General features: G+C 36.0%; 202 protein-coding genes, 2 tRNA genes and 3 rRNA genes (2 of these 207 only partly in view). 105 read left to right on the top strand and 102 right to left on the bottom strand.

The window, feature by feature from the left end; all coding sequences use genetic code 11:
- Positions 1–584, bottom strand: partial view of a LytR/AlgR family response regulator transcription factor gene (locus tag ACZZZI_RS01340; RefSeq protein ID WP_316761421.1) — the 5' portion only. Its footprint begins 202 nt before the window's first position; the window shows 584 of its 786 coding nt (coding positions 1–584); its start codon is at positions 582–584; the stop codon falls past the left edge of the window.
- Positions 585–711: 127 nt separating this feature from the next.
- On the opposite strand from ACZZZI_RS01340, the gene ACZZZI_RS01335 reads away from it, so the two are divergent.
- Both ACZZZI_RS01335 and ACZZZI_RS01330 read left to right on the top strand, forming a co-directional pair.
- Positions 712–1,434 carry a ferritin-like domain-containing protein gene (locus ACZZZI_RS01335; RefSeq protein ID WP_344769181.1) on the top strand — a complete coding sequence of 241 codons (723 nt, stop codon included), beginning with the start codon at positions 712–714 and terminating at the stop codon, positions 1,432–1,434.
- A gap of 18 nt (positions 1,435–1,452) precedes the next feature.
- Positions 1,453–2,310: a ferritin-like domain-containing protein gene (locus tag ACZZZI_RS01330; protein ID WP_463488399.1), complete on the top strand. Its 858-nt coding sequence runs from the start codon at positions 1,453–1,455 to the stop codon at positions 2,308–2,310.
- A 401-nt stretch (positions 2,311–2,711) separates the two neighbouring features.
- Here ACZZZI_RS01330 and ACZZZI_RS01325 read toward each other — a convergent pair whose 3' ends face one another.
- The gene (locus ACZZZI_RS01325) at positions 2,712–3,824 is read right to left on the bottom strand and encodes a hypothetical protein (RefSeq protein WP_463488398.1); all 1,113 of its coding nucleotides are present in this window, start codon (positions 3,822–3,824) and stop codon (positions 2,712–2,714) included.
- Between the two features lie 173 nt (positions 3,825–3,997).
- Complete coding sequence (locus ACZZZI_RS01320; RefSeq protein WP_316761430.1) at positions 3,998–5,122, bottom strand: CofH family radical SAM protein; 1,125 nt, start codon at positions 5,120–5,122, stop codon at positions 3,998–4,000.
- A gap of 175 nt (positions 5,123–5,297) precedes the next feature.
- Between ACZZZI_RS01320 and ACZZZI_RS01315 the strand changes: the two genes are divergently transcribed.
- Positions 5,298–6,542: a M16 family metallopeptidase gene (locus ACZZZI_RS01315; RefSeq protein ID WP_463491752.1), complete on the top strand. Its 1,245-nt coding sequence runs from the start codon at positions 5,298–5,300 to the stop codon at positions 6,540–6,542.
- Positions 6,535–7,806, top strand: coding sequence for a M16 family metallopeptidase (locus ACZZZI_RS01310; protein ID WP_463488397.1), 1,272 nt, complete (start codon positions 6,535–6,537; stop codon positions 7,804–7,806). The genes ACZZZI_RS01315 and ACZZZI_RS01310 overlap by 8 nt, the downstream gene beginning before the upstream one ends.
- Positions 7,807–7,867: 61 nt before the next feature.
- Here the strand turns inward: ACZZZI_RS01310 and ppnP are convergent, their stop codons facing one another.
- From ppnP to ACZZZI_RS01295, 3 genes are read right to left on the bottom strand one after another with little or no spacing between them, the layout of a single operon-like run.
- Complete coding sequence (ppnP, locus tag ACZZZI_RS01305; protein ID WP_463488396.1) at positions 7,868–8,149, bottom strand: pyrimidine/purine nucleoside phosphorylase; 282 nt, start codon at positions 8,147–8,149, stop codon at positions 7,868–7,870.
- Between the two features lie 15 nt (positions 8,150–8,164).
- A complete protein-coding gene (locus tag ACZZZI_RS01300; protein WP_463488395.1) occupies positions 8,165–10,060 on the bottom strand; it encodes a DUF3857 domain-containing protein in 1,896 nt (631 codons plus the stop codon).
- The gene (locus ACZZZI_RS01295; protein ID WP_463488394.1) at positions 10,060–12,033 is read right to left on the bottom strand and encodes a DUF3857 domain-containing protein; all 1,974 of its coding nucleotides are present in this window, start codon (positions 12,031–12,033) and stop codon (positions 10,060–10,062) included. The genes ACZZZI_RS01300 and ACZZZI_RS01295 overlap by 1 nt, the downstream gene beginning before the upstream one ends.
- 245 nt (positions 12,034–12,278) lie before the next feature.
- Here ACZZZI_RS01295 and guaB point away from each other — a divergent pair, with 245 nt between their 5' ends.
- From guaB to ACZZZI_RS01275, 4 genes are all read left to right on the top strand, one after another.
- Positions 12,279–13,748 carry an IMP dehydrogenase gene (gene guaB / locus ACZZZI_RS01290; RefSeq protein WP_316761441.1) on the top strand — a complete coding sequence of 490 codons (1,470 nt, stop codon included), beginning with the start codon at positions 12,279–12,281 and terminating at the stop codon, positions 13,746–13,748.
- Between the two features lie 745 nt (positions 13,749–14,493).
- Entirely contained in the window at positions 14,494–17,073 is a 2,580-nt protein-coding gene (locus ACZZZI_RS01285) for a TonB-dependent receptor (protein ID WP_463488393.1), read from the top strand.
- 292 nt (positions 17,074–17,365) lie between these two features.
- Positions 17,366–17,959, top strand: a complete 594-nt coding sequence (locus ACZZZI_RS01280; protein WP_424060172.1) for an LOG family protein — start codon at positions 17,366–17,368, stop codon at positions 17,957–17,959.
- 67 nt (positions 17,960–18,026) lie between these two features.
- Positions 18,027–18,491, top strand: a complete 465-nt coding sequence (locus ACZZZI_RS01275; RefSeq protein ID WP_316761448.1) for a MaoC family dehydratase — start codon at positions 18,027–18,029, stop codon at positions 18,489–18,491.
- 59 nt (positions 18,492–18,550) lie between these two features.
- Here the strand turns inward: ACZZZI_RS01275 and ACZZZI_RS01270 are convergent, their stop codons facing one another.
- Positions 18,551–18,994: a DUF2721 domain-containing protein gene (locus ACZZZI_RS01270; protein ID WP_463488392.1), complete on the bottom strand. Its 444-nt coding sequence runs from the start codon at positions 18,992–18,994 to the stop codon at positions 18,551–18,553.
- A 186-nt stretch (positions 18,995–19,180) separates the two neighbouring features.
- On the opposite strand from ACZZZI_RS01270, the gene ACZZZI_RS01265 reads away from it, so the two are divergent.
- The 6 genes from ACZZZI_RS01265 (at position 19,181) to ACZZZI_RS01240 (ending at position 26,520) form a co-directional block, all read left to right on the top strand.
- Positions 19,181–20,809 carry an acyl-CoA carboxylase subunit beta gene (locus tag ACZZZI_RS01265; RefSeq protein ID WP_463488391.1) on the top strand — a complete coding sequence of 543 codons (1,629 nt, stop codon included), beginning with the start codon at positions 19,181–19,183 and terminating at the stop codon, positions 20,807–20,809.
- A gap of 101 nt (positions 20,810–20,910) precedes the next feature.
- Complete coding sequence (locus tag ACZZZI_RS01260) at positions 20,911–22,074, top strand: dipeptidase (RefSeq protein ID WP_463488390.1); 1,164 nt, start codon at positions 20,911–20,913, stop codon at positions 22,072–22,074.
- Between the two features lie 138 nt (positions 22,075–22,212).
- Entirely contained in the window at positions 22,213–23,169 is a 957-nt protein-coding gene (trxB, locus tag ACZZZI_RS01255; RefSeq protein WP_344769201.1) for a thioredoxin-disulfide reductase, read from the top strand.
- A gap of 382 nt (positions 23,170–23,551) precedes the next feature.
- Positions 23,552–25,462 (top strand): beta-N-acetylhexosaminidase, encoded by a 1,911-nt coding sequence (locus ACZZZI_RS01250; RefSeq protein ID WP_463488389.1) that lies wholly within the window; start codon positions 23,552–23,554, stop codon positions 25,460–25,462.
- A 62-nt stretch (positions 25,463–25,524) separates the two neighbouring features.
- Positions 25,525–26,127, top strand: a complete 603-nt coding sequence (locus ACZZZI_RS01245) for a hypothetical protein (protein ID WP_344769205.1) — start codon at positions 25,525–25,527, stop codon at positions 26,125–26,127.
- Between the two features lie 24 nt (positions 26,128–26,151).
- A complete protein-coding gene (locus ACZZZI_RS01240; protein ID WP_463488388.1) occupies positions 26,152–26,520 on the top strand; it encodes a diacylglycerol kinase family protein in 369 nt (122 codons plus the stop codon).
- Here the strand turns inward: ACZZZI_RS01240 and ACZZZI_RS01235 are convergent.
- From ACZZZI_RS01235 to ACZZZI_RS01225, 3 genes are read right to left on the bottom strand one after another with little or no spacing between them, the layout of a single operon-like run.
- On the bottom strand, positions 26,512–27,069 hold the full coding sequence (locus ACZZZI_RS01235) for a DUF922 domain-containing protein (protein WP_463488387.1): 558 nt from the start codon (positions 27,067–27,069) through the stop codon (positions 26,512–26,514). The genes ACZZZI_RS01240 and ACZZZI_RS01235 overlap by 9 nt on opposite strands.
- A gap of 37 nt (positions 27,070–27,106) precedes the next feature.
- On the bottom strand, positions 27,107–27,700 hold the full coding sequence (locus ACZZZI_RS01230; RefSeq protein ID WP_316761478.1) for a hypothetical protein: 594 nt from the start codon (positions 27,698–27,700) through the stop codon (positions 27,107–27,109).
- A complete protein-coding gene (locus ACZZZI_RS01225) occupies positions 27,687–28,184 on the bottom strand; it encodes an RNA polymerase sigma factor (protein WP_316761481.1) in 498 nt (165 codons plus the stop codon). Before ACZZZI_RS01225 ends, ACZZZI_RS01230 begins: the two co-directional genes overlap by 14 nt.
- Before the next feature lie 160 nt (positions 28,185–28,344).
- On the opposite strand from ACZZZI_RS01225, the gene ACZZZI_RS01220 reads away from it, so the two are divergent.
- The 4 genes from ACZZZI_RS01220 (at position 28,345) to ACZZZI_RS01205 (ending at position 32,217) form a co-directional block, all read left to right on the top strand.
- On the top strand, positions 28,345–29,721 hold the full coding sequence (locus ACZZZI_RS01220) for a dicarboxylate/amino acid:cation symporter (RefSeq protein WP_463488386.1): 1,377 nt from the start codon (positions 28,345–28,347) through the stop codon (positions 29,719–29,721).
- A 41-nt stretch (positions 29,722–29,762) separates the two neighbouring features.
- A complete protein-coding gene (locus ACZZZI_RS01215) occupies positions 29,763–30,263 on the top strand; it encodes a hypothetical protein (RefSeq protein ID WP_424060153.1) in 501 nt (166 codons plus the stop codon).
- A 111-nt stretch (positions 30,264–30,374) separates the two neighbouring features.
- Complete coding sequence (locus ACZZZI_RS01210) at positions 30,375–30,737, top strand: BlaI/MecI/CopY family transcriptional regulator (protein ID WP_316761488.1); 363 nt, start codon at positions 30,375–30,377, stop codon at positions 30,735–30,737.
- A gap of 4 nt (positions 30,738–30,741) precedes the next feature.
- Positions 30,742–32,217: a M56 family metallopeptidase gene (locus ACZZZI_RS01205; protein WP_463488385.1), complete on the top strand. Its 1,476-nt coding sequence runs from the start codon at positions 30,742–30,744 to the stop codon at positions 32,215–32,217.
- 37 nt (positions 32,218–32,254) lie between these two features.
- Here the strand turns inward: ACZZZI_RS01205 and ACZZZI_RS01200 are convergent, their stop codons facing one another.
- Complete coding sequence (locus ACZZZI_RS01200) at positions 32,255–34,918, bottom strand: TonB-dependent receptor (RefSeq protein WP_463488384.1); 2,664 nt, start codon at positions 34,916–34,918, stop codon at positions 32,255–32,257.
- A complete protein-coding gene (locus ACZZZI_RS01195; protein WP_344769217.1) occupies positions 34,915–35,874 on the bottom strand; it encodes a GLPGLI family protein in 960 nt (319 codons plus the stop codon). Before ACZZZI_RS01195 ends, ACZZZI_RS01200 begins: the two co-directional genes overlap by 4 nt.
- 715 nt (positions 35,875–36,589) lie before the next feature.
- Here ACZZZI_RS01195 and rplU point away from each other — a divergent pair.
- On the top strand, positions 36,590–36,901 hold the full coding sequence (gene rplU, locus ACZZZI_RS01190) for a 50S ribosomal protein L21 (protein WP_010601215.1): 312 nt from the start codon (positions 36,590–36,592) through the stop codon (positions 36,899–36,901).
- 52 nt (positions 36,902–36,953) lie between these two features.
- Complete coding sequence (gene rpmA / locus ACZZZI_RS01185) at positions 36,954–37,364, top strand: 50S ribosomal protein L27 (RefSeq protein WP_316761500.1); 411 nt, start codon at positions 36,954–36,956, stop codon at positions 37,362–37,364.
- A gap of 126 nt (positions 37,365–37,490) precedes the next feature.
- Here rpmA and ACZZZI_RS01180 read toward each other — a convergent pair whose 3' ends face one another.
- The 5 genes from ACZZZI_RS01180 to ACZZZI_RS01160 all read right to left on the bottom strand — a co-directional run bounded on the left by ACZZZI_RS01180 (position 37,491) and on the right by ACZZZI_RS01160 (position 44,335).
- Positions 37,491–38,465 carry a polyprenyl synthetase family protein gene (locus ACZZZI_RS01180; protein WP_463488383.1) on the bottom strand — a complete coding sequence of 325 codons (975 nt, stop codon included), beginning with the start codon at positions 38,463–38,465 and terminating at the stop codon, positions 37,491–37,493.
- A 192-nt stretch (positions 38,466–38,657) separates the two neighbouring features.
- Positions 38,658–40,790 (bottom strand): ribonuclease R, encoded by a 2,133-nt coding sequence (rnr, locus tag ACZZZI_RS01175; protein ID WP_344769224.1) that lies wholly within the window; start codon positions 40,788–40,790, stop codon positions 38,658–38,660.
- Between the two features lie 92 nt (positions 40,791–40,882).
- On the bottom strand, positions 40,883–41,938 hold the full coding sequence (locus ACZZZI_RS01170; RefSeq protein ID WP_463488382.1) for a sialidase family protein: 1,056 nt from the start codon (positions 41,936–41,938) through the stop codon (positions 40,883–40,885).
- Entirely contained in the window at positions 41,919–43,622 is a 1,704-nt protein-coding gene (locus ACZZZI_RS01165; protein WP_463488381.1) for an ABC transporter ATP-binding protein, read from the bottom strand. Before ACZZZI_RS01165 ends, ACZZZI_RS01170 begins: the two co-directional genes overlap by 20 nt.
- Positions 43,622–44,335 carry a 3'-5' exonuclease gene (locus ACZZZI_RS01160; RefSeq protein ID WP_463488380.1) on the bottom strand — a complete coding sequence of 238 codons (714 nt, stop codon included), beginning with the start codon at positions 44,333–44,335 and terminating at the stop codon, positions 43,622–43,624. Before ACZZZI_RS01160 ends, ACZZZI_RS01165 begins: the two co-directional genes overlap by 1 nt.
- Positions 44,336–44,414: 79 nt before the next feature.
- Between ACZZZI_RS01160 and ACZZZI_RS01155 the strand changes: the two genes are divergently transcribed.
- Both ACZZZI_RS01155 and ACZZZI_RS01150 read left to right on the top strand, forming a co-directional pair.
- Positions 44,415–44,912, top strand: coding sequence for a DUF1579 domain-containing protein (locus ACZZZI_RS01155; protein WP_463488379.1), 498 nt, complete (start codon positions 44,415–44,417; stop codon positions 44,910–44,912).
- A 126-nt stretch (positions 44,913–45,038) separates the two neighbouring features.
- Positions 45,039–46,247: an MFS transporter gene (locus ACZZZI_RS01150; RefSeq protein WP_463488378.1), complete on the top strand. Its 1,209-nt coding sequence runs from the start codon at positions 45,039–45,041 to the stop codon at positions 46,245–46,247.
- Between the two features lie 41 nt (positions 46,248–46,288).
- On the opposite strand, the gene ACZZZI_RS01145 is transcribed toward ACZZZI_RS01150, so the two are convergent.
- Both ACZZZI_RS01145 and ACZZZI_RS01140 read right to left on the bottom strand, forming a co-directional pair.
- Positions 46,289–47,188 (bottom strand): DUF72 domain-containing protein, encoded by a 900-nt coding sequence (locus ACZZZI_RS01145; RefSeq protein ID WP_463488377.1) that lies wholly within the window; start codon positions 47,186–47,188, stop codon positions 46,289–46,291.
- A 156-nt stretch (positions 47,189–47,344) separates the two neighbouring features.
- Positions 47,345–48,733, bottom strand: a complete 1,389-nt coding sequence (locus ACZZZI_RS01140; protein ID WP_316761524.1) for an arginine decarboxylase — start codon at positions 48,731–48,733, stop codon at positions 47,345–47,347.
- Between the two features lie 628 nt (positions 48,734–49,361).
- Between ACZZZI_RS01140 and ACZZZI_RS01135 the strand changes: the two genes are divergently transcribed.
- Positions 49,362–49,595, top strand: a complete 234-nt coding sequence (locus ACZZZI_RS01135; protein WP_316761526.1) for a hypothetical protein — start codon at positions 49,362–49,364, stop codon at positions 49,593–49,595.
- Positions 49,596–49,695: 100 nt separating this feature from the next.
- Here ACZZZI_RS01135 and ACZZZI_RS01130 read toward each other — a convergent pair whose 3' ends face one another.
- The 6 genes from ACZZZI_RS01130 to ACZZZI_RS01105 form a co-directional block, all read right to left on the bottom strand.
- Positions 49,696–50,274 carry a PhnA domain-containing protein gene (locus ACZZZI_RS01130; RefSeq protein ID WP_463488376.1) on the bottom strand — a complete coding sequence of 193 codons (579 nt, stop codon included), beginning with the start codon at positions 50,272–50,274 and terminating at the stop codon, positions 49,696–49,698.
- Positions 50,275–50,333: 59 nt separating this feature from the next.
- Positions 50,334–51,245 (bottom strand): citrulline utilization hydrolase CtlX, encoded by a 912-nt coding sequence (ctlX, locus tag ACZZZI_RS01125; RefSeq protein ID WP_463488375.1) that lies wholly within the window; start codon positions 51,243–51,245, stop codon positions 50,334–50,336.
- A 72-nt stretch (positions 51,246–51,317) separates the two neighbouring features.
- Entirely contained in the window at positions 51,318–52,766 is a 1,449-nt protein-coding gene (locus ACZZZI_RS01120; protein ID WP_463488374.1) for an arginine deiminase family protein, read from the bottom strand.
- Positions 52,767–52,973: 207 nt separating this feature from the next.
- Positions 52,974–53,696, bottom strand: a complete 723-nt coding sequence (locus ACZZZI_RS01115; protein ID WP_463488373.1) for a 3-keto-disaccharide hydrolase — start codon at positions 53,694–53,696, stop codon at positions 52,974–52,976.
- 191 nt (positions 53,697–53,887) lie between these two features.
- Positions 53,888–54,190: a hypothetical protein gene (locus ACZZZI_RS01110; RefSeq protein WP_463488372.1), complete on the bottom strand. Its 303-nt coding sequence runs from the start codon at positions 54,188–54,190 to the stop codon at positions 53,888–53,890.
- Between the two features lie 456 nt (positions 54,191–54,646).
- On the bottom strand, positions 54,647–56,230 hold the full coding sequence (locus tag ACZZZI_RS01105; protein WP_463488371.1) for a 7TM diverse intracellular signaling domain-containing protein: 1,584 nt from the start codon (positions 56,228–56,230) through the stop codon (positions 54,647–54,649).
- 617 nt (positions 56,231–56,847) lie between these two features.
- On the opposite strand from ACZZZI_RS01105, the gene ACZZZI_RS01100 reads away from it, so the two are divergent.
- The 19 genes from ACZZZI_RS01100 (at position 56,848) to ACZZZI_RS01010 (ending at position 77,138) form a co-directional block, all read left to right on the top strand.
- A complete protein-coding gene (locus ACZZZI_RS01100; protein WP_316761545.1) occupies positions 56,848–57,243 on the top strand; it encodes a response regulator in 396 nt (131 codons plus the stop codon).
- 47 nt (positions 57,244–57,290) lie between these two features.
- Complete coding sequence (locus ACZZZI_RS01095; RefSeq protein WP_463488370.1) at positions 57,291–58,367, top strand: sugar transferase; 1,077 nt, start codon at positions 57,291–57,293, stop codon at positions 58,365–58,367.
- Between the two features lie 75 nt (positions 58,368–58,442).
- Positions 58,443–59,123 (top strand): TolC family protein, encoded by a 681-nt coding sequence (locus ACZZZI_RS01090; protein WP_316761549.1) that lies wholly within the window; start codon positions 58,443–58,445, stop codon positions 59,121–59,123.
- 23 nt (positions 59,124–59,146) lie between these two features.
- A complete protein-coding gene (locus ACZZZI_RS01085) occupies positions 59,147–61,285 on the top strand; it encodes an exopolysaccharide transport family protein (protein WP_463488369.1) in 2,139 nt (712 codons plus the stop codon).
- Positions 61,286–61,340: 55 nt separating this feature from the next.
- Positions 61,341–62,606, top strand: coding sequence for an O-antigen ligase family protein (locus tag ACZZZI_RS01080; RefSeq protein WP_316761552.1), 1,266 nt, complete (start codon positions 61,341–61,343; stop codon positions 62,604–62,606).
- Between the two features lie 114 nt (positions 62,607–62,720).
- Complete coding sequence (locus ACZZZI_RS01075; protein WP_463488368.1) at positions 62,721–63,338, top strand: acyltransferase; 618 nt, start codon at positions 62,721–62,723, stop codon at positions 63,336–63,338.
- A gap of 11 nt (positions 63,339–63,349) precedes the next feature.
- Positions 63,350–64,129: a glycosyltransferase family 2 protein gene (locus ACZZZI_RS01070; protein ID WP_463488367.1), complete on the top strand. Its 780-nt coding sequence runs from the start codon at positions 63,350–63,352 to the stop codon at positions 64,127–64,129.
- A gap of 2 nt (positions 64,130–64,131) precedes the next feature.
- The gene (locus tag ACZZZI_RS01065; protein ID WP_463488366.1) at positions 64,132–65,322 is read left to right on the top strand and encodes a glycosyltransferase; all 1,191 of its coding nucleotides are present in this window, start codon (positions 64,132–64,134) and stop codon (positions 65,320–65,322) included.
- Positions 65,323–65,334: 12 nt separating this feature from the next.
- Entirely contained in the window at positions 65,335–66,516 is a 1,182-nt protein-coding gene (locus tag ACZZZI_RS01060; protein ID WP_463488365.1) for a glycosyltransferase, read from the top strand.
- Between the two features lie 55 nt (positions 66,517–66,571).
- On the top strand, positions 66,572–67,381 hold the full coding sequence (locus ACZZZI_RS01055; protein ID WP_424059653.1) for a glycosyltransferase family 2 protein: 810 nt from the start codon (positions 66,572–66,574) through the stop codon (positions 67,379–67,381).
- A 37-nt stretch (positions 67,382–67,418) separates the two neighbouring features.
- Positions 67,419–67,994 (top strand): gluconate 2-dehydrogenase subunit 3 family protein, encoded by a 576-nt coding sequence (locus tag ACZZZI_RS01050; RefSeq protein WP_316761564.1) that lies wholly within the window; start codon positions 67,419–67,421, stop codon positions 67,992–67,994.
- 3 nt (positions 67,995–67,997) lie between these two features.
- Positions 67,998–69,686 carry a GMC oxidoreductase gene (locus tag ACZZZI_RS01045; RefSeq protein WP_463488364.1) on the top strand — a complete coding sequence of 563 codons (1,689 nt, stop codon included), beginning with the start codon at positions 67,998–68,000 and terminating at the stop codon, positions 69,684–69,686.
- A gap of 47 nt (positions 69,687–69,733) precedes the next feature.
- Complete coding sequence (locus ACZZZI_RS01040) at positions 69,734–71,086, top strand: lipopolysaccharide biosynthesis protein (RefSeq protein WP_463488363.1); 1,353 nt, start codon at positions 69,734–69,736, stop codon at positions 71,084–71,086.
- A 26-nt stretch (positions 71,087–71,112) separates the two neighbouring features.
- On the top strand, positions 71,113–71,955 hold the full coding sequence (locus tag ACZZZI_RS01035) for a sialate O-acetylesterase (protein WP_463488362.1): 843 nt from the start codon (positions 71,113–71,115) through the stop codon (positions 71,953–71,955).
- Between the two features lie 146 nt (positions 71,956–72,101).
- Complete coding sequence (locus ACZZZI_RS01030) at positions 72,102–72,995, top strand: glycosyltransferase family 8 protein (RefSeq protein WP_424059646.1); 894 nt, start codon at positions 72,102–72,104, stop codon at positions 72,993–72,995.
- A gap of 129 nt (positions 72,996–73,124) precedes the next feature.
- Positions 73,125–74,897 carry an arginine--tRNA ligase gene (gene argS, locus ACZZZI_RS01025; RefSeq protein ID WP_463488361.1) on the top strand — a complete coding sequence of 591 codons (1,773 nt, stop codon included), beginning with the start codon at positions 73,125–73,127 and terminating at the stop codon, positions 74,895–74,897.
- 73 nt (positions 74,898–74,970) lie between these two features.
- On the top strand, positions 74,971–75,735 hold the full coding sequence (locus ACZZZI_RS01020) for a sulfite exporter TauE/SafE family protein (RefSeq protein WP_463488360.1): 765 nt from the start codon (positions 74,971–74,973) through the stop codon (positions 75,733–75,735).
- Positions 75,736–76,226: 491 nt separating this feature from the next.
- Positions 76,227–76,613: a GreA/GreB family elongation factor gene (locus tag ACZZZI_RS01015; RefSeq protein WP_316761581.1), complete on the top strand. Its 387-nt coding sequence runs from the start codon at positions 76,227–76,229 to the stop codon at positions 76,611–76,613.
- A gap of 132 nt (positions 76,614–76,745) precedes the next feature.
- Positions 76,746–77,138, top strand: coding sequence for a GreA/GreB family elongation factor (locus ACZZZI_RS01010; protein WP_463488359.1), 393 nt, complete (start codon positions 76,746–76,748; stop codon positions 77,136–77,138).
- A 78-nt stretch (positions 77,139–77,216) separates the two neighbouring features.
- Here the strand turns inward: ACZZZI_RS01010 and ACZZZI_RS01005 are convergent, their stop codons facing one another.
- A complete protein-coding gene (locus tag ACZZZI_RS01005; RefSeq protein ID WP_463488358.1) occupies positions 77,217–78,344 on the bottom strand; it encodes an AI-2E family transporter in 1,128 nt (375 codons plus the stop codon).
- Positions 78,345–78,596: 252 nt separating this feature from the next.
- On the opposite strand from ACZZZI_RS01005, the gene mnmE reads away from it, so the two are divergent.
- Together mnmE and ACZZZI_RS00995 are read left to right on the top strand one after the other, a co-directional pair.
- Entirely contained in the window at positions 78,597–79,955 is a 1,359-nt protein-coding gene (mnmE, locus tag ACZZZI_RS01000; RefSeq protein WP_316761589.1) for a tRNA uridine-5-carboxymethylaminomethyl(34) synthesis GTPase MnmE, read from the top strand.
- A 255-nt stretch (positions 79,956–80,210) separates the two neighbouring features.
- Positions 80,211–81,002: a hypothetical protein gene (locus ACZZZI_RS00995; protein ID WP_344769285.1), complete on the top strand. Its 792-nt coding sequence runs from the start codon at positions 80,211–80,213 to the stop codon at positions 81,000–81,002.
- Positions 81,003–81,282: 280 nt separating this feature from the next.
- Here ACZZZI_RS00995 and ACZZZI_RS00990 read toward each other — a convergent pair whose 3' ends face one another.
- From ACZZZI_RS00990 to ACZZZI_RS00975, 4 genes are all read right to left on the bottom strand, one after another.
- Complete coding sequence (locus tag ACZZZI_RS00990; RefSeq protein WP_463488357.1) at positions 81,283–81,699, bottom strand: endonuclease/exonuclease/phosphatase family protein; 417 nt, start codon at positions 81,697–81,699, stop codon at positions 81,283–81,285.
- The gene (locus ACZZZI_RS00985) at positions 81,623–82,042 is read right to left on the bottom strand and encodes an endonuclease/exonuclease/phosphatase family protein (protein WP_463488356.1); all 420 of its coding nucleotides are present in this window, start codon (positions 82,040–82,042) and stop codon (positions 81,623–81,625) included. The genes ACZZZI_RS00990 and ACZZZI_RS00985 overlap by 77 nt, the downstream gene beginning before the upstream one ends.
- 367 nt (positions 82,043–82,409) lie before the next feature.
- On the bottom strand, positions 82,410–82,808 hold the full coding sequence (locus ACZZZI_RS00980; protein WP_463488355.1) for a response regulator: 399 nt from the start codon (positions 82,806–82,808) through the stop codon (positions 82,410–82,412).
- 34 nt (positions 82,809–82,842) lie between these two features.
- Positions 82,843–83,466, bottom strand: a complete 624-nt coding sequence (locus ACZZZI_RS00975) for a PAS domain-containing protein (protein ID WP_424059632.1) — start codon at positions 83,464–83,466, stop codon at positions 82,843–82,845.
- Positions 83,467–84,877: 1,411 nt separating this feature from the next.
- On the opposite strand from ACZZZI_RS00975, the gene ACZZZI_RS00970 reads away from it, so the two are divergent.
- Together ACZZZI_RS00970 and ACZZZI_RS00965 are read left to right on the top strand one after the other, a co-directional pair.
- Entirely contained in the window at positions 84,878–85,333 is a 456-nt protein-coding gene (locus tag ACZZZI_RS00970; protein WP_344769313.1) for a GNAT family N-acetyltransferase, read from the top strand.
- Between the two features lie 170 nt (positions 85,334–85,503).
- Positions 85,504–85,806, top strand: a complete 303-nt coding sequence (locus ACZZZI_RS00965; protein WP_463488354.1) for a hypothetical protein — start codon at positions 85,504–85,506, stop codon at positions 85,804–85,806.
- Between the two features lie 304 nt (positions 85,807–86,110).
- Here the strand turns inward: ACZZZI_RS00965 and ACZZZI_RS00960 are convergent, their stop codons facing one another.
- Positions 86,111–86,557, bottom strand: a complete 447-nt coding sequence (locus tag ACZZZI_RS00960; protein WP_463488353.1) for a DUF421 domain-containing protein — start codon at positions 86,555–86,557, stop codon at positions 86,111–86,113.
- A 406-nt stretch (positions 86,558–86,963) separates the two neighbouring features.
- Between ACZZZI_RS00960 and ACZZZI_RS00955 the strand changes: the two genes are divergently transcribed.
- Positions 86,964–87,680, top strand: coding sequence for a DUF3891 family protein (locus ACZZZI_RS00955; protein ID WP_463488352.1), 717 nt, complete (start codon positions 86,964–86,966; stop codon positions 87,678–87,680).
- Positions 87,681–87,698: 18 nt separating this feature from the next.
- Here the strand turns inward: ACZZZI_RS00955 and ACZZZI_RS00950 are convergent, their stop codons facing one another.
- Both ACZZZI_RS00950 and ACZZZI_RS00945 read right to left on the bottom strand, forming a co-directional pair.
- Complete coding sequence (locus ACZZZI_RS00950; RefSeq protein ID WP_463488351.1) at positions 87,699–88,133, bottom strand: hypothetical protein; 435 nt, start codon at positions 88,131–88,133, stop codon at positions 87,699–87,701.
- An 18-nt stretch (positions 88,134–88,151) separates the two neighbouring features.
- A complete protein-coding gene (locus ACZZZI_RS00945; RefSeq protein ID WP_316761616.1) occupies positions 88,152–88,391 on the bottom strand; it encodes a hypothetical protein in 240 nt (79 codons plus the stop codon).
- 169 nt (positions 88,392–88,560) lie between these two features.
- Between ACZZZI_RS00945 and ACZZZI_RS00940 the strand changes: the two genes are divergently transcribed.
- Genes ACZZZI_RS00940 through ACZZZI_RS00930 form a run of 3 tightly spaced genes read left to right on the top strand, consistent with a single transcriptional unit; the run spans position 88,561 to position 90,917 of the window.
- Positions 88,561–88,989, top strand: a complete 429-nt coding sequence (locus ACZZZI_RS00940) for a LexA family protein (protein WP_463488350.1) — start codon at positions 88,561–88,563, stop codon at positions 88,987–88,989.
- The gene (locus tag ACZZZI_RS00935; protein WP_463488349.1) at positions 88,973–90,217 is read left to right on the top strand and encodes a Y-family DNA polymerase; all 1,245 of its coding nucleotides are present in this window, start codon (positions 88,973–88,975) and stop codon (positions 90,215–90,217) included. Before ACZZZI_RS00940 ends, ACZZZI_RS00935 begins: the two co-directional genes overlap by 17 nt.
- Before the next feature lie 19 nt (positions 90,218–90,236).
- On the top strand, positions 90,237–90,917 hold the full coding sequence (locus ACZZZI_RS00930) for an SOS response-associated peptidase (RefSeq protein ID WP_463488348.1): 681 nt from the start codon (positions 90,237–90,239) through the stop codon (positions 90,915–90,917).
- Between the two features lie 13 nt (positions 90,918–90,930).
- Here ACZZZI_RS00930 and ACZZZI_RS00925 read toward each other — a convergent pair whose 3' ends face one another.
- Both ACZZZI_RS00925 and ACZZZI_RS00920 read right to left on the bottom strand, forming a co-directional pair.
- Complete coding sequence (locus ACZZZI_RS00925) at positions 90,931–91,413, bottom strand: hypothetical protein (RefSeq protein WP_463488347.1); 483 nt, start codon at positions 91,411–91,413, stop codon at positions 90,931–90,933.
- Between the two features lie 12 nt (positions 91,414–91,425).
- Positions 91,426–92,001, bottom strand: a complete 576-nt coding sequence (locus tag ACZZZI_RS00920; protein WP_463488346.1) for an arylesterase — start codon at positions 91,999–92,001, stop codon at positions 91,426–91,428.
- Between the two features lie 448 nt (positions 92,002–92,449).
- On the opposite strand from ACZZZI_RS00920, the gene ACZZZI_RS00915 reads away from it, so the two are divergent.
- Entirely contained in the window at positions 92,450–92,842 is a 393-nt protein-coding gene (locus ACZZZI_RS00915) for a hypothetical protein (RefSeq protein ID WP_463488345.1), read from the top strand.
- Positions 92,843–93,121: 279 nt separating this feature from the next.
- On the opposite strand, the gene ACZZZI_RS00910 is transcribed toward ACZZZI_RS00915, so the two are convergent.
- The 4 genes from ACZZZI_RS00910 to ACZZZI_RS00895 are packed head-to-tail and all read right to left on the bottom strand — an operon-like array spanning position 93,122 to position 96,035.
- The gene (locus tag ACZZZI_RS00910) at positions 93,122–94,099 is read right to left on the bottom strand and encodes an MlaD family protein (RefSeq protein WP_316761635.1); all 978 of its coding nucleotides are present in this window, start codon (positions 94,097–94,099) and stop codon (positions 93,122–93,124) included.
- A gap of 2 nt (positions 94,100–94,101) precedes the next feature.
- Positions 94,102–94,875: an ABC transporter ATP-binding protein gene (locus ACZZZI_RS00905; protein ID WP_424058117.1), complete on the bottom strand. Its 774-nt coding sequence runs from the start codon at positions 94,873–94,875 to the stop codon at positions 94,102–94,104.
- 7 nt (positions 94,876–94,882) lie between these two features.
- Entirely contained in the window at positions 94,883–95,683 is an 801-nt protein-coding gene (locus ACZZZI_RS00900; RefSeq protein ID WP_316761640.1) for an MlaE family ABC transporter permease, read from the bottom strand.
- Positions 95,670–96,035 (bottom strand): hypothetical protein, encoded by a 366-nt coding sequence (locus ACZZZI_RS00895; protein WP_463488344.1) that lies wholly within the window; start codon positions 96,033–96,035, stop codon positions 95,670–95,672. The genes ACZZZI_RS00900 and ACZZZI_RS00895 overlap by 14 nt, the downstream gene beginning before the upstream one ends.
- 251 nt (positions 96,036–96,286) lie before the next feature.
- Between ACZZZI_RS00895 and ACZZZI_RS00890 the strand changes: the two genes are divergently transcribed.
- The 5 genes from ACZZZI_RS00890 to ACZZZI_RS00870 all read left to right on the top strand — a co-directional run bounded on the left by ACZZZI_RS00890 (position 96,287) and on the right by ACZZZI_RS00870 (position 106,096).
- On the top strand, positions 96,287–98,011 hold the full coding sequence (locus ACZZZI_RS00890; RefSeq protein ID WP_463488343.1) for a DUF6377 domain-containing protein: 1,725 nt from the start codon (positions 96,287–96,289) through the stop codon (positions 98,009–98,011).
- A 362-nt stretch (positions 98,012–98,373) separates the two neighbouring features.
- Entirely contained in the window at positions 98,374–101,319 is a 2,946-nt protein-coding gene (locus tag ACZZZI_RS00885) for a SusC/RagA family TonB-linked outer membrane protein (protein WP_463488342.1), read from the top strand.
- Positions 101,320–101,325: 6 nt separating this feature from the next.
- On the top strand, positions 101,326–102,798 hold the full coding sequence (locus ACZZZI_RS00880) for a RagB/SusD family nutrient uptake outer membrane protein (RefSeq protein ID WP_463488341.1): 1,473 nt from the start codon (positions 101,326–101,328) through the stop codon (positions 102,796–102,798).
- Between the two features lie 72 nt (positions 102,799–102,870).
- Positions 102,871–104,226: an alpha-amylase family glycosyl hydrolase gene (locus tag ACZZZI_RS00875; protein WP_463488340.1), complete on the top strand. Its 1,356-nt coding sequence runs from the start codon at positions 102,871–102,873 to the stop codon at positions 104,224–104,226.
- Positions 104,227–104,257: 31 nt separating this feature from the next.
- Positions 104,258–106,096, top strand: coding sequence for a glycoside hydrolase family 13 protein (locus tag ACZZZI_RS00870; protein WP_463488339.1), 1,839 nt, complete (start codon positions 104,258–104,260; stop codon positions 106,094–106,096).
- Between the two features lie 1,836 nt (positions 106,097–107,932).
- Here the strand turns inward: ACZZZI_RS00870 and ACZZZI_RS00865 are convergent.
- From ACZZZI_RS00865 to ACZZZI_RS00845, 5 genes are all read right to left on the bottom strand, one after another.
- The gene (locus tag ACZZZI_RS00865; RefSeq protein ID WP_463488338.1) at positions 107,933–108,484 is read right to left on the bottom strand and encodes a hypothetical protein; all 552 of its coding nucleotides are present in this window, start codon (positions 108,482–108,484) and stop codon (positions 107,933–107,935) included.
- A 293-nt stretch (positions 108,485–108,777) separates the two neighbouring features.
- On the bottom strand, positions 108,778–109,086 hold the full coding sequence (locus tag ACZZZI_RS00860) for a hypothetical protein (RefSeq protein ID WP_463488337.1): 309 nt from the start codon (positions 109,084–109,086) through the stop codon (positions 108,778–108,780).
- Between the two features lie 174 nt (positions 109,087–109,260).
- Positions 109,261–111,393 (bottom strand): xanthine dehydrogenase family protein molybdopterin-binding subunit, encoded by a 2,133-nt coding sequence (locus tag ACZZZI_RS00855; RefSeq protein WP_463488336.1) that lies wholly within the window; start codon positions 111,391–111,393, stop codon positions 109,261–109,263.
- A 10-nt stretch (positions 111,394–111,403) separates the two neighbouring features.
- A complete protein-coding gene (locus ACZZZI_RS00850; RefSeq protein WP_463488335.1) occupies positions 111,404–112,387 on the bottom strand; it encodes an FAD binding domain-containing protein in 984 nt (327 codons plus the stop codon).
- Positions 112,388–112,401: 14 nt separating this feature from the next.
- Positions 112,402–113,184, bottom strand: coding sequence for a (2Fe-2S)-binding protein (locus ACZZZI_RS00845; RefSeq protein ID WP_316761669.1), 783 nt, complete (start codon positions 113,182–113,184; stop codon positions 112,402–112,404).
- Between the two features lie 461 nt (positions 113,185–113,645).
- On the opposite strand from ACZZZI_RS00845, the gene ACZZZI_RS00840 reads away from it, so the two are divergent.
- Both ACZZZI_RS00840 and ACZZZI_RS00835 read left to right on the top strand, forming a co-directional pair.
- Positions 113,646–114,977 (top strand): putative sensor domain DACNV-containing protein, encoded by a 1,332-nt coding sequence (locus ACZZZI_RS00840; RefSeq protein WP_463488334.1) that lies wholly within the window; start codon positions 113,646–113,648, stop codon positions 114,975–114,977.
- A gap of 1,514 nt (positions 114,978–116,491) precedes the next feature.
- Positions 116,492–116,965: a DinB family protein gene (locus ACZZZI_RS00835; RefSeq protein ID WP_463488333.1), complete on the top strand. Its 474-nt coding sequence runs from the start codon at positions 116,492–116,494 to the stop codon at positions 116,963–116,965.
- Positions 116,966–116,971: 6 nt separating this feature from the next.
- Here ACZZZI_RS00835 and ACZZZI_RS00830 read toward each other — a convergent pair whose 3' ends face one another.
- Positions 116,972–117,361 carry a winged helix-turn-helix transcriptional regulator gene (locus ACZZZI_RS00830; protein ID WP_463488332.1) on the bottom strand — a complete coding sequence of 130 codons (390 nt, stop codon included), beginning with the start codon at positions 117,359–117,361 and terminating at the stop codon, positions 116,972–116,974.
- A 95-nt stretch (positions 117,362–117,456) separates the two neighbouring features.
- Here ACZZZI_RS00830 and ACZZZI_RS00825 point away from each other — a divergent pair, with 95 nt between their 5' ends.
- Positions 117,457–117,987, top strand: coding sequence for an NAD(P)H-dependent oxidoreductase (locus ACZZZI_RS00825; RefSeq protein WP_463488331.1), 531 nt, complete (start codon positions 117,457–117,459; stop codon positions 117,985–117,987).
- 83 nt (positions 117,988–118,070) lie between these two features.
- Here the strand turns inward: ACZZZI_RS00825 and ACZZZI_RS00820 are convergent, their stop codons facing one another.
- A complete protein-coding gene (locus ACZZZI_RS00820; RefSeq protein ID WP_463488330.1) occupies positions 118,071–118,649 on the bottom strand; it encodes a Crp/Fnr family transcriptional regulator in 579 nt (192 codons plus the stop codon).
- Positions 118,650–118,784: 135 nt separating this feature from the next.
- Here ACZZZI_RS00820 and ACZZZI_RS00815 point away from each other — a divergent pair, with 135 nt between their 5' ends.
- Positions 118,785–119,855 carry an SDR family oxidoreductase gene (locus tag ACZZZI_RS00815; protein WP_463488329.1) on the top strand — a complete coding sequence of 357 codons (1,071 nt, stop codon included), beginning with the start codon at positions 118,785–118,787 and terminating at the stop codon, positions 119,853–119,855.
- Positions 119,856–120,101: 246 nt separating this feature from the next.
- Here ACZZZI_RS00815 and ACZZZI_RS00810 read toward each other — a convergent pair whose 3' ends face one another.
- From ACZZZI_RS00810 to ACZZZI_RS00800, 3 genes are all read right to left on the bottom strand, one after another.
- Positions 120,102–120,596 (bottom strand): hypothetical protein, encoded by a 495-nt coding sequence (locus ACZZZI_RS00810; protein ID WP_316761688.1) that lies wholly within the window; start codon positions 120,594–120,596, stop codon positions 120,102–120,104.
- A gap of 14 nt (positions 120,597–120,610) precedes the next feature.
- The gene (locus ACZZZI_RS00805; protein WP_316761691.1) at positions 120,611–121,027 is read right to left on the bottom strand and encodes an OsmC family peroxiredoxin; all 417 of its coding nucleotides are present in this window, start codon (positions 121,025–121,027) and stop codon (positions 120,611–120,613) included.
- A gap of 82 nt (positions 121,028–121,109) precedes the next feature.
- Positions 121,110–121,964: a helix-turn-helix transcriptional regulator gene (locus ACZZZI_RS00800; protein ID WP_424058578.1), complete on the bottom strand. Its 855-nt coding sequence runs from the start codon at positions 121,962–121,964 to the stop codon at positions 121,110–121,112.
- A gap of 178 nt (positions 121,965–122,142) precedes the next feature.
- On the opposite strand from ACZZZI_RS00800, the gene ACZZZI_RS00795 reads away from it, so the two are divergent.
- The 10 genes from ACZZZI_RS00795 (at position 122,143) to ACZZZI_RS00750 (ending at position 137,507) form a co-directional block, all read left to right on the top strand.
- Complete coding sequence (locus tag ACZZZI_RS00795) at positions 122,143–122,841, top strand: DUF1826 domain-containing protein (protein ID WP_463488328.1); 699 nt, start codon at positions 122,143–122,145, stop codon at positions 122,839–122,841.
- A 715-nt stretch (positions 122,842–123,556) separates the two neighbouring features.
- Positions 123,557–126,628 carry a SusC/RagA family TonB-linked outer membrane protein gene (locus tag ACZZZI_RS00790; protein WP_463488327.1) on the top strand — a complete coding sequence of 1,024 codons (3,072 nt, stop codon included), beginning with the start codon at positions 123,557–123,559 and terminating at the stop codon, positions 126,626–126,628.
- Positions 126,629–126,645: 17 nt separating this feature from the next.
- Positions 126,646–127,983, top strand: a complete 1,338-nt coding sequence (locus ACZZZI_RS00785) for a RagB/SusD family nutrient uptake outer membrane protein (protein WP_463488326.1) — start codon at positions 126,646–126,648, stop codon at positions 127,981–127,983.
- A gap of 16 nt (positions 127,984–127,999) precedes the next feature.
- On the top strand, positions 128,000–130,669 hold the full coding sequence (locus tag ACZZZI_RS00780) for a M14 family zinc carboxypeptidase (RefSeq protein ID WP_316761698.1): 2,670 nt from the start codon (positions 128,000–128,002) through the stop codon (positions 130,667–130,669).
- Positions 130,670–130,786: 117 nt separating this feature from the next.
- Entirely contained in the window at positions 130,787–131,770 is a 984-nt protein-coding gene (locus ACZZZI_RS00775; RefSeq protein ID WP_316761702.1) for an ATP-grasp domain-containing protein, read from the top strand.
- Positions 131,767–132,804 (top strand): LLM class flavin-dependent oxidoreductase, encoded by a 1,038-nt coding sequence (locus ACZZZI_RS00770; protein WP_424058566.1) that lies wholly within the window; start codon positions 131,767–131,769, stop codon positions 132,802–132,804. Before ACZZZI_RS00775 ends, ACZZZI_RS00770 begins: the two co-directional genes overlap by 4 nt.
- Before the next feature lie 341 nt (positions 132,805–133,145).
- Positions 133,146–134,762 carry a glycoside hydrolase family 43 protein gene (locus ACZZZI_RS00765; RefSeq protein WP_463488325.1) on the top strand — a complete coding sequence of 539 codons (1,617 nt, stop codon included), beginning with the start codon at positions 133,146–133,148 and terminating at the stop codon, positions 134,760–134,762.
- A gap of 28 nt (positions 134,763–134,790) precedes the next feature.
- Entirely contained in the window at positions 134,791–135,765 is a 975-nt protein-coding gene (locus ACZZZI_RS00760) for a pectinesterase family protein (protein WP_463488324.1), read from the top strand.
- 448 nt (positions 135,766–136,213) lie between these two features.
- Complete coding sequence (locus ACZZZI_RS00755; RefSeq protein WP_316761713.1) at positions 136,214–136,510, top strand: hypothetical protein; 297 nt, start codon at positions 136,214–136,216, stop codon at positions 136,508–136,510.
- 10 nt (positions 136,511–136,520) lie between these two features.
- On the top strand, positions 136,521–137,507 hold the full coding sequence (locus tag ACZZZI_RS00750; RefSeq protein WP_463488323.1) for a hypothetical protein: 987 nt from the start codon (positions 136,521–136,523) through the stop codon (positions 137,505–137,507).
- 25 nt (positions 137,508–137,532) lie between these two features.
- Here ACZZZI_RS00750 and ACZZZI_RS00745 read toward each other — a convergent pair whose 3' ends face one another.
- Positions 137,533–137,742, bottom strand: coding sequence for a DUF6965 family protein (locus ACZZZI_RS00745; RefSeq protein ID WP_316761721.1), 210 nt, complete (start codon positions 137,740–137,742; stop codon positions 137,533–137,535).
- 1,768 nt (positions 137,743–139,510) lie between these two features.
- Here ACZZZI_RS00745 and ACZZZI_RS00740 point away from each other — a divergent pair.
- The 6 genes from ACZZZI_RS00740 (at position 139,511) to ACZZZI_RS00715 (ending at position 146,937) form a co-directional block, all read left to right on the top strand.
- Positions 139,511–141,032 (top strand): 16S ribosomal RNA (locus tag ACZZZI_RS00740).
- Between the two features lie 303 nt (positions 141,033–141,335).
- Positions 141,336–141,410, top strand: a tRNA-Ile gene (locus ACZZZI_RS00735).
- Positions 141,411–141,426: 16 nt separating this feature from the next.
- A tRNA-Ala gene (locus ACZZZI_RS00730) sits at positions 141,427–141,500 on the top strand.
- 399 nt (positions 141,501–141,899) lie between these two features.
- A 23S ribosomal RNA gene (locus ACZZZI_RS00725) occupies positions 141,900–144,776 on the top strand.
- Positions 144,777–144,912: 136 nt separating this feature from the next.
- Positions 144,913–145,024 (top strand): 5S ribosomal RNA (gene rrf / locus ACZZZI_RS00720).
- Together the 16S, 23S and 5S rRNA genes with 2 tRNA genes alongside form the textbook arrangement of a ribosomal RNA operon.
- Positions 145,025–145,956: 932 nt before the next feature.
- Positions 145,957–146,937 (top strand): acyl-ACP desaturase, encoded by a 981-nt coding sequence (locus ACZZZI_RS00715; protein WP_316764036.1) that lies wholly within the window; start codon positions 145,957–145,959, stop codon positions 146,935–146,937.
- A gap of 51 nt (positions 146,938–146,988) precedes the next feature.
- Here ACZZZI_RS00715 and ACZZZI_RS00710 read toward each other — a convergent pair whose 3' ends face one another.
- The 11 genes from ACZZZI_RS00710 to pyrR form a co-directional block, all read right to left on the bottom strand.
- A complete protein-coding gene (locus ACZZZI_RS00710; protein WP_463488322.1) occupies positions 146,989–150,360 on the bottom strand; it encodes a methylmalonyl-CoA mutase family protein in 3,372 nt (1,123 codons plus the stop codon).
- A gap of 148 nt (positions 150,361–150,508) precedes the next feature.
- Positions 150,509–152,164 carry an alkaline phosphatase PafA gene (gene pafA, locus ACZZZI_RS00705; RefSeq protein WP_463488321.1) on the bottom strand — a complete coding sequence of 552 codons (1,656 nt, stop codon included), beginning with the start codon at positions 152,162–152,164 and terminating at the stop codon, positions 150,509–150,511.
- A gap of 68 nt (positions 152,165–152,232) precedes the next feature.
- Entirely contained in the window at positions 152,233–153,522 is a 1,290-nt protein-coding gene (locus ACZZZI_RS00700; protein WP_463488320.1) for a bifunctional folylpolyglutamate synthase/dihydrofolate synthase, read from the bottom strand.
- 109 nt (positions 153,523–153,631) lie between these two features.
- Positions 153,632–154,447, bottom strand: coding sequence for an energy transducer TonB (locus ACZZZI_RS00695; protein ID WP_463488319.1), 816 nt, complete (start codon positions 154,445–154,447; stop codon positions 153,632–153,634).
- The gene (locus tag ACZZZI_RS00690) at positions 154,447–154,848 is read right to left on the bottom strand and encodes an ExbD/TolR family protein (protein ID WP_316764022.1); all 402 of its coding nucleotides are present in this window, start codon (positions 154,846–154,848) and stop codon (positions 154,447–154,449) included. Before ACZZZI_RS00690 ends, ACZZZI_RS00695 begins: the two co-directional genes overlap by 1 nt.
- Positions 154,848–155,552 carry a MotA/TolQ/ExbB proton channel family protein gene (locus ACZZZI_RS00685; protein ID WP_316764018.1) on the bottom strand — a complete coding sequence of 235 codons (705 nt, stop codon included), beginning with the start codon at positions 155,550–155,552 and terminating at the stop codon, positions 154,848–154,850. Before ACZZZI_RS00685 ends, ACZZZI_RS00690 begins: the two co-directional genes overlap by 1 nt.
- Positions 155,552–156,922 (bottom strand): HU domain-containing protein, encoded by a 1,371-nt coding sequence (locus tag ACZZZI_RS00680; RefSeq protein ID WP_463488318.1) that lies wholly within the window; start codon positions 156,920–156,922, stop codon positions 155,552–155,554. Before ACZZZI_RS00680 ends, ACZZZI_RS00685 begins: the two co-directional genes overlap by 1 nt.
- Before the next feature lie 53 nt (positions 156,923–156,975).
- On the bottom strand, positions 156,976–158,673 hold the full coding sequence (locus ACZZZI_RS00675) for a porin family protein (protein WP_344766103.1): 1,698 nt from the start codon (positions 158,671–158,673) through the stop codon (positions 156,976–156,978).
- A 4-nt stretch (positions 158,674–158,677) separates the two neighbouring features.
- Complete coding sequence (locus tag ACZZZI_RS00670; protein WP_424056419.1) at positions 158,678–161,704, bottom strand: tetratricopeptide repeat protein; 3,027 nt, start codon at positions 161,702–161,704, stop codon at positions 158,678–158,680.
- Between the two features lie 279 nt (positions 161,705–161,983).
- Positions 161,984–162,913 carry an aspartate carbamoyltransferase catalytic subunit gene (locus tag ACZZZI_RS00665; protein ID WP_424056418.1) on the bottom strand — a complete coding sequence of 310 codons (930 nt, stop codon included), beginning with the start codon at positions 162,911–162,913 and terminating at the stop codon, positions 161,984–161,986.
- A gap of 7 nt (positions 162,914–162,920) precedes the next feature.
- The gene (gene pyrR, locus ACZZZI_RS00660; RefSeq protein WP_316764003.1) at positions 162,921–163,466 is read right to left on the bottom strand and encodes a bifunctional pyr operon transcriptional regulator/uracil phosphoribosyltransferase PyrR; all 546 of its coding nucleotides are present in this window, start codon (positions 163,464–163,466) and stop codon (positions 162,921–162,923) included.
- Between the two features lie 357 nt (positions 163,467–163,823).
- On the opposite strand from pyrR, the gene ACZZZI_RS00655 reads away from it, so the two are divergent.
- Positions 163,824–164,225: a thiol-disulfide oxidoreductase DCC family protein gene (locus ACZZZI_RS00655; protein ID WP_463488317.1), complete on the top strand. Its 402-nt coding sequence runs from the start codon at positions 163,824–163,826 to the stop codon at positions 164,223–164,225.
- Positions 164,226–164,236: 11 nt separating this feature from the next.
- On the opposite strand, the gene ACZZZI_RS00650 is transcribed toward ACZZZI_RS00655, so the two are convergent.
- The 14 genes from ACZZZI_RS00650 to ACZZZI_RS00585 form a co-directional block, all read right to left on the bottom strand.
- Positions 164,237–164,476: a hypothetical protein gene (locus ACZZZI_RS00650; protein ID WP_463488316.1), complete on the bottom strand. Its 240-nt coding sequence runs from the start codon at positions 164,474–164,476 to the stop codon at positions 164,237–164,239.
- 80 nt (positions 164,477–164,556) lie between these two features.
- Complete coding sequence (locus tag ACZZZI_RS00645; RefSeq protein WP_316764038.1) at positions 164,557–164,646, bottom strand: SHOCT domain-containing protein; 90 nt, start codon at positions 164,644–164,646, stop codon at positions 164,557–164,559.
- A gap of 95 nt (positions 164,647–164,741) precedes the next feature.
- Complete coding sequence (locus ACZZZI_RS00640; protein ID WP_463488315.1) at positions 164,742–165,338, bottom strand: hypothetical protein; 597 nt, start codon at positions 165,336–165,338, stop codon at positions 164,742–164,744.
- A 1-nt stretch (position 165,339) separates the two neighbouring features.
- Positions 165,340–165,816 (bottom strand): RNA polymerase sigma factor, encoded by a 477-nt coding sequence (locus ACZZZI_RS00635; protein WP_463488314.1) that lies wholly within the window; start codon positions 165,814–165,816, stop codon positions 165,340–165,342.
- Positions 165,817–165,821: 5 nt separating this feature from the next.
- On the bottom strand, positions 165,822–166,001 hold the full coding sequence (locus ACZZZI_RS00630) for a hypothetical protein (protein ID WP_463488313.1): 180 nt from the start codon (positions 165,999–166,001) through the stop codon (positions 165,822–165,824).
- 65 nt (positions 166,002–166,066) lie between these two features.
- A complete protein-coding gene (locus ACZZZI_RS00625) occupies positions 166,067–167,734 on the bottom strand; it encodes a beta-N-acetylhexosaminidase (protein ID WP_463488312.1) in 1,668 nt (555 codons plus the stop codon).
- A gap of 417 nt (positions 167,735–168,151) precedes the next feature.
- Entirely contained in the window at positions 168,152–170,086 is a 1,935-nt protein-coding gene (gene rpsA, locus ACZZZI_RS00620) for a 30S ribosomal protein S1 (protein WP_316763983.1), read from the bottom strand.
- A gap of 399 nt (positions 170,087–170,485) precedes the next feature.
- A complete protein-coding gene (locus ACZZZI_RS00615; RefSeq protein WP_463488311.1) occupies positions 170,486–170,815 on the bottom strand; it encodes a type II toxin-antitoxin system RelE/ParE family toxin in 330 nt (109 codons plus the stop codon).
- Complete coding sequence (locus tag ACZZZI_RS00610; protein ID WP_316763977.1) at positions 170,805–171,011, bottom strand: hypothetical protein; 207 nt, start codon at positions 171,009–171,011, stop codon at positions 170,805–170,807. The genes ACZZZI_RS00615 and ACZZZI_RS00610 overlap by 11 nt, the downstream gene beginning before the upstream one ends.
- A gap of 24 nt (positions 171,012–171,035) precedes the next feature.
- Positions 171,036–172,022, bottom strand: coding sequence for an SH3 domain-containing protein (locus ACZZZI_RS00605; protein ID WP_463488310.1), 987 nt, complete (start codon positions 172,020–172,022; stop codon positions 171,036–171,038).
- 141 nt (positions 172,023–172,163) lie between these two features.
- Entirely contained in the window at positions 172,164–173,645 is a 1,482-nt protein-coding gene (locus ACZZZI_RS00600; RefSeq protein WP_463488309.1) for a TPM domain-containing protein, read from the bottom strand.
- A gap of 62 nt (positions 173,646–173,707) precedes the next feature.
- Positions 173,708–174,538 carry a 3-keto-disaccharide hydrolase gene (locus ACZZZI_RS00595; protein ID WP_463488308.1) on the bottom strand — a complete coding sequence of 277 codons (831 nt, stop codon included), beginning with the start codon at positions 174,536–174,538 and terminating at the stop codon, positions 173,708–173,710.
- A gap of 54 nt (positions 174,539–174,592) precedes the next feature.
- Positions 174,593–175,273 carry a (d)CMP kinase gene (cmk, locus tag ACZZZI_RS00590; RefSeq protein WP_316763966.1) on the bottom strand — a complete coding sequence of 227 codons (681 nt, stop codon included), beginning with the start codon at positions 175,271–175,273 and terminating at the stop codon, positions 174,593–174,595.
- A 61-nt stretch (positions 175,274–175,334) separates the two neighbouring features.
- Positions 175,335–176,120 (bottom strand): hypothetical protein, encoded by a 786-nt coding sequence (locus ACZZZI_RS00585; protein WP_316763963.1) that lies wholly within the window; start codon positions 176,118–176,120, stop codon positions 175,335–175,337.
- A gap of 162 nt (positions 176,121–176,282) precedes the next feature.
- On the opposite strand from ACZZZI_RS00585, the gene arfB reads away from it, so the two are divergent.
- On the top strand, positions 176,283–176,693 hold the full coding sequence (gene arfB / locus ACZZZI_RS00580; RefSeq protein WP_344766112.1) for an alternative ribosome rescue aminoacyl-tRNA hydrolase ArfB: 411 nt from the start codon (positions 176,283–176,285) through the stop codon (positions 176,691–176,693).
- Positions 176,694–176,695: 2 nt separating this feature from the next.
- Here arfB and ACZZZI_RS00575 read toward each other — a convergent pair whose 3' ends face one another.
- Positions 176,696–177,643, bottom strand: a complete 948-nt coding sequence (locus tag ACZZZI_RS00575; RefSeq protein WP_463488307.1) for a lipid A deacylase LpxR family protein — start codon at positions 177,641–177,643, stop codon at positions 176,696–176,698.
- A 93-nt stretch (positions 177,644–177,736) separates the two neighbouring features.
- Positions 177,737–180,208: an endopeptidase La gene (lon, locus tag ACZZZI_RS00570; protein ID WP_316763954.1), complete on the bottom strand. Its 2,472-nt coding sequence runs from the start codon at positions 180,206–180,208 to the stop codon at positions 177,737–177,739.
- A 332-nt stretch (positions 180,209–180,540) separates the two neighbouring features.
- Between lon and ACZZZI_RS00565 the strand changes: the two genes are divergently transcribed.
- Entirely contained in the window at positions 180,541–181,161 is a 621-nt protein-coding gene (locus ACZZZI_RS00565; protein ID WP_316763951.1) for a tetratricopeptide repeat protein, read from the top strand.
- A 54-nt stretch (positions 181,162–181,215) separates the two neighbouring features.
- On the opposite strand, the gene ACZZZI_RS00560 is transcribed toward ACZZZI_RS00565, so the two are convergent.
- Positions 181,216–181,743, bottom strand: coding sequence for a hypothetical protein (locus ACZZZI_RS00560; RefSeq protein ID WP_463488306.1), 528 nt, complete (start codon positions 181,741–181,743; stop codon positions 181,216–181,218).
- On the bottom strand, positions 181,743–183,263 hold the full coding sequence (gpmI, locus tag ACZZZI_RS00555; RefSeq protein WP_424058098.1) for a 2,3-bisphosphoglycerate-independent phosphoglycerate mutase: 1,521 nt from the start codon (positions 183,261–183,263) through the stop codon (positions 181,743–181,745). The genes ACZZZI_RS00560 and gpmI overlap by 1 nt, the downstream gene beginning before the upstream one ends.
- Positions 183,264–183,551: 288 nt before the next feature.
- Here gpmI and ACZZZI_RS00550 point away from each other — a divergent pair, with 288 nt between their 5' ends.
- The 4 genes from ACZZZI_RS00550 (at position 183,552) to ACZZZI_RS00535 (ending at position 186,425) form a co-directional block, all read left to right on the top strand.
- Positions 183,552–183,896, top strand: a complete 345-nt coding sequence (locus ACZZZI_RS00550; protein WP_344766116.1) for a DUF4783 domain-containing protein — start codon at positions 183,552–183,554, stop codon at positions 183,894–183,896.
- Between the two features lie 89 nt (positions 183,897–183,985).
- A complete protein-coding gene (gene nadC, locus ACZZZI_RS00545) occupies positions 183,986–184,828 on the top strand; it encodes a carboxylating nicotinate-nucleotide diphosphorylase (protein ID WP_316763940.1) in 843 nt (280 codons plus the stop codon).
- 51 nt (positions 184,829–184,879) lie between these two features.
- Entirely contained in the window at positions 184,880–185,527 is a 648-nt protein-coding gene (gene plsY / locus ACZZZI_RS00540) for a glycerol-3-phosphate 1-O-acyltransferase PlsY (RefSeq protein WP_344766117.1), read from the top strand.
- A 91-nt stretch (positions 185,528–185,618) separates the two neighbouring features.
- Positions 185,619–186,425 (top strand): M48 family metallopeptidase, encoded by an 807-nt coding sequence (locus ACZZZI_RS00535; protein WP_316763935.1) that lies wholly within the window; start codon positions 185,619–185,621, stop codon positions 186,423–186,425.
- 160 nt (positions 186,426–186,585) lie between these two features.
- On the opposite strand, the gene ACZZZI_RS00530 is transcribed toward ACZZZI_RS00535, so the two are convergent.
- From ACZZZI_RS00530 to ACZZZI_RS00515, 4 genes are all read right to left on the bottom strand, one after another.
- Entirely contained in the window at positions 186,586–187,842 is a 1,257-nt protein-coding gene (locus tag ACZZZI_RS00530) for an anthranilate synthase component I family protein (protein ID WP_463488305.1), read from the bottom strand.
- 243 nt (positions 187,843–188,085) lie between these two features.
- Positions 188,086–189,366: an adenylosuccinate synthase gene (locus ACZZZI_RS00525; protein WP_463488304.1), complete on the bottom strand. Its 1,281-nt coding sequence runs from the start codon at positions 189,364–189,366 to the stop codon at positions 188,086–188,088.
- Positions 189,367–189,404: 38 nt separating this feature from the next.
- A complete protein-coding gene (locus ACZZZI_RS00520) occupies positions 189,405–189,902 on the bottom strand; it encodes a Fur family transcriptional regulator (protein WP_316763928.1) in 498 nt (165 codons plus the stop codon).
- 186 nt (positions 189,903–190,088) lie between these two features.
- Entirely contained in the window at positions 190,089–192,296 is a 2,208-nt protein-coding gene (locus ACZZZI_RS00515) for a RelA/SpoT family protein (protein ID WP_316763926.1), read from the bottom strand.
- 110 nt (positions 192,297–192,406) lie between these two features.
- On the opposite strand from ACZZZI_RS00515, the gene ACZZZI_RS00510 reads away from it, so the two are divergent.
- The 4 genes from ACZZZI_RS00510 to ACZZZI_RS00495 all read left to right on the top strand — a co-directional run bounded on the left by ACZZZI_RS00510 (position 192,407) and on the right by ACZZZI_RS00495 (position 195,818).
- Positions 192,407–193,021 (top strand): DUF4294 domain-containing protein, encoded by a 615-nt coding sequence (locus tag ACZZZI_RS00510; protein ID WP_316763925.1) that lies wholly within the window; start codon positions 192,407–192,409, stop codon positions 193,019–193,021.
- A gap of 9 nt (positions 193,022–193,030) precedes the next feature.
- The gene (locus ACZZZI_RS00505; protein ID WP_463488303.1) at positions 193,031–193,543 is read left to right on the top strand and encodes a glutathione peroxidase; all 513 of its coding nucleotides are present in this window, start codon (positions 193,031–193,033) and stop codon (positions 193,541–193,543) included.
- Positions 193,544–193,548: 5 nt separating this feature from the next.
- A complete protein-coding gene (gene bshB1 / locus ACZZZI_RS00500) occupies positions 193,549–194,265 on the top strand; it encodes a bacillithiol biosynthesis deacetylase BshB1 (RefSeq protein WP_463488302.1) in 717 nt (238 codons plus the stop codon).
- A gap of 191 nt (positions 194,266–194,456) precedes the next feature.
- Entirely contained in the window at positions 194,457–195,818 is a 1,362-nt protein-coding gene (locus tag ACZZZI_RS00495; RefSeq protein WP_463488301.1) for an acyl-CoA dehydrogenase family protein, read from the top strand.
- A 244-nt stretch (positions 195,819–196,062) separates the two neighbouring features.
- Here the strand turns inward: ACZZZI_RS00495 and ACZZZI_RS00490 are convergent, their stop codons facing one another.
- Positions 196,063–197,292: a glycosyltransferase gene (locus tag ACZZZI_RS00490; RefSeq protein ID WP_463488300.1), complete on the bottom strand. Its 1,230-nt coding sequence runs from the start codon at positions 197,290–197,292 to the stop codon at positions 196,063–196,065.
- A gap of 152 nt (positions 197,293–197,444) precedes the next feature.
- Here ACZZZI_RS00490 and ACZZZI_RS00485 point away from each other — a divergent pair, with 152 nt between their 5' ends.
- Positions 197,445–198,026: a MiaE family protein gene (locus ACZZZI_RS00485; protein ID WP_463488299.1), complete on the top strand. Its 582-nt coding sequence runs from the start codon at positions 197,445–197,447 to the stop codon at positions 198,024–198,026.
- A gap of 56 nt (positions 198,027–198,082) precedes the next feature.
- Here the strand turns inward: ACZZZI_RS00485 and ACZZZI_RS00480 are convergent, their stop codons facing one another.
- Together ACZZZI_RS00480 and ACZZZI_RS00475 are read right to left on the bottom strand one after the other, a co-directional pair.
- Positions 198,083–199,159 carry a DUF3810 domain-containing protein gene (locus ACZZZI_RS00480; protein ID WP_463488298.1) on the bottom strand — a complete coding sequence of 359 codons (1,077 nt, stop codon included), beginning with the start codon at positions 199,157–199,159 and terminating at the stop codon, positions 198,083–198,085.
- The gene (locus tag ACZZZI_RS00475) at positions 199,159–200,493 is read right to left on the bottom strand and encodes a dihydroorotase (protein ID WP_463488297.1); all 1,335 of its coding nucleotides are present in this window, start codon (positions 200,491–200,493) and stop codon (positions 199,159–199,161) included. The genes ACZZZI_RS00480 and ACZZZI_RS00475 overlap by 1 nt, the downstream gene beginning before the upstream one ends.
- 332 nt (positions 200,494–200,825) lie before the next feature.
- Here ACZZZI_RS00475 and ACZZZI_RS00470 point away from each other — a divergent pair, with 332 nt between their 5' ends.
- The 4 genes from ACZZZI_RS00470 to ACZZZI_RS00455 all read left to right on the top strand — a co-directional run bounded on the left by ACZZZI_RS00470 (position 200,826) and on the right by ACZZZI_RS00455 (position 203,408).
- The gene (locus tag ACZZZI_RS00470) at positions 200,826–202,172 is read left to right on the top strand and encodes a DEAD/DEAH box helicase (RefSeq protein WP_316763902.1); all 1,347 of its coding nucleotides are present in this window, start codon (positions 200,826–200,828) and stop codon (positions 202,170–202,172) included.
- Positions 202,172–202,444, top strand: a complete 273-nt coding sequence (locus ACZZZI_RS00465; protein ID WP_424057006.1) for a hypothetical protein — start codon at positions 202,172–202,174, stop codon at positions 202,442–202,444. The genes ACZZZI_RS00470 and ACZZZI_RS00465 overlap by 1 nt, the downstream gene beginning before the upstream one ends.
- A 131-nt stretch (positions 202,445–202,575) precedes the next feature.
- Positions 202,576–202,911: a gliding motility protein GldC gene (gene gldC / locus ACZZZI_RS00460; protein ID WP_316763897.1), complete on the top strand. Its 336-nt coding sequence runs from the start codon at positions 202,576–202,578 to the stop codon at positions 202,909–202,911.
- An 86-nt stretch (positions 202,912–202,997) separates the two neighbouring features.
- Positions 202,998–203,408, top strand: a complete 411-nt coding sequence (locus ACZZZI_RS00455; protein WP_316763893.1) for a hypothetical protein — start codon at positions 202,998–203,000, stop codon at positions 203,406–203,408.
- Here ACZZZI_RS00455 and ACZZZI_RS00450 read toward each other — a convergent pair.
- From ACZZZI_RS00450 to ACZZZI_RS00410, 9 genes are all read right to left on the bottom strand, one after another.
- A complete protein-coding gene (locus ACZZZI_RS00450; RefSeq protein ID WP_344766127.1) occupies positions 203,398–203,901 on the bottom strand; it encodes a lipocalin family protein in 504 nt (167 codons plus the stop codon). The two genes, ACZZZI_RS00455 and ACZZZI_RS00450, sit on opposite strands and share 11 nt — an antisense overlap.
- A gap of 50 nt (positions 203,902–203,951) precedes the next feature.
- Complete coding sequence (locus ACZZZI_RS00445) at positions 203,952–205,010, bottom strand: hypothetical protein (protein ID WP_463488296.1); 1,059 nt, start codon at positions 205,008–205,010, stop codon at positions 203,952–203,954.
- On the bottom strand, positions 205,003–206,658 hold the full coding sequence (locus ACZZZI_RS00440) for an NAD(P)-binding protein (protein WP_463488295.1): 1,656 nt from the start codon (positions 206,656–206,658) through the stop codon (positions 205,003–205,005). The genes ACZZZI_RS00445 and ACZZZI_RS00440 overlap by 8 nt, the downstream gene beginning before the upstream one ends.
- Positions 206,636–208,147 (bottom strand): polyamine aminopropyltransferase, encoded by a 1,512-nt coding sequence (locus ACZZZI_RS00435; RefSeq protein ID WP_344766130.1) that lies wholly within the window; start codon positions 208,145–208,147, stop codon positions 206,636–206,638. The genes ACZZZI_RS00440 and ACZZZI_RS00435 overlap by 23 nt, the downstream gene beginning before the upstream one ends.
- 1 nt (position 208,148) lies before the next feature.
- Positions 208,149–208,430 carry a DUF350 domain-containing protein gene (locus tag ACZZZI_RS00430; protein ID WP_424057010.1) on the bottom strand — a complete coding sequence of 94 codons (282 nt, stop codon included), beginning with the start codon at positions 208,428–208,430 and terminating at the stop codon, positions 208,149–208,151.
- A 123-nt stretch (positions 208,431–208,553) separates the two neighbouring features.
- Complete coding sequence (locus ACZZZI_RS00425; RefSeq protein WP_463488294.1) at positions 208,554–209,870, bottom strand: hypothetical protein; 1,317 nt, start codon at positions 209,868–209,870, stop codon at positions 208,554–208,556.
- A complete protein-coding gene (locus ACZZZI_RS00420) occupies positions 209,870–210,223 on the bottom strand; it encodes an S-adenosylmethionine decarboxylase family protein (protein ID WP_344766132.1) in 354 nt (117 codons plus the stop codon). The genes ACZZZI_RS00425 and ACZZZI_RS00420 overlap by 1 nt, the downstream gene beginning before the upstream one ends.
- Before the next feature lie 69 nt (positions 210,224–210,292).
- Positions 210,293–210,685: a cupin domain-containing protein gene (locus ACZZZI_RS00415; protein ID WP_463488293.1), complete on the bottom strand. Its 393-nt coding sequence runs from the start codon at positions 210,683–210,685 to the stop codon at positions 210,293–210,295.
- Between the two features lie 18 nt (positions 210,686–210,703).
- A complete protein-coding gene (locus ACZZZI_RS00410; RefSeq protein WP_424057012.1) occupies positions 210,704–211,183 on the bottom strand; it encodes a methylated-DNA--[protein]-cysteine S-methyltransferase in 480 nt (159 codons plus the stop codon).
- Between the two features lie 251 nt (positions 211,184–211,434).
- Here ACZZZI_RS00410 and ACZZZI_RS00405 point away from each other — a divergent pair, with 251 nt between their 5' ends.
- The 4 genes from ACZZZI_RS00405 (at position 211,435) to ACZZZI_RS00390 (ending at position 214,668) form a co-directional block, all read left to right on the top strand.
- The gene (locus tag ACZZZI_RS00405; protein ID WP_316763864.1) at positions 211,435–212,100 is read left to right on the top strand and encodes a heme exporter protein CcmB; all 666 of its coding nucleotides are present in this window, start codon (positions 211,435–211,437) and stop codon (positions 212,098–212,100) included.
- A gap of 70 nt (positions 212,101–212,170) precedes the next feature.
- Entirely contained in the window at positions 212,171–212,833 is a 663-nt protein-coding gene (ccsA, locus tag ACZZZI_RS00400; protein ID WP_316763860.1) for a cytochrome c biogenesis protein CcsA, read from the top strand.
- 61 nt (positions 212,834–212,894) lie between these two features.
- Positions 212,895–213,113, top strand: a complete 219-nt coding sequence (locus ACZZZI_RS00395; protein WP_344766135.1) for a CcmD family protein — start codon at positions 212,895–212,897, stop codon at positions 213,111–213,113.
- Positions 213,114–213,246: 133 nt separating this feature from the next.
- Positions 213,247–214,668 (top strand): Glu/Leu/Phe/Val family dehydrogenase, encoded by a 1,422-nt coding sequence (locus ACZZZI_RS00390; RefSeq protein WP_316763855.1) that lies wholly within the window; start codon positions 213,247–213,249, stop codon positions 214,666–214,668.
- Positions 214,669–214,948: 280 nt separating this feature from the next.
- Here the strand turns inward: ACZZZI_RS00390 and ACZZZI_RS00385 are convergent, their stop codons facing one another.
- The 4 genes from ACZZZI_RS00385 to ACZZZI_RS00370 all read right to left on the bottom strand — a co-directional run bounded on the left by ACZZZI_RS00385 (position 214,949) and on the right by ACZZZI_RS00370 (position 220,856).
- A complete protein-coding gene (locus tag ACZZZI_RS00385; protein ID WP_316763852.1) occupies positions 214,949–216,559 on the bottom strand; it encodes a Na+/H+ antiporter in 1,611 nt (536 codons plus the stop codon).
- A gap of 74 nt (positions 216,560–216,633) precedes the next feature.
- Positions 216,634–217,974: a hypothetical protein gene (locus ACZZZI_RS00380; protein ID WP_463488292.1), complete on the bottom strand. Its 1,341-nt coding sequence runs from the start codon at positions 217,972–217,974 to the stop codon at positions 216,634–216,636.
- A gap of 75 nt (positions 217,975–218,049) precedes the next feature.
- Positions 218,050–220,113: a hypothetical protein gene (locus ACZZZI_RS00375; protein WP_463488291.1), complete on the bottom strand. Its 2,064-nt coding sequence runs from the start codon at positions 220,111–220,113 to the stop codon at positions 218,050–218,052.
- A gap of 62 nt (positions 220,114–220,175) precedes the next feature.
- On the bottom strand, positions 220,176–220,856 hold the full coding sequence (locus ACZZZI_RS00370; protein ID WP_344766138.1) for a hypothetical protein: 681 nt from the start codon (positions 220,854–220,856) through the stop codon (positions 220,176–220,178).
- 266 nt (positions 220,857–221,122) lie between these two features.
- On the opposite strand from ACZZZI_RS00370, the gene ACZZZI_RS00365 reads away from it, so the two are divergent.
- The 9 genes from ACZZZI_RS00365 (at position 221,123) to ACZZZI_RS00325 (ending at position 228,217) form a co-directional block, all read left to right on the top strand.
- Complete coding sequence (locus ACZZZI_RS00365; protein ID WP_316763842.1) at positions 221,123–221,557, top strand: cytochrome c maturation protein CcmE domain-containing protein; 435 nt, start codon at positions 221,123–221,125, stop codon at positions 221,555–221,557.
- Positions 221,558–221,562: 5 nt separating this feature from the next.
- Positions 221,563–224,028, top strand: a complete 2,466-nt coding sequence (locus ACZZZI_RS00360) for a heme lyase CcmF/NrfE family subunit (RefSeq protein WP_316763837.1) — start codon at positions 221,563–221,565, stop codon at positions 224,026–224,028.
- A gap of 1 nt (position 224,029) precedes the next feature.
- Complete coding sequence (locus ACZZZI_RS00355) at positions 224,030–224,794, top strand: Rossmann-like and DUF2520 domain-containing protein (RefSeq protein WP_463488290.1); 765 nt, start codon at positions 224,030–224,032, stop codon at positions 224,792–224,794.
- A gap of 40 nt (positions 224,795–224,834) precedes the next feature.
- The gene (locus ACZZZI_RS00350) at positions 224,835–225,167 is read left to right on the top strand and encodes a 2Fe-2S iron-sulfur cluster-binding protein (protein WP_424057017.1); all 333 of its coding nucleotides are present in this window, start codon (positions 224,835–224,837) and stop codon (positions 225,165–225,167) included.
- A gap of 58 nt (positions 225,168–225,225) precedes the next feature.
- Positions 225,226–225,471: a Fe-S cluster assembly protein IscX gene (iscX, locus tag ACZZZI_RS00345; protein ID WP_316763830.1), complete on the top strand. Its 246-nt coding sequence runs from the start codon at positions 225,226–225,228 to the stop codon at positions 225,469–225,471.
- 77 nt (positions 225,472–225,548) lie between these two features.
- The gene (locus ACZZZI_RS00340) at positions 225,549–226,076 is read left to right on the top strand and encodes a KdsC family phosphatase (protein WP_316763828.1); all 528 of its coding nucleotides are present in this window, start codon (positions 225,549–225,551) and stop codon (positions 226,074–226,076) included.
- Positions 226,077–226,247: 171 nt separating this feature from the next.
- The gene (locus tag ACZZZI_RS00335; RefSeq protein ID WP_424057018.1) at positions 226,248–227,078 is read left to right on the top strand and encodes a universal stress protein; all 831 of its coding nucleotides are present in this window, start codon (positions 226,248–226,250) and stop codon (positions 227,076–227,078) included.
- 108 nt (positions 227,079–227,186) lie between these two features.
- Positions 227,187–227,576 (top strand): hypothetical protein, encoded by a 390-nt coding sequence (locus ACZZZI_RS00330; RefSeq protein WP_316763823.1) that lies wholly within the window; start codon positions 227,187–227,189, stop codon positions 227,574–227,576.
- 77 nt (positions 227,577–227,653) lie between these two features.
- Positions 227,654–228,217, top strand: coding sequence for a Maf family protein (locus ACZZZI_RS00325; protein ID WP_463488289.1), 564 nt, complete (start codon positions 227,654–227,656; stop codon positions 228,215–228,217).
- Between the two features lie 15 nt (positions 228,218–228,232).
- On the opposite strand, the gene ACZZZI_RS00320 is transcribed toward ACZZZI_RS00325, so the two are convergent.
- The 3 genes from ACZZZI_RS00320 to ACZZZI_RS00310 form a co-directional block, all read right to left on the bottom strand.
- Positions 228,233–229,147: a Ppx/GppA phosphatase family protein gene (locus ACZZZI_RS00320; RefSeq protein ID WP_463488288.1), complete on the bottom strand. Its 915-nt coding sequence runs from the start codon at positions 229,145–229,147 to the stop codon at positions 228,233–228,235.
- Between the two features lie 2 nt (positions 229,148–229,149).
- The gene (locus ACZZZI_RS00315; RefSeq protein WP_316763815.1) at positions 229,150–229,866 is read right to left on the bottom strand and encodes an SDR family NAD(P)-dependent oxidoreductase; all 717 of its coding nucleotides are present in this window, start codon (positions 229,864–229,866) and stop codon (positions 229,150–229,152) included.
- 116 nt (positions 229,867–229,982) lie between these two features.
- A protein-coding gene (locus ACZZZI_RS00310; RefSeq protein ID WP_316763812.1) for an ABC transporter permease crosses the window boundary here: on the bottom strand, positions 229,983–230,686 show its 3' portion. 637 nt of this gene lie beyond the right edge of the window; the window shows 704 of its 1,341 coding nt (coding positions 638–1,341); its start codon lies beyond the right edge, outside the window; the stop codon is at positions 229,983–229,985.

Raw genomic sequence — 230,686 nt, 5'->3', positions numbered from 1 at the left:
AATTCTCTTAACACCTTCGAAACGGTTATTTTATCGTGATTACTTAAATGAAAAACAGAATAATTGCTATCGGCCTCAATGTAAATTATATCATCAACATCAATCATTTTAAATCCTTGGCCGTAAGGCAAGGTTAGCTTTCTTATTTCCGATCGATTTCCTAAGCTTGAAGCAAGATTTGTAATGCGCTCATCTGTTTTATCAAGTGTTTGATGTAGCCGGGTATATTCTAAAACCTTATTAACGGCAATTTTCAATTCATCAATATCTATTGGTTTTAAAAGATAATCTAAAGCATTTGCCTTTATTGCTTTTAATGCATACTGATCGTAAGCTGTTGTAAAAATAACGGCTGCATTGTGTTGTTGCGCATCGGCAATCAACTCGAAACCATTTCCACCAGGCATGGCAATATCAAGGAAGATTAAATTGATGGGGTGGTTGGCCAAAATATCCTTTGCCTCGGCCACAGAGCGGGCAATCCCTGTGATTTCTACTTCCGGACAGTTTTGCTGTAGTAGAAAAAAAAGAGATGATCGGGCAAACTCCTCATCATCAACAATAATAGCTTTTAGTATAGTCATAGCAATAGGTTTGTGAATGTATTAAAAACAGGTTGTAAAAAAAAATCAAAAACCAAAAAACCGAGCAGAGAATTGTCACGTATATATCAGCAAAACCCAGTAAAAAAAACTTAAACGTAAAGAAAATATGAAAAACAATGAACTAAAAATCAAAGATGAACTTCAGGAAGAAAGTTTATTCAATGGTAGTTTAGGCCGCAGGTCTTTTCTACAGTATGCTGGTGTAAGCGCAGCGGGTATGGCATTAGTTGCGGCTGGTTGTAAAAAAGATCGTGGTTATCCTGATATGAACGCAGGAGCTACTTTAGATTTTAAAGACGATTTTGGAGTATTAAATTACGCTTACGCTTTAGAACAATTAGAAGCAGCATTTTATGTAAAAGTTGCAGCGGCTCCGCCAGCAGCATTTACAACAGCTCAAAAAGCTTATTTTCAAGATATTCAGTTTCATGAGGTTGCACACAGAGAGTTTTTCAAAAACGCTTTAAGTACTGCAGCAATTGGAAGTTTAGAGGTAGATTTTTCTTCAATAGATTTTACAAGTGCAACTAGTGTTTTAGGCGCTGCAATGGCTTTCGAAGATTTAGGTGTTGCTGCTTATAACGGTGCTGGTGTTCGTATTAAAACTGATGCTTATTTAGTTTTAGCAGGTAAAATTGTTTCTGTAGAGGCTCGTCACGCAGCATATATCAGAGATATTATCTCTAACGGAACATTTGCAGATTTAAATAGCTTAACTGCTTTAGGTGCAAGTAATGCGAATGGTTTAGATGGTGCATTAACACCAGATAAAGTTTTGGCTATTGCAGGTAAATACATCAAAACAAAAATTAACGTAATTAATCTTTAATCTTAATCTCCTGAAATCATGAATATCGTAAATATATTAGAAGAAATTGAAAAAGTTGATGGCGAAATCTATGAAAGATTAAGTCCGAGAAGATCAGCTATGAAAGATTTTTACTCAATGGGTAAAAAAATCGCTTTAGCTGCAGCTCCATTAGCATTAGGTTCTATGTTTAACAAAGCTTATGGTCAAACATTGCCAACAGCCGTAGTTGCAACATTAAACTTTGCCTTATCGTTAGAATATTTAGAATACCATTATTATAACCATGCATTAATAGCTGCACCAACCTTGACCATTCCAACAGGTGCGCCATTAGCAGCAATTACTACCATTCGCGATCACGAATTGGCACACGTTAACTTGTTAAAAGGTGCTTTAGGTACTTCTGCAAGATCGGAGATTACTTATGCAATGACAGATTTTACTGCAGGTGGAACTTTCGGTGATGTTTATTCGAACTATTTAACTTTCTTAAAAGTTGCATTAGGTTTTGAAGATACAGGCGTAAGAGCTTACAAAGGACAAGCAACTGTTTTAAAGGGTAATGCCGTATTAACTACAGCTTTACAAATTCACTCGGTAGAAGCTCGTCATGCTTCCCACATCCGTCAAATGTTGGCTGCAAATGGTGCTTCAATTAAACCATGGGTTAGTCTTGGTGCAGGTGGTATTTCAAACGATACAGGTGTGCCACAAGTTGATGCAGTTTATGCAGGTGAGAACTTAGATGTACAGGCAGGCGTTACCATTACAGGTATTAATGGAAACACGGGAGTTACCAAAGCAGCTGCTGTAGAATGTTTCGATGAACCATTAGATACTGCGAGCGTAGTAACTATTGCAAACTTATTCTTAAGAACAGGTTTTAAATTATAATCTAGTAAAGGATTAACATTATTTTTAGGTAATGTTTAGTTTAAGGTAGGGAGGCAGAACTGGGTTCTGTTTCCCTTTATTTTTGACCAAGATTTTTTAGGATTGAAGGATTTTAAGATCAGGATTTTTTGGGATTGAAGAATTTTAAGATCAGGTTTCCTTTATTTTTGAATTGGATTTTTTAGGATGGGATGATTTTAAGATGAGGGTTCCTTTGATTTTTGAATTGGAAAATCAGGGTTCTGTTTTTCAATCAATGTTAGTCCTGCTTTGCATTACAATCTTTTTGGCTGTCCTTCGCTGCGCTCAGAATACAGCAAAAAGGATTTTCATTTCAATCAGGTTTAATCGGCAAAACAAATGAAGATATATTAGGTTGCAAGGCGAGCATTAATATTTTGTTAATTTCCTTTTTGAATTCGATACAAATAATAAAGACGGCTTTCCGTTAAGAAAACTAAAGTATCGTTATCACTTTTAGGTTCGTTTAGTTCGATGCCGTATACGGATACACTACTTTTTCTTCCATCTTGTTTAAAAAATGTAGTTAAGTTATGCAATCTTAGTTGGTAGTAATCAAGGTAAATCTGCTCAAACTTTGGATCCCATAGCGGACCACTGCCACCACCACTTCCAGCCGTTCCCCGATTGTAGAGCCCAAAACCAGAATCAAAATTATTGGCCACGACAATGCTACTATCGGGAGTCGAGATATGATTGGCTAAACTTGGCTTACTTTTTTCATCCCTAAATACATCATCGAAAAAGTTTTTGCATAATATTTCTATACTTTCTTTTTCCTTATCGAAATAGTCGAATTTATAAATTACTCCGTTTCGATCTATTTTTACGTAACCTGCATTTCTGAAGCCATCTTGCTGATCATCATCAAAAGGGTAAAGCTCTTTCAAACCCTTTAATAAAGAAGCCAGATTTGCGTTCTTTTTAATATACTTTTCTTTAAAAAGTACCTCGGTTTCTCCAGGTTTTAATGCAATTACGGTTTGCTTGTAACCATCGCTATCAACTTTTTTAATGCCACGCTCTATCTTTAAATAAGCATCAAAACTTTGCTCTATATTTACATTCTTGTAATGAGCTGTAAGAGGTTTAAATGTTCTGGCATCATAAACTGTAAATTTAGACGAATCATTGCTGCCAAAACTTTGTGCAATTAAACGGTTGTGGATTTCATCAATGTAAACCGTTGTATAATAGCCAAGATCAATAATTAGCTTACCATTTCTACTCATTACGCCGTAAGTGTTATTTGTAGAATCAGGATTCTTGTAGTAAATCAACAGTAAATCACTTTTCGGAATGGTGGTGAAGTTTATGATTTCTTTTTTATCCTCAATAATAACCAAGTTTCTATTTGAATGATTTGGATATTCCGGCCAGTCTGCATGTTTATCTTTTTGGGGTATTACATATCCAATATGGAATGAATAGGCTACGATTGTCGTCATAGCTAATAGAAGAAATAAAACCCAGTAGATGTATTTTTTCGCCATATCTGTAAATATACTTTATGCAGCGAAACTTCATGCCGAAAAAAAAGTATGCATCATTAAGCAATTACCTTGATTGCAAAATAATTTGAGGATTAATTTTCTGCATTTGGGGAAATTGCAAAAAAAAGCTTTCGCTAGGAGCGAAAGCTAAATGTTTTAATCAATTAATATGATTAGTAAGTGATTACCTGTTCTTCCAAATGTTCTGGTAAATCGCGGTAGTTATATTTTTGCCCACGAAGTTGTGGCTCAAAACCTGCGGCTTTAATCGATTGCTGAATACCATTTGCCGTAAAACGGTGTGGCGCACCAGCAGCAGAAACTACATTCTCTTCGATCATAATCGAACCAAAGTCGTTTGCGCCAGCATGTAAACAAAGTTGGGCAGTTGCTTTACCCACTGTTAGCCAACTTGCCTGAATGTTTTTAATGTTTGGCAACATAATTCTACTCAAAGCAATCATGCGGATATATTCATCAGCAGTTACATTGTTGCTAATGCCACGTAAACGTTTAAGTAAAGTACCGTCATCCTGAAAAGGCCATGGAATAAAAGCTAAGAATCCGTTCGCATCGGCAGGTTTTTCACTTTGTACCTGTCTAATCCAAACCAAATGCTCAAAACGTTCTTCTATCGTTTCCACATGCCCGAACATCATCGTTGCAGAAGTTGTAATATCCAATTGGTGGCAAGCTCTCATTACATCAAGCCATTCTTGTCCGCCACATTTACCTTTTGAAATTAAGCGACGAACACGGTCGTTTAATATTTCTGCACCAGCACCAGGTAAAGAATCCATTCCAGCCTCTTTTAAAGTTTTTAAAACTTCGGTATGGCTAATTCCCTCGATTTTTGCAACGTGTGCAATTTCTGGCGGACCTAATGCATGGAGTTTTAAATCAGGATATAATTCCTTTAATTTTTTGAATAAATCAGCATAAAAACTTAAGCCCAAATCAGGATGATGACCACCTTGTAATAACAGCTGGTCGCCGCCCAAACGAAAGGTTTCTTCAATTTTAACCTTATAAGTTTCAATATCAGTTATATAGCTTTCATCATGGCCTGGTCTACGGAAGAAATTACAGAATTTACAGTTTGCAATACAAACATTTGTGGTGTTAACATTCCGATCAATTTGCCAGGTAACTTTACCACTCGGAACCTGAATTTTACGAAGTTCGTTGGCTACAAACATTAAAGATGCTGTATCCGCGTGGTGATATAAATGTACACCTTCTTCAAGGCTTAGAAAATCAAAATGTAATGCCCGTTGTAGTAAATCGGCTGTATCCATAGTACAAAGATAAGAAATGGTTTGTTGGTTTGTTCGTTGTTTGGTTTTTTGGATGTCAAATATAGATTTTTAGGTGTCGGTTTGTTAGATGTTTTCGATGACTTTACAACTAAAAAACAAACCAACTAAAAAACAAACCAACCAAAATAATATCTTTACGGTTCTAAAAAATTATATGGTAGATTTTAAACGCTTTACACTGAGCAATGGTTTAAAAGTTTTGGTACATGAAGATGCTACAACTCCAATGGCAGTTTTAAATATTTTATATGATGTGGGTGCTCGTGATGAGAACCCAGAACAAACAGGTTTTGCGCATTTATTTGAACATTTAATGTTTGGTGGCTCAGTTAATATACCAAATTACGATGAGCCTTTACAACGTGTTGGAGGAGAAAATAATGCCTTTACCAGTAACGATATTACTAACTATTACATCACTTTGCCTGCAGAAAATATAGAAACTGCATTTTGGTTAGAAAGCGATCGAATGTTAAGTCTTGCTTTTTCAGAAAAAAGCCTTGAAACTCAAATTAATGTTGTTTCGGAGGAGTTTAAACAACGTTATTTAAATCAGCCTTATGGCGATGTTTGGTTAAAATTACGTCCTCTGGCTTATAAAAAACACGCTTATCGCTGGGCAACAATCGGAAAAGAGCTTTCGCACATTGAAGATGCTAAAATGGCCGATGTAAAAGCATTTTTTAACAAACATTACAATCCACAGAACGCAATTTTAGTAGTTGGTGGTAATGTGAAAACAGAAGATGTAAAAAAACTTGCCGAAAAATGGTTTGAACCAATTCCATCAGGAGATAAATATGAGAGAAATTTACCTCAGGAGGATAAGCAAAATGAAGCAAGAACTGAAACTGTTAAAGCTAATGTACCGTTAAATGCTATTTATGTTGCTTTTAAAATGCCTGGCCGATTAAGCAATGATTATTACGCTTTCGATTTACTTTCTGATATTCTCTCAGGCGGAAAATCATCTCGTCTGCATAATAGTTTGTTAAAGGAACAACAGCTTTTTAGCGATATTAATGCTTATATATCTAGCAGTTTAGATCCAGGATTGTTTATAGTTGAAGGTAAATTAGTAGAAGGTGTTTCTATTGAGAAAGCTGAAGCTGCAATTTGGGAAGAGCTGGAGAAAATTAAATCGGAACTGGTTGGCGCAAACGAACTAATCAAGGTAAAAAATAAGGTAGAATCCGTTTTGGTGTTTTCTGAAATGAGTTTATTAGATAAAGCAATGAATCTTGCTTATTACGAACTGCTTGGCGATGCAGATATTTTAAACCAGGAGGCTGCTAAATATTTAGAAGTTGAAGCGGAAGATATAAAAAGAATATCATCTGAAACTTTTGATAAAAATTCATCATCAACTTTGTATTACTTAACTGAAGAAAATGCTTAATCGTACGCTCGCACCTGATTTTAAACAGGTTTCCATCATAAATTTTATTCAACCAGAAAAAAGCACTTTAGATAATGGAGTTCCTGTTTTTACCATTTATTCTGGTGAGCAGGATTTGGTACGCATCGAATTTATTTTCGAAAATGTAAACTGGAACCCCGACAAACCGTTGCAAGCAATAGCTGTTAGCGCAATGCTTAATAACGGAACTGCTAAACTTTCTTCAAAAGAAATTGCCGAACAAATCGATTTTTATGGCGCATTCTTTCAAACAGAATATGGTCAGGATCAATCGACTGTAACGCTTTACACACTGAACAAACACTTAGCATCTGTTTTACCGATTGTAAAAGATGTACTTTCAAATAGCGAATTTCCTCAAAAGGAACTTGATATTTATATCCAAAACCAAAAACAGAAATTACAGGTTAACTTACAGAAAAACGATATTCTCTCGAGAAAGGAATTTTCGAATGCTTTGTTTGGAGATACAGCTTATGGTGTAGATATTCAACTTAAACACTACGATGAAGTAAAAAGAAATGATTTAGTTGATTATTTCAAAGCTGCTTACACGCCAAATAATTGTACGGTTATTGTGTCTGGCAAATTTAGTGAGCAGAGTTTTGGTCTTTTAAACGAACAATTTGGCAAAGATTGGGCAGAAAGTAATGCTTTAAAAAATACTTTTAGTTTTCCTGCATCAATTCAAAAAGAAGTTTATAAAGAGAAAACAGAATCTTTACAATCTGCAATTAGAATAGGGCAGTTGGCGATTAACCGTAAGCACGAAGATTTTGCTGGTTTACAGATTTTAAATACTGTTTTAGGTGGATATTTTGGTTCACGCTTGATGAATAACATTCGCGAGGACAAAGGTTATACTTATGGAATTGGTTCGGGAATAGTTTCTTTGCAAAATGCAGGTTATTTCTTTATTGCAACAGAAGTTGGTACTGATGTTTGTGCCGATGCATTGAAGGAAATATATAAAGAAGTTAATCTTTTAAAAACTGAATTAGTAGAGGAAGAGGAACTGAATTTAGTGCGAAACTATATGTTAGGCTCTATGCTGGGCAGTTTAGAGAATGTTTTCTCGCATGCAGATAAATTCAAAAACATCTACTTCTCGGGATTGGATTACACTTATTATGAAAACTATATTAACAAGGTAAAAACAATAACCGCAGATGAAATTCTTGCGCTTGCGAATAAATATTTAACTACTGACACATTTATTGAAGTTGTAGTAGGGAAGAAGTAAGTCGATTTATAAATTTAATTGATTTTAAAAGGAGCAGATTTAATTTCTGCTCCTTTTTTATTTATCTATATTGACATAAATAAGCAGTTTGAGATGTAGCCTTAACTTTAAAAGAAGAATTTGCAGGGACTTCAAAATAACTTCCAGCCCTAAAGGTTTCCCATTCTTCGCTTTCAGGAAGTAAAGCCAATAACTCACCTTCAACTACGGTCATAATTTCTTTTTGGGCCGTACCAAATTTATATTCTCCAGGATTAATTATTCCAATGGTCGATTTGCCATAGATAGTTTCGTAACCTAAAGATTTAACATTGCCATCAAAATATTGGTTTTCGCTTATCATAATTCTAATTGATTTTTATAACGCTTTAGTTAAAACTGCTTTTTGCTTATCTGCCTGAAAAATTTTCTTGTAGAAATCTACATAATCATTATATTTTTCAGGAGGATATTTTTTATCAGTCATTGTCTGATTTCTAGTGTAGGTGATGACATTATCTTTCATAGCAAATTTTGCAGAATAAGACCCGAACTCTGAATTTAGAGAGATATCCTTCGGAAGAAACTCTACGGTGTAATTTTTAGGGAGTGTGTAAATAATTTCATCCTCGTCATTGTAACTTAATGAAACTGCGAAAAAGGTTTTTCGATTTTCCACTTTAATTGGAACACTTTCTTTTCTGTTTACTTGATTTAGCATTAAGAAAATTTTATCTCCTCCTTTAGTAAATAGCTGGTTACTTCTTAAGCTAATATCTTCAGCCATTATTGGTACATTTTTATCTGCTTGCTCAAATTTAAACGTAAGTATTTCAGCTCCTGGAATAATGTTAGATTCGATTAATGCTTTACGCTGTTCTGTGGGCTCTTTGAGCAACACATTAAAATTATCTTCGAATTGTGCGTTTGCGTACAAAGATTTTATATTGATGTTTGCAATACCTTCATTTGTAAAATCTATTTTAGTTTTTCTAATTTGGTAATTGTCTTTTGAACTGTAAGTTGGCGTTTTTATAATTTTTCCGCCTAAGTCGGTAATCATTAAAACATTTCTATTGGCATTATCATAACCGATAAATCCCATTGGTTTATACTGACTAGTGCATTCTAGAAACGTTGTATCTTTTGCTAAAGGCACACACAAAATCATATGATTAGCCTGACCAATACTCGAATAATTTGTATTTAAACTTGGCATACCATTTCCAATAACGATCAGGTTAGAAGGAATGCCTGCTTCATTTAGTAATGCTTTCATATAATTTGATAAAGCCTTACAATCTCCGTAGTTTACTTGCGCCACTTTTTCCGCCAAAATAGGTCTAAAGCCACCAACCCCTAATTGCACACTAACATAACGGGTATTTTGCTGCAGATAATTATACAATATTTTGATTTTTTCCTTTGGAGTTTTTGCATCTTTAATCAAGTTTTGAACCATCAATCTGGTAGCTTCGGGAAGCTTATTTCCTCCTTCATTTAATTTATATATCCAAGAACCAAAATTTTTCCAAGTATCAAAATTTCCAGTGGTGTTGTCGTACTCAAATTCGTTTGGTGAAGCCTTTACCCAAGAAGAGACATTATCAATCCCAATAGACATGGGTTCTCTACTAATTGCAGGAATGTTTACACTTTCCCACTTATATCGTACTTTATCGCCAATAATGGTTGAATCCGTTTTAAGGCCTTTGCTTATTAAATACCGAAGTTGGTAATTTTTGTTTTTTTGGATGATGTTAACTGACTTTTCAACAGATACTCCAAAACCCTTAATATCTCTCCAGGTTGGAAAATATAATAAACCGTTAAAATCTTGCGTAAAGCTATATTCGATTGTAAAAGGGTAACTATTGTTTACAAATTTTAAGAGTTTTACCCGATTATCCTGAAATAAGGAAAAACCATCAGATGATAACTGGTCCTTTATTTCTGAAGACTTGTAATCTTTGATTTTTTTTCCTGAGGCATCATATAATGAGGCTTTTATATTAGATATTGAGGAAAATTTGTCATAAAATTCTTGCATTTCAGCATATTCGTCGCCAGCCTTATTTAAAATAGTAATAGCAACTTTATAATTGTTTTGAGCACTTCCTACACTTTTTACTTCGAACAATTGTTCTTCATTTCTGATTACAACGGCAGCTTCTCGCTTTAAATCTTCAGGGATTTTTGCAACATCATACAAACCTTGCCCTTTAGCAGAATTTAAAATGAAAACCGTTAAAAATAAATAGAATAAATATTTCATTAACTTTTCTTTTTAAATACAATTTGTTCTGCTTGTTTATCTACAACTGCTTTAAATAATTCCTTTAAGTCAAAATATTCTTCGGGAGCATATAAAGTTTTATTAATAGCGATTGTACTTTTTACCATAAGTACCTTTCCTTCGCTAACATAACTTATGGTAAATGTTCCGTTTCCATCAGGCAATTTATAAGCAGCGCTCTTTGGCAATTTTTCAACCTCATAATCTTCAGGGAAATTTAAAACTATTCGATAAGTTTCTTTAATAGGATGCGCGAAATCAACAGGGAATTTTCTCTCTTCATGTTTGAAAATATTTTCCTTTGTTTTTTCATATAATAATGGATTAAAATAAACCAAATTCCCAGCTTCTTCTACATTATCCTCAATAACAACATTCATCGATTCCGTTAAAATTTCATCTAAAAGATCTAAGTTTTCAATTTTATAGTTTGAAAGTTCTAAACCAACTTTGTCTTTTTTATAGTTTTTTAAAAATTCGACTTCATTATTTGTTTTCCTATATCTGTTTCTTCGTTCGAAAGCAGCATAGCCCTTAGAATATTCATTTATTTGACCTCTAAGTTTATTCTCCTTATCCAACACAAGATTATATGAAAATATCCTTTCTTGAGCAAATTCAGGCTCCATATCGATCCACTGGCCTGCAGAATTTTTCAAATCCATATAAAAAACCTGATGGCTTAGGTTTTCATAATCTACCATGCCAAATTGTAAATCATTATTTGTAGCATCAATAAAATAAGTTTTTCCAGCGATTGACGTTACAGCAATAACATTATCAAATTTCGAAATAATTGGGTATCCAGGATGAGTTCCGTTACTTCTGGTACTTACCAATGCTGGATAGGCCATTATTTTTGCTTCTTTAAGCAAGCTGATTAATGACAGATTTATATCTGCTGATGAACCCGTCTTTTTTTCAAAAATGGTTTTTGGATTTACAGCTGTTGTGTATTTTGAATATTCTTTATCCCATTTCAAATTACTTTTCACATAACCATAAATTAATTTTATAACCTTAAGTGTATCTTTTTCACCTTTTAATATTCCTGGTAAAACCGACTTTGCATAAGAATTTTTATTTATGAACAAGCCGAAGTTTTCATCAGAAGCAAGGCTGCTAATAATTTTCGGCCATGTTCCTGTATAATCTTGATGCAATTGATTAGGGAAACTAGTAGATTGAAGCTCAAAACTGATCTTTGGAATGTAATCGTCGATTGTTGTAATAAATGCTTCATCTTTTAGTGCTGGTACATTCTCTGCTGTATATTGATCATGCATTGCATTTGATGAAATTCCTGGAACATAACTTGCGCCCTCACTTCTATGAATTGTGTGGTTTACAGCAAAATAACCAGCAACATCCATTTTGTAATTTAAGTATTCGGGTATATTTACATTATATTCAGAATATAGTGTTGGAATGTCTGTTTGGAATCGCCATCCACGAAGAGTAAAAATGAAATCAGATTTGATCTTGTATTTAAATTCGATAATTGAGCCCTCCTTTACATTTGGAAGCGCAAATTTTTTAAATATGTAATTTTTATTAAACTCCTCACTAAATTTAGCATCCTTGTTCAGTTTGCTGATTGCTACTTTGCCATCTATAAAATTGTAAGTCGCAGCATCCATAAAGTTCAAATCTTCTTTCGAGGAATTACTGTTTTTATACAACTCAATTTTAAAATTAGCTAAATCGTAGCCATTCTTATTTAAGATTTTGTAACGTACATGTCTTTCATATACATATACAAAACTACCTGATGTATTACTTATTTCGAAATAGCAGTTTCCAATATCAAATAACTTAATTGCCGAGGCAGACGAGTCTTGGCTATTTGGCTTGATTTCAAATTCGGAGGGAAGAACCTTGCCAAATTTATAGTCTTTTTTAATTGTTGGTTTAGTTTGGGCATAAAGATTCGTAATCCAAATGCATAGCATAAGGAATAGGAGAGTGAGAGCGGTTTTTCGCATGTATTAATTATAGTTTGGTTACTACAATAATAAAAAACTATTTAATAGAATTAAGTATGTCGATTATAAATTTTTAGATTCAGTGCGCAAAAATCTTAAATTCTTAATTTGTCAGCAAAGGCTAATATTTATCAATTTTAAAGTTTATACTTTTATTTTCGCCTATTTTCCATATCTTTGCCCCGCATATAATAAATCCTAATTTATTTTCTATGCAACTCGATTCCACAAAATTTATTGCTACAGGTTTAACTTATGACGACGTACTTTTAGTGCCCGCATATTCTGAAATTCTGCCTCGCGATGTAAATACAGCCACTTTCTTAACAAAAAAAATTAAGCTTAATGTTCCATTGATTTCTGCCGCTATGGATACCGTAACAGAAGCTGAACTTGCTATTGCAATTGCGCAAAATGGCGGTATTGGTATGTTGCACAAAAACATGACTATTGAAAGACAGGCTGACGAGGTTCGTAAGGTAAAACGTTCGGAAAGCGGAATGATTCAAGATCCTGTTACTTTATTAGAAACTTCTGTTGTTGCTGATGCTTTCAAAATTATGAAAGAACACAAAATCGGTGGTATTCCTGTGGTTAGTATCGATAATAAATTAGTAGGCATTATAACTAATCGCGATTTACGTTTCCAAAAGGATATGACAAGACCGATTGCGGAAGTAATGACTAAAGAGAATTTAATTACTGCACCAGAAGGAACAAACCTTGTGCAAGCAGAAGAAATTCTTCAAAACCATAAAATCGAGAAACTCCCAGTAGTTAGTAAAGATGGATATTTAAGTGGCTTAATTACTTTCAAAGATATTTCTAAAGTTAAAAATTACCCAGCTGCCTGTAAAGATGAGCGTGGCCGATTACGCGTTGGTGCTGCGGTTGGTGTAACTGCCGATACTTTGCAACGTGTTGATGCATTGGTTCATGCTGGAGTTGATGTAATTACAATCGATACTGCTCACGGTCACTCAAAAGGTGTTGTTGATAAATTAAAAGAAGTAAAAGCAAAATATCCTGAATTACAGGTGATTGTAGGTAATATAGCAACAGGTGCAGCAGCTAAATTTTTAGCCGATGCTGGCGCTGATGCAGTAAAAGTTGGTATTGGTCCTGGTTCGATTTGTACAACAAGAATTATTGCTGGTGTTGGTGTTCCTCAATTATATGCCGTTTACGAATGCGCTAAAGCATTAAAAGGTACTGGAGTTCCTGTTATCGCCGACGGTGGTATTAAGCACACGGGCGACATTGCTAAAGCAATTGCATCTGGCGCAAGTACAGTAATGGCAGGTTCTTTATTTGCAGGTGTTGAAGAATCGCCAGGTGAAACCATCATCTACGAAGGACGTAAATTCAAATCTTACCGCGGAATGGGTTCTATCGAAGCGATGGAACAAGGATCTAAAGATCGTTATTTCCAGGATGTAGAAGATGATATTAAGAAATTAGTTCCCGAAGGAATTGTTGGTCGTGTGCCATTTAAAGGCACTTTAGCTGAGGTTATGTACCAGTACATTGGTGGTTTACGTGCAAGTATGGGTTATTGTGGAGCAGCAAATATCGAAGCTTTACAAGAAGCACAATTTGTTCAAATTACTGCAGCTGGTATGCGTGAAAGTCATCCACATGATATTACAATTACTAAAGAAGCACCAAACTACACAAGATAAACCTAAGTTTAAAGGCTCAATGCGGAAAGCTTTTCGCTAAGCCTTGATTCGAAAGCAGGGAGAAATTCTTACAATTATGTAGTTTGTAATGAGAAACGAGGCGTCGGTAACGATAGCCTCGTTTTTATTTTATAGCTAAACTTTAATTTTCGTAAATGAAAGTTCAATGCTGATCGGTTAGTACAGTCCTGCCATTCGCTGTAGCCCTCATAAAAAATTCGGGGCTGCCGCTATTGTCAGGTTTAATAACAAAAAATTGTGCCGTGGAACCTAAAATAATTGCAATTGCCTGGCCAAATAAACGGGATTGAAACGATATCCTTTTTAGCCTGTCATTCTGAGCGGAGTCGAAGAATAAGGGTAAAAAGATTTAGTGTAAAGCCAGACTACTGTAAAATATTAGCAGAAATACTGCTTTCAAAATCCTTATTTATCGTTTTCGAATAAGGGTTTTCTATTTATCAGAAGCTTTTAACAATACGATTTAAATGGCGTTAAATCCATTTGATTGAGCAAATATTCTAAATGAGCAGCAATTAAATTTTTACATTATGCAAAATAAAATTTGGTAGTTGTGTTTTTTTAATATATTTGCCTACTAAATCTATAGATTTAATGTAAATTAAAATGAAACATACTATTTTCCCCTCCCAACACTGTTGTTGCTGTCGTCTATTCGCTCAAACAAAACAAATTCGAAAGCAGCATTAATCCACTAAAATCTAACCCAATACCTAAATTCATCATGAAACAAAGTTTACTCATTCTATTTTCAATCATAATTTCTTCAAGTTTTGCCATTGCTCAAAATCCTGTAAAAGGAGTAGTAAAAGGTAGCAATGGCATCTCAATTCCAAATGCAACTATAAAAGTAAGGGGAACAAATATTTCGGTAAGTGCAGATACTGCTGGAGTATTTAGTATTAATCCCAAACAACAGCCTCCGTTTTACATTCAGGTAAGTTCGGTGGGGTATAAACCTCAGGATTTTCAAATATTAAATATTCAAGATACGCCCATCGAATTAGTATTGGTAGAAAATGCGCTATTAGACGAAATCGTTGTAACCTCAAGAAGACGGTCGGAAGTTTTACAAGATGTGCCTATTCCCATTACCGTAATTGGTGGGCAAGCAGCTGAAAATGCTGGTGCTTTTAATGTTAATCGTTTAAAAGAACTGGTTCCATCTGTACAGTTGTATGCATCGAACGCCAGAAATACTACTTTAAACATTAGAGGTTTAGGTTCTACCTTTGGGTTAACTAATGATGGTATTGATCCAGGTGTTGGTTTTTATGTAGATGGCGTTTATCAGGCTCGGCCAGCAGCAACATCGACAGATTTTATTGATATAGACCAGATTGAGGTAATTCGTGGCCCTCAGGGAACACTTTTTGGAAAAAATACAACTGCTGGTGCATTTAACATTACTACTAAAAAACCGAGTCAAATTCCAGGAGGAAAAGTGGAATTAAGTTTTGGTAATTATAATTTTATTCAGGCAAAAACCTCAATTACAGGTCCTGTGGCTAAAAATCTGGCGGCAAGATTGTCTATTTCAGGAACACAACGCGATGGTACGATTTACAATACAAGAGAACAACGTAGTTATAGCGGTCAAAATAATTTAGGTTTTAAAGGGCAGTTATATTACACACCATCAGATCGATTATCTGTATTATTAAGTGGTGATGCAAGCATTCAGCATCCAGCAGGTTATCCGTTAGTGATAGCAGGAGTTACAGCAACAGAAAGAAGCGCTTTCCGTCAATACGCCAGAATTGTTTCAGATTTAGGTTACAGCCAGCAGAAAGTAGATCCTTTTTCTAGAGAAATTAATACCAACACGCCTTGGAAACACAATCAATCTATTGGTGGTTTATCCGTAAATGTTGATTACAAAATAGGCGGAGGAACTTTAACTTCTACAACAGCATGGAGATTCTGGAATTGGGATCCAACTAACGATAGGGATTTTTCTGAGCTTGCTGCTCTTACCAAATCGCAAGGTAATTCTCGTCACGATCAATATTCACAAGAAATTAGATATGCTGGTAATTTAAGCGAAAAGCTAAGTGGTGTAATCGGTGTGTTTGCCCTTGCACAAAATTTAAAAGGTTTGGATCAAACAGAAGAAGTTGGTAAAGATCAATGGCGATTTGTACAAACAGCTAACACAGGAAGTCAGGCTTTATATTCGACCCCAGGGTTATTAGATGGTTTCGGAATTAAGACAAATTCTACAATTAAATCTTTAAGTGCTGCGGTTTTTGCACAGGTAGATTATGAAATTGTAAAGCATCTACACGTTTTACCAGGTATTCGTTTTACTTACGACAAAAAAGATGTTGATTACAGCAGAACAACTTATGGAGGTTTACAAACAACGGATGCTGCTTTGCTAGCACTTAAAGCAGCTGTTTATAGTAATCAACTATTTAATATCAATACGAATAATAATAATTTATCAGGGAACCTTACGGTTTCTTATCGCCCTACAGATAAAATTAATGCATACGGAACTTTTTCAACGGCTTATAAACCAGTTGGAGTTAATGTAGGTGGTTTGCCAACAACTTCTACAGGTGAGGCCGACTTAACTTTAGCGGTTGTAAAACCAGAATATGTTCAACATTATGAATTAGGAATTAAAACTAAACCAACTAAAGGTGCAATTTTAAATGTAACTGCATTTAATACAGATATTAAAGATTATCAAACTAATGTGCAATCGCCACAACTTGGTGTAAATAGAGGTTACTTAGCTAATGCAGAAAAAGTTAAGGTACGCGGTTTAGAAATAGATGGAACCTATCAATTAGAAAGATTTTTGACTCTAAATGCAGCTGTGGCTTACCTTGATGGCAAGTATGTTAAATTTACAAATGCACCATTGCCTTTAGAAGAAACGGGACATACAGAAATTATTAACGGAGTATCTACTCAGGTTGCTTTTAAAGATGCATCGGGAGGCAGACTGCCAGGTATTTCGAAATGGAATACTTCTGGTGGTGCGGAGTTTAGTATAAAAGGAAATTTAGCGACAAAAGAAGGCAGGTATTTTATTGCTGGCGATATCAGCTATCGTTCAGATTATTCTTCCAACCCAACGCCGTCAAGAGTTTTAAATGTTAGTGGTTATTCGTTAATTAATGCTCGATTAGGTTTTAAATCGGATAAATTCTCGCTGTTCGCGTGGAGCAGAAACATTGGTAATAAAAACTACTTCGAACAATTGCAAGCTGCTGCAGGCAACTCAGGTTTATACGCTGGGGTACTCGGCGATCCAAGATCATACGGTTTAACTTTGCGTTATGCTTTTTAGTATTTTACGTGTAGGTATATTTACCCATTAGAATAAAAATCTTTTTTCTCTCTTATATTTGGTTAAAAGGCGTCGATTTATTCGGCGCTTTTTTGTTAAAAGGATTATTTATTATTTTACGTTTATAGGCTTCTTTGCAATGAGAACTTGCAATGATAGAAGGTTAGAAATTAAAATTAACTATTGAAATTACTTTCGAAAAAGCTGAAAAAAGGTTAATTAACAGCTATGTGCAGAATTAAAATTTACAGAGCGACGATAAAATCTTAACTTCGGTAAATTTTAAATTTAAATGAATAAGCTTAGAGCAGTTTGTGTATACTGTGGTTCTAATTTTAATGGTGACGTAACCCTACGTAAAGCCATTAAACAATTAGCAGAAACACTTGTAAAACAAGAAATAAGATTGGTTTATGGTGGTGGAAGTGTAGGAGTTATGGGTGTTCTAGCCAATGATATTTTAGAGTTGGGTGGTTTGGTAACTGGCGTTATTCCGCAGTTTTTGATGGATAAAGAAGTCGGTCATAAGGGCGTTACAGAAATGATTGTAACAGAAAATATGCATCAACGGAAACAAAAAATGGCCGATTTAAGCGATGGATTTGTAATTTTGCCTGGCGGTTTTGGTACCCTTGAAGAGTTTTTTGAAGTACTTACCTGGCTGCAGTTAGGTTTACATAACAAACCAATAGGTGTTTTAAACGTAAATGGTTTTTACGATCCGTTATTTGCGCAAATGGAAATGATGGTGCAAAGCAAATTTCTTAAACCAGCCAATCGCGATTTGGTGTTCAACGAATCGGATGCTGAAACCTTGATCGATAAAATGGATAATTTTTCTGCCGTTCCAGACGAAGTTTGGTTTAGAGATAGAAACTTAACATAAGAAATTATCAGTATAACAATAAACAATTTTAAAACCGCTAAATACAGGGCGACAAAAATATATTACAATGCAAATTATTACTTCTCATGCCGAGTTTGAACAATTTCTTGGTAAAGAATTAGGTGTTTCTTCTTGGCACACTATTAATCAAGAACAAATTAACAAGTTTGCTGATGCAACTTTAGATCATCAATGGATTCACGTTGATGAAGAAAGAGCGCAAAACGAAGGTCCGTTTAAAGCTACTATTGCTCACGGTTATTTAACGCTTTCGCTAATTCCATATTTATGGAAAGAGATTGTTGATATTCAGAATTTAAAAATGGAAATTAACTATGGCATCGAAAGTTTGAGATTTGCGCAACCTGTAATTGTTAATAGCAAAATTAGATTAAAAGCAAAACTCTCATCAATTGTAAATTTACGCGGTGTAACTAAAGTACACATGGGTATTGAAATGGAAATTGAAGACCAAAAGAAACCTGCGTTCACAGCAGAGGTAGTGTTCTTATATCACTTTATCACAGCTTAATAGCTTGCATTTTTTTGCCATCTAAGGAGCATTATTAGTAATAGTTCCTCAGGTGGTATTTATTCTTTCTTGAATTTCTTTTTAATAAAACCACTGATAGATTCTTCTTCTAAATCTTCGAGTGTGCTTAATTCTAGTTCTAAAGCTTTGGTGCTAATTTGAATTTCGATTAGTGAAATAATTAAAGATACCATGAAAAATACTAAGCTCAGGGCAAAAAGTATTTCTGCAACAATATTCCATTCCAGATAAATAAAGAACATACAAAAAAGGCAGCTTGCAAAACTCAAAACGCCAAAAGCCTGCATATTTTTTATAAGTCTTAATCGGTATCTAAGATTTTTTATTTGATTTTGAAGGCCAATATTTTTTTCTCCCTCTTCATATTTAACTTTTAAACTTCTTACCAAAGCCGCTAACGCCAAAAATCGATTAGTATAAGCTAACATAATTAAACTAATAGCAGGAAATAATAATGCTGGGATATTTACGGTGAGTTCCATGGTTAGCGTTTGCATCAAAAATATTATTTTAAATGATATTTAACCTTAAGGATGCAAAGTTTTTTAGTCATAATTCCTTGAGCACTTCGCATTACCACTTAGCAAAGTTTGTGATTAAAAACGAAGTTAGACCAGAAACCGTTTTGGTCGCCACGCTTTTTATAAAAATAAATTTAAATTGCCTGCATGAATATCGAATTCAATAAAAACGAGGATGTGAACAAGCAGCTGGTTTATGAGCTGAAAACCAAACTCAAAAAAATATATCAAGGTGGCGGAGAAAAAAATGCTGCCAAGCAAAAAGAAAAAGGAAAATTATTAGCTCGTGAGCGAATTAATTATCTCATTGATAAAGATTCTAACTTTTTAGAAATTGGGGCTTTTACTGCCGACGGAATGTATGCAGAGCAAGGTGGTTGTCCATCTGCAGGCGTAGTTTGTGGTATCGGTTATGTAAGCGGCAGGCAATGTATGATTGTAGCTAACGACGCAACAGTTAAAGCTGGTGCTTGGTTCCCTATGACTGCCAAGAAAAATCTTCGTGTGCAGGAAATTGCAATGGAAAACCGTTTACCAGTAATTTATCTGGTGGATAGTGCAGGGGTTTATTTGCCAATGCAAGATGAAATTTTTCCCGATAAGGAACATTTCGGTAGGATGTTTCGGAATAATGCGATTATGTCTTCAGAAGGAATTGTTCAGATTTCGGCAATTATGGGGGCTTGTGTAGCTGGCGGTGCATATTTGCCAATTATGAGCGATGAAGCCATGATTGTTGATAAAACTGGTTCGGTGTTTTTGGCTGGTTCGTACTTGGTAAAATCGGCTATTGGCGAGGAGGTAGATAACGAAACTTTAGGCGGCGCAACAACGCATTGCGAAATTTCTGGAGTAACTGATTATAAGCACCCAAATGATGAGGCTTGTCTGGATAGCATCCGCAACATTATGAATATGTTAGGTTCGCCACAGAATGCAGGTTTTGATAGAATAAAGGCTGCTAAACCCAAAGAAAAAGAGGAAGAATTGTATGGAATTATTCCAGAAAACCGCGACAAGCAATATGAGATAATGGATGTTATTAACCGCTTGGTTGATCATTCTGAATTTGAAGAATATAAACAAGGTTACGGGCAAAGTATTGTTTGTGGCTTAGGTCGTATTGATGGTTGGGCGGTTGGAATTGTAGCTAACCAGCGAAAGGTTGTAAAATCGAAAAAAGGAGAGATGCAGTTTGGCGGCGTGATATACTCTGATAGTGCCGACAAAGCGGCTCGTTTCATCATGAACTGTAACCAGAAAAAAATTCCTTTAGTATTTTTGCAGGATGTTACAGGTTTCATGGTTGGAAGTCGTTCGGAGCATGGTGGTATTATTAAAGATGGTGCCAAAATGGTTAATGCAGTAGCTAACTCAGTTGTTCCAAAATTTACTATTGTAATGGGCAACTCTTATGGTGCAGGTAATTACGCTATGTGTGGTAAAGCCTACGATCCTCGGTTAATTTACGCCTGGCCAACAGCAAAAATTGCAGTTATGGGCGGTGCTCAGGCAGCAAAAACATTGTTACAAATTCAAGAGGCATCTTTAAAAGCAAAAGGCGAAGTCATCACACCCGAAAAAGAAGCAGAATTGCTAAAAGAAATTACCGATAAATACGATAGTCAAACTACTCCATACTATGCTGCATCACGACTTTGGGTTGATGGAATTATAGATCCTTTAGAAACCAGAAAAGTGATTTCGATGGGCATTGAAGCTGCGAATCAATCGCCAATTACCAAAAAATTTAATGTCGGAATTTTTCAAACATAAATTCATAAAACTGTAAGGAATTTAAATTTGCTTAGGCGTTTTTTTATTTCTACATAGTAGATGTTTTGTTAACTGGATACTAAAAGCTTTATATTTAAAATATGAAAATCTCCCTGCTGTTTATTGTATTCGCTTTATTGCAAACTAATCTTTATGCTCAAAACTCTCATAAAATTCATCAAGATGCTATAATTATAGATACGCATGGCGATATTCTGTTTAATCAGATAAAGTCTGGAATTGATATAGGAAAACTTCAGCCTAAAGGAAATTTCGATTTAGTTAGGGCAAAAAAGGGCGGTTTAGATGTACAGTTTTTTTCAATCTGGTGCGATGAAACTGGTGGTTATGCTGTTGCTAATCAAGAAATTGATTCCTTGTATAGTTTAATTAAAAGATATCCTGATAAAATACAACTCGTAACTACAGCCGCTGATTTAGAAAAGGCAGTTAAGCAAAATAAACTGGCGGCTATGATTGGCGTAGAAGGCGGACACATGATTGAAAACCGATTAGATTATATTGACAGTTTAGCTAAACGCGGTATGGCTTATCTTACTTTAACCTGGAATAATAGCACATCCTGGTCAAGCTCGGCAGCCGAAGAAACCACAGGTAAAGTAAAAGCTCAAAATGCAGGTTTAAATGATTTTGGGAGGCAGGTTGTACTACGATTAAATAAACTTGGCGTAATGGTCGATTTATCTCATGTAGGTGAAAAAACCTTTTATGATGCTATTTCTGCAAGTTCGAAGCCTGTAATTGTTTCTCATAGTTGTGCTTATGCATTAAATCCTGTTCCTCGTAATTTAAAAGATGAACAAATAAAAGCAGTTGGTAAAAATGGGGGAGTTATTAGTATAAATTTTTATAGTGGATTTTTAGATTCTACATTCAATAATAAACAGAAAGCTTTCCTGGCCAAATATGATAACGAACTTAAAATTTTGAGCGCTAAATATGGTAGGAGCAATGGTATAGATAGTTTGATTTTTAATCATCCAAAAGAAGCCGAAGCAATTCGACCACCAATATCGTTGTTGGTAAAACACATAAATCACATTGTAAAATTAATCGGAATAGATTATGTAAGTTTAGGAGCAGATTTTGATGGTGCAGAATCTTTTCCGATAGGTATAAATAGCGTAGCTGATTATCCGAAAATAACAGCAGAATTAGTTAAAAGTGGTTATTCTGACAGTGATATCAAGAAAATTCTTGGCGGAAATGTAATTCGGGTTTTAAAGGCCAATAAAGGAAAATAACAACCTTACTAGTCAAGAATAAAGATAATTTTCTAGGTTACTGTTAATAAGTAAACTATGTTGACAATGCGCACTTGCCAACAATTGTTTAAAGAGTTAAATTTGTAATCAATATTCGAATTTCAAACACACAATATAATGTCACAAGAAAACGAACACGTTCAGTGTTTAATTATAGGTTCAGGTCCTGCTGGTTACACGGCAGCAATTTATGCAGCAAGAGCCGATTTAAAGCCCATTATGTACACTGGTATGCAAGCTGGCGGCCAGTTAACACAAACAACTGATGTAGAAAATTTCCCTGGTTATCCACAAGGAATTATGGGCCCAGAAATGATGGAAGACTTCCGTAAACAAGCAGAACGTTTCGGTACAGATATCCGCTTTGGTTATGTAAGTTCAGTAGATTTTTCTTCAACACCACACAAAGTTGTGGTCGATGAAATTAAAACAATTACTGCTGATACCGTAATTATTGCCACAGGTGCAACAGCAAAATGGTTGGGCTTACCAAGTGAGCAACAATATAATGGTTTTGGGGTTTCCGCTTGTGCCGTGTGCGATGGTTTCTTCTTTAAAGGACAAGATGTCGCAATCGTTGGTGCGGGCGATACCGCTGCAGAAGAAGCAACTTATCTAGCTAAACTTTGTAAAACAGTTCATTTATTGGTTCGTAGAGATGAGTTTAGAGCATCGAAAACAATGGTTGCCCGTGTTTTAGCAACACCAAATATTGTTGTTCATTACAATACCGAAACTGAAGAAATTTTGGGTAATGGTAAAAATGTAACTGCAGTTAAAGTTATCGATAACAAAACAAATATTACATCAGAAATTCCTGTTGAGGGTTTCTTCGTGGCTATTGGTCACAAACCAAATACCGACATTTTCAAAGGCCAGTTGGATATGGATGAAACAGGTTATTTAGCCACCAAACCAGGATCTACCTTAACCAACATTGAAGGTGTTTTCGCTTGTGGCGATGTACAGGATATGTATTACAGACAAGCAGTTACAGCTGCGGGTTCTGGTTGTATGGCTGCTCTCGATGCAGAGAGGTATCTAGCTGCTAAAGAACATCCAATCGAAGCATAAAATCATTTAAAATATTTAATAAAGAGAAATCTGAATAAGGTTTCTCTTTTTTTGTAAAGCAAGATTTAGGCAATTTTTAAAGCTGCTTCAGGCTTTACGCTATATCTTTTAGCTGCACGCAAACCTGTCCTCAAGCCGCTAAAAGTATGTCGCTGCAATCCTGTTTATTGCAGTTAATACAGTAATTCTTGGGTTAGTTTTTCCCACCAGGTTGTTTCAAAAAGCAATTCACTTACAGGTAATTTTGAGCAGGCAAAACCTTTGTTAATAACTGCAAACAAACGTTTGACTGGGTTTGTAACGAAAAAGTGAGGTTCAGTTTCTTTTTGTAATCTCTATCTTAGTTTGAAATAAATTAAATTATCTTAACCTAAATCAAACCATGAACAAAGCATTCTCGATTTTTATTGGCGTATTAATCAGCACTAGTGCATTTGCGCAGCTTGATCCCAACCTCGGGATTATCCCTGCTCCAGTTTCCGTTACCAGAGCAAACGGCAATTTTATTTTAGATAAAACAACTGTTTTAATTAATCAAAGCATCGACGGCGCAAAGATGGCTGATTTATTAAACGCATTCGTAGTTACAAAAGCAGGTTTTGCATTACGCGAAACTAAAATCGCACAGCCAAATCAAAAAAGCATTGTTTTAACTTCAGCAGGAGCAGATAAATTACCTGCAGAAGGTTACACAATCAAAGTTACACCAACACAAATCGTACTTACAGGTAAAGGCGCAGGTTTATTTTATGCCGTTCAATCGGTTATGCAAATGTTACCAAGCAAAACTGGCGATAAAATTATAGTTCCAGCGGTTGACATTAATGATTATCCTCGTTTTGGTTACAGAGGAACAATGCTCGATGTAAGTCGTCATTTTTTTCCAATTTCATTTATTAAAAAATATTTGGATCAATTGGCTTACTATAAAATTAACACCTTCCACTGGCATTTAACTGATGACCAAGGTTGGAGATTAGAAATAAAAAAATATCCAAAATTAACTACAGTAGGTTCGTCTAGAAATGGTTCCATTATTGGTAATTACCCTGGAAATGGTAATTATTTAACCGAAGTAAAAGGATTTTACACGCAGGATGAAGCCAAAGAAATTGTAAGATATGCGGCCGAAAGATATATAACGGTTATTCCAGAAATTGAATTACCTGGTCATGCATCGGCGGCAATTGCTGCTTATCCAGAATTAAGTTGTTTTCCAGATAGAGATACATTCGTAAGTGATAAAACACCGTGGTCGGGTAGTAGAAAAGGAAAACAAGTACAGCAAACATGGGGTGTTTTTGATGATATTTTCGTTCCATCAGAAAATACATTTACGATGTTAAATAATATCCTTGATGAAGTAATTGCGATTTTTCCATCAAAATATATTCACATCGGTGGTGATGAAGCTCCGAAAACTTACTGGAAAGAATCGCCATTTTGCCAAGCTTTAATGAAAGAAAAAGGCTTAAAAGATGAGCATGAATTACAAAGCTATTTTATTCAAACTATAGAGAAACACGTTAACGGAAAAGGTCGTTCGATTATTGGTTGGGACGAAATTTTAGAAGGTGGTTTGGCCCCAAATGCAACTGTAATGAGTTGGAGAGGTGAAGATGGTGGAATTGCTGCAGCCCAACAAAATCACGATGTAATTATGACACCAGGTTCAATGGGTTTATACATCGATCATAAACAGTCTAACTCACCAGATGAGCCTGTAACAATTGGAGGATTTGCACCTTACCAAAAGATTTATGGCTACGATCCAGTTCCGAAAGTTTTAACAGCAGATCAAAGAAAATATATAAAAGGCGTTCAGGCTAATATGTGGACAGAATATATCAAAACGCCAGAAAAAGCAGAAAATCATGCTTTTCCGCGTATAATGGCATTATCTGAAATTGCCTGGAGTCCTGTAGAGCGTAAAGATTTAAAGAATTTTGCTGAAGAACGTTTACCTGCTCACTTAGCCCGTTTAGATAAGATGAATATTAATTTTTGGATTCCTACACCAATCGGACAGAGTGATAAACCATTAACTGGTGGCGATTTTACCATCGATTTAAAAGTCCCAGTTGTTGGCGGAAAAATCTATTATTCTTTAGATGGTTCTCGACCTTCTGAAAATGCATTTTTATATACTGCACCTGTAAAAGTAACTGTTCCGCAAGGCGAAAAAAGAACTTTAAGAACAATAGTTATTGCACCAAGTGGCAGAAGAAGTGTTACAAGCGAAACCATTTTAAATAATGGTGCTCCAGAGGTTAAGGCAGAAGCGAAGAAATAAAATCTTTTGTTTTAAAAAGCTATTTTCTTAATTTGGTACAACATAAAATTGTCCCCAATAAAATGAAAATAAAAAATTATACATTACAGCATCTTTTGCTTTTGGCAGGGATGCTGTTTTGTTTTGCATGCTCCGAAGCCGAACCTGTAAAAGAAGTTAGAATTGATAATCCAAAAACGGAGAAAAACCCTTTTAAATTTTATAAAGATATTGAAGTAAAACCTGGGCTCAATTTCGAAATTGTAAGTTGGGGAAAAGGCGTAGACTCTATAGGTGGTTATCAAATTTTGATGTCTGATTCGGTTAAAAGTGTTTATAAGTCAGAAGCTGCTGAAAGGAAAGGAGTAATGACTGATGCCTGGAATATGGATTTGGATAATGATGGAGCTCCTGAAATTTATATCCAGCTTTTAAGTAAAAAAAATGTACTCGATTTAAATGTTTTCGAATATTCTGGTGGTAATTTTAATAAAATAAGTTTTCCTTCATTAAGTTCAAATCAAAAGAAAGGTTATATTGGTGATGATAAATTTTTTATAAAAAATGGTGATTTATTTCGCTCTTTTCCTGTTAAGGATGAAGCTGATTCTACTAAAAAAATAATTAAAACATATCAATATAAATTAAGCGGAAACAGTTTTTCAACCAGCGAAGTTAAACCTTAAATTACATCCTTTGTAGGTTATAAAATGAAAGATAAAGAGTTTTCAATCATTGCGAGAGTCAAGAGCTTTAAACATGCTTTTAATGGTTTAAAATTATTTTTTACAAATGAGCATAATGGATGGGTTCATCTTTTAGCGGCAGTTTTAGCAATAGCACTATCTTTATATTTAAACTTATCGGCTTTAGAATGGATTGCAATTATCTCGGCGATAGCAATCGTTTTCGCAGCAGAAATATTCAATTCTGCAATAGAAAAATTGGCTGATGTTGTTACTTCTGAAATCAATCCCCAAATAAAAATTGTTAAAGATTTAGCAGCGGCTGGAGTATTAGTTACTGCAATTTTAGCGGTTTTGATTGGCGCTATAATTTTTTTACCAAAATTATTTTAGCTCAGAAGCTGCTTTAGATTCTTCCATTTTATCGCTGATTATTTTATCCCATCGGTCCTGCATTTTATGATTGCTGCCATGTTCAGTTTCTTCATCATAGTTTTTCTGCATGGTGTCGAAGTAGTTACTAATTTCGTTGGCTAATTGTGAGATTTGAGCCTTGTAGTTTTTAACGGAATAGTTGCGATTCTTTAAAACCCGATCGGCTTCCATTAATAAAACATATTGAATATTTACATGGCCTTGTTCATGATGCAAAAGGTTTTGTCTCGATTCTTCAGTTTTAACTTTATCGAGCTTAACCCACGAACGGCTTTTATCAATGCTTATTTCATTTTGCAGCTTTATTTCAACGCGGTTACGATAAACAGTAGAACCGTAACTATACTTCCAGGTCATCGCGGTAAGCGCATAAAAAGGAGAATTGTTATCAGGCTTACCTTTAAAATGTATATTCCAATCTAGCTGAACGGGTTCTGTAAAATCCTGTTTAAAAGAAACTAGTGGTATAATTAGTAGAGATAAAAATGCAATAAGCAGGTTTTTCATAGAATTAATCTATTGAAAAAACCGTGCCTAAATTATCTTATTCCGAAATTTGTCCGCTTATGCGCTCAAATTTTTCGATCAATAATGAGATTCTTTCTTTTTCACGTTTGATTACTGCTTTCCTTAAAATTGTAGAACAGAAAAGCATCCATAAAAAAGTTAAACCAACTGCGATAACCTTTTGAGCCATATTAAAATAAGCCAAAATTTCTACAAAATAGAATATAATGCCTAATGATAAAGCGATAACATAAAACCAATATAGCGAGTTGTAAAGCTTGTAACGGTTTAATTGATAGGTTTTTAAGTTGTTAAGATATTCATTAGGGTGAACCGTGAAATCAGTTTTTGAGATTAACCTGTAATCACGATAAAGAATTAAGGTATAAACACCAATTGCTATAATAGTTATGCTAATGCCCACGTGTGTAGTCCACGATTCGAAATGGTAAAATATCCACAAAGCAGCAATGGCTATAAACGAAGCAAGCATGCCCAGGATATTTAAAGCCGATTTTAGCTTTAATCCATTTACTTCTTTTTTAGCTTGTTGTAACATTTCATCAGCAGAAACCTTAACTTCTACCTCGTGCTTTTGCCACAACTCCTGTATTTGATCAAACGCTTGCATACTGGTTATATAGTTCTGTTAATTTTTGTTTAATACGGTGGATTTTCACTCTTAAATTGCCTTCGCTAATACCTGAAATATCTGCAATTTCGTGATATGGTAACTCATCCAAAACCATGGTGATAATTAAACGATCATTTTCTTCGAGTTTGGAAATGCAGGTATAGAGAAGCGCAACCTGCTCATTCTTTTCAGAAAATTCTTCGATTTTACTTTCGATTATATTATCAGTTAACTCGTCTTTTGCCTGTCTTTTTTCTGAACGCAAATAGGTTAAACAAGTGTTAACGGCAATTCTATATATCCAGGTAGAGATAAGAGATTTGTTTCTGAATTTATCGAGGTTTTGCCAAACTTTTAAAAATGTTTCCTGTAAAAGATCATTTGCTGAATCAGTATCGCCAGTATAACCGTAACATAAATGGAATATTTTTTTGGAATTCGAATCGAAAATCTCTTTAAATAGCTTATCTTTTTGTTCCATTTACTAGGTTATAATTGCGTTTTAGATGTTTGATTGCGTTTTTTGTTACAGGATAGCCAAAATTATATTAATTTTTTGTTATCGCAGAAATCAAAATTTGTTACAAGCGGTAAATATCGTAGTTTTACCGAATTAACAGGGCCACAAACTTATATCATTCATGAAGAAAAACAAACTCACGCTTTTTATTTTTATTGCGCTGATTGCAGGAATTGCTTTAGGCTACATTCTAAATGTTAATTCTATTAATGTTTATAATCAAAATATACTTAACGCTGATGCAAAAGTTAAAAACATAGAAGTTAGCATTGCAAAATCTACCGATACCACAACTGCTCAGTTTACTCAACTCAAAGTTGATAAAAAGTTAAATGCTAAAATCAAAAAAGAGAACGAAGAAATTCGCGAAAAAAAACTGGAGTATTTTACTCTGTTAAGCGATATTTTCCTTCGACTAATAAAAATGATTGTTGCTCCATTAGTATTTACAACTTTAGTAGTTGGAGTTGCAAAGGTTGGCGATGTTAAAGCTGTAGGAAGAATTGGCGGTAAAACGCTTGGCTGGTTTATGGCAATGTCGTTAATGTCGCTGGTTTTGGGGATGATATTGGTTAATCTGTTCGAACCAGGAAGACACATGAAGTTATCGCTTCCAGATCATTTGGTTAATACAGGAATTCAAAAAGCATCAATGAGTGTTAAAGACTTTATTGCCCACGTTTTTCCTAAGAGTATTGCCGAATCTATGGCAACTAACGAAATCTTGCAGATTGTTGTTTTCTCGTTATTCTTTGGTGTGGCAACAGCTGCAATTGGCGATTTGGGTCAGGTTGTAATTAAAGCTTTTGATGCCATTGCTCATGTTATTTTAAAAATGACTGGTTATGTAATGAACTTTGCACCATTGGCCGTTTTTGGCGCAATGACTGCAATTATTGCTAAACAAGGCCTATCTGTATTAAATACATATGCAATTTTTATTGGCGAGTTTTATCTCGGTTTAGGTATTCTGTGGGCCGTATTAATTTTCTTAGGATTTTTAGTTCTCAAAAAACGTATTTTCCGATTAGTCAACGATATGAAAGAGCCTGCTTTACTTGCTTTTAGTACAGCAAGTAGTGAAGCGGCTTACCCTAAAACGATGATGCTTTTAGAGCGTTTTGGATGTAAAGATAAAATTGTAAGTTTTGTTTTGCCGCTTGGTTATTCTTTTAATTTAGATGGCTCGATGATGTACATGACGTTTGCTTCGCTGTTTATAGCGCAAGCCTATGGGATTCATTTAAGTTTTGAACAACAAATATCAATGCTTTTAATTTTAATGCTTACCAGTAAAGGTATTGCAGGCGTGCCCAGAGCATCTCTTGTAGTAATTGCGGGTACAATTGCAAGTTTTAATATTCCAGAAGCTGGTTTGGCTTTGCTTATCGGTATAGATCCACTATTAGATATGGGCCGATCGGCAACAAATGTTGTGGGTAACAGTATCGCAACAGCGGTAGTTAGTAAGTGGGAAGGCGAATTAAAAGACGCATAAACCTAAAAGTTTAATCATTCAAATAATCAAAAATAAATAAAGTGTCAAGTAGAGGAAAAAAGATATTTTTAGCGCTCACCATCATCGTTCCGATGATTATTTATTGTTACATATATTATAAGCCAATTATCCAAAATGCTCCATTTCGTAAAAAGGATTTTGTTTCAATGGATTATAAATGGGGAGTTAAAGATCCTTTAGAAAATCAATATAATTCTGCAGATAGTTCTTATCAATATGTAAACAGTCGCGATTCAATCATTCGAAAAAAAGTGCCTTTAAATAGCGATGACATTTTATATATCCATAGTAAGGCAAATGAATTAGGTCTTTGGAATTTTCCAGATACGATTGGAACAAAGAGTTCAAAATCAATGAGCATTCCTCGTTACGATATGTTTTTTAAGTACAAAGAAAAATCCAAGCATGTTGTGGTTTATGGCGATTTTGATGGCAATCCAAAACTTTTAGATGCCGCCATGCAAATGAGGAAAATAATTGAAGAAACTTTAAACCAGGCAGAGAAGAGAAGCGGTAAATAAAAACTGTTCTACAATCTTTAAAAGCATTAATAAAATACCAAACATCAGTATTTTATTAATGCTTTTTTGTTTTAAGATGATTTCGTATATTTACGATATATTCGTAATTAAATGGAGAAGTTAACTTTACAGGAAGAAGAAGCAATGCTGGCCGTTTGGCAGGTTGGAAAAGGCTTTATTAAAGATTTTATGGATGTTTTGCCAGAGCCCAAACCACCATATACAACTTTAGCATCAACGGTGAAAAACCTCGAACGCAAAGGTTTTTTAGTTAGCGAACGCTTTGCAAATGCAAACCGATACAGCGCAAAAGTTAAGGAAACAGAATACAAAAAGCGTTTTATGAATGGCTTCGTAAATAATTATTTTCAAAGCTCGTATAAAGAGTTGGTTGCTTTTTTTGCCAAGGATAAAAAGATAAGTGCGGAAGAACTAAAAGAGATAATTAACCTCATCGAAAATCCTGAAAAGTAATGTTATGCCACATTTCTTTCTAATCTTATTTAAAATTAATTTGGTTCTCTTGCTTTTCGCAGCAGCTTACCACCTGGTTTTACGCAAACTTACTTTCTATACTATTAATAGAATTTTTTTGCTTTTTGGAATACTTTTCTCAACCGCGTATCCATTTATCAACTTAACAGAGTTTTTTGGAAATAATGAGGTATTGCCTGCTTTTGTTCCAGGATTAAATCAAAACGTTGAAGCTTTGGCTAAAATCGATTTTTTTGACCTAATGTGGCATAGCTTAACGTTTGTATTTTATGTGGGTATGCTTTTTATGGCTTTCAGATTATTGATTCAGTTTATATCGCTAAGCCGAGTGCACAAGAATTCAAAGCCAGGGTTAATTGAGAGCCAAAAAGTTAGAATTTTAAGTGATGAAGTGAGCCCTTTTTCATTTTGGCAAACCATTTATGTTAATCCGATTTTACATAAAAAAGAAGATTTAAATAACATTATTGAGCATGAAAAAGTACATGTCGAAGAACTACATACCATCGATATTATTCTAACCGAGATAAGTTTGGTTTTTTATTGGTTCAATCCTGGTATTTGGTTGATGAAAAAGGCAGTTCGCGAAAATATAGAGTTTATTACCGATGCTAAAATTTTAAATAAAGGAATAGATAAAAAAGCATATCAATATAGGTTGTTAGATGTTGGAACATTAAGACCATCAGTTGCAATTGTTAATAATTTTAATCTTTCTGATTTAAAAAAGAGAATAAAAATGATGAACGCTAAACGCTCATCAAAAGTTAACTTAACAAGGTATATGTTTGTTTTGCCTGTTCTACTGTGCATTACGCTTGCTTTTACAATTGATAAGAAAGCTGTTCAAACTAAAATATTGCCCATAGAAAAGATTTTTATCGAGATTTTACCAAAAATCGATGTTAAAGAAAAACGTAACCGCAAAGTTTTAAATAAGCGAAAAAGTGCAGGTCAACCAAAAATTGAAACAAAGCAACAAGAATTGAATATTAATAAAGATACCATAGCATTAGATGTTGTGTTTAAAAGCATGGAAGATTTAGCTTTAGTAAAGGATAAAGAAGGATCTAAAAAAAGTTTTATTACGAAGTTCTTTTTTAATACTGGTGATACAATCCATACCGAAAATAAACCCGATGTAAAAAATATAATCATCAGAATTAAAAAATCGGAAGATGAAAATAGAGCTGCCGAGCCATTAAAGGCAGTTAATTTTATTCATCTAACAAGCATGGCAAATGTATCGAAAGATAGTTTGGGGGCACTTAAAAAAGTTTACACCTATACAAATACTATTACGATGGATGTGGGTGCAAAGCGTGCTAAAACTTTTACTTATATTTTAAATGGAAATGAGATTTCGCAGAAAGAAATTTCGAAAATAATGCCCGATGAAATTTTAAGCATAACCTTGAATAAAGAAGGGATTATGAATCTTAAAACAAAAAATAAATAAAATAACAAAGCCTCTGTTACCCAGAGGCTTTGTTATTTTAAAAATTAAACCTGGCTTTTAGCATTGCAACTCTTCCAGGAATTAGATAGGTTCCTGTTGTTAGCGAGTTTGCCGAAATGTAAATGGCATCAAATTGTTTAATGTTGGCTAAGTTGGTTATCCCAAATTCAATATCTGTTTTAAGCTTCACCATTTTATATTTTACATTTGCATCAGCAAACAAGTATTTCAAATTTGGCTGACTGGACTGATGTGTAAATAGGTGTTCAGCTGATAAATTTAGATACACATTTTCGAATGTGGTAATCGCCAATGAAGATTGCTGCCTCAATTGCTGAAAGTTAGTATTAATTGCATTTGCAATATCAGCTTTGTTATCGGTAATAGAATAAGTTGCATTGTACGACCAATTTATAAAACTTGCTAGTTTAGCTTCGATTCCTGCTTTATATGATAGTGTTTTCGAATTAAACGGCAAAAGTTCTCCGTTTTGAAGTTGATCATATTTGCTTTGCGAAAAATTAGCACCCAAGTTTACCGTACTCTTTAATTCGAAAAGATATTTGCTCGCATTTGCACTTAATGATAAGTTTTTAATATGATTTGCTAAAGGCAAAACAACTCGCTGTTGGATATTATTACTCAGATTATAAGACGATATGGTGTTAAGTTCTGTAGTACTGTAATTGGCCGATGCATTGAAGAAGAACATCTGCATTGCTTTCCTAAAATTAAATGCACCACCAAAACCATGTATTTTTGATTCGGAAATAGGGGCATTGTTTGCAAATAGTGATCGGTAGTTTTTTAGTATAGTTCCGCGAAAAACATCATCTATTCCACCCAAATCATTTTTATAAAAGTAATTGGCCGTTACATAATTTTCAATGCCTGTTTGGTATTTAATATTAAACGATGGATTTAAAAACAATTTATTTAAGTGGTTCTCTAAAGCATTTTTAGGATCGCTGTAATTAATTCGATTATAGCTTAACGGTAAACTCAAACCAGCTTTAAATTTATCACTTGTAAAATCATAATTGGCTTCCGCATAAACTCTGCTTTTAAACCAATTTAAATCATTAACAGTACTTTGCGAAACCAATTCTGAGGTCTGATTATTTTGAATACGATAAAGTTCAGAATTTAAATTTTGCTGTTGAAAATTAAGCCCCGTTTTATAAGTCTGAACGAAACCTCCATTTACAAAAGCAAATGATACATAATTGTTCATGTACCATGTTGGTAATTTGATGTATTGATTTAAGCCCAAATAGCTATCGCCATTATTCAGTATATCTGCATTTAAACCCGGAGAAATGTTCAAAGTTTCTGGCTGGGCAGTTCGATTTAAATACGAATAAAAATTGATTACATTTTCTGATTTTAGCTTCTTGCGATAATTGAACTCATTTGAAAGATCAAAGGTTTCCTGTCTTAAAATTTGATTTGCGGCAACATTATTAATAGAAAAGGCCGATGTAGTTTTAAAAGGTGAATAATCTAAAACGAAATTATTGTTGAGATAATCACCTTCAGCATTTTTGTTTAAATTGAATTGAGCCCTTAGCTTTTGTGGATTAATCTCATTGTTCTGAAATTCTGAATAACTAATTGTTTGGTCTGCTAAATAGGTTTGCGAAAATTTATTATACTGCTGTTTTCGTTCATCATATAAGTAAGAAATGTTTGCCCTTAACTGCAAATCCTGATTAAACTTATACAAGTTATTGAAATTTAATACTGCCGCTTTGTTGAATAGATACCTGCTTTGTGGTAACGAAGGCACGCCAGCAGCTCCTGTAGATAATAATCCGCTTGGTTTACTGTTGTCTACACGATTCAAGTAATCAGATAAGTTATGCGAGATTAAATCAATACCAGGATCAATGCCAATATTGTTTCCTTTTATATTATTAATGAATTTTAGTTTTTTGTTAAACAACATGGCTGTCAGGTTTTCATCAAAGCGATTTGGCGTTCCAGCTCCAACAGTTGCATCGCCCATAACTTTGAGTTTGGCATCATCTTTAATAACCAGGTTTAAGGCTACATCATCGCTGGTGTTGTTTTTGCGCATCATTTTAACTGGCTGGTCGTTTTGAATGACTTGCACCTTATCGACCGCACCTTGAGGAATGCTTTTTGTGCCAATATTGTATTTGTCATCCAGCAAATTGTCGCCATCTACATATAAATTAGAAATTGATTTCCCATTATAGCTAATCTTCCCGTTTTCAGCAACCTCAATTCCTGGCATTTTTTTAAGCACATCGCCAATACTTCGGTCTTGCTTATCTGCAAAATCGGCTGTTTTGTAATTTAATGTATCTCCATTCGATGTTAAAGAAGGCCTATTTTTAACGGTGACGGTTTCCAGGTTGGTCTCACTTGCTTGTAAAATTAAATCCTGACTTTGGTTAACATCTGCAATTGAAATTGATTGTTTTTTATAGCCAATACTCGAAGCCTCAATTTTATATCCAATAACCTGATCATTTTTAATCTGAAGATTAAACGCTCCATTTTTATTCGTTCTGGTAAAACTGATGATATTTCCTTCAATATCCTTCAAATTAACATTTACAGACTCTACGCCCATACCTTTAGCATCTTTAACAATGCCTTTAATAGGTTTTTGTGCAAAAACACAAAAAGAACCTATTAAAAACAGGACTAAAATTAATGTAGCCTTTCTCATTTTTTATCAGAAATTTCGATAGGATTGTTTATTTCTGGTTTATTAATAGTTGATGATCCACTTGGACGAGGGGCGGTATTCATTTTGAATGTTCCTTGCATGCCGTTAGCCGCCATTTGCGCTTGCATAAATCCCTGCGGATCTTTATCACGGGCTTCTCTTAGCTTATCAAGTTCTTTTCTGGTTGTTTTTATGGCGTCAGAAGGGAGTTTAATTTCTGTACCCAGATAAGCTGTACTGGTTTCAATCCCTGCAATTCTAATCGATCCGAAAGAACCGTTTGGCATTGTGATTTTCTGTTCATCGCCCGAAGAATTATTTTCTTCTCCTTCGGTAACATTTTCTAAACCTGCAAATTCAAATTTTACTTCTTTTTTTTCATCATAAGCTTCCACAATTAGTCCAGGCAAGCCATTTAACTTCCAGGGACCACTTTGAAAAGGAATTTCATTAGCAAACCAGGCAATCCAGTTTCTTCCTTTAAAATTCGTGGTAGCCTTTTGGCACGCAATACCCGAGAAACTCATGGTATCTTTTGCTATTTTCCAATCAATTTGGGCGGCAGGTTCTTCGATAATGTAATTGTTAAACAATTTTTCTTTACTAAACATTTTATGCTCGTTAGCAAAAAAGAAATAATCTATTTGTGTAACTGGCGACTTCATTTCGCTCTTAATTTCAATTTTCATGTTCGCACTTCCCGATTGATTTTTTAATTGCTCTAAAATTTGTTTTTTGCCATTAATTGCCTGATTTAGCTTGTCGTAACTTGTATAAACAGAAGCGTTATTTCCAGTTACAAGCAACATGTTTTCTTTATGAGGCTTGTCTTTTGCAGTTGTGTCGTTAATATGTGTAAAGGTGTATCTTACTCTGGCTAATGCTTTATCTGGTTTTTGAGCAAAGCATGTTAAGGATAGGGCGGTTGCGCAGCAAACAATTAATGTATTTTTCATAGTTTCTATTATTTAGTTTTCGTAAAACTACGAAATATTCGTAATAAGATAGAGCAGATTTAACATTTTTTAACTAAACATTTTAAGCATTTCTTTTTTGAAAATTAATGTACTGTAGGTCTTAGGAAATAACAGTCCCGCTTTCTCTGCAATCTTTTTAAAACAACCTCTGTCATTCGCGGGCAAAAAGATATTTTTCATCGGTAGCCGATGCTTCGTGCCTCAGCATACGCAATAATATTTGCGTCAATACAATTTAAAAAGTATTTTCGTTCAATCGGGTTTATTAACATAGGCAGCACAAACCAATTGCAATTTGCTTGGTGATAACAATAATAGAAATACTTACTGCGTAAATTAAACCTGATAGGAGCGAACACGCAGCCGAATTTTTATGAGGCAAGTAAAGTGAATAGCAGGGCAGGAGGAACGGGATTATTAGCATGCTGTGCTTTACAAATAGTTAATTTATTTTTAAAATTTAGCCTCCAATTTATTAAGCACTCATTCAGAAAAAGCCTAAATATTGACCGCTTGTGCTTTTTTAAAAAGCTTTTTATAGTATTTACAAATGGATTTTAAATCCCTAAATTCTCTAAATTCTGGGGCCTTAAGATTAATTGAAATTTATTTTTAATATCTGTTTGTGTGTTAATTGAATTTGTTCTATATTTGCACCTCGTTAAATAAAAATTATAAAACTAATATTTAAACAATGTACGCAATAGTAAATATAGCAGGACAGCAATTTAAGGTTGCTAAAGACCAGCACCTTTTTGTACACAGATTGCAAGGAGATGAAGGCGCTAGTATTGAATTTGATAATGTATTGTTGGTTGATAATGGTGGTGCAATCACTGTAGGGGCTCCTGCAGTTAAAGGTGCTAAAGTTTCAGCAACTATCGTATCTCATTTAAAAGGTGATAAAGTAATCGTTTTCCACAAAAAACGTAGAAAAGGTTACAAAAAGAAAAACGGTCACCGCCAGTTTTTCACAAAGATTCAGATTTCTGACATCACTCTATAATTAATTGTTAACCCAATAACTCATTATTTAATGAGTTACAAAATATAAAATCATGGCACACAAAAAAGGAGCCGGTAGTTCGAAAAACGGACGTGAATCGCATAGTAAGCGTTTAGGTATTAAAGTTTTCGGTGGTCAGTTAGCTATCGCAGGAAACATTTTAGTACGTCAACGTGGTACAAAACACCACCCTGATAAAGGTGTTGGTATTGGTAGAGACCATACTTTATTTGCTTTGGTTGATGGAACTGTAGTTTTCAGAAAGAAAGCTGATAACAAATCTTACGTTTCTATTCTTCCTATCACAGAAGCAGAAATTGAAGCAGCAGTTGCTAAAGCTCCAAAAGCGAAAAAAGAAGCTGTAGCTGTTGAAGCTGTTGCAGAAGCTCCAGCTAAAAAAGCACCTGCTAAAAAAGCAGCTAAAAAAGACGAAGCTACTGAAGAAGCTGCATCTGCAGAATAATTAGTATTCAACTTATAAAAAATGCCTCATTGATGTTAAATCGATGAGGCATTTTTGTTTGCAAAAATATTTGTGCAAAAAAAAACGCTGTTTTTCAGCGTTTCATTAATTAAGATTAAAACGAATTTAATATTGCCTGTTCATTAATTGATTAGTTAAGGTCAGTAAATCTTTTTTGGCTTCATCGTTAACATTTACCTGGTTTAGTAAATTTAAAGCTTTACTCAGATAAGCATCCATTGTTTCTTTTGCAATGTTTCTAATGTTAAGATTATTGTAAATCTGCGTAATCGCTTCAACCTTCTCATTAATAGAAAAATCGGTAAGTTTAGTCCATACCTCTAGCTGCTCAAGATTTTGACCTTCTGCAAGTTCGAATGCTTTTAACAATAGAAAAGTTTTTTTGTTGGCAATAATATCGCCTCCAACTTGTTTCCCAAATTTTTCAGGATCAGCATAAACGTCCAAAATATCATCTTGTAATTGAAATGCAATACCAATATTTTCTCCGAACTGGTATATTAAATCTGCATCTTTTTCGGATGCATTACCTATAATTGCGCCTAATTTTAAAGCACCACCAAGTAATACAGCAGTTTTTAACCTAATCATGTTGATGTACTCTTCAATGCTTACATCATTACGCTCTTCAAACTCCATATCGAGCTGTTGACCTTCGCAAACGCCTTGAGCTGTAGCATTAAAGGTATCAAGCACATCTTTAAGGAAAATAGAATTTACCTTTGCCAAATTTTTATTGGCTTCAACCATCATTACATCACCGCTTAAAATTGCTATGTTGGTACTCCATTTTTCATGAACGGTTGCTTTTCCTCTACGTAAAGGCGCATTATCCATTATGTCATCGTGTATCAGGGTGAAATTGTGAAATACTTCTACTGCCATGGCGGCATTAATAGATTTGTTAGCATCTTCGCCAAATAATTCGGTAGCCATTAATACAAGTAACGGGCGAATTCTTTTACCTCCAAGGTTAATAATGTAAGTTATTGGGTCGTAAAGTTGCTGAGGGCTAGCGGGAAATTTAAGGTTTTTTATTGCCGTTTCTAAAATTTGCTGTAATTGTACTGTTGTATGCATTTTATTTTTTTACTTGCGGAAATTCTAAGGTTTATGTAGATTCTTCTTATATGGAAGTGCGTTTACTTGTTTGATCATCTTTCCAAAATTGCCAATTACGAGGCATATTATTTTTGATTTTCATATCTTCCGTTTACCTGATTGTATCTTAAATTTTTGCTAGAATTGAGTGCTAATTTTTTTTATCAGTTTTTAATCCTGCATTAATGAAAAATCGATCTGCCGTTTAGCTAAATCTACTTTTTTAACTCTAATCATTACTTCATCACCCAATTGATATTTTTTCTTTTTACGTTGACCAACTATACAATAGTTTTTCTCATCAAGAACATAAAAATCATCAGAAATATCGCGTAAACGAATCATACCTTCGCATTTATTTTCTTCAATTTCGACGTACATTCCCCATTCGGTAACCCCTGAAATAATTCCTTTATATACCTCGCCTATATTGTTTTCAAGGTATTCGGCCTGTTTATATTTTATCGACGCACGCTCGGCTTCGGCTGCTCGTTTTTCCATAGCAGAGGAGTGAGCACTTGCAACTTCATAAAATTCTGCATCGGCAGATTTTCCCCCGTCTAGATAGGTTTGCAGTAAACGATGCGCCATTACATCAGGGTAACGACGAATTGGAGAAGTAAAGTGTGTATAATATTCGAAAGCTAAGCCATAATGGCTAGTTTTTTTTGTTGTGTAAATAGCTTTTGCCATTGAGCGTATAGCCAGAGAAGTTAAAATATTTTGTTCCTTTTTACCTTCAACGTCAGCCATCAAACTGTTTAAAGATTTGGCTATTTCTTTATCCGACTTAGTGTTTACTTTATAACCAAACCTCGATGCAAAATTGGCAAAAGTGTTTAAGGTTTCCATGTTTGGTGAGTCGTGTACCCGATAAACGAAGGTTAATTTCTTTTCTCCCTTTTGCTTTTTGGCAATAAATTCGGCTACCTTTCGATTTGCCAAAAGCATGTAATCTTCGATAAGTTTGTGGGCATCTTTACGTTCTTTTACATAAACGCCAATAGGCTTACCACTTTCATCGAGTTTAAATTTAACTTCGGTGCTTTCGAAACTAATTGCACCGTTTTTAAATTTCCGATCTCTAAGAATATAAGCTAACTCATTAAGTTTTAATATTTCGGTAGCATAATCGCCAGCTTTATTTTCTATAACTTCCTGTGCTTCTTCATAACTGAATCTTCTGTCAGAATGAATGGCCGTTCTGCCAAACCATTCACTTACAATATTTGCCTGCTCGTCTAACTCGAAAACAGCGGCAAAACAAAGTTTATCTTCATGCGGTCGTAGAGAGCAAACGCCGTTACTTAATCGTTCTGGTAACATCGGAATAACCCGATCAACCAGATAAACTGAAGTTGCACGACTATAAGCCTCTTTATCTAAGTCAGTTCCCTGAAGTACATAATGTGAAACATCAGCTATGTGTACACCAATTTCGTGGTTTCCGTTTGGTAATTTTTGGTAAGATATAGCATCATCAAAATCCTTTGCGTCGGCTGGATCAATAGTAAATGTTAATACACTTCTAAAATCTCTGCGCTTCGAAATTTCTTCTGCAGGAATTTCTTCAGGAATTGCATTTGCTTCTTTTTCTACTTGTGGGGGAAAAGATAAAGGAAAACCATATTGTGCTAAAATGGCATTCATTTCTGTGTTATTTTCACCCTGATCGCCTAGAACATGTTTAACCGTACCAATCGGGTTTTTAGCACCTTCGGGCCAATCGGTTAAGCTTACTAAAACTCTTTGCCCATTTTTTGCACCTAAAATATCACCTAACGGAACGAAAATATCATGAAGCATTTTCTTATCATCGGCAATAACAAAGGCAAAGCGATCGGAGATTTTAATTACACCTGTAAAATCAGATTTTGCTCTTTTAATGATTTCAACAATTTCTCCATCATTTTTTCTTCCATCCTTTTTCGCAAAAACATAAGCTTTAACTGTATCACCATGTAAGGCATTTCTTAACTTTCTTGGTGCAACAAATACGTCTTTCTCAAACTCGTCTTCTGGTATAATGTATGCAGAACCATCAGCAGTCATATCTACACGGCCAATAATGAAGTTTTGAAGTTCTTTAAGCTTGAATTTTCCTTTTTCAGGTTCAAGATAAATGCCCGCACCTTTGCCTTCTTTTAAAATCTCGAGAATGGTTTCTCTTGATTCCTGATCGGTGAGGTTTAACTTGGCTGAAACCTGCTTATAGTTAAGTGGCTGATTGCTGTTTTTTTCGAAGATATCACTAACCAGTTGATTCAGAACTAATTTTATGTTTGCAGATTTTTTCTTTGCCATATGCTAAAGTGTATTTACCGAAGATACAGAAAAGATGCAAAATAGGCGGTTTTTAGATGTAAAATGTCAGATTGATGATGCTAAGAAACAATTTATTTAAGTTGTAAACTTACATATTTAATCTTTTTTCTTAGCGAAGTATAACTCAAATGAATTACACCATCTTTACTTTCGATAATTGCAGGATAACTGTATTCGCCTTTTGGATGTTCTTCGAGCGTATAAATATTCGCCCAGTTTTCTCCATCTTTTGAAATGGCCAATTTTAAAACAGAACGACCTTCCCACCAATTTTTGCCAGATTCTAACGGGTTATAAATTAAGATTTGACGACCATCTTTTAAGGTAACGGCATCACTTCCCGAATTTGGATTAGGTAGTTTTGTTGGCTTAAGCTTTGACCAGCTTTCTCCGTTATCTACAGACCAGCTTTCTATAATTACATTTTGTCGGCTTCGGCATAGTAACTGAAGTTTACCATTCGGATAAGTTAGGATAGAAGGTTGAATAACGCCAAAAGTATCACAATCGATATTTATTTTTTTCCAGTTTTTGGCAAATTCATCTGTTTTTTCGATGTGGATGCTCCACGTTTTTTCATCTAAACTTTCGGTACTCGATGGATAAAGTATACTTCCATTAAGGATTTGAACAGGTTTATTTTTTATAGGTCCTAAAAATCCATCGGGAAGTTTTTGTGCTAAAGACCAGGTTTTGCCATTATTATTCGATGTTTTATACTCGGCCCACCAGGTTCTAGGGTTGGGCCCAACTTTATAATGTAAGTAAAGCGTACCGTTTTTAGCTTTAAATAAAACTGGATTCCAGCAAGGATAGCGTAAAGTATCGTTCTGAATACCAGTTGCAATTTCTAGCGGTGCACTCCACTTACCATTTTTTTTTGTTGATGACCAGATCGAAACATCCTTACTGCCTTCGTGTTTACCACCAAACCAAGCGCTCATAATAGATTTATGGTCTATTTCGACCAATGTAGAAGCGTGGCAAGCTTCAAACGGTGCATTTTCGAAAGTATACTCAGAAGAAATAATTTTTACGAAATTTTCCTGAGCGTTGGACTTAAAATGAATTGCAAAAAGTAGCGCGAAAAGCAATAGTTTGAAATTCTTAATTACCAGGAATTGCATCAATTAGTTTTTTGGTGTAAGCAGCTTTTGGTGCATAAAATATATCTTCTGGAAAGCCTTCTTCTTCAATCTTTCCTTTATTCATAACCATAATACGATCTGAAATGTGTTTCACAACCGCTAAATCATGCGAGATAAAGATGTAAGTTAACCCGAATTCTCGCTGTAAATCTTTAATTAAATTTAAAACCTGCGCTTGCACAGAAACATCTAAAGCTGAAACTGATTCATCACAAATGATAAATTTAGGTTCTAATGCTAAAGCACGGGCAATTACAACACGTTGTCGCTGACCGCCACTGAATTCGTGTGGGTAACGATTGTAATGTTCTTCTTTTAAACCAACTTTATTAAGTAGTTCTAAAACTCTTACTTTTCGTTCTCCATCACTTTTAAATAATTTATGAACTTGTAAAGGCTCTAAAATAGATTGGCCAATAGTTAACTTTGGGTTTAAAGAAGCATAAGGGTCTTGAAAAATAATCTGAATATCTTTTCTAAGTTTTCGCATTTCAGCTTTGCTGATATGGGTAATGTCTTTACCTTCAAAAATTATACTACCTGATGTTGGTTGTATTAACCTTAATATACTTCTACCCAATGTGCTTTTACCGCAACCAGATTCTCCAACAAGACCTAAAGTTTCACCGGGGAAAACCTCGAAATTGATCTGATCTACTGCTTTAACATATTCTTTGTTTTTGGAAAGAAAACCACTATTTACAGGATACCAAGTTGATAAATTTTCAATTTTTAATAAGGGATTTTGCTCGTAAAGCGTCGTTCTTCTCGATTGTATTTCTTCGCTTGTTAACTGGTTAGATGCATTTAAATGTGCTGTGGCATCAGCTATTACACCCGTTAAAAAATCGGCTACCACTGGTAATTTTTTAAGTTGCAAAGCAGGCGAGGGGCGACAAGCTAATAAACCTTTCGTATACGGATGTTGTGGATTATTGAAAATTGATTTTGCAGGACCTTGTTCCACAATTTCACCTTTGTACATTACCGCAACTTCATCTGCTATTTCATTTACAACGCCTAAATCATGCGAAATAAAAATCATTGCCATGTCTCGTTCTTCTTTAAGTTTTAAAAGAAGTTGTAAAATTGTTTTTTGAACGGTAACATCTAATGCTGTAGTCGGTTCATCGGCGATTAAAAGTTTAGGATTACAGCTTAAAGCCATAGCAATCATAACTCTTTGCTTTTGTCCACCAGAAATTTGATGAGGATAACTGTCGAAGATATTTTCTGGTCTTGGTAATTGAACTTCGTTAAAAAGTTCGATGGTATGTTTTTTTGCTTCTGCTTTATTTACATTTTGGTGGAGCATAATGGCTTCTGCAACTTGTTCTCCGCAAGTAAAAACAGGGTTTAACGAAGTCATAGGTTCCTGAAAAATCATCGAAATCTGATTACCTCTGATTTGACGGATTTCATTTGAACTTAAATTAAGTAAGCTAACAGATTCAAAATCAATAGTCCCAGTTATTTTTGCCGAGCGCTCATCATGCAGACGCATTATCGAAAAGGAAGTAACCGACTTACCAGAACCAGATTCGCCCACAATTCCTAAAACTGTTCCTTTCTTTACATTAAAACTAATAGTTTTAACCGCTTTGAACCAGGTTTTCTCGTCTTGATTGTAGAAATCGATATTTAAGTTTTCAACGTTTAGCATCAGGTTACAATTGTAATGTTTTCTGATGAAATTATATCCATTCCCTTAAACTTTAATAAAACCTGAGCGGTAGTAATTACATCTTTCTGGCAATAAGTTACAATTCTAGGTAAATTCTTTTCTTCGTAATAAACCTGTCGAACCATGCTTCCGTCAATATCATCCTTTGGTGTAGGAACATTTAAAATAGCTGCCAATAAATTTAAAGATGTGTAATTTTTATAATCGCCAAATTTCCAAAGTTCCATAGTGTCGATGTGGTTTACCTCCCATGGTTTTTTACCCGAAATTTGTAACTGTATGGGGATTTCAATTCTGTTAACTATTATCCTGCGGCATAAGTAAGGATAATCAAATTCTTTACCATTGTGTGCGCAAAACATTAATGTAGGTACTTGCTTGCTTAATAAATCCGAAAAATCTGTTAGTATTTTATTTTCATCCTCACCATAAATAGATTTAATGCGCAAAAATTGGGTATTGTTTTGCTGATAAAAAATACCCAAGCTAATGCATATAATCTTACCAAATTCGGCCATGATGCCTGCATTTTCATAGAAATCATCAGCGCTCTGTTCAGGTTTTCTTTGATGTTGCGTTTTTTGTGCCCACAAATCTTGTAAATGTTGAGGTACATCATCGTAAGAAGCATATTGAGGAACAGTTTCTATATCGATAACCATTACCTGATTGAGATCTACCGTTTTTAGCATAAAACAAGATAATAATTTATTAACTATCAAAAAATAATAATCAGTTTTCAACTCATATAATATTTCTTTAAGTTTGAATATGGCTAAAAGCAAATTTGAATTATCGCTGGAGAAAGGACCTCATAAATTATTGCAAAGTTTGGTAGGAGAGTGGCACGGAAAAACCAAAACTTGGTTTGAAAAAGATTTACTTGCTGATGAATCTCCAATGAACGGAAAAATTACTACAATACTGGGTAGTCGTTTTATATCTTATGATTACCAAGGGAGTTTAGATGGAAATCCTTTTGAAGGAAAAATGATTATCGGATTTGATATTCCTTACCAAAGATTTACGGCAACTTGGGTTGATAGTTTTCATATGGGGACGCAAATTATGCTTTCCTCTGGCGAATTTACCGATAATGGTTTTGCTATTTTAGGTACTTATGGAAGCCCTGAGTATGGCGATCAGCCTTGGGGCTGGAGAACGGAACTAGAGGCTTTAAATGATGACGAAATTATTTTTTCTGCCTATAACATTTCACCCGAAGGGGAAGAGGCTAAGGCAACAGAAACGATTTACAAAAGAATTTAATTAGTAATTGATATCTTTCTTAGTGTTTTTATTACACTAAGTGTTTCTTTAAAGTCAAAGTGCACTTTTTAAAGCATTATGCTGCTTAATTTTTAAGAGATTTGTAGCATAGCAAGTCTTTGTTTTATGCAGTTCGAAACACAAAATATTTCCATCTCCAAACTAAATTTAACCATTGTTGGTTATGTAGCTTTTACTTTTTTAGGCTATTTTACAATTGGTTTAACTTTAGCCGTTTTGCCAGAATATCTTCATGGAAGCTTAGCATTTAGTACAATGATTGCTGGTATTGTAATTAGTTTACAATACGCTGCAACTTTTTTATTTCGTGGGTTTGGTGGCAAAATTGTAGATAAGAAAGGCCCAAAACCTGCGGTAATGATGAGTATGGTAGGTTTTGTTTTAAGTGGCATGTTATTACTTGTAGTCGCATTTTTAAAAGATTATCGAATGTTGAGTTTAGCATTGCTTGTGGTAATGCGTTTGGTAACAGGGTTCTCTGAAGGATTAGTGGGTGCAAGTCCTATTAATTGGGCAATTTTTAAAGTAGGGAATCAACATACAGCAAAAGCAATAAGTTATAATGGGATTGGAAATTACGGTGCATTAGCTGCTGGAGCCCCATTAGGTGTTATAATCAGCAATACTTTTGGTATTCAATATATAGCAATATTTATTATTTTAATTGGTATCGGTGGATTTTTCTATGCCAAAAGCAAAATAAACATCATCGGAAAGAGCAAGGAAGCACCACAGTCATTCTTACGCGTGCTTAAAAAGGTTACGCCATACGGTTTATGTCTTGCTGCTGGAGGTATAGGTTTTGGTGCGATCTCTACATTCATCACCATTTATTACATAAACCAACATTGGACGGGTGCTGTTCTATGCCTATCACTTTTTAGTATAATGTTCGTTTTAGGTAGGTTGGTGTTTTCGAATGCTATTAATCAATATGGCGGAATGAAAACTGCGATTGCTTGCCTGGCTTTGGAAGTTGTTGGTTTAAGCATTATTGCAATGGCTATCAATCCAACTTTTACACTGGTAGGTGCGGGCATAGCAGGATTAGGTTTTTCTTTAGTTTTTCCAGCACTTGGCGTAGAAGCCGTACGTTTAATTCCTGCTTCAAGTCAAGGCGCAGCCTTAGGGAATTATGGCTTATTTATTGATCTTTCTTTAGGTATTACCGGACCATTACTTGGAGCTGTTTCAACTGGCCTGGGTATGGAATATCTATTTCCAGTCAGTTTAAGTATTGTGGCAATGGGCTTGTTATTAGCTTTCGCAATTCAGTATAAAAGGCAAAAGCAAGAGATACAAGCTTTGAGTTAGAATGAAAAATCTTACGGTTTATAAACTGCAAGATTTCCATTCTAAAATAAAGAAGGCGCTGGGATAGTTCCATTTCCCATAACTGGGATTTTTAAATCCGTTCCGATCGCTTTGTTTAAATTCTCAATAAAATATGCAGAAAGGAGCGGTGAGGCCAGTTCTACGTTTTGGTGAACGAAGAAATACAAATTTTCTAAGCCCTGTTCTTTCCATTCAGCAATTCTTTCCACCCATTCATCTAAGCGAGCATAATCGCTTTCGTGATTTGCGCCAACATATCGAATAAAAGCCGTAGGAGAGGTTAAACGCATATGTAACATATCTCTTCTTCCAGCTGTATCAACAATAATGTTTGCAATGCCGTTCTTCTCAAATAACTCAGCAAATTCTTTCGCAATGGCTGGGTTAGAAAACCACTCTTCGTTTCTAACTTCAACACCTAATGGAATAACTTTAGGGAATTCTTTAACAACGGTTTTTAAGCGATCAAAATCTTTAGGCTTAAAGTTATCATGTAATTGAAGAAAAGCCATTCCTAGCTTATCTTCGAAGTTACTAATCGCATCGCAGAATTGCTCAACAGGCTCTTTCACATTAATCAATCTTTTAAAGTGACTAACTGTATTGGTTAATTTTGGGAAAAACTTAAAATCAGCTGGTGTTTTTTGCGTCCATGTAATAACCTGTTCGCTACTTGGCATTCCGTAGAATGTTGCATTAAGTTCAATCGAATTAAATTGAGTTGAATAATACGTTAATTCATCTTTTGTCCCCTTTGGATAAAAGCCTTTGAGGTCTGCTTTGTTCCATTTAGCACAGCCAACGGATGCATGAAAGTTTTGTTTAGCTTTATTCGCTGCTAATATTCCTTTCGTTTCTGGAGCATCTGCAGGAAGTGTGAAATCTATAATCGATGGGTCTTCTACTTTACCGAATTGCATATGGAGTGGTTTAAATAACCGCTAAGTTAGCAAAGAAAATTTCGCAAAGAAACACAAAGAAAATAATTACAAAAAAAGCGCCAAGTAAATACTCAGCGCTCAAAGATTTTTATAGATTTAGAACCTGTAACAGACAACTCGTAACAGGAAACTCAATTAATAACCCAGAATTTTCAAAACTTGCTTACTATTTTGTTCTTCTCCAAAAACCTCAAAATTAAAGCTTTCATCGCGATTTCTGCGGATCAACACATGTTTCGGACTAGGCAACAAACAATGGTGAATACCACCGTAACCGCTCAATACTTCCTGGTAAGCACCAGTGTGGAAGAAACCTAAATACTGAACTTTACGTGTTTTTGGCATAAATACACTGTTCATATGCGCTTCCTGGTTGTAATAATCCTGACCATCGCAAGTTATTCCACCTAAGTTTACACGTTCATATTCAGCGTCCCAATTGTTAATTGGTAATAATATATATTTTTGGTTCAACGCCCAAACATCTGGTAAATTGGTAATAAAAGAACCATCGAGCATTAACCAACGCTCGCGATCATTTTGTTGCTTTCTACCCAGTACTTTGTATAAAATACCCGATGCTTCAGCAACCGTATATTTACCAAATTCGGTAATAATATCTGGTTCCATTACATCATGAATAGCACAAATTTCTTTAATCCTTTTTACAATCTCGTTAACCATGTATTCGTAATCGAAATCGAAAACCAATGAATCTTTAAATGGCATTCCGCCACCGATATCCAAAGTATCTAAATCAGGGTTAATTTTTTTGAATTTGCAATAAAGCGTTACATATTTCTCTAATTCGTTCCAGTAATATGGCGAATCGGTAATACCAGAATTGATAAAGAAGTGCAATAATTTTACTCTGAAATTCGGGTTATGAACGATTTTATTATTGTAAAAATCAATAATATCTTCCATACGAACACCCAAACGCGAAGTATAGAATTGCGAATCTGGCTGCTCTTCAGCCGCAATACGAATACCTAAATTACAAGGAGTATCAATATCAACCTCATCATCAAAAAGGTTAAATTCCTCCTTGTTATCCAATACAGGGATAATATTTGTATAACCATCGTGCAACATATCAATAATATATTGCTTGTATTGGTATGTTTTAAAACCGTTGCAAATAATGGTTGTATCTTTCGTTAAAACACCTTTTTTCTCCAAAGCATCAACCATTGGCATATCAAAAGCCGAAGAAGTTTCCAAGTGGATGTTATTCTTCAAAGCCTCCTCAACAATATGGCGGAAGTGCGAACTTTTTGTACAATAGCAATATTTATAATCGCCACGGTAATTGTTCTTTAAAATGGCAGTTTGAAAAAGAATCTTCGCTTGCTGAATCTTCTTACTCACCATCGGTAAATACGTGAAACGTAGCGGCGTACCGTAAGTTTCAATCATTTCCATCAGGTTTAAATCCTGAAAATATAATTCATCATCTATAACATCAAAGCCATCCTGTGGAAAGCCAACACTTAGATCAAGAAATTCTGAGTAACTCTGCATTTACTTTTAAATAATTTTTGCAAAAATGTAATTTTAAATCGAGAATTAATCGGTATTGAAAATATTTTTACTGTAGAGAAACGCAATATTTTTCTGGCAACAACCTCATCGCCTCATTTGTAAACAACTAATGTTAAAATGTGTTTAACCTATCTTTAAATAGATGCTGTTTTGTTCGGTAATTTCCAGCAGATTATGCGGCTTTCTCAGAAATATTTTTCTCGGATTTAATTGAATTGTTTTCTCCAGATTTGAGAAGATTTCGCAGAATAAATTTTTAAAAATCTGAGTTTATCATTCTAAAATCTGCGGAGTATATTTTTTCGAAAAGCAATTGCAGTGCTAATCGTTTCCAAAGTCCTGCCATTCGCTGTAGCCCTCGTAGAAAAACTCGGGGCTGCCGCTTCTGTCAGGTTTAAATTACTTATACAATTACTACTATTCAAGGATTGTTAAACGCCCAAATTCCCTCTTTTACAAGGGTGCTGGCAAGTGGGCTTTGGTTGATTCAGATTTTATTTAACTTAAAATCAAGTTGTTAAATAAAATTTAAATTTTTTTAAAGTAATTCTAAAGTTCAATCGTCTACAACATCAAAACTTAACAAAATCATTAAATAACCCCGATTATGATTTCGATTTTTAGAACTAATATTCAATCAGGAGTTGAATTAAGCAAAATAGCCCAACATTTAAATAATCTGCTTTCTGGTGCCACCTGGAGTGTAGATTTAGGAGATTCAGATAAAATTCTCAGAATAGATTCTAGCATCGATAAAATTGGCGATGCGGTTTCATTATTAACCAAATTTGGTTACGATTGCGAGAATTTACAGAATTTTTATGCGCCACCAGTTTGGTGATAAATCGATCGTTATTGCGAGGTATGAAGCAATTTTAATGCTTGTTTGAAAAGCTTACGTTGTAAGATTGCTTCGTTACTCGCAATAACGGAAAAAAAGATTATCCCTTTCTAAGAAATTTAGTAAGTATCACAATAGTTTGTCCCTCAACTTTACCTTCAATTTGTTCTGTATTATCATGAACGAGGCGAATGTTTTTTACAACTGTGCCCAATTTTGCGCTTAAGGTAGAACCCTTAACATCTAAAGTTTTTACTAAAACCACTGTATCGCCTTCGTATAAGCGTGTGCCGTTGCTATCTTGATGAAACTCTACAGTTCCATCTAATTCATGATCCCCAGTTTTTTTAGCCCATTCTAAGGTATCTTCTTCCAGATATAAAATGTCTAAACTATCTGCAGCCCAACCTTCATTTCTTAATCTGCTTAACATCCTCCAGGCCACAACTTGTACAGGTGCAAATTCAGACCACATGGTTTCGGTTAATATTTTCCAATGACCAGTATCTAATTGTTCCGTTTTCTCAATCTGATCTAAGCAAATTTTACAAACTAAAATACTATTATCAGTATTGGCATTGCTCGTTGGCGGAACTTCATATACAGCTAAATTTGTTTCCGCTGTACATAACTCGCATTTATTTCCTGAACGTATTTGTAACTCTTGTACTAATGACATGGTATTTGATTTTTCGGCGAAAGTACAAAACTAATTGGAATAAGCCCACGTGATATTCATCACTTTTCTGGTAAATGAATTTCTGCAAGCATACATCTTGCACTACCACCACCATTTTTCTCGATGGTGTAAATTGGTGCGTAAATAATTCTGTTATATTTTTCGAGCTTTGCTATTTGAGTGGTATTTAACGATAAAAATGCCTGTTCAGACATTACGAGTAAACTTTCGCCTTTAGCATTTGAAACCTGCAGCATATTTCCTGCAAATCGATTCATTTGGTCTAAACTGATTTCGATGATTTCCTTACCACTATCAATTAAAGATATTGTAACTTTTTCTCGCTCTTCTGCGTTTGGAATAGAATCCATACAAATGACTGCGAATTTATCGCCAATACACATCATCACATTGGTATGGTAAATTGGAAATTTTGAGCCATCAACTGCTTGGAAAGAAACAGCGCTATACCCACTTAACATGCAAAAGTTATTCAGTACTTCTTCATCTGTACGAACACTTAAGCAAGCATAGGCAACTTTATTAATTCTATCTAAAACCATACTACCAGTGCCCTCTAAAAAAGCAAACTGTTGCTCATAAAAGCTAATGTCAGTAATGTGGTTAACCTCAAATTTTTCTTTTAAGCCTTCCAAAATCTCGCTTCTACGTTCTTGTCTGCGGTTTTCAGAAAACATTGGATACAAATAAACAGAACCATCATCATGAAAGGAAACCCAATTATTCGGGAAAATGGAATCAGGAGTTTCAGGTTGTAAGGTATCATCTATAACGGTTACATCAACTTCATTTTTTCTGAGTAAGCCTACAAAGCCATCAAATTCTTCGAGCGCCAGCTTTTGAATATTACTTTCTGTAGAAGCAACCTGAAATTTATTATTGCCTGCTGTTTGTACGTTGAATTTAAAATCAACTGGGCGAATCATTAAAAGGTGGTTGGTTGTTTGCATAGGAGTTAAAAGTGTAAAGTTAAAAGTTTAAAGATTCTTGAGGGAGTGTTTTTTACTTTGAACTTTTTACTTTCAACTTAAGCTGTCTCTCAAAATTGGTAAGCTCATACAGTGGAAACCTCCTCGTGCACGAGATAATTCTGCTGAAGGCATTAAAATTAAAGTATCTGTCAATGTTTCTGCATCAACTTTTCCACTTTCTAAATCTTGAATTAAATCTTTAACATCTACAACATTAAAACCAGCAGCTTTAAAGGCCTCAACTGTTTTATCGTTCCTATCGTAACCTAAAACAACTCCTTCTTTAATAGCTAAAAGATTACATGAATCTGTCCACTGTTCTCTAGAATCATAAGGAAACTGGTTATTTCCACTGTAAATAATTTTAGTTGGCTCGTTGCTTTTCAAATCATTCTGACTAATGTCATTTAATAAAGCTTCAACATGTTCAAAATGTTTCGGTGCCTGCGGATTTGCTTTTGTAAACTGAATAGCTGTTGTAGCCTCCAGCTTTTCAGGTTCCTTTAAAAAGTTAATCGGCTCGTAAGGATTGAATTTTGGAGAATGTGCAATCGAATTTAAAATTACCCAGGTATTGCGTTTCACCTGTGTAAATACAGTGTCTAGGTGCATATAGTCGCGCTTGCTTGGTATTTTTACAACCGTAACTTTCTCTACCACATCGTTATCAAATAATAATTTAATGGCTTCATTTGCACCATGTTCTGAAGTTCGCTCGCTACAACCAATTAGTACGTGATTTTGACTAACCATCATCACGTCGCCACCTTCCAAAGTTGTACTGAAAGTGGGTTCATCTCCTGGCCGTAGAAAGTGCATCGTTACATCTGGAATTTCGAGAATGTTATTGCGATAACTTTCAAAAAGAGGATGGTTAAAGAAAATATAACGCATTAAAAGCGTTTCGCGAACACGAGCTTTTTTTGCAGGTTTATTTAATAAAATATGATTATTAATTGTTGTACCCACATCACGTGTGAAAATTAAATTCGGAATAGGGGCGAAAATCATGATATCGTTAGCTAGCGTACCAGAGATAAAAATTTCTGCAAGTTCCTTAGGATCAGTATTTGTTAATTCCATTTGCACTTTGTAAGTACAGCCCTCAATTGCACATACAGCAGCCACTAATTTTTTACGGATAGATTCATTTTCGAGCATTTCGCTCAGCAAATTCTGAATCTCGATTACTGATGTAGAATTATGAAAATCTGGGTGATTAGGCTTGTAAAAATTACGATTTCCTTCTTCTGAATCTATTTGTGCAAGCTTTCCTTTAATCTTTTCTGGATCGAGAAAATACATCAAAAGTTTAATGTAGTAATCATATTCGCCCTTGCGAATGGTATCTAAGTGTACTATATCTTCGAAAAGCCAATCTTGTGCTTTGGAAGGAACAACCTTGCCTAAACCACTATCTGGACTATGGATTAACAATTTTCGCAATCTACCGATCTCGGTGTTTACGCTCACTTTGAAATTTGGATTCTGCTCGCTCATAAATAAGTTAGTTATTGCAAATCTATCAGAATTTTTGGAAAACGTAAGGCAGAACAGCTATGATTTGGCTTTATTGCAAAGGCTTGATTGTTTTTACTTCTTTATCGTTTTCAGATAAAAATAACCAACTGTTGAATGCTGTGGCATTTCCCATATGCAAAATCAAAACAATCAAGAAGCCTAAAATTATAGGCTTCTTGATTATTGTTATAGGTTTTTTATTTTGATATTTTTAAAGGAAACTCCTTTGTTCCAGTCTTGAAGAGCAATTTGGCCTGACACAAATTTACCAAACTCAGGAAAATTACTGAAGCTAGTCGCAGCAATAGCTTCTCTCCATTCTTTTGTTTTAAAATCTTGTTTAGCAGTAAGAATGCCATTCAAATAAAATTCGATTACACCATTTTGTTGCTTTATAACCGATTGATTCCAGCTACCCAAAGGTTTTAGCTCCGCATTGTTCAATTGTTTAGAGAAATTATAAAGACAACCAGAACGTTTCATTTCCTTTTCGTAATCGTAGTGAGATTTCTCCAAAAGTTGATATTCTGGTCCTGAAGCCCATGCAGTTGGTATATCTTTACGTTCTAGTACGTTAATAAAAACACCACTATTACCTTCCTTGCTAATTTTCCAATCGAATTTTAACTCGTAGTTCTCAAATTTTTCATCCGTTACTAAATCACCGTGAGCGGCTTCTAAGCCAGGTGTACATTTTAATTCTCCATTTTTTGCAACCCAAACCGATGCTATTTTCCCTTGATTATAAAGATGCCAGCCTTTAGTACTTTTTCCATCAAACAAAAGTTTATAGCCTTCTTTTTGCTCTTGAGAAGATAACTGATTGTCTTTAACTTGGGCTATGCTACTTGAAATTAATGGAGTTAGTAAACAAAATGCCGCTAGCAATGAATAGAATTTTAGTTTCATGATTTATACCTGGGTTTAATTATTTTACAATTCTGGTTATTAATAAATTGTGAAACTAAAATACAGCAAAATTTTGCGATTTTGAAAGATAAAGCCTTTTCAAGAGGCTTTATCTTATAATAAGGAATTTTCGATGGGTTACTATGTGTTGTTACCAATTAGTTAGTAGATAATTACGATTCAAATAATAATTATAAATGCTTTTTTTTATTCAATAGATTGAAAAGTGCTGGATTATTTTTTGTTAAAAGATCTAACGAATTACGAAGGCTTTGATTTACTAAACTAATGTTGATAAACATGTGTCGGAGTTTTTCATTTTCATCTTTGATCTCCAATAATTCGTTTGCAATTTGTCCGTACAAAAGTATGTAATGGTTAAATTCATCCATATCTATTTTCAGTTCTGAACAAACCTCTTCGGGTTCCCTTCCAGTATAATATTCTTGTATTTTACTAATCAGCAATTCTGGTGCAAATTTCGATATCGTCATAACGTTCTATAATGTTTGTAGTTTTTTTGTTTTAAATAAATTTTTATTCTATTGCTATCCCAAAAAATACCACAACTCGTTAATGCGTAATTCTATTAGATGTTTGGTTTCAAGGAAAAAAAACGATTGATGTAATTTATATACTTTACTAATAACTAAACGTTAATTAATAAGCCATGTCGACAGCGGTAATTAAATCATCCCCATTTAAACCGTAATCTGTGACATGGCTATATAAAAGCAAACCAATTAATTTGAAGAATTTGTTTGGTTTTGGCAGCTGAGAGGCTGCCTGCTTCTATTTATATATTGACAAAGACGGTGCAGTTGATGATTTTCTGTGCTACTCGCATCTACTCACTTTCTGTAAGTAATTGTTAGTTAGTTTTTTATGGTGACTATGCTTTGTTTTATTAGAAATAACTTTCAATATTAAAATTTAACAACTGTCTATATTTAAGGACAACTAGGAAGTCCTAGTAGCCACAATTGAAGATTTACGCTACTTTTTAGTAATAATTTTTTCCTTAAACGGTACTTTCTACTTTCCACAGCGCGAACACTTATTTTACAAACTCTGGCAATTTCTTTGGTTTCGAAATTTAAACGCATATAAGCAGCAAGTTCTATTTCCACATTTGAAAGTTTAGGTTGAATATTTAAAAGTTCATTTACAAATGCTTCTTCTGTATTTATAAAAGATGTGAGAAAAGCAGGATCGTTGCTGTAAGCTAGTTTCTTTAGTTCTTGATGGTTAACTGGTGACGTTTCGTTTTTCTTATCACTTAGCTGGTTTTTATATTCTTCAAGCTGTTGCTGTAACACGATTCTCTGCTTTCTAGAGTGAGCGTTATATCTATTTAAAAGCCTGATACGTTGGCCAAAAAGGCCTGAACTAATTAATATGGCCTCGATTATACAAGCCAGATTTAGTAAATTAAATGAATAGTCTTCGAATGGAATGATATTTTGAAGGCAAAGAATTAAATAAACTGATACCAGCGCTACAGGAATCCATCCAATTACGAATAATTTAATCATTGGAAAACTTTTTCCATAACCTTTATAAACAATAACCTGTACACTGTGAAATAGAATAAGGAATGAGGTGAGAAAAGTAAGTGCATGAGTGGCTTTATTACTAATAGAAAGATCGCTGGGAATAGAAATAATTATTATTCCAATCCAAAGTGCAATAAGTAAATTGGAAATTAGGTAGGCATTTGGGAGCCTGTTTTTGAGTTTTAGAAAGTGGTTATTGAATAAAATAGTGCAGATATATCCAATCGCTACAAAAAGATGCGCATAGCGTAAAATTAACCGACCAATTTCTGGCCCTAATAATACACCATAACCTTGAAGATAGAGCACTGAGCCCAAAAAGTATAAGAAAAAAATTCTACCAATGTATAAAGCAAATAATCTACTTCGAGTAGCAGAATAAATAAACACATGCAGAATTAACATCATAAAGGCTAATCCAGTATAGATAATTTGAATGCTATATTTTTTCAGGATTGCATTGTTAAATGTATTCTCTGATAAAAGCTTTAAGGGAACAAGCAAGGTGTTTTTAGTTTGCATGCGAACATATAAAATTTTAGCTCTACTAGAAACGTCCTGTAAATCGAAAAGAAAACCTGTGCCGAATTTTTTGACATTATATTTTGAACCAAATATGCCAGATTTTACATGCTTTATTTTCGAGAACTTATCTAAATAATATAAATCGATAGAATCGATATTGGAATAATCAATAAAAAGATGAGGATTCTTCGCAGAAGAGTTAGTGAATTTGATCTTCATCCACCAAACATCACCAGATGTTCCACCATTAAATATTGTAGATTTAGTTCTTATGTATGCACTATCGGGTAAGTTTTGTACATAACTTATGTTATGCTTTGCTGATTTATCTTTCCAAAAAAATGCCTTATTACCAAGGTTAGAAAATATTGCATTATCAATATTCACAACAGGTTGCGCATAAATGCATTCGCTTAACAAACAGAAAGCGATAATAATAATAATGGTTCTCATTAAGAATAAACCAGAGTAAGCTAATCGGGGATGATGTATTTACCTCCACAAAAAGTAGAACATTATGATACAATTTCCAAATTTATCATGATAATTATTTACGATAAATAAGATTAAATTGTAAACAAACGTTTGCGTAAGCAAGTATTTAATAATAATTAATTATAATTATAAATTAAGGCGGTAAGATTGAAAATATAACTTAGATTTATTTATTGCAGCTGTAAGATAATTCTTTAAAAGATTATACTTACTCTCTATTCAAAAAATGCAATTAATGTAATATAACTAAGTCAATTTCTTGCTTTGTATATTGTCTGTATTTTATATGAAAAAACGGCAAAAAAATACTTATTTATGTATAATTACGTATACATAACATTATTTATGTAAATTTCATAAATATTCTTTTCTTGTTAAATAGTTGATTTTCAATTATTTGATTTGTAGCTGCAAGTATACATTATAGCCCTATTGGGCTATTGATTCTGAGGGGGGTAAAGTTCAAATTTAAACGTTTTGCAACAGCAAGTAAAACATACTTAAATGTTAAAATTTACATTCTCTACAATTTGGCTTTTGCTTAGCTAAAAAGTAGTTATTAATCCATCCCCCTTATGGAAAGTAGAAAAAGAATACAAATAGAAAACAAAAAGAGTATTTTAATCGTGGATAGCGAGCTAAATATCTTAAAGTTGTTAAGCTTTATACTGGCTTCCGACTACGATTTGACCATTAAGAATAGCGGAATTAAAGCACTGTCATGGCTAAGTATGGGGAACGATCCTGATTTGATAATATCAAGTTTGAGGATGCCATATTTTGATGGAAGCTGTTTCATTAAGAATCTTCGAATAAGCGGATTTTATAGAAATACACCCATTATACTACTTTCTGGTGCTGAAAATTTAGAATCGATAGTAAAATCGCTCACATTTAAAGTAGATAGCTATTTAGAAAAACCATTCAATCCAATTATACTAAGGTCAAAAATAGAGCAATTAACTGCTTAACTTAAAAATGCAAAGTACAGTTCTACTCTTTTAATTCCTCAATTTCAATGATAACAACTGCAATTGAACCCTCAATAGTTAACACCAAGATTGTATATTTTGGTAAACTTCTGAAAAGTTTAATTTCTGAGGAGCTTAACTCAAATATAAGTCAAATAGAATATCCAGATGATTTTCAAATCTATATGGATAGTGAACCACTGCTTAGCTTGCCAGATGTAATTATTATTGAGGTTGATGAAAATGATAATTGTTTTGAACAAGTAAGATATTTAAAAGCACATCCATTTCTACAAGGTTTGATTATTATCCTGTTAGGCATAAAAGATGATAATGATTGGAGGAAAAAAGCACTTCAATTAAAGGTTGATGATTATTATACTTTTCCTTTCCCTTTACAAGATTTTTACGAGCGTATTAATTTTTTAGTAAAGTTTAAGCTTATTAAACCTAAAATTTCAGATTTAAATCAAAAAATTGAAGGGAAATTTGAAGTTTCTTCACAAAAAAGAATTTTTGATATCGTGTTGTCTGCTATATCTTTGTTTTTACTCGCTCCACTATTTGTTATCGTTGCGGTAATAATCAGGTTAGAATCAAAAGGAAAAGTAATATATAAGAGTAAAAGAGTAGGTGCTGGTTATAAAATTTTTGATTTTTATAAATTTAGATCCATGCGTAAAGATGCAGACACAATGCTCCACACAATAAAAGATTTAAATCAATATGCTAAAAAGGATGAAAACTTTTCTGATAAAACAGCGTTTATGAAATTTAAAAACGATCCTAGAATTACCCAATTCGGATCATTTTTAAGAAAAACCAGTATTGATGAACTTCCTCAACTTATTAATGTTTTGATAGGAGATATGTCGATAGTAGGAAATAGGCCCTTGCCTTTATATGAAGCAGAAAAATTAACCACAAATGAGTGGGCTACACGATTTATCGGGCCAGCAGGACTAACAGGTTTATGGCAAATTAGTAAAAGAGGACAGAAAGAAATGTCTGAACGGGAGCGTAAGGAACTAGATAATTATTATGCCAATAACTACTCAATATTTTTAGATTTGAAAATAATTCTTAAAACTTTTCCTGCACTAATTCAAAAGGAACAAGTTTAATTGTATATTTAAACGTTTTTTGTTACATCCCAAAATTATATAAAAAATAAACCATTATAAACAACCCTATTATTAATGAAAACTCTACAAAAAATTACGCTTGCTTTCTTTGTATTTTTAAGCATTAACGCTGCCGCACAAGAAACAATTATCCCTGAAATAAAATATGCTGATCTAGAAAAGTATATTGAATTGGCAAAACAAAATTTTCCAAGAAAGAAAATGTTTGATGTCATGAAAGAAAGTAGTAAAGTTGCTATTCCATTGGCTAACTTATCTTATCTTGATATGTTTACGGGTTCATATTTTTACAGACCAGAAGACAGATCTGTACTCAATCCAGTTAATCCATATTCTGTAAATGGTTTCCAATTCGGAATAAATGTTAGCTTAGGTAATCTTCTAGCTAAACCTTTCTTGGTTAAAAAAGCAAAACTTGAGTACAAAGTTTTAGAATATCAGGCAGAAGAATATAATCTTACTATAGCTCAGGAAGTTAGAGGAAGATACTACGATTATATTCAAACTATAACTTTATTGAAACTGAACACGCAAATGGCTCAGGAAAATAAAGGCGTATCAGAAAGTTTAAGAAATCGATTTGAAAAAGGCGAAATTACTTTAGATGCTTACAATCAATCTCGAATAAATCAGTTTAATTCGATGCAGGCAAAAATCCAAGCTGAAACTACTTATCTAAAAGCAAAAGATTTATTGGAACAAATTATTGGTTCCAAGTTATCTGATGTAAAATAGTAAATAGCCTTTAAAATTTAAATATGGATATAAAAGCATTTTTAAAACTGGTTAAAAAATATAAATGGGTGCTAATTTTAGTGCCCATTATTGCTGTGATAATCACTTACTTTTTGGTTCAAAATTTACCAAAACAGTATAGCTCAGAAGTTCAGATTTCTACAGGTTTGCTAGACCCATCGAAAAAATTAATCTCTAGTGAGAATACTGATTTCTTTCAGATAAATCAGCAATTCAGTAATATTATGGAGAAGTTTAAGATGAAAAAAATCATCAATATACTCTCATATAATTTAATATTACACGATTTAGAGCAACCTAAATCTGCTTTTAGAAAATATAGTGATAAGATAGATTCTTTAAGTGCTGAACAAAAGCAAGAATTAATTAATCTTTTTAGGGAGAAATTGGCTACAAAATCAGTTTTAACGTTGGCCGATAATAATGGTAAGTACAAATTGTATGATATTGTTGAATCTATGGGCTATGGTGAAACTGGCTTAAAAAAAGAAATTGACATTAGTCATTCTGATAACAGTGATTTTATCAATATCGAATATGTATCAGATAATCCTAATCTTTCTGCATACTTGGTAAATACATTAGCTTCCGAATTTATTGTTAATTATAGTTCTGATGTTAATACCAATCAAAATAAATCGATCGGTTTATTAGATTCTGTTTTGAAGAAAAAGGAAGTTACCATGAATGCAAAAAATGGTTCTTTGTCCGATTTTAAAAGAAATAAAGGGGTATTAAATCTAAACGAACAATCGGCTACAGTTTATGCTCAAATTACACAATATGAGGGGCAAAGAGCTGATGCATTAAGACAAATTCAATCTACTCAAGGCGCTATCAATACTATTCAAAGTAAGTTAGATGGTAGCGACCCAAATATAAACGGTAGTAGCAGAGCTGATAACCGCGAAATTGTTAGTTTAAAGAAAGAAAGAGAAGCAGCAAATAATGCATTTATTGAAAATGGTTTCAGAGCTTCAGACCAAAAGAGAGTAGATTCTTTGACTAAAATAATCCAATCTAAGAGTAATCAAAACTTTGATGAAAATGTTTACGATCCTCGTGCATCCAAACAATCTTTAGGTGCTCAAAAAACACAACTGGAAATTGCTCAGCAAACGGCAAAAAGTAGCATCAGATCTATTGATAACGAACTTGCAAGTTTAAGAGCTAAATATAGTAGCATGGTGCCATACGATGCCGATATTCAGAATTATGAAAGAGAAGCTGATTTAGCTACGAAAGAATACATGACTGCCCTTGATCAATATACTCAATCGAGAAATAACCAGGCAATGGGTTTACGCCTGCAAATTGAGCAAGTTGGTTTACCAGGTAATCCAGAGCCATCTAAAAAAGTACTTTATCTAGCAGGTTCAGGCGCGGGTTCGTTTTTTATCTGCCTTGGTTATGTTTTCTTCGTGTTTATGCTTGATCATAAAATTAAAAGCGCTTCGCAATTGGCACATGCAACAAAATCAAATACTGTTGGTGTTTTAAATAAAATTGAGGGGAATGAAAGAAGTATTAGGGACATTTGGAATGATAAAACTGGAAATACCAATTATGAAATTTATCGGGACATGCTCCGATCTTTAAGGTTTGAAATAACCGAAAAGATGGATGCAGATAATAGTAAAATTTTAGGTATTACAAGTTTATTGGCTGAAGAGGGTAAAACCTTTATAGCTTATAGCTTAGCCTATGCTTTTGCTATGACAGGTAAAAAAGTATTGTTAATTGCAGATGAACTCCCTGTAGTAAAAGCAGAAAGTAAAGCACTTGCAACGAGTCAAAATTTTCAGACCTTCTTAATAAAGAAAGAAATTCATACAGAGGATTTGATAACAATAATGAATAAGAGCACAGCTCGTGAATCTTTATTGGAGATGCAAAGCATTAAGAGCTTAAAAGCTGGTTTCGATGTGTTAAGAGAAGAATTTGATATTATTATAGTAGATGTAAATAGTTTGCATGATATAAATATTGCAAAAGAATGGTTACTGTTTACTGAAAAGAATATATCTGTATTCGAATATGGAAAAGTTTTAAACGATAATGATAAAGAATTTGTTGATTATATTAAAAAGCTCCCTGGATTTTTAGGTTGGGTTCTAAATAAGACTTTAACAAGCAGCTAAGTAATTTGTTGTTTATACTATTATTTAGAAATTTTAAAGCTGTTCTTATTCGTATATGAGAAGTACCCTATTATTTACGCTTATTTTTTATTGCTTTACCTTTATTGTGCTTGGTAGGGAAATCGGTAGTTTTCCTTTTGGTATATTTATCGAGGTTTTTATTTTCTTATTAACTGTAGGTGTTATAGTAAAAACGCCGAGAGAAGATTGGAGTAACATAAATAATAGTTTTGTTTTTCTAATGCTTTTTTGGTTTGGAATAAGCGTTTTAGAAGTTGTTAATCCTGGTTCGAATTCTTTAGCGTGGGTAGCAGAAATTAGAACAACTGCGTTTTATCCTTTATTTTTAGTGATACTAGGTTTTCTAATATTTAAAACCAACAAATCGCTCGATATATTTCTAATTCTAGTAATTGGTGTTTCTACTTTAGGCTCACTTAACGGTATGAAGCAGCTTTTTATAGGCTTATCGCCGGGTGAAACTGCCTTTGTTACTGCCAATGCAAGTACCCATTTACTTTGGGGCCGGTTAAGGGTTTTTTCTTTTTACACAGGAGCTGGCCAATTCGGGGCATCGCAGGCGCATATCGGATTAATGGCATTAATTTTAGCTTTAGGTCCGATTAAAACCAAATGGAAGAAAATTCTATTATTTATCTGCGCTGGCTTAAATCTTTACGGGATGCTTATTTCTGGTACAAGGGGTGCGCTATTTGCCTTAGTAGCAGGTGTATTTTTAGCTATATTTCTAAGTAAAAATTATAAGGTAGTAATACTAGGTGGTTTCGTTGCGGTTTTTGCGCTTGGTATTTTAAAGTTTACACACATTGGTGATGGAAATTATCAGATATATAGGTTAAGAACAGCATTAAACCCAGAAGATCCTTCCTTAAACGTGAGGTTTATAACCCAACGAAATTTAAAAGAATACATGGCTTCCAGGCCATTTGGTGGTGGCTTAGGGGTAATTGGTTACAATGGTGTTAATTATAATTCTGATAAATACCTATCAACAGTACAACCAGATAGTTATTTTGTTAAATTATGGGCAATGTATGGCGTTGTGGGCTTAACCATTTGGTTATCGATAATGATGTTTATATTAGGTAAGTGTTGTGCTATTGTGTGGAGACTGGAGGATCCGCAGTTGAAAGCAAAAATCATTGCCTTAACCGCAGGTTATGCTGGCGTATTAATTTGTAGTTATGGTAACGAGATTATAAATAATATGCCTACATCAATTGTAATCTACATTTCATGGGTGTTTATTTTTATAAGCCCAAGATTGGAGAAATTAGAAAAAAGTACATTATTAGATTAAAAAAATATGCCATTTGAAATATTTGCATTACCTGCAATTATCTGTTTTATTCTTGGAATAGTAAACGGATTAAATAAGGAAAACGACTAATTTTATCGTTAAGAGTATTATTTTATGTCTATAATTTCGAAAATTAAATCAAACCCCAGGTTAAAGCAAATGGCTTTGTCTATGCTGATTCCAAAGAATGATCATAAACCAAGGTTGTGGGTTCGGATTTTTCTTAATCCTTTTAAGCATAAAAGAGGTAGAAAATCGATTGTTAGGTGGAAAACCAGGATGGATGTTTTTCCCTTTAATAACTTTCAGTTGGGTGCAAAGTCGATAATCGAAGATTTTTCTACCATTAATAATGGTGTAGGCGATGTAATAATTGGTTCTAATACAATTATTGGACTAGGCAACGTAATTATTGGTCCTGTTTCAATTGGGAATAATGTAATGTTTGCACAAAACATTGTTGTATCAGGTCTAAATCATGGATATGAAGATGTAAATATACCGCCAGCATTTCAAAAAGTAAATGTTAAGCAAATTACAATTGCTGACGATGTATGGATTGGCGCAAACAGTGTAATTACGGCTGGTGTAACCATCGGAAAGCACAGCGTAATTGGTGGGGGAAGCGTTGTTACTAAAGATGTGCCACCGTACTGTATTGCTGTTGGTAATCCCGCCAAAATCGTTAAAAAATACAATACAGAAACTTTGACCTGGGATAAGGTTTTATAAGAAGTAAAATTATGACGGAAAAGGTAACTCACTTTGATAAAGTAACTTTATTGATTACGCACTATAACAGAAGCCAGTCTTTAGAAAGGTTGCTAGCTTCGTTTGATAGTTACAATTGCACTTTTAACGAAATTTTAGTTTCTGATGATGGTAGTAAACCAGAACATGTTGAGTATATAGAGAATCTCAAAAATAAATATGATTTTACCTTGCTTAAAGCGCCCAAAAATAAGGGATTAGGCAATAATCTAAATAAAGGGCAGGATGCAGTAAAAAGTCCTTATACACTTTATGTTCAGGAAGATTTTGTTCCGCTACCTGGTTTCGAAAAACCATTAAAAGATGGTTTGGAGATTTTAGAACAAGATCAAACAGCAGATTACGTAAGGTTCTATTCGTATTTTAAACATCCTGAAACAAGAGCATTTAAAAATGGATTTTCGGAGATGATATTTAATCCATGGTCGCCCGATACCAATAAGTTTCATTTATATAGCGATCATCCGCATATCAGACGAAGCTCGTTTTTGCAAAAATTTGGCAGATATAATGAAACTAAGCATTCAGATAAAATAGAATTTGATATGATGATTTCCTTTTTACGGAAAAAAGGAAAAGGTTATTTATATGATAATTTTAAATCGGTTTTCGATCAGGTAAATAGTTCGGAAGAACCGAGTACCGTGAAGCGAGATTTTTGGAGAAATAGCGATAGTGCTTTAGTTAAGGTTATGAGATACTTTTACAGGCAGTATATTTTTAATTATAGTTATTTTTTGAAAAAGTATTAAGTATGAACAATGATATTATTATAATTGGTCAGCAGCCTTGGGACACAGAAATTGGAAGTAATTGTAAAAACATTGCACTCGAACTTAGTAAAACAAACCGTGTTTTATATATCAATTCGCCTTTAGATCGCATTACCTTAATAAAGAACAAAAAAGATCCCAAAATTCAGAAGCGGATTAATGTGATCAATAATAAGGAGGAAGGGCTTATAAAAATTAAGGATAACCTTTGGAATTATTATCCTGATTGTATCGTTGAATCAATAAATTGGATAAATTCTACTTCTATTTTTAGGTTATTAAATAAAAGAAATAACAAAAAGCTTTCAAAATCAATTAAGAAAGCAATTGAAAAGCTCCAATTTAAAAACATTATATTATTTAATGATAATGAGATGTTTAAAGCTTTTTATCTTCAGGATTATCTACAGCCAGATTTAAGCGTTTACTATTCCAGAGATTACATGGTAGGGGTAAATTACTGGAAAAAACATGGTGAAATCCTCGAACCTGAGTTAATCGCCAAAAGCAATTTTTGCTTTGCGAATTCTGAATATCTGGCAGCTTATTGTCGTAAATACAATTCAAAATCATTTAATGTTGGGCAGGGTTGTGATATAGAATCATTCAAAAATGTAAGTGCAGAATTACCAGAAGTACTGAAGAATATTAAATCGAAAATTATTGGATATGTAGGCGCTTTGAGTACTTCTCGCTTAAACATCGAGATCATTCAGCACATTGCAAACCAATATCCAGATTATAACGTAGTTCTTGTTGGACCAGAAGATGATTCGTTTATGGATAGTGAACTGCATAACATCAAAAATGTAATATTTATTGGTCAGCGAGAAGTAGATGAATTGCCTTCATTTATTAACGCGTTTGATATTTGTATAAATCCTCAAACTGTAAATGCTATTACAAGAGGAAATTACCCAAGAAAAATCGATGAATATTTAGCCTTAGGTAAACCTGTAATAGCAACAAGGACAGAAACTATGGAGGTTTTTAAAGATTTTGTTTACTTGGCAGATACAAAAGAGGATTATGTTAAACTTATAGAAAAAGCTTTTAATGAGCATAATAGTGAACTTGAACTTGGACGGAAAGAGTTTGCTTTTAGTCATACCTGGGAAAATAGCGTAAAAGCAATGACAGTTGAAATAGATAAATTGATTAGTAAGAAATAAGATTATAAAAATATGTACGTGTTATTGATTTTATTTCATCTCTTAGAAGCGGTAGTAATTATTAATTTAATTTTTCCCGTATTTCTATGCATTATTCAACTTTTCGCTTCGAAGAAGAATTATAATCAGATAAGTAATTCTTCAGTTGAACCAGATTATGCAATTATTGTTACAGCTTATCAACAGGTCACATTAATTCCAGAGGTTGTAAAGTCTATATTGAATATTAACTATACCAATTACATAATTTATATAGTTGCAGATAACTGCGATATTTCAAGTTTGGTATTCGATGATAATAAAGTTGTAGTTCTTAGGCCAAAGGAAGTTTTAGCAAGTAATGTGAAATCTCATTTTTACGCTATTAATAATTTCAAGCGTCCTCATGAAAGATTAACCATTATTGATAGCGATAATTTAGTTGATGCAAATTACTTATTGGAAATGAATAAGGTTTTTGCTTTGGGCTACCAAGCCGTACAAGGTGTTAGGGCAGCTAAAAACTTAAATACCAATTATGCCTGTTTAGATGCTGCAAACGATATTTATTACCGATATGTAGATAAGAAATTATTAACAGATGCTGGTTCATCTTCCTCTTTATCTGGATCGGGTATGGCTTTTACAACAAATATTTATGTAGAATGCCTGAAGAATATTGATAGCAATGGAGCTGGTTTTGATAAAATACTTCAATATGAACTTGTTATCAGAAAACTCAAAATTGCTTTTGCTGATAAGGCAATTGTTTTGGATGAAAAGACATCTAAATCTGATCAACTTGTAAAACAAAGGGCTAGATGGATCAATACTTGGTTTAAGTTCTTCAAATTAGGCTTAAGGATGACATTTAGTGGTATAATAAACTTTAACTGGAATCAGTTTCTGTTTGGGATAATGCTTTGTCGCCCGCCATTATTTATTTTACTATTTCTTACAATATTCTGTTTTGCAGTTAATGTTTTCGTTATACCCGAAATGGCCGTGCTGTTTGCTATATTAGCGGTTTGTTTTGTAGTTGTTTTCATGAAGTCGCTTTCTTATTTTAAGGCAGATCAGAAGATATATAAATCATTAATGGATATCCCAAAGTTTATATATTTTCAGGTATTGGCTTTACTGAAAGCAAAGTCTGCCAACAAGATATCTGTAGCAACAGAGCATTACGTAGAAGAAAAAACAATAAATAATTAGTTGGAAAGAAGTATTTAAATTCTAATAAAATTCATCCCAAAAAATACAAAAAAGAATGAGGCCTATTCAAATTCCTGCATCAATAAATAAGTATATAAAAAGCCATTTAACAAAAGATGAAATGTGCAAAATGGCTGCAGATAGTTATAAAAATTTGTATAAAGGAGAACCAGAGATTAGTGTTGTAATGCCTGCATATAACGAAACAGAAAGCATTGTACCCGCTTTAGCTTCTTTATGCGCTAATAAAACAAATAGAAAAGTAGAAATTGTAGTTTCTAATAATAATTCGAAAGACGATACCGAAGCATTAGCAAAAGCTTGCGGTGTTGAAGTTGTTAGTGAGAGCCGACAAGGTATAGCCTTTGCCAGAAATGCAGGGATGGCCGCTGCGAAGGGCAAATATATTTTAAATGCTGATGCGGATACGATTTATCCTGAAGATTGGATTGAGTTAATGGTAAAACCATTGATCGAAGATGAAGGTGTTGCGATAACTTATGGCCGTTTTTCTTTAATTCCAATTGGCTCTACAGGTAGAGTAACCTATTTTTTTTACGAGCATATTGCCCAGCTCTCTAGATGGTATAATAAAAAAGTAAAAGATGAGGCTGTAAATGTTTACGGATTTAATTCTGCCTTTAGAAAAGAACATGGTTTACAGGTAGAAGGATTTAATCATCCTCCAGGCACTATTGAAGATGGTTGGCTTGCATTAAAATTAAGAAATAAAGGTTTTGGTAAGCTTTTTTACGTAAATAATATTAAAGCATTAGTTTGGACAACCGACAGAAGAATTCAAATTGATGGAGGCCTTTGGAAAGGAACCTTGAAAAGAGTTAAAAGAGTTTTAAATATTGGATAAATAGAGATTTCTTAAATTACTAAATTAATATTTTCTAATGAACAGAAGAACAACCTTAAAAAGTATATTAGCTTTAAGTGCAGCGGGTATATCTTCGTTTTCAGCTTATAAATGGATATCTTTAAATAAGGAAGTCAATGTTAATGAACTCTTATCTTACCAATCGTTAATTGCAGAACTGGCAGAAACAATTATTCCTGCAACTGATACTCCTGGAGCTAAAGAAGCTGGTGTAAGTGGCTATATCATTAATGTTTTAACAAATTGCACAGGAAAAAGAGAACAAAATAAGTTTGTAAGCGGTCTTCATGATTTGGAAGCATACACAATTGATTCATTTGACAAATCATTTATGAAGTGTAATGCGGTTGAAAGAAATATTGTACTAAAGCATTTTGAGGAAAAGGGAATATATTCGTTACAAATTCTTAACAAAATAAATAATAAATTTTTGGGTCAAACATTCTTCTCTAAGCTAAAAAGTTTAACAGTTGAAGGTTATTGTTTATCAGAATTAGGCGCCACTAAAGGATTGGCCTATGATTATGTCCCTCAAACATTCGAAGCTTGTATTCCATTAAAAAACAACCAAAAATCTTGGGCAACGAAATAATATATGCAAAGTAATAATATTGATAATCAGCACACTTATGATGCAATAGTTATTGGCTCTGGTATTAGTGGAGGTTGGGCAGCAATGGAGTTGTGTAAAAAAGGACTCAAAACCTTGCTTCTTGAAAGAGGCAGAAACGTAGAGCATATAAAAGATTATCCAACAGCCAATTTAAATCCATGGGATTTTAAAAATGGCTATAAGAACACCAATATAGATGCTGAAAGGGACCCGATTCAAAGTGGGGCTTATTCTCCAGCAACCAAACATTTTTTTGTTAGTGATAAAGATCAACCTTATATTCAAGAAAAGCCATTTAATTGGTTTAGAGGTTATCAGGTTGGCGGACGCTCTTTAATATGGGGAAGGCAATGTTATCGTTTTAGCGATTTAGATTTCGAAGCTAATAAGAAAGATGGCAATGGTGTAGATTGGCCTATTCGATATAAGGATCTTGAATCCTGGTATGATTACGTTGAAACTTTCATAGGCGTAAGTGGCCAAAATGAAAAGCTTGCTCAATTGCCTGATGGTAAATTTTTACCTCCCATGGAACTTAACTGCATTGAGCAATATTTAAGAAAGTCAATAAACGAAAACGACAAAAGAACTTTAACAATTGCTCGTGTTGCCAACTTAACTAGAGGATGGGATAACAGAGGCCCTTGTCAAAATCGTAATTTATGTTCAAGGGGCTGTCCGTTTGGAGGCTATTTTAGTAGCAACAGTTCAACTATTCCTGCCGCTAAAAAAACAGGAAATTTAACTTTAAGACCATTTTCTATTGTTTCTGAGATTATCTATGATGAACAAACACAAAAAGGCAAGGGGGTTAAAGTTATTGATGCAAACACAAATGAAAATATCGAATTTTATTCTAAAATAATCTTTATAAATGCGTCTACAATAGCTACAAGTTTGCTATTACTTAATTCAAAATCTAAGCGTTTTCCAAATGGTTTTGGTAATGATAGTGGACAGGTTGGTCATAATTTAATGGATCATCATTCTTCTGCTGGTGCTTATGGCGTTTACGATGGACTTAAAGATCAATATTATAAGGGGCGAAGGCCATGTGGGTTTTTAATTCCAAGATATAGAAATTTAGATAAAGATGAGGGCTTAAGTTTTACTAGAGGATATCACATTAATGGACATGGCGAAAGGAAGGAGTGGATGGATAGGATGGGAGAGCCTGGCTTTGGTAAAAACTTTAAAAATGCACTTACAACACCTGGCCCGTGGACAATTTGGATGGCGGGATGGGGAGAGTGCTTACCTTATTATGAAAACAAGATATCTTTAGATGAAACCCAGAAAGATAAATGGGGCATGCCTTTGGTTAAAATCGATTTTTCATTTAAAGAAAACGAAAAGAAGATGATGGATGATATAAAGGAAACTTGTGAAAAAATGCTTTTGGATTCGGGGTTCTCCTATGTACATGCATTTAATTATTCTACACCTGGCGGCACAACAGTCCATGAAATGGGAACTGCAAGAATGGGATTAGATCCAAAAACGTCAGTTTTGAATGGATTTAATCAAATGCATGCGGTAAAAAATGTTTTTATAACTGATGGAAGCTGTATGACTTCTTCTGCTTGTCAGAATCCTTCTTTAACGTATATGGCCCTAACTGCAAGAGCCTGCGATTATGCTTATAGTCAGTTGATGGCGGGTAACCTATAGATTTAGAAACAAAATACTTAAAAATTAGATCACAAAATAAACTTTCAATGCTAAAATACCTCGATAAAATAATTGCAATATTTAAAAACGTGCATTTTCAATCTCTATTCGGAAATGGCGTTATGGCAATTATTGGATTAGTTAGTTTAGCAATTTTATACAGATCCCTTTCCTTACCCGAAGTTGGCGTTTATATTTTTGTTTTAACTATAAATGGTTTGATGGACACTTTACGAGGCGGCTTTTTAACCATTACGTTCATTAAATTTTATTCGGGAACAGAAGGGGAGAGAGCTGAAAAAGTTGCTGGCTCAGCTTGGATGTTGGGTTTAGCGATAACAGCCATGGCAGTGATTATTAATATACCAACTTATTTTGTAGCCAATTTTTTTACCGATAAAGGCACAGTTATTTCTTTGAAATACTTTTCTATAATACCTGTTGTTACATTACCATCATTTATGGCCAATTGTGTTGTTCAATCTTACAAAAGGTTCGACAGGCTGTTGATTTTAAGAGTCTTAAATCAAGGTACTTTTGCTTTAGTAATTTTTATCCTTGCAATTTTGCATAAAGTAACATTAAACACTGTTTTATTGACGTTTGTGGGGGCAAATCTTTTATCAAGCGCCTGTGTTTTAATTTTTAAATGGACGAAAATACTTTCTGTTAGATTTGCAGACAGGAAAACCACAATCGAACTTTTTCATTTTGGTAAGTATGCCATGGGAACCAACATAAGTAGCAGCTTATTTGGGCTAACTAGTACATTTATTGTTAACTTCTTAATCGGACCAGCTGCGTTGGCAACCTGTAACTTAAGCGCCAAGTTTTTACAAATTATCGAAATTCCGTTATTAAGTTTTGCGGCTAGCGGCATGCCAATATTATCTGCCCAATATAATAATGGCGAAAAATCTGAATTGATGTATACCTTAAAAAAGCTTGTTGGTATGCTGAGTGTTGCCTTAGTGCCGATTGCTGTATTCGTGCTTATTTTTGCCGAACCTTTAATCCACATAATGGGGGGTAAAGAATATGTTTCTACAGAAGCTCCTAATTTATTGCGAATAATGATTGTATGTTCACTTCTCTGGCCAGCAGATCGTTTTTTTGCACTAGCTTTAGATGTAATTCATTTGCCAAAAATTAATTTTTATAAAATCTGGGTAATGTTAATTGTTAATAGTATTGCCATTGCAATCGGTTTAGTAATATATAAGTCTGTTTACTCCATAACTGTAGCAATGGTGTTTCCAACAATTGTTGCAATAGTTATGGCATATAAACCGTTAAATAATTTCTCTAATTTTAAATTCTGGAGTATTTATGTAATTGGTTATAAAGAGTCTTTACTGTTTGTAAAGGATTTTACTAAATCTCTTTTCAACAAGGCTTAAAATTATTACTATAAAGATTAATATTTATGAAAAAGAAAATAAAATATCTAACTATAATAGTTGGTTGTATTTTGTTAGGTATTTTGGCTGATCGTAATAAAGAATATTTAATTAATGCTCAGTTTATTAGAACCTATTTACATTTTCGAAAAGAAATACCTAATCAGCAGGAGATTATAAAATCGGATAAGGTAATAATATTTTTGGCTTTTGGCCAATCAAATGCTGGTAATTACGGTAACGGGAGTTATGTTTCTAAAAACGAAGTATATAACTACTATAAAGGAAAACTTTATCACGCAAAAGAACCATTGTTAGGGCCAGACGGCGGCGGAAGTAGCGTTTGGACCCGAGTTGGCGATATGCTAATAGATAGCGGGCTTTACAAAAAGGTAATTATAGTTCCATGTGCCGTTGGTGGCACATCTGTTAAATGCTGGTCGGAAGGAGAGTGTAAAGAAAAACTTCTTTCAACATTAGAATATCTCCAAAAAGACAATATAAAATTAACTCATATATTTTGGGATCAGGGCGAAACGGATAATGTAGATAATACCACAACTGCCGAATATAAAATGAGGTTAAAATCTGTTATAAAAATGATAAGGGATCGGAAATTTAATGCACCCTTTTTTATCTCTATTTCAAGCTACTTTCCATATAATAACAATAATTTAAACGGTATCGATAAAGATATTACTAACGCACAAAATGAACTTATTAGCGAAGGACCTAATATAAAAAGAGGCCCAAATACAGACTCATTAAACCTGGCTTATTATCGGGCCGATGCGGTTCACTTTACAGAGAAAGGTTTAGATCAACTGGCTCTTAAGTGGTTTGAAAGTATAAAAAAGAACCAAAATTGATATAATTTCAGGTTTTCTGCGTAGTATGAAATTATTTGTACTATTTTTATTTGATCTTATTTTTTTAATACAAGATTATTATCTCCCTACTATTCTTTACAAGTGCTTTCATTAATATGGAGATATATTAAATTACTTTTTTAAAAATGAAAAAAAACAATATCTCTATTGTCGTAGCAAGTGATAATCATTATGCAATATTAATCGGGGCTTTAGTTAAGTCTATAGAACTTAATCATTCTACTGAAGAACATATTGATTTTTACATAATTGATGATGGAATTTCGAGCCAAAACAAGCGCAAAATAGAAGAGTCTGTTAATCCTGATAAGTTAACGGTAAAATGGTTCGAAAAAAAGACGATTATACCCGAAGGTGTTAGCATTCCTGTTGATAAATCAGCATTTCCATTAACTACTTATTTAAGGCTTTTTGCTCCGTATGCATTACCTGCTGATGTAGAGCGAATGATTTATCTGGATGTTGATACAGTTGTATTAAAAGACATTTCTATTCTTTGGAATACAGAACTAAATGGAAATACCATTGGCGCTGTGATAGATGTAGGCAAAACAGTAGATTGTGCCTGGGGAGGAATTCCTAATTATAAAGATTTTGGGCTAACGGCCGATACAAAGTATTTTAATGCAGGTATAATGCTTATCGATGTTATTAAGTGGAGAGAACAAGATATATCAACAAAAGTAATCGATACGCTTAGAACTTATGCTGAACACGTTGTATTAGTTGATCAGTATGGTCTTAACGTTGTATTTGCAAACAAATGGGAAGAATTAAATCCAAAATGGAATTGGTTTGCAACATTTTACGATGAAGATCCTTACATAATTCATTATCTGGATATCAAACCAACTTTCAAAACCTACAGGTCTCAAGAGAAATTTAAAACCATCTTTTTTGAATACTTAAACCAAACCAAATGGGCTGGATTTAAACCTGTAAGTGGAAAATACCGAGTATTCAGAAAAGTATCCAATAAAATTAAGAAGCAAATCATGAACTTCTTTCAAAAGGATTAATTATCAGATATCCATTCCATTTTTAATGTTTAAACTTTAGTGCTTATAAGCTTAAAGTTTAAACATTCTTTTTGGCTGGCTTTTGGCTTTGCCCTTTCAGCTTTGCGCTATAATCGCTATTTTTGAACCATGAATTTTATTATTACCGCAACACTTAAGGCTGTTAAAGAACTTTATAACGAAGAACTAGCCGAAAGTGTAATCAATATACAAGAAACCCGTAAAGAATTTGAAGGCCAGGTAACCATAGTTGTTTTCCCAATAACCAAAGTTTCTAAAAAATCGCCAGAGCAAACCGCTAATGAAATTGGCGAATATTTAGTTGCCAATGTGGATGATGTTACTAAGTTCAACGTAGTAAAAGGCTTTTTAAACCTAAGCATTGCCGAACGTTATTTCCTTAAACAATTTAATGAGGAAATTATGGATGAAAACTTCGGTAGCAACAAACCGAACGGAAAAAAGGTGATGGTAGAATATTCTTCGCCAAATACAAATAAACCACTTCACTTAGGGCACGTACGTAATAACTTGTTGGGCTATTCTGTAGCTGAATTGCTTAAAGCTTATGGTTATGAGGTTTTTAAAGTAAATCTGGTAAACGACAGAGGTATTCATATTTGTAAATCGATGCTGGCCTGGCAAAAATGGGGTAATGGCGAAACGCCAGAAAGCGCTGGCTTAAAGGGCGATCATTTGGTTGGGAAATACTATGTAATTTTCGATAAGGAATATAAAAAAGAAATTGAAGCTTTAAAAGCTGAAGGACAAACTGAAGACGAAGCAAAGAAAAATGCGCCTTTAATTAAAGAAGCACAACAGATGCTGTTGGCTTGGGAGCAAGGCGATGAAGCAGTTGTTTCGCTGTGGAAAACCATGAACGAATGGGTTTATGCAGGTTTTAATATTACTTACAAAAATCTGGGTGTTGATTTTGATAAATTTTACTACGAAAGCAATACTTATCTTTTAGGAAAAGACACTGTTGATGAAGGTCTAGAGAAAGGCGTTTTCTTTAAGAAAGAGGATGGCTCAGTTTGGATAGATTTAACTGCTGATGGCCTGGATCAAAAACTGGTTTTACGTGCCGATGGAACTTCTGTTTATATTACGCAGGATTTGGGAACCGCTAAAATGAAGTTCGATGATTTTGGAATGGATGAGTCGATTTATGTGGTTGGTAATGAACAGGATTATCACTTTAAAGTTCTGTTTTTAATTCTGGAAAAACTGGGTAAGAGCTGGGCAAAAGGACTATATCACTTATCCTACGGAATGGTAGATTTACCTAATGGTAAAATGAAAAGTCGCGAAGGTACAGTGGTAGATGCGGATGAGTTAATTGCAGATATGATTGCTACGGCTCAGGAAAAAACAGAAGAGCTTGGTAAAATAAACGATTTTTCTGCGGATTATAAAGAAGAGCTTTACAAAAACATTGGTTTAGGAGCTTTAAAATATTTCCTTTTAAAGGTAGAACCGAAAAAACGTTTGCTTTTCGATCCAAACGAAAGTATCGATTTTCAAGGCAATACAGGCCCTTTTATCCAATACACACATGCCAGGATTAAATCATTATTAAGCAAAGCTGATTATCAGTTTTCAATTAATACGCCAACATTTTCTGGAATTGCAGATGTAGAACTTGAAATGATAATGCAACTGGCAAAATACCCAACTGAAATTGAAACTGCTGCGAAGGCACACAGTCCTGCAAGTTTAGCCAATTATTTGTACGAGCTTGCAAAGCTGTTTAATAAGTTTTATCACGAAATTCCGCCGATTGTTAAAACAGAAGCAGGCGATGCTAAACAATTCCGCTTAAACCTAAGTAAAAAAACAGCCGATTTAATAAATAAAGGGATGCTGATTTTAGGGATTACTTCGCCAGAAAGAATGTAGTTTGATGAGGAAAGATTACAGATGGAAAATGGATTAGGGAAAATATGAATTTTAATCTTGCCTGCCCTAATCAATGATTAATGAACTGATTCTACTCTGCTTGGCAGCTTTTGCTGCTGGGTTTATAGATGCAATAGTAGGTGGCGGTGGTTTATTGCAAACTCCAGCCACCTTGTTAATTTTGCCACATTATCCTGTAGCAACTTTATTGGGTACTACTAAAATTCCATCAATAGCTGGAACAACGTTGGCGGCCATTAAATATTCTAAAAAAGTAAAATTTAATTTTAAAGTTCTTGTTGGTTGTGCTAGCACTGCTTTTTTGGCAGCACTTTCAGGCGCCTTTTTGGTTAGTAGGATTGATAATTCTGTAATTAAACCAATTATTTTAGTTGTACTTATTCTGGTTGCACTTTATACTTACTTCAATAAACAATTTGGCATTCATCAAGAGAAAAATCATTCCGCTAAAAAACAAGTATTAATGGCGGCTGTATTTGGGTTACTGATTGGTTTTTACGATGGATTAATTGGCCCTGGAACTGGCTCATTCTTAATTTTAGTTTTTATTGCCATTTTAGGTTTCGATTTTATAGGTGCAAGCGCTCATGCTAAAATTGTAAATATTGCCACCAACCTGGCCGCAATATTATATTTCAGCTCTACTGGAAATATTCTTTTCCAATATGCTATTCCCATGGCTATTTTTAATGTGTGCGGTGCTTACTTAGGCACAAAGCTAGCTTTGTTAAAAGGGAATAAATTTGTTCGTATTTTCTTCCTTATTGTTGTTTTCGGAACGATTTTAAGATTCGCTTACGACATACTATTTAGATAGATTTGTTTGTGATTGGGTAGGCTAACCTGAAATTTGCAATCCCTGTTTATAAAGGTTATCTTTGGTTCGATTTGAATACTTGCTACAAAAATATCGAACTACACAATCAAAGTATGCGCAATAATACCCGTATTATTTTGTCGTGTGCGTGTATAACGAAATCGATATTCTGTTTTTTTAGCAGGCTATTTTATATTCCTTCCTTTAAGGATTTTGATACCATAACCCCGGCCTTTTAAAAAAGAATTAAATTCAGGTTTCGGGGATTTCCTTATCAGTTTCATTTATTTTATTAAATCTGTTTATGCTTTGGCTTACGTTAAGGTATTGCTGCTTACAATTTTATTTTATCGATTTTTTAGATTCATAAATTACCTTTTAAACAGGTAGTTGTGTGGTGAAATTTTGATTATCAGTATTGATTTGGTTTAGAATGTAATGGATGAGCGAAACACACTTCCAGCTAAATAATGCACCTAAATAATTTAAATATGAATTTGAACGAAAGCAACCCGGTTATCATTACCGAAAGTGATTATAACCTTTTAAAACCATTCTTCAGTAAACTTAAAAAAACTACAGATGAGATGTCTCTTTCTGCTGAGTTGAGTAGAGCTCTCATTATTAAAGACGATGCTTTTCCAGCGCATGCCATTAGGTTAAACTCTAAAGTTTATATCGCTGAGGAGACAACAGGCGAAGTGATGGAGCTTACCATTGTATTGCCCCAATATGCAGATATTAAACAGAAAAAGATCTCGATCTTAACACCTATTGCAGCCGCTTTAATAGGTTTTAGAAAGGGAGAATTAGTAAAGTGGAAAGTTCCTGCAGGCTTGAAACAGTTTAAAATAACAGAAGTAATTGCACCTCAATAATTAAGCATAATGAAAAATTATATCATTAAAATTATAATTGATTTTAGTAATTCTGCCCCGAAGTTCTATAGCTTTCGGGGCGATCAGAAATATCTATAGGAAATTATTATTGATTAATCTTATATATTTTTTATGAATAACCATCATTCTGCAGCAAAGCAAATCACCCTTACAACGGGTATGTTCGATATTTTAAAAGAACAAATTAGAAAAAGAAAAGTAAGCCCTAAAAACGAATCACAGCTCTTGATCGAACTTAAAAATGCCAAACAGGTACACAGGAAAGATTTACCACCAAATATAGTTGATGTTTATAAGGAAGTTATTGTTAGGGAAATTAACTCTGGCGATTCTTTTACTTATCTTTTTGTGCCGCCAAATCTGGCTCGTCAGAAACATGGAACGATTTCTATCTTATCCGAAATTGGGCTTGCATTACTTGGGCATAGCGTAGATTCGATAATAGAATGGGAAACGCCATCGGGTGAAAAGGCCTATAGAATTGAATCGGTACATGATCTGTAAATTAAAACAAAAAACACATTTGGGCTAACCAGATGTGTTTTTTGTTTAAAAATATACGGGCAGTATCGAGTAAAATAATTATAGTTTTTTTTGAATTCCTGGTTTAACTTCTACCACTTTCTTTCTTCTAAAGGCAGGGAAAGTCATCGGACTTTTCTCAGGTCTTTCATCGCCTAACAATACGCCCCATTGTTTAAACGATTCTGTGCGGTCGAAGATGATTTTTAGTACTGCAACAATCGGCAGGGCGAGAAACATGCCAGATACCCCAGCAATACTGCCGCCTATAAATACCCCGAGTATGGCAAACAGTGCATTGATTTTTACCTTAGAGCCAACAATTCTTGGCATCAGAATGTTATTATCTAAAAACTGAACAAATGCAATTACGCCTAAAACTGTAATTACGGGCCATAGTTCTTGAGATGATGTTAGAGTAAGCAACACGCCAATCAAATTTCCAATTAACGCACCCACATAAGGGATTAAGTTTAATATGGCGAAGATTACACCAATTAATAAGGCATGTTTAATTCCGATAATCATTAAAATGCCCCCTAAAAGTATGGTCATATAGGTAATCTGAATTAATAGACCAATCAGGTAACTTTTAATAATAGATTCTGTTTCATATATGGCTTCTTTTACTTTAGGATGGTCGTCGGTTTTGAACCACATAAAAATGAAACGTAATAAAATATCTTTATAAAAAAGCATTAAGTAAATGTAAATGGGCAGTAAACCAATAAACACAAATATGCCGCTCAGCGTTACGGCTGCACCACCAGCCAGTGAGGTACCCATATTCATCAAATCGTCGCTTTTATCCTGAATAAAGGCTTTCTGTTGTTTATCATCGTAATGGGTAATTCTACTAATCCAATCGCTTAACGAGTTAATGTGTTGAGTAACATTCGATTTTATTTGAGGGAAATCTTTCACCAAAATGCCGATTTGGTTTGAAAAAAACCAAACAATTAAGGCTACAAAAAGGGCTACTAATAAAATTGGCAGTATAATGGCTAAAGTTTCAGGAAATTTCTTTCTTTTCAGGAAACGATATACAGGCAAAAGCATAATGCTGATGAAAAATGCCATTAGCATTGGCATAATAATATCTCTTGCGATGACCATAACCGCTACAACTGCCATAAGGCCGAGTAATTCGATGGATCTTCTAACGGTTAAAGGAAAATTATTAGTCATATAGATGTTTTTCGGTTTTCAGGTTTTAAACATGATTCATTCTAAAATGTTTTAAGTTAAGTATAAATGTACAAAAGATTTTAGGTGGGTGGTTTAAATATCAATTCAGCTACCTGTTTAAATAATTGCTGAATTGGTTTATATATTAATTTTACCGTGCAGATCATTCAAATCGTAAAAGACTAAAAAATTACTTCCGATACACTGATATACCCGTTTAATAGACTTATTTTTGCATTTTCTTTAACGAATATGAATAATCAGGATACTATTATTGCTTTGTCTACTCCTCCAGGTTCGGGTGCTATTGGCGTTATTCGCCTTTCAGGGCCAGATGCCATTACTTTAACCAATGCTGTTTTTAGTGGTAAGGATTTAGAAAAGCAGGCTTCGCACACTTTACATTTTGGTTTGATCAAGGATGGTGAACAGATTGTTGACGAAGTGGTAACGGGTTTATATGTTGCGCCAAAATCGTACACTAAAGAAAATGTAGTGGAAATTTCCTGTCACGGTTCTAATTATATTATTCAACAGATTATTAACCTTCTGATTGACAGGGGCGCCCGTGCAGCTAAACCTGGCGAATTTACCTTACGTGCTTTTTTAAACGGGGCTTTCGATTTAAGTCAGGCAGAAGCTGTAGCCGATTTAATTGCCTCTAATTCTAAAGCTTCTCACGATGTAGCGATGCAGCAAATGCGTGGTGGTTTCGCAACAGAGCTTAAAGCCCTGCGTGAGCAATTGATTCATTTTGCTTCCATGATAGAGCTTGAACTGGATTTTGCTGAGGAAGACGTAGAATTTGCCAATCGTGAGCAATTGCGTAATCTGGTTACTAAAATTAACCATGTTTTACATCGCCTCATTTCCTCTTTCGAAATGGGAAATGTAATTAAAAATGGTGTACCTATTGTGATTGCAGGAAAGCCAAATGTAGGAAAATCGACTTTGCTTAATGCCTTGTTGAATGAAGAAAGGGCTATTGTTTCTGATATTGCTGGTACAACCCGCGATACAATTGAAGATGAATTAAATATTGGCGGTATTGTTTTCCGTTTTATCGATACCGCTGGTATTCGCGATACTGCTGATATTATTGAAGCTTTAGGCGTAGAACGTACGCTGGAGAAAATGAAGCAGGCCAAGCTAATTATATACATGGCAGATGCTGCCCAGGATGTGGCTGAAATTGAAGAACAAGTGCGTGGATTGGAGCAATTGGCCATTCCGTATTTAATTTTGATTAATAAGGCTGATTTAATTGAAACAGCGCAACGAAAAGCTTTTGAAGCCCTTAATGTAGTTTTTATTTCTGCCAAGGAAAAATCGGGAATAGAGGAACTAAAAGAAACTTTGCTGGAGCAGGTTAATCTGCACCACATTAATACAAGCGAAACCCTGGTTACCAATATTCGCCATGTTGAAGCTTTAAAACAAACTGAAAATGCCTTACAGCGTGTGTTGGATAACGTAGATAACCCAGTAACTTCAGATTTTCTGGCGATGGATATCAAGCAAGCCTTACATTATTTAGGAGAAATTACCGGAACGGTTACTACTGATGATTTATTAGAAAATATATTTACCAAGTTTTGTATCGGCAAGTAGTTTGGTGGTCCACAGTTACAAAATGACAGTTAACAGTTTCGCAGTAAATGTAATCTAGCAGTTGACAAATACAGCTTTGCAGTTGCTCTGCACGCGAGCAGTTCGCATTTTAAGGTTGGAAGTTTTCTGCATGATATGTAATATCGTCTTGAGCTATTCTTCTATTACTTAAAGCTGCGGATTCTTAGATAACCAGCCTGCATTTTTGCGCTTTGGTTATAAATTCATTACCTTAATTGCTATACTTATTCAATCATGAACAGTCAGAAAAAAATTCTTTCTATTGCCAACGGAATAGCTTTGGTATTAACCATTGCTGTAAACTACTTGTCGAATGCCGGCCTACTCAATGGTAATACAATGAAAACAATTTCTGACAGGTATTTTAATTATTTTACGCCCGCAGGCTATGCCTTTTCTATTTGGGGAATTATTTACCTCGGGTTATTGGGTTTTGTTTTTTATACCTGGAACAACGGTAAAAAAGATCTATCCGCATCCACTGTTCTCTCGAGAATCGGCTGGTGGTTCGTTTTATCATGTCTGGCGAATTCGCTTTGGGTTGGCGCCTGGTTGTATGACTATATTGGCCTCTCCGTAGTTGTGATGGGTTTTCTTCTTTTTTGTCTGGTTAAGATTATAATCAATACCAGGATGGAACTGGACGCCCATCCTTTAAAGGAATATCTATTTGTGTACTGGCCGTTTGCGTTATATTCAGGATGGATTACGGTCGCCCTGATTGCAAATATTTCTGCTTATCTTACTAAAATAAGCTGGCAGGGGTGGGGTATTTCGGCCCACACATGGGCGATCATCTTGATCTGTGTAGCTGGATTGGTGAATATTATTATGGTATATGTCCGAAATCTTCGGGAATTTGCAGCAGTGGGGATTTGGGCATTGTTCGCGATTTCTATCTCCAATAACGGTCATCCTGATGGAAAGAATATTGTGTATGCTTGTTATGCCTCAATTTTTATAATTGCCTTCTTTATCATTCATAATGGACTGAAAAGCCGCAAACGCTCTATTGATAATATGTGATCGGTGCTGTACGCATATGTAACTTATTTTTTATTCTAATGCGTCATCTTTGCACTAGCATAGTCACAACCATTCTTGCATGAACCTTCATGCGACAGTGTCATTTTATTATTCTTTGTAATCACCCTATACGTTTCGGTGAGATTATTATTGTTACCGATATAGTTGACAATATTTGTGCTTGAAAAACTGTAGTTTAGGTTATTGTTCCTCTACCATTAGTAGAACATACTGTTTTGCGTACTCGAGTTCATTAACTGTATCATTTTTAATGACAAACTTAAACTGCATTAAGTTTCTCCTCGGCGGTCTCAACCTCTTCAGCTGTAGGCACCAAATGCTCATTGAACTTTTCAGCCTGCGGTGCAAATTCAAGATTGACACCCATAGGAAAATGGTCCGAGCCGCATCTTTCAAGCCGCTTTATGGATTTTAGTGAGAAATTGGAAGAGCAGAAGATATGGTCTAAGGGAAAACGCAGAAAAAAGTACTTGGCATTAAAGCTGTTAAAAAACCCTCTTCCTCTACGCGGATCCAGTAATCCGCTGATTTTTCCAAACAGTTCTGTTGTATAGCTCCATGCCACATCATTAAGGTCACCCATCACGATTACTGGCAATTTACTTTCTTTCGCCATTGTCGCTGCCAAAAGGATCTCTTTGTCCCTTTCTGTTGAACGGGGATTTTCCTGAGGCACAGGAGGTTTTGGGATGAAGACAGAACAGTTTGACACGCTGTCCGCTTGCCAGGCTTACCTCGGCTATAATTGAAGGTATATCAGGTTCAACTAAATAGTGTATTTTTCCCTCGACTGGAAATTTTGAATACATAAGCATTCCGTAGGTGTTTTCCAGGGGTTCAAGAATCTGATAAGGGTAAGTTGCTGATAAACTATCCATCTCTTTCTGCCACCATAGATTGGTCTCGACCATCAAAACCAGATCGGGCTGGTATCTTTTGATTAGTTTATGGTAGTCTTTGGATTTTTTATTCTCCTGATAAACATTTGCAATGAGTATATTGATGTTATTGTCGTTCACAGGGTTTTTTGAAGAGATCAGCTGCTTTTTTCCGAAAACTGTATAAGGAAGGATCAGGTAGGATAAATAGCAGATATTAATAAAGAGGCAAATTGAGAGCGCAGTTTGCCAGAAACCTTTCGGTGGAAAACAGATAAGAATAGTGCCAAAAATGAGTATACTGAGCGTGAGCTTCTGAAGTCTGGGATATTCGAAAACCCTAAAAATCCAATAGTCGTGCCTAATGAATGGGATGACTGTTGCAGCAACAAGAAAAAGTCCTGTGTATAGTAAAAGGTTATGTATTAGCAAATCTTTGAAGTCTGGATTTTAGAATGTTGTACAACGAAATGAGTAATGGGCTAATATAATGAAATAGCATTTAAAATTATTTGAAGAAAAATGAGAGTTGTGGTATCTCGGCTAATGCCAAAACGGTTTTTTCTTCTAAAGGTTTGGAGATGAAGCCATGTACACAAGGATACTCGAGAGCCCTAAGACTATCCCTTTGATCTATAGATGAGGTGACAATAACTACAAAAATATTAGCTTGAAACTTGGACGTTTTTAACTCGTCCAGAAATTGCCAGCCATTCATTACAGGCATATTTAAATCCAGAAAAATCAATAATTGCGATTCTTCATTAACATACGCTTCCAGAAAAACGAGGGCCGCTTTCGCCCCAAGAAAAGTCTTCCAGGTAGTTGAAATGATAGGTTCCAGAATTTCTTGATTAATGTATAGTGTAAAATTGTCATCATCTACTATTATAACGCTTCTATTCATAAGTGCAAACAAGGGGTTTGGTTGAGAAATTTGATTATCTTATTTTTTCTCGAACATTTTTTACGATATCAGAGATGATATCATCTAATTTTTTTGCTGTTTCTAAAATCATATTCGCCAAATTGCTTCGGAGCTGAACATCATCATGGGATTTGTTCAAAATCCTGGTAAGTGCAATCAAATTTGTTAATGGAGCCCTTACCGTGTGGGTTTGCTGGAAAACGATATTTTCCAAAAGTGTGGAGTGCGCAAGTACTTCTTCATTTATTTTTTGGGATGCAGCTCGCTCAGCGACAAGCTCTGTGATATCATAACCGATGCAAAATACTCCAACTGGCTCAGATCGGTTATTAATCATCGCTCTGAATTCCCATTGCGTACAAATATAACCTCCCTGACCATCATGTTTTCGAATAGTTGCTGGTATCAATTTTCCTGGGTTTTGGAAACATAAAGCTGAAGCCTCTTCACAAATTTTACAGTCATCAGGATGCATGGTAATATGGTAGGGTTTGCCAACCAGATCATCGTGCAGGAATTGGAATTGATTCTTATAATTAGGGTTGGTATAGCTATAATTACCATCCATGCCCACACTGATTAAATAAAAATAACTGGACTGTTCCAGAAGGTCACGAGTTTGAGTAAAGTTTTGCATTTAGATGTTTTTATTTTAACATTTCAGCAGGTTAAAAGTTTTTTATCTGTAGGATTTGATTGTAAATGGACCGATAAATTATGAAGTTTCTCAAGCAGCAATGCCTGCATTTAAAAATAATACGTCTAGTTGCTCACCGCTTTTGGTATCCTTAGAGTTAAAACTGCTTAAATATTTCGCCAGGTGATAAAACCACCCGATAGACCGAGCGATTTAGTTATTCTATCTATATTTTCTATATGCCTATATGGCTAACATTTATCTCTGCCAAGCTAACTTGACTATCTGATTTGAATGTTAAAACTTCTTAAATGTTTCGGCAGATGAGGACACCAGCCGATAGACCGAGCAATTTACTCAATCTAAATTTTCTATATGCCTATATGGCTAACATTTATCGCTGGCAAGCTAACTTGGCGATCTAATTTGAAGGTTAAAACTGCTTAAATATTTCGGCAGGTGAGGACACCAGCCGATAGACCGAGCGATTTACTTATTCTATCTATATTTTCTATATGGCTAACATTTATCGCTGGCAAGCTAACTTGACTATCTGATTTGAAAGCTAAACTGCTTAAATATTTCGGCAGATGAGGACACTAGCCGATAGACCGAGCGATTTACTCAATCTATATTTTTTATATGCCTATATGGCTAACTTTTATATCTGTCAAGCTAACTTGACTATCTGATTTGAAGGCTAAACTGCTTAAATGTTTCGGCAGATGAGGACACTAGCCGATAGACCGAGCGATTTACTCAATCTATATTTTCTATATGCCTATATGGCTAACTTTTATCTCTGCCAAGCTAACTTAGCTTGATTTGAATGTTAAAACTTCTTAAATGTTTCGCCAGGTGATAAAACCACCCGATAGCCCGAGCGATTTACTTAATCTATATTTTCTATATGCCTATATGGCTAATATTTATCGCTGGCAAGCTAACTTGACTATCTGATTTGAAGGCTAAACTGCTTAAATGTTTCGGCAGGTGAGGACACCAGCCGATAGACCGAGCGATTTACATAATCTATATTTTCTATATGCCTATATGGCTAATATTTATCGCTGGCAAGCTAACTTGACTATCTGATTTGAAGGCTAAACTGCTTAAATGTTTCGGCAGGTGAGGACACTAGCCGATAGATCGAAAGGGGGCAGGTGCCGCTAGGTTAAAACTCCGTAAATGTTTCTGCAGTTGATAACACCAGCCGATAGTTTCTCCTTTACCCCGTGTTCAGCGTTTCTTTTTAGTATAACCAAATATTATATACCTCAATTACACTAAATTTAAAACCAAACCTTAGCACGGATCAGGATTTGTTAAACTATTTACATTAAAATTGGTTATCGTTAAAAATGTAATTTAAATATTTCAAAAAAAGTAAATCCTTAGCCAGCTTTTCACCATGGAGATTGTTAAAGTCAATACAACGTATCAATATTATCTAAATCCCGACCTTAGCCAGATTGACTGGGATAACGTCCTTTTGCTGTTCCAGAAAATAAACTGGAAATACAGGATTGCTGATGAGCTTAAGGCAGCCTTCAAAATGAGCACCTCTACTTTGTTTATTTATAACCAAGGTGATATCATTGCTTTTGGAAGGATAGTTGGTGATGGACGCTATTATGCTATGCTTGCCGATATCGTTGTAGATCCCGATTATCAGGGAAAGGGCCTCGGTAAATACCTGATCACTACGCTGAATGGTATATTGGAAAACTATCACTTTGTGAACCTCACAGCAGCTCCAGGCGCAGACAATTTTTATAAGAAAATGGGATGGAAGAAACAGACTACTTCGTTTATCTGGCCACAGGGGCCAAAACAGCTAAGGCAGCATTGTGAGAAAGAGGAGTAACCAGGCAGATTTCATCAGAAATTATTCTCACTAAGATTCAACTAAACTATCTAAATTCTATTGCTATATTTCTGGAGTGCGAATTTTACTGTATTTAAATGATCGACTTTATTCCCAAACCAATCTAATGCTTCTATTGTTATGGTTTAAACCGATATCTCAAACAGTAATTGTGCAAACATATGGAAAGCAACAACAAACAGAAAGAATTCAGTCCGTCAGATCAAAATAGGTTTAAAGAGGGGCTTGTCGAAACCAAATGGACACAGAATGGACTACCGTACTATGTAATTCGGGATGGCTTCGACCTGAATGAATATGCACTTTTGGCCAAGAGACAACTGGAACATGATCGGGAAATCGCCCATGATTTTACCAGTAAGGTTATCAATGAATCAGCAGATTCCGAAGTGCCATTCGAATATAAGTCTGGCTGGTTTTTGGAAGGACTTGCAGAAGGAGAAATCGAGTAAGCTGGAAATTCAATTCATTTTAGGCGACTCAAATTGTTGACTTCAATCCTACGGATGATTATTTTATCCTTGGCTGATCATCCGCTTTTACCCATTTATAGTGCCCGCAGTTAGAACATTCTCTTTCCTGTCCTTTGTCTAAAGCCTCCACTTTTCCGCAGAAGCTGCAGGCAAAAAGACCGTTATGATCTACGGTACTTGACGCACGGGCAAATTCTTTTGGCAGGATGGGTAGTCCTGGCTTAACCTGTTCGTCGGAAAAGAAAAAAAGGCTGACGCACCCCGAAGTTTCCAGTATGGCTGTTTATACCTGCCCCAGGTGGGATACGCCCTGCTGCCGCAGCTCGGAAAAGAATTCATCCTGGGCAAGGGTTTCCTTGCGGAATCCGTTTATGGAAAACATCCCCTGTTCAATAATATATGTCGCCTTTCCTTCGACAAGATCATCGAAACCTTCGCTTTTGGCCATCAAATAGGTAGTTAGCCTGTAGGCACCCACTATTATCGCAAAAATCGCAATGGGCACCATCAGCCCGATTTCTTTGTAAAACATCGGATCTCCAGCAGCGGAGCCAAGGCTAATAATAACCACCATTTCGAATACTGACAACTGCCTTACACCACGTTTCCCCAAAAGCCTCAAGCCGATCAGTATGATAAAATACATCAATATGGTACGGATGGCAATTTCAATGAGAAATCCCCATTTTTCTTCGCCTACCATCATTTTGGTCCAGTCTAAATCCTGCATTTTATATTTAATATTTGTTTTTTATTCTGTTGAACTTGCCTTTAGGTTAACTTCATTAACTTATGCGATTTCAGCATGCGGTGAGTTGTACCTCAACATATATACTGGTTTCCATCCATTGTTAACCAAAGCTTTTAGATAATGTTTGATTCTTCGGTAATTTTAATTAGCGAGATAAGCCGTATAATTTAATACATCGATTTTGAAGAAAAATTTTATCATTAATCTAATCTAAACTTTCTTTTACGGAAAAGGTTATATGAATATGCAGCTCACATCCTACTTTTTGAAAAACTAAAGTGATGTCAAAAACATGCAGTAATGCACCTGACGGTTTAATTTCTAGTATGGGTAAAATTAATAGTTCAGAATTAAAATATGATGTTAACAGAAAGGAATTCAGGCTTTGATTGTTAATTACACTAAGGAAGGTTGGGAGATTATTACCCAAAGGTGCCATGGACTTCTTGCAGGACAAATATGTGCGGAATGGAAGATATCAGAGCGGCCAGAGAGGTGGATAGAAACACTTATCGCAACAACGGAACATGATGATGTATTTAATGAATTTAACATCAGTCCTTTGCTTACCTCAACAGGAGGGCCCATCGATTTTGCAATGACAAAGTTCGACCAGAACGCATGTAGCAGAATGATCGATATGGCTTTGACCAAAAGCCGTTTTATCGCTTTGCTGTTTGCCAGACATATTGCTTTCACACATGGTGAAGAGCCTATGGCGAAAAAATATCTTGCCAGATTGAAGAAGCTAGAGAAGCAATGGCTTAAAGATGCCCAAATATCAGTTGGAGATGTAGATTATGCGTATAGTTTATTGGAATTCTGTGATGCTTTCTCCCTGCTCATCTGTCAGCATCTGATTCCACCAGAAAAACGTAATTTAGAAATAGGACAGGGGCCGCACGGGCGGTCCTATGAGTTTTTTCAACATCAAGATGGTCGGCTGATCGTTTCTCCTTGGCCTTTCGAAGTAAGTCGCTTTGAAATAGCTTATGAACGCATCACTTTAGCATCCCTGACATATAAATCTGAAGATGATTTTAGGAAAGCAATTCGGGCGGCTAAACTAATCAGGCAAAATATTATCATATCTAAAAATTAGATCTAACGTCTTATCAACTTAACGTTTTAACAATTTTAGTAGTGCTCCAGTTACCAATGCCCCAGAAAGATAATAGATGACTGTCAAGCTGCTCACTTGGGAATTTCTTGCAACAGGTGCGGGATCGAGACCCAATGGTTTTGGAAGCTTAACTGCACCGAAACCTGCTGCCAAGCCCAATGCAATTGCTTTTGGGCAGATCAGACTGCTTCTCCCACCGATAAAACTGTAATAAAGAGCATTGCTGGCAAGGTCTCCGGCAAGGGTTGAAAGATATAGGTCTTGTTTATCGCCCACCTCCACGCCGAAATAGCTCATTGACTTTTGCAATGCCTCTTCCCCAAGCTCATCGATGTGCGGCATATTTCTGCCTTTGTTTTTTAATGATTCGTGAACGATATTCAGTGCGATTGCTCCACCAAGGCCAGCAATCAGGTTTATTATCTTAGCCATGTTCTTTGATTTAAAATTCTAACTGTGACCTACCTCGGTTATATATCCAGGGTCTACTGGTGCAGAAGTATCAGCAGGTGAATTTTCAAGATAGGAGCGCTCCACATCTTTAAGGTATTCCTTTAAAATTGAAATCCTATTCAAAACTTCTGCTTTTTCCTGCTCATTATGATCTGGTGCACCATCCATAGCTTTTAGGGTATCCACGGCATAATCCATAAACTTTTTGACTTGTTCCGATAAAAGTAGTTTTTCCATTGATAAATGATTTAAAGATCAATATTCTCTTGCTAAGACAAATCTCATAGAAGATGGTTTTGAATTACTTAATTAATATTATTCCAATGGGTTGTAGTTTAATATGCGAATACATTTTAATTACTAAAAAAATTAGTATAATTTTGATGTGCATTAAGGCAATGGGTTTATGATCAGGTCGTTTGAGAAAAGAGCAGAGCAGAAGATTTCGGGATTTCAGTCCCCAGCGGCAGATTATTTAGAAGGCAGACTTGACCTTTCTGAAAAGCTGGTCGTAGATCCGCATTCTACTTTTTATTTTCAGATGCAGGGGGATGCCATGAACTCATACGGTATATCTGATGGTGATCTTTTGGTAATCGATCGCTCCCTCGAACCCATTCACGGAGCAATTATCATAGCGTTTATTTCAGGGAGTTTTTGCTGCAGACTTTTTGTGAAAGAGAATGGTGCGTACCTCCTTCGAAATGATGCCGAAGCAATCTGTGAAACAGAAATCGGCACGCTCCAGATCTGGGGAATCGTCACTTCAGTGTGCAGAAATGTATTGCCAAAAACATTAAGAAGAGGGAGGTACAGCAATGTTTGCACTGTGTGATTGTAATAACTTTTATGCTTCGGCTGAAAGGCTTTTCCGCCCTGAGCTCATTGGAAAACCTGTGGTTGTCCTCAGTAATAACGACGGGTGCGTAATCGCAAGGAGCGAAGAAGCGAAAGCATGTGGTATAAAAATGGGTGACCCTGAATTTTTGGTGAGGGATCTGATCAAAAAGTTCGATATCCATGTTTTTTCCAGCAATTACGTTTTGTACGGTGATATTAGCGAAAGAGTAATGCACAATCTTGGTCGCTGGTTTCCCAGGCTTGACGTCTACAGTATTGATGAGGCATTTGGCTGGCTTGGCGGTATAAGGAATCTGGAAAATTATACTCCAGTCATCAGGAGTTCTGTGATCCGTAATACAGGTATTCCTGTATCGATAGGTGTGGCTCCAACCAAAACCCTCGCAAAACTTGCAAACAAACTTTCAAAAAAGGCTGGTGGCGTGATGGTGCTGGATACCGATAAAAAAATAAGTGCAGCAGTTAAAGACTTTCCCGTTCATGACCTTTGGGGTGTGGGCCGTCAGCATTATAAAAAGTTTGAGCAGCTTAACATCTCTACCGCTGGACAGTTGAGGGAGATGCCAGAAATGTGGTTCAAGCAGAATATGACCATTATAGGCCAGCGAATGTGGAATGAACTCTGGGGAAGACCAGTTATTCCGCTTGATGCGGTTAGGGAAACTAAAAAGGGAATTACGGTGAGCAGGTCTTTTCGGAATTACATCGAGCATCCTGATATCCTGGCCGAAGCCCTGACGCTATATGCAAGCAGGCTGGCTGAAAAGCTTAGAGCAGAAAATTTGCGGTGTTTATACTTACAGGTTTTCCTCTATACCAATAAGAACAGGGAGGACCATCCACAGCATTTTCCCAGCCATACTCATAAGCTGCTGATCGCAAGCAACAGTACATCAGACCTGGTCAGCATAGCAGTACGCGTGTCTGCAATGCTTTTCAAATATGGGGTAAAATATAGAAAGGCTGGGGTGATTGCCAGTGGTTTGGTACCAGAAAGCGAGCTACAGTTAAATGTATTTGCTCCCCATGATAATGGAAAAAAAGATGTGGTATCTCAGGTACTCGACAAGCTGAACCTCGCCTATGGTAGGGGTACATTGAGGATGGCCACAGAAGGATATGAGAAAAAGTGGCGGCTGAAACATGAGTATTTGTCAAAAGGCTACACCACCAGGTGGGCCGATATCATCAAGGTTATTTAATTAAAGGTAAAATAAAGATATGTGCGGAAGAACACTAATTGGAGAGAGTTTGGCAATGGCTGCAAAGGCAGGCATATTGCTGGGAGGAGATGCAAGGGAAAAGGATACAAACCGTCCTCCAGGAACGGATATGCCTGTAATTTTGGATGCCAGGCCAGGAAGATTGCATTATGTTAAATGGGGACTGATTCCATCTGGAGCGAAAGAAGTACCTAAATTTTCTACAACCTACTGCAGGATAGAAACCATGCACAGCCTGCCTACCTACCGTCCGCTGATTGGAAGAAGGCACTGTGTATTTGTAGTAGAGGGTTTTTATGAATGGGACCGTAACGGAACGACCAGGCAGCCTTATTTCTTCGAAAGGAAAGATGGCAATATATTACTTTTGGCAGGTTATTGGGACAGCTGGAAAGATCCAAGTACTGGTATTGTGATCCCTTCATGTACAATGATTATGCAGAAGGCTAATAACTATGTGGGAAAAATCCACGACCGCATGCCATGTATTCTTTCGCAGGCGGAAAGTGCAGTTTGGCTGGACCGTGAACTCCCAGTTGAGCAGCGGCTAAAAGTCCTCCATCCAGTTGATAATTCATTGCTAAAGGGCTGGCAGGTTGATCCAAAAATAAATAATGCACGGAATAAAGATGAAAATAACAACAATCCTTCAGGCCCTGACCTGACACTTTTTGACTAATTCTACAATCCATTTATTTTTTTATCTCGCTTCTTTCAGGACTGCGATCTTTATTTTTTCGGCCAACATTTTTTTTCTTGCTGCTTTTATCCCGCCTTTGTTTTAATAGGGCTAAACGCCGTGTCCATTTTTGAAGTACTTCATGTTCATAATATGGCAGGTGCTTGGCATTGAGTAATCCAAGAATCTGGGCCAGAGGACGGGAATCTTCAGCTATTTCCTGATGGTTATCGATCCATTCTTGCTGTGCCTCCTCAATGTGGTTTTCATGTGAGGAAATTGCATTTTTCAAAAGTTCAATTTCTGCGTCCGTGGCTTTTGTTTTCCTGTAAAGAATAAGCAGTCTGGAAACCGCATCGATATGGATTGGATTTCGTTTTATTATAGTTTGATAAATTTTTACAGCATCAGCAAATGCCCCTTCCAACTCAAGCTTTCTTGCACTTTCAAATTTTTCGCCTTCCTGAATCCTGGCTTTTTTTGTAATTTTTATCATGGAGGGATTGGTTTAGAGCAATCTTTTGATGAGTTTAGACAGTTCTGGCCAAATGTTTTCTGCTGCAATTTGGTATCCTGCCGCAAGCGGATGTACACCGTCAGGCATGTTTAGCCCAGGTTTACCAGCTACTCCTTTTAAAAAGGATGGCACAAGGGAAATATTGTTTTCTGCCGCAAGGTCTTTATAAATGTTTTGGTAAGCTAGGCTTTGTGTGCCATGGATGCCATGTGCCCACTCTGGTAGTGCCATCCCCAGTAGCATAATGGATGCCTGCGGGCAAAAGGTTATCACTTTGGATATGATGCCTTGCAGGTTACGTGAAACTTCCTGTGGGCTTACACCGCGTAAAAAGTCATTTGCACCAAGTTCGACGACAAAAATGTCGATATTTCCATTTAAATGCCTGTCGAGTCTATCCAGGGCAGTAGCTGTGGTGTCTCCGCTAATTCCTGCATTGATTACCTCATATTCCATACCAGCAGATCTCAGTTTTCCAGCAATCAAGGCTGGTATAGATTCAGTCGATGGGTTAATTAATCCATATCCCGCGATAAGGCTATTGCCAAAAAAAACAATTTTTTTCATATACCTTAAAGTCTTTTTAGTACTCCACTGTAAGCACCAATAATTACAATATTCCTTTTCTTATATTCAAGTTTACTAATAGGTCTCATTATTTATAAACCCAATAACAAATACAAATGTTTTTTTAGCAGTTCTTATCTGGATACCAGATGTATTGATCCCCGCTGGAGATGATTCCAACTGTTGCCAGGTAATTCGGTTATTCACTTACATTGTTAGGTATGCTAACAGAAAGGTGCAGTCTTACTCTCGGTACATTTAGCCGAACCTTCAACAAGCACTTGCATATCTATGTAAGTTAACTGAAAGCAGATATGAAATAAATTAACCAACTACATTTTGCAAATAATATAAAATGGAACGTTAAATCATTCCAGGTCATTACATTAAAATAATCCAAACATTGCTGTTATTTGTTCGTTCGTATTAGTAAACTTTTGCTTTAAATATGAAATATCTGGGCTTGATTATTATGTGCTTTTTATCTGCGTCTATCATTAGTTTAATTGGCGTATTTATATTGTTGTCACTCAATCTGATAGGTAATGCTGATTCAGACTTCCGAAACCTTCCCTATGGAATAGCTATTGGTGTCAATTTTTGCCTGGGCTTGGGAACTTTTCCTGTTTTTCTGAACCTTAACGATCGGGTCCGATCTAACCAAATGTGGAGTGCTTTGAGCTTCTTTTTTCTTCCAGTCGTTTTTGTGTTTTTTACACTGCTAGCGATGTGGGATCAACCTTGGCCAGGAATTCTATTTTGTATGCCATATCTGGTTATTTTAGTTATTTTATTCTTGCGTTATCGCAAGCATATTAAAGCTGATGACTCCAGAATATAGTCTATTACACTGATTATTTTCGAAGCCAAATATTTTTCCATTTCAGGGAATCCATAAAGACAAAGCAGACAATTCCATAAATTATATTGATGGCTACAATGGCGTCATCGGCATCTGTCAGCTATTTTTATATTCTGATCGAACGATCTCAGTTGTTCCTCATTTTTTAATAATTAGTTTCCCAGTTAAACATTCCGTCGAATAATATAAGTCTTCAGCTAGCCCGTCTTATTTATTTTAAAGCGTAACGTTTGAACCCTGCATTTGGGTTTAAATAATTTAATTGTTTTTTGTTTTTAAGGAATCTTTAGCTCTTTTTTTAAAAAAACCACGCAGTAAAAAGTTACTTTGTAGGGCTTCCAGATCTTCATCAAGTTTTTTACTGCTTTTTTCCAGGTTTAACATGATGGTTTTTACCTGTTGGGCTGTCGCCGCATCGTTGAGCAGCAGTCCTGCAGCATTGTCTGATGTCTTAAGTTTTCCTGATGCGGCTTCCAGATTTGCGGCCATTACGCTTGCTGATTGGGTAGTTTTTTGTAAGCTTCCAACAGATCGCTCTAATCTGGAAAACACTGCAGTGTCTGTCAGCAGCTTATCCATCAATCCGTTTTTGGTGTTCATCGTTTTGCTGAAGGCACTTAAGTCCATAGCTACCTTTGAGGTAACAAGCGAAGTTCGATTTAAATTCGATACCATTGACTTAAAATTCTGCGCCAGTTGCTCATCACTCAGCAGTGCTCCCGCAGCACCTTTTCCATCAATTAAATTACGGGAAAGTATTTTGAAATCAGAGGTCACATCAACCAGGTTCTTGTTGTTCACCTGCAAAGTCTTCATAATATCGTCGGTTGAAAGCGAGGTATTTACTTTAAGCATATCTCCGTCTTCAACAAAAGGGAATTTTGGTGTTCCACCAGTTAATACCACAATCTTGTTTCCGATCAGTCCATCAGCCCCAATGCTGGCCCCAGCATCTTTATGGATATATTTATGAACATCTTCCTCAATACTTAGCAGGACTTTAACCTGTGAGCTACCATAGAAATCAATCTTTTTTATGGTTCCTATTTTTACACCAGAAAACCAAACGTTATTTCCCTTCTTCAAACCCTGAATATCATTAAATACCACGCTTAGGTTAAAGCTTTTTACGAAGGTTTTCTTTTGACTCCCCAAGGTGAATATGGCTACTACAAATATCAGTATCCCAATGGCCAGGAAAATGCCGACCGTAATTTTTTTTCTGTTATCGTTCATGCTTATTGTATAAAATTGTAATCAAAGAAAGGTTGGGCCTGTTTATCGCCCTTAGTAAAAATGTCATCAAAACTTCCCTGTCTGTCAAAACGCCTGTCGACCAGCATTGCCACCCTGTTTCCCACTTCTTTCGCGCAGGTAAGGTCGTGTGTGATCACGATTGCGCTGGTGTGATAACGTTCCTGAACATCGTTGATGAGTTTATTGATCTCTTTTGAAGTTATAGGATCTAAGCCAGCAGTAGGTTCATCATAGAGCATAATTTCAGGTTTTAAAATCAAAGTCCTGGCAATGCCAATTCTTTTTCGCTGTCCGCCAGAAAGTTCCGAGGGCATCTGGTTTATGGTTTGCGAAAGTCCAACGGCGTCCAGCATCTCCTCAACCAGTGCATTTACTTCGGTTTTACTTTTATTTCGCTCATTGCGAACCAAAGGAAATTCCAGGTTTTCACGAACGGTCATACTATCGTATAACGCACTATTTTGAAAGGAAAATCCAATTCTTAACCGAAGCTTTAAAAGCTCTGGATAAGAAATTTCGTCGATTTTTTGTCCTAATGCGATAACGCTCCCGCTATCTGGAGAAAGCAGGCCTACAATGATTTTAATTAGCACTGATTTTCCAGTACCGCTTTTTCCCAAAACCACAAGATTTTCACCTTTATATAAATCCAGGGAAGCATTTTCTAAAACCTGATAAGTACCAAAAGCCTTGTTTAAACCTTTAATTTCAATAACCTTATCGCTTTGCGGATTTGTTATACTCTTTGAGATCATAGTGTGGTTATGAATTAAAAAGACTAAAAATTTGTACGCACACAACCTCCTCTATAAAAATCAGGAACATGGCTGTAACGACGGCTGAATTTGCAGCCTTACCAACCCCTTCAGTACCTTTTGAAGAATGGTATCCCTGGTAGCATCCAACGATTGCGATAGTAAAGCCAAAGAGGATCGCCTTTATCGTGGATGCGATAATGTCTAAAAAAGTTATACTTTCCAGTGCGCTCTGAAAAAATGTTGTTGCACTTGTCCCTTCATTAACAGACACATTCAGCAGTGCGCCAAGCATGCCAACCATTGCGGTATAAAATGTTAGAATAGGCATGGTGATGGTAGCCGCCAAAACCCTGGTAGCAACCAGAAATTTAAACGGATTTGTTGCACTAACCTCCATGGCATCGATTTGCTCGCTCACTTTCATCGACCCCAGCTCTGCACCAATACTAGAACCTACCTTACCAGCCGCAATGAGCCCTGTCAAAAGCGGAGCAAGTGTGCGAAGTAATGCAATGCCCACCAACGACGGCAACCAGGACGTGGCGCCAAATTCTGACAAAGACGGTCTGGATTGCTTGGTGAAAACCAAACCAGTTATAAAACCAGTTGTGGAAATCAGCAAGGCAGAACGGTAGCCAATCTCGTAACATTGCCGCATAAGTTCCTTAAATTCGTAAGGAGGAAGAAAAGCTTCTTTGAAAAATCTTCCAATAAAACCAAAAACGTTATACAGTCCAATGAACCAATTGGCAAGTTTGCCTGTTGCCTGCGGCAAATTGCCACTTTTATCTTTATCTATTTCCATCTTGGAGCATTGGTATTTTAAGACTATCCTGCAAAACTTCTTTTTCTTTTTGTTTTTTATATTCAGTTATGATCAGTGTATCGGCTGGGGATAAACTATTGTACAAAGTATGATAGGATGTCATCAGGTCTGAATTAGTTTTTTCAAATGCTGCACGACTAATTTTTCCTTCCTTTAGTTCTTTTTTCAAGGCAATGGATTGATTTATAAGTGACCTGGTGGAATCCATGATTCCTGAACTTGACAATGTTGTTTGTTTTTCAACCCTATTCCCGCCAGAACCTTGATTGGGATTGGAGTTGTGGCAGCCAATACTAAAAAGCAACAAGGGTACCATGAATTTTACGCTCATTTATAGAATACACTTGGATTCAATAATTGTTTGATAATAGCCTCTTTGAGTGATTTTTATTCAGCTGTTTTTTAGGATTTGCTTAGTACTCTGAATGATTTGGCAGCACAATAATGGCTGTTATTGTAACATAAACACTATAAAATAATTTTTCCTTAGCTTTTGCTATATTTGATTAGCCAAATATAACTAGTAGCTTTTAAAAGCTATTTTCAAAAGCTTCCCTGTAAACAGTTTAATCAATGCTCCTCTTGAAAAATATCAACCTACAAACTGGAAAAATATTGATCTTCTTTATGTTGTCCCTCTGGCTGTGTCTAACTGGCCACGAAGCAAAGTCTCAGGAGAATATTGACAGTTTAAAAGGTGTGTTAAAAGATGTTCTGCAGAATAAAAAAGAGTTGGATGCAAGTAAATGGTCAAGCATTCGTACACTTGAGGGAAAACTGAGGTCAAATGACCAATCCCCGAATTTAAGATACCAGGCCTACCTAAATTTATTTAACGCATATAAATCCTTTATCCACGATTCAGCTTATGTGTACAGTCAAAAAGTTGCCAGCTACGCAAAGCTTCTAAATGATAATGAAAAAATAAACTACTCTAAAGTCAACTTAGGTTTCGTATTGGTTTCTTCGGGTATGTTCAAGGAAGGTATAGATACCTTAAAGCGTGTTAATCCTGAAGTATTAAACAAAGCTCAACAGTTTGAATATTATTTTCTGATGGCCCGTGCAAATTTCGATTTGACAGACTATAATAAAATTCATGATTTTAGCGAACTATACCGGGCTGAAGGCTTGAAGTATTGTGATACAATCATGAGTAAATATAGTAAAGGATCTTATGAATATCTGTCGGGAATAGGATTAAAGCAACTCAGAGCCAAGCAATTTAGTCAGGCTATCCGTTCATACGAATCATTACTCAAGCTTAAATTATCTTATCGCGATAGCGCCATTAATTATAGCTGCCTGAGCTATCTTTATTTCAGTGTTAATAAGCCAGAACTTGGTTTACGTTATCTTTTAAAGTCTTCTATTCTCGATAATACACATTCTATAAAAGAATCTTTGGCAATGGTTAAGCTTGCTGAATACATCTACCAAAAAGGCGAAACAAAAGAGGCTTTTAATTATATTCATAGCGCTATTGAAGATAATAACTTCTACGGTGCAAAGCAGCGAAAAGTCGAAATCAGTAATATTCTGCCCATAATTGAAAAAGATAAAATAAACGACATCGAAAAGCAGAAACAGTCTCTTCTAATTTATGCATCGATTATTACATTATTGATTATTCTAACGATATATTTTGCTTCAAAAACTTTTAGGCAATTAAAGAAAATCCGTATTGCCGATAAGTTGATAATGGAAAAAAACCACGACTTAAACCATGCAAACGCCGAACTGCTTATAATAAATGCCTCACTTGATGTTGCTAACCGATCTTTAACACGGACGAATAGAAAACTTGATGAGGTCAACCTGATCAAAGAGGAATACATCGGTCAGTTCTTTAACATCCATTCTGATTATATTGATAAGCTGGAAAAGCTGAAAAGAAGCCTGGAAAAAATTGCCCATTTAAAACAGTATGATCAGTTACAGATTGTGGTAAAGCGAATGGATACGAATATTGAAAGAGAAAGCTTCTTTCAGAGATTTGATGAAGTATTTTTAAATTTATTCCCCGATTTTATTTTAGACTTTAACGCCTTGTTTGCTGAAAAAGATAAAACCCTTCCTTCACCTGGTCAACTAATGAATAATGAACTCAGGATTTTTGCACTGATTCGACTTGGAATTGATGAAAACGAAACCATTGCAAAAATTTTAAATTATTCGGTTAATACCATATACACCTACAAAACGAAAGTCAAGAACCGCTCTTTAGTTGCCAATGATATCTTCAAGGAAAAAATCATGAGCATAAGAACGGTGAAAAACGATCTGCCAGTAGATTTCCATTCGTAGTTTTAGTTCTAAAATGCGTGTTCAATTGTTCTCCTTGTTCAGGCCTTGATTCTCACTAAATTCAATTTATTCTTCTCTTGAATGAATTTGTAGCAGAACGGCTTCATTGCTGGATTTGTATCTCTTTTTTTAATATATATCGCCCATAAACGATAGTATTATCTCGTACTTATCTATATATTACTGGTAAGAATTTTGATTTAATATATTGATTACAAGTATTTTAATGATTTGTTGAGTTCATTATTTTTAATATTTGGATTTCCTGCTATTGTGGATGCTTTAAAACTCTCTTTACTTTGATTTGCATTCGCTGAAAGCCATTTTAGCAGCGCAATAACCAAATAGTAAACAAAATCATTATGAGAAAAAACTACTTCTTTTACTTTTTTAAGTATGGGCTAACCCTACTTTGTCTATTCATCTCCAGCATCGGATTTTCTCAACAATCGGCTTTCAATGGAAGGGTTGTGGATGAAAATAATGACGCTTTGGCTGGTGCCACCCTGCAGGTTAAAGGAACCACTCAACGGACCACTACAAATTCTAAAGGAGAGTTCCAGTTAAGCAGCAGTCAGTCTGCCTTGACCGTAATCGTAAACTATGTGGGCTACGATCCTGCGGAACGCACTTTAATTTCGGGAAAAGAGGCAATCATCCAACTCAGGCAGGATGCAAAATCACTTTCTGATGTGGTGGTTGTCGGCTATGGCACAACTAAGAAGTCTGATGTAACCGGCGCGGTGGCCAGTATAGGGAGTAAAGATTTCAATCAGGGAGCCATAACAAGCCCGTTGCAACAGATTGCAGGGAAAGCAGCTGGAGTAGTCATCACCCAAACGGGTAGTGAGCCAGGAAGTGCACCTAATATAAAGATAAGGGGTATTACCTCAATTCAGGGCAATAACAATCCACTTGTAGTTATCGATGGGGTTCAAGGAGATGTAAGTTTTTTAAACCAGATTCCTCCAACGGAAATTCAAAGTATCGAAGTGCTTAAAGATGCTTCTGCTACCGCAATATACGGTTCCAGAGGGGCATCGGGGGTACTGATTGTGACGATGAAGAAGAGCAGGGGTGGTACCTCGATTGAATACAACGCGAATTCTTCAATAGATGTGGTTACCAGACAACTCGAAATGCTTACAGCAGCCGAATGGTCACAGCAGGCTGCGGCTCGGGGCATCCCAGCTACTTCTAATTTCGGAGCCGATACCGACTGGTTTGGGCTGATCACCCGTAATGGTACCACCCAGAATCACACGCTAACCTTAGGAGGAAGCAGTGATAATTTCTCTTACCGAGCCTCACTAGGTATGGTGCTTCAAAATGGCATTGTGATTCACTCAGATAATCAACGGTTTATTGGTCGCATTGAGGCTACCCAAAAAGCTCTGGACAATAAGCTCGCCATTACAATGACGCTAAATGGAACCAATTCACAAAACAACGGAAGCCCAGGCTCCATTGGACGTGCTGCATTTACGTCTAACTTAATTTCCAATGCTTACATCTCAAGACCTACCGATCCGGTGTATCGTCCAGACGGAAGTTACTTTACAGACCCGAACCTTTTCCAGCCTTTGAACGTATTGGCAGCTGCAAACAACATTATCGGTGAATCTGAAACTAACCGTCTGCTGGGGTCGATGCGCATTAATTACAAGATCATCAGCGGGCTTTCTGCTGAGGTATTTGGTAGTTGGCAGAAAACCAATGGAACTTCTGGTAATTATACCCCAGCGGTTTCTACAGTTGCCGCTGCAATCGATCAGAAAGGTTATGCAAGTGTCAATAATAACAACTCGGATTACAAATTGATGGATTTCCAGTTGAATTATAGTAAGGATTTCAGCGATCATCATGTCGACGCTGCCGCTGTTTATGAATGGCAGGCGCAAATGGATTCTGGAAGCGGAAGCGCGGCTAGAGGTTTTGTTAATGACTTGGCAACTTATAATAACCTTGGCTTGGGTGATTTTTCTAAAGTGCAGGCTGGCGATTATTCATCTTATCGCAATCAACGCAGAACTGTATCCGTGTTAGGCCGTGTAAACTATTCTTTCAAAGATAGATACCTGTTGACAGCCAATTTTAGAAGAGATGGTGCAACGGTGTTTGGTGCTAATCATAAATGGGGGAATTTTCCTTCAGCTTCACTTGCCTGGAAGATTGACCAGGAGCCTTTTATGAAGAACCTTAATATCTTTACAGTGTTGAAACTGAGAGGCGGTTTTGGTATTACTGGGAATCAACAGCCTTTAAGTGTGTTACAATCATTGCAAATCGTACAAGGATCGGGAACGGTATATTTTGCCGGAAATGTGCAAACCAATTTTAGGGTTACTCAAAATGCAAATGTGGACCTGGAGTGGGAGCAAAAGAAATCGACCAATATCGGGCTTGACTTTGCGTTGTTGAAAGGCCGCTTAAACGGAAGTTTCGATATTTATAAAAATGTAACCGATAAATTGTTGTATGGCTATACGGTTCCTCAGCCGCCTTTTCCAACTGGGTCAATTCAGGCTAATGTGGGTAGCATACAAGGCAGGGGTATAGAAATGGCTTTGAACTATGATCTTATTAGCAATAACTCCACAAGACTAACGCTTGGTGGAAATGTAACTTTAATGGATTCAAAGGTACTCAACTTAAGCGGCTCACTAAACGGAGTTCCATTAATTACCAACAATGTTCCTTATGGCGGACAAAATGCATACTTAGTGGTTGGTCAAGCCATCGGTTCAATTTACATTCTGCAGCATGGTGGTGCAAGCGCTAATGGCACACAGATTATTGTTGATCAGGATAAAAATGGTCGTATTGATGCAGCTGCAACCAGCCCCGACCGAATCTTCGCAGGCCAGACACAGCCAAAATATACCTTCGCCTTTACACCAAGCTTTAGCTACAAAAACTTTGACGCCTCCATATTAATTCGCGGTTCTGGGGGAAACAAGCTATTCAATGCCCTGCGTTCAAATTTAAGTTTTCTGGAAAATCTTGGAAGATCTAATTTATTGAAAAGCGCAATAGACGATAATCTTTTCACCTCAGCTTATCCCTTGGCATCAGACTATTGGCTCGAAGACGGAAAATTCATCCGTTTGGAGAATGTGAACCTGGGATATAGGATTCCAACAACAAAATCAAAACACATCAGCTCTGTACGCTTTTCGCTTACTGGTCAAAACCTGGCACTAATTACCAAGTATTCTGGAATCGACCCCGAAGAAACTGGAGGAGACAACGGAATTTATCCAAGGGTAAGAAATATTGCTTTAGGTCTGAATATTATCTTAAAATAGAAAATCATGAAAAAATTAATAATCACAGCGATAATAGGTACAGGTATGATGTTTCAGAGCTGCACCAAAGTTGATGAAAACGTTTACGATAAATACACCGCAGATCAGTTCTTTGCAGATCCTAAAGGTGCCGATATTGCGTTAGCGAGCGTGTATGCTCGTATGCCTCAGTTTGGGGGCGGAGATAACGGTTACTATGATACCAACAATATGTGTACAGATGAACAGGTGGTGCCGCATCGTGTAAGCGGTGACTGGGGGCCTGAGAATGCGTGGCTTTACACCCGTGCCTGGACGCCTGCATTAGGTCAAATCAATACCACTTGGAATGCCTGCTACAATTCTATTTATCTGGCGAACCTGGCAGTAGAGCAACTGGAAAAAGCCAATGCACCTGCCGCTAAACTAGCCGAGGTTAAGATATTACGTGCCTGGTTTTATTACCTGTTAATTGATGATTTCGGTGATGTACCTTTTTACACGGACAACAATGTAACTACTGCTCAGCTAAAGACCCAAACCAGAACCCAAATTTTCAACTGGATTGTTGGTGAGATTACGGCTAATGCCGATCTATTACCAGAAACCAAGGGTGGCATCTTTTATGGAAGATTTAATAAATGGGCGGCCTACACTTTCTTAGCCAAAATGTACCTCAATGCAGGGGTGTACACTGGAACAGCTAAATGGGCAGAATGTCTGGCGGCTTGTACTAAAGTTGCTTCCGCAGGTTATACCTTGCATCCAGGAACGGCAAATGCTTCAAGTCCGCTGGGTAACCGTTATTTTGAACTCTTTGGAGATACTTGCCCGGATGATGAAACAATTTTAGCCATTTGGCTTAAACGCAATGTAATTGGCAACAATGTGCTGGCACTACGGAGCGTAAATGGTCCCAATGGCGTTGCAATGTTTGGCTATTCTGGTTGGAATGGAACAATTGTGCCAGAAGAGACCTATAACAAATACGCCGCAAATGACGTTAGAATAAAGCAATTTTTAATCGGACCTCAGCCTGGTGGAGTAACCTATACGCCAAAAGTAACCTCACTTATAAATCCAGGTGCGGGAATTACCGAAGGCGTACGTGGTGTTAAGTTTTATCCTGTTGCTCCAAATGATGGTAGCGGATCATCCAATGATTTTCCAATTTACCGCTATGCAGATGTATTGCTCATGATTGCCGAATGCCATGTTCGTCTTGGTAATGCAGCTTCTGCAAAGCCATTTATTGATCAGGTAAGAGCAAGGGCAGGAGTTGGAGCGTTAAGTGCAAATCCTACACTCGAAAATATATATGATGAGCGTGGTTTTGAACTTAACTGGGAGGGGCATCGCAGGCAAGACATGATCCGCTTTGGTACTTTCACCCTCGGACATGGACTGGTTCCAGCGGTCGATGCCCATTGGCAATTATTCCCGATCCCGACTGCGGCAATGAATGCAAATCCGAATTTAAAGCAAAACCCAGGTTATTAATCTGAGTTTTTACATCCAGAGGTTGGCATTTGTCAACCTCTGGATGATCTTCAATATTTAAAAAATCTACTTATGATAAATAAAGTTTCGATATTTTTCCTTGCAGCATTTTATGCGCTGATATTACCGTTCTCTACCCACGCCCAGGATAAAGCCTATCCAGCTCAGTATGGAAAGCCATTTAAAGGCGTTCCAGATCGCCGAGATGTAATGCTTTATCAGGTAAATACCAGGGCCTTTAGTAAAACAGGTGATTTTGCTGGCGTTACGGCTAGAATGGATGCGATAAAAGATCTCGGCATTAATGTGATCTATCTGATGCCCATCTATCCAGTTGGAAAACTTAAAGGTGCAAATTCTCCCTACGCAACCATGAACTACGACGAGGTTGGGAAAGAATTTGGTACGCTTGACGACTTAAGAAAGCTGGTGGATGAGGCTCATAGAAGAAATATCGCAGTAATGCTCGATATTGTGGCCAATCATACTTCATGGGATCATCCATGGATAGAAAAGCCAGGTTATTACCTGCGCGATAGTGTCGGGCAAATTAAATATCCGGAAACATGGAAAGATGTGGCCCAATTAGATTTTCGCAATCAGGAACTTAGGTTATCACTAATTCATTCCATGAAATCATGGGTATATAAAGCTAATATCGATGGCTTCCGCTGTGATTACGCAGATGGTCCTCCATTAGATTTCTGGAAACAGGTAAACGATAGTTTGAAAACCATTAAAACTCACAAACTCTTAATGTTGGCCGAAGGCAGCAGTCCGAAATATCTTAGTGCTGGTTTTGATTACTTTTTTGGCTTTAATTATTTCGGGAATATGAAAAGCATATTCAATAAGAACAAATCAGTGAAATCAATTGATGCCTTAAATGAACGTGATTATAAAGATGCAAAGGAAGGCCAGGCCGTGGTTCGTTACCTAACCAATCACGATGTAAACGGATCAGATGGTACTCCACTTGACCTTTTTGGCGGCAAAAAAGGTTCTATGGCAGCTTTTGTGGTTACAGCCTATATGAAAGGAATTCCGATGATTTACAATGGACAGGAAATCGGAACCCCATTTCGCCTTACTTTCCCTTTCACAGGGAAATCAGTTGACTGGTCTTTACAAGAAGCTAACGCCGATGTGCTTTCTGACTATAAAAAAATAGTTGCCTTCTGGAATAAAAGTAAAACGGTGAGAAGGGGTACCATGATTTCCTACAGTAGTGATGACGTATGCGTATTCAGCAAAACCCTCGACGGAGAACAGGTGTTGGTTCTTTCTAATTTGAGAAATAAGTCAATTGATTACAGTCTTCCAGTCTCATTAGCAGGCAAGTGGAAATATGCTTTCAATGGCTCGAAAGCTAATTTGGCCCAGGTGGTAAAACTTGAACCTTACCAATATATCGTTCTTCAAAAATAAAATTATAAATCGACCAATAATTAAAAGGGTTATGTACAAAAAGATAATACAAATATTGCTCTTGGCAATCTTTCTAACCGCCAACCAGGCATTTGCCAAGATTTCAATTTCCAGAATTGAACCAGAAAACTGGTGGACAGGCATGAAAAAAGCAGAATTTCAGATTTTGGTATATGGCCCTGGAATTGGTAATGCTAAGGTCAGTCTGAATTATAAGGGGGTTACTTTGAATCAAGCAGTAAAAGTTGAGAACCCAAATTATGTTTTTCTTTATGTGAATGTTTCTAAGAATGCAAAAGCGGGGATCGTGCCGATCACTTTTACCGATGGCACTGAAAAATTTACTTATAATTACCCGCTCAAAAGCCGCACAGATAATAGTGGTGCGCTTGGATTTAATGCTTCGGATGTTTTGTATTTGATAACTCCAGATCGATTTGTGAATGGAAACGTACAGAATGATAACTGGGATAGCGTCCTGGTGAACAGAAAAAGCCCTAATGCCCGTCATGGAGGAGATTATGAAGGGGTAAAGCAGAAGCTTGATTACATGAAAGATCTTGGTATTACTACCGTATGGCTAAATCCGATTCAGGAAAATAAAATGCGTGGTGGATCTTATCACGGCTATGCCATTACTGATTTTTATCAATCTGATCCGCGTTTCGGAAGTAATGAAGAGTTCAAAGCCCTTACCAAAGCGACTCATGACAAGGGTATGAAAATGGTGATGGATATGGTATTGAACCATTGTGGGAGTTCACATTGGTGGATGAAGGATTTGCCAGCCAAAAACTGGATTAATAATGATGGTGTTTTTTTACAGACTAACCATGCAACGGTTTCGGTTATGGATGTGCATGCCTCGCAAACCGAGCGCAATACTTTTTTGAATGGGTGGTTTACTCGTGGGATGCCTGATTTGAATCAAAAGAATCCACATCTGGCAACTTATCTCATTCAAAACAGCATATGGTGGATAGAATATGCTCGTATTGATGGAATCAGACAGGATACCTACTCTTATATGGATTTTGATTTTCTGGCTAGGTGGAATAAAGAAGTGTACGATGAGTATCCTGATTTTAATATTGTGGGCGAAACCTGGTATAATAAAAAGACTTCGCCAGCCTGGTGGCAGGCTAATTCTGTGTTGAATAAAAAAAATCCCTTTTTAAAAACACCGATGGATTTTTCCCTCACATTTGCCATGCAAAAGGCATTTGACGGGGAAACGGATAATGGTTACTTAGGCGATCTATTTGAAGATATTGCTCAGGATTTCGTATATGCAGATCCTTATAATGTGCTCACTTTTTTAGATAATCACGACCTTGGGCGTTTTAGCAGGAAGGAAGATAAAGACCTTAAAAGGTACAAGCAGGGTCTTGCTTTTCTGCTAACTATGCGTGGAATCCCTCAAATTTATTACGGTACTGAAGTGTTAATGGTTGGAACAAAAGAAGACGGTGACGGGCGTTTACGTGTTGATTTTCCTGGGGGATGGCCAGATGATAAAAAAGATGAATTTACCCCTGCAGGCAGAAGCGATAAACAAAATGAAGCATGGGATTATTTGCGAAAACTTCTTCAATGGCGGAAAACCAGTACAGCCATTACTTCAGGAAAAATGATTCACTATGCCCCAAAGGATGGGGTATATGTTTTCGCTCGGATTAAGGATGATAAAACGGTATTAGTTGTAATAAATAGTTCGTTAACCGATAAGGAACTAAAACTGGATAGATTCAGTGATGTCATTACTGGGTATTCATCTGGAAAGGATGTGATCTCTTCGAAAGAAATTGCACTTAAACAGTCTATCTCCATTCCAGCTAAGGGACAGTATATTCTCGATTTGAGTAAATAAGATCGTTATAAAGTCTTTTAAGTTAACTAGTTAGTAAGTGGCGCCTCGAAGCCGCCGCTGATTTGGTTATTAGCAAGTGGTTTGCTGGATGGCAGACCCTTGCTTTTTTGCCGTTATACAGCTTTCAGTTAATTAATTATTTCCAGGGTAATGGGGACCAAACCACAATGTCATTAATTCAAGGAAAAGCAAAAAAGAATGGTCATCCTGAGCGTAGTCGAAGGACGGATTATTTTTTGTTTTCGACCATCAAACTGGTCTTCGACTCCGCTCAAACTGACAACACTTGTGCTTAAGTTAATGGCATTTGGCCAAACCACAATGTCATTAACTCAAGGGAAAACAAAAAAGAATGGTCATCCTGAGCGTAGTCGAAGGACGGATTATTTTTTGTTTTCGACTATCAAACTGGTTTTCGACTACGCTCAGACTGACAAAACTTATGCTTAAGTTAATGCATTGGACCAAACCACAATGTCATTAACTCAAGGGAAAACAAAAAAGAATGGTCATCCTGAGCGTAGTCGAAGGACAGATTGTTTTTTGTTTTCGACTATCAAACTAGTCTTCGACTACACTCAGACTGACAACACTTATGCTTAAGTTAATGATATTGGACCAAACCACAATGTCATTAACTCAAGGGAAAACAAAAAAGAACGGTCATCCTGAGCGTAGTCGAAGGACAGATTATTTTTTGTTTTCGACCATCAAACTGGTCTTCGACTACGCTCAGACTGACAACACTTGTGCTTAAGTTAAAGACATTGGGCCAAACCACAATGTCATTAACTTAAGGGAAAGCAAAAAAGAATGGTCATCCTGAGCGTAGTCGAAGGACAGATTATTTTTTGTTTTCGACCATCAAACTGGTCTTCGACTCCGCTCAGACTGACAACACTTGTGTTTAGTTAAAGACATTGGGCCAAACCACAATGTCATTAATTTAAGGGAAAACAAAAAAGAACGGTCCTCCTGAGCGTAGTCGAAGGACGGATTATTTTTTGTTTTCGACTATTAAACTTGTCTTCGACTCCGCTCAGACTGACAAAACTCAAGGGAAAACAAAAAAGAATGGTTCTCCTGAGTGTAGTCGAAGGACGGATTATTTTTTGTTTTCGACCATCAAACTGGTCTTCGACTACGCTCAGACTGACAACACTTGTGCTTAAGTTAAAGACATTGGGCCAAACCACAATGTCATTAACTTAAGGGAAAACAAAAGAGAATGGTCATCCTGAGCGTAGTCGAAGGACAGACTATTTTTGTTTTCGACTATCAAACTGGTCTTCGACTACACTCAGACTGACAACACTTATGCTTAAGTTAATGATATTGGATCAAAACACAATGTCATTAATTTAACGGAAAACAAAAAAGAATGATTCTCCTGAGTGTAGTCGAAGGACAGATTATTTTTTGTTTTCGACCATAAACTGGTCTTCGACTCCGCTCAGACTGACAAAACTTAAGGGAAAACAAAAAAGAATGGTCATCCTGAGCGTAGTCGAAGGACAGAATATATTTTGTTTTCGACCATCAAACTGGTCTTCGACTACACTCAGACTGACAACACTTATGCTTAAGTTAATGATATTGGACCAAACCACAATGTCATTAATTTAAGGGAAAACAAAAAAGAATGGTCATCCTGAGCGTAGTCGAAGGACAGATTGTTTTTTGTTTTCGACCATCAAACTGGTCTTCGACTCCGCTCAGACTGACAACACTTATGCTTAAGTTAATGATATTGGACCAAACCACAATGTCATTAACTCAAGGGAAAACAAAAAAGAATGGTCATCCTGAGCGTAGTCGAAGGACAGAAATTAAGAGCTATAAAGTGGCTGTGGCAGTTTGGTATTGTAAATTTCCGTAGTCTGAAATATTAGTAACAACCTTCTCCGTTATTTTTATCCATTTTCTTCCAGAGGATACGTAAACAAATATCCTTGACGGGAATGTAATATCGTTGCTTCTAGAACTTTTAACGTTGCTTTTTGTATTGGTAACTTGTTTTACAAAAGCAAAAATACTGAATTGGTTAGCACCAATACTTCTGTCATGAATACCTTGTGCCAATGTTTTAGTAATTGAGGCTTTTTGGGCACTGCTTTTTCCTTTAAATTTTGAATTCCAATCAGTTGGTTTGCTGGGCACACAGATTATTTTAGCATAGGTGTCGGTGTCTTCAATAATAAACATTGGAACGTTGCTAATTCCCTCTTTGAGATTCGATTTTATGTAGCCTAGCCAACTTACTAATCGATTAGGTTTTTCTGTAAATAAATCTCTTCCTCTTAAAGGATCTGTAGCGGCTTTAGATAAAATTGGTATAGCCAAGAGCACACAGAAGAGCAGAATATAAGAAAGCAAGGGACGTATCATTGGTTAGCTTTATTGCGCAAGTTAGTTTTTAAGAAAACGAGTTTATAGGATAAATAGAATTATGACATTTCTCAAAACAATGAGTATCAATAATCTTTAAATTAATGTTATTTAATATACAAAATCACGGTTTAAAATCAGTCAGTATTTCATATTAAATGCTTACAACATACGTCTGTTATAGTTTGGGGAACTAGAGTGTGGTACGGTTTTTTTACTTCCTGCTATGGCAAAATGTCTGGAAATCCATAAGAATGTTCCGATCAGAATTGGAGGGATCATCAGGCAATAAATTATAGGGGATAAATACATTGCTGGAGGTTAAAGGAAATTTCTAATGCAGAAATGACAACCTGACCATCAGATATTTCTGCATCGTAAACCACAGTTATTGGCGACGCTTTAATAAGCAGCCAGCCAGACAAGATCTTTTCTGGTCCCAGCAGGGAAATTTCCATGGGTAAGGTTTCCGTTTTCGAGGTCTCATTCGTCTGGCTAAGCAACCAGCTCCATAGCCTTCCCTCTAGCGCAATGCCCTTTTCCAGGCGTATAGTTCCAGGTTTTTGCAGCAGTTGATCAGCAGCATTGGGATGTGAATCCAAGCCTGCAATTTGGTGAAAGATCAGACATTCGCCAGGGAAAATCCCAATTGTCAGGCAGAAATAAAATGCTTCAGGTTTGGATACGAGGAAATGCAACTTAAAAAAATTATGACGTAAATATAAAAATCTGATCTGCTTTAAAATTGTTGGAAATTAAGGCCTGTTAATAGCAAATTAAAGTAATAACTTATCTGGAGTAATTGGCAGTGACCTTATTCTTTTTCCAGTTGCGTTAAATACAGCATTGGCGATTGCTGCAGCAACGCCTACAATGCCAACCTCACCAATTCCCTTGATGCCCATTTTATTTGGAACTAAATCGACTTCATTGATAAACATGGCGTCGAGTTTTCCAATATCAAAGTTCGATGGGACGTGGTAATCTGCAAACGATCTGGTTGCAAAGCTCCCATAACGAGGGTCAATTACCGATTCTTCACTCAGTGCCATCCCGATCCCCCAAACATTTCCACCAATAATCTGAGAACGGGCAGTTTTAGGATTTAAGATTTTACCTGCGCCAGTAACGGCAAGAAAACGTGTTACTTTAACCATACCAGTAACGCTACTTATTCTAACCTCCGCAAAATTAGCATTAAAACTGTGGCATGAATATTTTTCAGCTTCAGCAGGCGCTTTGGAATCTGATCGGGTCTGAAAGGAACCTATGTTTTCCGAAACCATAAGCTGGTTAGCCGTAGGTCGCACAAAAAACTGTTTGCCCGATTTCGCCAAAAGTTCATCTGTAATTTTTGTACAGGCATCATTAACCGCGTTGGCGAAACTGGATGCGCCTACAGAACCAACCGAACCAGCGGCGGGCGGAAGTGATGAATCACCTATCTTCATGGTAATCTGTGAAACAGGAATGCCCAGTCCATCGGAAGCCGTTTGCGCTAAAATTGTATTTGTTCCAGTACCCAAATCTGAGGCGGCAATTTCAACCGTTGCAAACACTTTTCCATTTTGAAGGCGAAGATTAATACTGGCCGAGCTGTCGCGCTGGCGGGCAGGGTAAGTACCACAGGCTACCCCATAACCAACCAAATCATCGCCGACTCTATTGCTTCCTGGCGCTTTTTTACGCTTATCCCAGCCGAAAGCCTTTGCGCCTTCCTTTAAACATTGTACCGTTGTTCTTGAACTCCAGGGCTTCCCATTGGAAGGATCTTGTTTGGGTTCATTTTTAATTCTTAACTCAATAGGGTCGATATTTAGTTTATGCGCAAGTTCGTCCATAGCAGATTCCAACGCAAAACTTCCAGTCGACTTGCCCGGACCACGCGTGTAAGTCGGGAGAATAACATGCATCGGAACCGAACGGTAAGAGATTAAGGTATTAGGTGCATCATACATGATTTTGGAACAGTCGCCACAAGGTTCTATATATTCGTCATCAATAGCGGTATGTGAAATGGTTTCATGGGCAAGGGTGCTTAGCATTCCATCTTTTGAAGCCGCTAAGGTAATTTTTTGAATGTTGCGCTGGCGCAAACCAACTGAATTGAACATTTGCTGCCTAGTTAAGGCAAGTTTTACAGGTCGGTTAACCATTTTGGCAGCTACAGCACACAGCACCAGGTTTGCCCATTGGCCACCTTTTGATCCAAATCCACCACCAATAAAAGGCGAAACAATTCTAACCTGTTCTGCTTTTAGGTTTAGCGTTGCTGCGGCTGCAGTTTGTGCGCCGTTTATAATTTGCGAACCATTATACAGGGTAAGATTTTCATCCTTCCATACCGCCAGCGTAGAATGAGGTTCCATGGGATGATGGTGCTCAATTGGCGTTTCATATTCTTCCTCTATAGTTATCTGTCCTGATGTTATGGCAGATTTTCCAGCGCCTTTGACAAAATCCTGCAGCTCTTTTCCTTTAGGCATTACTGGAGTTTTAGCTTCCAAATCAAAATCAGTTTTCTGATTAGCTGCTTGCTCGTATTTAACTTTTATAAGATTCGCGGCTGCAGTTGCCTGCTCAAAGGTTTCGGCGACAACCATTCCAATGTGTTGGCCATAAAACATAATATCTGGGCTTTGCAAAAGGGCACCACCCCTCAAGCCCCCCTTAACGTTTAACTTAGGAGCATTTTCATGGGTAATGACTGCAATTACACCTGTTGATTTTTTCGCATCATTACTTTCTATCTCGGTAATTTTACCAAAGGCAATTGTGCTCTTAAAAAGAACCGCGTATGCGATGTTTTTCTCAGGATAATCAGTTGCATAGCTTGCTTTTCCTGTTATTTTCAGTATCCCGTCAATCCTGTCAATACCCTTGCCAATCGCTTTGTTTTTTTCTTCCATTTTACTAAGATTATCCCTTTAGTGCCAATTCAAGTCCTTTTATGATGCAGTTTTCAGCCATTTGAACTTTGAATTTGTTTTGTGAAAGCGGTTTTGCAGAAACCATCTCCATTTCCGCTGCTTTTCTAAAATTTGCCTGACTAGGCGTTTTACCTTTCAAATAGGCTTCAGCCTTAAATGCCCGCCAGGGTTTATGCGCAACCCCACCAAGCGAAATATGTGCAGCATTTATTCGCCCTTCTTTGATTTCAAGTCCTGTGGCAACTGAAACCAATGCAAATGCATAAGAATTCCGATCCCTTACTTTTATATAGGAAGAGTGTGCTGCAAGTTCATTTTTTGGAATTTCAATTGAGGTAATTAATTCGCCTCGTTTTAAGCTATTGTCTTTTTCGGGTTGCGATCCTGGCAGCAGGTGGAAGTCATCAAATGCGATGTTTCTGAGATTACCGTCGGGTTGAAGTACCCTTACTGAGGCCCGCAAAGCTGAAAGTGCTACGGCCATATCAGAAGGGTATACCGCTACACATTTATTCGACCAGCCAAAGATGGCATGCATTCGGTTGAAGCCTTCCATTGCAGCGCATCCGCTGCCAGGCTGCCGTTTATTGCAGGGCATGGCAATATCGTAAAAATAACTACAACGCGTTCTTTGTAACAGGTTTCCGCCGTTGGTTGCCATATTCCTGATCTGCGCTGATGCACCAGCCAAAATAGCTTTGCTTAACATAGGGAAATCTTTTCTCACCGTCGGATGGTTTGCTGTATCGGTATTTTTTGCAGTTGCGCCCAGGCTTATGCCGATGGAACTCTGTTTTATTGCGCCCAGGTCCAATCCACTGATGTCAATCAGCTCATTGGGATTGGAAACATGTTCCTTCATCAAATCTAGCAGATTGGTTCCACCGCCGAGCAAGGCAGCATTTTCATTCTTTAATAGCATCGAAATCACCTGATTGGGATTTTGTGCCATAGAAAATTTAAAAGGGTTCATATCAATAGAGTATTTTAGCCTGCATAAAGCCAGTTTTGTTCTACATTTTTTCCGCTCTGCGCTTCTTTAATGGCATCCACAATATTCGGATAGGCACCACATCTACAGATATTTCCAGACATCCGTTCTGAAATTTCTTCATCACTTAAAAGCAGTCCTTGTTTTTGATCTCGAATATCGCCAGTTATAAAACTTGCCTGACCTTCTTTGGCTTCTTTCATTAAAGCCACAGCAGAACAAATCTGTCCTGGCGTGCAGAAGCCACATTGAAAACCGTCATGTTTTAAAAAGGCTGCCTGCATTGGGTTAAGTTCACTGCCTTTGGCAAGCCCCTCAATGGTGATCACTGATTTTCCCTCACAACTAGCAGCCAGCGTTAGGCAGGAAAGTACGCGGTTGCCGTTAACAATTACTGTACAGGCGCCACACTGACCATGGTCACAGCCTTTTTTAGAACCAGTCAATCCAATCCTTTCTCGGAGCGTGTCCAGCAAAGTCATTCTCGAATCAACGAGTACCTTCCTTTCCGTAGAATTTACCTTAAAATTAACATGGATGCCATTTTCGATAGCTTCAGGAATCAGGTCGGGAATTTCCTCAATGGTTGCCGCCCGTGCAAAAAGCTGTTCTGCACCGATAAGGTGGCTGGCCAGCATTCCAGAGGTTGCAAGGCCCATCAGTTTCAAAAAATGTCTTCTGTTAAAACCCGAAGTGAGGACCTCTTCAAGTTCTTCAGGCATTAAGTCGCCGAAAAGCTTTCGCTCTTCAGGGCTGAGCAATGTTTTGTTATTTTTCATGTTGATGAATGGAATGATAACCGTGCAGCAGGTTTTAAACCAACTACTTAAAAGAATAAACAATCTCGAAAACACTTGGTTTTATTAAATCAAAAATGATACATGACGGAGAAATCGCCCTACAAGGAAAAAAATCCGCAAATTAAAAAACAATGTAGCCTTCAATAACACCTCAATGAAAATTAAAAGCCGAATTAGTCGAATTGTTCTTTAAGATCCATAAGCACATCCTCCAGCGATTTACCTATTAAGAAGCGATTCTTGCCTCAAATGCGCAGCATTGCACAAGGCAGTTAATTGGCTTTTTAACCAGTATCCAGATCGCCTTTGTTTGTAGCATAATGATACCAGACAGTCCAAATGGATTCCTGGCAGAGATTATGCTTATTAGTTTTAGCAATTATGAGCTTGAGCGCAAACGATTTTCAAAATCATCTGTTTGATAGCTAAATAATAAAAACTTGGAAAACTCACGCCCTAATGACTTGGCAGTTTTGGTGCATAACAAGCTCAGGCTAGCCAAAAGCAGTTCAACGCTTCCTGAAATTAAAATTCTTGAAGACCTATTCGATTGCCTGTTTTACTCGAGCATGTGCAAGGAGGAAAGTGAGCTGATCAGAGTAACTGTGACTTTTATAGACCCCGCTAACCCAGATCCTGCTCCTCCAAAGCATATTGTTCCAGAGAGATGGAGCTGCGTTCCTTTCGATCACCATGTTATGATGACCACTAAGTCGCTGGCGAAACTTTCAAAAGCGGCAGATCCCGTCAGCTCTTCTCTCGCGGTGTATTACGATGAGAAAGGGTGTATTTACATCTGGGGGATGATTGACCAGGCGATGCATTATCAGAACTTTTTGAATTATGAGTCTGATACTGGTTCTGAACAGCCTGGCCTTTTTCAGGTTTCGATTAGTGATATTGGTACGCTAAATGTACTCTTTGATTATGAGCTATTAGCCACCTTGAAGCACAATGTTCTGGTTAAGCGTTATCTGGATGTGCTTACCATTGGTCCGATATCTAAAATGTTGAGGAAGAATGCAGACTTTCTGAAGATTTCCATAAAAGAATATATTGAGCAGATTCATCCTGAAGAGAACTATACCGACTGGGAGAATTTTTTGGACGGTCTGTGGATCCAGACTTTTTCAAGGCTCTTGCTAAAGATACAGAACTATCAGCATGGGGGTGCAATACTTATTGCGGATGATAGCGCTGACCTTGATGTTAAATACCGAATTCACTATGAGCGCCTTACTCTTGCCATGGTTTCTCATGCCAAAGCCGCGATTGATAACTTTGTTGCGGAGAGTAAAATAGAAACGCAACTCAGTGCTGGCAAAAGATCGGTTAACAAGGCACTTTATTTAAAAGAGACAAGTTCTTTTTATGGTAAAAAGGGGACAGGCGATGAGATCAAAGGTGCGATCAGCTTTATTGCTTCACAAACCTGCGTAGATGGCGTGGTATTATTCAATCGCAGTATGGTTAGTAATGGCTTTGGCGCTGTGCTCCGTGCAAAGAAGATGCCCAGAAAAATCCATGTTTCTTCCACTGCTACTGCTACACCAAAGTCACTTGAACCACATGACCCAAGGCATTATGGCACTAGGCACCGTTCTATGATTGCTTATTGTTGGAACCATCCCTCTGCACTTGGACTGGTAATATCTCAGGATGGAGATATCAGAGCTTTCTCGAAAATCGAAGATAAGCTGATTATGTGGGAGAACATCAAAACCCAGCAATACATGACAGGAAGCCAAAAGAAGCGGAAAGCGTCAGGTTAAATTTTAGTTTAAGCGGAACGTCCACTTTATAAAAAGACAATTGAATTTATCTGACTATCAAAAATTTCATGATATTGTGTAGTTTGTGTTGTAAATATTTGATTATTAGTTCGCTAAAGCGATTTGTCTGGAAGTAAATCCCTCAAACTATAATAACAAATTTCTTAATAGCGTTGGAATTTTAGTGAACTAACGCTGGATTTTTAATTGCATCAGCTAGCCAAGTGTATAGATAAAGCATAGATCAGGTAGGGATAAAGCATAGATAGAGTACTGTAATAGTACTAAATTGAAATTCTATTTTTGTTGATACCCAATAGTCGAATACTTACGCTGCTTTTAATTTGCTAGCTCGCTATAGTCCATTAAAAGCATCCTGCTTTCCCATTGCATGCCCATCCCAGTCCTAAGGCATGATGATTGCATTTTAAGGCATGTTAAATTTTTATCCCGCTTAGAGATCTTTTAAAAAACGATTACTAACGGAGTATATAAAGGGAAATTAAGAGTTTGCAAATTAGATTCTTATTCCTTTGATATGCGCTGCGGTTAATATTTAGAAGAGCGGGTTAGGGCATTGTTATTAACTGAAGCACAAGTATTGTCAGTCTGAGCATAGTCGAAGACCAGTTTGATGGTCGAAAACAAAAAATAATCTATCCTTTGACTACGCTCAGGATGATCATTCTTTTTTGTTTTCCTTAAGTGTTGTCAGTCTGAGCGTAGTCGAAGACCAGTTTAATGGTCGAAAACAAAAAATAATCTGTCCTTCGAGTACGCTCAGGATGAGCATTCTTTTTTTGTTTTCCTTAAGTGTTGTCAGTCTGAGCGTAGTCGAAGACCAGTTTGAGGGTCGAAAACAAAAAATAATCTGTCCTTCGACTACGCTCAGGATGACCATTATTTTTTGTTTTCCCTAAGTGTTGTCAGTCTGAGCGTAGTCAAAGACCAGTTTGATGGTCGAAAACAAAAAATAAACTGTCCTTCGAGTAAGCTCAGGATGACCATTATTTTTTGTTTTCCCTAAGTGTTGTCAGTCTGAGCGTATTCGAAGATGGGTTTGATGGTCGAAAACAAAAAATAAACTGTCCTTCGAGTAAGCTCAGGATGACCATTATTTTTTGTTTTCCCCGAGTGTTGTCAGTCTGAGCGTAGCCGAAGACCATTTTGATGATCGAAAACAAAAAATAATCTGTCCTTCGACTACGCTTAGGATAACGCTTCTTTTTTGTTTTCCCTTAAGTGTTGTCAGTCTGAGCGTAGTCGAAGACCAGTTTGAGGGTCGAAAACAAAAAATAATCTGTCCTTCGACTACGCTCAGGATGACCATTATTTTTTGTTTTCCCTTAAGTTAATGGCATTGCAGGTTAGGGTACGCGAAGCATAATATGAATCAATAATATACTTTTGCTTTCTATATTCCTAAAAGGTACTAAGTTTGAACATTAATCTGAAAAGGTTAATTTAGAGAATACTATGGCTTCTTCCTTTATTAAAAACTTAAATCAATTTAAATGATTAATGAACGTTTCGAATGTGAAATTTTAAGAGCTAGCAGGATCAGGCTATTGCAATTAATGGAAACCAGTAATTATGAGATATTATTTAAAATTCCTGCGGGTTTTAACAATAATATAATTTGGCAAATCGGCCATTGCATTACTTCTCAGCAAAGACATATGTATATGCGAAGTGGATTGCCGATGTATATCTCCAATGAATTCATGGAATCCTTCAAAATTGGATCGTCGCCAGCTTCCTGGAAATTTACTCCAGATGTTAATGAGTTAAAACATTTATTGATTGATACGGTTAACCGCCTTGAATTGGATTTGGAAGCTGGATTATTTGTTAATTATACGCCCTTTGAGTTATCCATTGGATTTCAAGTGAGAAATCATGTTCAGGCACTGCAAGCTGCTAATTATCACGAAGCAGAGCATAGCGGGAGGATTTTTATGTATTTGAAGCTGTTATTCAATAATTAAAGCACCTCAATTTTTTGAACCAGAAACCTCCTCGGGTTCGTTCATTAATTTCTTGTGCTCATCACCCCAGCTTTCCAATGCTTTGATTACAGGTTTTAATGCGTATCCAATTGGTGTTAATTCATATTCTACACGAGGAGGAACTTCTGCGTAAACCGTTCTACTGATTATTTTATTTTCTTCTAGCTTCCGCAATTGTAAGGTTAACATTCGTTCGGTAATGTTTGGTAAGTTTTTTTTTAGCGCTCCAAACCTCAGCTTCCCATTCAATAACCAGGAACAGATTACCAAAGTCCACTGACCTCCAATAATATTTGAAGCATAGGCTTCCAGACATTCATCGGCAAGAGCTAATTTGTTGGCGAAGTTGGTCGACGTTTCTTTAATCTCACTCATTACTTACATTTTATATAGTACCTAACAATTGGCAGTTAATATACAAAAGCTTGGGTTAGGTAATAACTTTGTGTTAAATATTTTAAAAACTTAAGATGAAAACATTGATAATTGTCACCCACCCAAATATAAACGAATCTGTAATTAATAAAAGATGGATAGAGGAATTAAGTAAATTTCCTGAAAGTTATACGATTCATCAGTTACATGAAGCTTATCCAGATGAAAAAATAGATGTTTTAGCGGAACAGCTTTTAGTGGAACAGCACGATAAAATTATTTTTCAATTTCCCTACTACTGGTTTAATTGTCCTTCGTTTTTAAAGAAATGGCTCGATGAAGTTTTAGTCCATGGCTGGGCTTACGGTAGTAAAAGTGGTTATCGTATGGCGGGAAAAAAAATAGCGCTAGCCATATCCTTGGGCGTTGAAGCGTATGAGTTAAGTACATCAGGAATTTACAAGTATCCGCTAAACGAACTTACCAGGCCATTTGAATTAAGTTTTGAATATATTAAGGCAGATTACCAACCACTCTTCGCTTTTTATGGAATGGAACATAATGCTTCAGATATTCATATCGAGGTGGGTGTAAAATCATACCTGGATTTTTTAGCTGATTTTTAGTAAGTGCCCTTCGACTTCGCTCAGGGGTGACAGATTATGATAAACTGGGTTGCCCTTCGACTTCACTCAGGATTAAAATGTGGTTATTTTTTTAGCAAATCTTTTTTGATACGGCTAATTGTTTCGGGTGCGATACCTAGATAGGAAGCAATCAAATGCTGGGGAATGCGCTGGGATACTTCGGGATTGCTACTGATAAATTCCAGGTATTTTTCTTTCGCCGTGTGGCTGATCGAACTGGTCAGCCTTCGTTCTTTTGTGAGGATGCTGTTTTGAAAAAGTATTCTGAAATAGCGATCCATAATGGGTACATTCAGGGTCAGTTTTTCGTAGTCTGCACGCGAAAGTAGCAGTAGCTGTGCATCTTCGATGGCATCGATGCTATAAATGGCTGGTACTCCAGTTAGAAAACTGTTAAAGTCTGAAAGCCACCAGCCTTCCCATCCAAATACACTCACATGCTCATTTCCCTTATCATCGGTATTATAAGTTCTCAGCAAACCTTCTGCAATGAAAGCCAGGTATTTACAGCTGTCTCCAGCTTGCAGCAGGTATTGTCTTTTACGAAGACTTTTTGGTGTAAAAAAATCTTTTACGGCTGACCGTTCTGCATCGCTTAACGACACCTTTTTTTCTATATGCTCAAAAAGTACCTCTACCATTTTCGCTGGCAAAGATAAGCTTTTCACCCAAAGGAAACCCACCAGAGAATTGTTTACTTGATCCAGGTCAAGATTATTTCATGATGCTGATCAAGAAAAAAACATGGCCTTAACGTTAATTTTGTATAAAAAAACATGAGAAATAAAGTTGCATTGGTAGTAGGTTCGAGTGGTATAACTGGCTCCAACTTAGCCAAAGAATTAATTAATGCGGGCTGGGAAACTTTTGGTCTTGCCCGTAAACCGAATACAGATATTGAAGGTTTGAAACCCATTTCAGCAGATTTGCTGGAGATGGAAAGCCTGAGAGCTGGGTTAAAAGACATTAAACCTACACATATATTTATTACCACCTGGATGCGCCAGGATACGGAATCTGAAAATATAAGGATTAATGCTCTCATGGTTAGAAATCTTTTGGATGTGCTTTCGCCCAAAGGCTCAGTAGAACATGTGGCTTTGGTGACGGGACTAAAACATTACCTCGGCCCATTCGAGGCTTATGCGAAGGAAGGATTTTTACCTGAAACGCCTGTACGGGAATCGCACCCAAGATTGGATATTGAAAACTTCTATTACGCACAGGAAGACGAGGTTTATGCGGCTGCAACCCGTGATCGGTTTAGCTGGAGCATCCACCGTCCGCACACTGTTATTGGAAAGGCTATCGGGAATGCGATGAACATGGGCACCACCCTGGCTGCTTATGCCTCGATTTGCAAAGAAACTGGGCGAAAATTTATTTGGCCTGGATCGGAAGCGCAATGGAACGGGATTTCGGATGTGACAGATGCCAGAGTGTTGGCTAAACATCTGATCTGGGCTGCTACCACAGATGCTGCAAAGAACCAGGCCTTTAATGTCGTAAATGGCGAAGTTTTTCGCTGGAGCAGACTCTGGTTCCGTTTAGCTGATTACTTTGGTATTGAGGCTGTGGGTTTTGAAATGGATATTAAACCGTTGGAAAAGGAGATGGCTGGTGATGCAGCGATCTGGGTAGAAATTGCTAAAAAATACCAGCTTAAGGAAACCGAACTTAGCCGTTTGTCTTCGGCATGGCATACAGATCTGGATTTAGGCAGACCAATTGAAGTGATGACCGACATGGGCAAGAGTAGGAAAATGGGTTTTCAGGTTTATCAGGATACGGAAGAAACGTTTTTCGAATTGTTTGATGAACTGCGTGCATCTCATCTGATTCCATAGTTCATGGCATAACTTGCTCTGTCTATATGACTTTATTTATCTTTCGGCCTCCGATTAAGATAATATAATTCATTTAAACCACCCCAACCCCTCCTTAAAATAAGGAGGGTGTTTCTCCCCGAAAATGTAAATCAAACCCGCAAAAGATTCCTTGATGACTTTGAATTATGATTTAATCAACATTCAAAAATTCCTGCCCAGGTTTGAACAGGAATTTGAATATTAAAACTTTTTTGGGTGGCTTATTTAAAGGTCAAGTGTCTTGTTAATTTTCTTTTGTTTGAAAAATTGTAGAACTGAACCTGCGATAAATAAAACCAGCAGCACCAATAAGGTTTGGCCAATAATTGAATCAGTTGGGCCTTTTGCCAAGGGGTGTCCAAGTGGCACACGGGTAAAGGTTTCGTTAATGGTGGGCACCCACGATAGAAAAAAACTGAAGGAGAGCAGGAAATTTTCTACGTATCGATTTCTGTTATTGCCTGGCTTTCGACTAAACAGGAAATAAGCTGCTCCAATTAAAATCAGGATAAATATGGAGAACACATGGCCTGCATTAAAGCCACCGTGTTTTGAAATGCCCAGGGCGGTTAACGAGGTGATGATGGTACTGTAAGCATATATTTTGCCTGATGTTACTGCTAAATTGATTTTTGCATATTTAATATAAGATATGATTGCGGCAACAATAGCCGCAACACCTATAATGGTATGAAAAATTCCTAATGATGATAATCCCATAATTTTATCTTTAATTAGGCTAAAAGATGTGCTTCTGAGCTTATTGGAATGCTTAATACTTTAGAGATTAAGCAATTCTTTTCCGCAATTTTGGTAATCGATCCAAAGTCATCAGCACTTAAACCTTCCACCTGACCAGTAATGTGAAGGTGTACGGTTGTGATGGACAAACCTTCCATTTGCACAATTGCCTCTGTGTGTAATGATTGTGGAGTTAAACCTTTTTCGGTTAAGGCTGCACTAACCGCCATGGTGAAACAGCCCGCATGGGCAGCCGCTAATAATTCTTCAGGATTGGTACCTGTTTCTTCGCCTGTAAAACGGGTTTTGAAACTATAGTTAGTGTGGTTTAAAATTCCACTTTGTGTAGTGATGTCGCCTTTACCTTCTTTTAGGTTACCAAACCATTGTGCTTGCGCTGTACGTTTCATGTTTTCTAGTTTTTTTTTTTGTCGTTATTGACAATGCAAATATGGAGTAGAAAACAGAAAGGCCTTTTGCTATTTGGTTCAATTATTTGGCAATTTGGTTCAACCTGTAATGGCTGGGCGTAATGCTAAATTTATCGTGAAAACTCCTGGTAAAATTGGCCAGTTCGTTAAAGCCACATTCAAAAGCAATCTCTGTAATGCGCATATTGGAAACCATTAAGAGTTCCGCTGCTTTTTCCAGTCGCTTGCTTTTAATGTAGTTGGCAGGTGTATCGTTGTAATGTTTGGCAAATTCTCTTTTGAAGGATGATAAACTGAGGTTGCAGTAATCTGCCAGTTCATTAAGGGTAATGGGAGCGAATAGATTGGCTTCTATAATTTGTTTGAAGGAATAAATGGTAGGGGAGAACAACTGCGCCAAAATCATTTGCACAGCATCGGCATTTTTAGTTTGAGAAAGTAAAATGATAATCTCCTTTAATTTCAACACCAAAATATCTTCATTAACCAACAAGGGGTTTTCGAAATAAAACAGTAACCCTTCAATATACTTCTGGATTAAAAACTCGTTGTTAATTTTTTCGCTGGTTTTGTTCGAAACATTATTTTTTGGCTGTTGCAAAAGCCTTGGCAATTCCCTGTCGTATATTTTTTTTAAAATATCGGGATGGAAATGTACAATAATCAACTTGTTTTGGCTTGCAGAACTCAAACTGGTCATATGGTTGCCAACGGTTCTGCAATTAAGCAGCACCGATTCGTTGTTGCCAACGTTTAACTGTTTCTCATCAACTTTGTATTCCATTTCATTTTCGAGCATATAATGAAAACAGGCATTATCTGCTGAAGGCATTTTGTAAACGAAAGGCGGCTTTAATACCAAAACTTCTAATAGTGTTTTGCCAAATAAGTCGTAATGTTGGTGTTCGCTGATCATCTGTTGTTGGTCCTCATCAAATATAGCAATATTAGTTTTGATGTTTTTGGTGGGGAAACTTCAACACCTTAATCGTCAATAGCAACCATGAACATCAAGTCATGCTGAGCGTAGTCGAAGTATCTGCAAACGATTTTTTGTGGGTATTGAAACTGATTATTTATTTTTGTGGGTAAGTATGGATAACAAATTTTCAGAAAGCAACCAGGTTAAAGTGGTTTCATCATTTAACGAACTGATTAGCATGAGGTTTCAGGGGGAAAACAACGCTGTTTGCTGGTTCAGGGATTTAAAAGGAGATTTCAGCGAAATCGTTTCCAAGCTGCAGGCAAAAGATGATATAACGGATATTTCTATTCAAGATCTTTTAACTTTGCCGCTGTCGGAAGAAGGAGTGATTGCAAGGGATATAATAATTAACGATCTGAATTTACTCCAGGACCTCGGTGCCTTACCTGTGCTGAACCTGATTAAAAGTTATGCACGCGATGAAGAGCTTGGCTTTATTTCTACAGATGTTTACTCCTATCATGTTGATCGTTCTGCGGAGGATACCGATACCTTTTTATGTACCTATCATGGTAAGGCAAGTGATATTATTGCTAATCATCAGGCTGAAAAAAAGGTATTGATCCCCGAGATTCGTCAAAAGCTCGAAGCATTATACGATGGGCCAGATGAAGGATTCGAAAGCTTCCTAAGTGAATATTTTTTTGATCTACATTACCAGCCTAAACCAGGTGCCACCTCAATTAATTTAGACACAGGCCATTTGTGGAAATTAGCTGTTGATCATCCTGTCCAGAGCGCTTTGCCCTGTATTCACCGTGCGCCACTAGAAAACCAAGGGGAATACCGACTGCTTTTAATATGCTAGGTAGGTGACAGGTGATGATCCATTATTCTAGTTAGTGAGAACCTCATTATCAATTAAAAACAGTAACTGATATCGATGCGGGTAATCTTGAATTTTATGTAATGTAATTGTTGATTACTCTGCTACGGAAATCGGCTGAAAAATATATAATTTAAATACTTCAACAATCTCAAAATCAATAGAGGGGAGTGATAAAAGAGCAAATCGGGCCAGACATACCCGATAAGATTTTGAATGGTTGATGTTTTTATCGTTGAATTAACGGTTAAAAGCAATTCAAAGCTTAATTTTTTTTTATCTTTTTTAGAAATAACTGCAGGCTTTCGCTCTATTCCACAGTCGTATTTAAGGTTAAATTTTGTGTATTGCAGAATTATATTCTGACTAACGTGGGTTAATGGATTTTATTGCAGAATAAAATTTGATTAAGTAACCATAATTTCTTTTATTTGTCTACTAAATCTATAGATTTAATATAATTAATCATGAACAAAAACTTACTCCTGAATTTACAACATTTTAATTTTTCAAATTCTCTTTTCATTGGCGGCCACAAATGCATTGCTCTAATGATGTGCATGTGTTATAGCATGGACTTTAACTAAACTTCTCCAGGCAGATTATAATCTGCTAAATCAAATTTCATTTTCTTTTTCCATGTAGGCCATTTGTGGTTAATGGGAAAACTATATCTAAACTTTTTAAAAATACAAAAATGAAAAATCTTTACAGAAAGGGCTTTTACCTGTTTTTTTGCGTTTTCTGGTCTGCATTGGCCAACGCACAGGTAACGCCTACAATCCAGTCCAGGTTAAACGGAACAGTACTCGATGCCGCAAACAGTCAGCCCATACCAGGTGCGGTTGTTAAAATCAAAGGTACCACCCATAGCGTATCAACAGATACAGATGGTCGCTTTAGTTTTATTACAGGGCAGAAATTTCCATACACACTCATCGTAAGTTTTATTGGGTTTGAGCAAAAGGAACAACGCGTAGATGGTAGCCCAGTTACGGTACGCTTGCAGGAGAGTCAAAACCAATTGAATGATGTTGTGGTAACAGGCTACAGTACGCAGGAAAGAAAATACATAGCAGGTTCGATTAGCAGTGTAAGCGGTTCAGTTGTTCAGAATCAACCATCAGGTGGTTTTAATCAACTGCTTCAGGGAAAAACGACTGGTGTTCAGGTAACTTCAAATTCTGGAGTTCCAGGCGGTGGAATTACTTTCCGCGTTAGGGGAAATAATTCCATTAACGCATCAGTAGATCCACTTTACATCATCGATGGGGTTTTTGTAAGTAACGCCGACCCGATATCTGCTGGTCTTGGTAATCAGCAGGCATCAAATCCGATAGCCGACCTAAATCCTTCTGATATTGAAGATATTCAGATATTAAAGGATGCCAATGCAACAGCCATTTACGGCTCTTTAGGAGCAAATGGTGTGATCATTGTAACCACTAAGCGTGGAAAGCGTAATACAAAAGCAAACATAAACTTGAATACTTTTCAAGGCTGGTCTACAGCAATTAATAAATTTGAAGTAGCCTCTGGACCAGAAGTCGCTTTGCTTACTAATGAATCACGCATTAACACAGCAATCGATAATGGCTTAAATCCAACAACGGTTGTATTACCCTTTCCAAACCCTGCCAGTCAGCCAACTTATGATAGAATAGATGGATTATTCCGTACAGCCAGAACTTCAAGTTATGAAGTTTCTACACAAGGCGGTACCGATAGAAGTACTTACTACATTGGTTTAGGTTACTTAGGCCAGGAATCTATCGTAAAACCTTCTGATTATAAGCGTTATTCTGCAAGGCTAAATTATGATACGTACTTAACCGACAAACTAAAAGTAGGAACCAGTATTAATTTTACCAGGTCGCAACGAAACCTAAGTGGCAGTGATAATAATCCAACGGGAGTAATTAACTCAGCGCTTTTTCCAAGGTCGTACTTACCAATATATAATGCAGATGGCACTTATGCCCGTTACGGAAGTTTTGATAATCACCTGGCACTAATTGAAAATCTCGACAGTAAAGCTGTAGGTTGGAGAACCATTGGCAATATTTTCGGAGAATATACTTTTCTTCCAGGCCTTAAATTGCGTAGTAGCTGGAGTATTGATAATAGTAGTGAATATGATAACAGCTACTCGAACACATTAATCAGTGCAGGTATTGCTTCAAATGGTTCAGCATCATCCATAGAAAATAAAAATCTGGTACTTACCAACGAACAAGTTTTGAGCTTTGTAAAATCTTTTGGTGCTAACAAAAAACATAACCTAAATGCGCTGATTGGTAATACCCTTAATACGGTATTGAATGAAAGTACCAGTGCAAGCGGAACTGGTTTTGCAGCGAACAGTTTACGTTCAGTATCTGTAGCGGCGACACGATCAGGCTCAGCTTCAAGGGCAGAATCTAAGCTGGTGTCCTTTTTCAGTAAAGTGAGTTATACTTTTGATGGAAAATATACGATTGATGGAAGTATTCGTGCGGATGCATCGTCAAAATTTGGAACCAATAATCGATGGGGTTATTTTCCTTCTGGAGGTGTAGCATGGCGGTTAAGTCAGGAAGAATTTATCAAAAAGCTTAACTTTTTTGATGAACTGAAAATTAGAGCCAGTTTAGGATTATCTGGCAACCAAAATGGTATTGGCGCATATGCAGCCCAAGGTTTATGGTCGTCGGGAGCTAACTACCTCGAACAGCCTGGCATCGCTCCAACGCAATTAGCTAATCCAGATTTAACATGGGAAACCACCCGACAATTTAATATTGGGGCCGAAATCGGTATTTTTAAAAACAGGTTAAGCATTATTGCAGATTACTATAATAAATATACCTACGATTTATTACTGAACGTTCCAGTACCATATCGCTCTGGTTTCGCTTCCTATTTGCAAAATTTTGGTGCAGTTAGAAATAAAGGTTTCGAACTGGGAATCAACTCAACAAATATAGAAACAGATGCTTTCCAGTGGACAACCAATTTCAACATTTCCTTTAACAATAATAAAATAGAAAAACTGGCATCAGATATTAGTCTAGGTGCTTCAGGAAGGAATATTTCTATTTTAAGACAAGGTTATTCTACTAACTCTTTTCAGTTGTACAAACAGCTTAAGGTAGATGAGCAAACGGGAAATGCAGTATATGAAGATGTGAACGGGGATGGTTTGATTACCTCTGCAGATCGCCAGATTGTTGGCAATGCGCTTCCAAATTATACAGGTGGATTGACCAATAATTTCATCTTTAAAGGATTTGATTTAAGCTTCTTCTTTTACTTTCAACAAGGAAACAAAATTATGAACATGAACGATTTCTTTATGGTTCATGGTGGTACACAAGCCAATATTGGATTTCTTCCCCGTCAGTTGGAAAGATGGCAAAAACCAGGCGATGTAACGGATATTCCAAGATTAACTACTTACAGTGCAAATCCAACACAAAATGGTGGTGCCGCAAATAATTATGGTGGAAATGTTGCCAGTTTATCATCACGCTATCTGGAAGATGGCTCGTTTATCAGACTTAAAACTTTAACCCTCGGTTATACCTTGCCTAAGGATGTATTAAGCAAAATTGGAGTAAGTAAATTTAGAATTTACGCACAAGGAACAAACCTGTTAACCTTTACAAATTATGGCGGATTGGATCCAGAGGTGAGCTCGCAATCCAATAATCAAAATACAGTGGGTTACGATTGGGCAACCGTACCTCAACCGAGAACTTTCCAGATTGGCGCCAGCGTTACTTTTTAATCCTAATGTTTAAGAAAATGAAATCATCATATATTAAAAATGCAATTTTTCTTGCCGTAGTGTTGCTGTCGGCATCCTGCAAAAAATACCTGGAAGAAGCACCCAATAATGCGCTTCCTACTGAAAACTCTATAACTGATGCCAGTACAGCCAGAGCTGCTATTATTGGTACTTACGATCGTCTGCAAGGTTATTACGCTTCAAGTTACCCCACTTTAGGCACCATTACCACAGATAACGTAATCTTTAACGGAACCTTAAGCGAATATCTTCAGCTTGATCAGAATGCCATTCCGACAGATAATGTAATTACCGTATCTGCGTATCAAAGCATTTATCGTACAATCAATTCTGCAAATAGTGTTATAGCTTATGTACCAAACGTTAACGATCCACTTTTAACTGTTGCGGAAAAGAATAAAATTTTAGGAGAGGCTTATTTTATCAGAGCACTTTCTTATTTCGACTTAGCAAGAGGTTGGGGAGGGGTACAGTTGCAACTTAAACCCACCACAGATTTAAGCGTATTGAAAGGTATTAAACGCAGCACACTCGAACAAACTTACGATCAGGTTCTTGCAGATTTAATACAGGCAGAACAATTGCTACCTGAAGATGCAACAACCAGAAATAGGGCTCAGAAAAGCGCTGCCCGTGCACTTAGAGCAAGGCTGCATCTTTACAGAAAGCAATGGGCAGATGCAGAGACATACGCAACTCAGGTAATTAACAATACAAAATATTCGTTGGTTAAACCTTATAAATCTTTTTTTACTGCACCTTTCCAAACTGCGGAATCGGTATTGGAACTTGCTTATTCGGTGAACGACAGAAACAGTTACTGGAATCTTTGGTATCCAAGTTCTTCTGGCGGACAATTTACATTAAAACCATCAGATGGATTGATAGCCAAGTTAAATAATCCAGCCATTGGAGGTACAAGAAATACGCTTATTGCGGGTAGCGGAAGTACTGTTTACGGTGTGCTTTATAATACTACGGCAACCAGCACAGATCCATCATACCTGATTAGGATTGCAGAGCTTTATTTAATAAGGGCAGAAGCAAGGGCGCAACAAAATAAACTTTCGGATGCCGCATTAGATTTAAATGCAGTTAGAGCCCGTGCTGATGTTTCGGCCACAACCGCAAGTACCCAAGTAGCATTGATACAGGCAATTGAAGATGAAAATGCTATTGAATTTGCTTTTGAAGCACACCGCTGGTTTGATTTAGTGAGAACGGAAAGAGCGGGAGCAGTGTTGGGCATAGCAAATAAAAATTTCTGGCTCTTCCCGATTCCTTATTCAGATGTGCAGTCTGACCCAGATGTTACTCAAAACCCAGGCTATTAAACTAAATCTTAACAAAATGAAAATTTTCTCAACAACATTAAAGATTGCCGTTGCATTAAGTGTTGGCTTTCTTCAGCAATCTGCCGCTCAAAACAGCTATTTCTTTCCAAAAGCCACTCAGCTAGATACGAAAATACCAACGCCAGAAGCTTTTTTAGGTTATCCCATTGGGAGTTACTTAACCCGTCACGATCAGGTTGTGGCCTATTTTCGACAACTTGAAAAGGTATCAGATAGGGTACACGTAGAAAGCATTGGTAAAACTTACGAGCAGCGGGAGCAAGTTATTGTTACCATCACCTCGGCGGCAAATTATCAAAAGCTCGAACAAATTAGGCAGGAGCACCTTTCACAAATTGACCCAGCAAAACCAGTGCTTGGAAACAGTGCGCCAATAATCATTAATTTAGGATACGGTGTACATGGAAATGAAACATCAAGTACAGAAACCAGTTTGTTAACTGGATATTTTCTTGCGGCCAGTAATGACGCCGAAACACAGAAGTGGTTATCAGAATCTGTGATTTTTATAGATCCATCATTAAATCCAGATGGCCGTGACCGGGCGGCTAATTGGTTAAACGCCTATCATTCTTTTCCGCCAGTTGGCGATCCTGCCGACAAGGAGCATCAGGAAGGCTGGCCAGGTGGACGAACTAACCACTACTTTACCGATTTAAACCGTGATTGGCTAAATCTAGTACAGGTTGAAAGTCGAAACCGACTAACTTTTTTTCATAAATGGTATCCAAATGTGCAGATTGATTTCCACGAGCAAGGTACCAATGCAACTTACTATTTTGAGCCAACCCCAAAAAGTCACGAAAGCCCAATTATTCCACAATTTCTTTACGATTATCAGGTTACTTTGGCGAAATATCATGCAAAAGCACTTGATGACATCGGTTCATTTTATTTCACAAAAGAGAATTATGATAACCTATCCCCAATATACGGATCAACTTATCCTAAGTTTTTTGGTTCAGTTGCCGCAACATTTGAACAGGCCCGTTCTTTAGGTATTGTTCAGGAATCTACAAATGGCCCCTTAACGTTTGCCTTCACGATTCGCAATCATCTGGCAACCAGTTTTTCAACAATTAAAGGCGCTGTAGCCGAAAAGGCAGGTTTATTTAAAGTTCAGAAAGATTTTTTTAAATATGCGCTTGAACAAGGTCAAAAAAATCCAGCTAAAGGATTTGTATTTGGCGATAAGAATGATCAAAACCTGACTCAAAAATTTCTTGGGCTCTTGCTGCAGCACCATGTAGAAGTTTACGAACTTGCTGATAACCTTAGTCAGGATGGTAAAACTTTTGAGAAAAATAACTCATACATTGTTCCATCAGCACAGGCTAACTTTTTAATCGTTCACTCTATTTTCGAGGAAAACGCATTAAAGGATAGTATTTTTTATGACAATACGGGCTGGAGCATCATTCACGCTTATGGCTTAAAGTATGCTAAGCTAAATGGCGCATTTTCGAAGGGTGCTATAGTTAAAAATCTTCCTATAGCAAGCAAGTCATTAAATATCGAAAAAGGCGCCTATGCTTACCTGATTAATTCCAGTGATTATAATTATACCAAAGCACTTTACCAGTTACAATTAAAAAACATCCTGGTAAAAACAGCATTTAAATCTTTTGTTGCCAATACCTCAAGTGGTAAAAAAACCTATTTACCAGGCGCACTGGTTATTCCTGTTGTTGGCCAAACTGTTTCTGCCGATTCACTTTTGGCTTCCTTAAATAATGTTGCCAAATCGGCCAATATCGAAATTACCCCCGTTTCAAGTGGATTTAGTGCTGAAGGTATAGATCTTGGGAGTAGTAATGTTAAAGCGGTACGTAAACCTGAAGTGGCACTCGCCTTCGGCCAGGGCGTTACTTCTTCTGAAGCAGGTCAGGTATGGTTTTTATTAAATCAACAACTGGATCTTCCGGTAACCAAATTGGATTTACAAAGCTTTGCCAGAACTTCACTTAACCGTTATAATGTTCTTGTGCTTCCTGGAGGAAATTATAGTGCCTGGGATAAAGCGACTGTAGATAAAATTAAAAGCTGGGTAAATGATGGAGGAACTTTAATTACTTTTCAGACCGCCACACAATGGGCTGTTCAGCAGGAAATTGTAAAAGAGAAACTTTCTCAAACAGAAACTTCATCTAGAAGAGGCGATTTACCGCCAGTTAATTTCTCGGCAGAGAAGCCTGGCGATGATAGCAAAAAAGATCAGCCTAAAGCAACTGGAAATAACGCAGGGGTTAAATTGCCAAAACCAACTTCTGAAAGATTGGATTATACCCGACAAGAAGATGTAGAAGGTTCGAAAAGAATTAATGGTGCCATATTTGTTTCCGATTTAGATATTTCTCATCCAATTGCATTCGGGGTTAATTCACGCAAATTATTCATAAATAAAAACGGATCTACGCTATTGCTTCCCAGTGCAAATAAGTATGCAACAGTAGCGCAGTATACAGCAAAACCGTTGATTAATGGGTATTCTTCAAAAATAAATACGGCAAAGGTTGCTAATTCTGCAGCAATAATTGCAACAGGAATTGGAAATGGAGAAGTTATTCTTTTTGCTGATGATCCGACTTATCGCGGCTATTGGCTAGGAACGGCCAGATTATTTCTGAACGCTGTTTTTTTTGGAAACCTGATTGGCGGAAGATAACTGCTATGATTTTAGGGCAGCTTTCTCTGCCCTAAAATCATAGCAAAGTAGGACTGCATTCTTTTACTGGATTTTTTATCCAAATCAATTAATACTTAACAGCTTAAAAAAAATAAGATGAGCTCAATATCTATTTCTTACGAACAACCCGATTGGTTTAAGCCTTTGTTTGCTGAACTTGAAAAACGTGGCATCCCATTCCAAACCACAAATCCGACAAAACATTTTTTCGCTATAGAAGATGGTAAGCCTGAATTTGATTTGTTTTTTAACCGCATGAGCCCTTCAGCATACCTTAGAGATGGTGTACAGGGAACTTTTTACACATTAAATTATCTAAAATTTTTAGAAGAACATGGGGTAAGGGTAATTAACGGTTATAAAGCATTTACCTATGAAACTTCAAAAGCCTTACAGCTGTTGCTTTTGCAGAAACTCGGTATTCGTTATCCGAAATCAAGGGTTATAAACCATACCTCACAAATAGAAAAAGCAATAGCTGGTCTTCGTTTTCCAATCGTAATTAAAGCAAATATTGGTGGTAGTGGGGCTGGTATAGAAAAATTCGATTCTCTCGAAGATGTACAAGTGGCTATCGACGAAAAGGGCATAGATTTTGGAATTGACCATACGGCTTTGGTGCAGGAATTTATTCCAGCAAGAGGAGGATATATTACCAGAGTAGAAACCCTGGGAGGTAAATATTTATACGGAATTAGGGTTTATACCGATGGCGAAAGTTTTAATCTTTGTCCTGCAGATATTTGCCAAACTACAACAGGACATGATCTGATTCGAAATGCCTGTGCTATCGATGCACCTAAAAACGGACTTAAGGTAGAAGCTTTTACGCCATCAAAAGAAATTATTGAAAATATAGAAAGAATTGTGCAAGAAAGTGGTATCGATGTAGGCGGAATTGAATACATCATCGATGATCGTGATGGCGAAGTTCTTTATTATGATGTTAACGCACTTTCGAATTTTGTGGCCGACGCCGTAAATGTAATCGGGTTTAATCCGCACGAAAGATTGGTTGATTTTTTAGAAACGCAGCTGGAAATTGTTAAAAGTACACAAACAACTTACTCACAAATATGAGATACGGATATTGGTTACCCGTTTTCGGAGGATGGCTACGGAACGTGGAAAATGAAAATATGGAAGCTTCCTGGGATTATGTAAAAAGGCTGGCCGTTAGAAGCGAAGAAATAGGTTTCGATCTGGCATTAATCGCAGAGTTGAATTTAAATGATATTAAGGGAGAAGGTGCGCCATCACTCGATGCATGGTCAACTGCTGCGGCGTTGGCTGCGGTAACCAGCAAACAAGAACTTATGGTTGCCGTTAGGCCTACTTTTCACAATCCCGCCCTTTTAGCCAAACAGGCTGCTAATATTGATCATATTAGCGGCGGTCGACTTTCACTGAATCTGGTATCTTCCTGGTGGAAAGACGAAGCCGAAAAATTTGGAGTAAACTTTGAGCAGCACGACGATCGATATGCCCGTTCTGCCGAATGGCTGGAAGTATTGGATAATGTTTGGAAGAAAGACAATTTTAGCTTCGATGGTAAATTTTACAAGGTAAAAGATAACATTCTGCAGCCAAAACCCCTCTCTTCTCCTCGGCCGCCCATTTATGCTGGAGGCGAATCTGAAGCGGCCAAAGATCTGATCTCTTCGACCTGTGATGGCTATGTAATGCATGGCGATTCACCAGAATTAATTGCCAGGCGTATTGCAGATTTATCAGAACGAAGAGACAAAAAAGGCTTACCACCAATGCAGTTCGGCGTTGCAGCGTATAGCATTATTCGCAACACCGAACAAGAAGTAAAAAAGGAAGTGGATAGAATTACCAATGTACAAGAAGGCAGTTCGGGCTATAAAAATTATCAGCAATGGATAGCAGGTACCCAACTGGAGCAACAAGTATCACTAACGGATTACTCTGTATCTAACCGCGGTTTAAGAAGTGGACTGACTGGAACGCCAGCACAAGTGCAAGATAGGATTGGTGAATTCGAGAAGATCGGTGTAAACTTTTTTCTTCTTCAATGTAGTCCACAGCTTGAAGAGATGGAACGTTTTGCAGATACAATAATCCAAAATGAAACTGTATCATCAATCTAGTAGCATTAAATTGGAATAAGATTCATTATTTTAATTATCCTATATGTGTAATTAAAAAAACGGTATGCAGTATAAGTTATTGAAGCAATCCCCTAGAAAGGATTGCTTTTTTATAGTCCAATATCTTTAAAAGCCTTGTCTGATTACTAACTTCAAAATAAAAAGATATTTACTAATAAATAATAGCTTTATTTTAGCTAGTTCTGTTTAATTTTAGGAACTGATTGTCGACCTGTTAAAATGTGGCGCTCAATTTTAATAATTGCACTTAATGATACTTTTTTGAATTTATGAGGATTTTTTACAACATATCTATTGTTTTTCTTTTAACGTTTGGATGCTTGACACTGTTCGGGCAGAAAAAAAAATTAACAAAAGAGAATTTAAATATTAAGTCTATTTCACAAACCTGGATATCAGATCAGGGAAATGGCACTTACCGAAATCCTGTAATAGATGCAGATTATTCTGATCCAGATGTTATCCGTGTTAACGATGATTACTACATGGTTTCCTCAAGCTTTGATGCTGTTCCGGGATTACCCATATTACACTCCAAAGATTTAATAAACTGGACTATAATTAACCACGCTTTATTGCGTCAACCGCCTTATGAGCATTTTTCGAAAACACAACATGGAAATGGTGTTTGGGCGCCCTCAATTCGATACCATAATGGTGAGTTTTATATTTATTACCCGGATCCTGATTTCGGAATTTATTTAACCAAGGCAAAGGATCCCGCTGGAGAGTGGTCGGTACCAATTTTGGTTGAAGCAGGGAAAGGGTTAATCGATCCGTGCCCTCTTTGGGATGAAAATGGTAAAGTTTATCTAGCCTATGCTTATGCAGGAAGCCGTTCGGGAATTAAAAGTGTTATTGCGGTTAAGGAACTTAATAACCAGGGAACAAAAACCACCAACACAGGAAAAATAGTTTACGATGGACATGAGTTAGACCCAACAATAGAAGGTCCGAAACTTTACAAACGAAACGGTTTCTATTATATTTTCGCACCTGCTGGAGGCGTTTCTACTGGGTGGCAGTTGATCTTAAGATCAAAAAATATCAATGGCCCCTATGAACGAAAGGTTGCAATGGACCAGGGCAATACATCAATTAACGGGCCTCATCAAGGTGCCTGGGTAGTTACCCAAACTGGCGAGGACTGGTTTTTTCACTTTCAGGATAAAGGTGTTTATGGGAGGGTAGTGCATCTACAGCCTATGAAATGGATAAACGATTGGCCTGTTATTGGCGAAGACAAAGATGGCGACGGTAAAGGGCAACCAACATTGTCTTTTAAAAAACCTAATATCGGAAAGATCTGGCCAATTTCTACACCTGCAGAAAGTGATGAATTTAATGATCCATCCCCTGGCCGTCAATGGCAGTGGCAGGCAAACCCAAAAGCAACCTGGTCTTTTATGAATGTTGAAAAAGGCGCATTGAGATTATACACCGATCAAATTCCAGATAGCGCTAAAAACTATTACGAAGTTCCAAATATTTTGTTGCAGAAGTTTCCAACGGAAGAATTTGTGGTAACCACCAAACTCCGCTTTTCGCCAAATCCAAAACTCGAAAATGAACGTGTTGGTTTAATGGTAATGGGTTTAGATTATGCAAACATAAGTTTGATAAGCACTAAAAATGGTACTGATATTATTTATGGCGTTGCAAAGGGAGCCAATAAGGGAAAAGTAGAAATTGAAAAGAAGATAGGAAGACTAATTTCAAAAGATGTTTATTTTAGGGTAACGGTTAAAAAAAATGGTAGGTGCCAATTTAGCTATAGTGAAGATGGTAATCAGTTTACCAATGCCGGAGAATTATTTCAAGCTGAACCAGGCCATTGGATTGGTGCTAAAGTGGGGCTTTTTGCAAGCAGGAAAGATAAAACCAATGATTCAGGTTATGCAGATTTTGATTGGTTTCGACTTACATCAATAAAATAATTCAAAATTCTTAGCCAGATAAAACATTATGAAACCGATAAAATTTATAATACTTTTTTTATTAATTGCCTTCCAAACAAAAGCTCAGGTAAAACAAATTACCGTTGCACAAGATGGGAGCGGAGATTTTAAAACGATACAGGAAGCGGTAATTTCCGTCCGAGATCACTCACAACTAAAAGTAACGATTCTGGTTAAAGAGGGTATTTATAATGAAAAATTAGTTATACCTGCCTGGAAAAAGAACATTTCCATAATTGGCGAAAATAAAGAGCGAACCATCATTAGTCATAATGATTATTCGGGTAAAGAATTTCCGACCAAGGATTTTACAGGAAACAATAAATATAGCACCTATACTTCGTACACGGTTTTAATTCAAGGAAATGATTGCAGTCTTGAAAATTTAACCATCGAAAATACAGCGGGCAGAATTGGGCAGGCTGTTGCACTGAGTATCGAGTCCGATAGATTTAAAGCTAAAAACTGTATAATAAAAGGGAATCAAGACACATTATATACATCGAAGGATGGAAGGAATTATTTTGAATCGTGTTACATAGAAGGTACAACCGATTTTATTTTTGGCGAAGCGACAGTTGTTTTTCAAAGTTGCACAATAAAAAGTTTATCCAATTCTTTTATAACTGCAGCTTCAACTACCTCTGCACAAAAATATGGCTATGTTTTTTTCGATTGTAATTTAATTGCTGCGGAGCATGTAGACAAGGTTTATCTAGGTCGTCCGTGGCGACCTTATGCCAAAACAGTATTTATCCGCACGGTACTTGGAAAACATATTATTCCTTCGGGTTGGGATGCCTGGGCTGGCGATCCTATGTTCGCAAATAAAGATAAAACAGCATATTATGCAGAATATCAGAATACTGGACCAGGCGCTGATGTCTCTAAGCGTGTCAAATGGTCTAGACAGCTAAAAAACAGCGAATTTCGTCAATATACACTCAAAAATATTTTTAGTGGTTGGAATCCTTTAATTTAAAAAGTATCACTGAAATTAGCTGCTAGCCTTAATTTTTTGATTATTTCAATTTTATCCTAAACAAGTTTTTAGTAAATAAAATCTTTGAAACTATGTAGAATGGATTTGTATTTCTTAAGAAATTTTTAGTTGTGATGATGTTGGTAGAGAATAGCAGCAATGAGGCTTGCACCCAGTATTACAATAAAAATAATTAATAATTTATTGGAATGGTTCTCCTCTGAGTTTTTCATATTGTTTTCGACAGCCCGTTTAAAAAAACAAATCCAAATGCCAGGTTACATTTTTCGACTCCGATCGGAGAAAAAGGATTAATTTAAGTGATTTTATTTATTGCCCAAAAATGATTTTTAGGTTATCTAAATAAAATACGTGATTTCGGGTATTGTTATTGGCATTACTTTCCTATAGTTTTAATAACAGTAAACTTAATTTACATTCTGCATTTATGGCCTACTATGGAAACATTTTAACAGTATTATCCTCTACTGATGATATACTTGAGCAGATTAAAGTGGTTTTGCAAAACAATGATGTAAAAAATCAACTGCTAGGTCAAACATTTTTTATAGAAACTTCCTCTAAAGAAAATACAAGGGCTATCCTCAACGGCCTTGATGCACAGGGTATTCATTATTTATGGTTCCACAATCACATCTCTGATGGTTCGAGGGTATATACTGGTCAAGTTAATGCAACAGAATTCGAAAATGTTCGACGTATTTTGTTAGAATCACATACGTAATTATTTGGTTATGAGAAATATGGTGTCGGCTTTGCTCATGTTAATTCCGTTATTTAGTATCGCTCAAAAGAATTTTAATAATTATTTTCAGTTTTATTCCATTGGGGATGACCCGAATATTGGTTATCGAACAAGTATCATACCATCAGAAAAACTAATTTTCGAAGCAAACCCAAATGTTCGCTACAGCTTTTACAACAACATTCAAAAGGGACTTTTGAATGAAAAAACACAGAATCATGTGTCGGCCTGGTATGTGGCTTTTCGTCCGCAGATTCGAATGTATGATCGTGCTTCGCTACCTGTTGTGATGCCGTCCTATCGAGTGTTTTTAGGTACCCAACATATGTTCAGATTAAAAAATGATAATTTCTTATCATTTTCTTTAGAAAGCGGACATTATTCGAACGGACAATCGGGGAGTGCATTTTCAGAAACGCTTGTTGATGGAACAAAAGAAAGCGAAGCGTTATACAATGATATAACTCCTGAAACCAATCTATCAGCGATCTTAAATCGTAAGAGTGGAAACTTTTCAACCAATTTAAGCGAACTATTATTCAATTATCGTAATAACCATTATTCCGATAATATTCCTGTTCGGGTACATTCTATAACTGGAGGACTCGTTTTTTATCACAATCGCTTTCTGGGCATCGGTAAATTTGGAGGCTATAGTGCTAATGATATTAAGTTATATGGGCGTTATAGGTGGCAGTTGGGTTATGAATTTACAAAACAACTTACTAACTTTCGCTATTCTATTGCTGAAAAGATGGAACTTATTGGAGGAGCTCACCCCTCAGTTGAGCCTTTTAGAAGCGAAACTATTGCAAGTGTTTATCCTTTTAAAAGTATGCAGGCGCTCGGCTTTTTTGTGAATTATACATTCGGCCATGATAACTATAATTATCGCTTTGTAGATTCAGGCAGTAATTTGTTTTTTGGTGTTACCTGGTCTGGTTTTCCGCCTTTTGCCATGAAGGGCGATTTTTAATTAGTCTTTTCTGTTGAGTGGAAACCTAGCTATTCGATTCAATCAATAATTTCATAGCTTTTAAACGCCATAACAGTGGTTGGTTTACCCTTGAATCTGGTTCAGTTCGAAGTGGAATAAAATGACTTTCCAGAAAATGCTGATAATCATTTACAATCGTTGCAGGGTTGAGCATAATTGGTTCTTTCGGCTTTTCGGCAGTTTTAAAATATTGTTCAAGTTCAGAAATAGACATAAACCAAAGGTAAGGAAATGGAGCCTGTTATGAGAGCTGAATAAGTAATTAATTTTCCTGAAAACACTTTATGCTAGTTTTGAAGAAGTTAAAATCGTGGAAACTAAATAACTTCTTAACAAATGCTAATATTAAGCATAAATCGTATGCATTTCTTATACTATATACAGAACATTTATTTAATAAACTCAAGCGTTTAAATCTCCGAGGATTTATTTTCTAATAAGTAGCCAAAAAATCTCTTGGCCCCAATCCCGCTACTACCCTTTATGGCCATTTAAAACCTTCGCGGATAATTCCCCATTTGTCATCAGGATTTAGCCAGGGTAAACACAGGCTTTATACAGGGTTACGCACCCTGTTATAACCGAGTCCTGACCGAGTTTACACCCTGTTATCACCCTGTTAACCCTAGCCAAAAAAATCTCTGGTCAACTAAGAAACTTTGCCCGAATACAGCTGTCCCTCTCATCAACTTTAAAACCCTTAACTGATTAACTTCGAAATCCCCTTTAATCGATGTTATTTAATTTTCTACCATTCTAGTGAAACCTTTGTAATATCTGTAAAAACAATAATTTCAACATCTGACATCCATATATATACTACCTACTATTACATAAAACTAGTAAACCTTCTATATGTCCTATCTATCTATATGGCTAAAAACCGCAACCCGCAAACTAATCCGCCATCAACTTAGATGTTCTAAGGGTTCTTAGATGGTTAAAATTCGGGCAACATATAACTAAATCCGCCTTTAACATAAATGTCCTATCTATCTATATGGCTAAAAAACCCGCAACATGCAAACTAATCCGCCATCAACTTAGATGTTCTAAGACTTCTTATATGGTTAAAATTCGGGCAACATATAACTAAATCCGCCTTTAACATAAATGTCCTATCTATCTATATGGCTAAAAACCGCAACGTGCAAACTAATCCGCCATCAACTTAGATGTTCTAAGACTTATTAGATGGTTAAAATTCGGGCGACAGGTAACAAAATGCTTTTCAGTCCCCGACATTTAGCATCCAAGACGCCCAGCCAAACAAACCAGGTTTAAAAAAGTTTTCATTTTTTCTTATTGATCTTCATGGAGTTAGTGTGGTGGTGTCAAATAAAAGCGGGGCAGGCTTTGTTGGAGCGAATAATTTTTCTACTTTTGCATCCCGCTTCGGAAGGAAGGGAAAAGATGTTTGAGGTATTGTAGAGCAGGAAAAGGAGCTTAAATTATTTTAAAATAAGCTTTGCAGAAATGCTAAATATTATTACCTTTGCATCCCGCTTCGGAAGGAAGAGGGGAAAAAATGAAAGACTGGGAATAAGGGTTGTTAGCGAGAGAAATAAGTGATAATGATTAACCTTTAAAACAAACGAAAAAATAAAAATTATTTTATTTGGAAGTTTAAAAAAGATTCCTACCTTTGCACTCCCAACGGAAACGAAGGGAAACAAAAAGATCGGAACGGCGGATGTCGGGAAGATAAAAAAACGAGATTGAAACGGATGAAACATATGCAGGACGAATAAGACCAGCAGAAACTGAAACCCGAAGATATATAAAAAGGCCGCCGCGAGGTACTGAGCCGAATAAGTTCTTAAAAGAGATGTCAATGTAGCGCAAGCGGGGTAATGAAGTACGGATTCAAGTACAGAGTACCGAAGCTTGATTTTAAAGTCAATGTCTGACAGACATAATTAAAAAAAAGAAGACTATTTTTAACAATAGTTAAAACTGGTCAGAATCTTACAACACATTTTACAATGGAGAGTTTGATCCTGGCTCAGGATGAACGCTAGCGGCAGGCCTAATACATGCAAGTCGAACGAGATTATCCAGCTTGCTGGATATGAAAGTGGCGCACGGGTGCGTAACGCGTATGCAACCTACCTTAATCAGGGGGATAGCCCGAAGAAATTCGGATTAACACCGCATAAAAACACAGAATAGCATTATTCAATGTTCAAATATTTATAGGATTAAGATGGGCATGCGTGTCATTAGCTAGTTGGCGGGGTAACGGCCCACCAAGGCGACGATGACTAGGGGATCTGAGAGGATGACCCCCCACACTGGTACTGAGACACGGACCAGACTCCTACGGGAGGCAGCAGTAAGGAATATTGGTCAATGGAGGCAACTCTGAACCAGCCATGCCGCGTGCAGGAAGACGGCCCTATGGGTTGTAAACTGCTTTTATCTGGGAATAAACCTTTTTACGTGTAAGAAGCTGAATGTACCAGAAGAATAAGGATCGGCTAACTCCGTGCCAGCAGCCGCGGTAATACGGAGGATCCAAGCGTTATCCGGATTTATTGGGTTTAAAGGGTGCGTAGGCGGCCTGTTAAGTCAGAGGTGAAAGACGGTAGCTCAACTATCGCAGTGCCTTTGATACTGACGGGCTTGAATAAACTAGAGGTAGGCGGAATGAGACAAGTAGCGGTGAAATGCATAGATATGTCTCAGAACACCGATTGCGAAGGCAGCTTACTATGGTTTTATTGACGCTGAGGCACGAAAGCGTGGGGATCAAACAGGATTAGATACCCTGGTAGTCCACGCCCTAAACGATGAATACTCGCTGTTAGCGATATACAGTTAGCGGCTAAGCGAAAGCGTTAAGTATTCCACCTGGGGAGTACGCTCGCAAGAGTGAAACTCAAAGGAATTGACGGGGGCCCGCACAAGCGGAGGAGCATGTGGTTTAATTCGATGATACGCGAGGAACCTTACCCGGGCTTGAAAGTTAGTGAATTATCTAGAGATAGATAAGTGAGCAATCACACGAAACTAGGTGCTGCATGGCTGTCGTCAGCTCGTGCCGTGAGGTGTTGGGTTAAGTCCCGCAACGAGCGCAACCCCTATGTTTAGTTGCCAGCATGTAATGATGGGGACTCTAAACAGACTGCCTGTGCAAACAGAGAGGAAGGAGGGGACGACGTCAAGTCATCATGGCCCTTACGTCCGGGGCTACACACGTGCTACAATGGATGGTACAGAGGGCAGCTACATAGCAATATGATGCGAATCTCACAAAGCCATTCACAGTTCGGATTGGGGTCTGCAACTCGACCCCATGAAGTTGGATTCGCTAGTAATCGCGTATCAGCAATGACGCGGTGAATACGTTCCCGGGCCTTGTACACACCGCCCGTCAAGCCATGGAAGTTGGGGGTACCTAAAGTATGTAACCGTAAGGAGCGTCCTAGGGTAAAACCGATAACTGGGGCTAAGTCGTAACAAGGTAGCCGTACCGGAAGGTGCGGCTGGAATACCTCCTTTCTGGAGCAGAGTTGACTACTCGCTGCGCAACATGATACTCTAATAAGTAAAAAAGTTATAAGTGGTAAGTTGTAGGTTATACGTTGAAGGTTAAAAGTTGAAAGATATTATTCTTATACTATATACCGGGTACGAAAGAACCAAACAACCAACCAACGAAAAAACGAAAAGAAAACAAAGAAACACCCAGAAGAAATGACGGTTGTCCCAATAACCAAAAAGACATCGGCACGGACAGCTAGGTAAGCAAAGGAAGCGGTAGCGGTAATATACTAACCCGCAACTATAAGCAACCTAACAAGAAGTCCCGTAGCTCAGCCTGGTTAGAGCACTACACTGATAATGTAGGGGTCTCCAGTTCAAATCTGGACGGGACTACAAAATCAAATCCTTTGGGGGATTAGCTCAGCTGGCTAGAGCGCCTGCCTTGCACGCAGGAGGTCAACGGTTCGACTCCGTTATTCTCCACACCTGAGCGGAAAGCTCAGCGACGAAAGCAGAAAGCTTTTAAAAAACAGGATTACCGGGATCGGTATACTACATTGACATAACAAGAAAAGAAGAAACGCCATGGGGCATATATAATAAATCTATATTATATAAAACGGTTCGAGACCGCAGTTTTTTACTAACAAGATGAAGCTAAAGGCTTGAGCGCAGACAATGAAACCTGCAATCTTATACCCTTTACTTAGGTCTTAGTAAAGTTCTTTGACATATTGGAAGAAGTTAAAAAAGAAGAGCAAACAACAATAGGCGACTGTTGTGTTTGTGCTCACTTAAAGGAATCGCAAGAGACTGATAAGTATGAGACATCATAACAAGAGCAAAAAAGCATACTATACGGCGCAAAAGGCGTATAAGTAGAAGAAAGTAATAAAGAGTACACGGGGGATGCCTTGGCTCTCAGAGGCGATGAAGGACGTGATAAGCTGCGATAAGCTTCGGGTATTTGCAAATAGGAATTAATCCGAAGATTTCCGAATGGGGCAACCCGGCATGTTGAAGACATGTCACATATAATGAGCAAACCTGCCGAACTGAAACATCTAAGTAAGCAGAGGAAGAGAAAATAATAATGATTTCCTAAGTAGTGGCGAGCGAACGGGAAAGAGCCCAAACCTACTTTGTTACGGCAAAGTGGGGGTTGTAGGACTACGATGTGGTATTAACAAACAGAAGTGGAATGGGATGGGAAGCCCAGCGATACACGGTGATAGCCCGGTACACGTATAGAATGTTAGCCTAGTAGTATCCTGAGTACCGCGAGGTCGGAGACGCCTTGTGGGAATCTGCCGGCACCATCCGGTAAGGCTAAATACTCCTGAGAGACCGATAGTGAACCAGTACCGTGAGGGAAAGGTGAAAAGAACCCCGAACAGGGGAGTGAAATAGAACCTGAAACCGTGTACTTACAAGCGGTCGGAGCGTCCAGGTGGCGTGACGGCGTGCCTTTTGCATAATGAGCCTACGAGTTACTCTTCTCTGGCAAGGTTAAGTGTTTAAGACACGGATCCGAAGCGAAAGCGAGTCTGAATAGGGCGTATAGTCAGAGGAGGTAGACGCGAAACCTTGTGATCTACCCATGGACAGGTTGAAGGTGCGGTAACACGTACTGGAGGACCGAACCGATAAACGTTGAAAAGTTTCCGGATGATCTGTGGGTAGGGGTGAAAGGCTAATCAAACTGGGAAATAGCTCGTACTCCCCGAAATGTTTTTAGGAACAGCGTGGATATTAAGTTATATAGAGGTAGAGCTACTGATTGGGTGCGGGGGAGTCAAATCCTACCAAATCCAGACAAACTCCGAATGCTATATAATATGATCTGCAGTGAGGCCCGGGGTGCTAAGGTCACGGGCCGAGAGGGAAAGAACCCAGACCATCAGCTAAGGTCCCTAAGTGTACGCTAAGTTGAACTAACGAGGTCCGATTGCACAGACAGCTAGGATGTTGGCTTGGAAGCAGCCATTCATTTAAAGAGTGCGTAACAGCTCACTAGTCGAGCGATCGGGCATGGATAATAAACGGGCATTAAGTGTATCACCGAAGCTATGGGATTGAAATATATCGGTAGGGGAGCATTCTATATGCAGCGAAGGTATCTGGTAATGGGTGCTGGAGCGTATAGAAAAGCAAATGTAGGCATAAGTAACGATAAGGCGGGCGAGAAACCCGCCCACCGAAAGGATAAGGTTTCCTGATCAACGCTAATCGGATCAGGGTTAGTCGGGTCCTAAGGAGAACCCGAAGGGGATATTCGATGGACAACTGGTTAATATTCCAGTACTTTTTATAACTGCGATGTGGGGACGGAGTAGTGACACTGCCGCGATCTGACGGAATAGATCGTTAAAGGGCGTAGGTATTAGGACTGTAGGCAAATCCGCAGACCTAGCTGAAACCTAATAGTACCGCGAGACTTCGGTTGAGTGGATAGAGCAGGTAAACAGACTTCCAAGAAAAACCGCTAAGCTTCAGGTTATAAAAACCCGTACCGCAAACCGACACAGGTATCCGGGAAGAGGATTCTAAGGTGCTCGAGTGAATCATGGCTAAGGAACTCGGCAAAATGGCCCTGTAACTTCGGGAGAAGGGGCGCTGGCAGTAATGTCAGCCGCAGTGAAAAGGCCCAGGCGACTGTTTAACAAAAACACATGGCTTTGCAAAATCGAAAGATGAAGTATAAGGCCTGACACCTGCCCGGTGCTGGAAGGTTAAGAGGGGATGTCATCCGCAAGGAGAAGCATTGAATCGAAGCCCCAGTAAACGGCGGCCGTAACTATAACGGTCCTAAGGTAGCGAAATTCCTTGTCGGGTAAGTTCCGACCTGCACGAATGGTGTAACGATCTGGGCGCTGTCTCAGCCATGAGCTCGGTGAAATTGTGGTCCCGGTGAAGACGCCGGGTACCCGCAACGGGACGGAAAGACCCCATGCACCTTCACTACAATTTAACATTGACATTGGATACAGGATGTGTAGGATAGGTGGGAGGCTTTGAAGCGGCGTCGCTAGGCGTCGTGGAGCCAACGTTGAAATACCACCCTTTCTGTATTCGGTGTCTAATCCCGCTAAGCGGGAGACATTGTTTGATGGGTAGTTTGACTGGGGTGGTCGCCTCCAAAAAGGTAACGGAGGCTTTCAAAGGTAAGCTCAATACGCTTGGTAACCGTATGAGGAGTGCAATAGCATAAGCTTGCTTGACTGTGAGACAGACAAGTCGATCAGGGTCGAAAGACGGATATAGTGATCCGGTGGTTCTGCATGGAAGGGCCATCGCTCAAAGGATAAAAGGTACGCTGGGGATAACAGGCTGATCTCCCCCAAGAGCTCATATCGACGGGGAGGTTTGGCACCTCGATGTCGGCTCGTCACATCCTGGGGCTGGAGAAGGTCCCAAGGGTTCGGCTGTTCGCCGATTAAAGTGGCACGCGAGCTGGGTTCAGAACGTCGCGAGACAGTTCGGTCCCTATCTGTTGTGGGCGTAGGAATTTTGAGTGGGGCTGACCTTAGTACGAGAGGACCGGGTTGGACTAGCCTCTAGTGAATCTGTTGTTCCGCCAGGGGCATTGCAGAGTAGCTACGCTGGGAATAGATAAGCGCTGAAAGCATCTAAGTGCGAAACTAGCCACGAGATGAGAATTCCATATAGGACCGTAGAAGACTACTACGTTGATAGGCTACAGATGTAAAGCTGGTGACAGCATAGTCGAGTAGTACTAATCATCCGAAGCTTTCAAAAGCAACATACTGTTGTTTGTTCTTCAAAACTTAACTTCTTTCAATAATATGTCATTTAAGTTGTAGGTTATAAGTTGTAGGTGGTACGTTAAAACGTAAAAGCTAATACTTAAAACGTAACACTTATTTAAAAACATTTAGGTGCCTATATCGGTGGTGTCCACCTCTTCCCATTCCGAACAGAGAAGTTAAGCCCACCAGAGCCGATGGTACTGCGGTAACACGTGGGAGAGTAGGTCGGTGCCAAATCTTAAACTGCTAAAAGCAGATTAATAAAAGAACCCTTGTAGTAACAACTGCAGGGGTTTCTTGGTTTACAGGGTTTTTTATGATGCTTAAAGCGGAAAGCTAAAAGACTAAAACAGAAAGATTAAAGACCAAAGTGGTTAAGGGTAACAGGATATTAATTTCACCAGGTAAGACATCCTAAGGGAATCTAAGTTTTCCAGTTTCATTTAAGGGTTATTAATAAATTCCTTCAGACTAAAGGGAAGAGCACAGATTGTTAGATGCGAGAAGACTAAAGCTTAAAGCGGAAAGCTTAAGTTAGGCATCAATCTGATGGTGACAGAATGTTAATTTTACCAGCTAAGATATCTAAGGGCATCTAAGGTTTCCAGTTTCATTTAAAGGATTACTAATATAATTCCTTCAGACTAAAGGGAAGAGCGCAGATTATTGGATGCTAGAAGACTAAAGCAGAATGCTGGGGATTTCAATTGATCTATTGTTTATGCTGAAAGCTTAAAGACTAAAGCAGAAAGCTAAAAGACCAAAGTGGTTAAGGGTAACTGGATATTAATTTTACCAGCTAAGACATCTTAGGGCATCTAAGGTATCCATGTTCATGTAAGGGCTTATTAGGTTTTTTTATTTGTTTTGGGCAGGATGAATGGTTCCAAAAAGTATCTGGCCTTGCGCTTTAAACCTGATGGTAGCGAAAATCCTTTTTGGATGGGCAGGCTTCATCCGATCGGGTACTTCCAATGACCAAAAAGATTGTAGCAAACAGCAGGACTGCATTGGCCCACAAGCACCAGAATTGTTTTACTGAAAAAAAATACGCTTTTTAGGGTATAATATCTATCATATTTAAAACTGATTGTAGTCAAATATGTTAATATTGTAAAGATTTGCCGTAATATTTGGTTATCTTTGCTAGCGATAATACATAACAGATAATGAGCTTTTTTGCAGATAAAAGAAGGGAAGTAATGATGCATATTGAAAAATATATGCTTGAATCTATGGGTACCTACTTAAAACCAATTGATACTAACTGGCAACCATCAGATTTTTTACCAGATTCTACAAGTGAAACTTTTTATCAGGATATCAGGGATTTAAGGGATAATGCAAAAGACCTTTCTTATGATTTAGTAGCTGTTTTAATTGGTGATACGATTACTGAAGAGGCATTACCAACTTACGAATCGTGGTTAGCTATGGTGGATGGACACAGCAAGGATGAAGAAGGTGGCTGGATGAAATGGGTACGTCATTGGACTGCTGAAGAAAACCGCCATGGTGATTTATTAAATAAATATTTGTATTTATCTGGACGCGTCGATATGCGTCAAATGGAAATTTCTACGCAGTATTTAATTGCTGATGGTTTTGATATTGGTACTGGTCATGATCCTTATCGTAACTTTATTTATACTTCTTTTCAAGAGTTGGCAACGAATGTTTCACATAGACGTGTGGCTTCTTTAGCTAAAAAGGATGGTGATACTTTATTATCTAAAATGTGTGGTGTGATTGCTTCTGATGAAGCCAGACATGCTAAAGCATATAAAGATTTTATGAATCGTATTTTTGAGGTTGATCCTAATGAAGCGATGCTTGCCTTTGAGGATATGATGCGTAAAAAAATTGTAATGCCAGCACATTTCTTACGTGAAGTAGGCTTGAAAATTGGACAAACGTTTGGCCATTTTACAGATGCTGCACAGCGTTTAGGGGTTTACACAGCTGTTGATTATGTTGATATTATGCAACAATTAATTATTGATTGGAAAATTGAAGGCATGCGTGATTTAGATGAAGCTGGTGAAAAAGCTCGCGATTACATCATGAATTTACCTTCGAGGTTGCTTCGTGTTGCAGAGCGAATGAAAAATCCTACTATTGATTATAAATTTAGCTGGATCGCTGGTTAAAATAAAATATAATATTTTTAAAGTCCCGATGAAAATCGGGACTTTTTTGTTTTACATGTTTCTTCTGTACTGTCCGCCGACTTCGTACAAAGCTTTACTAATTTGCCCTAACGAACAAACTTTGCATATTTCCATTAGTTGTTCGAAAATATTATCACCTGCTACGGCAGATTTCTGTAATTGTTTTAAAAGTACTTCTGCCTGATCTTCATTTCTATTTTGAAATTCGTTTAAGGTTTCAATTTGATATTGCTTTTCTTCTTCAGTAGCCCGAATTACTTCGCCTGGAACAATTGTTGGAGAGCCATTTTTATTGAGAAAGGTATTTACACCAACAATAGGATACTCGCCTGTATGTTTTAAGGTTTCATAGTATAAACTTTCTTCCTGTATTTTACCGCGTTGATACATGGTTTCCATAGCACCTAAAACACCACCTCTGTCGTTTATCCGTTTAAATTCGGCTAAAACCGCATCTTCAACCAGATCAGTAAGTTCCTCTATAATGAAAGCACCCTGTAATGGGTTTTCATTTTTGGCCAGACCTAACTCTCGGTTAATAATTAATTGAATAGCCATTGCTCTACGCACCGATTCTTCTGTTGGAGTAGTAATGGCTTCGTCGTAAGCGTTTGTATGCAAGGAGTTACAGTTATCGTAGATTGCATAAAGTGCCTGTAAAGTTGTTCTTATATCATTAAAGTCGATTTCCTGAGCGTGTAAAGAACGGCCAGAAGTTTGAATATGATATTTTAATTTTTGCGAACGATCATTTCCTTTATACTTGTTTTTAATGGCTTTAGCCCATATTCTTCTGGCTACGCGACCAATAACTGCATACTCAGGATCGATGCCATTTGAGAAGAAGAAAGATAAGTTTGGGGCAAAATCATCAATATGCATGCCCCTGCTTAAATAGTATTCTACAAAAGTAAAACCATTACTTAAGGTAAATGCCAATTGTGAAATAGGATTCGCACCAGCTTCGGCAATGTGGTAACCTGAAATTGACACGGAATAGAAATTACGGACTTTTTCATCAATAAAATACTTCTGAATATCGCCCATCATTCTTAAAGCGAACTCGGTAGAGAATATACAAGTATTTTGTGCCTGATCTTCTTTCAAAATATCGGCCTGAACCGTTCCGCGAACGGAACTGATGGCGTAAGCTTTAATTTTAACGTAAACATCTGCAGGTAAAACCTGATCGCCAGTAACGCCTAGAAGCATTAGGCCAAGTCCGTTATTTCCCTCCGGAAGCTTTCCGCTGTAACTTGGTCTGCTTATATTCTTAGCCTTATAAATGGCTTCTATCTTTTTGTTGGTTTCTTCTTCCAGTCTGTTTTCAGTAATGTATTTTTCACACTGCTGATCTATGGCCACATTCATAAAAAAGCCCAATAGCATTGGTGCGGGCCCATTAATTGTCATAGATACAGAAGTAGATGGCGCACAAAGGTCGAAACCAGAATATAGTTTTTTGGCATCATCTAATGTTGCAATGCTTACACCTGAGTTTCCGATTTTACCATAAATATCTGGGCGAATGTGCGGATCTTCTCCGTATAAAGTTACCGAATCAAACGCTGTTGATAAGCGATGAGCTGGTTGACCTAATGAAACATAATGGAAACGCTTGTTTGTTCTTTCTGGTCCACCTTCGCCTGCAAACATACGTGTTGGATCTTCACCTTCGCGTTTTAGCGGGAAAACTCCAGCTGCGTAAGGAAATTCTCCTGGCAAGTTTTCGGTTAATAACCACCTCAAAATATCGCCCCAATCTTCGTAACGTGGTAAAGAAACTTTTGGGATGTTCAGCTTGGATAGAGACTCGTAATATAACGGAAGTTTAATTTCTTTATCGCGAACTTTATAAATGAAGAACTCTTCTTTATAGCTCTTTTTGGTTTCTGGCCATTGGCGTAATAACCTTCTGCATTCGCCATCTAACTGTTCTTCAAAATGAGTGTAAGCTTCTTCTAAACCTTGCCCGATGGAAAGTGACGTATTTTCTTTGGCTAAATCTATTACGCCTTTCAGCTGATACATTTTTCTGGCAATGCCTGATTGCTTATCAACCCACTCATTATAGGCTTGACTAGACTCTGCAATTTCAGCCAGATAACGAATCCGATCTGGTGGAATTATGTAAATCTTCTCCGATTGTTCGGAGGTAAGTTCCATTTTAGCTTTGAAATCTGTTCCAGTTTTTAATTTTATTTGTTCCATTAAAGCAACGAATAAATTATTCATTCCTGGATCATTAAATTGCGAGGCCATGGTTCCATAAACAGGGATTTCGTGATCCTTGGCATCGAAAATATTGTGATTTCTTTTATACTGTTTTCTTACGTCGCGAAGTGCATCTAAAGCACCTCTTTTATCGAATTTATTAATCGCTACCAAATCTGCGAAGTCGAGCATGTCGATTTTTTCGAGCTGCGTTGCAGCTCCAAATTCGGGAGTCATTACATATAGCGAAACATCGCAATGTTCTGTGATTTCGGTATCAGATTGGCCAATTCCAGAGGTTTCTACTATTATAAGATCATATCCTGCGGCTTTGCAAATGTCGATACTTTCCTGTACGTTTTTAGAAAGTGCTAAATTAGCTTGCCTTGTAGCTAATGAACGCATATAAACCCTTGGGTTATTAATTGCATTCATTCGGATTCTATCGCCAAGCAAGGCACCGCCTGTTTTTCTTTTGGATGGATCTACAGAAATTATAGCTAGGGTTTTATCTTTCACTTCAACGAGGAAACGTCTTACCAGTTCATCAACTAACGATGATTTACCTGCACCACCAGTTCCTGTAATCCCTAGAATTGGTGCTTTATTATTTTTTGATAATTTTTTCAATTCATCCACGAAGGATTGAGCGCCCTCTGGATCGTTTTCTGCAACTGTAATGGCACCAGCAATGGCTTTAATGTCTTTTTGAGGAATAGTTTTTAACTCTTCAGTTATACTGCTTTTGGTTACAAAATCAGTTTTCTCTAACATATCATTAATCATGCCCTGTAAACCCATTCTTCGGCCATCATCTGGAGAATAAATTTTAGAAATACCATAGCCTTCGAGGTCCTCAATTTCTGAAGGAAGAATTACACCTCCACCGCCAGCAAATATTTTTATATGTCCTGAGCCTCTTTCCTGAAGTAAATCGAACATATATTTAAAATATTCTATATGTCCGCCTTGGTAAGAAGTCATCGCAATTCCCTGAACATCTTCTTGAATGGCACAATTTACAACTTCATCTACAGAACGATTATGACCTAAATGAATAACTTCTGCTCCTGAAGATTGAAGAATACGGCGCATAATATTAATGGTCGCATCGTGTCCATCGAAAAGAGAAGCAGCGGTTACAAAACGAATTTTATTTTTGGGTTTATAGATTTCTACTTGTTGCATATTATTTATTTAATGAAACAGAAGAGCGGCTCTGTTTTCAAATTATATCTGGCTATGCAAATGTAATAATAACTTGGTATCTGCCCATTTTTTAACGGTATTGATACTGTAATAAAGCAAAAAAGCCGACTGTTAGGTCGGCTTAGTTTTATTTGTTTGTGATTTCGGTAATTGGTTCACCCACGCATCCACTTGGCATTTGAATGTGCAATAGTGCTGCCAGGGTTGCAGAAATATCTGTCATGTAATGCGTTTTATTCGTTGCGCCTGGTTTAATTCCCCATCCCATAAATACCAGAGGAATATGAGCATCGTAAGGATTCCAGTTTCCGTGAGTGGTACCTGTGCTGCTACCATTAAACCAGTTTGGATCTAATATGTAATACAAGTCGCCACTTCTTCTTGCATTGTAACCATTAGTAATCATTTTTTTCTGAATTTCGGGTAGCGTTGCTATCGAAATCTTGGAAATGTCTACTACATTGGCAAAACCATCCATTCTTTTCAAGAATTCGATTGACGCAGCCTTAATTACATCGAAACTTACGGTTCCGTTATCGGTTTTATCGTGATCGAAAATGATTTGATTGTTCATTGATTTAAGAACAACATTATTTACCTTAAATTTATCGTTTAAAAATCCATTAAGCTTAAAAACAATATCTCTATCGCTTACTGTTCCACCAGGTAATTTATTTTCTTTCATAAAACCTGGAACATGAGCAACACCGTGATCGGCACTTAGAAAAACAGTATAATTTCCTTTACCAACTTTTTTATCCAGATAATTAAAAAATTCTTCAAAATCTTTATCTAAACGTAAGTAAGTATCTTCTGCTTCGATAGAGTTTGGTCCGTATGCATGACCAACATAATCTGTTGCCGAGCAGCTAACGGCCAAGAAATCGGTAATGTTATCCTGTCCCAAATCTTCGGAAAGGATTGCCAGTTTAGCTAAGTCTAAAGTGATTGTATTACCATAAGGTGTGCTTCTGATTGCATCGAAGTTTTTATCGACATTTTGAGTAAGCATATGCGGAAAAGTACTTGATTTACCTTCGTAAGCTTTCTCATCGCTTGTGCTATTTACATAGCTATTTATTGGATATAAGGTTTCCCAGTTTTTAGCGTAAAATTTATTGGCAAGTTTTAATTTGTTGTAATCAGCAATCCAGGTTGGTACTTCTTTCATGTAATATGAACTCGTAATCCAGTTACCTGTGCTGCCTTGGTACCAATATGCCGCATTTGCTGCATGGCCAGCTGGCAAAATAGAGCCTCTATCTTTAAGGGAAATACCGATAACTTTACCTCTGAAATTGGTTGCCAATCTTAATTCGTCGGTTATGGTAGTTGCCAAAAGGTTTTTTGGCGACATATTTCCTTCAGATGAAGGTGTGCTACCCACCGTTACCACTGATGAATCTTCCGTGCAGTAAACATTTTTTTTAGTTTCTACATTATACCAATCGTTACCCACAATACCATGAATTGCAGGAACTGAACCTGTATAAATTGTTGTATGGCCAACTGCCGTATATGTAGGTGTATAAGGAATGAATGTATTTTCTACCGAAAAACCTTCGTTAATTAATCTTTTAAATCCGCCGTTTGAATAACGGTTGTAATAACGATATAGATAATCCCAACGCATTTGATCGACTACTAAACCTACAACCAATTTTGGTCGTGCAACTTCTGCAGGAAAGGCTTTAGCGGTTGGAGCTGCTTTTTTAGTTTGAGCTGAAACAGTTGTTAGGGAGAGGATGGATAGGGAAACAATTAAGCAAGAAATTTTCTTCATTCTATTTTAGTTTAAAAGCTAAAAGTAGAATTTTTAGATGAAGATTGTTTGAACTTTCTGTAAAGTTTTTATATCGCTTCAGCAACCACAAACGTACTTCCACCGATGAAAACTAGATCATCTTTATCTGCCTTATTTATTGCTGCCTGTTTTGCTTCCTGAACAGAATTAAAATAATCGCCTCGTAAATTAAAAGCACGGGCCTGCTCTTGCAGCTCTTTAGCATCGAGTCCCCGTTCAATATCCGGTTTACAGAAATAATAAGTGGCATTTTTTGGAACTAATGACAGCACTTTGGTAATATCCTTATCTTTTACCATTCCAAAAACCAGGTGAAGATTTTTGTGAGGTGTAGATTCGATATTCTTAATCACTTCTTTTATGCCAGCTTCATTATGCCCAGTATCGCAAATTACTAAAGGGTTTTTGCTTAATGTTTGCCAGCGACCCTGAAGCTGGGTTAATTTCTTTACTTGTTTCAAGCCATCATAAATAGCTTGTTTTACGATTTTTGTTTTGGCAGTCTGATTAAAAACTTCGAGTGTTTTCAATACGGTAATTATGTTTTTTGGTTGATATAGACCAGTTAAATCACTTTTAAGATCAGCATATTTAATTTGATTGTTTTCGTAAACCGATAAACTTAGCTTGCTACTTTTAACTGAAATATTTTGTGCTTTTAAAAAGTTATCAGCAAAATATATTGGTGCTTTTACACTTGCGGCTTTGTTATTAAAAACGGGTTGAGATTCGGCCTGAGTTTCACCAATAACTACCGGAATACCTTTTTTAATGATACCTGCTTTTTCGCCAGCAATTTCTTCAAGCGTGTTACCAAGCATATTGGTATGATCTAAACTGATATTGGTAATTACAGATATTTCTGGGGTAATAATATTTGTAGAGTCTAAGCGACCTCCTAAACCGACTTCTATCACTGCAATATCCACCTTATGTTTTGCAAAATGTTCGAAAGCCATAGCAACCGTAACTTCAAAAAATGAAGGCTCTATTTTATAAATTAACTTTTTATTAGCCTGAACAAAAGATTTGACTTCTGTTTTGCTAATCATTTGTCCATTTATACGAATTCGTTCACGAAAATCTTTTAGGTGAGGGGAGGTATACAAACCTGTTTTAAGGCCCTGCGCCTGTAAAACAGAAGCCAACATGTGCGATGTTGAGCCTTTGCCATTTGTACCAGCAACATGTATGCTTTTGAATTTTTGCTGAGGGTTATCCAAAGCTTCGCAAAGAATGATGGTATTGGTTAAATCTTTTTTGAAAGCTGATGCGCCAACACGAGTAAACATAGGGAGTTTACTGTACAAAAAATCGAGTGTTTGCTGGTAGTTCATAATAGTTGTCAAATATAAGCTGACAAATTATTATTATGAAAAGAAATGGAAAGATTATGAATTGATATTGAATGTAGATATGGTCTGCATTTCACAGACCATAAAATATTTACTTCACCTTAAAGTTAAATACGACAACCCCAGTCTGGTTATCGGTTCCAATATCTGATTTATTTAAAGTAGAATTTAATACAGCCTGAATACATTTGTTAACCAAATCTGTATCTGTAATGGTCGAACCTTTTAATTCCTGGTTGGCTCTTGTAATATCGCCCGATTTATTGAAATAAATTCTGATGGCAATTTTGCCTGTTTTTTGGCCATCATCTTTAGGGGTAACCAAATTAGAAAAGCGTCTTAATTCAATGGGTTTATTTCCAAAGCCAGAACCACCTTCTCCATAATTATTAGCAAGCGGATCGCCATTTTTCGAGCCTTGATTTCCAGGGGTATCACCTGTTCCATCGCCACCACCCTGGCCAGTACTCTTTTTGCCTTTATATAAAGCATTTTGATTGATTACAGGTTTTGAAGGTTTTTCTTCAGTTGCCGTAGTCGGGGTTTTTGCCGCCGTTTTGGTCGGTTTTGTATTTACGCTAATGGCTTCTTCTGTATTTTGTGTTTGAATCTCCTTATCACCAGTTTCAACAGTCGTGTTTTCGGTTACTTTTTCTTCGGGTACAACTTTATCGGGAGCTTTATTATTGGCATTAGGATCTGCAGATGGTTCTTCAATACTTGTATAGTCATCACCCATTCCTGTTTCAGCTGTTCCATAATTTACAACCATACCGCCCATGCCCAAATCTTCAGGTGGTTCGAAGGAATTAATCACAATTAAAAAGCTAATTGCAAGCAATAGCGCCATTATCCCAGAGGATATTGCTACTGCTTTTGGATAATTATTTTCTTCTTTGTAATTCATTACTTTTTAGGCTCTACAGCTAAAACAAGTTTTAATTTCAGTTTGTTTGCCACATCATAGGCAACCATAATGTTTTCTGCAGGAACATTTTTAGCCACATATAAAATTATGGTCATATCTGGAGCCAGTTTTTGATAAGCTTCTACTGCCGATTGCAAACTTTCTGCTGTTGCAGGTTTTTTATCAACGAAATAATTTAAATTTTCGTCTATACTTACAGTTACTGCTTTTTTGGCTGTAGATTGTTGTCCACTTGATGACTGCGGCAATAATAACTTAACTACCTGAGGATTTACTACCGCAGATGCCAATAGAAAAAACAGCATCAGGAAAAACATAATATCGTTTAATGCCGATGTATGTACTTCTACAGAGCCTTTTGTTCTTTTTCTTAAATTCATTATTTACCTGGTTCTTCTAATAAATCAATAAAGTCAATTGCATCGGTTTCCATTTTAAGGATGATTTTTTCGACCATTATATTTAAAATGTGGTATAAAACATAAGCGATAATACCGATAATTAATCCAGTAGCTGAAGTGATCATTTTGGTATATAAACCACCAGAAATGGTGCCGATTTCGATAGCACCTTTAATTGATACCTGGTGGAAAATGGTGATAACCCCAACAATTGTACCTACGAAACCCAGCATTGGTGCAATACCAGCTACAATTCCTAAAATGCTGATGTTTTTTTCCAGTTTGGAAACTTCAAGTTTTCCAACATTTTCAATTGCACCTTCAATATCTTTTATTGGTCTGCCAATGCGTTTTAATCCTTTTTGCAACATGCGAGAAAGGGGAGAATTATTATTTCTCAAAAGAGCAGAAGCACCTTCTAAATTTCCAGATTGTATGTAAGACCTGATCTGGCCCATTAAGTTTGATTCGTCTTTAGTTGCTTTTTTGATTGTTAAATAACGTTCAACAAAAATAACCAAGGCTAAAAAAGCTAAGAAAGCTAAAGGAACCATAACCCAGCCACCTTTAAACAACAAATCGATAAAATGCAATTCTGGTGCAGGTTGAGATAGTGCTGGATTTACTGCGTTTGCGGTATCCTGTAATACTTGTGTGGTATCTTGAATTAATAATGCAATCATTATGGTGTGTTTATCTGTTTAATATCTAATTCTTTAATTCTTATTTTTTTGCTTAATTCTGGTCGGGCATCAAGTGCTTCTTTCTCTGTTTTAAAAGAAGCAATGCTAACTTTTTTGTATGGTCCTTCTATCGGTACAATTTTAGCTTTTAATCCGTAGCCTTTCATTTGTGCAACAAATTGCTCTGCTTTTTTAGTTGTTTTAAAAGAAGCACCAATTATTTCGTATGTTATAACACCTGTTTTTTGTGGTGTTTCAACTGGTTTTTGTGGGCTAACTGCTGCAATAGATTTTGCCTTTTGACTATCTATTTTGCTTTGAACCTGATTTGCTTTTAAGATGCTATCTGTTTTTGCAATTGAATCCTGCTTAACTTTGGCACTATCGATTTTCTGTGCTTTCGCAGTATCTAATGTCATCGTGCCAGGTTTTGCAATAACTTGTTCTGATTTGTTAAACAAATCGGGTTTTGCAAAATAAATAATTGCTGCAACAACAATGAGAATTGCAACGCCAATCCAAACTTTCGTCCAAACAGATTTTTCTTCTTCCTGAAGAATTTCTTCTGCTAAAGGATCATGTCCGAAACGATTAGGATGTTCGGCATGTTGCTCTTTTATAAATTCGGGCGCTTCAGAAACATACTGTTTCGTTGCGTCATCCTCATTTAAATTAAGATAAGTTTTTGGCTCTTCTGCAAGTGGAATTTTGACTTCCTCTGGCTCAACTTCAATAATTTCAACTTCCTGTTTGCGGGGTAACGTATGTTTTAAATCATCTTTAACCTCATCAAGCTCGATATTTTCTATTATAGGAAAAACCTGTTCTTCAGCTTTTTTATCTTCTTCAATATGTATTGGCGCTTCCGCAATTTCTTCAAAAACCTCTTCTTCATTCGTATCAGCATCAAGAGGCTCTACGCTTTTTTCACTCTGGGAGGCCTTTTCAGGTTCGTCAACAAGTTGGGTTTCTGTAACATCTGGTAAACCAAAAAATTCAGAACCGTAATTAACATTATTAACGGGCTCGAAACTTAAGCCCTCATGTTCTGTATAAAATAAGCGGCCTATATTTTCTAATACCGCTTCATGTTCAACTTCAAGCTTTTTATTTGTTTCTTCTACAAATTGAGAAATATAATATTCTGCACTTTCCTTAGATATATTTCTTTTAGCAGCAATAAAATCGGGAAGTAAATTTTCTTCCTTTAAACTTGCTGTAAATTGCAATGTATAACCTGGTGGTAAAAACGATTGTTTCTCCTTATCGTATCTGCCAGCAAATTTCTTTTTGTAAAAAGTACCCAGGTCGGCAATGCCAACCGAGGATTGTTGCTTTAAGAGTTCGGAAAGGTATAATAAGATGTCCATTCTGGTAAAATTAGCGTTTTATTCTAAATCAACACAATAATAAATTAATGTGTTTAAAACGAATAGGTTAGTCCACCAAATATATTAAAGCCGTTTACCTGATAAAATAAGTATCTGTTATAATTTTTGTTTAAGATGTTGTTCGCTTTTGCAAAAACAGAGAATTTATTGTTGATTCGGTAATCTGCACCAACCCCTAAATCTACAAAACCTTTAACTGTAACAATAGATTCTATTGCTGGGTTTGGAATTAAATATTGCGATGGAGCTACAGGAGCAGAATTATTTAATTTTGCTTTTACATCATCCTGAATTACAACGGCTGCGTTAAAGCTTAATTTTTTGTTATAAGTATAAACAAAGTTTGAGCTTACTTTTAAACCTGGTTTAAACCAGCTGTAAGTTTCTTGTGCAGGTTTATAATCATCGATATTTAATTTACCAGTCCATTTTAAAGCATCGCTAACCTGAACAGAAATTTCACCTTCCAAGCCCGTTACTTTAGCGGTTCCGAAATCATAAATCACATCAAACTTATTAAAATCGGTAAAGTTATTGATGAATAAAGGCATGTCTTCAACTTGTTTTATATAGAAACGAGCTTTGTATCCAAAACCAGGTCCGCCAGTTCCTTTAACACCAGCACTGATGCTTAACTTCTCAACTGTGTTTTTAACAAGAATATTGCTGTTTAGCCATGGATTTTCATCGGTAAAGCCTTTCATAGAGTTACGGGTAACATCACCTTTAACCTCTCCAAAAACTTGTAAATAATCAGGAATTAAAGTAAAATCTGCAGTAACCGCTGGGAATATTCTAGAGCTGCTGTAAGCACCAAACTCCTGAACAAAGTTAATCCCTGCCGTAACTTTTGCGCCTTTAACCTGTAAGCGGATGTAAGGATTTAAACGTAATAAATTGTTGCCAACGCTTGTCGTTAAGTCTTTTGTATTCCCAAATTCTGTTGAAGCGGCTAAGCCTAAGTTTAAAGAGCTGATCCTTTTATTTAAATAACCATTTAAGGTTAGATAGCTTTCTTTTGCACTGAATTTATCATTCCAAACGTAGCCATTAGCTTTCAATGCATAGCTGAAATCGTTTTCGTCTTCTTTATAGTTTTTTACTAACTCACCTTCTGCTTCGAATAAAGTCAAGGCCTGTTTCTGTGGATTTGGGTTTAAAGTAGGGCGGGCATCATCAATACCATAAAAGTACAAACCGTTACGCTCGAAATTAATGCGGCCACTAATTGTATTCTCAGCCATAATACTACGACCAAAAACACTGAATTGCTGATTGCTGCTATTTTGTTTATTTAGTTTGCCTTCCTGACTAAAGTGCTTAAAGTAACCACCGAGTTGTAAGGCTGGATCGCGACCTATATTTACATAAACTTCGCCTAATAAAGTTGCTAACGAACCAAAGCCACCTTTTACATAATTGTTAACCAGTTCGCTTTGTTTTTCATCAACCAAAGCTTGCGCCTGTAGTTTCTGAATGTCGCTGTTTATTTCTAATTTTCTTTCTGTAACACTATAATTAAGTTTTGCTTTATAAGTTTTAACATCATCCAGGTTTGGGCTTCTTCTAAGCTTTACCGCTTCTGCTAATATTGGTTTGTACGGACGGACAACTTCAATTTCTTCACTTACCGTTGCTTTCTCTTCTTGTTTTTTTTCTTGTGCCTGAACAGTTACTAAACCTGCAGCAAGGAAAAACAATGAGCTGTATATATATTTAATCGACTTCATGATTTTACTTCTTCGGGTTTAACTTTTCTAATTTTTGTTTTGCTGTAGGGATGATGTCATCCTTTTTGTTGTCGTAATTATCGATGATACTTAAAAGCGTACTTTTTGCTTGTAAATTATCTTTCAATGCAACATAGTTATCAGATAATAGGATAAAAGCTTTAGCTACCCAATAATCGTAAGATGCCATATTGTTAATTAAATCGAAGCAGGTTTTGGAAGATGTTTTATAATCACCTTTGGTGTATTCTAAAAACGCCAGATTGTATTTAGCTTCTGCAGCTGCAATTGTTTTAGTGCTTGCAACAACATTTTTAAATTCTTTTACAGCTGTTGTCGTATCGCCTTTTAATAAGTAAGCTTTACCTGCATATAAGCCAGAACTGTTTTTCTCTTCTTCTGATGCTTTTTCTGATCCTTTAGTAAGCTGAGCATATTTAATCATATCATCAGGAGAGTTAAGCGCTGTATAAGCTTTTAACAGATTGTTGATGGCATAACTGTAATGCGCTTTGTAATCAGTAGTCGTTTCTAAACGCTTTAAATAAACTATTGCCTCGTTATATTTTTTCTGGTCAAGAAAAACTTTCGAGATACTTAATAGCGAACGCTCGGTATAATCGCTCGACCAATCATTTAAAATATATTCGTAATCTGCAATTGCATCATCTGGACGACCAAGTTTCACTAAAGATTCTGCCCTGATAAACTTGCCTTCCTTATCGTGAATAGATTTAGGGAATTTATCAAAATAAGCATTAATAGCCTGTAGTGCGCCATTTGCATCACCTTTTAAGTATAACGTATTGGCAGCAGCAAAAACGATGTTATCTTGTTCTGCATTTGAATAGTTACCAAGCGGTGTTGTACCAGCGTAAGTAATAAAACCATTAGCATCACCTTTATCTACATAAATGTTTTTGATGGATTCCATGGCTTGCTTAGCTTCATCGGCACTTGGATAATCGCGGATTACCTTTTTGAAGGATTCTAAAGCAGCATCATCCTGATCTTGGTTGTATTGAACCAAACCAATGGTAACCAATGCTTTTGGTACGTAACTGCTGTGCGGATATTTAGCCACTAAGCCAACTAAATCGGTTTTTGATTTCTCTAAATCGCCTTTATTGAAGTAAGTGTAGGCCGTTTCAAAACCTGCATCATCTGCGTAGTTTGAGTTAGGGAATTTTTGCAGCAAACTTTGCATGGTTGCAATTTTTGTATCGTATTGATTTTCCAATCCCTGAATCATGCCCTTTTGGAAAATGGCGTAATCTTCTGCACTTGTTTTACGACTAATAATTTTATCGTAATTGCTCATGGCATTGCCATAGCTTTTATTTACAAAATACGAATCGGCTAAACGAATGGTTGCATCATCAATTGTTTTCTGATCTTTATCACTGCCAGCTAAAAAGCGTTCGAAATAGGTGGCTGCTTTGCCATATTTTTCATCTTCGAAAGCCGAGTAGGCCAAAGCATAGTTTGCAAAATTGTAAACACCAGTTTTATCAGCATCGGGCATTTTTAAGAATTTTTCGAAAGTGGTAACCGCTTCTCCGAATTTTCGTAGCTCGTACATTGATTCTGCTTTCCAGTAGGTACTTAATGCATGAATCTCATTGTCTTCTGGGAATTTCTCAGAACGTAAAAACATTGATAAAGCATTAGGGAAGGCTCTTTCGTTATAAAATTCTAATCCACGGAAATAGGTTACTTTTTGATAAGCTTCTTTTGCTTCTAAATTTTTATCAGGAATAGGCTCTAAAATATCAACAGCTGCCTGATAATTTTTAGTGGTTAATAAAACCTCGCCTAATAAAATTTTAGCTTCGTTAATTTTTCTTGATTTTGGAAATTGTTTCAGGAAGCCTTGTGTAGCCTCTAATGCTTGTTGATGGAAATTTAATTCGTAGCTTAATTTAGCATAATTTAACCACGATTCCTCCTGGATAATTTTATCAAAATCCAAGCGTGAGGCACGGAAAAATGCACTTTGTGCTTTCTCTTTATTTCCAAGTTGAATAAATGCCTTACCTAAAGTATGCATACCATTTTGAAGGTAAACATCGTCGGTATTTAGTTTTTCTAAAATAGCAACAGACTCTTTGTACTTTTTATTTTGAAACAAAGAGTAGCCATACTGGTAAATAAATAAGTTGTTTTTAGTATCGCTTTTATCTTTAGCATAAAATTCAGCGAAATACTTTTCTGCATTTTTAAAATCAGATTTTGCGAAATAAGAAGCAGCAACTAAACTTAACATTTCAGGCTCAAACTGCTGTTTGGTTTTTGCCATTGCAGGTATCGCATAGCTGATTACATCATCGTAACGCTCATCTAAATAATACATCGAAGTGATGTAATAAGGATAACTGGCTTCGTAAGTTGGCGAGCCTTTTAGTTTTTCGAAATTTGCTAAGGCCGTTTTATACTCCTTGTTCAGGTAGTTAATGTAAGCAAAGTAGTATGTTGCACTTTCCTGAAATTCACCTTCCTCTTTCTTTACTTTTTCAAAAAGCGGTTCAGCCTTATCATAGTTTTTTAACTGGAAATAAGCATAACCCTGTTTAAACTGGTACTCATTTCTTTGTTTGCCAGAAAGGGTAGAAGGATCGGTTTTTTCAAACCACTCTAATGCTTTTTCGTAGTTTTTTTGATTGAAATATGTTTTACCTACATAAAAGTAAGCCAGTTTTGTGTTCGGATTTAACGGATAATCGCGAATAAATGCCTGGAATAAGCTCTCGGCATCCGTATTGGTTAATTCTAAAGCACAAACGGCAGCATAGAATTTTGCATTCTCTTTTAATAAAGATAATTCGGCATTGCTTTCTGATTGAGAAGCGGGTTTAAAACGTTGTTGTTCAACAAGTTTAAACTGTTGCGAAGCAGCAGTATATTTCTCTTTGTCTAATAATTCTAAGCCCGTTTGATAGTTTTTATTGAGGTTTTGCACAGCGCTAACTTGCGCATAAGTGCTAAAACTTCCTGCTAAAAATAGCGGAATTAGTAAGTATTTATTTTGCATCGGTTTCAAATATGGTTGGTACTAAATTATAAATAGTATCAATGCTTATCAACAGAAGTAATTAACATCTGTGGATAACACAAGTTTAACGAATGGATTTTCGAATTGGTATGGAAGAAATGTAAATGTGGAAAATTAAGCTCTTTCAATGGTTCAATGGTCATTGGTGCAATGAGCCGAACTGGCTAGTCGATCAATTGTGAAGTAAGTTAACGATTAATCAAAGTCTAATTTGCTAAATTATGTCGATCGCTAGTAAATAATGACTAATGAACCAATTTATCCTTGACTTGCCAATAGATAAAGTACGGCCATTCTAACAGCAACTCCATTTTCTACTTGCTCTAAAATAATTGATTGCTTGCTATCTGCAACATCACTGGTAATCTCTACACCACGATTAATCGGGCCAGGGTGCATTACAATGATTTCTTTATCCAGATTATCTAAAATTTGTTTATTTAAGCCGTACATCATTGCATATTCTCTTTGCGATGGGAAATATTTAATGTCTTGACGTTCTAGCTGGATGCGAAGCATGTTTGCTACATCGCACCAATTTAGGGCCTTAATTAAGTTATGCTCTACCTTAACACCCAGTTGATGAATGTGCTTAGGAATTAACGTAGTCGGACCGCAAACCATAACTTCTGCACCTAAACGTTGTAAGCATAGTATATTCGAAATTGCAACTCTCGAGTGCAAAATGTCGCCAACAATTACAACTTTTTTACCTGCAACATCTCCTAATTTCTGGCGTATTGAAAAAGCATCAAGCAATGCTTGTGTCGGATGTTCGTGTGCGCCATCTCCAGCGTTTACAATTTGAGCTTTAATGTGTCTGCTTAAAAACTGACCAGCGCCAGCGTACGGATGACGCATTACAACCATATCAACTTTCATCGATAGAATGTTGTTCACCGTATCAATTAAGGTTTCGCCTTTGCTTACAGATGAGGAAGAGGCTGCAAAATTTACAACATCTGCCGAAAGTCTTTTTTCGGCAAGTTCGAAAGAAAGTTTTGTACGGGTAGAGTTTTCGAAGAAAATGTTGGCAATGGTAATATCACGAAGCGAAGGAACCTTTTTAATAGGTCTGTTAATCACTTCCTTAAAATTATCTGCAGTTTCGAAAATTAATTCGATATCATTCCGGTTAATATCTTTAATGCCTAAAAGATGTCGGGTTGATAGTTTGTCTGCTGCCATTTTTTACTTATTGTTTATCTGATAATAATAAAACTTTGTCTTCTGCTCCTTCACTCGCCCAGGTAACTTTTACATGCTGCGAGTTTAAGCTATCTACCTGTAAGCCAATGTAATCGGGTTCTATTGGTAAATGTCTGCTAAATCTACGGTCAATTAAAACCAATAATTCAACTTTTTCCGGGCGGCCATAAGCAAGCAAAGCATCAAGCGCTGCTCTTATTGTTCTGCCTGTCCAAAGTACATCGTCGATTAAGATTACTTTTTTACCTTCGATTATAAAATCTATTGAATTACTGCTGGCTGTTACCAAACCATCCTTACGGCGAAAATCGTCTCTAAAGAAAGTAATATCAAGGTTTCCCTTTAAAATTTTCTTGCTTTTTAAAATACCCTGAAGTTCAGTTTGAATTCGATCGGCTAAAAAGGGGCCTCTAGGCTGAATGCCAATTAAAACGGTATTTGCGAAATCGTCGTGGTTTTCAATTAATTGATGGCAAAGCCTCTTAATTGTAATTTGAATTTTTTGTCCGTCAAGAAGTGTTTTCTTTTGCATTGAAGAAGGATTGGGCAAATATATAAAAATGTTTTAAGGTAGGAAAGGCGAAGTTAGATTGTTTTAACTTCATCTTGCTAAAATGTTCATTTTCAAATATTAAAATCTATAAATAACTTCTATAATTTCAATTCTTTGAAAAGCAATTTATTGTGCTTATCGGTTCCAGCAGTCCTGTCATTCACTACAATCTTTTAAAAACCTCTGAATTGCTAGGGCCTGAAGCATCTGTTTCATCGGTTGCAGATGCTTCGTGCCTCAGCAAGACTCCATATCCCTGGCTGCTGCAATTTTAAAAGTATTTCCGTTGCTGCCAGGTTTAGATTACTCAGGCTAAAAGTGTAAATTTACATCATAATGAAAGCGCAACCAGTAATCTTTTTCGATGGTGTTTGTAACCTTTGCAATGCTTCGGTTCAGTTTGTAATTGAGCATGATCAAGAAAATTATTTCAAATTCAGTGCCTTACAAGGTGATTATGCGAAAGCGGTTTTACCAAAATTCAATGTAAATCCGAGCAGTTTAAACTCAACATTGCTATTGGAAGATGGTAAACTTTATACAAAATCTTCTTCGGCGTTACGTGTAGCTAAAAAACTAAATGGTATTTGGCCGTTGCTTTATGGGTTTATTATTGTGCCTAAGTTTATCCGCGATTGGGTTTATGATCTTGTTGCTAAAAACCGTTACAAATGGTGGGGCAAGCAGGAAACTTGCTGGGTACCAACGCCAGCGCTAAAAAATAAATTTTACGACTAAGTTATTTTTTCTTACAACTTTGGATGTGCATTGTTGCCGATCTTCTTATTATATCCTTTACCATTGCTGCTGAAAAATGCGCCATATGAAATAATTAAAATAATGATTAAAGCACCCAATAGGCCAATTGTGTAGCCGCTATTAATAATTTTATCTATGCTTATTAGGTAAATATCCCAAACTCTTAATATCAAAACACCAATAAATGATATGCTGTGTAAAACAATTAATGCTCCGATAACTTTTTTCATACTATAATATTTGGTTTAAGTATTGTGAGAATTTCTTTGGTCTTTTAGCTAAAAAAGCATGTAGATTTGATGGTTAAGAATTAAAATCGACTTAACAATTCTTTTTTCTTAGCATCAAATTCATCTTGTGTTATAATGCCTTCATTTACTAGGAGCTTAACAAACTGAATAAAGCGATGTATATAATAAAATGATTATGAAATAACTATTTTACAATTTGGGCAATAAATTGCATCATTGTTGCCAAAATGGTTTAGATCGAATTTTAAGAAAGTTCGGTTATTTTGTTCTTCAAATCGTTTAATGGTTTAACAAAAATACTGTCGTTCATTTTCTTTGCAATATAAATAAACGGTATGCCCACCAGAGTCAGTATCAAAATTTGGGGTAAAAAACCTGGCAGGCCAATTACTTTCTCAAAAGATTGATGTACGTAAAGTTTATAAGCTAACAATCCTGTTGGCCCAGCAAGAGGTAAAAAAATGTATCCATAAATAGATTCTCCCTTTAAAATCTCTTTAATTGCGTTGTAATTATCGATAAGTACCTGTTTGGTATTCGAATTATAATCAACACCTGTTTTAATCTTTTTGAACTTGATTACACCGAGTGCTCTAAATGTTTCGTAGGTGATAAATACGAATAAGAGTAAAAATCTTAAATCGCCTTTAGCAATAAAAGACATCACTAAAATTGGAATATCTATAATTCTAATCCACCTTAGTTTCCATTTTAGTTTAAACAATAAATCTTGCAGCAGCGTATGAGACTTTTCGTCGATACTAATTTTTGTAATATCGATTTTTTCTGCTTTGCTATTAAATTCGGTACTAAGGTTTTGCCATTCTTGTTCTAAGTTCATTTTATTTCCCTGTTAAAAGTGAAGCCAGTTGTTGTTTAATGCGATGAAGTTTAACATTTGTATTATTCCGTGATAAACCAATCATTTCGCTAATTTCTGTATTGTCGAAGCCATCTAAATGCAGCATAATTATACTTCTGTCGATGTCTGTTAGCTTTCGGATGCATCGGTAAAGCCAGTCTGCCCGTTCTGATAATTCTGGAGGTTCGAAATAATAGTCGAACGAATCAGGATTCTTGATTTGAATTTGTTTTTTCTTTTTACTCAAAAAAGAGAGCGAAACATTTAGACTGATTTTGTAGAGCCAGGTAGAGAATTTTGCCTCGCCTTTAAAACGCGGATAGGCACTCCAACTTTGGTAAATAATTTCCTGATACAAATCTTTACGGTCTTCTCCATCATCGGCATAAAGGTTTATCATTTTATAGATAATACCTTTATGTTCTTCCAATTTGTTTAGGTAAGATTTTTCAATCATGTTGCTTATTTACCTTTTAATAAACGATTGGCTTTAGAGTCCTTTTGATAGCGGGCGATATCTCGTATTAAAAATATAACAGCCATCGTTATAAGAAAATATTTTATATACGGAGATGTAGTTTCCAGGCTGGCGATTATAAGTAAAAATCCTGTCAGGCCAAATTTTGAGTTTCGGTTATCCATTGCTTATTAAATTTATTTGAACAGTTAGTAAGCATTGGGCATTAATAAATTACAGAAAATGAAAATTAATTTTCGAGGTAACGCTTGGAATAGGTGATTCCCATTAAATCGTATCTTTTAAACTGTGTTTTCAAGCGTTTTTGAAAATTAGGGTAATTGCGTTTTTCCTTCGGACTCCATAAAATTTCGCTCAAGGCATCTAATCGCGGAAATAATTGATATTGCACTTTTGCTGGATTGGTAATATACTCGCTCCATAAACAACCTTGTCCGCCCCAAATGTATTTTGCCTGTTCTGCATTTAATTCTGCTGGTACTGGTTCGTAGTTGTAAACATCGGCTAGTAAAGATGGTGTACTTGCGGTTAAGCTATCTTCTTTTGCAAATTGACCGTGGTTGAAATACATTTTGTTTTCAGGAGTCATAATGGCTTTATGATTTTGTTTTGCAGCCTCAATACCACCTTTTTCGCCTTGCCAACTCATTACAATAGCATTTGGAGCCAGGCCACCTTGTAGAATTTCGTTCCAGCCGATAATGGTTTTGCCTTTGCTATTTACAAATTTCTCAATCCTTTGGATGAAATAACTTTGCAGTTCACTCTCATTTTTAAGCCCATTTGCTTTCATAATTTGTTGCGAAACCGCTGATTGTTTCCACCAAACTTTCGAAGCCTCGTCACCACCGATGTGAATGTATTGCGATGGGAATAAATCCATTACTTCGGTTAATACGTTTTCTAAAAATTTAAATGTAGTATCTGATGCTTGCAAAACGTTATTGTATTTATTCATCATACCCCAGGTTTGGGCTACCTCATATTTTTTGTTGGGTTCGGTTCCTAATTCGGGATATGCCGCCAGCAAAGCCATGCTATGGGCTGGCATCTCGATTTCTGGAATGATGATGATGTAGCGTTTAGCAGCGTATTCAACTACGTCTTTTATTTGTTCTTGTGTGTAAAAGCCACCATGTTTAAGCCCATCCGTTTTGATCACGGCATCTTTTGGAGTAATATTAATCCCTGTTGGCAAAACCTGATATTTAATGTTTTCATTTCCTTTTCCTGGCCATAATCCAACAATACTACCATCACGCCAGGCGCCAATTTCTGTGAGTTTTGGATATTTCTTAATCTCAATTCTCCAGCCATGATCATCGGTTAAATGCCAATGGAAATAGTTCATTTTATGTAGTGCTAAATAATCGATGTACTGCTTGATAAATTCAACTTCAAAAAAATGGCGACTTACATCCAAATGCATTCCACGGTAATCGAAGCGGGGATAATCTGTAATGGAAACCGCTGGAATTTGAAGCGATGCTGATTTTACATCAGGTAGCAATTGAATTAAAGTTTGTATACCATAAAAAAGTCCATTTTCAGAATTGGCATAAATTATTGTTTGATCGTAGTTGCTTACAAGTTCATATTCGTTCGAACTTTTTAGTAATCGCGTAACTATTTCTAGTTTGATTATATTTTTCTTACTTGTTGAATTTGGGTTAATCCGAAGTTTTAGGTCGTAATATTTTTGAATATAACTTTGTAGAAATAAAGCTGAGTTGGATAAAGAATCACTTGAAATAATTTCTGTGCTTTTATCAATAATAAATTTTTCTGTGCTTAATCCAGTCTTAATATTTACTGGCTGCGGGATAATATTTACTTCTTGAGCAGATAGACTGTTGCAAAAAGCAAATGATAAAAACAAAAAGATAATCTTCTTCATAATAGAATGGTTTTCCTTTTCAAAAGTAGTAATTCTAATCGGATGAAAGTAAAAGGTTTGGGAGAACGAATTATTGATGTTACCTAAACCCGATGGGAGGGAAATCCTTTTTTGTTGTACTTCGACAGGCTCAGCATGACAGGAGTTTAAAAAAAGATTGATCGGACAGCGGGGCAGGAGTTACCGATGAGTGCTGACTTTCGTTTTCAAATTATTTGAACCATTAAGACATTAAGAAAATATAAGCTCATGTCGCTTTTATATTGAAACTGAGATTGCTTCGTCGGCTGAAATAGCTTCATCACAATGATGACCTTCTGAAAATTCAGTGTATTCTGTGTTTCCGTGGTAAAAAATAGGAACAAAAAAATCCCGATAACTTTCGCTATCGGGATTAATATATTTAGTTAAAAAGAACTAGCCTTTTTTAGCTTTACTTTCTTCGCCTTCTAATTGCGATTTCAATTGAGCTAATACGTCTAAATCTCCTAAAGTAGATTTCTCTACAGAATCTTTAACTTTTTTAACTGCAGTTACAGATGCTTTTGCTTCTTTTTTCTTAGTAGCACGTTCTTCTGCTAAAACTTCAGCTTTAACTTCTTCCCAAATACGAGCGTGAGAAACAACGATGCGTTTAGCTTCTTTGTTAAACTCGATAATTTTGAAGTCGTTAGTTTCTTCAGCTTTAACTGAAGTACCATCTTCTTTAACCATGTGTTTAGTTGGTACGAAACCTTCTACACCGTATGGTAAAGCAATAACAGCACCTTTATCAGTTACTTTAACAACTGTTCCTTGGTGAACCGAATCTAAAGTGAAGATCGTTTCGAAAGTATCCCAAGGGTTTTCCTCCAATTGTTTGTGACCTAAACTTAATTTACGGTTATCAACGTCTAATTCTAAAACAACTACGTCTAATACATCACCAACCTTAGTGAATTCGTTAGGGTGGTTTACTTTTTTAGACCAAGATAAATCAGAGATGTGGATTAAACCATCGATACCTTCTTCGATTTCAACAAAAACACCGAAGTTAGTCATGTTTTTAACAGTTGCTTTGTGCTTGCTTCCAACAGGGAATTTAGCAGCAACTTCTTGCCATGGATCGTTAGATAATTGTTTAATACCTAAGCTCATTTTGCGCTCGTCTCTATCTAAAGTTAAAACTTCAGCTTCGATCTCATCACCAACTTTTAAGAATTCTTGTGGATTTCTTAAGTTTTGTGACCAGCTCATTTCAGAAACGTGTATTAAACCTTCAACACCTGGGATGATTTCTAAGAAAGCACCGTAATCTGCAACAGTTACGATTTTTCCTTTTACTTTAGAACCAACTTGAATGTCAGTGCTTAAGTTCTCCCAAGGGTGTGGAGTTAATTGTTTTAAACCTAAAGCGATACGTTTTTTCTCATCATCGAAATCTAAAACAACCACGTTGATTTTTTCATCTAATGATAATACTTCTTTTGGATGCTCTATGCGGCCCCAAGAAATATCAGTAATGTGAAGTAAACCATCAACACCACCTAAATCGATGAACACACCGAAATCAGTAATATTTTTAACAGTACCTTCTAATACCTGTCCTTTTTCTAATTTAGAAACGATTTCTACTTTTTGTGATTCTAAATCGTCTTCGATTAACACTTTATGAGAAACTACAACGTTTTTAAACTCATGGTTAATTTTAACAACTTTGAATTCCATTGTTTTACCAACGTAAACATCGTAATCACGGATAGGTTTAATATCAATTTGAGAACCTGGTAAGAAAGCTTCAACACCCATGATATCAACAATTAAACCACCTTTAGTACGGCTCTTAACGAAACCATTGATGATTCTATCATTTTCAAGAGCCTCGTTAATCGCTTCCCAAGATCTTTGAGTTTTAGCTCTTTTGCGAGAAAGGATCAATTGACCGTTAGCATCTTCTGGTGCTTCAACGAAAACGTCAACTGAATCGCCGATTTTTAAATCTGGTGTATCACGGAATTCTGAAGTAGAAACTAAACCGTCTGATTTAAAACCAACGTTTAATACTACATCTTTGTTGTTAATTGAAACAACGATACCGCTAATGATTTCACCTTTAGTGATTTGATTGAATGTTCCAGCATACATATCTTCAAACTTTTTACGGTCTGCGTCATTGTAATTTCCGAAAACTTTTTCATCTGCATCCCAATCGAAATCTTCCGTTGGTGTTGCTAATGATGATTTGATCGATTCGATCGAAACTGAATCAGCTTCTGATTCAATAGTTTCTTTTTCAGTCAGACGTCCGCCTTCTCCCTGAAGCTCAGCTGTTTTAGCTGCTAATTCTTTTTCTGCTACTTGTTTTTTAGCCATTAATTAATTATCTCCTTTTTTCCCTATTTAGGGACAGCAAAGGTAAAAATATTTTAATTAATAGAAAAGATTTTTTTAATAAATGTTGCTGATTTTTAGGTTATTAGAAAAGTAGTAGCAAGTATTAAGTATCAAGTATCAAGATTGGGTGCAAAAAACAGGCATTTTGGAATTCCTTTCTTTCAGAGCGCCTTCTCCGATATTTTAACAGAGGTGGGTTTTTCTTGCGTATTTTATATAATGATTTGAAAATGAGCATTCAGCAATTCTTCGGTCGAAGCAGTCCTGTTATTCGCTATAGCCCCGAAGAAAAATCGGGGGCTTCCTCTGCTACCAGGTTTATTTTGAATGGACAATCTAAGAAATAAACAATATTAAGCTAATGAATAATGATTTAGACTATTCAGAAATTTCAGCCAACAGCTCTATCAGTTCCTTATCTGAAATATTATCTTTTTCAGATTTATCATAAATAGAAAGTAAATAAACAGTTGAATCAGTTACAATGAAGTTGGTTATAATTCTAGCCCCACCAGATTTTCCTTTGCCTTTTGATGCAATTGCAATTCGAATTTTGTAGCAATTTTTTCCAATTGCGGTGCCTGCAGTAGGATTCTTTTCAAGACTGCTAAACAGGGATGTCATTTCATCCTTTAAAGAGCGGTATTTTTTCGCAAGTTTTTTAAGTTCTTTTCTAAAGCTAGGAACTGCAATTATATTATAAATCATTAAGCAATTCTTCTGCAGATATGCCCTTCAACTTTCCTTGTCGTATCAGCTTCAGTTCTTCCACTGCTTCCTTAATTTCTGCTTTTAAAAGTTCTTTTGGTTCAATAATTGTTTTTGCTTTAACATAAGGAATGCTATTCAATACTTCCATTAACGAAGTCGCTTTATGATCAGGTATTTCGAGTAAAACTTTCATAATATCAAATATACAAATTATAGTCTATTTCTTTGTAAATATCCCTCTGGTAAAACCCTCTCCAATTAGCGTGTTATCATCTCTTATTAAAAGCATGATGGTGTTTTGCTGGTCGTATAATTTAATCATATCACCATCAATAACATATTTAGAGGTAAAAGCCGAGTCAGTATAAGCATCCTGAACTAAAACCGAGTCTTTAGATTTAAAATTAAAGACCTTATACTGTATATCTTCGCTACTGCTAAATGTACCCGAAACCGTTTTTTCTTTTACAAAAGTTATAAAACAGAAGTAACCAATTACCAGTATAACAATTGTAGCAAAAGCAATTAAAAATTTGTTTCCGCTGGCATATTTTAGCGAGAAGTACAAAATAACAATTAGTATCAAGGCAACCACACCGAAGAAAATAATATTTGAATAATTTTCTGCAGATTGAGGTATAGAAGCAGAAACTGCCGCTTTGTTATCAATTGGTTTTAACAGTGGTGAAATTCGAACTAAAAACTCCTTGCTCACCCAACCTTCGCCGTTGGTTACTTTTATTTTAAAGTAACTGGCATCAGCCGAATCAATTACAGCAACATTTTCATTTTCTGGAAGGTAACCAATCACTTTACTTTTTGGATCAGCCTTTTGCCTTACTCTCAAATTGTCGGTTGTAACGCGATAGATTACATCAGCAACAGGCGTAGTAGCAGGGGCTTGGGTTGATGGTGCTGTAGAAGCGGATTGTGGCGTAGCAGGTTGTGGAGCTGCAATCTTTTGAACGAAATCTTTACTTACCCAGCCTTCACCATTTTTTAACTTGATTTTATAGAACTTAGCATTGCTAGCGTCTAAAACCGTTACATTTTCATTTTGCGAAATGTTACCTACTACTTTACTTTTTGGGTCGCTGCTCGCTCTAACACGTAACTGATCGGCGGTCACTTTATAAGTATCTTGTGCTGCTAATCGGTTCGAAAAAAAAGAAAAAGCAAGTAGTAAAAAGAAAATTCTAGTCATAATTTTGGTATTTCTGCAAAGCAAATAAGTAAAATATTGCACCACGCTAAGAGCAAACATCGTGCTAAAGAGCTCCAAAATTAGGAAATACTTTTAATAAGCCTTGTAAAAGAACGGAATCATTTTCAAACGTAATCATGATTACCAACTTCCTCCAGAGCCACCGCCGCCGCTACTACCACCGCCCCAGCTACCACTGCTTGATGATGAGCTGCTTGATGATGAAGAACTGCTGCTACTCGAAGAAGAGGAACTTTCAACAAGCATTGCCAGTACAACAGTTTTAATGAAAATTTCATGGTTGCAATTGGAACATTCCTGAATCTCTTTCCCTTCGCCTTTATTACTGTACGTTGCTCTTCTTACGGTTTCTACTTTAGGTTTTGATAAAGTTTTGAATTTACATTTTGGACATTCACTAAAATCGCTAAAGTTTTCTGCTGGCCAGGCTTTTATTCGGTGCTCTTTGTGATTTTGGCTTTCCCAAATGGCATAATCGTAAACAAAAAGTATTTCTTCCTTGCGTTGACCTTTGTTTAAAAATGGTTTTCCTTCGACATTAATATCTCTATCCACACGGATCATGTTATTATTATTACTATCTAATAATGGTGTAAATCTCGAAGATAACTTACTCCTAGTATTTGCGTTTTTTAAAATCCCGAATAAAACAAGAGGAGAGAGTATTGCTAATGGCCAAACTTTTTTATTTAGTTCTTTAGCTGCATTAAAGAAATTTTCATCATCAACATGCATTTTTCTCAATGTAGAAAGTGCTCCCAAATATCTAAAGAAAAAAAACAGCGATAAGACGATATATATTATTATTGGAATACTGGTTGAGTTTAGCCCGACGTTTTTAAACTCGAATATAAATGCCCAAACAAAAAAAGAAACAAAAGCAATGAGGAATAACCCTCCACAACCACCCGCTAAAGCCTTATCATAGGAGTTTATAGTAATTTTATTTTTTTTAATTTTATAAGAAGGTAATTTCTTTTTGAGGTAAATAAATGCAAGAATGAAAAGCGATATAATAACCCCAGAATAAATTGTGGGGTCTTTCCATTCGTTTTTGCTTTTATTTGTTTCGGCAATTAAAGATTGTATTTCTGCTGAATTATTTGGGTTATTTAAAAAATCGGCAATTGCATTTAGTGAATTTGCAATGCCATCATCATAATTCTGAGTTCTAAATGCAGGCAATAAATTTCTTTCTGCAATATGTTTTAACTTAACATCTGGTAATAAACCTTCTAATCCGTAACCTGTAATAAATCGATATTTTCTTCTGTCAATGGAAGCGAATAATAGCAAGCCATTGTTAACCTCTTTTTTGCCAATTCCCCATTTTCTAAACAATTGCATCCCAAATTCAAACTCATCAAGATTGTCGTCGAAATCTTTTACAACTACAACTGCAATTTCGGTTTTAGTTTGTTTTTCTATACGAGTTATGAGTCTGTTTAACGAATCTACATTGCTTAAAATCCCATCGGGATCGCTTACGTAATAGTCTTGCCCTAATCTCTTTGGGTCGGGAATCTCATTAACATTATATTTTTTCTGAGCGTACGTAGCTAAGCTTACAAAAAACAGTAAGGAGAGTATTAAATTTTTCATCTAAAAAATTATTGTTAAATAGAATAACATTAGTTTTAGGGATGCTGAAAATGAATGGGGAATTATTCTTTAAGTATTTTATCTAATACTTTATTTAGTTTAGTTTTATCCTTCATGTAAGCTTCTAAATTAAAAAGCTTAACCGTTTTAAATTCTATTGGGTGGCTTTCGCTCTGCAACGAAATATAGCCCGATGTTAGTGGTTTACCATCAACTTTAACTTTTGGGTCATAGTTGTTAACACTTCCTCCTCCAATTTGTGGTTTAGTGTATTCTAAAACAACTTCGCCTTCTATAATATGTTTAACAACAGAATCGCCTAAAACCAAAAATTCGGCAGTAACCCATTGGTCGCCAGCGTAAGTTTTAGATTTTGAATCTAAACAGTGTTGGGTAAATAGTTTGCCTTCGAAAACGATGTTTGTTCCAGGGGTACATACATTACTGGTATGTCGATCGTGTTCGCCATCGCCCCCCAAAATTTGTCCTTCAATAGATATAGGAAAATCTTGATCGCGAAGCATAGTTTCTGGAGCTTGACCATGCAGCATGGCGCCGCTATTTCTCCAAGCCCATCCTTCGCCGCCTTTTGCCTGTTCGCCGATAAAACGATAGGTAACTTTTAATAAATAAGCAGAAAATGGCTTTTTATAGAAAATATGGCCGTATTGTTTGTCGAAATCTTGATAACCATCATAGCTTACTTTCATTAAACCATTTTCTACTCGAAAAGTATTTGCGTAATTATCGTTAAAATCGTGTTTAGAGATTTTAACTTTCCAATCTTTTAAATCTTTACCATTGAAAAGATTTATCCAGCCTTTTTGGGCATTTGCCTGGAAAGAAATAGAGATTGTTACTAAGGTAAGAATAAAGAAAATTTTATGTTTCATATTAGCAAACTTGGTTAGCTGCTAAAAATATGAAATTAAATTTAACCCTTTAAATTAATTGTTTAGAAATGGTTGTACCTTTTCTAAAGCAAATGCAAGTTGTTCTTCTTGTGTTAAGTTGGTGTTATCTAAAATTATAGCATCATCAGCCCGCACTAAAGGACTTTCTTTTCTGGTTGTATCGGCATAATCTCTATGTGCTAGATTTTCGAAAACTTCTTCTAAAGTTGTTTCATTATTACCTTTACTTTCTAATTCTTTAAATCTTCGCTCTGCTCTAATTTTTGGGTCGGCAGTCATAAATAATTTCAATGGTGCATCAGGAAAAACTGTTGTTCCAATATCTCGGCCATCCATAACAATGTTTTTTGATTTTCCCATCCGTTGTTGTTGTTTAACCATTTCGTGGCGAACAATTTTATGGGCAGAAACCTCACTTACGTTTTCAGAAACAGGCATCAACCTAATTTCATCAGAAACCTCTTCGCCGTTTAATGTAATATGCGATTCGTAATCTCGTGCATGAAAATTTAATTCGATATGCTTTAAGGCATCGGCTACTTTTAAATCATCAGTAATATCAATATGGTTTCTTAAAAAATATAAGGTTACAGCACGGTACATGGCCCCACTATCTATATATATAAAACCTAATTGCTTAGCTAATGCTTTTGCCAGTGTACTTTTTCCGCAAGATGAATAGCCATCTATAGCTATTACTAAATTTTTTTTCATCGTGCTGCAAAGGTAAAAAATAGAAGGATAACGCTGAACTTTTTAGCGCTTTAAACGATGTTTATTTATCAAATTTAGCTATCCAGACTGCATTGTAAGGATGTAACCATCCTTCATGTTGTAAATACCAGAATAATCCTTCATCAATTCTAAAAGCAAATAAGCCATTAAGCAGGTGATTTGCATTATGAGTTGTATAGTTTTTGCGGTAGCTAAAGTAGGTTATTAGTGTTGCCTTTTTTTGATCGCCTTCATCTGTGATCTCTAAAGTACATGGATCAAAAGCTGCAGCAAACCTGAAGTTACCGTTAAAACGTTCACTCCATTTGTTCCAGGCAACCTCATGTTTACCCTTCCTGTTAATTACAGCCTGAATATCTGGTGCTCTTAAATAATCATTATCATAAAAAATTCTTGTTTTACTTTCTTTAGGAAATAAAAGATAAAAATTTTGAATACTTGCTTCTGGAAAAGGAATAATATCTCCTACAGTTATAATTAACAAGGTACCATAAATCGCTGCCTTTTCTTTAAAGCTTAAATGAAAGCCAGCATTAATTTGCTCTTGAAAAGCCTCTGCATGTTGGTTGTATTGCCTAAGATTATAAGGGGTAGAAAGGATAAAAAGTAAAAAACCTGCGCATAAGGTTATGGTGATAAATCGTCGGTTTTGTTTTCGAAAAAATGAGATAATAGCAAAAATTAAGATTAATGCCAGCCCATAAAATATGTGTAATGAGTAACAATAAGTCCAGATTAATAAGAATAGGAAAACAAAAATGATAATCGAAAATAGTAGAGTTTTTAAAAAACGTAGAAGTTTTTTACCGAAGTTATTTAGTGTCATTGGGACGTTTTTAGCTTGAAGCTTATTTAGATTGATTTTTTGAAGTTAAAATTTCTGGATGAATAAACAAAATCATCAAAATTATAAATATCAAATTTAACATTTTTTGTTATTTTTTTTAGGGATATATTTGATGCTTAAATAAAACGAAATTGTATAGTAATGGTACCTGATAGAGAGCAGATTTTAAAATATGTAACCTTTAAAACTTCTAGAAGCGGAGGGAAGGGCGGCCAGAACGTAAATAAGGTTTCGAGTAAAGTAGAGCTTATTTTTAATATTAACGAAGCTTATTTTTTTAATGAAGATGAAAAGGAACTTTTAAAATTAAGATTAGAAAATCGATTAGATACGGAAGGATTGCTTCATATTGTTTCTCAGGAAGATAGAAGTCAGCTTTTAAATAAAGAAAAAACAGTGGTTAAATTAGTCGAACTTATTAAAAAATCACTCTTAATTCAGAAAAAAAGAAAACCAACTAAAATACCAAAATCGATTATCGAAAAAAGGTTAAAAAACAAAACCGTTAACGCATTTAAAAAGGAACGTAGAAGGAAGCCCAATTTAGACTAAAATTATTGCCCAAATCTGTAGTACAAACTTAATCCTCCATAGTTTTGCGCTTTAGCAACGCTTTTAACTTCTTTAGTTTTAAATATCACGTTAAAATCAGCAGTAAATCTATTCGAACTATAATTTACACCAAATTGCTGCTCGAACACTATTGGTTTAACGCCAAATGTTACTGGACTATCATTATTGAATAGACTTCCCTGAATGGTGGCATCATACGCAACAACATTTAACTGGGGCTTTGCGTAAAAGAAAAATTCGAAATTATTTATTTTTTTTGTTTTTGAATCTCCGATAACGGCGTTGTGATAGGCGCTATTAAATAGTTGGTTTAATTTTCCAGCCCTAAATAAAACCGATGCACCCAAGCCATTAAAAGTTGTTCCTAAATTTGCATAGCCTTGTCCACTAAAATCGACCGCATTATCGCTTGAGCGATGTATTAATTTACTATAACTTGTAGAAAGATTAATTGTTACTTCGTTTTTTATTTGATAATCCCAGCCAGCTGGTGTGTAAAAGCCAACAGTTTTGTGTAAAAACTCTTGAGCATCTTGCGCTAACGAATTCGGGCCAACTGTTCCTAATTCGATACTGGTTTTTAAAACGCTCTCTTTTTTATAGAAAACAGAGTAGGCGGCTCCAGCATACAAATAGCCAGCAAAAGGCCTGTCCTGGTCTTCTCGTTTAGCAACCATTCCCCAATATGGCGTGTAAATCTTTTGCCCAACAGAAATTTCGTAAGTTTTCTTCTCGATATGCTCTCCAAATTTTTCAGGATTTATCGCTCTGCGGTAATAAATAAATAAACCATTTGTATAATATCTATCGTTTAATGTAGCCAGATAAGCATCATTTTCCGTTTTGAAGCCAAATTCGTTTTTAAAATTCTGAGCCTTAGCAGCATCAATAATAAACAATAATAAAAGGGAAGCTAAAATCGATTTCATAAAAAAGCCCGAGGAATTACCTCAGGCTATAAAAGTATCTATTGTAAATGAATTAATTAATCGAAGGATTAAATTAAATTTTAATATTACAAATTAGTTAACAATTGGGGCAGGTTTTATACTTAAATCCAATGGTTTTTTAACCTTATTTTTTAATAATGCCAAATCAATTACTTCACTCATTTCAGAAACGTAGTGGAATTTTAAATCTTTGATATAACTTTCTTTAATTTCTAAAATATCCTTACGGTTGCTTTTGCAAAGAATTATTTCTTTAATATTTGCTCTTTTTGCGGCTAATATTTTTTCTTTAATTCCGCCAACAGGTAAAACCTTTCCTCGTAAGGTAATCTCGCCAGTCATAGCTAAATGTTGTTTTACTTTACGTTGCGTAAACGCTGAAGTTAGAGCGGTAAGCATGGTTATACCGGCCGAAGGGCCATCTTTTGGTGTTGCACCCGCAGGTACGTGAACGTGAACATCCCAGTTATCAAACAAAGTATAATCAATACCAAATTCGTTTGCATGTGCACGTAAATAAGCTAACGCAATAACTGCCGATTCCTTCATTACATCGCCAAGATTACCAGTTAAGGTTAATTTACCTTTACCCGGACTTAAACTAGACTCAATGAACAAAATATCGCCACCTACGCTAGTCCAGGCTAAACCTGTAACCACACCAGCAACTTCATTACCTTCATATAAATCCTTATCATAAATTGGTGCTCCAAGAATTCTTTCTACATCATCGTTGGTTAAAGTAACATTATACTCTTCTTCCATTGCAATTTTTGTAGCAACACCACGAACCAGCGATCCAACTTTTTTCTCTAAACCACGTACACCACTTTCGCGGGTATAATCTTCAATTACTTTTTCGATTAAGGCAGGTTTAAGAATGATGTCTTTCAATTTCAAGCCATGGTTTTCTTTTTGTTTCGGCAATAAGAATTTTTTAGCAATTTCTATTTTTTCCTCAATTGTGTAACCATTTACCTCGATAATCTCCATACGATCTAACAATGCAGGCTGTATCGTACTTAATGAATTCGCTGTGGCGATAAACAAAATGTTCGATAAGTCGTAATCCATTTCTACGTAATGATCGTAGAAAGCATTATTTTGTTCAGGATCTAAAACTTCAAGCAAAGCTGATGAAGGATCGCCACGGTGATCGGTACCTACTTTGTCAATTTCATCCAATACAAAAACAGGGTTATCAGCACCTGCTTTTTTAATTGAAGAAATAATACGGCCAGGCATAGCGCCTATGTAAGTTTTACGGTGACCACGAATTTCAGCTTCATCGCGAATACCGCCTAACGCCATGCGCACATATTTACGGCCCAAAGCTTTCGCTATAGACTTGCCTAAAGATGTTTTACCAACTCCTGGAGGGCCAACCAAACATAAAATTGGCGCCTTCATATTGCGTTTAAGTTTTAACACCGCTAAATATTCAATTATACGTTGTTTAACTTTTTCAAGCCCGAAATGGTCTTTATCTAAAATTCTTTGTGCCCTTTTAAGGTCGAAGTTATCTTTTGTAAATTCACTCCAAGGCAAATCTAAAAGCAATTCCAAATAATTCAATTGTACAGAATAATCTGGCGCCGCTGGATTCATACGCCCTAATTTATCAAGCTCTTTATCGAAATGCGCAAAAACCTCTGCCGACCATTTTTTCTTTTTTGCCCTTTCCTGAAGTGCGTCAAATTCAATATCTGCAGAACTGCCTCCAAGCTCTTCTTGAATGGTTTTTAACTGCTGATTTAAGAAATAATCACGCTGTTGTTTATCTAAGTCGGTGCGAACTTTCGATTGGATTTGATTTCTCAACTCTAACATCTGCAATTCGACCATTAAAAGATCCATAACTTTTTGCGCTCTTTCCAATAAACTGTCCATTTCCAGGATTTTTTGCTTATCAGACATTTCGGCATTCATGTTCGATGAAATAAAATTAATCAGAAATGAATTGCTTTCAATGTTTTTAAGTGCAATACTTGCTTCGCTTGGAATGTTCGGCGAAAGCTGAATAATTTGAGCAGACATTTCACGAATAGAAGCAATCAGGGCTTTAAATTCTTTATCTGTTTTATGCTTCTGCTCTTCAAACTTCTTAACCGAAGCTTTAATATATGGCTCATTTTGAACCTCTTCCAACAAACTAAAGCGCTGTTTACCTTGAATGATAACCGTAGTGTTACCATCAGGCATTTGTAAAAGCTTTATAATGTTTGCAACAGTACCAACGGTATTTAATTGATCAAAAGTTGGATCTTCAATCGAAACATCTTTTTGGGAAACAACACCAATAATCTTATTTCCTTTGTAAGCTTCTTTAATTAGCTTAATGGATTTATCTCTTCCAACTGTGATTGGAATAACTACACCAGGAAATAAAACGGTATTGCGCAGTGGTAGAATGGCCAACACTTCGGGGGTTTCTTCATTATTCATATCTTCTTCGTCTTGTTGAGACATTAAAGGGAAAAATTCGGTATCCTCGTTTATTATTGGCATTGCGCTATTAAAATCAAATATATCTTCTTTACTCATTATTATTATTTGAAACGACAAACTGGCAGTTCTATCGTTGATGATCTGTGTGTTTTTAATCTATATATATTAAATTCAACTCTTGTGCCAAAGTTGTTTTAATTTAATGTTATATTAAAATTGGTATAATGTTATGATAAAAAGGCAGAGAATATAAATTATTCGCCAAATATCATATATCAGGATTTTGAGCGTTAAACCTATTGTTTAATTGATTTAGTGAATGTAAAAAAATTAAACCACTTTATTTTCGAAGAATTGAATATATTGCGTGAATATTTTATGCATTTATTTGCGATGAAATTTTAGATTTGTTAACTTATTACCAGTACATGAACTACATTAAGCAAACCGTTTTAGGTTTAATCATTTTCTCTACAAGTACCAGTTTTGCGCAAAGTAACGATAAAAAAGTTTTGGATGCCATGGTTAAGGGAGATTATAAAACAGCCGTTGTCCAGTTAGAAAAAGCCAATGCCAAAGAACCGAATAATGTAAAAGTTTTACAAATGCTGGGTTATTCTTATTATCAAAATGGTGATTATGAAAACTCAATAACAACTTACAGCAATTTAATTGTTTTAAAACCGACAGAAGTTTCTGCTTATTATTATCGTGGCAAAGCAAGATTAAATGTTGCTAACGACCCTAAACAAGCTTTAAGTACCATGCGTGAGAATTTTTATACTGCCGCTATTAAAGATTTTACTAAAGCAAGCGAATTAAGTGGAGAGGAAGATACTCAAATGCTGCAAAACCGTGGTTTGGCTTATAAAGATTATGCAATTTTTAGATCTTTTAAAGCGAAGAAAGCTGTTGAAAAACAAGCTTGTGTGGCATTATTTAATAATTCTATAGCCGATTTTCAAAAGGTTTTAACTTTACAGCCACTTAGAAAAGATATTATTGATTGGATTACTTATGATAAAGCACAGATTACAAGTTTAAAATGAGTTAAACCAGTTGTAAAGAAAAAGGCTTGAAATTAATTTCAAGCCTTTTTTGTTTTAAAATTTACCAGTAATTTGATAACTTTTTGCATTAAGCAACTTAATTTTTTGATACTTTTTAATTTGATATAAACTATCAGGATAATAAATTAAGGTATCACCAGATAGATACAGGATATTTTTATTGGCAATAATGATTTCAATTTTTTTAACCTTGCCGTCTGTTTTGCTAACCAAAAGATTCTTAACAGGTATCTTTTTATTTGCTGAAGTATAATGCTCGAATGCTAAATTGTTATCTGCCTTAAAACTTCCCTTCCACGATGCTTTGTTAATATCTGCATTCATAAAAATTGCAAACTCTTTTTGCCAGTCTGTAATATGAATTACGCTGGTTTCTGAAGTTCCGTTTACAATAACTTGCTTTTTTACCTGCGGATTTATTTTGTTTAAACGGATGGCTTCCTTTACAAAATATCCTTTTAAATCAAAGTAAAGCAAATCCGTATTCGCTTTTGATGCTTCACGCTGGTTGCAGCCTAACAATCCAAAAGCAAATACAGATAAGATTAATTTTTTATTCATTATACTAAAACGTTACCTGTCATTTCTTCAGGAATGTTTACACCTAGAATTTTTAAAACTGTAGGCGCAATATCACCAAGTTTTCCATCAGCGATGCTTTTATATTCATCATCAATTAAAATACAAGGAACAAGGTTAGTGGTATGCGCTGTATTTGGTGAACCATCTTTGTTTACCATAAATTCTGAGTTACCATGATCGGCCAGTAAAATGAATGAATATCCATTCTCTAAACCTTTGTTAACTACAATTTCAGCACATTTATCTGCAGTTTCAACAGCCTTAATTACGGCAGAGAAAACACCTGTGTGCCCAACCATATCAGGGTTTGCAAAATTTAAACAAATAAAATCAGCCCATCCAGTTTCCATTTCTTTGGTAATGGCATCGGTAATTCCAGCTGCGCTCATTTCTGGTTGTAAATCGTAAGTAGCAACTTTAGGAGAAGGGATTAAAATACGTTTTTCATTTTCAAATTCTGTTTCTCTTCCGCCAGAAAAGAAGAAAGTTACATGAGGGTATTTTTCAGTTTCGGCAATTCGAATTTGATTTTTTCCGTTTCCTGCCAAAACCTCACCAATCGTATGTGATAAATCATCTTTGGTAAAAATTACATTTACCTTCTCAAAACTTTCATCGTAAGTAGTCATGGTTACGTAGTACAATGGCAGCTTGTGCATTTGTTGTTCTGGGAAATCTTTTTGAGTTAAAGCCGTTGTAATCTCACGGCCTCTATCAGTACGGAAATTAAAGCATATTACCACATCATCATTTTGAATAGTAGCAACAGCTTCGCCATTTTCCTGAGTTAGAACAATTGGTTTAATAAACTCATCCGTAACGCCCTCATCATAAGATTTTTTTATGGCAGCTAAAGCATCTTGCGTTTTCTCGCCAACAGCGTTAACCATTACATCGTAAGCTTGCTTTACACGTTCCCAACGGTTATCTCTATCCATTGCGTAATAACGGCCAATCATCGAAGCTAATTTAACATTCGAATTTTGAATGTGATTTTGTAAATCAGTTATAAAACCTAATCCCGAATTAGGGTCGGTATCACGGCCATCTAAAAAAGCGTGAACAAAAGTTTTTTCTACATGGGCTTCACTGGCAGCATCGCATAATGCTTTTAAATGTTCAATATGTGCATGAACACCACCATTCGAAACCAAGCCGATAAAGTGAACGGCTTTATTGTTTTTCTTTGCGTAATCAAATGCACTAACTAAAACTGGATTACTATGTAATTCTCTATCAGCAATAGATTTATTTATGCGCCCAAGTTCCTGGTAAACTACACGGCCAGCACCTAAATTCATGTGGCCAACTTCCGAATTACCCATTTGGCCAGCTGGTAAGCCAACGGCCTCGCCCGAAGCTTCTAACTTAGAGTTTGGGTATTTTTGAATCAATGAATCGAAAAAAGGTGTATTGGCAGCATAAGCGGCGTCAGAATTATCATGTTTTCCGTAGCCCCAACCATCGAGAATAATAAGTGCAAGTTTTTTATTTTTCATTCGTTCTTATTTTTGAGATGATTAAATACATCGTTTTTAAAATAACATGTATTCAATCATTAATTGATTTTTAAAATTAATACGCAGTTTTAAAACATTTTGGTAAATGTTATGTTTTAATCACTCTTTGTAAAGCAAATATAGGTTTATTGATGCTTATACAAATTAAGAAATCCTTTTTTTGATAAGCTAATGGCATAATTTTAGCTACAGGGTTCATTATAAAATACAGAAATGATCCGGAGCTTATTTTTATTCTTAGTAGCAATTACACCAATATATCGTTCCATGGCCTTTCAGGTTGATATTATTGATGATTTATCCTCGTATTTTAAGTCAAGTAACTCAAAGGAAATAGCTAAAAATTTTGCGCCAACTATCGAACTGATTATTATTGATGAGGAAGATGTATACTCTAAAGCACAGGGTGAGCAGATTTTGAAAGATTTTTTTAGTAAGCATCAACCTGTAAAAACAAGTATTTTTCATAGAATTAATAATAGCCAGAATTACAGATTTGGAGTAATTTTATTAAGTACCTCAAAAGAAACTTATCGGGTTTCTGTTACCATGAAAAAATTTAACACAGCTTTTTTAATTACTGAGTTGAGAATAGAGCCTGCTAAGGATTAATCTAAATTTAATTTCCTACCATTTCCGCATCTTCTTTAAGATTGCCTTCTGATAAAAAATTCTTACTTTTGGGCTTTAATACCCGAATTTTGGATAAACAACTTATATCTCAATTTATAAAAAATGCACTTGCCGAAGATGTTGGCGATGGCGATCATACTTCATTGTCAACTATTCCCGCTGGAACAAAAGGTAAGGCTAAGCTTATTATTAAAGAAGATGGAATTTTGGCAGGAATTGAGCTTGCCTTAGCGATATTTGAAGAAGTAGATTCTAATTTAAAAGTTGATGTACTAATTCATGATGGAGCTGATGTTAAAATTGGAGATATTGCACTAACTGTAGAAGGAAGTACACATTCTATTTTGATAGCCGAGCGACTGGTATTAAATTGTATGCAACGCATGAGCGGAATTGCAACAAAAACGAATCGAATTGTTTCCTTACTAAAAGATACCAAAACCAAATTATTAGATACTCGTAAAACAACACCTGGTTTGCGTTATTTGGAGAAATGGGCGGTGAGGATTGGTGGCGGTGTAAACCATCGAATAGGTTTATACGATATGATTTTGATAAAGGATAACCATGTTGATTATGCTGGAGGTATTGAAAATGCTATCAATGCGGCCCGCAAATATCTGGTAGAAAAAAATAAATCATTGCAGATTGAGATTGAAGTGAGGAATATTGGGGAATTAAACGAAGTAATTGAAGCGGGTGGGGCAGATAGAATTATGCTTGATAATTTCAATTATACCGATTTGAAAGCTGCTGTGCAATTAATTGATGGACGTTTTATTACAGAAGCATCTGGAGGTATTACGGAAGAAAATGTTAGCGAATATGCTGCTTGTGGAGTAGATTATATTTCTATGGGAGCCCTTACACACTCTGTGAAAAGCCTTGATATGAGTTTAAAAGCATATTAATCTGTGATTTCATATATAAATAAAAGCTTATTTTTTGTATCATTGTAGGCTATGGTTACGGTTTATTCTCTCACAGCCTTATTAGTTGCTTATCTCTTTGGTTCTATTCCAACAGCGGTATGGCTAGGACAGGCTTTTTATGGTGTTGATGTTAGAGAATACGGAAGTGGTAATGCTGGTGCAACCAACACTTTTCGCGTTTTAGGCAAAAAAGCTGGTATTGCCGTAATGGTTATCGATATAGCAAAAGGCTATACGGCAACTAATCTTGCCTATCTAATCGGCATGTCTGTAACTGGGCCTCAAAATTCCGCACAATTTGTTAATTACCAACTTGCCTTAGGAGTTACAGCCGTTTTGGGGCATTTATTTCCAATTTTCGCTGGATTTAGGGGTGGTAAAGGTGTCGCTACACTTTTTGGAATGATTTTGGCAGTTCACTTCCAGGCATCTATGCTTTGTGTTCTGGTTTTTGTGGTTGTATTGCTTTTAACAAAATATGTTTCCCTAAGTTCGATATGTGCTGGATTTACTTTTCCGCTGAGTATCGTATTTCTATTTCAGGTATCTATAAAATCAGAAGTGCTTTACGGCATGGTGGTTTGTGTTTTGATTCTAGTTACCCACCAAAAAAATCTCGAAAGGTTGCTGAAAGGCAAAGAATCTAAAGTGTACTTGTTTAAAAAGAAAACTAATTAATTAACAAAATACATTTTTTGAAACTTATTTATGCAATTCCTGTTTGTATGGAGGTTGCTGTAAGTAATCATTATCATTAACTACAATTTTTATGAAAAAGTTATTTTTAACGGCTGGTATTGCCAGTGTTTTATTATTCAATTCATGTTCTACTGTGCCATTAACTGGGCGTAGCCGTTTTGATTTGGTTAGTAATGACCAGGTTTTGCCGATGGCTTTTCAAGCATACAGTACTTTTCTTACCGAAAATAAAACTACAGTATTGCCAGCTACAAATGCACAGGCACTAAAAGTTAAAACTATTGGTAGCAGGTTAATTACAGCTGTAAAATCATATATGAATAGTAACAACTATGGTAATTTAATTGCAGATTATCAGTGGGAAGTTAACGTTGTCCAAAACAACGAAAAAAATGCATGGTGTATGCCAGGTGGTAAAATTGTAGTATATACAGGTATTTTACCTGTAACCCAAGATGATGCAGGTTTAGCGACCGTTATGGGGCATGAGATTGCTCACGCTATTGCGGGCCACTCGGCAGAACGAATGTCTAATGAAATGGTAGCGCAAGGATTAGGATCTTTAGCAGGTGCTGCATTATCTAAAAATCCAAAGGTTCAATCTATTTTTAATGCAGGTTATGGAGTTGGTGGGCAGGTTGCAATGTTGAAATTTAGCCGTAATCAAGAATTGGAAGCCGATCGTTTAGGATTAATTTTTATGGCAATGGCTGGCTATAATCCTCAAAGTGCTACAAGTTTTTGGAACAGAATGTCGTCAGCTTCAGCGGGTGCACAAAAACCAGCAGAATTTTTAAGTACTCACCCAAGTGATGCAACGCGTATAGCGCAAATACAAAAATATTTACCTGAAGCACAACAGTATTATAAAAAATAGTTGCAGGTTAAAAGTTAAAAATTTAAGGTTGAAAGTGTAAAACTTTCAGCCTTTTTTAATGTCTTTTTTGGTTTGTAGAAACAGATTCTTAAATCTTTTGTTTCGATTAATGACTAATGACTAATGACTAATGACTAATGACCAATGAGGCCAAATGAACTCAGCTTCCTAAAACCTTAAGAATTGCACTGGCCTTAAGCAGACATTCTTCATACTCTTTTTCGGCATCGCATTGGTAGGTAATCGCGCCACCAACTTGAAAGGATAGGTATTTGTTGTCTGCGTTATAGAGGATACTGCGAATAACAACATTAAAATCAAAATCTCCATTGGGATTAATGCTGCCAAAGGAACCAGAATAGATTCCTCGTTTTGTTGCTTCGTACTCTTCAATTAATTGCATGGCCTTAACTTTTGGTGCTCCGGTCATAGATCCCATAGGAAAAGCATTTTTTATAGCATCTATAAAATGCACATCAGGATTTAAAGTACAGCTTATTGTAGAAATCATTTGATGAACCTGCGGGAAGGTGTATATTCCGAAAAGCTCGTCTACTTTTACGCTGCCTTTAACTGCTGATTTTGTAAGATCATGGCGCACCAAATCGACAATCATAACATTTTCAGTCTGCTCTTTAACGTCGTTTCTAAGGCGAATTTTAATTTCTTCATCTTCACCTAAATCTTCACTTCTTCTTGCTGTTCCTTTTATGGGTTGAGATATTAATTTTGAACCACGCTTACATAAAAAACGCTCGGGCGTAGCCGATAAAATATAATGATTATAAGCTTTGAAATAACCTGCAAATGGAGTTGGTGAAACCTTGTTTAAGAACTCAAATGTTTGTACTGGATTGATTTCGGCATGTTCGCTGAAGAATTCCTGACAAAAATTTACCTCATAAATATCGCCGCGAATAATGTGGTTTTTTAAAGCTTCTACTTTTTCTATGTATTGATTTTTAGAAAGCTTTTGATTAATTGTTAAAGAATTTGCTTCTGTTTTGAGCTCAGGATTATAATCAAGAATTTCATTTAAAATCGATTCGTTTCCTATTAAAACTTCTATTCTATCTTCTTTAACGGCAATTAAATATTTGGGAACGAAAAAGTATAATTCTGGAAAGTTTAAATGGTCATTATTATTTGACTGAAGGTCTTCAATCTCATTTTTAAGGTCGTAGCCAAAGAAACCAAATAACCATTGTTTATTTACCGTTTGAAATTCTTTTAATTGCGCAAAAGCATTGCCAGAATCACATTTAAGTTCACTTTGAATATCCGCCGCAATGATAAAATCGTATGCTGAATAAGGATCTTTATACTGATTTGAATCTAAGAAGCAACAAACATCAAACTGATTTGCCCAGTGCAATGCCTTTTGTTTAAATTCTGTAATGTTTTGGTTGGTTTTCAAGCTGCGGCAAAGGTAACTAAACCCGACATAAGTGGAAAGCTCCCGTTGCAGATTCTTTCAATTTTCAATGCGGTTGAAATCGGGACTTGGAGCATTGGCGGGAATAACGTTAATAGTAGCAGTTGCTGTGCTTTCCAAATAAAAAAGCAACCCAAATATGGATTGCTTTTTATTATGGTTTCAAGTTTCGCTTGCGACAAAATCTCTCCATTTCGCTGCGCTTCATTGGAGATGACGAGCCTACTAGCGTAACTCTAATGTTTGTGCTCTATCTGGTCCTACAGAAAGGAATTTGATTGGCACTTCTAATTCTTTTTCTAAGAATGCAATATAATCATTCAATTTAGCTGGAATTTCATCAACCGAAGTAATTTTAGTTACATCTGTAGCCCAGCCATCAATAGCTTTAAGTACTGGTTTTGGTTCTATTGAAATGATGTCGTAAGGCATATAATCAATCGTTTCGCCGTTATATTCGTAATGTGTACAAGCATAAATGGTATCGAAAGTATCTAGAACGTCGGCTTTCATCATAATCAATTCGGTAACACCGTTTAGCATGATGGCATATTTTAATGCAGGAAGATCGATCCAGCCACAACGGCGAGCACGACCTGTAGTTGCGCCAAATTCATGACCTAAAGCACGTAAATTTTCACCAACTTCGTTATCTAATTCAGTAGGGAAAGGACCGCCACCAACGCGTGTACAATAGGCTTTGAAAATACCGTAAACTGCGCCAACTTTGTTAGGTGCAATACCTAAACCTGTACAAGCGCCTGCTGTTGTGGTGTTACTTGATGTTACGAAAGGATATGAACCGAAATCAACATCTAATAAAGTTCCTTGTGCACCTTCTGCTAGAACCGCTTTTCCTTCTTTTAAATAGCAATTAACAAAATGCTCGCTATCTACATGTGGAATTGATTTCAAGAATTCGATTGCTTCGAAAAATGAAGCTTCTTTTTCTGCTAATTCATATTCGAAACCTTCGTAATGAGAAAGGATTTCGGTATGTTTTTCTACTAATTTAGCGTAGCGCTCTTTAAAGTCTGGTAAAGTGGTATCTCCAACGCGTAAACCGTTACGGCCAGTTTTATCCATATAAGTTGGGCCAATACCTTTAAGTGTTGATCCAATTTTATTTTTACCCATGCGTGCCTCGTTGGCCGCATCTAATAATTGGTGAGTTGGTAAAATTAAGTGCGCTTTACGGGCAATAACCAATTTACCTTCGGCAACTGGATCATGACCTGCTTTTTTTAAATTATCAAGCTCTCTTTTTAAAATGATAGGATCGATAACTACACCATTTCCAATTAGGTTCATGGTTTTTTCGTTGAAAATTCCTGATGGGATAGTGTTTAAAACGAATTTTTTGCCATCGAATTCTAAGGTATGTCCTGCATTTGGGCCGCCTTGAAAACGGGCAATAAGATCATATTTTGGACTTAGTACATCAACGATTTTTCCCTTTCCTTCATCGCCCCATTGCAGGCCGAGAAGTACATCTACTTGCGTCATTATTAAAAATTTAAGCTGGTTTTATTTTGTGGATTGATTTAATTTGCTTCAACTTTTGCAGCAGCAGCTGCATTTTCGTTTACTTTATTTGCCATGCTGCAATCAGAGCAAAAGCCATAAAGATTTAACGAATGGTGCTTAACATCGAATTTTAAAAGGTCGCCTACCATGGTTTGGATTTGATGAATTCGCGGATCGCAAAATTCTACCACTTTACCACATTCGATACAAATTACGTGATCGTGTTGACGATAGCCGTAAGATTTTTCGAATTGAGCCATGTTTTTACCAAACTGATGTTTGGTAACCAAATCGCAAGAAACCAAAAGTTCTAATGTATTATAAACCGTAGCACGACTTACGCGATATTTTTGGTTTTTCATGTGGATGTAGAGTGTTTCTACATCAAAATGATCGTTTCTTGAATATATTTCTTCCAATATTGCGAAACGCTCAGGTGTTTTGCGAAGATTTTTGTTCTCTAAATAAGCTTCAAAAATCTTGCGAACAAGCTCATTTGTTTTCTGTTCTGACATAGTTTTTAAACTCCGTTCAAAGGTAGGTAAATTGTTTGACTGTTTAATTGTTAGATTGTTGAAATGTTGTAATAAGTCGGTTGCGGGTTATCAGTTGTTTTCAGATTAAAAAATAAATAAATCACCTAGGATTAAACCTTTATTGAAAATGACTTGCAAACCTATAACCTATAACCTATAACCCTTTTATGCATCAAACCTGGTAACGCCTGTTACACCTTTTACCTGTAATAAATTTTTAATCAAATTTTCCAGGTGTTCGGTATCGTTTACAAAAATCATTATCGAGCCATCAAAAATTCCTTCGTTGGTATCTACGGTTATCGAACGCATATTAACTTTAAAGTCGTTCGAAATTACTTTTGTAATGTTGTTAATCAAACCAACATCATCAATGCCCACAATACGTAAACCTGTTAAGAAAGTTAGTTCTTGCTGTTTATTCCATTTAGCTTTAACAATTCTATAACCGTAATTAGACATCAGCTGAGCTGCATTAGGGCAGTTAGTTCTATGGATTTTTATGCCCTCACTAACAGTAACGAAACCAAAAACATCATCGCCAGGAATAGGATTACAGCAAGCAGCCAAAGTGTAATCTATCTTTTGTAAATCCTCACCGATTAATAAAATGTCGTTTTCCGAGCCTTTCATTTTTGTTTTAACCGCATCAACCGTTAGGTTTTCCGGTCGTTCAGGGCCTCGGGTTTCTACTTCTTTCTCGCTCGATAAATATTCTTTAATATCCTTAAGTTCTATTTTACCTAAAGCTACATTTACAAATAATTCTTGCGTAGAAGGAAGTTTAAAGAAATAACTGATTTTTTGCAGGTTATCGGTATTGTAGGTGATTTTAAGCGATTTTAATTTGCGTTCTAAAATTTCCTTTCCAGTTTCGGCAATCTTTCTTTTTTCTTCTTTTAAGGATGATTTTATTTTTGATTTGGCTTTTGCCGTAACCACAACATTTAACCAGTCTTCTTTTGGTGTTTGTTTGCTCGACGTTATAATTTCAACCTGATCGCCATTTTGTAATTTGTAAGAAATTGGAACGAGTTTGTGGTTTACTTTAGCGCCAATACAAGTTGCGCCAACATCTGTATGAATTTCGAAAGCAAAATCTAATGCGGTTGCACCAAGTGGCAATTGAATTAAAGCACCTTTTGGTGTGAAAATGAAAATCTCATCAGAGAAAAGATTCATTTTGAAATCATCTAAAAAGTCTAAAGCATTTGCCTCAGGATTATTTAGCATTTCTCTAACTTTCTGAATCCATTGATCCAAACCGTTATCATTGCTCGATTCTTTATATTTCCAATGCGCAGCAAAACCTTTTTCGGCAATTTCATTCATTCGCTGCGTACGAATTTGAACCTCAACCCATTGTCCGCGTGGCCCCATTACTGTAGTATGTAAAGATTCGTAGCCATTTCCTTTCGGAGATGAAACCCAATCGCGTAAACGATCTGGATTTGGGCGATATAAGTCGGTTACAATTGAATAGGCTTTCCAGCAATCGGCCTTTTCGTTTTCGTAAGCGCTATCTAAAATAATCCTAATTGCGAAAAGGTCATACACCTCTTCGAAAGGAATATTTTTCTTCTTCATTTTATTCCAAATGGAATGGATAGATTTTGGGCGTCCATAAATATCGGCAACTAGCCCTTGTTCATGCACAATTTCATCAACAGGTTCTACAAATTTTTTAACAAAAAGGTTTCGCTCTGCCTTTTTTTCGTTTAACTTTTTGGCGATAAATTTATAAGTTTCAGGCTCAAGATATTTCATAGAAAGATCTTCGAGCTCTGATTTTATTGCATACAAGCCTAAGCGATGCGCAAGAGGCGCATACAGATAAATTGTTTCTGAGGCAATTTTAAGCTGTTTGTGTCGAGGCATAAAATCCATCGTACGCATATTATGCAACCTATCTGCCAGTTTTATCAGAATTACCCGAACATCATCTGCCAGGGTAAGCAGCATTTTACGAAAATTCTCGGCCTGTAAAGAGCTATTTGTATCAAAAACGCCAGATATTTTGGTTAAACCATCGATAATTTTAGCTGTCTTTTTGCCAAATTCACGTTCAATATCTTCTAATGTGATGTCTGTATCTTCAACAACATCGTGTAATAATGCACAAACAATAGAAGTGGTACCTAGGCCAATTTCTTCGGCCGCAATTTGGGCTACTGCTATCGGATGATAAATATACGGTTCGCCAGATTTACGGCGCATATCTTTATGGCTTTCGAGTGCCATATCAAAAGCTTTTCTAATTTCTTTCTTGTCTCCCTTTTGTAAAGTTGATTTACTGGCTCTGAGCAAAGCCCTGTATCGTTTTAATATTTCTTGTTTCTCTGCCTCTAAATCAATCACTAACTCTGTTTTCATTTGTATTTTTTGCGTAAAAAATGCGTCTTATTATTTTATAATAACTTATATTAGTTTTATAAAACTCCTAATATATGAAATAACAACTAACTTTGTTTAGGTATAAATTTATGAAATTTAAAGAGCTTATCATTCTGTTTATTGTCATGATTTTTAGTGTTTCGCTAAAAGCACAGGAGTATACATCACCTGTTTATCCAAAATTGGGTAAAGCCGATACCATTAGGATTACTTCTACGAATGATAATGGAGTTATGATACCTTGGATGCAGCTTAATGAGGTGTATGTTTACGCAAACCGAATTTTTAGAACACCTGAAGAAAGAGCAGCATTTAATCGTTTGCGCTACAATGTTTTAAAGGTTATGCCTTATGCACTTTTTGCCAAGCGCAGATACGAACAATTAGAGCGGGATTTGGTTACAGCACCCGAAAAGAAAGAACAGAAAGCGCTTGTTAAGCAGTGCGATAAAGAAATTAAAGATATGTTTAACCGCGAGATTAAAGATTTAACAATCACTCAGGGACAAATATTAACAAAATTAATTGATCGTGAAGTTGGTCGCACTACATATGATATTGTGAAACAAACTAAAGGAGGTTTTGCTGCGTTTTCCTACCAGATTATTGCCCGTGTAGTTGGCCATAATTTAAAAAGTACATACAGCATCGATGAAGATAGGGATATTGAAGCCATTATCCGTTCTTCTGGATTCTATCAATAAGCATTAATAATGAAGGAAACTATTCCGAACATCTATTCATTTAAAGTGAAGAAGATTACAGGTGAAGATCAACTGCTTTCAGCCTACCGAAATAAAGTTATTTTAATTGTAAATACCGCATCAGAGTGTGGTTTTACGCCTCAGCTAGGCGAATTACAACAATTAAAAGATGAAATTAACAATACCGATTTTGAGATTTTGGGTTTTCCTACTAACGATTTTGGTAAACAGGAACCACTAACTGGCAAAGATATAGCCAGTTTTTGCGAAATAAATCACGGTGTAAAATTTCCTGTTTTCGATAAAATTATGGTGCGTGGTGCTCATGCGCATCCTCTATATCAATTTTTGAGTGATAAAAAACTGAATTCAAAACTCAGTTCATCGCCAAGATGGAATTTTCATAAATATCTGATTAACGCAAAGGGCGAACTGGAAGATTATTTCTTCCCTTTTACTAAACCATTGAGTTCAAAAGTTAAGAAAAAAATTCAGCGCCTGCTGGATAATAAAAATAAATAGAGTTAATGAAATTAGATATATTAGTTATAGCCGTTCATCCTGATGATGCCGAACTTTGCTGTTCAGGAACCATTTTAAAGCATATTGCATTAGGTAAAAAAGTTGGGCTAGTTGATTTAACACGAGGCGAATTAGGAACCAGAGGTACAGCAGAAACAAGAGATGAAGAGGCAGCCGATTCTGCTAAAATTTTAGGTTTACATGCCCGAGAAAATTTAAGGTTTAGAGATGGGTTTTTTCAGAATGATGAATTTCATCGTTTAGAAGTTATCAAAGCAATAAGGAAATATCAGCCTGAAATTATTTTAAGTAATGCTTTAGAAGATCGCCATCCTGATCACGGAAGAGCTGGAGACTTAGTTTACGACGCTGTTTTCCTTTCAGGCTTACCTAAAGTTGAAACAGAAATTAATGGACAAAAACAAGAAGCACATCGTCCGAGGTTGTTGTTACAATATATTCAAGATCGATATTTAAAACCTGATATCATTGTAGATATTTCTGATCATATGGATGCAAAAATTCAATCGATAAAAGCTTTTAAAACACAGTTTTATAATCCCGATGTGGATGGTTTGCAGACTTATATTTCATCGCCAGAATTTTTTGAAAGCGTAATTGGCAGAGCCAGGGAATTTGGTAAAAGCATTGGCGCAACCTTTGGCGAAGGTTTTACTTCAAGAAAATTGTTGGGAGTAAATAATTTATTCGATTTAAAATAAGTTAGGCTTTATTGTCATTATTAGAAACGAAGAATCTCTAGCCCATACTCAGTCATTTTTTTCAAACATTTACGATTTAGCTGATTATTATTGCTGTTTTCATTGGGTTGTAGATTCTTCGTTCGTAACAACGACAAAATAGATAAACTAACAAAATCGCCACTCGTTTGTTATTCTAAAAACGAATAATAATGGCGAACATATTCTCTTCACTCAAAAACGCGTATAACCTTTTTAAGCATGTAGATTTTGATAAGCTCGAGGCTCTGTCGAAAAAAGTCGATCTTCCAAAAATGGTCGAAACCATTTCGAGTCTTGATGATAAGCAAATTCAGGGCATGATGAAAATGATGGGTGGTTCGAAAAAGAAAAAAGAACTCCCTCCAATAGAAGGTGATTTTTATCATTTAGGCGATGAAGCTTTAAAAGATGAAGACCGTGCACTACAACTAAAAGTGAGAGCTTTTTTAGAAGCCGAAGTAAAACCAATTGTTAACGAATATTGGAACCGAGCTGAATTTCCACACGAAATAATACCAAAACTTGCCGAACTTAACATTTGTGGTTTAACCTACAAAGGTTACGGCTGTCCAGGTAAATCGAATTTAATGGAAGGCATTTTAGCAATGGAAATGGCCCGAATCGACACCTCGATTTCAACATTTTTTGGCGTTCAAAGCGGTTTGGCCATGGGTTCAATTTACCTTTGTGGATCAGAAGAACAAAAACAACAATGGCTTCCTTTAATGCAGAAATTCAAAATTATTGGTGCTTTTGGTTTAACCGAACCCGAAGTTGGCTCTGCTGCGGCTGGTGGCTTAACCACAACCTGTAAAAGAGAAGGAGATAAATGGATTTTAAATGGCCAGAAAAAGTGGATCGGTAACGCAACCTTTGCCGATATATTAATTATTTGGGCCAGAGATGAAGCTGATAATGAAGTTAAAGGCTTTATTGTTAAAAAAGATAATCCAGGCTTCGCTGTCGAGAAAATGAAGGATAAAATGGCCCTTCGCATTGTTCAAAATGGCATAATTACCTTAACCAATTGTGAAGTTGAAGAACCCGATCGTTTGCAAAATGCCAATTCTTTTAAAGATACGGCCAAAGTTTTACAAATGACAAGAGCTGGTGTAGCGTGGCAAGCCGTTGGTTGTGCTCGTGGGGCTTACGAAAACGCTTTAGATTATACCCGAACCAGAAAACAGTTTGGTAAACCAATAGCTTCATTTCAGTTAATTCAAAATCATTTGGTCGAAATGCTGTCCAATCTTACCGCCATGCAAACCTTATGTTTTCGCTTGTCACAGCTTCAAGATCAAGGTTTGTTAAAAGATGAGCACGCTTCATTGGCAAAGGTATTTTGCTCGTTACGCACACGAGATGTGGTTAGTAAAGCCCGTGAAGTTATGGGCGGAAACGGAATTTTGCTTGAATATAATGTTGCCCGTTTCGTCGCCGATGCAGAGGCTATTTACTCATATGAAGGAACTAAAGAAATCAATACATTAATTGTAGGGAGAGCTATAACAGGTTTTTCGGCTTTTGTTTAACCATTAAAATTTTATCATTTTTTGAAAAGCAAATTTCTGTGCTTTTCGGTTATTTCAGCCCTGCTGTACACTATGGCCTCGCAGAAAAAGCTCGGGCTGCCGTTTCCATCAGGTTTATAAATAAAGGGGAGATGCTTTTCTAAAGAAACCATCTCCCAATGTAATTGGCGAAACATTTTTAAACAAATATTTAACGTCCAAAGCAGATCTAAACTGATAGGCTTAACCATTGAAGCATAGTAATTTACTTTTTGTTCTTTTCCTCAATCCACAACGACATATACTTCGTGCTCTGTGTGGTGTGATGGTTTAAAATCTGACCAATAAAATTTCTCTGACGATGTTTTTCTAAATCCAATTTGTCAATAACAGTAATAAACTTCTCCGCAAAATGTAATGAAGAATAACGTTCGTTAATAATTCGAACTCCATTTTGTTGAGCCAAAAGCCAAATCGTCTTGTTTTCATAAAGTTCAACCGCTTTTTTAACAGAAATTTCTACATCATCTTCAATAAATCCATTCCAATCTAAACCGCCTCTCATAGCTTCGGCACCAACAGAAGTTGTTATAGATGGTGTTCCAACTTGCATGGCATCGATAAATTTGCCTTTAACACCAGCTCCAAATTGAATAGGAGCGAAAAGAATTTTATGCTTTGCAATGGTTTCTTTAGCATTTAATGCTCTGCCCTTAACAAAGAATTTTTCATTTTTATTTTCCAGCTGCAAAACTTTTGGCGAAGTATAGGCTCCGTAAATGTTCATGCTTGCGTCTGGAAGTTTTTTGCGTAATAAAGGCCAAACCTTAGTCTTTAAATTTTGGACTGTATTAAAATTTGGTTCGTGCAGGAAATTACCAATGAACACAAAATCAGTTCGTTCTTCAAAAGGAATCCAATTTTGGACCATTTCAGCTGTAATTTCTTTTTCAAGGAAAGGTAGATAGAAAAGTAAAGAAGAATCAACTTTAAAAGTTTCTTCCAGAATTTTCATTTCCACTTCCGAAATGATTAACGAAAGGTCGCAACGCAAAATAGAAGCAATTTCCCGCTTTGCGGTATCTGAAAAAAAGTTAATTTCAGTTTGTTTTTTATCGCTTTGTTGTCTGGCACTTCTCAGGCAATGTAAATCCTCAGTGTCTAAAATTCTAATCGCATCAGGGCATTCTTGTTGAACCCGCCAACCATATTGTTCTTCCACCATAAAGCGATCGAACATAACAATGGATGGGTTTAACGTTTTTAAAAATGAATTGAAGCTTTCATCATTCAGCTTTATTTGCTGCTCAATAACAGAAGTTTGTGAGAAATCATAACTGAAATCACTTTTCGAAGCTGCAGAAGCAAATGTGATTTCATAATCTTTGCGCAAAAATAAATCGACCAGCTGAATCATTCGTGTTCCCGCTGCCGATGAAGTAGGCTCAGGCCAAACCAATCCAATAACCAATAATTTTTTAGCGCTTCTACTCATTTCTTACAAAATAAGCTCTTTTTTTTTGCTCCCGCAGATAAATGTGATTTTCGCAGATTAAAAATCCAAATTTGCGTTTATGCTCTAAATCTGCCGGAGATATTAAACGTATCTTAAATATTCTTAATTTTGCAGTTCAATTACAACACCACATGTTAGGATTAAAATTATTGACAGACCCACGTTGGGCCGATATTGCTGAATCGAATTTAGAAGAAATTTTATCTGACCATGCCTGGTGCGAGCAAAAGGCAGCCACGAATGCAATCACTTTAATTACTCAAAACTCAGAACATCAGGATTTAGTTGAGGAATTAACCGCAATCGCAATTGAAGAAATGCAACATTTTCAAATGGTAATCGACATTATTAAACAACGTGGTTATACTTTAAGCCGTGAAAGAAAAGATGATTATGTTGGGCGTTTAGTTAAGTTTAGTAAAAAAGATGGCAGCAGAAACCAGGCTTTTATTGATCGGCTTTTGTTTGCTGCAATGATTGAGGCCAGAAGTTGTGAGCGTTTTCGTGTACTTTCCTTAAATATTAAAGATGAAGAACTGGCTAAATTTTACCACGAATTAATGGTTTCCGAAGCAGGTCATTATACTACTTTCTTAAACTTTGCCCGTAAATATACTGTTGATGTTGATGTAGATAAACGATGGAAAGAATGGTTAGAATTTGAAGGCGAGTTAATTCAAAGTTTTGGAACGAAAGAGGCGATACATGGGTAGTGAGTTGAAAGTTACAAGTTGTGAGTTATAAGTCTGGGCGTCTAAACTTTAAACTTTTAACCCTTAACCTTCAACCTATCTTTATGTATATTCCACAACCAAATCACAATGTCCTGATAGCTGTCGATGCCCTTGGGTTGGTTATTCAGTTTTAGGAAACTATCAAAAGCGGCATCCATGTAGCCGAACATTTCGCCGTTATATTTGCGCCAAAACTCCTTTTCAGTTTTAAAGTCAGCTAAAACGCCATCGGATAACTTATCGTGAAGTATTTTATAATCATCAGGAGATTTCATCCTGATTTCGAACAAAATATAACGTAGCATTTCATAATTGGCCGAATATTGGTAATTCACGTCAGGGCTATTGCTTGCTGTTAAATAGCCCAAAAGATTGGCCTCATCCTCGTAAGCAATGCCTAACTGATGGGCAATTTCGTGGCAAGAAACGTAAGGCTTTACAAAATTAGGCAAGGCCATGTTCATATTTGCCTCGCCAGTTAGTGGGGCGTAGTAGCCCTCAATTCCCACTTTGCTGATGACCCATGAGTTTAAAACTGATTTTAGACACGGATTTTGATAACCAAATAACGGATTCTTTTTCTCCATTAAATCATAAGCTTTTGCCGAATTCGTTTCTAAATATTTGATGGAATAAGCACGGATTTTGATTTGTTTAAGTTTTAAATCATTAGTCTTATTCACAAAATAATCGCCAAGTAAAACCAATTCTTTTACTGTATATTTTTCATTTCCAATCCCTAACTCTTCACTCACACTTGGTCTGCTGTAATTTAAACCCCAAACAATTTTGAAGATGATGTAAAGAATCAGGAAAAAGTTTAAGATCTGTAGCGGAACAATGATTCTGTGTTCTTTCTTTAAAGATTTTCTTTTTTTGAAAAACCTGATGATTCTGTAAACGACAAAACCAATTAGTAAGGCATAAACAATATCGCCAATAGCAAATGGGAAAATCGAGGAAACAAATCTTAGTAATGAAGAAATGTAATAATAAATGCCTGTTGAATAATATTTTTGGACAAGAGAAGGGAATAAGCCGAATAGGAAAATCGCTAAAGTAAATGCGAACAATACAATAGTTTTACTATACAGAGATTTTCCTTTTATCATTATCTCGCAAAAGTTAGTCGCTTACCGATCTGGTCGGTTGTGAATCTGCCTTTTTGGTAGGCCAAATTCCCTGATACAAATGTGTGTGTTACGCTGGCTTGAAAAGTATCGCCATCAAAAGGACTCCAACCGCATTTGTAAAAATTATTCAGCTTGGTTACAGTCCATGAATCTTTTAAATCTACCAAAACCAAATCTGCCCAATATCCCTCACGAACAAAACCGCGTTTTTCTATATCGAAACAGACAGCCAGGTTATGTGCTGTTTTTTCAACGATTTTTTCTAATGAAATTTTGCCTTGCAAATGCATTTCTAATAAAGCAGGTAACGCATGTTGAACCAGCGGCCCACCTGATGGTGCTTGCGAGTAGGGCTGTTTTTTTTCTTCTAAAGTATGTGGTGCATGGTCAGTAGCGATAACATCGATGTTATCATTTAAAATGCCAGCGAGTATTCCATTTTGGTCTTCTTCAGTTTTAACTGCAGGATTCCATTTTATAAAATTACCTTTTGTGGCGTAATCTTTATCATTAAACCAAAGGTGATGAACACAAGCTTCAGCAGTAATTTTTTTATCTTTTAGTGGAATGGTATTATCGAAAAGTGCAATTTCTTTTGCTGTAGAAATATGTAAAATATGCAAGCGTGTTTGATATGCTTTTGCCAGCTCAACTGCTAAAGATGATGATTTATAGCAAGCTTCTGCACTCCGAATAAGTGGATGCATTTCGATGGTTAAATCATCGCCATATTTTGCCTTAAATTCGGCCAGGTTGTTACGAATGGTTGCCTCATCTTCGCAATGTGTAGCTACTAAAATAGGCGCTTTGCTAAAAATATTTTCTAAAGTTTTTTCGTTATCAACCAACATATTTCCTGTTGATGAGCCCATAAAAACTTTAATGCCACAAACATTTTTAGCGTCGGTTTTTAAAACTTCTTCGATATTATCGTTACTTGCACCCATGTAGAATGAGTAATTGGCAAGTGAAGTTTCTGCAGCAATTGCATACTTATCGGCAAGTAGCGCTTGTGTTAAAGTATTTGGAACTGTGTTAGGCATTTCCATAAAGGAGGTAATTCCACCAGCTACGGCGGCCATACTTTCGGTAAAAATATCGGCTTTATGTGTTAAACCTGGCTCACGAAAATGCACCTGGTCATCAATCATTCCTGGTAAAAGATATTGCCCCTCGGCGTTAATTTCAGTTGCATTTGGTGCAGAAAGATTTTGACCGATTTTGGTAATAAATCCATCTTTAATTAATACATCGGCAACAATTTTTTGTCCCTCGTTTACAATTGTGGCGGCTTTTATCAGGTAAGAATTCATGGTTTCAAAGGTAGTGTTTTAGTATAAAGTAGAAAGTATAAAGTGGAAAGTTTTGGGCGGATGAAAGGGAGAAATTGAGTTTAGCATCACTGTTTTGAGTAAAATAAACCTGATAAAGTGGAAATACTTTTTGTTGCAGGTCTTCGACAAGCTCAGACTGACAATTGCAAAAAGATTGGAACGATAGCAGGACTACCGTAATTAAAGAACTACTGAAATTGCTTTACCCCTAAATCTTTAAGTGATCTTGGCTTTATGAATTCATGACTTAAAGACTCCGAACTTCAGACTAATTTAAGCCTTTCAGCTTAAAAAGCCTATCTTTGTGCGCTATGGCAAAATCGTTCGAAGAATTTAAGTTAAACAGGCAAATTTTAAATGCAGTTGCCGATGCAGGTTACACCGTTGCCACGCCGATACAAGAAAAAGCAATTGCGCCAGTATTATCTGGACAAGATATTTTCGGAATCGCAGAAACGGGAACAGGTAAAACCGCGGCTTTTGTTTTGCCGATTTTAATGCAATTAAAATATGCTCAGGGCGAAAATCCAAGGGCATTAATTTTATCGCCAACACGCGAATTGGCTATGCAAATTGCTGAGCAGGTAAAATTATTCTCTACTTATACAGACTTACGTTCGCTGGTAATTTTCGGCGGTATTGGTCCGAAAACACAAAAAGAACAGATTGCAAAAGGAGTAGATATTTTGATTGCTACGCCTGGAAGATTTCTGGATTTATACCTAGATGGTGATATTAACACACAGAGTTTAAAATTTTTAGTACTGGATGAGGCTGATAAAATGATGGATATGGGCTTTATTGGTTCGATTCATAGAATTTTAGAAATTGTGCCTCGTAAACGACAAAACTTGCTTTTTTCGGCTACTATGAGCGATTTGGTGCAAAAAATTGCTGGCGATTTCTTAAATAATCCATTGGTTATTGAGGCATCGACTCAGGCTACACCTGCAGCAAATGTTACTCAAGCCTTATATTACGTACCAAATTTTAAAACAAAAATAAATTTGCTGCAACATTTGTTGAAGAATGATGAGGCTTTTAGTCGCTTGATTATTTTTTGTAAAACAAAAACAGTTGCCGATAATATTTTCAGTTTTATTGAGCGTAGATATGGTTCGGAAAACGTTCGCGTTATCCATGCAAATAAAGGACAGAATACACGAATTAATTCGATTAATAGTTTTAAAGAAGGTAATATTCGGGTTTTAGTTGCTACCGATGTGGCGAGTAGAGGGATTGATGTGAGTGATGTTAGCCACGTAATTAACTTTGATGTGCCGATTATCATTGAAGATTATGTGCACAGAATAGGACGTACGGGTAGGGCTTTTGCCAAAGGCGATGCCATTACTTTTGCTACCGATGCAGAGAAATATTATATCCGCAAAATTGAAAAGTTAATACGCCAGTATATTCCAGTGGCCGAAATACCTGAAGGTGTTTACATTGATGAAACGCCTTATGAGGAACGCCAGCATATTGCGAAGGAAATCGATCTGCAGAAACGTAAGGAAGATCCTGAATTTAAAGGCGCTTTCCATGAGAAGAAACATGCTGCAGCGATAGAGAAAAAGGTAAGAGAAAAAGCCAAAGCAAAAGCTGGAAAGCAAATTAAATCGTTTAAAAAAGGAAAAAAATTCGATAAGAAAAAGTAATGAACTTAAGGATTACCCCTTTAAATATAGTTGGAGCAGTAGCGCTTGGCTTGGTTGTGGTTAATTTATTATCTGAAAAAGATAATACGCCCCGACATATTGATATGAGTGGTTTCTACCTTGTTATTTTAGGCTGTTTAATTTTGGTTACGTTTATTACCGATTTGATTTTCCGTTTTACATTAAAGGATTTAAAAAGAATTTGGATTGTTGAATCGATTTTTGTTGTGACTACCATAATTCTGATGTTGATTATTCAAAAATTAGCGTAATTAACAGGTAAAAAAAACGGTATAATCCTTTCATCTGAATAATTAATTCAAAAAATAATCATCTTTGCGGCGATAAAAATTAACGGTTGAAATCGGTCAAAACTACTCAATCGGCGAAATCAATTAAAAATATGAAAACAGCAGAAATAAAATTAACAGTTGAATTAGACGAGGCTAATAATCCAGATAATATTCTTTGGGAAAGTACAGATTCGGAAAATGCTGATAAAGTACCCGCAAAAGCCATGTTTCTTTCGGTTTGGGATCATAACTACAAAAACACGTTAAAAGTAGATCTTTGGACCAAAGATATGCCCGTTGATGAAATGAAACGTTTTTTCTATGAAACGTTACAAACGATGGGCGATAGCTTTTTGAAAGCAACTAACGAAACTTTAATTGTTGAAGATTTACGTGATTATTGTGCTCATTTTGCAGAGAAAATGGGTATTGTTGAGGGACAGTAGTTCGTTAGTCTTTAAAAAATGCCAAACAAATTAGTTAATATTTGTTTTTTCTAAACAACTAAACAACTAAACAACCAAAAAACAATATGTTAATACTAAATAAATTCAGGGCTTGGTTAGGTATTTTATTATGCGTAATAGCTAGTTTCTGTCCGATGTTAAAAGTGCCGATTAAAGGCAATTGGAACTTGTACCAGTCAGACGCTCGCTTGTTTATGATTACTTATGCGATTATCGTAATCGCTATTCTTTTGCTATTTATTAGAAAGATAGGCGCGTTTAAATTTATGAGCTTCGTAATGGCTATTTGGTATGCTTTAGCTGTTGTAGCAGTGTACTTTACGGCAAATAATTACACCAAATATGGCTTTGCCAATAAATTAATTGGCAAGGTTGTTCATTTTCAATGGGGCTGGATTGTATTTTTAGTTGGTGTTTTATTTATGCTTTTCAGTACAAAACGCGGAGAGAAAATTATAGCACAAACTAGTCTTTAAACTGCGCTGTAAGTTTATCAACTTCATAACCTTTAGCCTTGCAACGGGCAACTATTTCATCATGAGTTTTTTTCGGCATCGTTTGGTTACGACTCATAATGAATAGAAATTTATGATCTGGATGACCAACCACTACGTAAGAATAATCATTGGCCAATTCTATAATCCAATAATCAACTTTAATTGGCCATATAAACTGCGCTTGCAACTCGCCATTACTGCCATCTTCTAATGGAAACATTTTAGAGTTTCTCGAATAGATTTTCTCGTCTTTAGGTTTTTTGTAAGTGGTTAAAACATTGTAAAACCCCTCTTTATTAAGTGTGTATTTTGTTGTAGTTTCTCTACTGCCTTTATCAAAAATAGTAGGAATAGAGTATAATGAATACCAGGTGCCAGCATATTTTTTTAAATCTAACTTATCAACAGGTAAGTTTTTGTCAGCATGAAAAAAGCTGGTTAGAATTAATATAATGGTGCAAATCGTTTTCATAACATTAAAGGTTTAATGTTATTTACGCAACAACAGATTCATCGGTTTTACTAAAATTTATTTTTTGCCTTCCAGATAAAACCATCAAGCACATAATGAGTAGCTTGTGGTAATGCCAATAAGGGGATAAGTAAAGTAAGGAGCTCGCTGCCCATAACTTGTGGTAAACTGGCGAAAGGTTTAAATACAGATTGATGTTCTCTCCAAACTAATCCATCCCATAGCCCTTCTTCGAAATAGGCAAATAAAAATAAAATAACCAGAAAATAGAAAACTCCAAATTTTCCAAAACACAAATTTGTTAGTTTACTTCTTAAATTTGGATGAGCTAATTTTTTCTTTTCAAAAAACCAAATAAGAGCCATATAAGGAATGCCATGAGAGATAACATTTAAAGTAGTAAATGCCATATCGCCATTGAAATAAACAATACCAAAATACCAGGATAGAAGCGTACCAATTATAATAAGGTTTCTTGGGACATTGAAAGATTTTGTTTTTATCACTAATAAAAATTCTTTTATTGTGTAAACGGCGATAATTATTAAATAAACTACTGTTGTATATTTAATAATTATTTCGTTTTGAAACGAGAAGAAATCGCCCTCAATAAACCAATTGAAATTTCGAGCAGGAGTAAAGTGCCAAAATGTTAATGGATAAATCGTGGCTGCATAAATGGTTATTTTATCAATCACTTTAATCCATGAAGAATTTTTTTCATTTCTTGAATACAAGCTCATAAAACCATATTGCTGCCTAATAAAGTGATAAACAGCTAAATAAGCCAGGGTTCTCCAAAACCAAAGTGCATCGAAATGATACAGCATTACACCAATTATATAACAAACAATTGGGATTATTAGAAGCAGTGTACTATGTTTCTTTAAGGTAAGTGGATTGAAATAGGTTCGATAAAGTGTACTGTAAACATGTGCAACATCGATAAATACAATTAACAATACCCAATAAGCTAAAGGGATTCCAGCAGCATTTTGAAACTGGGCAGGAAAAAGTAAAACCAAAAACAACGACAAAAAAGCTGGCGATAATATGAAAATTATATCGCTCGTTCTGCCGTTTAGCCAAGGTTGATTCTGTTTATCCATTAGAATTTAAAGCTTGTTTTGCAGCATTAATTCCCTGATGGAAGGCTTCTTCGAAAATAGATATTCCGCTTAAATCAGTATGTGCAAAGAAAATTTTATCTGAAATTGGTTGTTTGGCTTTTTCTAAATACTCGCTCCAAATAAAGTTTTTTGTTGGTGCAATCATTCCGTGTCCCCAAATCCAAACATCTATATTTTCAATGGCTGCTGTAATGCTTGGGTGAATCATCTCTAGTTCTGGAATTATAATGTCTAACCATTGGTCGAAATCTCTTGTATAGGCGGCTAATCTAGCTATCGATGGCTCAAAATCACATAATGGTAAATAGTAAGTAAGTATTTTTTTGTCTTCAGAAAGTTTTAGGTGTTGTTGTGCTGAATTAACATAACCAACCGACGCCGTGTTATATGCAACATTATCCCAGCATAAAGGTATTCCTTTAGAATCTGGTAGCTCGTTAATTGTAATGTTTGCAACCAACCATGGAGAATAGCTAAACTGTTTATAATCAATCCCTCTGTTAAAATTTCTAAGCAAACGATTATTTACAAATTGCGGCGAACATAAAATTATTTTTTCTGACTGTATAGATTCGGTAATGCCATTTTGGGTAATAAAAACTATAGCATTTAAACTTCCGTCTGGATTCGGCTGAATGTCATAACATAAATTTGAAGTTTTAATATGACTTTGAAGATCCTTTTCCAATTGCTTCATAATCCAACCATTACCTTCGGGCCAGGTTAAGATTGCATTCTGTTCTGCATTGGCAGCTTTTCCTCTACGCGATGCAAAATAATGTAATCCAGCCCACGCTGATATTTTATCCATTTTCTGCCCGTAATCATCTTTACATGCATAGTTTAGGTACCATAACAGATATTTCGAATGATAACCTTTTGTTTTAAGATAACTTTCGAACGATATCTTATCTAGTTTTCTGTAGCTTTCATCATTAGAGGATGAATTTACTGGAATATTGAAAACATATTTTCCATCGTTTCCTTGCGTGTTTTTAAGTTTATCTACCTCTGATAAAAAATCGCGAATTTGTTTTTTATCATCAGCTGGAACACCAAAATCAGGAATTAAACCCTCCTGCCATTCCCCATTAATTAGTAAACGCTCTTCAGGATCGAATGTTAAATAATAGTCGTTATAGTAAGGTAAACCATTTTCGAAATGGGTAATTATATTTATCTCTTTAAGAAAATCGATAAATAATCTATCCTCATTATTGGCAATTGTAATATAATGGGCACCTAATGGGTAGGACGATATCTGATTGGTTCCAAAGTGAGCATTTCCTCCAGCATGATTTTCGAGTTCGAGAATTTCAAAATCAGATTCGCCATTTTGCTTTAACCACCTACCAGCTGATAAGCCAGAAATACCACTTCCGATAATTAAGGTTTTGACTTTCCTGGTTTTTGACGATGCTGGAATTTTTATTTTATCACGTAATATATGACCGGCTTTTGCATTAGCACCAAATAAATTCCCTTTAATATTGTACTTGTTAGGTTTTAGTTTTTTAAAACAACTGTTTAAAAAAATGCCACCAGTTATTAATCCAATCCTTAGAAGAAACGAACGCCTTTTTAAATAAGCAGAAAAATCATCTTTATAAAACGTTTGCCCACTCATCCTCAAAGTACTTTACCAGAATCTGGTTATTTAGTTTATTTATGTCAGTTTCAACCTTGCTCATATCTTTCGGAAAAAAAAGCATTAAGTCTAAACTTTCTTTCGACATGAATTTTAGTCCATGCAAATATTGTTGCGGTTTTTTGTAAACATTATCGGGCTCGGTTGCCATAATATAACCCCATTCGCCAAACGATGGAACATAATTATGATAGGGTATTGTTTTTAAACCTACACTTTCTAAGGTTTTATTAACAGTCCAGAAAGATTTCGGAGCAACGTAAGGCGAAGTAGATTGGATTACCATTAAACCTTTGGGGGCTAAGATGCCTTTAACTAAAGTGTAAAATGAATTGGTGTACAATTTACCTACAGCATAGTTAGAAGGATCTGGGAAATCTATCACAATGAAATCGAATTTTTTGCGCTGGGCTTTAATCCAGCTAAAGGCATCGGCATTAATAACCTTTACTTTTGGTGATAACAACGCATTTTTATTTAGACCCAGAAGAATCTTATTCGATTGAAAAAGCGTAGTCATGCCTTTATCCAAATCGACTAGAGTTACAGATTCAATATTAGGATACTTCAAAATTTCCCTAACTGCTAAACCATCACCGCCACCCATTACTAAAACATGTTTAGCAAAGGGAAGTGCTTGCAGGCCAGGGTGTACTAATGCTTCGTGATAACGATATTCATCATCTGAACTGAATTGAAGGTTCCCGTTGAGAAATAGTCGCAAAACTTTATTCTTTTTGGTTAAAATAATGCGCTGATAAGGTGTGCTTTTTGAGTAGATGATCGTATCGCTATAGGTTTGGCTTTCTGAAAAACTGGTAATTTTATCAGCATAAACAAATCCAATCAGCAAGGCAATTAAACTTAAAAATGATGCGCCTTGTAAATATTTCGATGCTTTAATTTCTTTTTTGAAGTTTAAACAAACAATTAATGCCACAGCAACATTTAGCATACCAAACATATATGCCGTTTTCACCAATCCCAGATGAGGGATTAAAAGAAGCGGAAATATCAGTGATGCGAGCAAAGCTCCAATATAGTCGAACGTAAAAACCTTTGATACTAAATCTTTAAATTCATAACGATCTTTTAAAATTCGCATAAGTAGTGGAATTTCTAGTCCAACAAGAATTCCTGTTAGACTTACAAATCCATAAAGTACGATTCTGAATGAGGCAATATTTTCAAAGACTAGAAACAGAACCGTTGAGCTGAAACCACCCACCAAGCCAACTAAAATTTCAATCTGAATGAACCAGGAAAGAATATTTTTTTCGAAATATTTAGAAATCCACGAGCCTATACCCATTGAGAATAGGTACACGCCAATTATTGTAGAAAATTGGGTTACAGAATCGCCAAGTAAATAACTAGCAAGTGTGCCAGCAATTAGCTCGTAAATTAAACCACAAGTTGCTACAACAAATACAGAAATTAATAAAAGAGCTGGAAGTTTTTTGTTCATTCTAACTGTGTATTGCCGAGCTAATGATAAGCGCTATTGCAATAATAAATGCTGCAAAAACTACTGCCAGAGCCATGTTTTGCTTTTCTAAAATTTCTTTCCAAAGATTTTCTGGCGTAATTTTTTCAATAACCCAGAATGCGAGAAAAAGTACAATTATCCCTATAACGGAATAAACCAAAGAGGCAATGATGTACTTGATGCTGATTAATTCATTTAAACTCATATTGTTTTTATTTATGATAAAATCTGTTGACGTGACCAGAGTTGGTTTTATTTCCATTGAACTCTGTATTTTTTTCTACGTTGTCTTTATAAAATGCCAAGCCAGTTAAGCCACTATAGCTATAATAACCAATAATAACTAGCAGAACAATGAGGTAATATTTAATAGGTTTTATATCCATTAATCTTCATTTACAAATGGTGAGTAATCACTATTATTCCATCTCCCTTTTTCAAATTTGCGCATTAAATACCAACAAATTGCTGGATAAATACAAAGGAGTAATATTGTTAAAAGCGTATTCCTCCACATGGTAACATTACTGGTTGCTTTTATATAAAGATTGTTTCGATAAACATCTCCAGAGGATGGATAAACATTTAAATGATATTTACCTCTAGGTATTTCGGATAAAAGAATTGTTTCTTTAGTTGAACCTTCACTCCACCTTTCTCCATCTTCATAACCATGATAAAATTCTATTCCTTTGCTTACTTCCCAGGTTCTATTATCTCCTTCGTTAACTAAAACAATTGTAGTTTCCAACCAATTATTATCTACTGCCGAAGCAATTTCAAATTCTATATTCGATGATTCGTCATCAATATAAAAAGATGGCGTAATAAATGATTTAAAAGAATCTCCTCCCGTTTTTTGATCATATACAATCAAAAAGTCGGAGTTAACTAATTCTTTGTTGGGTTTTATTATCCCAAACAGCAGATGCAATAACAACACAAGAACAATAGCTATCCCTGTAATTTTTAATGAAGAAGTCCATCTGTCGTATTCTTTAGAGGGTTGATTTGCACCGACTCCCACCTTTTCAGGGAGTAAGCTTAAGTCAATATTAAAGATGTTTGCAATTACCTGTGGTTCTAAATATTCGCCGATATAATAATCGGTTGAAAGATTAGTAGTACCCGTAATCTCCTTTACAACCATGTATGGCGGGGCAATATATTCTGTTGCATTAACCTTTTCGTTTACAACATCCCAATCCAATTCACCAAGCATAGAGGTTACTATAGGGCTGTACTTATTAAAAATGGTGTATTCAACATCATTATAGCCAACACTTACGCCATAAGAAATTGGTGTTTTGAAATTAGGTACAAACTTTTCTCCACCAATTAAATTCCAGTGTCCATCGAATTCAGAAAGTGTTACATAGCCTTTACTTTGGCTGGTTAAAATATACTCTCTCCAGCAGTAAATTGTGCCAACTTCCCTTTTTTCCAGATAGGCTACAACTTTAAATTCATTGTCGTGGATATTTGCGACGGAACCTAATTTTAATACAGGAGTTTTTTCGGGCTTTTTTAATTCTTTATTTAGCTTAGATAATTCGCTGCTGATGATTTGTAAATAAGAAAAGCAATATGAGCAGGTCGTAAATTTACTTCGGGGCGCATCATACAATACAATGCTTTCTTTGCAGATTGGACAATTAATTGTTTCTGATAGCTTAAAGAAAGGCTTAACTAAACTATCCATTAGCGAACAATTTCATTTTTTTGCAATTCCTTACCATCAAAAAAAGCCAATACCGATTTATAGATATTTTTAACTTTTTGCGTATTATCTTTTTGATAATTTGATAGAAAAATATCGAATGTGGCCAGTTTAAATTCGGGCCAGGTATGAATGGATAAATGAGATTCGGTTAAACAGATCACGGCAGTAAAGCCACCATTTTCAAAATCATGATAAACCTCTCCAACTTTTTCTAACTGATTTGATGTAATAAGTTCATCGAAAAGGTCTTTACAATCATAGAAAGAAGTTAATTGTTCCGCTTTATCAGAAGAGAATTCTGATAAAATGTGTAAACCTGGATTGTATTTCATTGGAGCGTTTGGTATAAGCCAAAAATATAAATTATTTTAAAGTTAAAAAGCTTATGAAATGAAATTAATTTATGGTGCTTTGTTTGCCTCGAAATAATCTTCAGCACCATCTTCTAAAGGAATATAAATCCTTTCCCATTCTTCACCCTCTATAATTTCCCAAGTATGGCCAGCACCTTGGGTATCATTTGCTATTAAAATAATTCCTGGTTCAATTATGAAAGTTTCTCCACTGGTAACCTGAAATTTTAATTTTCCTTTTAGGGTGATTACATATTGTCTTCTAGGTGCAGCGTGCGAAGTTTTTTGCAAAGAAATATCAGTTTGAGCAAAGAAATAATTGGCGTTAATATGTTGTCTAGTTGGAATTGTCCCTTTTTCAAATGAACAACCGTCGTTTTCGATATTGATTAATCTAACAGCTTTTAAATAATTTTTGGTATCGGCTTTTTCTGATGTCATCTTCAATATATATATATGTTAAAATTTAAGTTCTGTTTGGCCTTTTTGAGCAACTTCTCGCTCGTGTTGCAACAGCCACTGTTTTCTCCATAAGCCACCAGCATAGCCCACTAATTTACCGTTGCTACCAATAACCCTATGACAAGGAACCACAATGGCTATATCATTTTTGCCATTTGCTGCCGCAATGGCTCTAATCGCTAACGGATGATGTGCTGAAAATTTAGCATAAGAAGTGGTTTCGCCATACGCAATGGCCAATAAATTTTGCCAAACTTCCTGTTGAAATTCAGTCCCTTTTTGCTTGATCGGGAAATCGAAATGCTTTAAATTTCCTTTAAAATAATCGTTTAATTGCTGTGATACTTTTTTGGTTAGAACGTTCTCTGTTAAGTGATCAATGTTTTTTTCTGCAAAAGTTATGGAACACACGAATTCATCATCAGCTAAGATGGTCAATTTGCCAATCGGCGATTCAATAGTCGATGCGTAATCCATATAATTTATTTTTGCCACGGAAACACGGAGTTTACCAAAATAAAATGGAATCGTATTATATTTTTTAAAACAATATAAACGCCAAGTTTACGTGTATTCGGTGTTTCAGTGGCAAACTCATTTTTTGTCAACTCGATAAATTTTAACGGTAATCCGTGGCAAACTGTTTTGCTGCTTAAACTTTAGACAATATTACAACAATCCAACAATTTACCATCGCAATATTTACCAATAAAAGTATCTTTGCGGTTATGCAACTGGCCAAAGAGGTTAAATATTTAATCCATAAGGAAGTACTGTTAGAGTGGCGCTCCAAATATACCATCAATGGAGTATTGCTTTATGTAGTTTCTACTATTTTTACCTGCTATTTATCGTTTGTAAGTCTTGGCGATAAATTAACCTGGAATGCTTTATTCTGGGTAATTATGCTTTTTGCATCCATAAACGGTGTTTCTAAAAGTTTTCTGCAAGAAACCAAAGGTCAGCAATTATACAGTTATGTTTTAGCAAGCCCAGCTGCGGTATTAATATCGAAAACAGTTTATAATACCATATTAATGTTGGTTTTAACCACCATCGCATTAGGATTTTATACCTTGGTTTTCGATTCATTTACACCTCCAGATTTACTACTTTATTATGTTGCTGTAGTAATGGGGAGCATCAGTTTTTCTACGGTTTTCACTATGGTTTCAGCCATTGCAAGTAAAGCTGGTAACGGCGGAATGCTGATGGCAATTTTAAGTTTTCCAATTATCATTCCTGTACTTATTCTTTTAATAAAACTGGCCAAAAATGCAGTTGATGGTTTGCCATGGGAAAATAGTTATGATGAAATTGGCATGCTATTCCTGGTAAATGTATTAACCGTTGCAACCTCGTTGTTGCTATTTCCATATCTTTGGAGAGATTAATTAACGGGCGACGTAAAATGGATGATGGATCAAAACAATCAAATAACCAATAATAAAACAACAAAAAATAATGAATAAAACTTGGTGGAAAATTTTAGGTTCAGTCTTGGTAATCTATACTGCAATTGCAGGTTTATTACTTGGCGTTCCACGCTTACCTATTTTAAATGAATCAATCAGGAATTTATATTTCCACGTACCTATGTGGTTTGCCATGATTGTATTGTTTTCAATTTCTGTTTTTTACAGTATAAAGTCTTTAAGTTCGAAAAGTGAAATTGACGACATAAAAGCAGTAGAAAGTGTAAATGCTGGCATTATTTTCGGACTTCTGGGTTTGGTTACTGGAGCCATTTGGGCTAAATATACCTGGGGCCAGTTTTGGAGTTTCGATCCTAAACAAAATTTTGCAGCAATTTCTGTACTACTCTATTTTGCCTATCTAATTCTTCGCAATGCGATAGATGAGGAACAAAAAAGAGCTAAAATTTCTGCTATATATAACATCTTTGCCTTCCCGATGATGGTGGTTTTGCTTTTCGTTTTACCACGTTTAAAAGATTCTTTACATCCAGGTAATGGAGGTAATCCAGGTTTTAATAGTTACGATTTAGATAGCCGGATGCGTATGGTTTTTTACCCAGCATGCTTAGGTTGGATATTAATTGGTTACTGGGTTTACACCATCCGTTTCCGATTACGTTCAATAGAAAACAAACAACAACAAAATTAAAGCCGAAAGCTCGATGATTAAATCTCGGTTAACTAATCATTCAAAAAACTAAAAAAACGAAATGAAAAAGATACTTTTCTCCCTAATATTAATGCTTGCTACGGTACAATTATTTGCACAAGATAACGGCGTAGAAATGGCCGATAAGCTGCGTAGCGATGGTAAAATTTACGTAGTAGTTACCTGTATTGTTATAATTCTGGTTGGTTTATTGGCATATCTTTTCTCTATTGATAAAAGATTAAAAAAAATCGAAAAAGAAAACTCGACTAAAAACTAAGTTTAAACGTTTTAAACCTGTTTTTTGAACCAGAAACTGGTGGTGTTGGCTATACACTAAGTGTTTTTTCATTTGGATATATGCGGTTTTTTTAGGCAATTTTGCAGCATACTTAATTCATAAAAAATAAATAATGGCTAATCTAGCAGACGAGAACAAGTTTTTTGCAGATGTATGCAAGAACTTTGACAGTGCGGCTCAATTCACCAATCATCCAGAAGGTTTACTGAGCCAGATTAAAGCGTGTAACAGTGTGTATCGTTTTCAATTTCCAATTCGCAGAGGAAACGGTTTTGAAGTTATCGATGCATGGCGTGTAGAGCACTCGCATCACATGAGTCCAACTAAAGGCGGTATTCGCTACAGCGAAATGGTTAATGAGGATGAAGTGATGGCACTTGCAGCCTTAATGACATACAAATGTGCTATCGTAAACGTACCATTCGGAGGTGCAAAAGGTGGTATCAAAATCAATACTAAACAATATAGCGTAGCCGAGTTAGAAACAATCACTCGTCGTTACACTACAGAGTTAATTAAGAAAAATTTCATAGGTCCTGGTATCGATGTTCCTGCTCCAGATTATGGTTCGGGCGAACGCGAAATGAGCTGGATTGCAGATACATACATGACCATGAATCCTGGTCAATTAGATGCATTAGGTTGTGTAACTGGTAAGCCAATCGCTTTACACGGGATCCGCGGACGTAAAGAAGCTACTGGTCGTGGTGTTGCTTATGCAGTACGCGAATGTGTAGATGTTGCAGAAGATATGGCTAAAATCGGCTTAAAAGCTGGTTTAGGAGATAAAAGAGTAATCGTGCAAGGTTTAGGTAACGTAGGTTATCACTCCGCTAAATTCTTAGCAGAATTTGGTGCTACGATTGTTGGTTTGTGCGAGTACGAAGGTGCTATTTACAATGCTAATGGCTTAAATGTTGATGAGGTTTTTGCTCACCGTAAAAATACAGGTTCAATTTTAGGTTTCCCTGGTGCTACCGATTTCAAAAACTCAATGGAAGGTTTAGAGCAAGATTGCGATATTATCGTACCTGCGGCTTTAGAAAACCAATTTACAGAGCTTAACATTCGTAACATTAAAGCAAAAATTATTGCAGAGGGTGCAAACGGACCAACTACTCCAGAAGCTGAAGCTATTTTCACCGAAATGGGTGGAATCATTATTCCAGATATGTATTGCAATGCTGGTGGTGTTACCGTATCGTATTTCGAGTGGTTAAAAAACCTTTCTCACGTAGCATTCGGACGTATGGAAAACCGTTATGCGGCTAATTCAAACGCAAATTTAATTGCCACTTTAGAAAACTTAACAGGAAAAACTATTCTTCCAGAACACCGTTTAATGATTGTTAAAGGCGCATCTGAAATGGAATTGGTAAATTCTGGTTTAGAAGATACCATGATTCATTCGTACCACGAAATCCGTGAGACTTTGAAAAATAAGCCAGCTACACAAACTTTAAGAACTGCAGCTTTTGTTAATTCAATCGATAAAATTGCTGTTTCATATATGAACTTGGGCGTTTGGCCATAGTAAGCTGAAAGTCGAAAGACTAAAGCTTAAAGCGAAAAATCCTTGCAGATGAATAATTTGCAAGGATTTTTTATTTAGAAAATGTATGGTTCTGAGTTTTGTGGGGCAGGGTTGGCCCCGCTTTCGTTGCAATCTTTTGTTAATGTCAGTCTAAGCATGTCGAAGATCTGCATCAAAAGTATTTTCACTCCAATCGGGTTTAGGTACAATGGAAACTGCAAAACAACAAATTATCATTCGATCTATATCGATTTTGTCGTTAATCGACACATTTGGCTGTTTATTCGGAAGAAGAAACACTTAATTCCTCCAAATCCAATCTCCATTCTTCTTTCCTGATAATATCATCATCAAAGTTTTTATTTCTTTTCAAGTGATGTAGTTCATCACGTTGCACCTGAATTAATGCGAGTACAATTTCATGGTAAGCTTTTAAATCTTGCTTATCAATATCACCTTTTTTAAAGGCTTGTATGGTATCCTTTTTTTCAATTAAAGAATGCTGCAACTCTGCTTTTAAGTTCACCATCAATTCATTATGGGTACATTGATATTGGTAATCTGCTTTCAATTTATCTAAAGAAAGATCAATTAATTTTAATTTGATCTGGCTGGTTTGTTCCTGCTCAGAAAGTTTGCTTTTCGCTTCGGGTATATTTAATAACTTAATTACAAAAGGCAAGGTAAGCCCTTGAACAACCAGTGTAACAAATATTACAACAAAGGTTATAAACAAAATCAAATTCCTCAGCGGAAACGGTATCTGATCTGAAATCATTACTGGTATAGAAAGCGCCGCAGCTAGAGACACCACACCTCTCATGCCCGCATAAATAATAATTACAAACGAGTGCCAGGTCATATCCTTGTAGCGCTCTCTGGTTTTTTTATTAAACAACTGCGTTATTCGTGCCGTAGATACCAACCATAAAAAGCGAACTACAAGAGCTAAAATACTAATACCAACACCATAACCAATCGCTTTTGCAATAGGGTAGTTAGGGCCTAAGCCGTTTACAATGTCGGGTAATGCCAAGCCAATTAAAATAAATACTACACCATTAAGCATAAAGGTTAAAGAAGACCATACTGATACTGTCTTTATTCTCGATTGTGAAGTAAGAATTACATGTGATTGACTGGAAAGTAACAATCCCCCAGAAACAACAGCCATTACACCAGAAGCTTCAAAATGCTCTGCTACAACATACATAAAATAGGGTGTAAGCAGCGTTAAAACGGTATCAATATTATCTGTGGTTGGTAGCCAGCGGTGGATGGCATAAAATATTCCGCCAATGGCAAGGCCGATTAATATTCCCAAACCAGCAACCGATACAAAACTAACAGCTGCATCTTGCATAACAAATGTGCCACTTACAACAGTTGCCAAAGCAAATTTGAACACAATTAAACTGGATGCATCATTTACTAAGCTTTCGCCTTCTAAAAGTGCGGTAACTGTTTTAGGTATTTTTAAACCCTTTAAAACTGCTGCTGCCGCCACCGCATCTGGTGGAGAAACAATTCCACCCAACAAAAAACCAAGAGCCAAAGTAAAACCTGGTATAAATGCCACCGATGCGTAGGCAACTGCAACTGATGTAATGAAAACTAAACCCACTGCCATTAAAAATATGGCCCCTTTATATTCCCAAAAATCTTTCCATGACGTAAACCAGGCAGCTTCGTAAAGTAGGGGAGGTAAAAAAAGTAAGAAAACGATGTTCGGGTCTATTTTTAAGTTTGGCATTCCTGGAATAAATCCGATTGCCAAACCAGCTAAAACCAAAAATATTGGATAGGAAATTTTTATTTTCTGGCCAACCATAACCAGAAGTGTTACGCCAAGAAGTAGAACAAGAATTAAAATCAGGTTATCATGTAACATGCCGAAGAAATATTGTTTGTGGGTTTATGCACTAAATTTATTAAGAAATTTTGGATGTAGGGAGTAGATTAAGTTTACAAGCCTTTTAAAATTTGATAAAGTGAATTAATATCGTGATTTACAAAGCTTAAATTTCCTTTAATTCTAACTTTGCCGCGATTAATTGCTTCACCGTTAACCTCTAGTTGTTTCAAATTTTTTAAGTATGGTTTTAAAACAGGTAGATCCAACTGTCTATTCAACTTTGAGAAATTAATGTTCAATCCAAAAAAATCATCACTAGAAACTACAGATGGATTTAGAATAGCAGATTGCTTGGTGCTGAAAATTAATTGCTTTCCAGCTTCATTAGCAAAAACTTTATAAAGCGGGAATACAGATTTATTAATTGTTCCGCTATCTAAATGAATCACATTTTGTCGACTAAGATAATTTTTAAATCCAGCGACTGCATCGATGCTGAATATAAAATTTGGTATTTTTCGCTTCTGTAAAGTTACTTTTTCTACCTTTTCAAAATCATCATTGTAGTCGTAGCTAATAACAGAATCAAGTTGATTGGTGGTTCCTGTCCATTCAAAATCCACGTAGCCCTCATAATACTTAGCTAAACTATCACTTTCTAAAACTATAGTTTTTAGTTTTAAAGGTTTGTTTACGGCTTTAGCAAAATCAGCATTCAACCAAAAATTTACACTGCTTTCTACATTGAATTTTCTGTGTTTGGGTGTTTTAGATGGTACAATCGTTTCCAATAAAAACTCAAAACTAAATTTTACTGCACCATTTTCAAAATTGATTGAACCTTGGTTTTTGAGATTTTGAAAAGCAATATGTCCGGTAGCTTGGGCGATGTTTTTAAAATTACTTTCAACAATTTTGATTTGATTTTTCTGTTTTAAAATGTCGGTCAATACCGAATCGTAGTTTGCTACTTCGTTAGAAACAACTAAGGCTGCTGCATCGTTATTATAGAGAATTGTAATATTCCCTAATCTGGATTTTCCATAATTTAAGCCTTCCTTTTTAAAGAGTTGAAATTTCAATGTGCCTTTCAAAAAGTTCTCAAAATCCTTTAAATTATCTATCGCTAACCTGGAGAATAAAGCAGTTTTAGGCTGATTTCGAATGCTGTAAAAGTAAATGCTAGCTGGAATTTTCAATCCATGTTCAAACCCCTCGATTTTTGAAGCTTTATTTTGGTTTGAATCTGATTTCAGATAAAAACCTGGATGAGCCAATAGGTTTGTTGCCAAACTTTTATAAATCTCATCGGCACTAAATTTTATTAAAGCGGTAGTGTTTTTCGGTATTGAAATTTGATTGGCTTGATACTGTCTGTATTTAAAGGTGCCAACAAAAAAAATAAGCAGTGATAATAAAATCACTGCCGTTATTTTTAAAAAATTCTTCATCAAAATGTTTTTTTACCGCAGATAAACACAGATTTTCGTTTTGAATCTGTGTTTTATCTTTGGTTAGTAATTTTACTATTTCGCTGCATTCTCAATTAAAGAGAACAAATATTTCAAAGCATTTTCATGTCCGTTCGGAATTTCAGCGCTAATATCAGCAGAAACTACATTGCCTTTAATCGGATTAGATTTCATGTAAATGTTTCCCATTTTGCCTAAAGTTTCGTTAAACTTTTTAGCTGTTTCTTCACCACCAATTTCCGAATCAGGTACTTTGCCAACTAAATTTTTTGCATTAAACAAGAAACTAAAGTTGTTCTTTGCCAATAAATTTTTATGAGTTTTGCTAATAGCCGAGTTAAAACTGTTATTGCTAATGCTTTGCATTTCAGTTAATGAATTCCCGAAAAATACAATCCCATCTTTAATCATAAAATAAATATCTATCGGACTTTTCTTTTCTTCAATTTTATAAATACCGTTGTTCGTGCTAACATAATTCTTATTTATGCCGTATTTTATCAGCTTATTCATCAAGCGGGTGTCTTCTGATGAAAACATGAATAAGAAATCGGGCAATGTTTCTTTTTTCGTTTTTGTTACTTCTTTACGATTATAATCATCATCATACTCGTAAGTTGTATAAGTTACTTCTTTGCTATTTAAGCCGTTAATTACGAACAAAGCATCGCCTTTTACAACATTACTTACGGCTTCTTCATCCAATAAAAGCGAGAATAAATCAGAACCTAATTCAATTTCCTCATCCATTTTGCCGCCTAAAAATGAGCCATAAGTTTGCTTCAACAACTTAGGGAATTCTTCCAAATAAGCTTTTGTATCAATAGAATAACCCATAAAGCCTATTGCCTTTTCGCTATCTACATATTTCAGAAACTTTTTATTCAGTTTTCTATCCATAATTTTTTTGTAAGAATCAGCTTGTTCTTTTGCCAATTCTAAACCTGTAGAAATGCGGAAACTTGCTTTATCCATAAACAGTTTAGCATTTAAACTGCCATACCCTTTCATAATTCCAGCTTTGCCATAAGTGCCAAATTCTGGGGCAATTGAATTGTAAGCATCTTGCAAACTCGAGACCCAAATTTCTGCAATCGCTTTTTGATCTAAACTCGAAGTGTAAGATTTATTAGTCTCGATAGATTCGTAATTGGTGCTAAAAATCTTATCTGCTTGAATATTCATCCAAATAAAAGCCAATTGTTTTTTCTTTGCATCTTGTTCTGCTCTTTCTTTTTGATATTCATCATATCGTTCATCAGGATTTCCTGTTTGAGTCATCGCTTCAGCACCATCAACCACGTCAATTTCTTCTGCCATAGGCGCATCTGTAATTTCGACCTCGTTAATTTCTTCAATTTTTTTAACAGCAGGCTTTTTCTTCGCTGGTTTCTTTTTGCTTGATTTCTTAGAGGATGCCTTTTTTGTACTTGCCTTTTTTTGGTAAGCTTTGATATTCGGAGTGTATGGTTTTGATAAAACTGGCGGCGGTGGGGCTAAAACTACATCAACAACTTCATTCGGTTCTGTTGTGGTGGCATAAGTCGAGTCAATCGCTACAACTGCACTATCTGTTAGGTCATCATAATTATTTTGATACCTTATTTCTTTAATACCATAGCGGGCAGAATTAGCTGAATCAGCAAAAAATGAACTTCTTATACTTCCAGTTAGAAAGTAAAGCATATTATTATTCCACTTGATAATGCTTGTACTGTCAGACAAAATCATCGTTCTAATATCACCTTCGGTTTTAAATTTCTTTTCCTTCTCGTTAATTAGGCTTTCAAATTTTGTAGCATCCTTTAATGGAATTAAGAAGCAGTTATAGGTAATGCTATCGTTTAACTGATTAAAATAATACATATTCTTCTCCAGGTTAATCCCAAAATCTTCAATACTTGTAAAATTTTTATCGAGCGATTTTGAGGTTTCGGTTAGCAGCTTTTTACCAAGAAAAGATTCGTTAAAATCTTTAACGAACATCAGTTTAAATACATTATCACCCTTTATTGTGGCTACGGTAAATGCATTTGCTGGAATTTTTTTGACTAAATCTTGCGCCTTAGCTAATTTAAAGCTAAAAAGGAGAGAGAAAGCGATTAGAAGGTTTTTCATTTTATAGATATGTTTTTCAATGATGATTACATGATTTTTAACTATTTAAAATCATTACGGTTTTATTTAGATAGTTGTATTTGGTTGGAAACATTAATTTTTCCATTTATTAAATCCATAATACTGCTCTTTAGCATAACAGCTTTTTTAGACTTTGATACGTTTGATACTGGATTACTACTGCTTGTTACAGGAGATTCAAAACGATAAATACTTGTATAGGTTGCGGTATTAAAAACCGCTTTGTCCTGGCTTTTGAGTTTGTTAAACTCTGTTTTTGCTGTGCTAACAGCCTGGTATTTTCTGCTAAAGGTTTTCGTTGCTTTATTATAGCTGTAAGATGAGTTATTGGTGGCCTTAATTTTCTGTTGAGCCAAGATGTTCTTCGTAATGTTATTAATATTCGAAATATCTTTAAATGAAAAACTTATTGTAGCGATGTAATTATTAAAATCAGTACTGCTTTTAACATTGGATATACCTTCCGATTTTCGGAGATAAGCTACTGCCTCATTTAACTCCTGCTGAATTTTCTGTTTACTCGGAACTTTATAGCCCTGAACACTATCTAAAAGCATAACTGACGCTACTTTCGTTTTACTCTGACTTAAGTTTATAGTTAGAGTCACATCACCTGTTCCATCGTTTTTCATGTTAATTTCTTCAATAACTTGAAAACAAGAACTTAAAACAGGTATTAAAATAATAAATAATAAAAACTTACAGAGCTGCTTAAGCTTCATGCTAAAATCTAATTAAATCTACCGGGAATGTAAAAAAAGGAATGATTATCTGTCGCATCAAATTTAACATTTTAAGCCTATACTTTTAAGCTATTTTACATATAAACTACGTTTTTCTAAGAACGATTATAAATAGTCTCTAAAATTGATTTTTAATTCTATAAAAAATCAGCTATTTGTCAATATAAAGACAAGAAAAATGTAAAAGAATGTTCACTATGCCTATTTTTCTATCTTTGTTACCGACTTTTACAACTAATAGAAAAATGAAAAAAAGTGCAATAATTGGTTTGATTACCATTGCGATTTCAGTGGGAATCTTATTTAGCTTAAATGCGAATACGGATACTTATTCTAATTTCAAAGAAGCATCAACTTCTGGCAAAGAAGAGCACGTAATGGGCTATTGGGAAAAATCAATGGGCATTTACTATGATGCTGTAAAAGACGCCAATCATTTTGGCTTTCACATGAAAGATGAAAAAGGCGAAATTCGTGAAGTAATTTATAACGGAACTAAACCTCAGGATTTTGAAAAATCTGAGAAATTAGTGCTTATCGGTCAGATGAAGGGCGATAAATTCTATGCGTCGAAAATTTTGATGAAATGTCCATCTAAATACAACGATAACTTAGTTGAGATTAATAAAGATGGCAAGGTAGATACAGTGAACCAGAACGGCGAAAAAATATATAAATAATTTTAATGGATATTCAATTTGTAGGCGAGAGCTTGTTACCGGGTAAAATCGGACAGTTTTTTATTGTGTTGGCATTTAGTGCATCTTTACTATCAACAATTGCATATTTTTATGCCAGTCGCGAGAAAAATTTAGAGGATAAATCATGGAGAAACTTAGGCCGAGTTGGGTTTTTGGTTAACTGGGCTAGTATTATTGGTATCGGAGCCATCTTATTCTACTTAATTTTAGGTCATTATTTTGAATATTATTATGTTCAATCGCACTCTTCAAAGCAACTTCCAGTATATTATATTATATCAGCATTTTGGGAAGGACAAGAAGGTAGTTTTTGGCTATGGGCTTTCTGGCAATCGTTTTTAGGCGGCCTTTTAATATGGAAAGCTAAAACCTGGGAACGTCCTGTAATGACTGTTGTGGCATTCTCACAAGTGTTTTTAACATCGATGATGTTGGGTGTCGAGATTTTTGGCGAACGTATTGGTAGCTCTCCCTTTATCTTATTAAGAGATGCAATTGATTTAAAAGCGCAGGCGCCTGTTGTTTTTGCAAATCCAGAAAATTATAAAAACTACCTTAAGTTTATAACGGATGGTAAAGGATTAAATCCATTGTTGCAAAACTATTGGATGGTTATTCACCCGCCAACATTGTTTTTAGGTTTCGCCAGTATGGTTGTACCTTTTGCATACGGAATTGCAGGTTTATGGCAAAAAAGATATAAAGAGTGGATTAAGCCAGCTATGCCATGGACGCTTTTTGCCGTAATGGTTTTAGGTACAGGTATTATTATGGGTTCTTTCTGGGCTTATGAAGCGTTAAACTTTGGTGGTTTTTGGGCTTGGGATCCTGTAGAAAATGCATCACTCATTCCTTGGTTAACCTTAATTGGTGCTGTACACGTAATGATTGCCTATAAAAATACAGGTCATGCTTATTTTACCGCAATTGCATTAGTTTTCTTGAGTTTCTTACTGGTACTTTACGCATCTTTCTTAACGCGTAGTGGTATATTGGGAGATACTTCAGTTCACTCATTTACCGATATGGGTATGTTTGGACACCTGATTCTTTACAATGTTGTTTTTGCAGCTATTGCAGTGTTTTTACTTGTTATACGATGGAAAGAGCTTCCAATTACAACAAAAGATGAAGAAACTTACTCTCGTGAATTTTGGATGTTTATTGGGGCTTTAGTGGTTACCATTGCCTGCATTCAAGTTATATTTTCTACTTCGGTTCCAGTATTTAACAAAGCATTCGGAACGAATTTCTCGCCGCCAATTGATGCGGTTAAGTATTACAATCAATGGCAAGCGCCTTTTGCAGTATTAATTACGTTAATTTCAGGGTTTTCTCAATATTTAAAATACAAAAGAACGGACCCACGAAAATTTTATAGCAGTTTAGTTTCGGCTATATTATTTTCTATAATTTTAACAGCTGGTTTGGTTTATGTTGCAGAAATTTACACCAATACGATGTATATTTTGATGACTTTTAGTTGTCTTTTTGCAATTCTTTCTAATGCAAGTGTTTTATATCAGGCATTTGGTGGCAAAGCAAAATTAGCAGGTTCGGCCATTGCGCATATTGGTTTTGCATTTTTAATTTTGGGCGCACTTATATCAGCAGCTACAAGTAAGCCAATCTCAATCAATGCAAACAACTTCATCCCTGTTAAGGATTTCGAAAAAACAGAGAAACCTGGCGAAAATATTATGTTGTACAAAAACGAGCCTAAGAAAATGGGCAAGTACACGGTAACTTATGTTAGCGATACAACAGAAGCACCAAATACAATTTACACTTTAAACTTTAAGGTTTACAATGCAGATGGTAAACTTAAAGAAGATTTTAATCTACATCCTCACGTTCAGGATAACGATAAAATGGGTTTAATTGCTTCGCCAGATACAAAGCATTATTTAACTTATGATGTGTACACACATATTACCAGTGCAGCAATTAAAAAAGAAGCGCATGACGATCATGAAGGTCATTCTGATGATGAGAATTATAAAGCACCAAGGATAGTTAAAGTTGCAGTTGGCGATACCATACACACTTCGAGCGGTATTGTAACTGTACAGGCGTTAAATAATAAGCCTGTTGCAAAAGATTTAGCTTTGGCAAAAGGTGATTTTGCAGTGGGTTTACCATTAGAGATTAATGCAAGTGGAAAAATTTATAATACCGAGCCCCTTTTCTTAATTAAAGGAAATAATACTTTCGATTTTGCCCGTAAGATAGAAGAACTGGATTTAAAATTCAGATTTACAAAAGTATTACCTGATGAGAAAAAAGTTGAGCTTCAGATTTATGAAAAACCTCAGCAAGCTAAAGATTGGATTGTATTTAAAGCAATTGAATTCCCATTCATTAATTTATACTGGGCAGGTACAATTGTAATGGTTATTGGTTTCTTGTTCTCTATTTTCAGAAGAAGAAAAGAAGCTAAAACAGCATAAAATGAACATTGTTTTATTAGGTTCTGGAAACGTAGCAACACATTTGGCAATAGCATTAAAAGCTATTGGCGAAAACATTGTACAAGTTTTTAGTCCTAATTTGGAACATGCAAAGCAACTTGCTGCTAAATTAAATACGCAGGCCATTAACAATTTAGCAGAAATTAATAACCAGGCTGATTTATACATTATTTCTGTTAAAGATGATGCGATTGCAGAAGTTGTAAATGGTTTATCCAACGTTGATGGATTAGTTGTTCATACTTCTGGAACAACAGATATTAAAGTTATTTCATCCGTTTTAAAGAAAGCAGGTGTTTTTTATCCTTTGCAAACTTTTTCAAAGGCGAAAGAATTAAACTTTAATAATATTCCACTTTGTATAGAATCTACAGATGCCGAACAAGTTGAAATATTAAAAGTATTGGCGCATAAGCTAAGCAATAAGGTTTATGAGCTTGACGGTGAAAAACGAAAAATATTACATTTGGCAGCCGTTTTTGCCTGTAATTTTACGAATCATTTATATTCGATGGCGAATGAGCTATTGGTGAAAAATGATTTGGATTTTGATATCATCAGACCGTTAATTGCGGAAACGGCAAACAAAGTTTTAATCGATTTACCTGCAAATGTTCAAACTGGACCAGCAGTTAGAAACGATGAAAGTACAATGAATAAGCATTTAAGCATGCTAGCAGACCTGCCTGAATTGCAGGAAATTTATGAAACCTTAAGTAACAGCATTAAATTAGTACACAAATAGTACAATTGCGGCTTTTGCTTATTACTTTTGCAAAATAATTATGAGCATTTTTAAACTAAAAATAAATTTTGAAGAAGCAGATCACGAATCAATAGAATTGCCTATTGCTGCTGGTGAATCTGTTTTAGACGTTTGCCTGGATAACGGAATTGATTTGCAACATAACTGCGGTGGTGTTTGCGGCTGTAGTACTTGCCACGTGTACGTAACGAAGGGCATGGATAATATCGAAGAGATTTCTGATAAAGAAGAAGATTTTATCGATAGAGCTGTTCGCCCTAGAATTACTTCGCGTTTGGGTTGCCAATGCGTGGTTATTAATGGCGATATAGAAGTAACCATTCCTGATCAATCAGGCTTTATGGGGCACTAACTGTCGGGAGCTTTTAGTCAGAGTACGGAAATCAATTAACAATTAACAATAACAAAACATGAATAACGATAAATTCGCTTTACCTTTTTACTGGAACGATTATGAAGACATCGCAATGTCTTTATATGAGAAATTTGGTGATGATTTTAATGAAACTAAAATTTACCGTATTCGCTTTACCGAATTATTAGAGTGGGTTTTAGAATTGCCAAATTTTAAAGGAACTCGCGAACAAAGTAGCGAAGGCCATTTGGAACAAATTCAAACTGCCTGGTGCTACGAGTGGAGAGATAACCAAGATTAATTGGCAAGTTAAAAGTTGCATATTAGCGGTTTTTACATTTAAGCTTTTAAACTGATAATTCGCAACCTGTAACTAATATGTTTCTACAAAAGCTAAAAGATATTACCACTTTCATTTTTGATGTTGATGGTGTTTTAACAGATGGTTCTGTTCAGGTTACTGATATTGGCCAATCGTTACGCACTTTCAACATTAAAGATGGCTATGCTATGCAACTGGCGGTTAAACGTGGGTACAAGCTTTGCATTATTTCTGGAGGCGATGGAATTGCAATGGCTAAACGTTTTGCAAATCTTGGTATAACCGACGTTTTTTTAGGTGCTGGCGATAAAGTTGAAATCTTTAACAACTACCTTAAAAATAAAAATATTACCGCTGGTGAAGTGCTTTACATGGGCGATGATATTCCTGATTTAAAGGTGATGAAGTTAGTAGGGCTAGCAACTTGTCCTGCTGATGCAGTTGAGGAAATTAAGGCTATTTCTACTTTTATTTCCCCATATAATGGAGGGAAAACAGCTGTCAGAGATATTATTGAGAAGGTAATGAAAGTGCAGGGCAGGTGGCACGACGACAATCCAAATGCGGCCGATTCGGGAAAGTAGATTACTTGTTGAAGTCTAGTAAAATTCTAATCCCTCTCATTCACTGACAATATAAAATTATAATTTTCAGACATTAAAAATTTGCTATACATAAGATTATGTACGAAATTTACTTATTATTAATCAATCGATTGATTAATTTATATGTTTAGAAAATATTAAATTTAATATATGAGCACTTATCTTATCCCAGTAGATTTTTCGAAGACAGCAGAACATGCTGCTAAATATGCCGCAAAGTTAAGCAGAACTATGAGTGGCTATAAACTAATTTTGCTTAACGCTTATTACGTTTCTGAATATGAAACTATTCTTCCAACACTTGACTTTGTTATAACTACTGATGCACATATTGCAGAAGAAATTCATAATAGGTTAGAGGCTTTGGAGAAACTTAAACGTAAGCTGCTAGAAATTAATCCAGAAGCTGATATTGAAATTTCATTAACCAGGGAAACGATTCTAAGATCAATTGTAGAAAGGATCAATAAGGAAGAGATTGATTTAATAATTATTGGTAGCAATGGCAAAAAGGCGAAAGACGAAAGTGACATCGGTTCAAATGCGATCACAATTTCCAAAGCAAGCCCAGTTCCTGTTTTAGTTGTGCCGCCAAAGGCCGATTATCAATCTATTAGAAAAGTGATTCTGGCCTGCGATTTTAAAAAGGTAAAAGAGGTAATTCCGATGCATTCATTACGAAATATTTTAAGTAAACATGCAATCGAATTATTGGTATTAAATATCGATTCGAAAGATAATATTGATTCAGAAGAGCAACATTTCTTACATGATATGCTCAAAGATTTTTCTCCAGTTTACCATTATTCAGATCATCCAGATACGATAAAAGGCATTGTGAAATTTGCTAAAGCTGAAGAAGCACAGTTAATTATTGCGCTGCCAAAAAAATATAGCTTTTTCCAAAGTCTTCTGCACGAAAGTGTTTCTCACAAACTAACAATTAAATCTCATGTGCCTGTTTTGTTGTTAAAAGATTAAGGTTTGAAAAACTTTAACAATGCAACAAGTAAGTTACAGTTTGGTGTTAAACTATTAACTTTTTTAGCATTCAAACAAGTCTTAAAAAACAACTAAAAACAAAAAAACATGAAAAAATTAATGATGATTTGTGCTTTGTTATTTTCTGTAATAACTTATGCAAATGCACAACAAGGTGGTGGTCGTATGGGCGGAACACCTGAGGAACGAGCAAAAAGAAGTACCGACATGCTAGCTGAAAAATTAAAGCTTAGCGACGAACAAAAAACTAAAGTTTTAGCTATTTACACCGCTCAAGGTGCAGAAATGACTAAAGCAAGAGAAGCAGCTGGTGGCGATATGTCGGGCATGAGAGAGAAAATGACAAAAATGAACGATGAAACTAACACTAAAATTGATGCTGTTTTAACTGCAGAACAAAAACCAGCTTTTAAAACTTGGTTAGAAGAACGTAAAAAAGCAATGGAAGCCCGTATGAACGGAGGAGGTGGTAAATAATCCATTTCCAAATAATTAAGAATAACGAAAGCGGCTTTAAGTCGCTTTTGTTATTTTAGCGGAAAATTAATTTAAATATGCTTCAAAATACACCGATAATACTTGCTTCAAAATCGCCACGCCGACAAGAACTTTTAAAAATAATGGGATTAAATTTTAAGGTCGAATTAAAAGATGTTGATGAAAGCTATCCCGAAGATTTGAGTCCTGCGGAAATTGCTGTTTATATTTCTGAAAAAAAAGCTAAGGCATTTTCGGCTGATGACGAAATAGTAATTACTGCCGATACAATTGTGGCTTTAAATGGAGAAATTTTGGGTAAACCAAATGATAAAGCTCATGCACAGGAAATGCTTAGAAAATTATCTGGTTCTAAACATGAGGTTTACACTGGTGTTACTTTAGTGCAGGGCGGTAAAAAAATATCATTTTATGATGTAACTGAAGTTAGTTGTAAAGTAGTTACAGATACAGAAATTGATTTTTACATTGATAATTACAAACCATACGATAAAGCTGGCAGTTATGGCGTGCAAGATTGGTGGGGAATTGTTGTTGTGGAAAAAATAAATGGTTCTTATACTAATGTAATGGGACTACCTACTGAAAAATTATACAATGAATTGCTTAAGCTGATTTGATAGAAAAGCATAGAACTATAGAAGACTTGCTAAAACACCCATTTTTAAATCGTAAGTAGATAAGCTTAGTTGATTTAACTTTAACCTGCCCATTACGTAATTGGTAATTAAGGCCGCTATTACAATCATGTCGATTCTTAAAGGAATCATTCCAGGCATTTCAGCTCTTTCTTGGTGCGTGCTATTGATAAGTTTTAGCGTTGTGGCAATATACTCGTCATAATTAAATGCATAAGTTTTAAATTTGCTTATATCAACCTCTCGATTATTTTTTCTGATAATTAATTCTGCAAAAGTTTCGAAAGCACCAGCCGAGCCAATTAATTTTGTTGGTTGATGTTTTTCGCAAATTTCAAACAAATCAACAAGTTGGTTTTGAACATGGTTTAGAATGGCATGTTTTTCTCCATCGTTAATTGGATCTGATTTAAAAAACTGCTGCATTAGTCTTGCAGCGCCAATATTATAACTTTTCTTCCAGATTAGTTGCTGTGTATTGCAAAGAATAAACTCTATGCTTCCACCACCAATATCCATAATTAAAGATAAATCCTGAATTGCATCGCTAAGTTTTACACCTTTATAAATCAATTCAGCTTCTTCATCACCACTAATGGTTTCTATTTCGATATCTGCTAATGCTTTAGCTTCAGATACAAATTCCACACCGTTTTTCGCACTTCTAACTGCTGAGGTAGCTGTTGCTTTTACCTGATCGACATTAAACTCTTTAATGCTTAGGCTAAAATCTTGTAATGTTCTTATACCTCTGTTAAAAGCCGCAGGAATAATTAAATTATCGTTTATTCTCCCTTCGCCTAATTTTACAGGAACGTTGGTTTTATAAAGAATTTCGAAAGTTCCACCGAAAGATTCTGCAATAAGCAAGTGAAAAGTATTTGTTCCTAAATCGATAACTGCAAAGCGCATATTTATAATTTTGTGAATAAATATCGTGGTAAAATTTTAGATATCCACGCAAAGATGCGCCACCTTTTACTTATATACAGCACTTCGGCACTTCTTTCTATACCAGCAATAATTTGATTAGCTGCCTTTTTAAGCGGTGTAACCCAAAATAAATTATCGCCTTTAGCCATTGCTGTATCCATAAATCCTGGGCGAATATCTAAAATATGAATGCCTAGTTTTTGCTGCTTAGATTTTTTAGATAGTCCTTCTAAATAGTTAATTTGATAAGCTTTTGAGGCGCTGTAGGCAGGTGCTTTTTCATTTCCACGTAAACCAGCTACAGATGTTATTGCTGCTATGTAGCCGTGTCCTTGTTGTTTAAAATATTCGAAAGACCAGGTAATAACATTAGTAAAAGAAACGACGTTGGTTTTTAAAGTATCCTGTTCAATTTGATTATCTAAGTTTTCATTTATTTCGCCGTAACCAGCGCTATAAATTAACATATCAAAACCATCAAGCCTTGCAATTAATGAACCTAAGTTATCTAATAAATTTGGTTCATCATTTACATCAAAACACGAGGCGAAAATTTTGTTAGGCTTTAAAGCCTCAATTTCATTTAGCAAAGTTTGCCTTTTACCCGTTATGCCTACGGTATAGCCAGCATCCGACATTTTCAGGGCCAAGGCTCTACCAATACCCGATGTTGCACCAATAATTATAACTTTTTTCAAAGCTTTGAGCGTTTAGATTTTTATAGGAAATATTTTGAATAAAGTTAAGCGCAAAATATCGCTTTTATTGTATGTTTAAATTGATGGTTAGGTGTAATTATAACGCTTATTTTGACTTAATTTTTATACCAGAACCATTTCGCCATCTCTTTAACGCTTGCTTTTTTACCATACATTAAAATACCAACTCTGTATATTCTTGCGGCAAACCAAACCGTACCGATAAATCCAATTACGAGGATGAACATCGATAAAGCCAATTCCCAAGCAGGTACACCATAAGGTAATCTTACAACCATAGCAATTGGCGAGGTAAAAGGAATCATCGAAAGCCAAAACGCAACGCTGCCGTAAGGGTCGTTTGTTACTACGCTTAGCGATAAAGCATAACCTAAAAGCAATGGCATCATTACAGGCATCATAAACTGCTGTGTTTCGGTTTCACTATCAACAGCTGAACCTATTGCCGCATACAGGGCACTGTAAAAAAGGTATCCACTTAAAAAGTAAAAAATAAATACTAAAATAATTTTGGCCAAGTCTAAATTCTGTAAGCTTTCCTGAATATTTCCAAGTGGACCATTAGTCATTGCTGCAGCCTGAACTTGCTGTGCAGAAGGATTTGCAGCCGATACCTGAGCACTCGATGAAACGATTTTCTGAGCATCATCTTTATTTATAAAAACAGTTACAGCCAAGGCCGATATAGAAAAAGTTAATACAATCCAAAGCAAAAACTGGGTTAAGCCAACCATGGCAATGCCGATAATTTTTCCCATCATTAACTGAAAAGGTTTTACCGAAGAAATCATGATTTCGA

The organism is Pedobacter sp. AC190 (genome assembly GCF_979258025.1).
The sequence above is the reverse complement of the archived record's forward strand: the minus strand, read 5'-3'. Positions and strand labels throughout refer to the sequence as shown.

What these genes read in the sequence shown, in the direction of transcription:
- ACZZZI_RS00875 (WP_463488340.1), top strand. Translation starts at nt 102,871, where the DNA reads ATGATAAATAAAGTTTCGATATTTTTCCTTGCAGCATTTTATGCGCTG.
- ACZZZI_RS00405 (WP_316763864.1), top strand. Translation starts at nt 211,435, where the DNA reads ATGCAACTGGCCAAAGAGGTTAAATATTTAATCCATAAGGAAGTACTG.
- ACZZZI_RS01010 (WP_463488359.1), top strand. Translation starts at nt 76,746, where the DNA reads ATGAATAACCATCATTCTGCAGCAAAGCAAATCACCCTTACAACGGGT.
- ACZZZI_RS00630 (WP_463488313.1), bottom strand. Translation starts at nt 166,001, where the DNA reads ATGGATAACCGAAACTCAAAATTTGGCCTGACAGGATTTTTACTTATA.
- ACZZZI_RS01020 (WP_463488360.1), top strand. Translation starts at nt 74,971, where the DNA reads ATGATTAATGAACTGATTCTACTCTGCTTGGCAGCTTTTGCTGCTGGG.
- ACZZZI_RS00550 (WP_344766116.1), top strand. Translation starts at nt 183,552, where the DNA reads ATGGCCTTTCAGGTTGATATTATTGATGATTTATCCTCGTATTTTAAG.
- ACZZZI_RS01160 (WP_463488380.1), bottom strand. Translation starts at nt 44,335, where the DNA reads ATGCTAAAAACGGTAGATCTCAATCAGGTAATGGTTATCGATATAGAA.
- ACZZZI_RS00470 (WP_316763902.1), top strand. Translation starts at nt 200,826, where the DNA reads ATGGCAAAATCGTTCGAAGAATTTAAGTTAAACAGGCAAATTTTAAAT.
- ACZZZI_RS01095 (WP_463488370.1), top strand. Translation starts at nt 57,291, where the DNA reads ATGATAACAACTGCAATTGAACCCTCAATAGTTAACACCAAGATTGTA.
- ACZZZI_RS01200 (WP_463488384.1), bottom strand. Translation starts at nt 34,918, where the DNA reads ATGAGAAAGGCTACATTAATTTTAGTCCTGTTTTTAATAGGTTCTTTT.
- guaB (WP_316761441.1), top strand. Translation starts at nt 12,279, where the DNA reads ATGCAACTCGATTCCACAAAATTTATTGCTACAGGTTTAACTTATGAC.
- ACZZZI_RS00380 (WP_463488292.1), bottom strand. Translation starts at nt 217,974, where the DNA reads ATGAAGAATTTTTTAAAAATAACGGCAGTGATTTTATTATCACTGCTT.
- ACZZZI_RS00960 (WP_463488353.1), bottom strand. Translation starts at nt 86,557, where the DNA reads ATGCAGGATTTAGACTGGACCAAAATGATGGTAGGCGAAGAAAAATGG.
- ACZZZI_RS01240 (WP_463488388.1), top strand. Translation starts at nt 26,152, where the DNA reads ATGAAAGATAAAGAGTTTTCAATCATTGCGAGAGTCAAGAGCTTTAAA.
- gpmI (WP_424058098.1), bottom strand. Translation starts at nt 183,263, where the DNA reads ATGAAAAATAAAAAACTTGCACTTATTATTCTCGATGGTTGGGGCTAC.
- ACZZZI_RS01100 (WP_316761545.1), top strand. Translation starts at nt 56,848, where the DNA reads ATGGAAAGTAGAAAAAGAATACAAATAGAAAACAAAAAGAGTATTTTA.
- ACZZZI_RS00930 (WP_463488348.1), top strand. Translation starts at nt 90,237, where the DNA reads ATGTGCGGAAGAACACTAATTGGAGAGAGTTTGGCAATGGCTGCAAAG.
- ACZZZI_RS01060 (WP_463488365.1), top strand. Translation starts at nt 65,335, where the DNA reads ATGTACGTGTTATTGATTTTATTTCATCTCTTAGAAGCGGTAGTAATT.
- ACZZZI_RS01335 (WP_344769181.1), top strand. Translation starts at nt 712, where the DNA reads ATGAAAAACAATGAACTAAAAATCAAAGATGAACTTCAGGAAGAAAGT.
- ACZZZI_RS00585 (WP_316763963.1), bottom strand. Translation starts at nt 176,120, where the DNA reads ATGACACTAAATAACTTCGGTAAAAAACTTCTACGTTTTTTAAAAACT.
- ACZZZI_RS00750 (WP_463488323.1), top strand. Translation starts at nt 136,521, where the DNA reads ATGAGAAATATGGTGTCGGCTTTGCTCATGTTAATTCCGTTATTTAGT.
- ACZZZI_RS00330 (WP_316763823.1), top strand. Translation starts at nt 227,187, where the DNA reads ATGAAAAAATTAATGATGATTTGTGCTTTGTTATTTTCTGTAATAACT.
- ACZZZI_RS00610 (WP_316763977.1), bottom strand. Translation starts at nt 171,011, where the DNA reads ATGAAAGTTTTACTCGAAATACCTGATCATAAAGCGACTTCGTTAATG.
- ACZZZI_RS00690 (WP_316764022.1), bottom strand. Translation starts at nt 154,848, where the DNA reads ATGAATTTAAGAAAAAGAACAAAAGGCTCTGTAGAAGTACATACATCG.
- ACZZZI_RS00940 (WP_463488350.1), top strand. Translation starts at nt 88,561, where the DNA reads ATGATCAGGTCGTTTGAGAAAAGAGCAGAGCAGAAGATTTCGGGATTT.
- ACZZZI_RS01265 (WP_463488391.1), top strand. Translation starts at nt 19,181, where the DNA reads ATGAATATCGAATTCAATAAAAACGAGGATGTGAACAAGCAGCTGGTT.
- ACZZZI_RS00605 (WP_463488310.1), bottom strand. Translation starts at nt 172,022, where the DNA reads ATGACTAGAATTTTCTTTTTACTACTTGCTTTTTCTTTTTTTTCGAAC.
- ACZZZI_RS01040 (WP_463488363.1), top strand. Translation starts at nt 69,734, where the DNA reads ATGCTAAAATACCTCGATAAAATAATTGCAATATTTAAAAACGTGCAT.
- ACZZZI_RS00325 (WP_463488289.1), top strand. Translation starts at nt 227,654, where the DNA reads ATGCTTCAAAATACACCGATAATACTTGCTTCAAAATCGCCACGCCGA.
- ACZZZI_RS01080 (WP_316761552.1), top strand. Translation starts at nt 61,341, where the DNA reads ATGAGAAGTACCCTATTATTTACGCTTATTTTTTATTGCTTTACCTTT.
- ACZZZI_RS01210 (WP_316761488.1), top strand. Translation starts at nt 30,375, where the DNA reads ATGGAGAAGTTAACTTTACAGGAAGAAGAAGCAATGCTGGCCGTTTGG.
- ACZZZI_RS00625 (WP_463488312.1), bottom strand. Translation starts at nt 167,734, where the DNA reads ATGAAGAAGATTATCTTTTTGTTTTTATCATTTGCTTTTTGCAACAGT.
- ACZZZI_RS00355 (WP_463488290.1), top strand. Translation starts at nt 224,030, where the DNA reads ATGAACATTGTTTTATTAGGTTCTGGAAACGTAGCAACACATTTGGCA.
- pyrR (WP_316764003.1), bottom strand. Translation starts at nt 163,466, where the DNA reads ATGCAAAAGAAAACACTTCTTGACGGACAAAAAATTCAAATTACAATT.
- ACZZZI_RS00850 (WP_463488335.1), bottom strand. Translation starts at nt 112,387, where the DNA reads ATGAACCCTTTTAAATTTTCTATGGCACAAAATCCCAATCAGGTGATT.
- ACZZZI_RS00915 (WP_463488345.1), top strand. Translation starts at nt 92,450, where the DNA reads ATGAAATATCTGGGCTTGATTATTATGTGCTTTTTATCTGCGTCTATC.
- ACZZZI_RS00335 (WP_424057018.1), top strand. Translation starts at nt 226,248, where the DNA reads ATGAGCACTTATCTTATCCCAGTAGATTTTTCGAAGACAGCAGAACAT.
- iscX (WP_316763830.1), top strand. Translation starts at nt 225,226, where the DNA reads ATGAATAACGATAAATTCGCTTTACCTTTTTACTGGAACGATTATGAA.
- ACZZZI_RS00370 (WP_344766138.1), bottom strand. Translation starts at nt 220,856, where the DNA reads ATGAAGCTTAAGCAGCTCTGTAAGTTTTTATTATTTATTATTTTAATA.
- ACZZZI_RS01250 (WP_463488389.1), top strand. Translation starts at nt 23,552, where the DNA reads ATGAACAAAGCATTCTCGATTTTTATTGGCGTATTAATCAGCACTAGT.
- plsY (WP_344766117.1), top strand. Translation starts at nt 184,880, where the DNA reads ATGGTTACGGTTTATTCTCTCACAGCCTTATTAGTTGCTTATCTCTTT.
- ACZZZI_RS01105 (WP_463488371.1), bottom strand. Translation starts at nt 56,230, where the DNA reads ATGAGAACCATTATTATTATTATCGCTTTCTGTTTGTTAAGCGAATGC.
- rpsA (WP_316763983.1), bottom strand. Translation starts at nt 170,086, where the DNA reads ATGGCTAAAAAACAAGTAGCAGAAAAAGAATTAGCAGCTAAAACAGCT.
- ACZZZI_RS00515 (WP_316763926.1), bottom strand. Translation starts at nt 192,296, where the DNA reads ATGAAAACAGAGTTAGTGATTGATTTAGAGGCAGAGAAACAAGAAATA.
- rplU (WP_010601215.1), top strand. Translation starts at nt 36,590, where the DNA reads ATGTACGCAATAGTAAATATAGCAGGACAGCAATTTAAGGTTGCTAAA.
- ACZZZI_RS01280 (WP_424060172.1), top strand. Translation starts at nt 17,366, where the DNA reads ATGAATAAGCTTAGAGCAGTTTGTGTATACTGTGGTTCTAATTTTAAT.
- ACZZZI_RS01225 (WP_316761481.1), bottom strand. Translation starts at nt 28,184, where the DNA reads ATGGAACAAAAAGATAAGCTATTTAAAGAGATTTTCGATTCGAATTCC.
- ACZZZI_RS00360 (WP_316763837.1), top strand. Translation starts at nt 221,563, where the DNA reads ATGGATATTCAATTTGTAGGCGAGAGCTTGTTACCGGGTAAAATCGGA.
- ACZZZI_RS00430 (WP_424057010.1), bottom strand. Translation starts at nt 208,430, where the DNA reads ATGGAAATAAAACCAACTCTGGTCACGTCAACAGATTTTATCATAAAT.
- ACZZZI_RS00320 (WP_463488288.1), bottom strand. Translation starts at nt 229,147, where the DNA reads ATGCGCTTTGCAGTTATCGATTTAGGAACAAATACTTTTCACTTGCTT.
- arfB (WP_344766112.1), top strand. Translation starts at nt 176,283, where the DNA reads ATGGTACCTGATAGAGAGCAGATTTTAAAATATGTAACCTTTAAAACT.
- bshB1 (WP_463488302.1), top strand. Translation starts at nt 193,549, where the DNA reads ATGAAATTAGATATATTAGTTATAGCCGTTCATCCTGATGATGCCGAA.
- ACZZZI_RS01135 (WP_316761526.1), top strand. Translation starts at nt 49,362, where the DNA reads ATGATTTCGATTTTTAGAACTAATATTCAATCAGGAGTTGAATTAAGC.
- ACZZZI_RS00825 (WP_463488331.1), top strand. Translation starts at nt 117,457, where the DNA reads ATGAAAACATTGATAATTGTCACCCACCCAAATATAAACGAATCTGTA.
- rnr (WP_344769224.1), bottom strand. Translation starts at nt 40,790, where the DNA reads ATGGCAAAGAAAAAATCTGCAAACATAAAATTAGTTCTGAATCAACTG.
- ACZZZI_RS00670 (WP_424056419.1), bottom strand. Translation starts at nt 161,704, where the DNA reads ATGCAAAATAAATACTTACTAATTCCGCTATTTTTAGCAGGAAGTTTT.
- ACZZZI_RS01270 (WP_463488392.1), bottom strand. Translation starts at nt 18,994, where the DNA reads ATGGAACTCACCGTAAATATCCCAGCATTATTATTTCCTGCTATTAGT.
- ACZZZI_RS00865 (WP_463488338.1), bottom strand. Translation starts at nt 108,484, where the DNA reads ATGATACGTCCCTTGCTTTCTTATATTCTGCTCTTCTGTGTGCTCTTG.
- ACZZZI_RS00905 (WP_424058117.1), bottom strand. Translation starts at nt 94,875, where the DNA reads ATGATCTCAAAGAGTATAACAAATCCGCAAAGCGATAAGGTTATTGAA.
- ACZZZI_RS00445 (WP_463488296.1), bottom strand. Translation starts at nt 205,010, where the DNA reads ATGGATAAACAGAATCAACCTTGGCTAAACGGCAGAACGAGCGATATA.
- ACZZZI_RS00465 (WP_424057006.1), top strand. Translation starts at nt 202,172, where the DNA reads ATGAACTTAAGGATTACCCCTTTAAATATAGTTGGAGCAGTAGCGCTT.
- ACZZZI_RS00835 (WP_463488333.1), top strand. Translation starts at nt 116,492, where the DNA reads ATGATTAATGAACGTTTCGAATGTGAAATTTTAAGAGCTAGCAGGATC.
- ACZZZI_RS00950 (WP_463488351.1), bottom strand. Translation starts at nt 88,133, where the DNA reads ATGGCTAAGATAATAAACCTGATTGCTGGCCTTGGTGGAGCAATCGCA.
- ACZZZI_RS01260 (WP_463488390.1), top strand. Translation starts at nt 20,911, where the DNA reads ATGAAAATCTCCCTGCTGTTTATTGTATTCGCTTTATTGCAAACTAAT.
- ACZZZI_RS00775 (WP_316761702.1), top strand. Translation starts at nt 130,787, where the DNA reads ATGAGCTCAATATCTATTTCTTACGAACAACCCGATTGGTTTAAGCCT.
- ACZZZI_RS01220 (WP_463488386.1), top strand. Translation starts at nt 28,345, where the DNA reads ATGAAGAAAAACAAACTCACGCTTTTTATTTTTATTGCGCTGATTGCA.
- ACZZZI_RS00800 (WP_424058578.1), bottom strand. Translation starts at nt 121,964, where the DNA reads ATGATCAGCGAACACCAACATTACGACTTATTTGGCAAAACACTATTA.
- ACZZZI_RS00395 (WP_344766135.1), top strand. Translation starts at nt 212,895, where the DNA reads ATGAAAAAGATACTTTTCTCCCTAATATTAATGCTTGCTACGGTACAA.
- ACZZZI_RS01285 (WP_463488393.1), top strand. Translation starts at nt 14,494, where the DNA reads ATGAAACAAAGTTTACTCATTCTATTTTCAATCATAATTTCTTCAAGT.
- ACZZZI_RS01070 (WP_463488367.1), top strand. Translation starts at nt 63,350, where the DNA reads ATGACGGAAAAGGTAACTCACTTTGATAAAGTAACTTTATTGATTACG.
- ACZZZI_RS00855 (WP_463488336.1), bottom strand. Translation starts at nt 111,393, where the DNA reads ATGGAAGAAAAAAACAAAGCGATTGGCAAGGGTATTGACAGGATTGAC.
- ACZZZI_RS00845 (WP_316761669.1), bottom strand. Translation starts at nt 113,184, where the DNA reads ATGAAAAATAACAAAACATTGCTCAGCCCTGAAGAGCGAAAGCTTTTC.
- gldC (WP_316763897.1), top strand. Translation starts at nt 202,576, where the DNA reads ATGAAAACAGCAGAAATAAAATTAACAGTTGAATTAGACGAGGCTAAT.
- ACZZZI_RS01075 (WP_463488368.1), top strand. Translation starts at nt 62,721, where the DNA reads ATGTCTATAATTTCGAAAATTAAATCAAACCCCAGGTTAAAGCAAATG.
- ACZZZI_RS00505 (WP_463488303.1), top strand. Translation starts at nt 193,031, where the DNA reads ATGAAGGAAACTATTCCGAACATCTATTCATTTAAAGTGAAGAAGATT.
- pafA (WP_463488321.1), bottom strand. Translation starts at nt 152,164, where the DNA reads ATGAAGAAAATTTCTTGCTTAATTGTTTCCCTATCCATCCTCTCCCTA.
- ACZZZI_RS01235 (WP_463488387.1), bottom strand. Translation starts at nt 27,069, where the DNA reads ATGAAAAACCTGCTTATTGCATTTTTATCTCTACTAATTATACCACTA.
- ACZZZI_RS00440 (WP_463488295.1), bottom strand. Translation starts at nt 206,658, where the DNA reads ATGAGTGGGCAAACGTTTTATAAAGATGATTTTTCTGCTTATTTAAAA.
- ACZZZI_RS00945 (WP_316761616.1), bottom strand. Translation starts at nt 88,391, where the DNA reads ATGGAAAAACTACTTTTATCGGAACAAGTCAAAAAGTTTATGGATTAT.
- ACZZZI_RS01065 (WP_463488366.1), top strand. Translation starts at nt 64,132, where the DNA reads ATGAACAATGATATTATTATAATTGGTCAGCAGCCTTGGGACACAGAA.
- argS (WP_463488361.1), top strand. Translation starts at nt 73,125, where the DNA reads ATGAATTTTATTATTACCGCAACACTTAAGGCTGTTAAAGAACTTTAT.
- ACZZZI_RS00495 (WP_463488301.1), top strand. Translation starts at nt 194,457, where the DNA reads ATGGCGAACATATTCTCTTCACTCAAAAACGCGTATAACCTTTTTAAG.
- ACZZZI_RS01045 (WP_463488364.1), top strand. Translation starts at nt 67,998, where the DNA reads ATGCAAAGTAATAATATTGATAATCAGCACACTTATGATGCAATAGTT.
- ACZZZI_RS01150 (WP_463488378.1), top strand. Translation starts at nt 45,039, where the DNA reads ATGCAGTTCGAAACACAAAATATTTCCATCTCCAAACTAAATTTAACC.
- ACZZZI_RS00640 (WP_463488315.1), bottom strand. Translation starts at nt 165,338, where the DNA reads ATGAACTTAGAACAAGAATGGCAAAACCTTAGTACCGAATTTAATAGC.
- rpmA (WP_316761500.1), top strand. Translation starts at nt 36,954, where the DNA reads ATGGCACACAAAAAAGGAGCCGGTAGTTCGAAAAACGGACGTGAATCG.
- ACZZZI_RS00415 (WP_463488293.1), bottom strand. Translation starts at nt 210,685, where the DNA reads ATGACATCAGAAAAAGCCGATACCAAAAATTATTTAAAAGCTGTTAGA.
- ACZZZI_RS00830 (WP_463488332.1), bottom strand. Translation starts at nt 117,361, where the DNA reads ATGAGTGAGATTAAAGAAACGTCGACCAACTTCGCCAACAAATTAGCT.
- ACZZZI_RS01035 (WP_463488362.1), top strand. Translation starts at nt 71,113, where the DNA reads ATGAAAAAGAAAATAAAATATCTAACTATAATAGTTGGTTGTATTTTG.
- ACZZZI_RS00995 (WP_344769285.1), top strand. Translation starts at nt 80,211, where the DNA reads ATGAACAGTCAGAAAAAAATTCTTTCTATTGCCAACGGAATAGCTTTG.
- ACZZZI_RS00715 (WP_316764036.1), top strand. Translation starts at nt 145,957, where the DNA reads ATGAGCTTTTTTGCAGATAAAAGAAGGGAAGTAATGATGCATATTGAA.
- ACZZZI_RS00350 (WP_424057017.1), top strand. Translation starts at nt 224,835, where the DNA reads ATGAGCATTTTTAAACTAAAAATAAATTTTGAAGAAGCAGATCACGAA.
- ACZZZI_RS00805 (WP_316761691.1), bottom strand. Translation starts at nt 121,027, where the DNA reads ATGAAACGTACAGCGCAAGCACAATGGTTTGGTAACCTAAAAGAAGGT.
- ACZZZI_RS00665 (WP_424056418.1), bottom strand. Translation starts at nt 162,913, where the DNA reads ATGGCAGCAGACAAACTATCAACCCGACATCTTTTAGGCATTAAAGAT.
- ACZZZI_RS00565 (WP_316763951.1), top strand. Translation starts at nt 180,541, where the DNA reads ATGAACTACATTAAGCAAACCGTTTTAGGTTTAATCATTTTCTCTACA.
- ACZZZI_RS01170 (WP_463488382.1), bottom strand. Translation starts at nt 41,938, where the DNA reads ATGCAATTCCTGGTAATTAAGAATTTCAAACTATTGCTTTTCGCGCTA.
- ACZZZI_RS00600 (WP_463488309.1), bottom strand. Translation starts at nt 173,645, where the DNA reads ATGAAAAATTTAATACTCTCCTTACTGTTTTTTGTAAGCTTAGCTACG.
- trxB (WP_344769201.1), top strand. Translation starts at nt 22,213, where the DNA reads ATGTCACAAGAAAACGAACACGTTCAGTGTTTAATTATAGGTTCAGGT.
- ACZZZI_RS00635 (WP_463488314.1), bottom strand. Translation starts at nt 165,816, where the DNA reads ATGATTGAAAAATCTTACCTAAACAAATTGGAAGAACATAAAGGTATT.
- cmk (WP_316763966.1), bottom strand. Translation starts at nt 175,273, where the DNA reads ATGAAAAAAAATTTAGTAATAGCTATAGATGGCTATTCATCTTGCGGA.
- ACZZZI_RS01110 (WP_463488372.1), bottom strand. Translation starts at nt 54,190, where the DNA reads ATGACGATATCGAAATTTGCACCAGAATTGCTGATTAGTAAAATACAA.
- ACZZZI_RS00925 (WP_463488347.1), bottom strand. Translation starts at nt 91,413, where the DNA reads ATGATAAAAATTACAAAAAAAGCCAGGATTCAGGAAGGCGAAAAATTT.
- ACZZZI_RS01015 (WP_316761581.1), top strand. Translation starts at nt 76,227, where the DNA reads ATGAATTTGAACGAAAGCAACCCGGTTATCATTACCGAAAGTGATTAT.
- ACZZZI_RS00455 (WP_316763893.1), top strand. Translation starts at nt 202,998, where the DNA reads ATGTTAATACTAAATAAATTCAGGGCTTGGTTAGGTATTTTATTATGC.
- ACZZZI_RS00425 (WP_463488294.1), bottom strand. Translation starts at nt 209,870, where the DNA reads ATGGATAGTTTAGTTAAGCCTTTCTTTAAGCTATCAGAAACAATTAAT.
- ACZZZI_RS01140 (WP_316761524.1), bottom strand. Translation starts at nt 48,733, where the DNA reads ATGCAGAGTTACTCAGAATTTCTTGATCTAAGTGTTGGCTTTCCACAG.
- ACZZZI_RS00745 (WP_316761721.1), bottom strand. Translation starts at nt 137,742, where the DNA reads ATGTCTATTTCTGAACTTGAACAATATTTTAAAACTGCCGAAAAGCCG.
- ACZZZI_RS00880 (WP_463488341.1), top strand. Translation starts at nt 101,326, where the DNA reads ATGAAAAAATTAATAATCACAGCGATAATAGGTACAGGTATGATGTTT.
- lon (WP_316763954.1), bottom strand. Translation starts at nt 180,208, where the DNA reads ATGAGTAAAGAAGATATATTTGATTTTAATAGCGCAATGCCAATAATA.
- ACZZZI_RS00760 (WP_463488324.1), top strand. Translation starts at nt 134,791, where the DNA reads ATGAAACCGATAAAATTTATAATACTTTTTTTATTAATTGCCTTCCAA.
- mnmE (WP_316761589.1), top strand. Translation starts at nt 78,597, where the DNA reads ATGAATAATCAGGATACTATTATTGCTTTGTCTACTCCTCCAGGTTCG.
- ACZZZI_RS00785 (WP_463488326.1), top strand. Translation starts at nt 126,646, where the DNA reads ATGAAATCATCATATATTAAAAATGCAATTTTTCTTGCCGTAGTGTTG.
- ACZZZI_RS00680 (WP_463488318.1), bottom strand. Translation starts at nt 156,922, where the DNA reads ATGGACATCTTATTATACCTTTCCGAACTCTTAAAGCAACAATCCTCG.
- ACZZZI_RS00970 (WP_344769313.1), top strand. Translation starts at nt 84,878, where the DNA reads ATGGAGATTGTTAAAGTCAATACAACGTATCAATATTATCTAAATCCC.
- ACZZZI_RS00780 (WP_316761698.1), top strand. Translation starts at nt 128,000, where the DNA reads ATGAAAATTTTCTCAACAACATTAAAGATTGCCGTTGCATTAAGTGTT.
- ACZZZI_RS01325 (WP_463488398.1), bottom strand. Translation starts at nt 3,824, where the DNA reads ATGGCGAAAAAATACATCTACTGGGTTTTATTTCTTCTATTAGCTATG.
- ACZZZI_RS01180 (WP_463488383.1), bottom strand. Translation starts at nt 38,465, where the DNA reads ATGCATACAACAGTACAATTACAGCAAATTTTAGAAACGGCAATAAAA.
- ACZZZI_RS00485 (WP_463488299.1), top strand. Translation starts at nt 197,445, where the DNA reads ATGTTAGGATTAAAATTATTGACAGACCCACGTTGGGCCGATATTGCT.
- ACZZZI_RS00885 (WP_463488342.1), top strand. Translation starts at nt 98,374, where the DNA reads ATGAGAAAAAACTACTTCTTTTACTTTTTTAAGTATGGGCTAACCCTA.
- ACZZZI_RS00685 (WP_316764018.1), bottom strand. Translation starts at nt 155,552, where the DNA reads ATGATTGCATTATTAATTCAAGATACCACACAAGTATTACAGGATACC.
- ACZZZI_RS00900 (WP_316761640.1), bottom strand. Translation starts at nt 95,683, where the DNA reads ATGGAAATAGATAAAGATAAAAGTGGCAATTTGCCGCAGGCAACAGGC.
- ACZZZI_RS00475 (WP_463488297.1), bottom strand. Translation starts at nt 200,493, where the DNA reads ATGAATTCTTACCTGATAAAAGCCGCCACAATTGTAAACGAGGGACAA.
- ACZZZI_RS00755 (WP_316761713.1), top strand. Translation starts at nt 136,214, where the DNA reads ATGGCCTACTATGGAAACATTTTAACAGTATTATCCTCTACTGATGAT.
- ACZZZI_RS00655 (WP_463488317.1), top strand. Translation starts at nt 163,824, where the DNA reads ATGAAAGCGCAACCAGTAATCTTTTTCGATGGTGTTTGTAACCTTTGC.
- ACZZZI_RS00340 (WP_316763828.1), top strand. Translation starts at nt 225,549, where the DNA reads ATGTTTCTACAAAAGCTAAAAGATATTACCACTTTCATTTTTGATGTT.
- ccsA (WP_316763860.1), top strand. Translation starts at nt 212,171, where the DNA reads ATGAATAAAACTTGGTGGAAAATTTTAGGTTCAGTCTTGGTAATCTAT.
- ACZZZI_RS01275 (WP_316761448.1), top strand. Translation starts at nt 18,027, where the DNA reads ATGCAAATTATTACTTCTCATGCCGAGTTTGAACAATTTCTTGGTAAA.
- ACZZZI_RS00790 (WP_463488327.1), top strand. Translation starts at nt 123,557, where the DNA reads ATGAAAAATCTTTACAGAAAGGGCTTTTACCTGTTTTTTTGCGTTTTC.
- ACZZZI_RS00410 (WP_424057012.1), bottom strand. Translation starts at nt 211,183, where the DNA reads ATGGATTACGCATCGACTATTGAATCGCCGATTGGCAAATTGACCATC.
- ACZZZI_RS00595 (WP_463488308.1), bottom strand. Translation starts at nt 174,538, where the DNA reads ATGAAACATAAAATTTTCTTTATTCTTACCTTAGTAACAATCTCTATT.
- ACZZZI_RS00520 (WP_316763928.1), bottom strand. Translation starts at nt 189,902, where the DNA reads ATGTCAGAACAGAAAACAAATGAGCTTGTTCGCAAGATTTTTGAAGCT.
- ACZZZI_RS00490 (WP_463488300.1), bottom strand. Translation starts at nt 197,292, where the DNA reads ATGAGTAGAAGCGCTAAAAAATTATTGGTTATTGGATTGGTTTGGCCT.
- ACZZZI_RS00390 (WP_316763855.1), top strand. Translation starts at nt 213,247, where the DNA reads ATGGCTAATCTAGCAGACGAGAACAAGTTTTTTGCAGATGTATGCAAG.
- ACZZZI_RS00575 (WP_463488307.1), bottom strand. Translation starts at nt 177,643, where the DNA reads ATGAAATCGATTTTAGCTTCCCTTTTATTATTGTTTATTATTGATGCT.
- ACZZZI_RS00510 (WP_316763925.1), top strand. Translation starts at nt 192,407, where the DNA reads ATGAAATTTAAAGAGCTTATCATTCTGTTTATTGTCATGATTTTTAGT.
- ACZZZI_RS00820 (WP_463488330.1), bottom strand. Translation starts at nt 118,649, where the DNA reads ATGGTAGAGGTACTTTTTGAGCATATAGAAAAAAAGGTGTCGTTAAGC.
- ACZZZI_RS01310 (WP_463488397.1), top strand. Translation starts at nt 6,535, where the DNA reads ATGCTTAATCGTACGCTCGCACCTGATTTTAAACAGGTTTCCATCATA.
- ACZZZI_RS01050 (WP_316761564.1), top strand. Translation starts at nt 67,419, where the DNA reads ATGAACAGAAGAACAACCTTAAAAAGTATATTAGCTTTAAGTGCAGCG.
- ACZZZI_RS00770 (WP_424058566.1), top strand. Translation starts at nt 131,767, where the DNA reads ATGAGATACGGATATTGGTTACCCGTTTTCGGAGGATGGCTACGGAAC.
- ACZZZI_RS00675 (WP_344766103.1), bottom strand. Translation starts at nt 158,673, where the DNA reads ATGAAGTCGATTAAATATATATACAGCTCATTGTTTTTCCTTGCTGCA.
- ACZZZI_RS01085 (WP_463488369.1), top strand. Translation starts at nt 59,147, where the DNA reads ATGGATATAAAAGCATTTTTAAAACTGGTTAAAAAATATAAATGGGTG.
- ppnP (WP_463488396.1), bottom strand. Translation starts at nt 8,149, where the DNA reads ATGATAAGCGAAAACCAATATTTTGATGGCAATGTTAAATCTTTAGGT.
- ACZZZI_RS00710 (WP_463488322.1), bottom strand. Translation starts at nt 150,360, where the DNA reads ATGCAACAAGTAGAAATCTATAAACCCAAAAATAAAATTCGTTTTGTA.
- ACZZZI_RS00525 (WP_463488304.1), bottom strand. Translation starts at nt 189,366, where the DNA reads ATGACGCAAGTAGATGTACTTCTCGGCCTGCAATGGGGCGATGAAGGA.
- ACZZZI_RS01195 (WP_344769217.1), bottom strand. Translation starts at nt 35,874, where the DNA reads ATGAAAAATACATTAATTGTTTGCTGCGCAACCGCCCTATCCTTAACA.
- ACZZZI_RS00870 (WP_463488339.1), top strand. Translation starts at nt 104,258, where the DNA reads ATGTACAAAAAGATAATACAAATATTGCTCTTGGCAATCTTTCTAACC.
- ACZZZI_RS01330 (WP_463488399.1), top strand. Translation starts at nt 1,453, where the DNA reads ATGAATATCGTAAATATATTAGAAGAAATTGAAAAAGTTGATGGCGAA.
- ACZZZI_RS01115 (WP_463488373.1), bottom strand. Translation starts at nt 53,696, where the DNA reads ATGAAACTAAAATTCTATTCATTGCTAGCGGCATTTTGTTTACTAACT.
- ACZZZI_RS00365 (WP_316763842.1), top strand. Translation starts at nt 221,123, where the DNA reads ATGAAAAAAAGTGCAATAATTGGTTTGATTACCATTGCGATTTCAGTG.
- ACZZZI_RS00910 (WP_316761635.1), bottom strand. Translation starts at nt 94,099, where the DNA reads ATGAACGATAACAGAAAAAAAATTACGGTCGGCATTTTCCTGGCCATT.
- ACZZZI_RS01295 (WP_463488394.1), bottom strand. Translation starts at nt 12,033, where the DNA reads ATGCTATGCATTTGGATTACGAATCTTTATGCCCAAACTAAACCAACA.
- ACZZZI_RS00450 (WP_344766127.1), bottom strand. Translation starts at nt 203,901, where the DNA reads ATGAAAACGATTTGCACCATTATATTAATTCTAACCAGCTTTTTTCAT.
- ACZZZI_RS00810 (WP_316761688.1), bottom strand. Translation starts at nt 120,596, where the DNA reads ATGGGATTATCATCATTAGGAATTTTTCATACCATTATAGGTGTTGCG.
- ACZZZI_RS01245 (WP_344769205.1), top strand. Translation starts at nt 25,525, where the DNA reads ATGAAAATAAAAAATTATACATTACAGCATCTTTTGCTTTTGGCAGGG.
- ACZZZI_RS00700 (WP_463488320.1), bottom strand. Translation starts at nt 153,522, where the DNA reads ATGAACTACCAGCAAACACTCGATTTTTTGTACAGTAAACTCCCTATG.
- ACZZZI_RS01165 (WP_463488381.1), bottom strand. Translation starts at nt 43,622, where the DNA reads ATGCTAAACGTTGAAAACTTAAATATCGATTTCTACAATCAAGACGAG.
- ACZZZI_RS00650 (WP_463488316.1), bottom strand. Translation starts at nt 164,476, where the DNA reads ATGAAAAAAGTTATCGGAGCATTAATTGTTTTACACAGCATATCATTT.
- ACZZZI_RS01300 (WP_463488395.1), bottom strand. Translation starts at nt 10,060, where the DNA reads ATGAAATATTTATTCTATTTATTTTTAACGGTTTTCATTTTAAATTCT.
- ACZZZI_RS00560 (WP_463488306.1), bottom strand. Translation starts at nt 181,743, where the DNA reads ATGAATAAAAAATTAATCTTATCTGTATTTGCTTTTGGATTGTTAGGC.
- ACZZZI_RS01320 (WP_316761430.1), bottom strand. Translation starts at nt 5,122, where the DNA reads ATGGATACAGCCGATTTACTACAACGGGCATTACATTTTGATTTTCTA.
- ACZZZI_RS00420 (WP_344766132.1), bottom strand. Translation starts at nt 210,223, where the DNA reads ATGAAATACAATCCAGGTTTACACATTTTATCAGAATTCTCTTCTGAT.
- ACZZZI_RS00695 (WP_463488319.1), bottom strand. Translation starts at nt 154,447, where the DNA reads ATGAATTACAAAGAAGAAAATAATTATCCAAAAGCAGTAGCAATATCC.
- ACZZZI_RS01120 (WP_463488374.1), bottom strand. Translation starts at nt 52,766, where the DNA reads ATGAGCGAGCAGAATCCAAATTTCAAAGTGAGCGTAAACACCGAGATC.
- ACZZZI_RS00895 (WP_463488344.1), bottom strand. Translation starts at nt 96,035, where the DNA reads ATGAGCGTAAAATTCATGGTACCCTTGTTGCTTTTTAGTATTGGCTGC.
- ACZZZI_RS01005 (WP_463488358.1), bottom strand. Translation starts at nt 78,344, where the DNA reads ATGACTAATAATTTTCCTTTAACCGTTAGAAGATCCATCGAATTACTC.
- ACZZZI_RS00435 (WP_344766130.1), bottom strand. Translation starts at nt 208,147, where the DNA reads ATGAACAAAAAACTTCCAGCTCTTTTATTAATTTCTGTATTTGTTGTA.
- ACZZZI_RS01205 (WP_463488385.1), top strand. Translation starts at nt 30,742, where the DNA reads ATGCCACATTTCTTTCTAATCTTATTTAAAATTAATTTGGTTCTCTTG.
- ACZZZI_RS00615 (WP_463488311.1), bottom strand. Translation starts at nt 170,815, where the DNA reads ATGATTTATAATATAATTGCAGTTCCTAGCTTTAGAAAAGAACTTAAA.
- ACZZZI_RS01030 (WP_424059646.1), top strand. Translation starts at nt 72,102, where the DNA reads ATGAAAAAAAACAATATCTCTATTGTCGTAGCAAGTGATAATCATTAT.
- ACZZZI_RS00975 (WP_424059632.1), bottom strand. Translation starts at nt 83,466, where the DNA reads ATGCAAAACTTTACTCAAACTCGTGACCTTCTGGAACAGTCCAGTTAT.
- ACZZZI_RS01055 (WP_424059653.1), top strand. Translation starts at nt 66,572, where the DNA reads ATGAGGCCTATTCAAATTCCTGCATCAATAAATAAGTATATAAAAAGC.
- ACZZZI_RS01145 (WP_463488377.1), bottom strand. Translation starts at nt 47,188, where the DNA reads ATGCAATTCGGTAAAGTAGAAGACCCATCGATTATAGATTTCACACTT.
- ACZZZI_RS00795 (WP_463488328.1), top strand. Translation starts at nt 122,143, where the DNA reads ATGGATAACAAATTTTCAGAAAGCAACCAGGTTAAAGTGGTTTCATCA.
- ctlX (WP_463488375.1), bottom strand. Translation starts at nt 51,245, where the DNA reads ATGCAAACAACCAACCACCTTTTAATGATTCGCCCAGTTGATTTTAAA.
- ACZZZI_RS00815 (WP_463488329.1), top strand. Translation starts at nt 118,785, where the DNA reads ATGAGAAATAAAGTTGCATTGGTAGTAGGTTCGAGTGGTATAACTGGC.
- ACZZZI_RS00535 (WP_316763935.1), top strand. Translation starts at nt 185,619, where the DNA reads ATGAAAAAGTTATTTTTAACGGCTGGTATTGCCAGTGTTTTATTATTC.
- ACZZZI_RS00920 (WP_463488346.1), bottom strand. Translation starts at nt 92,001, where the DNA reads ATGAAAAAAATTGTTTTTTTTGGCAATAGCCTTATCGCGGGATATGGA.
- ACZZZI_RS01315 (WP_463491752.1), top strand. Translation starts at nt 5,298, where the DNA reads ATGGTAGATTTTAAACGCTTTACACTGAGCAATGGTTTAAAAGTTTTG.
- ACZZZI_RS00480 (WP_463488298.1), bottom strand. Translation starts at nt 199,159, where the DNA reads ATGATAAAAGGAAAATCTCTGTATAGTAAAACTATTGTATTGTTCGCA.
- ACZZZI_RS00935 (WP_463488349.1), top strand. Translation starts at nt 88,973, where the DNA reads ATGTTTGCACTGTGTGATTGTAATAACTTTTATGCTTCGGCTGAAAGG.
- ACZZZI_RS00980 (WP_463488355.1), bottom strand. Translation starts at nt 82,808, where the DNA reads ATGAATAGAAGCGTTATAATAGTAGATGATGACAATTTTACACTATAC.
- ACZZZI_RS00385 (WP_316763852.1), bottom strand. Translation starts at nt 216,559, where the DNA reads ATGTTACATGATAACCTGATTTTAATTCTTGTTCTACTTCTTGGCGTA.
- ACZZZI_RS01155 (WP_463488379.1), top strand. Translation starts at nt 44,415, where the DNA reads ATGGCTAAAAGCAAATTTGAATTATCGCTGGAGAAAGGACCTCATAAA.
- ACZZZI_RS00375 (WP_463488291.1), bottom strand. Translation starts at nt 220,113, where the DNA reads ATGAAAAACCTTCTAATCGCTTTCTCTCTCCTTTTTAGCTTTAAATTA.
- ACZZZI_RS01230 (WP_316761478.1), bottom strand. Translation starts at nt 27,700, where the DNA reads ATGCAAGCGTTTGATCAAATACAGGAGTTGTGGCAAAAGCACGAGGTA.
- ACZZZI_RS01130 (WP_463488376.1), bottom strand. Translation starts at nt 50,274, where the DNA reads ATGTCATTAGTACAAGAGTTACAAATACGTTCAGGAAATAAATGCGAG.
- ACZZZI_RS01090 (WP_316761549.1), top strand. Translation starts at nt 58,443, where the DNA reads ATGAAAACTCTACAAAAAATTACGCTTGCTTTCTTTGTATTTTTAAGC.